The 227080-nt window shown below is 59.8% G+C and carries 202 protein-coding genes, 3 tRNA genes and 5 pseudogenes; 89 read left to right on the top strand and 121 right to left on the bottom strand.

The window, feature by feature from the left end:
* A pseudogene (locus tag GSP01_RS15055) lies at window positions 1-155 on the top strand (IS481 family transposase); the annotation flags it as partial.
* Here the strand turns inward: GSP01_RS15055 and GSP01_RS03140 are convergent.
* The 5 genes from GSP01_RS03140 to GSP01_RS03120 all read right to left on the bottom strand — a co-directional run bounded on the left by GSP01_RS03140 (window position 152) and on the right by GSP01_RS03120 (window position 7426).
* The gene (locus GSP01_RS03140; protein ID WP_141350608.1) at window positions 152-1120 is read right to left on the bottom strand and encodes an arsenic resistance protein; all 969 of its coding nucleotides are present in this window, start codon (window positions 1118-1120) and stop codon (window positions 152-154) included. The pseudogene GSP01_RS15055 and the gene GSP01_RS03140 overlap by 4 nt on opposite strands.
* 85 nt (window positions 1121-1205) lie before the next feature.
* Entirely contained in the window at window positions 1206-1553 is a 348-nt protein-coding gene (locus tag GSP01_RS03135) for a hypothetical protein (protein WP_141350606.1), read from the bottom strand.
* Between the two features lie 12 nt (window positions 1554-1565).
* Entirely contained in the window at window positions 1566-3032 is a 1467-nt protein-coding gene (locus GSP01_RS03130; RefSeq protein WP_141350604.1) for an efflux transporter outer membrane subunit, read from the bottom strand.
* The gene (locus GSP01_RS03125; RefSeq protein WP_141350601.1) at window positions 3029-6205 is read right to left on the bottom strand and encodes an efflux RND transporter permease subunit; all 3177 of its coding nucleotides are present in this window, start codon (window positions 6203-6205) and stop codon (window positions 3029-3031) included. Before GSP01_RS03125 ends, GSP01_RS03130 begins: the two co-directional genes overlap by 4 nt.
* A gap of 6 nt (window positions 6206-6211) precedes the next feature.
* Window positions 6212-7426 (bottom strand): efflux RND transporter periplasmic adaptor subunit, encoded by a 1215-nt coding sequence (locus GSP01_RS03120; RefSeq protein ID WP_141350597.1) that lies wholly within the window; start codon window positions 7424-7426, stop codon window positions 6212-6214.
* Between the two features lie 114 nt (window positions 7427-7540).
* Between GSP01_RS03120 and GSP01_RS03115 the strand changes: the two genes are divergently transcribed.
* The gene (locus GSP01_RS03115) at window positions 7541-8197 is read left to right on the top strand and encodes a TetR/AcrR family transcriptional regulator (RefSeq protein WP_228123733.1); all 657 of its coding nucleotides are present in this window, start codon (window positions 7541-7543) and stop codon (window positions 8195-8197) included.
* Window positions 8198-8204: 7 nt separating this feature from the next.
* On the opposite strand, the gene GSP01_RS03110 is transcribed toward GSP01_RS03115, so the two are convergent.
* From GSP01_RS03110 to GSP01_RS03090, 5 genes are read right to left on the bottom strand one after another with little or no spacing between them, the layout of a single operon-like run.
* The gene (locus GSP01_RS03110; protein ID WP_141350592.1) at window positions 8205-10748 is read right to left on the bottom strand and encodes a tetratricopeptide repeat protein; all 2544 of its coding nucleotides are present in this window, start codon (window positions 10746-10748) and stop codon (window positions 8205-8207) included.
* The gene (locus GSP01_RS03105; protein ID WP_141350589.1) at window positions 10745-11467 is read right to left on the bottom strand and encodes a MotE family protein; all 723 of its coding nucleotides are present in this window, start codon (window positions 11465-11467) and stop codon (window positions 10745-10747) included. The genes GSP01_RS03110 and GSP01_RS03105 overlap by 4 nt, the downstream gene beginning before the upstream one ends.
* A gap of 6 nt (window positions 11468-11473) precedes the next feature.
* On the bottom strand, window positions 11474-11971 hold the full coding sequence (locus tag GSP01_RS03100) for a DUF6468 domain-containing protein (RefSeq protein ID WP_141350586.1): 498 nt from the start codon (window positions 11969-11971) through the stop codon (window positions 11474-11476).
* A 14-nt stretch (window positions 11972-11985) separates the two neighbouring features.
* Window positions 11986-13101 (bottom strand): flagellar motor switch protein FliM, encoded by a 1116-nt coding sequence (gene fliM / locus GSP01_RS03095; RefSeq protein WP_255320855.1) that lies wholly within the window; start codon window positions 13099-13101, stop codon window positions 11986-11988.
* Window positions 13098-13571 (bottom strand): flagellar basal body-associated FliL family protein, encoded by a 474-nt coding sequence (locus GSP01_RS03090; protein WP_141350583.1) that lies wholly within the window; start codon window positions 13569-13571, stop codon window positions 13098-13100. The genes fliM and GSP01_RS03090 overlap by 4 nt, the downstream gene beginning before the upstream one ends.
* Before the next feature lie 63 nt (window positions 13572-13634).
* Here GSP01_RS03090 and GSP01_RS03085 point away from each other — a divergent pair, with 63 nt between their 5' ends.
* Window positions 13635-14888 carry a transglycosylase SLT domain-containing protein gene (locus tag GSP01_RS03085; RefSeq protein WP_141350580.1) on the top strand — a complete coding sequence of 418 codons (1254 nt, stop codon included), beginning with the start codon at window positions 13635-13637 and terminating at the stop codon, window positions 14886-14888.
* 191 nt (window positions 14889-15079) lie between these two features.
* Complete coding sequence (locus GSP01_RS03080; RefSeq protein ID WP_141350577.1) at window positions 15080-16495, top strand: amino acid permease; 1416 nt, start codon at window positions 15080-15082, stop codon at window positions 16493-16495.
* Between the two features lie 22 nt (window positions 16496-16517).
* Here GSP01_RS03080 and GSP01_RS14680 read toward each other — a convergent pair whose 3' ends face one another.
* The 7 genes from GSP01_RS14680 to pstC all read right to left on the bottom strand — a co-directional run bounded on the left by GSP01_RS14680 (window position 16518) and on the right by pstC (window position 22351).
* A complete protein-coding gene (locus GSP01_RS14680; protein WP_167495463.1) occupies window positions 16518-16694 on the bottom strand; it encodes a hypothetical protein in 177 nt (58 codons plus the stop codon).
* A gap of 248 nt (window positions 16695-16942) precedes the next feature.
* On the bottom strand, window positions 16943-18178 hold the full coding sequence (locus GSP01_RS03075) for a sensor histidine kinase (protein WP_228123732.1): 1236 nt from the start codon (window positions 18176-18178) through the stop codon (window positions 16943-16945).
* Between the two features lie 36 nt (window positions 18179-18214).
* The gene (locus GSP01_RS03070) at window positions 18215-18937 is read right to left on the bottom strand and encodes a response regulator (RefSeq protein ID WP_141350574.1); all 723 of its coding nucleotides are present in this window, start codon (window positions 18935-18937) and stop codon (window positions 18215-18217) included.
* Window positions 18934-19668, bottom strand: coding sequence for a phosphate signaling complex protein PhoU (gene phoU / locus GSP01_RS03065; protein WP_141350571.1), 735 nt, complete (start codon window positions 19666-19668; stop codon window positions 18934-18936). Before phoU ends, GSP01_RS03070 begins: the two co-directional genes overlap by 4 nt.
* 6 nt (window positions 19669-19674) lie before the next feature.
* Complete coding sequence (gene pstB / locus GSP01_RS03060; RefSeq protein ID WP_174787527.1) at window positions 19675-20481, bottom strand: phosphate ABC transporter ATP-binding protein PstB; 807 nt, start codon at window positions 20479-20481, stop codon at window positions 19675-19677.
* 20 nt (window positions 20482-20501) lie between these two features.
* Window positions 20502-21374, bottom strand: a complete 873-nt coding sequence (pstA, locus tag GSP01_RS03055; RefSeq protein WP_141350565.1) for a phosphate ABC transporter permease PstA — start codon at window positions 21372-21374, stop codon at window positions 20502-20504.
* The gene (gene pstC, locus GSP01_RS03050) at window positions 21371-22351 is read right to left on the bottom strand and encodes a phosphate ABC transporter permease subunit PstC (protein WP_141350562.1); all 981 of its coding nucleotides are present in this window, start codon (window positions 22349-22351) and stop codon (window positions 21371-21373) included. The genes pstA and pstC overlap by 4 nt, the downstream gene beginning before the upstream one ends.
* A gap of 375 nt (window positions 22352-22726) precedes the next feature.
* Between pstC and dps the strand changes: the two genes are divergently transcribed.
* Entirely contained in the window at window positions 22727-23266 is a 540-nt protein-coding gene (gene dps, locus GSP01_RS03045; protein WP_141350559.1) for a DNA starvation/stationary phase protection protein Dps, read from the top strand.
* Window positions 23267-23330: 64 nt separating this feature from the next.
* Here the strand turns inward: dps and GSP01_RS03040 are convergent, their stop codons facing one another.
* On the bottom strand, window positions 23331-23774 hold the full coding sequence (locus GSP01_RS03040) for a hypothetical protein (RefSeq protein ID WP_141350556.1): 444 nt from the start codon (window positions 23772-23774) through the stop codon (window positions 23331-23333).
* A 448-nt stretch (window positions 23775-24222) separates the two neighbouring features.
* On the opposite strand from GSP01_RS03040, the gene GSP01_RS03035 reads away from it, so the two are divergent.
* Complete coding sequence (locus GSP01_RS03035) at window positions 24223-24591, top strand: hypothetical protein (RefSeq protein ID WP_141350553.1); 369 nt, start codon at window positions 24223-24225, stop codon at window positions 24589-24591.
* A 111-nt stretch (window positions 24592-24702) separates the two neighbouring features.
* Here GSP01_RS03035 and GSP01_RS03030 read toward each other — a convergent pair whose 3' ends face one another.
* From GSP01_RS03030 to GSP01_RS03000, 7 genes and pseudogenes are all read right to left on the bottom strand, one after another.
* Complete coding sequence (locus GSP01_RS03030) at window positions 24703-25935, bottom strand: glycosyltransferase family 4 protein (RefSeq protein WP_141350550.1); 1233 nt, start codon at window positions 25933-25935, stop codon at window positions 24703-24705.
* A 137-nt stretch (window positions 25936-26072) separates the two neighbouring features.
* Window positions 26073-27056 carry a hypothetical protein gene (locus GSP01_RS03025; protein WP_141350548.1) on the bottom strand — a complete coding sequence of 328 codons (984 nt, stop codon included), beginning with the start codon at window positions 27054-27056 and terminating at the stop codon, window positions 26073-26075.
* Between the two features lie 185 nt (window positions 27057-27241).
* Entirely contained in the window at window positions 27242-30187 is a 2946-nt protein-coding gene (locus GSP01_RS03020) for a glycosyltransferase (protein WP_255320854.1), read from the bottom strand.
* Window positions 30188-30192: 5 nt separating this feature from the next.
* Window positions 30193-31965: a tetratricopeptide repeat protein gene (locus GSP01_RS03015; RefSeq protein WP_141350545.1), complete on the bottom strand. Its 1773-nt coding sequence runs from the start codon at window positions 31963-31965 to the stop codon at window positions 30193-30195.
* 93 nt (window positions 31966-32058) lie between these two features.
* Window positions 32059-33519, bottom strand: a complete 1461-nt coding sequence (locus tag GSP01_RS03010) for an HlyD family type I secretion periplasmic adaptor subunit (RefSeq protein ID WP_141350542.1) — start codon at window positions 33517-33519, stop codon at window positions 32059-32061.
* A 2-nt stretch (window positions 33520-33521) separates the two neighbouring features.
* Entirely contained in the window at window positions 33522-35672 is a 2151-nt protein-coding gene (locus tag GSP01_RS03005) for a peptidase domain-containing ABC transporter (protein WP_141350660.1), read from the bottom strand.
* Window positions 35673-36105: 433 nt separating this feature from the next.
* Window positions 36106-36201 (bottom strand): annotated as a pseudogene (locus GSP01_RS03000) (SDR family oxidoreductase); the annotation flags it as partial.
* Window positions 36202-36380: 179 nt separating this feature from the next.
* Between GSP01_RS03000 and GSP01_RS15405 the strand changes: the two are divergent.
* Both GSP01_RS15405 and GSP01_RS02990 read left to right on the top strand, forming a co-directional pair.
* Window positions 36381-36569 carry a LysR substrate-binding domain-containing protein gene (locus tag GSP01_RS15405; protein ID WP_373320028.1) on the top strand — a complete coding sequence of 63 codons (189 nt, stop codon included), beginning with the start codon at window positions 36381-36383 and terminating at the stop codon, window positions 36567-36569.
* Window positions 36570-36701: 132 nt separating this feature from the next.
* Complete coding sequence (locus tag GSP01_RS02990; protein WP_141350539.1) at window positions 36702-38156, top strand: protein adenylyltransferase SelO; 1455 nt, start codon at window positions 36702-36704, stop codon at window positions 38154-38156.
* Between the two features lie 33 nt (window positions 38157-38189).
* Here GSP01_RS02990 and GSP01_RS02985 read toward each other — a convergent pair whose 3' ends face one another.
* Window positions 38190-38396, bottom strand: coding sequence for a hypothetical protein (locus tag GSP01_RS02985; protein ID WP_141350536.1), 207 nt, complete (start codon window positions 38394-38396; stop codon window positions 38190-38192).
* Window positions 38397-38646: 250 nt separating this feature from the next.
* On the opposite strand from GSP01_RS02985, the gene GSP01_RS02980 reads away from it, so the two are divergent.
* The 7 genes from GSP01_RS02980 (at window position 38647) to mdoH (ending at window position 47057) form a co-directional block, all read left to right on the top strand.
* A complete protein-coding gene (locus GSP01_RS02980) occupies window positions 38647-39927 on the top strand; it encodes an adenosylmethionine--8-amino-7-oxononanoate transaminase (RefSeq protein ID WP_141350533.1) in 1281 nt (426 codons plus the stop codon).
* Window positions 39924-41102 (top strand): aminotransferase class I/II-fold pyridoxal phosphate-dependent enzyme, encoded by a 1179-nt coding sequence (locus GSP01_RS02975; protein ID WP_141350530.1) that lies wholly within the window; start codon window positions 39924-39926, stop codon window positions 41100-41102. Before GSP01_RS02980 ends, GSP01_RS02975 begins: the two co-directional genes overlap by 4 nt.
* Window positions 41099-41725, top strand: a complete 627-nt coding sequence (locus GSP01_RS02970; protein WP_141350527.1) for an alpha/beta hydrolase family protein — start codon at window positions 41099-41101, stop codon at window positions 41723-41725. Before GSP01_RS02975 ends, GSP01_RS02970 begins: the two co-directional genes overlap by 4 nt.
* The gene (locus GSP01_RS02965) at window positions 41712-42524 is read left to right on the top strand and encodes a methyltransferase domain-containing protein (RefSeq protein WP_141350525.1); all 813 of its coding nucleotides are present in this window, start codon (window positions 41712-41714) and stop codon (window positions 42522-42524) included. Before GSP01_RS02970 ends, GSP01_RS02965 begins: the two co-directional genes overlap by 14 nt.
* On the top strand, window positions 42521-43171 hold the full coding sequence (gene bioD, locus GSP01_RS02960; RefSeq protein WP_141350522.1) for a dethiobiotin synthase: 651 nt from the start codon (window positions 42521-42523) through the stop codon (window positions 43169-43171). The genes GSP01_RS02965 and bioD overlap by 4 nt, the downstream gene beginning before the upstream one ends.
* A gap of 161 nt (window positions 43172-43332) precedes the next feature.
* Window positions 43333-44895: a glucan biosynthesis protein gene (locus GSP01_RS02955; RefSeq protein WP_141350520.1), complete on the top strand. Its 1563-nt coding sequence runs from the start codon at window positions 43333-43335 to the stop codon at window positions 44893-44895.
* Window positions 44871-47057: a glucans biosynthesis glucosyltransferase MdoH gene (gene mdoH / locus GSP01_RS02950; RefSeq protein ID WP_141350517.1), complete on the top strand. Its 2187-nt coding sequence runs from the start codon at window positions 44871-44873 to the stop codon at window positions 47055-47057. Before GSP01_RS02955 ends, mdoH begins: the two co-directional genes overlap by 25 nt.
* Window positions 47058-47134: 77 nt before the next feature.
* Here the strand turns inward: mdoH and GSP01_RS02945 are convergent, their stop codons facing one another.
* Window positions 47135-47647, bottom strand: coding sequence for a DUF2501 domain-containing protein (locus GSP01_RS02945; protein WP_141350515.1), 513 nt, complete (start codon window positions 47645-47647; stop codon window positions 47135-47137).
* A gap of 265 nt (window positions 47648-47912) precedes the next feature.
* Here GSP01_RS02945 and GSP01_RS02940 point away from each other — a divergent pair, with 265 nt between their 5' ends.
* The 3 genes and pseudogenes from GSP01_RS02940 (at window position 47913) to GSP01_RS02930 (ending at window position 52716) form a co-directional block, all read left to right on the top strand.
* The gene (locus GSP01_RS02940) at window positions 47913-50033 is read left to right on the top strand and encodes a S9 family peptidase (RefSeq protein WP_141350512.1); all 2121 of its coding nucleotides are present in this window, start codon (window positions 47913-47915) and stop codon (window positions 50031-50033) included.
* Window positions 50034-50410: 377 nt separating this feature from the next.
* On the top strand, window positions 50411-50686 hold the full coding sequence (locus GSP01_RS02935; protein WP_141350510.1) for a transposase: 276 nt from the start codon (window positions 50411-50413) through the stop codon (window positions 50684-50686).
* Window positions 50687-51046: 360 nt separating this feature from the next.
* A pseudogene (locus GSP01_RS02930) lies at window positions 51047-52716 on the top strand (Hint domain-containing protein).
* Between the two features lie 329 nt (window positions 52717-53045).
* On the opposite strand, the gene GSP01_RS02925 reads toward GSP01_RS02930, so the two are convergent.
* The 4 genes from GSP01_RS02925 to GSP01_RS02910 all read right to left on the bottom strand — a co-directional run bounded on the left by GSP01_RS02925 (window position 53046) and on the right by GSP01_RS02910 (window position 56847).
* Entirely contained in the window at window positions 53046-53996 is a 951-nt protein-coding gene (locus GSP01_RS02925; RefSeq protein WP_141350507.1) for a biotin/lipoyl-binding protein, read from the bottom strand.
* 43 nt (window positions 53997-54039) lie between these two features.
* The gene (locus GSP01_RS02920; RefSeq protein ID WP_141350505.1) at window positions 54040-54240 is read right to left on the bottom strand and encodes a DUF1656 domain-containing protein; all 201 of its coding nucleotides are present in this window, start codon (window positions 54238-54240) and stop codon (window positions 54040-54042) included.
* Entirely contained in the window at window positions 54234-56252 is a 2019-nt protein-coding gene (locus GSP01_RS02915; protein ID WP_255320852.1) for an FUSC family protein, read from the bottom strand. Before GSP01_RS02915 ends, GSP01_RS02920 begins: the two co-directional genes overlap by 7 nt.
* A gap of 157 nt (window positions 56253-56409) precedes the next feature.
* Window positions 56410-56847: a hypothetical protein gene (locus GSP01_RS02910; RefSeq protein WP_141350499.1), complete on the bottom strand. Its 438-nt coding sequence runs from the start codon at window positions 56845-56847 to the stop codon at window positions 56410-56412.
* Between the two features lie 215 nt (window positions 56848-57062).
* On the opposite strand from GSP01_RS02910, the gene ykgO reads away from it, so the two are divergent.
* From ykgO to GSP01_RS02895, 3 genes are all read left to right on the top strand, one after another.
* A complete protein-coding gene (ykgO, locus tag GSP01_RS02905; protein WP_141350496.1) occupies window positions 57063-57188 on the top strand; it encodes a type B 50S ribosomal protein L36 in 126 nt (41 codons plus the stop codon).
* Window positions 57189-57229: 41 nt separating this feature from the next.
* Window positions 57230-57895 carry a tetratricopeptide repeat protein gene (locus GSP01_RS02900; RefSeq protein ID WP_174787526.1) on the top strand — a complete coding sequence of 222 codons (666 nt, stop codon included), beginning with the start codon at window positions 57230-57232 and terminating at the stop codon, window positions 57893-57895.
* Window positions 57896-57974: 79 nt separating this feature from the next.
* Window positions 57975-58217: a hypothetical protein gene (locus GSP01_RS02895; RefSeq protein WP_141350491.1), complete on the top strand. Its 243-nt coding sequence runs from the start codon at window positions 57975-57977 to the stop codon at window positions 58215-58217.
* Window positions 58218-58227: 10 nt separating this feature from the next.
* On the opposite strand, the gene GSP01_RS02890 is transcribed toward GSP01_RS02895, so the two are convergent.
* The gene (locus GSP01_RS02890) at window positions 58228-60468 is read right to left on the bottom strand and encodes a primosomal protein N' (RefSeq protein ID WP_141350488.1); all 2241 of its coding nucleotides are present in this window, start codon (window positions 60466-60468) and stop codon (window positions 58228-58230) included.
* A gap of 33 nt (window positions 60469-60501) precedes the next feature.
* Here GSP01_RS02890 and GSP01_RS02885 point away from each other — a divergent pair, with 33 nt between their 5' ends.
* On the top strand, window positions 60502-61467 hold the full coding sequence (locus GSP01_RS02885; protein ID WP_141350485.1) for a tyrosine recombinase XerC: 966 nt from the start codon (window positions 60502-60504) through the stop codon (window positions 61465-61467).
* Window positions 61464-62384 carry a retroviral-like aspartic protease family protein gene (locus tag GSP01_RS02880; protein ID WP_141350482.1) on the top strand — a complete coding sequence of 307 codons (921 nt, stop codon included), beginning with the start codon at window positions 61464-61466 and terminating at the stop codon, window positions 62382-62384. The genes GSP01_RS02885 and GSP01_RS02880 overlap by 4 nt, the downstream gene beginning before the upstream one ends.
* Before the next feature lie 7 nt (window positions 62385-62391).
* On the opposite strand, the pseudogene GSP01_RS02875 reads toward GSP01_RS02880, so the two are convergent.
* The 5 genes and pseudogenes from GSP01_RS02875 to GSP01_RS02855 form a co-directional block, all read right to left on the bottom strand.
* A pseudogene (locus tag GSP01_RS02875) lies at window positions 62392-62935 on the bottom strand (IS5 family transposase); the annotation flags it as partial.
* A 143-nt stretch (window positions 62936-63078) separates the two neighbouring features.
* Entirely contained in the window at window positions 63079-63576 is a 498-nt protein-coding gene (locus GSP01_RS02870; RefSeq protein ID WP_141350479.1) for a hypothetical protein, read from the bottom strand.
* Window positions 63577-63649: 73 nt separating this feature from the next.
* Complete coding sequence (locus GSP01_RS02865; RefSeq protein ID WP_283091532.1) at window positions 63650-65008, bottom strand: ammonium transporter; 1359 nt, start codon at window positions 65006-65008, stop codon at window positions 63650-63652.
* Window positions 65008-65346, bottom strand: coding sequence for a P-II family nitrogen regulator (locus GSP01_RS02860; protein ID WP_174787525.1), 339 nt, complete (start codon window positions 65344-65346; stop codon window positions 65008-65010). The genes GSP01_RS02865 and GSP01_RS02860 overlap by 1 nt, the downstream gene beginning before the upstream one ends.
* 147 nt (window positions 65347-65493) lie before the next feature.
* Window positions 65494-66729 carry a mechanosensitive ion channel family protein gene (locus tag GSP01_RS02855; protein ID WP_167495462.1) on the bottom strand — a complete coding sequence of 412 codons (1236 nt, stop codon included), beginning with the start codon at window positions 66727-66729 and terminating at the stop codon, window positions 65494-65496.
* A gap of 503 nt (window positions 66730-67232) precedes the next feature.
* On the opposite strand from GSP01_RS02855, the gene GSP01_RS02850 reads away from it, so the two are divergent.
* Together GSP01_RS02850 and cysE are read left to right on the top strand one after the other, a co-directional pair.
* The gene (locus GSP01_RS02850; protein WP_141350476.1) at window positions 67233-68450 is read left to right on the top strand and encodes a UbiH/UbiF/VisC/COQ6 family ubiquinone biosynthesis hydroxylase; all 1218 of its coding nucleotides are present in this window, start codon (window positions 67233-67235) and stop codon (window positions 68448-68450) included.
* Window positions 68447-69226: a serine O-acetyltransferase gene (gene cysE / locus GSP01_RS02845; protein ID WP_141350473.1), complete on the top strand. Its 780-nt coding sequence runs from the start codon at window positions 68447-68449 to the stop codon at window positions 69224-69226. Before GSP01_RS02850 ends, cysE begins: the two co-directional genes overlap by 4 nt.
* Before the next feature lie 58 nt (window positions 69227-69284).
* On the opposite strand, the gene GSP01_RS02840 is transcribed toward cysE, so the two are convergent.
* On the bottom strand, window positions 69285-70445 hold the full coding sequence (locus tag GSP01_RS02840) for an aldose epimerase family protein (RefSeq protein WP_141350470.1): 1161 nt from the start codon (window positions 70443-70445) through the stop codon (window positions 69285-69287).
* Between the two features lie 316 nt (window positions 70446-70761).
* On the opposite strand from GSP01_RS02840, the gene GSP01_RS02835 reads away from it, so the two are divergent.
* The 3 genes from GSP01_RS02835 (at window position 70762) to GSP01_RS02825 (ending at window position 73871) form a co-directional block, all read left to right on the top strand.
* Window positions 70762-71580 (top strand): MlaA family lipoprotein, encoded by an 819-nt coding sequence (locus GSP01_RS02835; RefSeq protein ID WP_141350652.1) that lies wholly within the window; start codon window positions 70762-70764, stop codon window positions 71578-71580.
* A 10-nt stretch (window positions 71581-71590) separates the two neighbouring features.
* Window positions 71591-72184, top strand: a complete 594-nt coding sequence (locus GSP01_RS02830) for an MlaC/ttg2D family ABC transporter substrate-binding protein (protein ID WP_141350467.1) — start codon at window positions 71591-71593, stop codon at window positions 72182-72184.
* 106 nt (window positions 72185-72290) lie between these two features.
* Complete coding sequence (locus GSP01_RS02825) at window positions 72291-73871, top strand: hypothetical protein (RefSeq protein WP_141350464.1); 1581 nt, start codon at window positions 72291-72293, stop codon at window positions 73869-73871.
* A 12-nt stretch (window positions 73872-73883) separates the two neighbouring features.
* On the opposite strand, the gene GSP01_RS02820 is transcribed toward GSP01_RS02825, so the two are convergent.
* From GSP01_RS02820 to GSP01_RS02810, 3 genes are all read right to left on the bottom strand, one after another.
* Window positions 73884-74381, bottom strand: coding sequence for a GNAT family N-acetyltransferase (locus GSP01_RS02820; protein ID WP_141350460.1), 498 nt, complete (start codon window positions 74379-74381; stop codon window positions 73884-73886).
* Between the two features lie 75 nt (window positions 74382-74456).
* On the bottom strand, window positions 74457-76136 hold the full coding sequence (gene ettA, locus GSP01_RS02815) for an energy-dependent translational throttle protein EttA (RefSeq protein ID WP_141350458.1): 1680 nt from the start codon (window positions 76134-76136) through the stop codon (window positions 74457-74459).
* Between the two features lie 76 nt (window positions 76137-76212).
* Window positions 76213-76286 (bottom strand) — tRNA-Ile (locus tag GSP01_RS02810).
* Between the two features lie 218 nt (window positions 76287-76504).
* Between GSP01_RS02810 and GSP01_RS02805 the strand changes: the two genes are divergently transcribed.
* The 4 genes from GSP01_RS02805 to GSP01_RS02790 all read left to right on the top strand — a co-directional run bounded on the left by GSP01_RS02805 (window position 76505) and on the right by GSP01_RS02790 (window position 81773).
* Entirely contained in the window at window positions 76505-78673 is a 2169-nt protein-coding gene (locus GSP01_RS02805; protein WP_141350456.1) for an FUSC family protein, read from the top strand.
* A gap of 180 nt (window positions 78674-78853) precedes the next feature.
* Window positions 78854-79255, top strand: coding sequence for an alcohol dehydrogenase subunit III (gene adhS / locus GSP01_RS02800; protein ID WP_062030014.1), 402 nt, complete (start codon window positions 78854-78856; stop codon window positions 79253-79255).
* Window positions 79256-79428: 173 nt separating this feature from the next.
* Window positions 79429-79950 (top strand): inorganic diphosphatase, encoded by a 522-nt coding sequence (gene ppa, locus GSP01_RS02795; protein ID WP_141350453.1) that lies wholly within the window; start codon window positions 79429-79431, stop codon window positions 79948-79950.
* A gap of 218 nt (window positions 79951-80168) precedes the next feature.
* Window positions 80169-81773 (top strand): carbohydrate porin, encoded by a 1605-nt coding sequence (locus tag GSP01_RS02790; RefSeq protein ID WP_141350451.1) that lies wholly within the window; start codon window positions 80169-80171, stop codon window positions 81771-81773.
* A gap of 4 nt (window positions 81774-81777) precedes the next feature.
* On the opposite strand, the gene GSP01_RS02785 is transcribed toward GSP01_RS02790, so the two are convergent.
* The 3 genes from GSP01_RS02785 to GSP01_RS02775 form a co-directional block, all read right to left on the bottom strand.
* Window positions 81778-83154, bottom strand: a complete 1377-nt coding sequence (locus GSP01_RS02785) for an FAD/NAD(P)-binding protein (RefSeq protein ID WP_167495461.1) — start codon at window positions 83152-83154, stop codon at window positions 81778-81780.
* Between the two features lie 168 nt (window positions 83155-83322).
* A tRNA-Gly gene (locus tag GSP01_RS02780) sits at window positions 83323-83397 on the bottom strand.
* Between the two features lie 148 nt (window positions 83398-83545).
* Window positions 83546-83620 (bottom strand) — tRNA-Gly (locus GSP01_RS02775).
* A gap of 185 nt (window positions 83621-83805) precedes the next feature.
* Here GSP01_RS02775 and GSP01_RS02770 point away from each other — a divergent pair.
* The 3 genes from GSP01_RS02770 to GSP01_RS02760 are packed head-to-tail and all read left to right on the top strand — an operon-like array spanning window position 83806 to window position 85620.
* Window positions 83806-84759: a thioredoxin family protein gene (locus GSP01_RS02770; RefSeq protein ID WP_141350447.1), complete on the top strand. Its 954-nt coding sequence runs from the start codon at window positions 83806-83808 to the stop codon at window positions 84757-84759.
* A 4-nt stretch (window positions 84760-84763) separates the two neighbouring features.
* Window positions 84764-85438: an LON peptidase substrate-binding domain-containing protein gene (locus GSP01_RS02765; RefSeq protein WP_141350444.1), complete on the top strand. Its 675-nt coding sequence runs from the start codon at window positions 84764-84766 to the stop codon at window positions 85436-85438.
* A gap of 2 nt (window positions 85439-85440) precedes the next feature.
* The gene (locus tag GSP01_RS02760) at window positions 85441-85620 is read left to right on the top strand and encodes a Trm112 family protein (RefSeq protein ID WP_011252335.1); all 180 of its coding nucleotides are present in this window, start codon (window positions 85441-85443) and stop codon (window positions 85618-85620) included.
* Between the two features lie 15 nt (window positions 85621-85635).
* On the opposite strand, the gene GSP01_RS02755 is transcribed toward GSP01_RS02760, so the two are convergent.
* Both GSP01_RS02755 and GSP01_RS02750 read right to left on the bottom strand, forming a co-directional pair.
* Window positions 85636-87198, bottom strand: coding sequence for a globin-coupled sensor protein (locus GSP01_RS02755; protein WP_141350441.1), 1563 nt, complete (start codon window positions 87196-87198; stop codon window positions 85636-85638).
* Between the two features lie 100 nt (window positions 87199-87298).
* Window positions 87299-87613 carry a hypothetical protein gene (locus GSP01_RS02750; RefSeq protein ID WP_228123730.1) on the bottom strand — a complete coding sequence of 105 codons (315 nt, stop codon included), beginning with the start codon at window positions 87611-87613 and terminating at the stop codon, window positions 87299-87301.
* Window positions 87614-87791: 178 nt separating this feature from the next.
* Here GSP01_RS02750 and GSP01_RS02745 point away from each other — a divergent pair, with 178 nt between their 5' ends.
* On the top strand, window positions 87792-88454 hold the full coding sequence (locus GSP01_RS02745; RefSeq protein ID WP_141350650.1) for a protein-tyrosine phosphatase family protein: 663 nt from the start codon (window positions 87792-87794) through the stop codon (window positions 88452-88454).
* Between the two features lie 3 nt (window positions 88455-88457).
* On the opposite strand, the gene GSP01_RS02740 is transcribed toward GSP01_RS02745, so the two are convergent.
* The 5 genes from GSP01_RS02740 to GSP01_RS02720 form a co-directional block, all read right to left on the bottom strand.
* A complete protein-coding gene (locus GSP01_RS02740; RefSeq protein WP_373320026.1) occupies window positions 88458-89060 on the bottom strand; it encodes a helix-turn-helix domain-containing protein in 603 nt (200 codons plus the stop codon).
* Window positions 89061-89098: 38 nt separating this feature from the next.
* On the bottom strand, window positions 89099-90622 hold the full coding sequence (gene lnt / locus GSP01_RS02735) for an apolipoprotein N-acyltransferase (RefSeq protein ID WP_141350436.1): 1524 nt from the start codon (window positions 90620-90622) through the stop codon (window positions 89099-89101).
* Between the two features lie 74 nt (window positions 90623-90696).
* On the bottom strand, window positions 90697-91527 hold the full coding sequence (locus tag GSP01_RS02730; RefSeq protein WP_011252341.1) for a GNAT family N-acetyltransferase: 831 nt from the start codon (window positions 91525-91527) through the stop codon (window positions 90697-90699).
* 122 nt (window positions 91528-91649) lie between these two features.
* Window positions 91650-92183, bottom strand: coding sequence for a Fur family transcriptional regulator (locus GSP01_RS02725; RefSeq protein WP_141350433.1), 534 nt, complete (start codon window positions 92181-92183; stop codon window positions 91650-91652).
* A gap of 105 nt (window positions 92184-92288) precedes the next feature.
* Window positions 92289-92696, bottom strand: coding sequence for a MucR family transcriptional regulator (locus GSP01_RS02720; protein ID WP_141350430.1), 408 nt, complete (start codon window positions 92694-92696; stop codon window positions 92289-92291).
* A gap of 80 nt (window positions 92697-92776) precedes the next feature.
* On the opposite strand from GSP01_RS02720, the gene GSP01_RS02715 reads away from it, so the two are divergent.
* Entirely contained in the window at window positions 92777-93025 is a 249-nt protein-coding gene (locus GSP01_RS02715; protein WP_141350428.1) for a sulfurtransferase TusA family protein, read from the top strand.
* Here GSP01_RS02715 and GSP01_RS02710 read toward each other — a convergent pair.
* The 6 genes from GSP01_RS02710 to GSP01_RS02685 all read right to left on the bottom strand — a co-directional run bounded on the left by GSP01_RS02710 (window position 93012) and on the right by GSP01_RS02685 (window position 97525).
* Window positions 93012-93419, bottom strand: a complete 408-nt coding sequence (locus tag GSP01_RS02710; protein WP_141350646.1) for a GNAT family N-acetyltransferase — start codon at window positions 93417-93419, stop codon at window positions 93012-93014. The genes GSP01_RS02715 and GSP01_RS02710 overlap by 14 nt on opposite strands.
* 32 nt (window positions 93420-93451) lie before the next feature.
* A complete protein-coding gene (tsaB, locus tag GSP01_RS02705) occupies window positions 93452-94078 on the bottom strand; it encodes a tRNA (adenosine(37)-N6)-threonylcarbamoyltransferase complex dimerization subunit type 1 TsaB (protein WP_141350644.1) in 627 nt (208 codons plus the stop codon).
* Complete coding sequence (locus tag GSP01_RS02700; protein ID WP_141350426.1) at window positions 94069-94689, bottom strand: malonic semialdehyde reductase; 621 nt, start codon at window positions 94687-94689, stop codon at window positions 94069-94071. The genes tsaB and GSP01_RS02700 overlap by 10 nt, the downstream gene beginning before the upstream one ends.
* A 3-nt stretch (window positions 94690-94692) precedes the next feature.
* Entirely contained in the window at window positions 94693-95256 is a 564-nt protein-coding gene (locus GSP01_RS02695; protein ID WP_141350642.1) for a NifU family protein, read from the bottom strand.
* A 116-nt stretch (window positions 95257-95372) separates the two neighbouring features.
* Window positions 95373-96737 carry an ATP-binding protein gene (locus GSP01_RS02690; RefSeq protein ID WP_141350424.1) on the bottom strand — a complete coding sequence of 455 codons (1365 nt, stop codon included), beginning with the start codon at window positions 96735-96737 and terminating at the stop codon, window positions 95373-95375.
* A gap of 20 nt (window positions 96738-96757) precedes the next feature.
* The gene (locus tag GSP01_RS02685; protein ID WP_141350422.1) at window positions 96758-97525 is read right to left on the bottom strand and encodes a response regulator; all 768 of its coding nucleotides are present in this window, start codon (window positions 97523-97525) and stop codon (window positions 96758-96760) included.
* A 170-nt stretch (window positions 97526-97695) separates the two neighbouring features.
* On the opposite strand from GSP01_RS02685, the gene fbaA reads away from it, so the two are divergent.
* Window positions 97696-98772, top strand: coding sequence for a class II fructose-bisphosphate aldolase (gene fbaA, locus GSP01_RS02680; RefSeq protein ID WP_141350415.1), 1077 nt, complete (start codon window positions 97696-97698; stop codon window positions 98770-98772).
* Window positions 98773-98822: 50 nt separating this feature from the next.
* Here fbaA and GSP01_RS02675 read toward each other — a convergent pair whose 3' ends face one another.
* Window positions 98823-100400, bottom strand: a complete 1578-nt coding sequence (locus GSP01_RS02675; protein ID WP_141350412.1) for an efflux transporter outer membrane subunit — start codon at window positions 100398-100400, stop codon at window positions 98823-98825.
* 98 nt (window positions 100401-100498) lie between these two features.
* Here GSP01_RS02675 and GSP01_RS02670 point away from each other — a divergent pair, with 98 nt between their 5' ends.
* On the top strand, window positions 100499-101149 hold the full coding sequence (locus tag GSP01_RS02670; RefSeq protein ID WP_141350410.1) for a TetR/AcrR family transcriptional regulator: 651 nt from the start codon (window positions 100499-100501) through the stop codon (window positions 101147-101149).
* Here GSP01_RS02670 and GSP01_RS02665 read toward each other — a convergent pair.
* From GSP01_RS02665 to GSP01_RS02650, 4 genes are all read right to left on the bottom strand, one after another.
* The gene (locus tag GSP01_RS02665; protein WP_141350408.1) at window positions 101143-102720 is read right to left on the bottom strand and encodes a DHA2 family efflux MFS transporter permease subunit; all 1578 of its coding nucleotides are present in this window, start codon (window positions 102718-102720) and stop codon (window positions 101143-101145) included. The two genes, GSP01_RS02670 and GSP01_RS02665, sit on opposite strands and share 7 nt — an antisense overlap.
* The gene (locus GSP01_RS02660) at window positions 102717-103823 is read right to left on the bottom strand and encodes an HlyD family secretion protein (RefSeq protein WP_141350406.1); all 1107 of its coding nucleotides are present in this window, start codon (window positions 103821-103823) and stop codon (window positions 102717-102719) included. Before GSP01_RS02660 ends, GSP01_RS02665 begins: the two co-directional genes overlap by 4 nt.
* A 168-nt stretch (window positions 103824-103991) precedes the next feature.
* Window positions 103992-105488 carry a UdgX family uracil-DNA binding protein gene (locus GSP01_RS02655; RefSeq protein WP_255320851.1) on the bottom strand — a complete coding sequence of 499 codons (1497 nt, stop codon included), beginning with the start codon at window positions 105486-105488 and terminating at the stop codon, window positions 103992-103994.
* Window positions 105485-106717, bottom strand: coding sequence for a putative DNA modification/repair radical SAM protein (locus GSP01_RS02650; protein ID WP_141350404.1), 1233 nt, complete (start codon window positions 106715-106717; stop codon window positions 105485-105487). The genes GSP01_RS02655 and GSP01_RS02650 overlap by 4 nt, the downstream gene beginning before the upstream one ends.
* Before the next feature lie 177 nt (window positions 106718-106894).
* Between GSP01_RS02650 and GSP01_RS02645 the strand changes: the two genes are divergently transcribed.
* Window positions 106895-108412 (top strand): flagellin N-terminal helical domain-containing protein, encoded by a 1518-nt coding sequence (locus GSP01_RS02645; protein ID WP_141350402.1) that lies wholly within the window; start codon window positions 106895-106897, stop codon window positions 108410-108412.
* A gap of 143 nt (window positions 108413-108555) precedes the next feature.
* The gene (locus GSP01_RS02640) at window positions 108556-108978 is read left to right on the top strand and encodes a flagellar biosynthesis regulator FlaF (RefSeq protein ID WP_141350399.1); all 423 of its coding nucleotides are present in this window, start codon (window positions 108556-108558) and stop codon (window positions 108976-108978) included.
* Between the two features lie 140 nt (window positions 108979-109118).
* On the opposite strand, the gene GSP01_RS02635 is transcribed toward GSP01_RS02640, so the two are convergent.
* Genes GSP01_RS02635 through folD form a run of 3 tightly spaced genes read right to left on the bottom strand, consistent with a single transcriptional unit; the run spans window position 109119 to window position 112833 of the window.
* Window positions 109119-111119 carry a M1 family metallopeptidase gene (locus GSP01_RS02635; protein WP_141350396.1) on the bottom strand — a complete coding sequence of 667 codons (2001 nt, stop codon included), beginning with the start codon at window positions 111117-111119 and terminating at the stop codon, window positions 109119-109121.
* A 32-nt stretch (window positions 111120-111151) separates the two neighbouring features.
* Entirely contained in the window at window positions 111152-111904 is a 753-nt protein-coding gene (locus GSP01_RS02630; protein ID WP_141350394.1) for a methylenetetrahydrofolate reductase, read from the bottom strand.
* Complete coding sequence (gene folD / locus GSP01_RS02625) at window positions 111901-112833, bottom strand: bifunctional methylenetetrahydrofolate dehydrogenase/methenyltetrahydrofolate cyclohydrolase FolD (RefSeq protein WP_141350392.1); 933 nt, start codon at window positions 112831-112833, stop codon at window positions 111901-111903. Before folD ends, GSP01_RS02630 begins: the two co-directional genes overlap by 4 nt.
* An 83-nt stretch (window positions 112834-112916) precedes the next feature.
* Here folD and GSP01_RS02620 point away from each other — a divergent pair, with 83 nt between their 5' ends.
* Window positions 112917-113981, top strand: coding sequence for a threonine aldolase family protein (locus GSP01_RS02620; protein WP_255320850.1), 1065 nt, complete (start codon window positions 112917-112919; stop codon window positions 113979-113981).
* Complete coding sequence (locus tag GSP01_RS02615; RefSeq protein WP_141350387.1) at window positions 113982-115340, top strand: L-serine ammonia-lyase; 1359 nt, start codon at window positions 113982-113984, stop codon at window positions 115338-115340.
* A gap of 6 nt (window positions 115341-115346) precedes the next feature.
* Here GSP01_RS02615 and GSP01_RS02610 read toward each other — a convergent pair whose 3' ends face one another.
* The gene (locus tag GSP01_RS02610) at window positions 115347-116462 is read right to left on the bottom strand and encodes a CDP-glycerol glycerophosphotransferase family protein (RefSeq protein ID WP_141350385.1); all 1116 of its coding nucleotides are present in this window, start codon (window positions 116460-116462) and stop codon (window positions 115347-115349) included.
* Between the two features lie 197 nt (window positions 116463-116659).
* Between GSP01_RS02610 and GSP01_RS02605 the strand changes: the two genes are divergently transcribed.
* Complete coding sequence (locus tag GSP01_RS02605) at window positions 116660-118024, top strand: lipopolysaccharide biosynthesis protein (RefSeq protein WP_228123728.1); 1365 nt, start codon at window positions 116660-116662, stop codon at window positions 118022-118024.
* Window positions 118025-118379: 355 nt separating this feature from the next.
* Here the strand turns inward: GSP01_RS02605 and GSP01_RS02600 are convergent, their stop codons facing one another.
* Both GSP01_RS02600 and GSP01_RS02595 read right to left on the bottom strand, forming a co-directional pair.
* Window positions 118380-119939, bottom strand: coding sequence for a Do family serine endopeptidase (locus GSP01_RS02600; RefSeq protein WP_141350382.1), 1560 nt, complete (start codon window positions 119937-119939; stop codon window positions 118380-118382).
* A 135-nt stretch (window positions 119940-120074) separates the two neighbouring features.
* A complete protein-coding gene (locus GSP01_RS02595) occupies window positions 120075-120521 on the bottom strand; it encodes a nucleoside deaminase (protein ID WP_141350380.1) in 447 nt (148 codons plus the stop codon).
* Between the two features lie 54 nt (window positions 120522-120575).
* Here GSP01_RS02595 and GSP01_RS02590 point away from each other — a divergent pair, with 54 nt between their 5' ends.
* From GSP01_RS02590 to GSP01_RS02570, 5 genes are all read left to right on the top strand, one after another.
* The gene (locus GSP01_RS02590) at window positions 120576-121307 is read left to right on the top strand and encodes a gamma-glutamyl-gamma-aminobutyrate hydrolase family protein (RefSeq protein ID WP_228123756.1); all 732 of its coding nucleotides are present in this window, start codon (window positions 120576-120578) and stop codon (window positions 121305-121307) included.
* A 32-nt stretch (window positions 121308-121339) separates the two neighbouring features.
* Window positions 121340-122128: a pseudouridine synthase gene (locus GSP01_RS02585; protein WP_141350636.1), complete on the top strand. Its 789-nt coding sequence runs from the start codon at window positions 121340-121342 to the stop codon at window positions 122126-122128.
* Between the two features lie 3 nt (window positions 122129-122131).
* The gene (gene rsmD / locus GSP01_RS02580; RefSeq protein WP_141350376.1) at window positions 122132-122731 is read left to right on the top strand and encodes a 16S rRNA (guanine(966)-N(2))-methyltransferase RsmD; all 600 of its coding nucleotides are present in this window, start codon (window positions 122132-122134) and stop codon (window positions 122729-122731) included.
* Between the two features lie 118 nt (window positions 122732-122849).
* Window positions 122850-125570 carry a DNA translocase FtsK gene (locus GSP01_RS02575; protein ID WP_141350374.1) on the top strand — a complete coding sequence of 907 codons (2721 nt, stop codon included), beginning with the start codon at window positions 122850-122852 and terminating at the stop codon, window positions 125568-125570.
* Window positions 125560-126357: an RluA family pseudouridine synthase gene (locus tag GSP01_RS02570; RefSeq protein ID WP_141350372.1), complete on the top strand. Its 798-nt coding sequence runs from the start codon at window positions 125560-125562 to the stop codon at window positions 126355-126357. Before GSP01_RS02575 ends, GSP01_RS02570 begins: the two co-directional genes overlap by 11 nt.
* Here the strand turns inward: GSP01_RS02570 and GSP01_RS02565 are convergent.
* The 12 genes from GSP01_RS02565 to GSP01_RS02510 form a co-directional block, all read right to left on the bottom strand.
* The gene (locus tag GSP01_RS02565) at window positions 126348-127085 is read right to left on the bottom strand and encodes a DUF4097 family beta strand repeat-containing protein (protein ID WP_167495460.1); all 738 of its coding nucleotides are present in this window, start codon (window positions 127083-127085) and stop codon (window positions 126348-126350) included. The two genes, GSP01_RS02570 and GSP01_RS02565, sit on opposite strands and share 10 nt — an antisense overlap.
* Before the next feature lie 19 nt (window positions 127086-127104).
* On the bottom strand, window positions 127105-127530 hold the full coding sequence (locus GSP01_RS02560; RefSeq protein WP_141350368.1) for a hypothetical protein: 426 nt from the start codon (window positions 127528-127530) through the stop codon (window positions 127105-127107).
* 141 nt (window positions 127531-127671) lie between these two features.
* On the bottom strand, window positions 127672-128100 hold the full coding sequence (locus tag GSP01_RS02555; RefSeq protein WP_141350365.1) for a hypothetical protein: 429 nt from the start codon (window positions 128098-128100) through the stop codon (window positions 127672-127674).
* Between the two features lie 81 nt (window positions 128101-128181).
* Window positions 128182-129609: a sugar porter family MFS transporter gene (locus GSP01_RS02550; RefSeq protein ID WP_141350363.1), complete on the bottom strand. Its 1428-nt coding sequence runs from the start codon at window positions 129607-129609 to the stop codon at window positions 128182-128184.
* Window positions 129610-129696: 87 nt separating this feature from the next.
* Window positions 129697-130716 (bottom strand): asparaginase, encoded by a 1020-nt coding sequence (locus GSP01_RS02545; RefSeq protein WP_141350361.1) that lies wholly within the window; start codon window positions 130714-130716, stop codon window positions 129697-129699.
* 31 nt (window positions 130717-130747) lie between these two features.
* Entirely contained in the window at window positions 130748-131203 is a 456-nt protein-coding gene (locus GSP01_RS02540) for a hypothetical protein (RefSeq protein WP_141350359.1), read from the bottom strand.
* Between the two features lie 5 nt (window positions 131204-131208).
* Complete coding sequence (locus GSP01_RS02535; RefSeq protein ID WP_141350357.1) at window positions 131209-131763, bottom strand: Fur family transcriptional regulator; 555 nt, start codon at window positions 131761-131763, stop codon at window positions 131209-131211.
* Between the two features lie 58 nt (window positions 131764-131821).
* On the bottom strand, window positions 131822-133693 hold the full coding sequence (gene ptsP / locus GSP01_RS02530; RefSeq protein WP_141350355.1) for a phosphoenolpyruvate--protein phosphotransferase: 1872 nt from the start codon (window positions 133691-133693) through the stop codon (window positions 131822-131824).
* A complete protein-coding gene (locus GSP01_RS02525; protein ID WP_141350353.1) occupies window positions 133686-133976 on the bottom strand; it encodes an HPr family phosphocarrier protein in 291 nt (96 codons plus the stop codon). The genes ptsP and GSP01_RS02525 overlap by 8 nt, the downstream gene beginning before the upstream one ends.
* Before the next feature lie 13 nt (window positions 133977-133989).
* Complete coding sequence (locus GSP01_RS02520) at window positions 133990-134430, bottom strand: PTS sugar transporter subunit IIA (protein WP_141350351.1); 441 nt, start codon at window positions 134428-134430, stop codon at window positions 133990-133992.
* Entirely contained in the window at window positions 134427-135392 is a 966-nt protein-coding gene (gene rapZ, locus GSP01_RS02515) for an RNase adapter RapZ (RefSeq protein WP_141350349.1), read from the bottom strand. The genes GSP01_RS02520 and rapZ overlap by 4 nt, the downstream gene beginning before the upstream one ends.
* Window positions 135393-135441: 49 nt before the next feature.
* The gene (locus GSP01_RS02510) at window positions 135442-135903 is read right to left on the bottom strand and encodes an HPr kinase/phosphorylase (RefSeq protein ID WP_141350347.1); all 462 of its coding nucleotides are present in this window, start codon (window positions 135901-135903) and stop codon (window positions 135442-135444) included.
* A gap of 69 nt (window positions 135904-135972) precedes the next feature.
* Here GSP01_RS02510 and GSP01_RS02505 point away from each other — a divergent pair, with 69 nt between their 5' ends.
* Both GSP01_RS02505 and GSP01_RS02500 read left to right on the top strand, forming a co-directional pair.
* Entirely contained in the window at window positions 135973-136344 is a 372-nt protein-coding gene (locus GSP01_RS02505; RefSeq protein WP_228123726.1) for an endoribonuclease L-PSP, read from the top strand.
* 170 nt (window positions 136345-136514) lie between these two features.
* Window positions 136515-136907 (top strand): UrcA family protein, encoded by a 393-nt coding sequence (locus GSP01_RS02500; protein WP_141350345.1) that lies wholly within the window; start codon window positions 136515-136517, stop codon window positions 136905-136907.
* Between the two features lie 134 nt (window positions 136908-137041).
* Here GSP01_RS02500 and GSP01_RS02495 read toward each other — a convergent pair whose 3' ends face one another.
* Together GSP01_RS02495 and GSP01_RS02490 are read right to left on the bottom strand one after the other, a co-directional pair.
* The gene (locus GSP01_RS02495) at window positions 137042-138709 is read right to left on the bottom strand and encodes a stimulus-sensing domain-containing protein (protein ID WP_228123754.1); all 1668 of its coding nucleotides are present in this window, start codon (window positions 138707-138709) and stop codon (window positions 137042-137044) included.
* A 177-nt stretch (window positions 138710-138886) separates the two neighbouring features.
* Complete coding sequence (locus GSP01_RS02490) at window positions 138887-139657, bottom strand: response regulator transcription factor (protein ID WP_141350341.1); 771 nt, start codon at window positions 139655-139657, stop codon at window positions 138887-138889.
* A 162-nt stretch (window positions 139658-139819) separates the two neighbouring features.
* Here GSP01_RS02490 and GSP01_RS02485 point away from each other — a divergent pair, with 162 nt between their 5' ends.
* The 5 genes from GSP01_RS02485 to infC all read left to right on the top strand — a co-directional run bounded on the left by GSP01_RS02485 (window position 139820) and on the right by infC (window position 145284).
* A complete protein-coding gene (locus tag GSP01_RS02485) occupies window positions 139820-140485 on the top strand; it encodes a nucleotide exchange factor GrpE (protein WP_174787523.1) in 666 nt (221 codons plus the stop codon).
* Window positions 140486-140585: 100 nt separating this feature from the next.
* Window positions 140586-141506, top strand: a complete 921-nt coding sequence (locus tag GSP01_RS02480; RefSeq protein ID WP_141350339.1) for a glycosyltransferase family 9 protein — start codon at window positions 140586-140588, stop codon at window positions 141504-141506.
* On the top strand, window positions 141503-142558 hold the full coding sequence (locus tag GSP01_RS02475; protein ID WP_141350337.1) for a glycosyltransferase family 2 protein: 1056 nt from the start codon (window positions 141503-141505) through the stop codon (window positions 142556-142558). Before GSP01_RS02480 ends, GSP01_RS02475 begins: the two co-directional genes overlap by 4 nt.
* A gap of 113 nt (window positions 142559-142671) precedes the next feature.
* The gene (gene thrS, locus GSP01_RS02470) at window positions 142672-144609 is read left to right on the top strand and encodes a threonine--tRNA ligase (protein ID WP_141350335.1); all 1938 of its coding nucleotides are present in this window, start codon (window positions 142672-142674) and stop codon (window positions 144607-144609) included.
* 153 nt (window positions 144610-144762) lie between these two features.
* Window positions 144763-145284 (top strand): translation initiation factor IF-3, encoded by a 522-nt coding sequence (infC, locus tag GSP01_RS02465; RefSeq protein WP_141350333.1) that lies wholly within the window; start codon window positions 144763-144765, stop codon window positions 145282-145284.
* 72 nt (window positions 145285-145356) lie between these two features.
* Here infC and GSP01_RS02460 read toward each other — a convergent pair whose 3' ends face one another.
* From GSP01_RS02460 to GSP01_RS02390, 15 genes are all read right to left on the bottom strand, one after another.
* Complete coding sequence (locus tag GSP01_RS02460; RefSeq protein ID WP_141350331.1) at window positions 145357-146871, bottom strand: tetratricopeptide repeat protein; 1515 nt, start codon at window positions 146869-146871, stop codon at window positions 145357-145359.
* A gap of 82 nt (window positions 146872-146953) precedes the next feature.
* The gene (locus GSP01_RS02455; protein WP_228123725.1) at window positions 146954-147361 is read right to left on the bottom strand and encodes a thiol-disulfide oxidoreductase DCC family protein; all 408 of its coding nucleotides are present in this window, start codon (window positions 147359-147361) and stop codon (window positions 146954-146956) included.
* Window positions 147330-148058, bottom strand: coding sequence for an SIMPL domain-containing protein (locus GSP01_RS02450; RefSeq protein WP_141350329.1), 729 nt, complete (start codon window positions 148056-148058; stop codon window positions 147330-147332). Before GSP01_RS02450 ends, GSP01_RS02455 begins: the two co-directional genes overlap by 32 nt.
* A gap of 43 nt (window positions 148059-148101) precedes the next feature.
* Complete coding sequence (locus GSP01_RS02445; protein WP_141350628.1) at window positions 148102-148446, bottom strand: hypothetical protein; 345 nt, start codon at window positions 148444-148446, stop codon at window positions 148102-148104.
* A gap of 58 nt (window positions 148447-148504) precedes the next feature.
* Window positions 148505-149926, bottom strand: coding sequence for a sensor histidine kinase (locus GSP01_RS02440; RefSeq protein WP_141350327.1), 1422 nt, complete (start codon window positions 149924-149926; stop codon window positions 148505-148507).
* A gap of 9 nt (window positions 149927-149935) precedes the next feature.
* Window positions 149936-150616: a winged helix-turn-helix domain-containing protein gene (locus GSP01_RS02435; protein WP_141350325.1), complete on the bottom strand. Its 681-nt coding sequence runs from the start codon at window positions 150614-150616 to the stop codon at window positions 149936-149938.
* A gap of 100 nt (window positions 150617-150716) precedes the next feature.
* The gene (locus GSP01_RS02430) at window positions 150717-150932 is read right to left on the bottom strand and encodes a hypothetical protein (RefSeq protein ID WP_141350323.1); all 216 of its coding nucleotides are present in this window, start codon (window positions 150930-150932) and stop codon (window positions 150717-150719) included.
* Entirely contained in the window at window positions 150925-152181 is a 1257-nt protein-coding gene (locus tag GSP01_RS02425) for a S1C family serine protease (protein WP_141350321.1), read from the bottom strand. The genes GSP01_RS02430 and GSP01_RS02425 overlap by 8 nt, the downstream gene beginning before the upstream one ends.
* Before the next feature lie 75 nt (window positions 152182-152256).
* Window positions 152257-154755 (bottom strand): ATP-dependent helicase HrpB, encoded by a 2499-nt coding sequence (gene hrpB / locus GSP01_RS02420; protein ID WP_141350319.1) that lies wholly within the window; start codon window positions 154753-154755, stop codon window positions 152257-152259.
* Window positions 154756-154871: 116 nt separating this feature from the next.
* Complete coding sequence (locus tag GSP01_RS02415; RefSeq protein ID WP_141350317.1) at window positions 154872-155078, bottom strand: cold-shock protein; 207 nt, start codon at window positions 155076-155078, stop codon at window positions 154872-154874.
* Window positions 155079-155413: 335 nt separating this feature from the next.
* The gene (locus tag GSP01_RS02410) at window positions 155414-156244 is read right to left on the bottom strand and encodes an NADPH-dependent oxidoreductase (protein WP_141350315.1); all 831 of its coding nucleotides are present in this window, start codon (window positions 156242-156244) and stop codon (window positions 155414-155416) included.
* Between the two features lie 11 nt (window positions 156245-156255).
* Window positions 156256-156795 (bottom strand): adenine phosphoribosyltransferase, encoded by a 540-nt coding sequence (locus tag GSP01_RS02405; protein WP_141350313.1) that lies wholly within the window; start codon window positions 156793-156795, stop codon window positions 156256-156258.
* 94 nt (window positions 156796-156889) lie between these two features.
* Window positions 156890-157246: a response regulator gene (locus tag GSP01_RS02400; RefSeq protein WP_141350311.1), complete on the bottom strand. Its 357-nt coding sequence runs from the start codon at window positions 157244-157246 to the stop codon at window positions 156890-156892.
* Window positions 157247-157273: 27 nt separating this feature from the next.
* On the bottom strand, window positions 157274-158542 hold the full coding sequence (locus GSP01_RS02395) for a multidrug effflux MFS transporter (protein WP_141350309.1): 1269 nt from the start codon (window positions 158540-158542) through the stop codon (window positions 157274-157276).
* Between the two features lie 51 nt (window positions 158543-158593).
* The gene (locus tag GSP01_RS02390) at window positions 158594-159364 is read right to left on the bottom strand and encodes a TVP38/TMEM64 family protein (protein WP_255320849.1); all 771 of its coding nucleotides are present in this window, start codon (window positions 159362-159364) and stop codon (window positions 158594-158596) included.
* Between the two features lie 125 nt (window positions 159365-159489).
* On the opposite strand from GSP01_RS02390, the gene GSP01_RS02385 reads away from it, so the two are divergent.
* From GSP01_RS02385 to GSP01_RS02370, 4 genes are all read left to right on the top strand, one after another.
* Complete coding sequence (locus GSP01_RS02385; RefSeq protein ID WP_174787522.1) at window positions 159490-160317, top strand: PadR family transcriptional regulator; 828 nt, start codon at window positions 159490-159492, stop codon at window positions 160315-160317.
* Between the two features lie 57 nt (window positions 160318-160374).
* Window positions 160375-160752 (top strand): hypothetical protein, encoded by a 378-nt coding sequence (locus GSP01_RS02380; protein ID WP_141350307.1) that lies wholly within the window; start codon window positions 160375-160377, stop codon window positions 160750-160752.
* 230 nt (window positions 160753-160982) lie between these two features.
* Window positions 160983-161573 carry a sterol desaturase family protein gene (locus GSP01_RS02375; RefSeq protein WP_202257783.1) on the top strand — a complete coding sequence of 197 codons (591 nt, stop codon included), beginning with the start codon at window positions 160983-160985 and terminating at the stop codon, window positions 161571-161573.
* Window positions 161573-162730: a glycosyltransferase family 4 protein gene (locus GSP01_RS02370; protein WP_141350304.1), complete on the top strand. Its 1158-nt coding sequence runs from the start codon at window positions 161573-161575 to the stop codon at window positions 162728-162730. Before GSP01_RS02375 ends, GSP01_RS02370 begins: the two co-directional genes overlap by 1 nt.
* Before the next feature lie 218 nt (window positions 162731-162948).
* On the opposite strand, the gene trhO is transcribed toward GSP01_RS02370, so the two are convergent.
* Window positions 162949-163890 carry an oxygen-dependent tRNA uridine(34) hydroxylase TrhO gene (gene trhO, locus GSP01_RS02365; RefSeq protein WP_141350302.1) on the bottom strand — a complete coding sequence of 314 codons (942 nt, stop codon included), beginning with the start codon at window positions 163888-163890 and terminating at the stop codon, window positions 162949-162951.
* A 468-nt stretch (window positions 163891-164358) separates the two neighbouring features.
* On the opposite strand from trhO, the gene GSP01_RS02360 reads away from it, so the two are divergent.
* Window positions 164359-164655, top strand: coding sequence for a hypothetical protein (locus tag GSP01_RS02360; protein ID WP_141350300.1), 297 nt, complete (start codon window positions 164359-164361; stop codon window positions 164653-164655).
* On the opposite strand, the gene GSP01_RS02355 is transcribed toward GSP01_RS02360, so the two are convergent.
* Entirely contained in the window at window positions 164591-165949 is a 1359-nt protein-coding gene (locus GSP01_RS02355) for an autotransporter strand-loop-strand O-heptosyltransferase (RefSeq protein WP_373320030.1), read from the bottom strand. The genes GSP01_RS02360 and GSP01_RS02355 overlap by 65 nt on opposite strands.
* Before the next feature lie 157 nt (window positions 165950-166106).
* Here GSP01_RS02355 and guaD point away from each other — a divergent pair, with 157 nt between their 5' ends.
* Window positions 166107-167423: a guanine deaminase gene (guaD, locus tag GSP01_RS02350; protein ID WP_167495458.1), complete on the top strand. Its 1317-nt coding sequence runs from the start codon at window positions 166107-166109 to the stop codon at window positions 167421-167423.
* A 190-nt stretch (window positions 167424-167613) separates the two neighbouring features.
* Complete coding sequence (locus GSP01_RS02345; RefSeq protein ID WP_141350297.1) at window positions 167614-168594, top strand: DUF3034 family protein; 981 nt, start codon at window positions 167614-167616, stop codon at window positions 168592-168594.
* 121 nt (window positions 168595-168715) lie between these two features.
* Here the strand turns inward: GSP01_RS02345 and GSP01_RS02340 are convergent, their stop codons facing one another.
* Genes GSP01_RS02340 through GSP01_RS02320 form a run of 5 tightly spaced genes read right to left on the bottom strand, consistent with a single transcriptional unit; the run spans window position 168716 to window position 173353 of the window.
* The gene (locus GSP01_RS02340; RefSeq protein WP_141350295.1) at window positions 168716-170119 is read right to left on the bottom strand and encodes a nucleobase:cation symporter-2 family protein; all 1404 of its coding nucleotides are present in this window, start codon (window positions 170117-170119) and stop codon (window positions 168716-168718) included.
* Window positions 170120-170128: 9 nt separating this feature from the next.
* Window positions 170129-170461, bottom strand: coding sequence for a hydroxyisourate hydrolase (gene uraH / locus GSP01_RS02335; RefSeq protein WP_086649290.1), 333 nt, complete (start codon window positions 170459-170461; stop codon window positions 170129-170131).
* A complete protein-coding gene (gene uraD / locus GSP01_RS02330; protein WP_141350293.1) occupies window positions 170458-170982 on the bottom strand; it encodes a 2-oxo-4-hydroxy-4-carboxy-5-ureidoimidazoline decarboxylase in 525 nt (174 codons plus the stop codon). Before uraD ends, uraH begins: the two co-directional genes overlap by 4 nt.
* On the bottom strand, window positions 170979-171878 hold the full coding sequence (gene puuE / locus GSP01_RS02325) for an allantoinase PuuE (RefSeq protein WP_141350290.1): 900 nt from the start codon (window positions 171876-171878) through the stop codon (window positions 170979-170981). Before puuE ends, uraD begins: the two co-directional genes overlap by 4 nt.
* Window positions 171879-171892: 14 nt before the next feature.
* Window positions 171893-173353, bottom strand: a complete 1461-nt coding sequence (locus GSP01_RS02320; protein WP_141350288.1) for a SidA/IucD/PvdA family monooxygenase — start codon at window positions 173351-173353, stop codon at window positions 171893-171895.
* 174 nt (window positions 173354-173527) lie between these two features.
* Between GSP01_RS02320 and GSP01_RS02315 the strand changes: the two genes are divergently transcribed.
* From GSP01_RS02315 to GSP01_RS02305, 3 genes are all read left to right on the top strand, one after another.
* On the top strand, window positions 173528-174451 hold the full coding sequence (locus tag GSP01_RS02315) for a LysR family transcriptional regulator (RefSeq protein WP_141350286.1): 924 nt from the start codon (window positions 173528-173530) through the stop codon (window positions 174449-174451).
* A 173-nt stretch (window positions 174452-174624) separates the two neighbouring features.
* Window positions 174625-176952 carry a TonB-dependent receptor gene (locus tag GSP01_RS02310; protein WP_141350284.1) on the top strand — a complete coding sequence of 776 codons (2328 nt, stop codon included), beginning with the start codon at window positions 174625-174627 and terminating at the stop codon, window positions 176950-176952.
* A 113-nt stretch (window positions 176953-177065) separates the two neighbouring features.
* Window positions 177066-177596: a cupin domain-containing protein gene (locus GSP01_RS02305; RefSeq protein WP_141350282.1), complete on the top strand. Its 531-nt coding sequence runs from the start codon at window positions 177066-177068 to the stop codon at window positions 177594-177596.
* 5 nt (window positions 177597-177601) lie between these two features.
* Here GSP01_RS02305 and GSP01_RS02300 read toward each other — a convergent pair whose 3' ends face one another.
* From GSP01_RS02300 to GSP01_RS02290, 3 genes are all read right to left on the bottom strand, one after another.
* Complete coding sequence (locus GSP01_RS02300; RefSeq protein WP_141350280.1) at window positions 177602-177988, bottom strand: hypothetical protein; 387 nt, start codon at window positions 177986-177988, stop codon at window positions 177602-177604.
* A gap of 36 nt (window positions 177989-178024) precedes the next feature.
* Entirely contained in the window at window positions 178025-180109 is a 2085-nt protein-coding gene (locus GSP01_RS02295; protein ID WP_141350277.1) for a protein-disulfide reductase DsbD family protein, read from the bottom strand.
* A gap of 126 nt (window positions 180110-180235) precedes the next feature.
* The gene (locus tag GSP01_RS02290; RefSeq protein ID WP_141350275.1) at window positions 180236-181333 is read right to left on the bottom strand and encodes an SDR family oxidoreductase; all 1098 of its coding nucleotides are present in this window, start codon (window positions 181331-181333) and stop codon (window positions 180236-180238) included.
* Between the two features lie 109 nt (window positions 181334-181442).
* On the opposite strand from GSP01_RS02290, the gene GSP01_RS02285 reads away from it, so the two are divergent.
* The 4 genes from GSP01_RS02285 to GSP01_RS02270 all read left to right on the top strand — a co-directional run bounded on the left by GSP01_RS02285 (window position 181443) and on the right by GSP01_RS02270 (window position 185253).
* Window positions 181443-181832: a winged helix-turn-helix transcriptional regulator gene (locus GSP01_RS02285; protein WP_141350273.1), complete on the top strand. Its 390-nt coding sequence runs from the start codon at window positions 181443-181445 to the stop codon at window positions 181830-181832.
* Between the two features lie 138 nt (window positions 181833-181970).
* Complete coding sequence (locus GSP01_RS02280) at window positions 181971-184469, top strand: mechanosensitive ion channel family protein (RefSeq protein ID WP_141350271.1); 2499 nt, start codon at window positions 181971-181973, stop codon at window positions 184467-184469.
* A 225-nt stretch (window positions 184470-184694) separates the two neighbouring features.
* Entirely contained in the window at window positions 184695-185006 is a 312-nt protein-coding gene (locus tag GSP01_RS02275; RefSeq protein ID WP_141350268.1) for a hypothetical protein, read from the top strand.
* A gap of 13 nt (window positions 185007-185019) precedes the next feature.
* Window positions 185020-185253 (top strand): hypothetical protein, encoded by a 234-nt coding sequence (locus GSP01_RS02270; protein ID WP_141350266.1) that lies wholly within the window; start codon window positions 185020-185022, stop codon window positions 185251-185253.
* Window positions 185254-185442: 189 nt separating this feature from the next.
* Here GSP01_RS02270 and GSP01_RS02265 read toward each other — a convergent pair whose 3' ends face one another.
* Both GSP01_RS02265 and GSP01_RS02260 read right to left on the bottom strand, forming a co-directional pair.
* A complete protein-coding gene (locus tag GSP01_RS02265) occupies window positions 185443-186681 on the bottom strand; it encodes a YncE family protein (RefSeq protein WP_141350264.1) in 1239 nt (412 codons plus the stop codon).
* A complete protein-coding gene (locus tag GSP01_RS02260) occupies window positions 186678-187484 on the bottom strand; it encodes a creatininase family protein (protein ID WP_228123752.1) in 807 nt (268 codons plus the stop codon). Before GSP01_RS02260 ends, GSP01_RS02265 begins: the two co-directional genes overlap by 4 nt.
* Window positions 187485-187657: 173 nt before the next feature.
* On the opposite strand from GSP01_RS02260, the gene GSP01_RS02255 reads away from it, so the two are divergent.
* Together GSP01_RS02255 and GSP01_RS14675 are read left to right on the top strand one after the other, a co-directional pair.
* Window positions 187658-188155, top strand: coding sequence for a DUF2721 domain-containing protein (locus tag GSP01_RS02255; protein ID WP_141350260.1), 498 nt, complete (start codon window positions 187658-187660; stop codon window positions 188153-188155).
* A 282-nt stretch (window positions 188156-188437) separates the two neighbouring features.
* The gene (locus GSP01_RS14675; protein WP_153429664.1) at window positions 188438-188575 is read left to right on the top strand and encodes a hypothetical protein; all 138 of its coding nucleotides are present in this window, start codon (window positions 188438-188440) and stop codon (window positions 188573-188575) included.
* A gap of 78 nt (window positions 188576-188653) precedes the next feature.
* On the opposite strand, the gene GSP01_RS02250 is transcribed toward GSP01_RS14675, so the two are convergent.
* Window positions 188654-189859: a multidrug effflux MFS transporter gene (locus tag GSP01_RS02250; protein ID WP_228123751.1), complete on the bottom strand. Its 1206-nt coding sequence runs from the start codon at window positions 189857-189859 to the stop codon at window positions 188654-188656.
* Between the two features lie 188 nt (window positions 189860-190047).
* Window positions 190048-191076 (bottom strand): phosphate ABC transporter substrate-binding protein PstS, encoded by a 1029-nt coding sequence (gene pstS / locus GSP01_RS02245; protein WP_141350257.1) that lies wholly within the window; start codon window positions 191074-191076, stop codon window positions 190048-190050.
* A 470-nt stretch (window positions 191077-191546) separates the two neighbouring features.
* On the opposite strand from pstS, the gene GSP01_RS02240 reads away from it, so the two are divergent.
* The 3 genes from GSP01_RS02240 to GSP01_RS02230 all read left to right on the top strand — a co-directional run bounded on the left by GSP01_RS02240 (window position 191547) and on the right by GSP01_RS02230 (window position 196685).
* Window positions 191547-193130 (top strand): hypothetical protein, encoded by a 1584-nt coding sequence (locus GSP01_RS02240; RefSeq protein WP_228123722.1) that lies wholly within the window; start codon window positions 191547-191549, stop codon window positions 193128-193130.
* 234 nt (window positions 193131-193364) lie between these two features.
* Window positions 193365-195284, top strand: a complete 1920-nt coding sequence (locus tag GSP01_RS02235; protein ID WP_141350253.1) for an AsmA family protein — start codon at window positions 193365-193367, stop codon at window positions 195282-195284.
* Between the two features lie 75 nt (window positions 195285-195359).
* Window positions 195360-196685, top strand: coding sequence for a UDP-glucose dehydrogenase family protein (locus GSP01_RS02230; RefSeq protein WP_194257220.1), 1326 nt, complete (start codon window positions 195360-195362; stop codon window positions 196683-196685).
* Window positions 196686-196694: 9 nt separating this feature from the next.
* On the opposite strand, the gene GSP01_RS02225 is transcribed toward GSP01_RS02230, so the two are convergent.
* The 6 genes from GSP01_RS02225 to pspF all read right to left on the bottom strand — a co-directional run bounded on the left by GSP01_RS02225 (window position 196695) and on the right by pspF (window position 204249).
* Window positions 196695-198101, bottom strand: a complete 1407-nt coding sequence (locus tag GSP01_RS02225) for a sugar porter family MFS transporter (RefSeq protein WP_141350251.1) — start codon at window positions 198099-198101, stop codon at window positions 196695-196697.
* A 224-nt stretch (window positions 198102-198325) separates the two neighbouring features.
* The gene (gene cysC / locus GSP01_RS02220) at window positions 198326-200206 is read right to left on the bottom strand and encodes an adenylyl-sulfate kinase (protein ID WP_141350249.1); all 1881 of its coding nucleotides are present in this window, start codon (window positions 200204-200206) and stop codon (window positions 198326-198328) included.
* Between the two features lie 2 nt (window positions 200207-200208).
* On the bottom strand, window positions 200209-201003 hold the full coding sequence (gene cysD / locus GSP01_RS02215) for a sulfate adenylyltransferase subunit CysD (RefSeq protein ID WP_141350614.1): 795 nt from the start codon (window positions 201001-201003) through the stop codon (window positions 200209-200211).
* Between the two features lie 80 nt (window positions 201004-201083).
* Entirely contained in the window at window positions 201084-201764 is a 681-nt protein-coding gene (locus GSP01_RS02210; RefSeq protein ID WP_141350247.1) for a phosphoadenylyl-sulfate reductase, read from the bottom strand.
* Window positions 201765-201907: 143 nt separating this feature from the next.
* Window positions 201908-202933: a class I SAM-dependent methyltransferase gene (locus tag GSP01_RS02205; protein WP_167495457.1), complete on the bottom strand. Its 1026-nt coding sequence runs from the start codon at window positions 202931-202933 to the stop codon at window positions 201908-201910.
* Between the two features lie 263 nt (window positions 202934-203196).
* Complete coding sequence (gene pspF / locus GSP01_RS02200; protein WP_141350242.1) at window positions 203197-204249, bottom strand: phage shock protein operon transcriptional activator; 1053 nt, start codon at window positions 204247-204249, stop codon at window positions 203197-203199.
* 113 nt (window positions 204250-204362) lie between these two features.
* Here pspF and pspA point away from each other — a divergent pair, with 113 nt between their 5' ends.
* From pspA to GSP01_RS02150, 10 genes are all read left to right on the top strand, one after another.
* Entirely contained in the window at window positions 204363-205046 is a 684-nt protein-coding gene (pspA, locus tag GSP01_RS02195) for a phage shock protein PspA (RefSeq protein ID WP_141350240.1), read from the top strand.
* A gap of 30 nt (window positions 205047-205076) precedes the next feature.
* Window positions 205077-205316, top strand: coding sequence for an envelope stress response membrane protein PspB (gene pspB / locus GSP01_RS02190; RefSeq protein ID WP_141350238.1), 240 nt, complete (start codon window positions 205077-205079; stop codon window positions 205314-205316).
* Window positions 205313-206626: a hypothetical protein gene (locus tag GSP01_RS15370; protein WP_141350236.1), complete on the top strand. Its 1314-nt coding sequence runs from the start codon at window positions 205313-205315 to the stop codon at window positions 206624-206626. The genes pspB and GSP01_RS15370 overlap by 4 nt, the downstream gene beginning before the upstream one ends.
* Window positions 206627-206629: 3 nt before the next feature.
* On the top strand, window positions 206630-207997 hold the full coding sequence (locus GSP01_RS02180) for a GIN domain-containing protein (RefSeq protein WP_141350234.1): 1368 nt from the start codon (window positions 206630-206632) through the stop codon (window positions 207995-207997).
* Window positions 207998-208068: 71 nt separating this feature from the next.
* Entirely contained in the window at window positions 208069-208854 is a 786-nt protein-coding gene (locus tag GSP01_RS02175) for an MlaE family ABC transporter permease (RefSeq protein ID WP_141350232.1), read from the top strand.
* A complete protein-coding gene (locus tag GSP01_RS02170; protein WP_141350230.1) occupies window positions 208851-209651 on the top strand; it encodes an ABC transporter ATP-binding protein in 801 nt (266 codons plus the stop codon). Before GSP01_RS02175 ends, GSP01_RS02170 begins: the two co-directional genes overlap by 4 nt.
* Window positions 209648-209854: a hypothetical protein gene (locus GSP01_RS02165; RefSeq protein WP_141350228.1), complete on the top strand. Its 207-nt coding sequence runs from the start codon at window positions 209648-209650 to the stop codon at window positions 209852-209854. The genes GSP01_RS02170 and GSP01_RS02165 overlap by 4 nt, the downstream gene beginning before the upstream one ends.
* A gap of 112 nt (window positions 209855-209966) precedes the next feature.
* Window positions 209967-211367, top strand: a complete 1401-nt coding sequence (gene radA / locus GSP01_RS02160) for a DNA repair protein RadA (RefSeq protein ID WP_141350226.1) — start codon at window positions 209967-209969, stop codon at window positions 211365-211367.
* A 176-nt stretch (window positions 211368-211543) separates the two neighbouring features.
* Complete coding sequence (locus GSP01_RS02155) at window positions 211544-213355, top strand: Hint domain-containing protein (RefSeq protein ID WP_228123721.1); 1812 nt, start codon at window positions 211544-211546, stop codon at window positions 213353-213355.
* A 20-nt stretch (window positions 213356-213375) separates the two neighbouring features.
* The gene (locus GSP01_RS02150; RefSeq protein ID WP_141350224.1) at window positions 213376-215340 is read left to right on the top strand and encodes a glycosyltransferase family 4 protein; all 1965 of its coding nucleotides are present in this window, start codon (window positions 213376-213378) and stop codon (window positions 215338-215340) included.
* A gap of 6 nt (window positions 215341-215346) precedes the next feature.
* On the opposite strand, the gene GSP01_RS02145 is transcribed toward GSP01_RS02150, so the two are convergent.
* Together GSP01_RS02145 and GSP01_RS02140 are read right to left on the bottom strand one after the other, a co-directional pair.
* Window positions 215347-217038, bottom strand: a complete 1692-nt coding sequence (locus GSP01_RS02145; protein ID WP_141350222.1) for an alginate export family protein — start codon at window positions 217036-217038, stop codon at window positions 215347-215349.
* 99 nt (window positions 217039-217137) lie between these two features.
* Window positions 217138-217725 (bottom strand): IMPACT family protein, encoded by a 588-nt coding sequence (locus tag GSP01_RS02140; protein WP_141350220.1) that lies wholly within the window; start codon window positions 217723-217725, stop codon window positions 217138-217140.
* Between the two features lie 80 nt (window positions 217726-217805).
* On the opposite strand from GSP01_RS02140, the gene GSP01_RS02135 reads away from it, so the two are divergent.
* Window positions 217806-220394 (top strand): MMPL family transporter, encoded by a 2589-nt coding sequence (locus GSP01_RS02135; protein WP_141350218.1) that lies wholly within the window; start codon window positions 217806-217808, stop codon window positions 220392-220394.
* Window positions 220395-220870: 476 nt separating this feature from the next.
* Here GSP01_RS02135 and GSP01_RS02130 read toward each other — a convergent pair whose 3' ends face one another.
* Window positions 220871-222334: an LTA synthase family protein gene (locus GSP01_RS02130; RefSeq protein WP_141350216.1), complete on the bottom strand. Its 1464-nt coding sequence runs from the start codon at window positions 222332-222334 to the stop codon at window positions 220871-220873.
* Between the two features lie 168 nt (window positions 222335-222502).
* On the opposite strand from GSP01_RS02130, the gene GSP01_RS02125 reads away from it, so the two are divergent.
* The 3 genes from GSP01_RS02125 to GSP01_RS02115 are packed head-to-tail and all read left to right on the top strand — an operon-like array spanning window position 222503 to window position 226764.
* Window positions 222503-224188 carry a capsular polysaccharide export protein, LipB/KpsS family gene (locus GSP01_RS02125; protein ID WP_141350214.1) on the top strand — a complete coding sequence of 562 codons (1686 nt, stop codon included), beginning with the start codon at window positions 222503-222505 and terminating at the stop codon, window positions 224186-224188.
* Window positions 224185-225555, top strand: a complete 1371-nt coding sequence (locus GSP01_RS02120) for a capsule biosynthesis protein (RefSeq protein ID WP_228123720.1) — start codon at window positions 224185-224187, stop codon at window positions 225553-225555. Before GSP01_RS02125 ends, GSP01_RS02120 begins: the two co-directional genes overlap by 4 nt.
* Before the next feature lie 6 nt (window positions 225556-225561).
* A complete protein-coding gene (locus GSP01_RS02115) occupies window positions 225562-226764 on the top strand; it encodes a glycosyltransferase family 4 protein (protein WP_141350212.1) in 1203 nt (400 codons plus the stop codon).
* 103 nt (window positions 226765-226867) lie between these two features.
* On the opposite strand, the pseudogene GSP01_RS02110 reads toward GSP01_RS02115, so the two are convergent.
* Window positions 226868-227080 (bottom strand): annotated as a pseudogene (locus GSP01_RS02110) (hypothetical protein); the annotation flags it as partial.

Below are 227080 nucleotides of genomic sequence, written 5' to 3'. Positions count from 1 at the left end.
GCCTCAATGACTTCATGGCAGCCTATAACTTCGGGCGAAGACTCAAGACCCTGAACAGCCTCGCCCCTTATGAATACGTCTGCAAAATCTGGACTTCAGAGCCAGAAAAATTCATCACCAATCCAAACTACCAAAGCACGGGACTAAACACCTAGGAGCGGCTAGCTCCCAGCCGGGGCATTACCCGGATGAAGAGTAGTGCCGAAGCCAGTTCGACCAACGTCTGGGTCACGATCACGGCGGGCAGTAAAGGCGCCGCACCAGACACTGCGAGCGCAAGCGGCAACACGACCAGAGAGTTACGTGTGGCTCCACTAAAGGCAAGCGCGCGACCTGCGGGTGCCTCCAGCCTGAATAGCTTCGAAATACCCCAACCCAGAAAAGGCGCAAACACAGCAAAAGCCGCATAGATCGGCACGACATGCAGCGCAATGCTGGTCTCATGGACCAGCTGCGGGAGCATGGCCGCGATAACGATGAACAGAACGAGCGCCGTCACCGGCACAGGCAGCAGGCCCAGTACTGATGCGCCCCATTCGACTACCGAGCTTCGCTGTGCCCCAAACTGAACGAACCATGCCAGACACAGCGGAATGACGATCAGCCACAGAAACGCATGCAGGAAGGGCCCGACCTGCACCAACCGTGACACGCCATCGTCCAGAAAGAGACGGAGCCAGAGCGGGAGCATCACCATCTGCACCACCAGAAGGACGGGCGTGGACGCGAGAAGGAGTGCCGCATCCGCCCGCCCCATCTGGGCGAACGTCACCACCCAGTCAATACAGGGGCAGAGAAGCACCATCAGGATGCCCAGCCGGATCATTCCGTCCGCCGGTGCAAACGGAAGCAGCAGGGCCACCAGAGCGGGGACAGCCACGAAATTCGTGACCAGAAGCGCTGCGAGGAACCGGACCCTGCGGAAAGCCTGCCCCAGTCCCGTAAGCGGTATCTGAAGAAAGGTCACAAACAGCATCAGCCCCAGAACAGGATTGATGACCACGTCCCAGGACGCGGTTCCCACCATCACCAGCGCAGCCGCTGCCCCAAGAAGTACTGCAAAAAAATACAGTACAATCTGACGCTGCTCCAAAAGATCCCGCATCGAAGCTAGACTCATGGCGCATACCTGACAGTAGCAGATGAAAAAAGCCACCTTCCGCGCAGACACCCCATGCCGGATGTCAGGTCACGGCAGCGGGGCATCAGTCTGTCGTCGCATCTTCCGGCAGGGGCTGGATCTGACGCAGCTTTCCGTAGCGGTCATAATAAAAAACCGAAGTCCCGCGACGTTCGGCATAACCGTCCGGCTGTCCGTCCTTCGTCTGGAACAGCAGCCGGAAGGCATCCGGCTGCTCGATCACTTTATCCCCTGGCGGACGATACCGATACCGGCTGAAATCAGCATGGCTCTTGGGCAACGACGAGTTGTGATACAGGTCGTGCATGCTCGGCTTCTTGGGACCGTCATCCGCATCCTGCGCCACAGCCGTGCCAAGGGCCGCGCCGTAAACGGCAAAAGCGGCCAGTATTGGGACAATCAACCTGCGCATGAGGCTCTCCGGTCAGTGCGTTTGTGCGGGCACCTTAGGCGAAACGGTCTTCTGGCTCCAGCCACCTCCGAGCGCGCGATACAATGTCACAAGGTTCTGGAAGCGTGCGGCCTTGACCGTGATGGCGTTCTGCTGCGCCTGATAGAGGGTGCGCTGCTGTGTCAGGGTCGTCAGATAGCTGTCGATACCTGCCTTGTAGCGCATGTTGGCCAGATCGAACGCCTGCTGCGACTGCGCCACCAGTTCATCCATGTGGCGCTGCTGGCTCGTATAGGTTTCCCGTGCCGTCAACGCATCTGAAACTTCACGGAACGCTGACTGTACGGTCTTTTCATACTGTGCCGCATTCTGACGGGACTGCGCCTTGGCCATCATCAGGTTGCCTTCGCTCTGCCCCCATGTCAGCAGTGGAATGCTGATGGATGGGGAGATGCTCCAGGTTTCGGCACCCGGCGTGAACAGCTTGCGGAACTGAAGCGAACTGGTGCCTTCCGAAGCCGTCAGCGTAAAGCGGGGGAAGAACGCCGCGCGCGCTGCACCCACATTTGCATTGGCCCCAAGCAGGGTATGCTCTGCCGCACGGACGTCCGGCCGCTGCTCCAGCAGGTCCGAAGGAAGACCCTCCGGCAGATCCGCGATCATAGTCTGCGACCCGAAAGGCGCCGGTTTCGGCAGAGTCGATGGTAGCGGCGAGCCGACGAGAAGCTGAAGCGCATGCTCGTCATCCGCCAGAGCGCGCGTATACTGCGCCTCGTAGGCAGAAGCCTGCTCGACCTGTGTCTTGACCTGCGCCAGCGTCAGCGCATCCGTTTCGCCATTGTCATAGGAAAGCTGAGTCAATCGCAGCGTATCGCGCTCAGACGCCAGTGTGGCACGCGTCACCCGGAGCTGCTCGCGATCAGCCAGCCACTGGATGTAGGTCGTCCCGATCTGTGAGACCGTCGTGATGAGCACATTCCGCGCGTTCTCGACGTTGTTCAGCACCGTTTCCTTCTGCTGACGCGTCAGGTTACGAATACGGCCCCAGAGATCGATTTCATAAGACGAAAACCCGATCGACGTCTGATACAGACGCAGAGTCGAAATATGTTCGCCAACGCCAGGTGCAAACGAAAAACCTGCCGTGTCGGATGGCGCCACGAACATTCCCTGTCCACCAGCCGAGATGATCGGGAACAGCGACGCATTCTGGATCTCATACTGGCCGCGCGCAACGCCCACAGCATCAAGCTGCGCTGCAATGTCGCGGTTGTTTTTCAGAGCCAGTGCCACGAGCGCCTTCAACCGCGGGTCGGTGAAAAAATCCTCCCATCCGAGATTGGAAGCAGCCTGAGCCGCAGGCGTGTTCTTTGATGCCGTATCCGCGGGGTAACTGTTCTGGATGGCCTGCGTGGGCCGGTGGTAAACCGGCGCCATGTTACAGGCCGAAAGCATCAGCATTCCGGCAAATCCGGAAGTCAGTCCGAGACGGGCCTTCATGCGCCGTGCTCCCCTTCAGCGACAAGTGCCGCCTTATTGTCCAGATGGGCATACGGGTCCTTACGGTCCTTGATCCGGCTGACCCGGAACAGACGCAGCACCACTACGAAGAACACCGGCACGAAGTAGATCGCCAGCAGCGTGGCGGAGAGCATTCCGCCTACCACGCAGGTACCGATCGCTACACGCGCCGCCGATCCCGCACCTGTTGCAATCGCCAGCGGAAACACACCACAGACGAACGCGATCGAAGTCATGAGGATCGGACGCAGACGCTCGCGCCCGGCTTCCAGAACGGAATCTTCAAGGCTTTCGCCACTTTCAAAGAAGGCCTTGGCGAATTCCACGATCAGGATCGCGTTCTTCACGGACAAACCCACCGTCGTCAGCAGACCCACCTGGAAGTAGACGTCATTGGACAGCCCACGTCCCAACGTTGCCGCAATAGCCCCCAACACACCGAGCGGGAGCACGAGTAGCACGGCGAACGGAACCGCCCAGCTTTCATAAAGCGCGGCCAGACAGAACATGATCACGATCACGGCCAGTCCATAGAGCGGTGCGGTCGAGCCACCCGAAGCAAGCTGTTCGAAGGACAGACCAGTCCATTCGTAACCGATGCCGCGCGGCAGCTTGGCCAGAAGTTTCTCCATTTCCGCCATGGCCTGCCCCGAGCTTGCGCCCACGGCCGGCTGCCCCTGGATTTCGTAGGAGTTCAGACCGTTATAGTCCTCGACCTTCTGCGGACCGTTGACCCAGTGCCCCGACGCAAACGCATTGAACGGCACCATCGTCCCGATCGAATTGCGGACATACCAGCGGTTCAGATCCTCCGGCGTCATACGCGCCCAAGCCTCACCCTGGATATAGACCTGCTTGACGCGGTCATTGCGCATGAACTGATTGACGTAAATGGAGCCCAGAGCGCCTTCGAGCGTCGTGTTGATGTCTGCATTAGTCAGACCCAGCGCATTGGCGCGCTCACGGTTGATGTCCAGACTGAACTGCGGCGCGTCCTCCATACCCAACGGACGGACTGCCTGAAGGAGCGGATTTTTCGCCGCTTCGCGCAGGATCTGGTTTCGCGCGGCCAGCAGGGCGTCATGACCCAGATGCCCAGTATCTTCCAGCTCCAGATCGAAGCCGGTCGCATTGCCCAGCTCCATCACGGCCGGAGGATTGACGGCGAAGATCTGCGCTTCCGGATCCATCCAGAAATGCATCATGATCTCGCGCGATATGGTCATGGTCGTATGTTTCGAGCCTGGGCGCTGATCCCACGGCTTCATACGAATGAAGAACGCACCCGCACTTTGCCCCTGACCCGCGAAGCTGAAGCCCGACATAGTGAAGACGGATTCAACATACTGGCCATAGGTTTTGAGAACATAGTCGGTAATCTTGCGGTTCACGGCCGCCGTCTGCGCCTCGGTCGCACCGTTGCGCATCGTGACCTGACCGAAGATGATTCCCTGATCCTCATCCGGCAGGAAGCCGCCCGGCACCCGTATGAACAGGAATGCGACCAGACCGGTCAACAGCGCGAACCCGATCATGCTGACCACCGGCACCCGGATCAGCCACTTCACACCACCGATATAGCCGTTGGTCAGACGATCGAACGTCCGGTTAAACCAGGCCGCGGGACCACGTTCATGGCTCTTATGGGTCGGCTTGAGCATGGTGGCACACAGCGCCGGCGTCATGACCATCGCCACCAGAACCGACAGCCACATGGCTGCGACAATGGTGATGGAGAACTGGCGATAGATCACACCCGTGGAACCGCCAAAGGCCGCCATCGGCAGGAACACCGCCGTCAGCACCAGCACGATGCCCACAAGCGCGCCCGAAATCTCGTCCATCGAGACACGGGCCGCTTCTTTCGGTGACAACCCTTTGTCCGTCATGACACGCTCGACATTCTCGACCACCACGATCGCGTCATCGACCAGCAGACCGACAGCCAGAACCATGGCCAGCATGGTCAGCGTGTTGATGCTGTAGCCCAGCATGGACATCAGCCCGAACGTTCCCAGCAGCACCACCGGCACAGCGATCGTCGGGATCAACGTCGCGCGGAAGTTCTGCAGGAAGATCAGCATCACGATGAACACAAGGACGATCGCCTCGATCAGCGTCTCAACCACTTCATGGATGGAGAGCGTGATGAACGGCTCGGTATCCAGCGGATAGACGAGCTTCAGACCCTGTGGGAAATAGCGGCTCAGCTCGTTCAGACGCGCACGGACAGCCGCTTCAGTCTTGAGCTGGTTCGCGCCCGGCGCAAGCTTGAGCGCCATCGCGGATGCGGGATGGTTGTTATAGACAGACCCAAGTGCGTAGCTCTGCGCTCCAAGCTCAACGCGCGCCACGTCCTTCAGACGCACCTGACTGCCATCCTGCTGCACCTTGAGCAGGATTTCCTTGAACTGCTCCGGCGTGCTCAGTCGCGTCGGACCAATAATGGTCGCATCAAAACTGATGCCCTTCTTGGCCGGGAGGCCACCCAGTTCACCCGAAGAAACCTGGATGTTCTGCGCCTGAATGGCAGACTGCACATCCCCGACCGTCAGGCCGAAATTGTACAGCTTCGACGGATCCAACCAGACGCGCATCGCATATTCGGAGCCGAACAAGGTATGATCGCCCACACCCGACACACGCGACAGCGGATCGGAAATGTTGGACGCCACATAATCTGCAATATCCTGCCCGGACATGCTGCCGTCTTCGGAAATGAAGGCCAGAACCATCATGAAGTTCTTGGTGGCCTTCGTCACGCTCAGACCCTGAGCCGTTACTTCGGTCGGCAGGCGCGGCTGCGCGAGCTGGAGCTTATTCTGGACCTGAACCTGCGCGATGTCAGGGTTTGTACCCTGCTCGAACGTGAGGTCGATCTCCATCTGTCCGCTCGCGTAAGACGAAGCCGACAGATATTCGAGATGATCCAGACCATACATCTGCTGAAGGATCGGACGGACAACCGTGTTGTTCACCGTCTCGGCAGATGCACCCGGATACATGACCGAAATGGCAATCTGCGGCGGGGCAATACTCGGATACTGCGCAATGGGCATGCGCGTAATCGCAACAGCACCGACAAGCATGATGATCAGACCGATCACCCACGCAAAGATGGGCCGGTCAATAAAGAAGCGGGACAGTGACATGCGGGGTTACTCCGCCTTTCCCGCAGGGGGTTCGGCAGGCACATCATGCGGTGCCACCTTCACACCTGGATGGACCTTCTGCAGGCCATTCACGATCACCCTGTCGCCCGCTTTCAGGCCATCAGAAACAAGCCAGGACTCACCGACCGTCCGCGAAACCTGAATGGAACGCTGGGCGACCTTGTTTTCACCATCCACGATCATGACGTAGGGATTACCCTTGGCATCCCGGGCGACCGCGACCTGCGGCACCAGAAGACCGTTCGGATCAATGCCTTCCTGAATGTGTGCGTGCACAAACATGCCCGGCAGCAGCAGATGATCGGGGTTTGGGAAAACCGCACGCATGACAAGCGTTCCGGTCGACGGATCAACCGTAACTTCGGAAAGCTGAAGCTTGCCGCGCGTCGGATATTCGGTGTTGTCTTCAAGACGCAGGCCTACCGCCGCCGCATCCGTTCCGTTCCGTTCCAGCTGCCCGTCCGCCAGCTCACGCTTCAGACGCAGCATGTCGGTGGCAGCCAGATTGACATCGACATAAATCGGATCGAGCCGGGTCACGACCGCAATCGCCTGTGTCTGACCCGCCGTCAACAGCGCACCCGGCGTATACAGCGTACGGCCGATCCGACCAGTGATCGGCGCACGAACATGCGTGTAGTTCAGGTTGACGGCCGCAGCTTCCACGGCTGCCGTCGCCTGCGCCACCTGAGCCTCAGCCTCTCGCGCTGTCGCCAGTGTATTGTCGAAATCCTGCGAACTCACGGCATGAGCCGCCACCAACGGACGATACCGCTTGAGCTGCCCATTCGCCCGTGCTGCAACGGCCTGTGCGTTCAGGAGCTGCGCCTTCGCCTGATCGTAAGCCGCCTGATACGGCGCGATATAGATCTGGAAAAGCTGCTGCCCGGCCTTGACGTCCGCACCCTGTTCGAAGTCACGCGAAACAATGACACCATTCACCTGCGGCCGGATCTGCGCCTGCTCATAGGCATCCGTCCGCCCCGGAAGGGACGTCTCAAGCGTGACAGGCTGCGTCTTCAACGTCACCACATCAACAGGCTGGGGCGGCATCTGCGGAGCGGCAGCTTTTTTCTGACAACCCGCCACCAGCAGCGGGAGTGCCAGAAACGGTACCAGAAAAGCACCCTTCCCACCCCAAGGACCGACCGGAGACAGGGCGGCAGAAGAATTCAAAGACATTTTCTGAAAAGAAGGCATGATACGGCCGCTATCCTGTGATACAGAAACCCGCTAGTTTCCTGCGAAGACGGAAACTAGCGGGTTTCTTTAACAAACGTCAATTCAGTCTGTGAAATAATATCGGAGTTGATCTTGAGCAGCCAGTTCGAAGACCGGAAACAGCCCTGCTGTGGCCGTCCCGCGCAGCTCGACGAAGCGGAAAGACGCATCCGGATACTTGATGCTGCCAGCTCGGTCCTGACCACACACGGCTATCATGCCGCATCAATGGACAGCATTGCATCATGCTCCGGAATGTCCAAGAAAACTCTCTACCAATTTTTCGACTCCAAGCAGATCCTTTTCGAAACCCTTATCCTTGAGCGGCTTTTCGCGCCCATAACCTACACACCACTCCCTACAGACCCGCTGGAAAAGCAGCTCCTGGGCCTGATGACCTGCATCGCAGCCTGCATGTTCTGCGACGAGCGACTGAGTCTGCTCCGCTCCGTCATCACGGAGACCAACCGCAATCCAGCAATCCGGCAACTGGTTGCAGATCTTTTCCAGCTTTCAGGCCGGGTTCTGCCAATCCAGAACTGGCTGGAGACCCAGTCCGAAGCCGGCAGACTGGATATTCCCGACATCACCGAAGCTTCGGACCTGCTTTTCGGCATGACCCTTGGCGGCCCCATGCTGGGACGGCTCACCCACTGCAAACCCCATCGTGAAAAAGAAAACCTCGAAGAATTCATGGCGTATGGCATTAGGGTCTTCCTCGAAGGCCATCGTCCGGTCACTCAGGCCTGAAGAAGACCTACCCCCCTGCAGAGGCCGGCGCTGAAGCAGCTTCACCACTCCCGATCAGCAGGCGGAAAACACCTTCAGACGACGTCCCGTTCATCAGTGCCCCAAACCGGGTCTGCAAATTTTTAAGCATCTGCTGATCCTGCGCCCTCGACGCATCCCCCCCAATTCGCAGAACGAGCGCTTGCTGTTCAGGCGAAAGCACTTCTTTCGAAGCACCACCGGCTCCGGGGAGACTATCCAGCATGGGCGCAAGTGCCTCAACCGCATGAGACCAGTCCCCGGCCCTTTCAGCCATCTGCGCCCGCAAGGTCCAGGCACGCGGATCGTTAATGCTCGCTAGCTCTGACACCACTTCCTCCGGATGATGATCCGCCAGTGCAATACGCGCTTTCAGAAGCGCCACCTCCACGGACTGGCTGCTGCTTCCACCCGGAAGCGCCAGAGCAGCATCCGGAGATCCCTCGGCAGAAACTCCAAGATCCTGCCGTGCCGCCTTAGGGTCTCCCAGATTGAGTTCAAGCGTCGCCAGCCGGATGCGGGTATTCATCCCTTGAGCATTACTCCCGGACGTCAGAAGATCCCGCAGGGCCTTACGCTCCTGATCCGGCAGGCCAAGTGCCTCGTAACGACGAGCCAGACCGTCGAGAATGTCACCGCGCAAGGCACTGTTTGACGCTTTAAGCAGTGCACCTTGCAGAAAGACAACCGCGTTCATGTTCTGCCACGCCCCTGAAGGCGCAGACCGGGCCATTTGCCGGATAATGTCCGCTTCCTGCACCGCAACCTTAGGAGTCTCCTCCGGATATAGACGCCCCCATTCCTGCACCGCCGCAGCGGCACCTTCGAGATTTCCGCCTTCCATCAAAGCTTTGATTTGTAGAAGGCGCCCATCTTTCTCGCGTGCCGCAATCCGAAGAGCAGGAAGGATGCCGTCCACCTGATCCGCAACAGCCTGCGGGGAAAGAGTCTTTTTTTTCAATGCCAGTCGGAGCGAAGCTTCCCGCGCCACCGGCCAGATCAGCGGCGACGGGTCATGTGCAAGAACAGAGAGCTTCGCTTCTGCATCCGACGTATTCCGCCGCGCCGCCAGCAGGGCCTTCGCCAGAGCTACCTGCGGTCCGTCCGGGAGCTGATCAAGCACTTTCGTGGCACCATCACTGCCATAACGCGCGATCCACTGGGTCGCCGAAGGCAACAGCCGCTCCTTCAGCGGAGCTGCGTAAGTTTGAAGAACAGGAAGCCCTGTCGCGATCAGATCCGCCGTCTGAAGACGGTCGCTTTCCGGAGATCCTGATGCGCTTTGTCTAACCCGACATGAAGATGGTATAAGCATCCGCATCATTCCGCGCCAGAGCTGGTCTTCCGGCGTACTCCCCCCATCTTCTGTCAGCGAGGAAGAGCCCGACCGGGCATTGAGCACTGCCGATATCTGTTGCAGCCGACGTGCTTCGGGCTTTTCCACACCCTCGGGCCAGTCCTGCAAAGCCACGTCAATAACCTCGCCCAGAAGAGGGCCATTGCCAGCCCGAGCTGCCGCCTGCGCAACCCGCATCCGGGCAGCAAAGCGATCACCTGAGGACGCCATGGCAGCAGAGGTCACACTCCGCCTGAGCGCTTCCCGCAGTTCTTCTGGAGTTCCCCTCCCCAGACTGACACCGTTCAGGGACGAGCCATAAGGTTGAAGCCGGTTGGATGCCATCAGCGGAAAACTGTCCGGCCCCACCGTATCCAGCATCAGTTTTCCACCCGCCTGACGCATCTCTATGGTGTCAGAATCAGCCGCAACCACGACACCGACCAGACTGCTCCGGACCGCGAACCCGGTTCCCAGACGCCGCATGGGCTGCTGAATGCGGCCTGAGCGCGTCATTCCCAACAGAAGCCTTCGTCCTGAATCAGGATCATCCAGCGCAACAACCTGCGGCAATCCTTCTGCCACCGGCGGCATGAACGTCAAGGCGTTGGCATCCTGCCCAAGCAACATATCGGCCTGAGGCTTTACATCAACCGCGACTGATAGCGTCCACCCTGCCCCAACAGGACGAAGAACAGGATCTCGCTCGTCGAATAACGTTACGGTAATGACCGTCACATCTGACAGGATCCGGCTGAAAACAGATTTGAAAGGCCCGATCCCCGTCAGGCCCGCCGTATCCAAGACATGCTGTCCCGCCGCCACGAGCACAACATTCCGCCCATTACGGAACGCTGCAACGGGCGTCAGTTCACCCAGAGGCAGCCACAATCCGGTTGCATCAGGGACCTGCACGGACGTTCCATAAATAGGAGCTGCCGTCGCCTGTGACCGGGTTCCGGTGACTGAGGCCAGCCCTGCAGAAATCCGTTTTTCCTGTACTGCTTTTTCAGGATGCGGAAAAAGTGGCGACGGATCGTTCAGAAAAGCCCAGCCAGCAGGCAACAACTTCTCATCAGCAGCTTTTGTAGGCCCAGTTTCTACTTTTCCCGGCTTGACGCCAGCGGTTTTAGGCGCGGCCACAGCCGTTTCGAGCAGCGACAAGCTCAGTGCAGTGGCCAAAAACGCCCGTTTCATCCGTTACCACCGATCCGAGTGGCAGGCCGTGCATGAGAGTTTACAAGGAGTTGCGTGGCGAGAATGGCGCGCTGGGGGGACATGGCCTCCATGATTGCGGACGCCTTGCGCGGATTCATCCTGTTGAGCAGCGCTACGCCAACACGCAGATCAAGAATATTGAAGATTGCTGCGGCATCTTCGGGTTTCATCGCCTGATAGATTTTGACCAGTCTGTCAGCATCATCATTGCGCAGCTGGTCCGTATGCTGTTCGCTGTTCTCAAGGGCAGTCCGGGAATTTTCCAGCGCTGTCATCCGTCGCTGCAGCTCTTCCTCAGCCGCGTCAACAAGGCGCTGACGATCATTCAGTGCTACATCTCGCCGATCCAGTTCCTTCTCACGAGCAGCGAGCTGTTCCACGAGTGCAGGATCCGCTGACTGCACCGTTGATGTTGGCGCAATTGGCACGCCCCCCTTGCAGCCCCCGTGTGCGCACAGATCATCCGTTTTCGGAACAGCTGTCGCCAGGGTGGGGGGGGCTCCCGCGGGCTTGGGGGCCACCGGTGAGACTTCTATCGGCGCAGCGGGCGGGGGCTGCGGCTGCGCCATTGCAACAGTTGTCAGAGACGAAGAGGGAGAATCCGCGCCGCCCATCAGATCACCCGCGATAGCGTAGATCTTGACCCCAAGAAGAACGATCATCAGACCGCAGGCAAGATGCAGGATACGGAAAAACATGACGCCTTATCCCTGCTTCTGACGAAGAGCGCGCAGAAGTTCACGCTCGGCAGCACTTTTGCTGCCACTGGGCTTCATGGTCCGCACTTCGTCCGGCTTCAGACGAAGCGCAGAGCGGAACGAAGCTTCTTCCGACCGTTCCTGAACACTGGAAGCAGCCTTCATGCCTGCAGTGGCGACACGTCCGGCGGGAAGAAGAGATTCCAGTTGCTGGGCCAGCGTCTCAGAACGTTCGCACAGCATGGCCAGATCCCGCTTCAGACTCTTTCCAGACTCAACGGTTTTCCCCAGGGCACGCCCGACGAGTTCCGTCGTCTGACGAAGATGATCAATACCGGACTGGGCCTGCGCACTGCTGGACTGGAGACTGGCAATCAGGGCATCGAGCTGGCCGCGGTCACGTCGCAGGACGGAGAGGGCACGCCCCAGATAGAGACTGTAGAAAATCGTCACCAGCAGCAGCACTGACAGAGCGATCTCGATCCCAAGCTGAAATCTGTCCATGAAATATGCTCCGATCAGCTATAGGATACGGCACGATCCGTGCCGTATTTCTGGTTGAGAACGTCTTCAATCTTGACGGCAACCTGCCCCTGCTTTCGCCCGACACGCCCTGTAAAAAGAACATGTTCCCCACACCGCAGGCTGACGGAAGCATCCGGTTTGCGACGCAGGACAAGCTGATCCCCCGGAGCGAGCCTCATGATATCTTTCAGATTCATGGTCTGCTCTTCCAGAACGGCATCCAGGGTCAAATCCGTCTGCCAGAGCTCTCGGGCAAGATGATTCTCCCAGATGCCGTCATGACCGAATTTTTCGCCCATGAACTGCTGCAGCAGAATGTCTCTGACAGGCTCGAGCGTAGCGTGTGGCAGTACGATATCCACGTCTCCGCCTCGGCCTTCCATATCGATGCCGAACCGTGCAGTAATCACCCCGTTTCCGGCCCGACAAATCATCGCGAAACGTGAATTCATTTCCAGACGTTCGAAGTGAAAATTAACGGCGCAGAGCGGACTGAAACTCGTTTCCAGATCATCCAGAATAATCCTGACCATCGGCTCGATAAGTGCGCGCTCAATGGCAGTATGATGCCGTCCGGTCTGGCGGCTGGCTGGAGCGGTGAGAGCGCTATCACCACGGACATGCCCCCCGAGAAGGGCATCGACAATGCTGTAGATCAGTGAAGAACTCAGCACGACAACGCCGTAATTATCCCACTCTTCCGCCTTGAAGACCGCAAACATGGCCTGTCCCGGCACGTTCTCAAGATAATCTCCAAAGCGCTGGGATCCCAGGCGGTCCATGGACGCCTCGACATTATCACTGGTAAAATTACGCAGGCTTGTCGTCAGGACTCTGGTAAAACGGTCGAAGACAACTTCAAGCATCGGCAATCGCTCGGACGAGACACCCGATGTGCTAACCACACGCTCGATACCACTGCTGTCAGCAGCGCCCGTAACCACAGAATCCTTACCGAAAAAGCTGTCGATCTCGGCCTGGCTGAGAACATGATCTTCGGCGCTGTCATGGCCCAGCCCTGCTATGTCATGTCCAGCCAAGGGAAAGGCGGCGGGTATGTCCGTGCCCTGGTCCGCGAAAGCAGTATCAGGCTGTCGGTCGTCACTCACTGCACCAGCACCTCTACGAAAAAGAGATCCCTCACACGCAGAGGCGCAACGATATTGGTGATCTGTGCCAGCATTGTTTCGCGCAACCGGTAAATACCGCTACCAGAAAGCTCCGAAGACTGCATTCCGTGCAGACAGGTCTGGAACGCATCCTGGATCTGCGGCATCAGGGCCGCGATATTGGCGGCATCCTTACCGTCCTCGACCTCAAGTCGGGCACCGATCCGGACGTATCGCGTGCGGTCCGTACCGGAATCAAGATTGGACAGAATGGTCGGAATGGTGATGGTGGTCCACTTCACCGGCTGCGGGGCATTATTGGCGACCGGGGTTGCCGCGTGATGAAAATGCTTCCATGCAAAGGCTCCACCACCAGCCAGAAGCAGGCATGCCAGCACTGCAAGGATGATGATCTTGCGCTTACCCCCTTTCTTGACCGGGGTTTCGTTTTCCGGAGTCTCCGTCGTCACCGTTTGTCTGCCTTCTCTTTCGGACAGCGCTCATCATCGGCATAAAAGATTAACAGTGGGTTTATGATGCTCAGGAAAAGGCGAGTCTTCCTTCAGACGGGAACCATCATCCTGAGCCTTGCGGCCCTTGCAGGCTGCGCGTCCCAGCATTCTCCGTACAACCGGTACTATTCCTCAAGCGGCGCATATCGCGCCCCCGGTCCGGCCAGCGATCCGTGGGGTCCGTATATCATCCAGGCCGCAAACCGCTTTTCGATTCCCCAGGACTGGATCCGTGCCGTGATCCATCAGGAATCGGGGGGGCACCAGTTTCTGGACGGACGGCCCATCACGTCCCGTTCCGGGGCAATGGGCCTGATGCAGCTCATGCCCCAGACCTATGCCGACATGCGCTCGCGCTACAGTCTACGTTCAGATCCTTACGAGCCGCATGACAACATCATGGCGGGCACGGGCTATATCAGCATTCTCGCGCGAAAATACGGGGCTCCGGCCTTTCTGGCCGCTTACAATGCCGGTCCGCAGCGGCTTGAGGACTATCTCTACGAGGGGCGGCAACTGCCCAACGAAACCGTCAATTACGTTGCGAGCATCACGCCACACCTCGGCACGCAGATCGCCATGACCGGTCCGCTGGCGGCTTATGCCACCGCCGATCAGCTGAACGCCTCGCAGTCCGGCACAGCCCTCACAGGCGTGGCCCCAACAACCCCTGCGCCGGTCATGACGGCATCAGCACGCAGTGTAGGGCAGGTCTGGGCCAGCCGGCATGTCACGAGTTCCGCCGCCCAGACGCCCATCACAGCACCCAGCGCCATTCCGTGCAACCCGAACGATGCCTACGATCCCGACGTGCCGTGTGCCATCCAGCCCGTCAACACACCACCCCTCGCAGCACCGTCCCCGACCTTTGTTTCCAGACCTGCTGGCGATACGCTGACCATTCAGGAGCCAGTCTCTTCACACCCGCTCCCGCCCGCCCCTGCTATTCCAACACCCCATACTCTGCCGACACAGCCAACAGAATCGACCACCCTGGTCGTCGGCTACAGGCGTCCCGGAAGCTATGGCCCCTGGGCAGTTCAGGTGGGGGCCTTCGGCAGTATCGGGCAGGCAAAGTTCGCTGCCACCATGGCGCGACAGGCCGCGTTCACATCGCTGCAATCGGCCCGAATCGAAGTTCATCCTACTCCCAGCCATGGAACCACGGTCTGGCGTGCCCGTCTGACGGGGATCAGCCGTGTCGGAGCAGCTCAGGCCTGCTCGACTCTTTCCAGGCAGGGAATGGCCTGCATGGCTGTCCCGCCAGGACATTGAAGGCACAGTCCGGAGAGCAGTTTCAGCCTCAGAAGCAATCCGCGTTGGCAATGCGGTCACTTTCGCCTATGTTCCCATGCATGCCACACATAGCTGACGCGCATGAAGCGTAGGCCCTCACGGCCTGGCCTCTCGTCATGCCCCATACAGCTTGACCCACACCTTTTACGACGACTTCCCAGGACGCGCAGATGACGACAAGCCCGGCTCCCGATCACACCCCGACCCATGCAGGGGCCATCAGTGAGGAAGGCTACCACAAAGACCTCGGACGCCGTCATGTGCAGATGATCGCCATTGGTGGCGCCATCGGAACAGGACTGTTTCTGGGCGCGGGCTCACGGCTTCAGGTGGCTGGGCCGTCCCTTGCTATCATCTATGCAATTTGCGGCGTCTTTTCGTTCCTGATCCTGCGTGCACTGGGCGAACTGGTCATGTACCGCCCGACCAGCGGCAGCTTCGTGACCTATGCGCGGGAATTTCTTGGCGAACGTGCTGCCTATATGGCTGGCTGGCTGTCCTTCCTGAACTGGGCCATGACCGGCATCGTCGATATCACGGCTGTAGCCCTGTACATGCATTACTGGGCGGTCTTCCTGCCGGTCCCGCAATGGGTTTTCGCCCTTGTGGCGCTGGCGATCGTCGGCACAATGAACATGATCGGCGTGCGCTATTTCGGCGAGATGGAATTCTGGTTTTCCCTGATCAAGGTCGTGGCACTTGCACTCTTTCTTATTGCCGGAGCCATCATTCTCGGGACACGCATGCCGGTGGCGGGCCATACGACCGGCTTTCACCTGATTACCGAAAACGGCGGAATCTTCCCGCATGGCCTCTTCTCGGCCCTCATGCTGCTTCAGGGCGTGGTGTTCGCCTATTCAGGCATTGAACTGCTGGGCACAGCCGCAGGCGAGTGCGAGGACGCGCGTGAAATTCTTCCGCGCGCCATCAACAGCGTCATCTGGCGCATTGCCCTGTTCTATGTAGGCTCCGTGATTCTGCTGGTCTGCCTGTTACCCTGGACGGAATATCATGCTGGCACGAGCCCGTTCGTAACATTCTTTCAGGCTCTTGGCATTCCGGGCATCGGCACCATCATGAACATTGTGGTGCTAACCGCCGCCCTTTCCAGCCTCAATTCCGGACTGTATTCCACGGGTCGCGTCCTGCGCGCCCTCGCCCTTGGTGGCTCCGGCCCTAAAGCTCTGAGTAAGCTGAACCGCAGTTCCGTGCCCTATGTCGGCATCCTCACCACGCTGGGTGTTTATCTGGTGGGCGTGATGCTGAACTACCTCATCCCGTCGCGCGTGTTCGAAATCGTCCTGAACTTCTCGGCGCTGGGCATCATCAGCACCTGGGGCTTCATCCTGCTGTGCCAGCTCCGCCTGCGGGCTGCAATCAACCGCGGGGACATCACGCCGACAGGCTTCAATATGCCCGGCGCGCCCTATACGACCTGGGCCACTCTGGGCTTTCTGGGTTTCGTCTTGATCATGATGGCTTTCGACTACCCGGACGGCACGATCACGATCGGTGCCATCCCCCTGATCGGCGCCATCCTGATTGGCGGCTGGTGCCTGCTGGATCGCGGTCGCCGCCACGGTTGATTGTCTTTTCCGATACAAAGCCTCAGTGCGTCCTCCGACCCGGCTCGAACCCCAGATAGGCATAGCTCAGGTCCTGAGTCTGGAGGGTCATGGCGTCCTCGTTGCCGTCGCAAAGGTTGATTGCGCAAAGATTCCACTGGCTGCGCAGGCAGTCCAGGCCCTCATAAACCCAGTTGCGCTTTTCTTTCGCCGCCAGCACATCAAGATCCTACGCGACCGCCCATTCCGGGAGCTCGGTCGCGTAAAAATCCAATATTGTCCGGAGCAGGATGTCGCGCAAATGCCGATCATCGCACTAGAAATTGTAGATCATCCCGTCAATCTATATCGGCCGCATGAAGCTGCGTGAACATGCAGCTCGCCAGCAGAGCAGCCAGTCCGACATGGCGGAAACTACGAAGAGCTCTCACTGTCACAGCACCTTTTGATGATTTCAGAAGGAAGATTTCATTCCATTGTCGAAACCGAGAGTGTCGCCCCCGCAGGCGGCAACCAGACCAGACAGGTCGTTCCTTTTCCCGGCGCACTCGCAATCCGCAGTCGCCCGCCATGGCGGTCTAGGATGTGCCGTACGATGGACAGACCGAGCCCCGTTCCCTGCCCGGCCCCGTCCGTCGGCGCGCCCACACGGTAGAAACGCTCGGTCAGGCGCGGCAGATGATACGCTTCCATCCCGCAGCCATTGTCCTCGATCCCAAGAATGACGCCACCATCCGCAGGCCAGCGATCATCCGGACTAGCCGCACGCCGTGCGAACAGGGTGATGGTCAGCGGATCGCCCTCCTGTGCACCATAACGCAGGGCATTTTCGATCAGGTTAAGCAGAACCTGCACCATCTCATCTTCGTCAGCGCGGACCAACAGATCGTCCTGGATCTCCAGCTTCAGGGTGCGCCCTTCCTGCTCGAAACGCGGCGCAACTTCCCCGAGCACCACCGCCATGAGATCAGCCACATCCACCACGTCCCGGGGACGCTGATGCTCATGCGCCTGCACGCGTGACAGGTATAATAGACGGTCGATCAGCCGTTTCAGTCGCTCGGACTGCTGGCGCATGATGTCGAGGAACTGATGCCGCATGACCGGGTTTTCCCCGGCAGCCCCCTGCAACGCGTCGATGAACCCGCTCAGCGAAGCAAGCGGCGTGCGCAGTTCGTGACTGGCATGAGCCACGAAATCCATGCGCATTCTGTCCGCAGCTTGCGCCTCGCTCCGGTCGGTCAGCACCACCAGAACACGCCTGTCCTGCCCCTTCCCGCCGGGAAGTCGGCGCAGCATCAGGTGAAGCGTGCGCGGAACCGGCACATCGAGCGTAAAGGTCGTGGAGCAGACCGGCGGCAGATCCCCCCGGTTACTGCTACCTGATGGACTAGCCGGAACCGGAGCACGCAACGCCGCAGAAAGGGCGGCGCGCGCTGCAGGATGACGCAGAATGGCACCAACCGTTTCCCCGAACTGGGAGGCGGCTTCCTCATTGACCTGCACGACCGCTCCCAGCCCATCCAGCACCAGCACACAGGCGGGAAGCGGATCGACTGGCAAATCAGCCGGAGAAACCGGTCTTAGATAATCATCAGGCGGAGACGTCGGAACCCGGGGCTGTCGCAACAGGAGCCAAACCGCCAGAACCCATCCTGCCAAGGCAACGCATACGAGGACCATGCCCACCTGCAGTGGCAGCATATCCGCTGCAGGCGGCAATCCTCCCGGCGGCACCAGTCAGCCGCCATCCGTCGTCGGGCCGTCATCCAAGGCATAACCGGCCGCCCGCACGGTCCGCACCAGATCGACCTCGTCCGGCCCATTGATGGCCTTGCGCAGACGCCGGATATGGACGTCGATCGTCCGGATCTCGACATGGATGTTCTGACCCCAGATCCGACGCAGCAGATCTTCACGGGAAAACACCTTGCGCGGATTGCGAATCAGCAAATCCAGCAGACGGTATTCTGTCGGTCCGAGCGCAAGCATCCGCCCAGCCCGCTCCACGCGGTGCGTTTCCGGGTCCAGCGTGACGTCCGCAAAGGACAGGCGGTCATAAGAGGACTGATGCCGACGCAGAAGCGCCCGCAGACGCGCATCAAGCGTATCAATACTGCACGGCTTCATCAGATAGTCATCCGCGCCCGTATCCAGCCCACGGATCGCATCCTGCTCAGCCGAACGCGCCGTCAGAAGCAGAACCGGAACGTCGCGCAATGCGGGATTGGCGCGGATCCGGCGACACACATCCAGCCCGGACAAGCCCGGGAGCATCCAGTCCAGCACCACAGCATCCGGACGGGCCGTCTCAAGCGCCAGAAGGGCCGCTTCTCCGTCCTCTGCCGTCTCAACACGATATCCGCGCTGCTCGAGATTATAGCGAGTCATCAGGAGAAGGGCCGGATCGTCCTCGACCAGCAGAACGAGGCCCTTGGCACGTGCCGGTGAAGGGCCCTTCACCGGACGTCAGGCTCCTGCATCGTCTCTGTCGCCGTCAGGGCCGACGCCGGAGCCCCGCGCGGACGCAGGGACGGCAGGTTATCACCCGTCACGGCATAGAAGACGCGCTCGGCGACGTTGGTCGCATGATCGCCGATTCGCTCGAGGTTCTTGGCGATGAACAGCAGTTCCGTGCAAGCCCGTATATTGCGGGCATCTTCCATCATGTACGTCACGAGTTCGCGGAACAGCGCCGTATAATACTCGTCCACGGCGCGGTCCGAATGCCAGACTTCCATGGCACGGTTGGAATCCTGCTGCGTAATAGCATCGATCGACCGACGCAGATTTTCCTGCACCAGACGGCCCATGCTGCGCAGGCCCGAAAGCGAAATTTGGTTTTCCGGCATCCGGATCCGCAGGGAACGCCGAGCGATGGACGAGGCGTAATCACCAATACGTTCCAGATCACCGGTGATCTTCAGGGCGGCCACAATCTCGCGCAGATCGCCTGCCATGGGGCTGCGCAGGGCCAGAAGGCGGATCGCAAGGCCTTCGACCTCGCGTTCAAGCTGATCGACTTCCGGGTCCTGACGGGCGGCCGCATCCGCAGCTTCCTCGTTACGATCCGCAATAGCGGAAAGCGCGAGAGCCACCTGATTTTCCACGATGCCGCCCATCTGCGCCATCATAGACCGGAGTTGACCCAGCTCCTGTTCGTAGCTTTTGACGATGTGAGATCTGTCAGCCATGACGCGTTATCCAAACCTGCCGGTGATGTAGTCCTGGGTCTGCTGCTGCTTCGGATTGGTAAACATCCGATCAGCACTGTCCACTTCGATCAGCCGCCCCATATAAAAGAAAGCCACCTGATCAGCGCAGCGTGCAGCCTGCTGCATGTTGTGGGTCACAATCGCGATCGTGAACTCTTCCTTGAGTTCGTCGAGAAGTTCCTCAATGCGCGCCGTGGAAATCGGATCCAGCGCCGAGGTCGGCTCATCGAGGAGCAGCACTTCCGGGCGCGTTGCAATCGAACGGGCGATACACAGACGCTGCTGCTGACCACCCGAAAGACCGGAAGCAGGTGCATTCAGACGGTCCCGGACTTCGTTCCACAGTGCGACACGGGTCAGCACGTCCTGGACACGAGCGTCCATGTCAGCCTTGTTCAGCTTCTCATGCAGACGCACACCAAAGGCGATGTTGTCGTAGATCGACATCGGGAATGGCGTCGGCTTCTGGAACACCATACCCACACGGGCACGCAGGATGTTCAGATCCAGATCACGTTCCAGAACATTGCGCCCGTCGAAAATCACCTCGCCCGTCGCGCGCTGGCCGGGATACAGGTCGTACATGCGGTTAAAAATCCGCAGCAGTGTGGATTTACCACATCCGCTCGGCCCGATCATGGCCGTAACACGGCGGGCCGGGAAGTCGATCGAAATATCGTGCAGGGCGTGGTTTTCACCATAGTAGAAGTTCAGGTTGCGGACAGCCAGCGCCACTTCAGGGCTTTTCGCTACCTGCAGATCAATCTCGGTCATCATGGAATCCTGTATCATCCCCTGCCTTGTTCCCGGGGTCATCCGCGTCGCGCCGAAACGCGGACAGCAATGTTGATGGCCAGCACACCCATCGTCACCAGAAGCGCGCCGGCCCAGGCCAGTTGTACCCAGTCTTCATAGGATGCACCGGCATACTGATAGATCGTCACCGGCAGGCTCGCCATCGGCCGATTGAGGCTGAAAGACCAATTCTGGTTGCCGAGCGACGTAAACAGCAGCGGCGCCGTCTCACCGCTCACCCGGGCCAAAGCCAGCAGAATACCCGTCAGAACGCCCGTCTTGGCAGAACGCAGACACAGCGAAAGAGTCACCCGCCAGCGTGTCGCACCAAGAGCAGCCCCAGCTTCGCGCATGGACGTCGGAACAAGCCGCAGCATGTCCTCGGTCGTACGCACAATGATCGGCACCGCCAGGATCGCCAGCGCAACAGAGCCAGCAAGCGCAGAAAAATGGCCGAACGGTGCCACCAACACTTGATAGACGAACAGGCCCACCAGAATGGACGGCACTGACATCAGCACGTCGGACACAAAGCGGACACAAGACGCGAACTTGTTGGTTTCTGTCCCGTATTCGGAAAGATAGATCCCGCATCCAAGGCCAAGAGGCGTCGCCATCAGCAGCGCCATGAAGGTCTGGACCAGACTACCCACGATCGCGTTCGCCAGCCCAGAAGACGATCCGGGCGGTCCCATCGGCTTCATGATCGCGGCGGCAGACAGACCGGAAAGTCCGCGTGACAGCAGCGTCCACAGGATGGATGCCAACACCAGCACAAGGATGCCAGCCATCAACATACCAAAAGCGGTCGCCAAATGATCGGCGCGGCGCCGACGAGCAGCCCGCGGGTTGGGCTTCCAGCCGGTCGTGGAGACGAAGGTTTCGCTCATTTCGTATCTCCCCGCAACATCCGCGCAAGCGCCAGACTGGCAAAGGACAACAGCATCAGGATGAAGCCCAGCGCCAGCAACGCGGACAGACGCAGCGACCCGGCCGGGCTTTCCGGGAACTGAAGGGCGATCAGAGAGGCCACCGTACTGCGGGGCGCAAACAGCGACCAGCCAACAGCCGTCACATTTCCGATCACAAAGGTCACGGCCATGGTTTCACCCAAGGCACGCCCCATCCCGAGAACAATCGCACCGATCATGCCCGTCCGGGACCAGGGCACCACCACCTTCCACATCACGTCCCAGCGCGTGGCGCCCAGGCCATAGGCGCTTTCACGCAGCATGGCAGGCATGGCGGCAAACACGTCGCGCATCACGGCGGTCATGAAAGGTGCGATCATGACCGCCAGCACCAGACCGGCCGTCATGAGCCCCGTACCGAAGGGCGCACCATGAATAATGAATCTTAACCCCGGAACATGCCTGAAGTGGTGGGTCAGGAAAGGCTGAACCGTCCGCGCCATGAAGGGAACAATCGTGAAAAAGCCCCACATACCGAAGATGATGGAGGGCACGGCAGCCAGAAGTTGCACGGCTGTTCCGACAATTGCAGCAATCCGGGGGGGGGCCATTGCCGTCAGCCAGAATGCAGTTCCAAACGCCAGCGGCAGGGCAATCGCCACACCAATCAGCGTGCTGACGATCGTACCGAACAGCGGCGCCCAGGCCCCGTACTGATCAGCGACCGGGTTCCAGACATCATGGAAGGCAAACCCAAGACCAAACGTCCGGAAAGCCTGACTGCCCCCCACGCCCATAAGGAGCACAAGACCGCCCAGCACCACCAGAACCAGAAGCGCCGAAGCGGCGACCAGAAGATGAAATGCGGTATCGGGCCCGCTGCGGCGGCTTCCACTGTGAGAAACACCGGCCTTGTCGCGGGCCTCGTCGGGCTGCGTGGCTGTGGCAAGGGTCATGCGTGAGGAGCTCTGACTTGAAAAACGGGCATTATCCGGCAGCTACAGCCACCACACCAGTGCATTAGCCGTCCTGTCATGGAAGAACAACCAGAACAGGAACAACACGGGATGAAAGATTTATGTCATCTCCACAGGTCATGGCCGTTACAAACCGCCGTGAACGGCCAATAGAAGGCTCGGGTAGCAGCTCCGAACACCTCACCCGGCAGCAAACCATGAGATTGCCAACCCTCACCTAAAATTCGCGACGCAACCGTGGCATAGATGACACGTTTAGATGAGCGAGGCCCTGAAACAGTAAGGGGGCACAAGAAAATTTTCACGACCTGAATCCCGTCTTCGGGTCACATTCCGATATTCAGGAGTATTCTCATGGTTTCCAGAACCGACCGCCACGTGACTCAGAACAACACGGCAGACAACACCAAGAATGTTTCCATCGAGACGCTGAACGCCCGTCTTTCCGACCTGATTGATCTGGCGCTGATCACCAAGCAGGCTCACTGGAACCTCAAGGGACCGCAGTTCATCGGCGTTCATGAAATGCTCGACGGCTTCCGTTCCAGCATCGACGGCTTCTCCGATACTGTCGCCGAACGTGCTGTCCAGCTTGGCGGTACAGCATTGGGGACCGTACAGGATGTTACCAAAAACAGCGCCTGTAAGCCTTATCCGAACAACATCTACCGCGTGGCCGACCATCTGGCGGCGTTGATCGATCGTTACGCGACGGTTGCCAACAACATGCGTGAGTCCATCAAGGTGACGGACGAGGCTGGCGACGACGATACGGCCGACATCTTTACGGAAGTGTCCCGTGGTCTCGACAAGCATCTCTGGTTCCTGGAAGCACATGTACAGGAGCCGACGGGCCAGATGCGCGACGGCGACCACAAGGGAAGCCGGAGCTGATCAACTCCGGGCACCGACTAAGCCTTCCGACGCTCCACAGATCTCCTGTGGGGCGTTTTACTGTTCAGAGACAGCGCTCGAGATGCTCGCGGGCAAACGCCAGTTCCGGAGCCTCGCGCACCCAACGATCCACCACCTGCGGCTGAATATCGTCCTGCGACAGCTCATGTTGTGATACGGCTAACTCCGAGACCGACTGAGGTGCGAGCCCCTTTGAAAGTACCGGTGAGATCAAAGCGGCCAAATGTTCGAAATCATTGAACTGCAACGGGCCTGGTGCCACGCCTGGTTTCTGCTGAACAATCCAGTCCTTCGTTAACTCCCTCAGATTGCCCCATTCCGGTTCCCCCTCCAGTGAAGATGAGCTCAACATCCCTGCCTGTGTCGCCACGGCAAGAGCATGAAGATCCGGTTCCGAAAGCAAGGACGGATGGGATGACAGATCTTTTTTGCACACCCAACGGCCCAGAGCGCTTTTCAAAACCGATACTACGATGTCATTCACCATTGTAATTTCTCCCCACCTCATCCTGCCCGATTCCCTGTCCGGACGTCAGTCGATCGGAGCTCCGAAATACAGAAAAATCATGAAAAAGACGAGAAATACCCAAAGCCATAATGAAATTATTGATCAATAGAATAAAAATAGACTTCTTGAATGTTTTATATAATGATGAAAAATGATATATGTGATTTATAAATCCATAATACCCAATCTCATCATCTTGAAATTATATCAGAATAGTTATCAAATATCCCTAATTTTTACAGGTTATTTTTCGATACACACAACAAATGACAGTCGGAATTTCCTTTAATCCAGTATCTTCTTCAGATCAGACTGCTATTCCCCCTAAAATCCTCCAATATGCCGCTACCGGAGGAATTTGAAAATCTGGCAACATATTCACCTGCGCTCGCCAATTACATTCAGGATATCCAGATCACCTGGCAGGATGGGAAAGTCGGACAGGCCTTATCTGGAACTAGCCCTACGGTACCCGCCTGGTGGCCTCAAGAGCAGGGAAAATATTACCCGCCCGAACCCGACCTCCTCCCATCTTTGCATGTACTGGAATTACGACCCACCGGCAGAAATCAGGGACAACATCCACTACCGTCAAGAACCCTGGTTTACGATCTTCAATCACGAGACAGCCATGAAATGGCTTTATGATTATTACGGAAAGGAGATTTCCAAGATCTTTCGCAAGGTCCGCCATCCTGCAGAAGGCGCCAATCTGCGGATCCGTTCACGCGAGGTCGAGAAGAAGCTCACGACCGGCAGCATCAAGGATGTGGCATCATTTCCAACAGCGCCATGATGCGCTGGTCAACACATCTGAACTTTGCGGGCTATACGGCGCGCCCTCAACAAAGCTGTCAGCCGCGCGATCTTACAATGCGCTGCAGGGCCACAGACTATTTTGCGACCATCAGGAGCGGTGCACTCTCGCAATCTGCTCGACCAGATCGTCGTAACGCTGCAGATAATCGTTCAGACAGAGTTCGGCCTCAGCGTAACGCCGGGCTTCCTGTCCTAGACGACGGGCCGTCCTGCGATCGTCCAGAAGCGCAAGCGTGGTTTCGGCGATCTTCTCGGGCTCCAGAAACGGCACCAGCCGACCCGTGACGTCATCCGTGATGAACTCCCGCACCGGTGCCGTGTTGCTTCCGATGATCGGACAGCCTGTGGCCATGGCTTCGCGCAGAGACCAGGAAGCGACGAACGGGTAGGTCAGATACAGATGGGCATCTGAACGCCGCAAGAGAGCACGAAAATCGTCATATTCGACCTTTCCTACAAAATGTACGCGATCGAGATCCAGCCTGTCTCCCAACTCGCGGAGCATGACCTCGCGCCAGCTTCTCGCATCTGGCGGTAGCGTGCCATAGCTGACCTTGTCGCCACCAACGAGAATGACATGCGCGTCTTTGCGTTCGGAAAGAATACGTGGAAGCGCACGCATGACGACGTGAAAGCCGCGATAGGGCTCGAGATCACGGGCCACATAGGTGACGAGCGGGGTTTTGGGCGTGATCCGGACGTCTTTGATAACAAAGTTGCGCCGTCTGGCCTGCGGTTCGGGGGCGCAGAGTTCCAGATTGACGCCTTCGCGCAACAGGGAAATCTTTTCCTGCGCCCAAATGGGATAGGTTCCGAGCTGGAACTGCGTAGGGCACTGGCCATATCCGTTCGCCAGGCAGAGCGCCTGCAGATTGATCGCGTTCTTGACCCGCACGGACGCGGCAAGCTCCGATGAAGGCGGAAATTCCGGGTCGAACCCCACGTCGTTCTGGTCGGCATGATAAAAGAACTCGAAATATCCGAGAATTGGGCAGGCCGGAAAAACATCGACCAGATTAAGCAGCTCACCCCAGCCGTGATGACCGATGATGATATCGGGCTCATACCCCAGCCCCTTCAGCGTCCGGGCTGCCGTGGCGACGGCTTCGGCCCTGAGCAGACCGTATTCGAATTCCCTCAGGCTGCGATGGGTTTCCATCGAAGGCAGGCGCGGCACTCGGTAAATGGCACGGCGGACACCGGGAATATGATTGCTGTTCGCTTCGGAGATGAAGACAATCTCATGTCCCTGCGCCAGAAGATGGCGGACAAAATGCAGGAACTGTCCTGGAAAATTCTGATGGACGAATAGATAACGCACGTCTTCTCCAGAGCGACAGAACGCCTCTGCGGTTTCCTGTTCGCACACGGAGAGGACAGCAGATGACAGCAGTTTTCAAAGGCGACCGGAGAAGGAAAGTTCCCTCGCCGGTCATTTGTTCGGGCATCAGCGACGGATCAAGATGCCGGAGTAGGCTTACGCTTTCTGGGGGATGCCGTTTTGACAGATGCTGCGGCGGCTTTCGGAGCACGAGGCTTCGCAGGGGCTTTGGCATGGGGCGCTTTGGGGGCGGCCTTAGGTGCTGCGGTTTCCTCGCCCTCGGGCAGGATTTCCAGCAGGAAGGCTTCCAGCGGCGCCAGGCTTTCGGCTTCCAGCGCTTCAGAACCATCCACGGGCCCAAGACGCGTTCCGTCCGTGAACGTTGCCGTCAAACGGACCCGGTGCATCTCGGCGGACTTGCCTTTCAGGCGGACACGCAGGCCAAGAATCGGGAGCGCCATACCCCGTGAACCACAGTACTGGCCACCTTCAGCCCACGGAGACAGCCAGCCCTTGCCGAGAACGGCCTGGTATTCGATGTCCGACGCTGGGATGCCCTCTTCAGGAGCGACACTGAAACCTTCGATCCAGCTCTGGCTGCCGGGCACACCCATCCAGTGTCCGATGCCACTCGTAACATCGCCACGGCGCTGGATATGAGCGGAAATATCCTTCGAGATCTTTTCCGCATCGGCTGTTGCTTCAGCGGCAGCCGATGCGGCCACAGGGGCCGCAGCCGACTGGGGCACAGACTGTACGGGAGCCGAGGTCACGGGGCCGGCAAGCTGGGCAACCTGCAGACGCGGTGCGGCATGCGTAGTGCCTGGTTCCTGATAGGTCGTCACGAGAACAGCAGCCGGGCCGCGCATCACACGAACCAGCGCAGCACCGTTCGAACCGCCGATCCAGCCATCCTCCTCGAAGGTGCTGACCGTAACGATCCCGGGCGGCGTCCCCGGAGCACGCGAAATCCGGACTCCCGGCAGTCCGGCCGGACCTGCGGGCGCCTGGCCGGCAACATGGAAGATGCAGAAAATACCTGCATCCAGAACCATCATATGTGCACCGGCCTTGAGGTCGATGACCCGGTTCTGTCGTGGTGCTTCGGCGGCGTTAGACATTCCCTACTCCCAATTGCGTCCGTTCTTGCGGGCAACAATACTGGCATGTTTCATAAACTGTCACGAGTGGTCATGACAGTTACAAGCAGCAGACCGACGATGCGTTGCACCAGTTTTTACAAATACCGGCTTCTCTTTCGGCATTATAGTGGCTTGTTTCAATAAAAACGGTAAATCACCCGTCATCATACTGGCCCCCATCGCCCCAACAGAATCATGGCGAGCTGGTAGGGTGCAACACCAAGTGGCACCGCAAGACCGGTTGCACTTTTTCTGACCCGTTCGCCCTGCGCGCCCAGATCAAAGCAGACCGCTTCCACCCCACTGCGCCAGACCTGCCCGAGAGCGTAGCACCATGTTTCGGGCGCGATGGAAGGAATCAGCCCCACATCCGGCTGCTGCTGGCGGATCAGGGACTGGACCTCGTCTTCGCGATATTCCCCCGTCACCAGCACCCCCCGCGAGATCAAGGCATCGTCATCATGCGTATGACCCACCAGGGACAGCACGATGGGCAGGCGATGGGTCTGGATCTCGGTCGCCAGCGCCAACAGAAGGTCATAACCTTTCCACTGACTAATTCCCCCCACAACACATACCCTGAGCGGCTGCCCCCGGGTCACTCGACGATGGGGCATGATACCTTGGTGAAGCGCCGCATCGTCTTCTAACGGTATGGCTTCGATACTCAGACTGGGGAAATGGCGGCAGATGCGCCGGACCGTATCCTCGGAAGGTGCCATGAGCCTACGCGCCCCGGATAGTTCGCGGGTAGAGCGGGCCAGAAGGTCAGCAATTGAGAGGTCTTCGCCGAGATAGCTTCCCCATCGTGCCACACACAGCTCACATCCCGCCGGGTCAGGTTCGCCGCAGTAGCGCCCTGCCCCGTCACAGAGCGAGATTCGCGGGCAAAACCAGACATGATCATGGATGAAGACGTCATACGGAACACCGAGCGCCTCATGCAGGGTCCGGACGCACGGCGCGTGACCGATCAGATGGTGCCACTCCACTGCTCGGACACGCAGGGCAGCGAGCAGGTCCAGCAAGGACGGCAGCTCGTCCGGGAGACGATATTTCAGGCTGGGAAAGCATTTTCCATCAAGAGCATATTCGAGCACGCAGCCATTTTCATGTGGGCGAAGGGCTAGAGCCAGAACACCGTCTGCCTCGAAAGCCTCCGATCGCTCACGCACGACCCGCCCGACGCCACCGCCCGCATCGTGCTGGAGCATTAAAATGGCAGAGCGACCTGCTCCCTGCTGGAGCAGCCGCGCGACATCAAGTCTTCGCCGCGTTTCGTGCAAGGGATCAGCGGCAATAAAACGCGCCACAAGGGCATGATAGCCGGGGTGAAGGGCATTGAGGATGTCCAAATTCCGCGCGCCAAGCGCGTTTCTGGCTGTTCCGAATGACGCAGAGCCAACGTGGGCGACGTAAAGCTCCGGCGCGGCCAGATGCCGAAATCCTCGGGCCGTCGCACGGAGGCAGAAATCATTTTCCTCGCCATAGCCCTGGGCGAACAGGTCTTCGCGGAACAGACCCGTTTCGGCTAGACACTCCGCCGAAATCGCCATGCAGAACCCGTGGGCAGTGGGCAGATCGATTTCCGTAAAGACGGCGGCATTCTTCTGGCACAGCCGGTCCATCGCGCGCATTGCCGCAAGAGACGGAACCGGATTGGAACGGTCCGTAGACGGGTAAGAGAGGATGGTTGCATCATTGGAAAATGGCGTGACCGTGCCGACATCCGATCCTGCAAGCCTTGCCCGCAACCGCTCGACCCAGCCTGCGGGAACAAGGGTGTCGCTGTTAAGCAGCAGAATATCCCGCCCTGCTGCTGCGCGCATTCCATCATTGGCGGATATCGGAAAGCCCCGGTTCCGGTCGTGACGGATCAGGGTAATCCGTCCGTCCTCCGCCAGTTGTTCGAGCGCCCGTGCGAGAGATGGTTCCGGAGTAGCATCGTCCACGACGATCACCGGCACATCCGCCGGGCAGGTCGCAAGAACGCTCCGCAGGCAGGCCATGGTCCGGACCCGGTCGGCATAGACCGGGATCACGACCGCACAGCCTGGGCTCTGACGCGGAAGATACGGACGCATCCTGCCCGGCTGGATCTTCACAGGACATAAGCATGCCGGCAGACCCCGTGTCTGTCCCGAAACCAGTTTCCCCACCAAAGGATCAACGGGTGCCCCCGTCAAAAGACGGCCATTCTCGTTCCACAGATCGAGGGAACTCTTATCGCGTCCGGGGCACTCTTTGGCCGGGACGTGAAAAACCCGGTAGCGCGCCAGAGGGACGTCGCTGTCCACATCCTGCGCGAACTCCTCAGCCCGGAGGGTGGATCCGTTCCAAAGTGTGATTACCGGTACATGCTCGGGTTCGGCCGGCGTCCAGATCCAGCCCCTCAGGCCATCCGCCGTCGCTTGCACAAAGGACTCGCACCGGGTCAGGGCTGCGATGTCCAGCGGGCTGCCGAGAACATGCCGACGCCCAACGCAGACCGCCAAATGCCGTGCTAAGCGCCAGCCTTCCGGAAGGTCATATTGGCCGCCCGTGGCGCCTCGTGCGATTTCCCGTCCATCAAGAAACAGACGGACTGGGCGGGACGTCCCGATATAGACGCTACCCGCATTGGACACCGTCATCCATCCCGGCAGCCCCGCAGAAACTGCGATCTGTTCCGCCAAAGGATAGGTTTCCGGGGTCGCATGAAAGGCGGACAGAGCCGCCTGCATCCGGAGGGTGGCCTCTTCCATGCGCTGCAGTCGTACCAGGCAGACGACTTCCAGAAACGCAGCTTCCCTCAGCCCGAAATCCTTGCGCAGATTTTCCATGCGGACCAGACAGTCCATGAGCCTGCCCGCAGAAAGACAGGCCAGCCCGACGGACCATATCAGATTGGGGTTATGCCGCGACATCCGTTCGGCACGCTCAAGCCAAAACAGGCCAAGCGATGTGTTACTGGCCTGAAGGGCAGCCTGCCCCCGGGCAAAGGCTTCCTGCGCCCTGCGACTCATGGCCTCACGCCACAGGGCACGGTCCTCATCGCTGACAGTCCGTCCGAAGCCGGCAAACGCTGCACCGGGGGGCTTCGGACCGGGGGGAGGACGATCAGCAGACACGGAGATCAGTCATCGTCATCCGGCTGCGCGTCGTCCAGAAGAGCGAGTGCAATTTCAGCGTCCCTGATATTCTGTGCCTTTGCCCGCTCCAACCAGATACGACCTTCCACCGGGTCCGTCACACCGGCCAGTCCGCGCACGAGATAACGGCCGAGCATCATCTGGGCGAGGCCGTTTCCACGCTGGGCAGCCTTGCGGAACCACAGTTGCGCCTGCGGACGATTCTCAGGGACATCATGACCACCGCCATACATCGCGGCCAGAGAGAACATGGCGTCCACATTGCCGCTCTCGGCAGCCTTCCGATACAATGTCAGGGCTTTCTCATGATCCTGCCGACTGTTGATGCTCCCGGCCACGAGCAGTCCCGCCACAGTGACCTGTGCGTCGGCCATACCCGCATCGGCGGCCTTTTCCATCCAGTAAAGCGCCTGCGTGGGATCGGGCTGTACGCCGCGTCCTTCCAACAGCATCCTGCCGTACCAGTACTGCGCGTTGACGACACCATCCGCGGCTTTCTGCATCCAGCGGGCCGCTTCACGTCCATCCTTCGTGCCAGTCACGCCTTCGGCAAAGCACACACCCAGATTATAAGCCCCAACCAGATCCCCCTTTTCGGCGGCTTTTTCGAAACGGGCGTGGAGGGCCTGTTTTTCATCAGGGGTCGCAGATGCCCCAGCGAGAATCAGGTTCCCGAAATCCGCATCCGCGTGGGCATCCCCTGCCTCCGACGCGACCTTGAACCAGTGCGCCGCGACATCGGGGTCCTGATGAACACCATTGCCTGTCAGATAGAGCAACCCGAGGGCACGTGCGGCGCCGGCATGTTTCTGCTCGGCAGCCAGACGGTACCATTTGGCGGCTTCCATAAGATTTGGAGGCAGATCGCCGCCATTGGCGCACAGATCACCAAGCAGGGCCGCAGACTGCGTATCGCCATTCATCGCGGCGCGCTTCAGCCATGTTTCAGCCCGGCCGTAATGCCGGGGCGTGCCTGTTCCTTCCAGCAGCATCAGCCCGTAGCGCGCCTGGGCCGTTACGATGTTACGCTCCGCCGCCTGATGGAAATAACTAGCGGCTTTTCCGATATCCCGGGGGACACCCGAACCTGCCTCATACATCCTGCCCAGAATATCGAAAGCCGTGCCGAGGCCACCCTTCGTCGCTTCGGTCAGATGTCGAGCCGCGGAAGACAGATCCTCCTCTGAATGGGCCTCATGGAGAATGGAGAGCGCCACGCCAAGATGGCCCTGCGAACACCCTGCAGCCGCGGAACGGCCGTACCAGGACCGGGCCTGCGTCAGGTCGCGCAGATCTTCCGGTCCATTAGTCAGAATATACCCCAGAAGGGCCTGTGCATCGGGGGAGTCGGCATCCGCAGCGATTTTGGCCCATCGCAGACCAAGGTGAAAATCCGGATGCCTCGGGCCTACCTGCGGCACATGCGAGAGATCCAGCCCCTCGCTGGCCGTGCGGATTTCAAATCCTTCGGGCAGGCCGATCGTATAAAGTGTGGCCAGCACAAAAGCCGCTTCAATATGCCCTGCCTCGGCGGCCTGATAGATCCACCGTGCCCCATCTTCGAGACTGGGCGGAGCTCCAAGCCCGTCCAGATAGGCACGCCCGACCCGGAACGCGGCCTCTGCGTCTCCTGTGGCGGCGAGGCGACTGAGAAGCGCAAACCCCTGAACAGGTTGACCGGTTTCCGTGAGATGGATCGCATATTCCAACTTTCCACGGGAGGAAAGAAGAGCGGAAAGGCGACGTTTGAACGACATGAGCGACACAGGTCCTGAATAACTGCCATACAAGAACGCCCGGTCTACGCCGGGCGTTCCTTTGAGCGCTTCGAGGGACGCTCCATGCTTTTATTATGGCTCTCTCATACCATTGGTAAGTGCTGGTGTAATTTTGTTGAACAGATACTGCAGCACGGTCCGTTTTCCGACATCGATCTCGGCTGTCACGGACATGCCCGGCATCGGATGAAAGAATGAGGGCTGGCCATGAAGGGTATAACGGTCGATTCGCAGACGGACACGATAGACCCCTAAAGCAGTGGCATCATCAGACGGTGTATTTCCATTACTGCCACCACCGCCGTTCTGCGAGGACGATGTGAAAGCATCCGCACTGATGACACGAACCGTAGCTTCTGCGCCGCCGTACTGATCGTATGGGAATGTCGCAAATTTCAACAACGCATGATCGCCGACCTGCACGAAACCCACATCCTGTGAACGCAGGACAGCTTCCATTTCAAGGCCGTAGCCCGTGGGAACGAGGGTGATGAACTGTCCGGCGGACTGAAGAACAGAGCCGACAGAGCCCTGTGCGATGGTCAGGACAATACCGTCTTCCGGAGCGCGCAGCAGAACGAGATCCTGACGAAGACGCGCCTTTTCATAGGAACTGCGGTATTCCGCCAGATGATGCCCGGCTTCGGTCAGGTCCGAATAGATTGTGGCCTGCCAGTTCCCAATATATCCGTCACGCTCGGCCTTCATGGCGGCCAGCTTCTTGTCCGCGGAATTAGCGCTCTGCTGGGCAGCGATCTCCGCACGCTCGGCTTCCATCAGTTCGGTCTGCGCGCCAAGAGTCGAAAGACGGGAGCCGACCTGATCGGCCTGTTCCCGCTGTCGCATCTGCAGGACCTCGGACGCAACGCGCATCTTGCTGCCATACATGGCCGCATTGGCCCTGTAGCCCTGAATATCGCTTTCAAGGCTGGCAATCTGCTGGGTATAGTTCTCGACATGCGCTTGGTATTCGGTCTTGCGGCGCATGAAGGCAGCGCCCTGCTCGACCGAAGCAGGATCGTTCAAATTGACATGGTAGTCCTGCCCCGCAGCCTCCGCTTTCAGGCGGTCATATTCCGCCTGATAGGCATCACGCTGCAGATGCATGTTCGTGATGTCAGCCTCGGTGATGGTGGGATCAAGATGGGCGAGCACGTCGCCCTTTTTCACGAAATCGCCAACATGGACATCGATGGAACGAATGATGGAGGTTTCAAGCGGCTGCACAACGATGGTCGGCTGCGTTGAAATCAGTCGACCCGGTGTGGAGACGACACGATTGATCGGGAACAAGGCCATAACTGCAAGACAGGCCAGGAACAGACCACCGATCAGCAGAATGATGTAGCGCGCAGCCGGGGTAGCCGGAAGATTGACCAGCCCTGCTGTTGGCGAATGAAACTCAAGCAGCGCCAATGGCATGTCATTGGGCGCAAAAGGATCGGTGGCCGGACGCGGAACGTGCTGGTTGAATTCTTCGTCGGACTGGCCGGAAGACTGGTCACCATTGGGGATCATGTCGGAAGAGCTCATTATTACTCTCCTTCCGTCAGTTGCCCGGCAGAACCGGGACCATCGTTATCTGTCATGTGCCGGTTCTGCTGCAGCCAGAGCATACGGTAGATTTCACAGCGCTCCAGCAAGACACGGTGAGGTGCAATATCGATCAGTTTGCCCTGATCCATAACAGCGATCTGGTGGCAGTTTACAAGAGACGACAGACGATGGGAAACGATCACCATCGTGCGGCCCTTGCCAATCCGTTGCAGATTAGCGTTCACAAGCGCTTCAGATTCCGGGTCCAGCGCTGATGTGGCCTCATCCAGAATCATCAGCTTCGGATCACTGATGACCGCACGAGCAATAGCAAGCCGCTGCCGCTGGCCACCTGAGATATTGGTCGAGCCTTCTTCAATCCAGGTATCATAGCCAGCTGGCATGCGCTCGATGAACTCTTCGGCACCGGCAAGGCGCGCGGCACGGATCGCGTCGTCGATCGTCAGCCCCGGACGACCCGCCGTGATGTTATCACGGATCGTTCCACGGAACAGGAAGTTGTCCTGAAGCACCACGCCAAAGGAGCGACGCAGATGGGTCAGATTGATTTCACGCAGATCTACACCGTCGAGACGCAGATAACCGGTGTAGTTCCGGCTCACACCCTGCAGAAGGCGCGTGATCGTCGATTTACCGGAGCCCGACCGTCCGACGAGACCCAGCATCGTGCCGGCAGGAATGTCGAACGTGACATTATTGAGGGCTTTTGCTGTCGACCCGGGGTAGGAGAAGTCAACATGACTGAACGAGAGCGCGCCCTTGATGACAGGGCGCATGCCCGTTGTCAGCGCCTTGGTTTCCGTCGGCTGGTTCAGAACCATTCCCGCTTCACTCAAGGAAACACTAACCTCATTGAAGGCTTCCATCAGCTTGGCAAGATTGACAAGCGGGCTGGCGACACGGCCACCGAGCATCATGAAGCCCATGAGAGCGCCGGACTGCATGGAACTGGAATTCGTCAGGATCAGATAGGCCCCAACCAAGATGATACCGCGGTTGATGAAGATCTCGAACGGCATAACCAGGGTCTGCGGCCAACTGGCCATGCGACCGGCCGCAAGCTTCCAGCGCACCACATCTGCCGTGCGCTCATCCCACAGTTCACGCCGCGTCGTTTCCAGAGCCAGGGTCTTGACCGTCCGGATACCAGCGACCGTCTCGTAGAGGACGGAGCCACGCTTCATCTCAGCAAGCACCTGGCGCCCCATCACGCGGGTAACCAAAGGCAGGAAGATCACCACGATGAGACCGATACAACCTGCGGCGGCCAGCGTCATCCATGCGAGAGTAGGGCTCATCACGAACAGGATGGGCAGAATCACGATAAGGGTGAAGAGGTCGAGCAAGGTGCTCATCAGCTGCCCGGTCAAGAAGTCCCGGACTTTAAAGACAGCCATGAACCGACCCAGGATTTCACCCGTCTGTTCGCGCTCATAGAACTCGAGCGGAAGGGCGAGAAGCCTGTTGAAAGCATGCAACGAGATACGGGCATCCAGCCGGGTGGACAGGATGAGGGACAGCTCGCGCCGGGCGTAGGTCAGCAGAATTTCGTAGAACGAGAGAATGACGACAAAGCCGGTCAGGGAAACCAGCGTCGCCATGGAGTGGTAGTTCACCACCCGATCGACGACCTGCATGACGATCAGAGCAGGAAAGACCTGCAGAATACTCAAAGTCAGCGAAGCAAAGGCGATGTCCCGCATCACCTGCTTTTCGCGAAGTACCATCTTCGCGAACCAGAGCAGATCGAATCTGGCATCAGCCTCGGATTCATCACGTCGACGTTTGACCAGCAGCACATCGCCGGTCCAGACCTGCATGAGGCGCAGTTCATCGACGGGGACCGGGGCGTCACCTTCGCCGCCCATCGGATCACGGAGCCATACCACGCCTTTTTCGGCATCGGCACGGACCATCAGACCCGCCGAACCATCCTTAAACATTAGGACGACAGGCGGAGAATTGCGGATCTTGACGAGATAACGCCACCGCAGGCGCATGCCTTTGGCAACGGCGCCCTGTTCGTTTAACCAGCGCGCGAGGGTGGCGGGGGAGGGCGAATCCTCACCTGGTTCCGCCGCAAAATCGCGGATATCCAGTTCCAGGCCGTGATAGCGGGCGGCGGCCAGGACAGCGTAAAGCCGGATGACGGTCGGACTGACCCTTCCGCCGGGTCCTGACAAGCTCTGGGTATGCTCCACGAAATGTCCTCTATGCTGTTGTCGCGCCAAGGCGGACCAAAGGGCGGCACCACAGGCAGGAACGCCAGTTTATCCTCTCATGAATAGAGAAGACTCTCTTTTCCGTCACCACCCCTGCAGGCAGGAAATGAAAAATACCTGATGCCAGCATAGTCCAGACAGATCAAAAACTCATTACCTCCTTCAAGCATAAACACACGCGTCATGAGGACGTTTTATTGAAAACACGTGATATGATCAGAGAAAACCATATCCAGTGTCCTGTTATTCCCAATCGGACGTTTTGATCTTTTCCCTTTTCGTCACGGGGTTTAGGCTTTTCTGAAAGTGTTGGCTTTCCTCTCCGCCCTTTCCGAGACCGTTACTTTGTCGTGTACCCTCCGTTAACGAGAATGGTCTGCCCGGTCATCCACCAGCCATCCGAAACCAGGCAACGGACGATGGGTACAACGTCCTCGGACGTCTCCAGAATCGACTTCTTGAGAACCTTGCCAGCCGTATCGAACGGCTGATCGTCGCACCCGCCCTTCCTGAGTTTCTGGACCGTTATCCGGGGCTGGACATTGAATTGGACATGACGGATCGCAGTATCAACCTGGCTGAAGATGGGACGAACTGTGTACTACGGTCGGGCCTTTGCAGGATTCTAGCCTGATCGGCCGGAAACTGGGGCTACTGCCAGTCTTCAAGGTCGCAAGCCCGTCCTATCTGGCACAGCATGGCACCCCGCAGCGTCCCGCCGATCTGTCCGCGCATCAAGCCATTCTCTACACCTCGCCTACCACGGATCGTATCGAAGACTGGAAGTCTTTACTGAATGGCTAAGCGGACTTCTGAACGCGCACTGTTTTCCCAAAGATACCGAAAGCTGAACCTGGGAACCGGCTACGGCCCTTCCCTTTTGTGCCTCTGTGTCCCATCTGAAGACAGACTCCACAAGTCCCGATTGGATTTTTGATGCAGCTCTCCCGCATCTATGCCTCCCTGCCAGAGCGTTTTTCCGCCCCCCTCTCCCCGGCACCGTTTCGCAATCCACAGATCGTGACGCTGAATGAGCCTCTGGCGCGCGAACTCGGGATGAACCCGGACTGGCTGCGTAGCCCGGCGGGGATCGCCTTTCTGAGCCAGGGCTTGCGACCGGACGGAGGCGCACCGGTCGCCATGGCTTATGCCGGACATCAGTTCGGACATTTCGTCCCGAGCCTCGGGGACGGGCGAGCCATGCTGGTCGGTGAAGTGACGGACCGGTCCGGGCGCCTGCGGGACATTCATCTCAAGGGCTCCGGGCCGACACCGTTTTCCCGACGTGGGGACGGACGGGCGGCTCTGGGGCCGGTTCTGCGCGAATATATGGTCAGTGAAGCCATGCATGCGCTCGGCATTCCCACGGCACGCGCTCTTGCCGCCCTGACGACAGGCGAGAGCGTTGCCCGCGAGACGATGCAGCCCGGCGGCGTTATCGTGCGAGTCGCCTCCAGCCATGTGCGGGTCGGGACGTTCCAGTATTTCGCAGCGCAGGGCGATATCGAAGGAGTGCGCATTCTTGCGGACCATGTAATCGGACGTCTGTATCCGGAACTGGCGGAGGCAGAAAATCCCTATCTGGCGCTTCTGGAAGCCGTGACGGCACGGCAGGCGGATCTGGTGGCGCGCTGGATGCTGGTCGGGTTCATTCATGGCGTCATGAACACGGACAACATGTCCATCGCAGGCGAAACCATCGATTTCGGCCCCTGCGCGTTTCTGGACGCCTATGATCCAGCGAAAGTCTTCAGCTTCATCGACCAGAACGGGCGCTATGCCTACGGCAACCAGCCGGACATGGCGCTGTGGAACCTTGGACGACTGGCAGAAGCGCTGCTGCCCCTGCTGGACAGCAATCGCGAGAAGGCGATCGAACAGGCCAAAGACGCGCTGATGCGCTTTGATGGCGTGTTCAACGACACCTATCTGGTCGGCTGGCGGCGGAAGCTGGGTCTGGCGCGGGAAGAAAACGGAGATGCCAGGCTCACGGGACGCCTGCTGACGGCCATGCATCGGGGCGACGCAGATTTCACGCTAACATTCCGACGGCTTGGCGACATGGTGCGTACCGAACAGACGGACAGTCTCGTGACGCTGTTCGGACCAGGTTCGGGGATTGAAGACTGGATCGGAGACTGGCTGGCGCGACTGGGCCGGGAAGAGCGTCCGGTCGAAGCCAGTTACACGGACATGCAGACGACCAATCCCCGCATCATTCCACGCAATCACAGGATCGAAGAGACGATCCAGTCAGCGGTAGCGGGCGATTACGCGCCGTTCCACCGTCTGGTTGAGACGCTGTCACACCCGTTTGATGATGCGGCAGACGGGTTTGAGGTACCCCCGGCACCTCATGAGAAGGTCATGAATACATTCTGCGGCACCTGACGCACCGCAGGGAAAAGGATCAGAACAGCCGGATCAGGCGACTTGCGGCGTCAGCAGGCGGCTGCGGTTGAACAGGCTTTTGACCTGAGCATACAGTACTCCGAAATCCGGCATGCAGGCGTTGTGAAGCGCGCGCACGCTCTCATGCGTGGCATAGAAACGCAGGGTGCTCAGGCTTCCACTCATGATGGCCGTCCCCAGAAAGACACCATCGACATGAATGACCTTGGAACTCAGCATTGGCCTTCAACCTCGTCATGACTCCCACGTCGGGAGCACAAAATGTTTCCACGTTCCACACGAGCCCCTCCTCAGGGCTCCACCGATCTGGAACGCGTCACTAACGAGGCTCATGCCATATCGTTGCTTAAAGGAACGTGACCTTTTTATGATACGGTGTGCCGGCTACGGAACGATCTTGCTCCTTTCCCGGAACCTCATGGAAGGCAGGGGATGGACTCACCCCGAGCCATGCGGGAAAACGCACACCATGTCTCGCAAAGCTCCTTCCGCCCATCACCTGACCGCCGCTGACCAGCCGAATCTGTGGCTGCCTTATACCCAGATGCAAACCGCGCCTTTCCCTGTGGAAGCCGTCAGCACTTCGGCAAGCCGGATCACACTTGCGGATGGACGCGAGCTTGTGGATGGCGTGGCGGCATGGTGGACGGCCTGTCATGGCTACAGCCATCCACACATTCATGCGGCGCTGGTCCGGCAGGCGGAGCGGATGCCGCATGTGATGTTCGGCGGGATGGTGCATGAACCCGCCATCCGTCTGGCCGCACGACTGGCGGCAATGCTGCCGGGGGATCTGGAGCGCGTGTTCTTCACCGATTCCGGGTCGGTCGCGATGGAAGTCGCGATTAAGATGGCCGTGCAGTACCACATCAACCAAGGCACAGAAGGACGGCAGAAAATTCTGTCTTTCCGCGGCGGGTATCACGGGGACACGCTGGGTATGATGTCCATCTGCGACCCCGAGGAAGGCATGCACAGCCTGTTCGCCGGCGTTCTGCCCGAACAGGTTCTGGCCGATCTGCCCGTAGACGCGGCCAGTCTGGCGCAGCTTGAAGCGCTGCTGGCAGAACGTGGCGACAGCATCGCAGCAATAGTCACAGAGCCTCTCGTTCAGGGGGCGGGCGGCATGCTGTTTCATGACCCCGAGGTCCTGCGCCGTCTGCGCAAACTGTGCGATCGGCACGGGACTTTGCTGATCCTGGATGAGATCTTCACCGGTTTTGGACGCACCGGGACGATGTTCGCCTGCGAACAGGCAGGGGTCGTGCCGGATATCGTGGCGCTCTCGAAAGCCCTGACAGGCGGAACCATGGCGCTGGCGGCCACAGTGGCGCGACAGGGTGTCTTCGAAGCGTTCCTGTCCGACAACGCGGGACACGCCCTGATGCACGGGCCAACATTCATGGCCAATCCACTGGCCTGCGCAGTTGCCAATGCGTCGCTCGACCTGTTCGAGACCGAGCCGCGACTGGAGCAGGTCGCGGCCATCGCGGCCCAGCTGTCGCGGGAGTTGGAGCCATGCCGCACGCTGCCCGGCGTCAGGGATGTACGCGTCCTTGGTGCAATCGGCGTGGTGGAGCTTGAGACGCTGGACAATCCGGATGCCCTGCGCCGCGCCTTTGTGGAGCGCGGTGTCTGGATCCGGCCTTTCCGCAACATCGTCTATCTGACGCCCGCCTTCACGATCAAGCCCGAAGAACTCACGCGCCTGACGACAGCCATCGTGGACGTGTTGCGGGAGGCCGCATGAGCCTGTTCGACAACCATTTCACAGCCACCCTGACTGAACGCGAAGTCGCCGGAACGCGCCGGACCCTGCGTCCAGTGCTCCGGCAGGACGGCATGATCGTCCGTGACGGGCGACAGATGCTGGATGTGTCGTCCAACGACTATCTCGGGCTGGCGGATCATCTGCTGCTGCGCGAACGCGCTGCCGACTGGGCGCTGCGCTTCGGGACAGGCGCGCGCGCCTCTCGGCTGGTCAGCGGAACGCTGGACCTGCACCGGCGGGTCGAGACGAAAATGGCCACCTTCAAGGGCTGCGAAGATGCGATCCTGTTCGCCTCGGGCTGGCAGGCCAACGCCTCCGTCATGCCTGCACTCTGTGCGCTATCCGTGGCCCGAACAGGCGCGCCGATGCTGGTGTTTTCGGACCGGTTGAACCATGCCAGCCTGCATCATGGCTGCGCAGCGGCCGGCGTGCGACAGATTCGCTTCCGGCATAACGACCTATCCCATCTAGAAACCTTGCTGGCCCGCGAGGCCGAAAAACCCGGATTGCGGATGATCGTGACGGAGAGCGTATTCTCCATGGACGGAGACCGCGCCGATATTCCGGCCCTGCGCGCACTGGCGGACCGGGCCGGGGCATTCCTTTATGTGGACGAAGCCCATGCGACCGGCGTTCTAGGGCCAAAGGGTCGCGGATTGTCCTGCGGAATGGCCGATCTGACGATGGGAACGTGCAGCAAGGCGCTGGGCGGCATGGGCGCATATATCACGGGCTCGAAACCGCTCTGCGACTATCTGGTGAATCATGCGTCGGGCTTTATTTACAGCACGGCCCTACCCCCTGCGGTTCTGGGCGCAATTGACGCAGCACTGGATGTCGTACCGGGCCTGAATGTGGAACGCGCCCAGTTGCTTGGACAGGCAGAACGGCTTCGGACCATGCTGCACGGGGCTGGACTGTCCACAGCCGACTCCACGACACAGATTGTTCCTGTCCTGATCGGAGAGTCCGAACGCGCAATGCAGGTCGCAGCCGGACTTGAGGAGGCCGGGTTCCTGACGGTAGCGATCCGCCCACCGACCGTTCCAGCCGGAACCGCGCGACTACGGCTGGCGCTCCACGCCCGGCTAAACGATTCGGAAATCGACCGTCTGGGGCAGGCCGTCATCGCTCTGACAAGAGACATCGCATGACACGGGCGCTGTATCTTATGCATGGCTGGGGGTTTGACGCGTCCTTCTGGGCAGCGATGCTGGCGCATCTGCCGGATGTGAGCACACAGATCGTGGATTGCGGATATTTCGGCTCAGAACATCGCCCGCCCCTGCCGCAAACGCCCTATCTGGCTGTCGGGCATTCGGCAGGATCGCTGGCCCTGCTGGGACAAGACCTGTCAGGGTGTGAGGGACTAGTGTTTTTCAACGGCTTTCCGCGTTTCACAGCCGCACCAGATTTCCCGGACGGCACACCCGAGAGAGTCCTAATCCGGATGCGCGCGCGCCTGAAGCGTGATCCGGCCAGCGTTCTGCACGATTTCCGTGCGCTTTGTGGAACGGATGCGCCACTTCCCGGCACACCGGATGTGGATGCACTGGCGCAGGGACTGGAAGAGCTCCAGTCCCTGGACTGTCGCTCACAGGCTGCGAATTGGAAGAACAAACTACACTGGATGACGGGAACCGACGATCCGTTCGGTGCCGCCAAGGCCGGTTTTACAACACCGGGCGAACGGGTTGAAGGCAAGCATCTTCTGCCCCTCACTCACCCTGAATTCTGCGCAAACTTCGTGCGGCGGTGGCTCGATGACCCACGCTGATACTCCCGAAAACCTCCTGCGCCGAAACAACATCGCCGCACGATTTGACGCGGCGCAGGACTATGACGCCGCTGCCCATCTTCAGCGTCGCTGCGCCATGGCACTGATGGATCGCATCCGGGCCGCTACAGCAGATGATGCTCCCGCGTCCATTCTGGAATTCGGCTGTGGTACCGGCTTCCTGACAGCCCAACTAGCGGATCAATTTCCGCAGGCCAGCCTGCTCGCGACCGATCTGGCGCCTGGCATGATCGCACGGGCACGTCAGCGACTTTCGGGAGAAGCCACCCGCTTTCACGTCATGGACGCAGAACACCCGGATACGTCCGGTCCGTTCGATCTGATTGCCTCCAGCCTGTGCCTGCAATGGTTCTCGAACCGCAGTGACGGTTTGCAGAGGCTTTGCAACCTGCTGGCGCCACAAGGGCAGCTGATGGTCACGACACTGCTACAGGGTAGTCTGGACGAATGGAAGCAGGCCTGCCTGGCTGAATGCGCGCCCTGTGGGGTACCGGATTATCCATCTGCACAGACGGTGCAAGCCGAGTGGCCCGCCGGTGGCACAGGAACATGGGAAGTGCTGACCCTGCATGACCCTGTGGACAGCGCGCGTATGTTCCTGCGAGGTCTGCGGCAAATCGGCGCGTCAATTCCTCGCATCGGCAGCTCTCCCGCCAGCACTGCGACCCTGCGCCGGGCCATGCGGCATTTTGATCGTACAAGTTCCAGCGTGACCTATCAGATCGGCATCGGGACATTCGTGAAATCCGTCGAAAAAACGGAAAGGACAGAGCCATGAACTTTCAACGCGGGGTTTTCGTCACGGGAACGGATACCGGGATCGGCAAGACGCTGGTCAGCGCCATTCTATGCCGCGCCTGGAACGCCACCTACTGGAAGCCGCTTCAGACCGGTCTTGCGGATGAGGAAGGCGATACGCCGACAGTGCGGGAGCTTGCAGGGATGTCTCCTGCGCGGATCATTCCCCCCGCCTATGCCTTTCAGGCCCCGCTTGCCCCGCTTGCAGCGGGCTATCTGGAAAACGTGACCGTCAATCCGGGACGACTTGTTCTGCCGCAGGTGCAGGGACCGCTGGTTGTGGAAGGCGCGGGTGGCCTGATGGTGCCGGTGCGTGAAGACATGATGATCGTAGACCTGATCAACAGCCTTGACCTGCCGGTCGTGCTGGTCACACGCAGCGGACTGGGGACGATCAATCACACACTTCTGAGCCTTGAGGCTTTGCGGCGACGCGGTATTCCGGTTCTGGGTGTGGTTCCGGTCGGACCGTCCAACCCCGGAAATGAATACGATATTGCACACTTCGGAAAAACGAATATCCTGTTTAGAATTCCGCAGCTTGACGCGATAACGGAAACGGTCGTCTCTGGATTATCAGGCCACGTTCCGTTACTTGATGTCTTGCAGCAACAGATTTCACAATAATGTGTCATCTTGACGCATGCCATAAAAAGGCCGCGTCAACCCTTGTGAAATAACGTCCTCGTCATAGAAGGGCTCTTCGCAACGCAAGGCTTCCGGCGTATCGCTGGAAAATCGGGCCTCGTTTCGGAGATGCCGACAGAAACTGGGATATTGGGAAGAGTATGAGTATCCTGCGCCGTGATCTGGTCAAGCTTGGGGCCGGACTGACCCTTCTGGGAACAGCCTCCCGTATGGCCCATGCCCAGTCCACAGCCACAGCGGCTTCTCCATCAGCCGGAACCGCCGCACCGGAATCGACGCCCTTTGACGATGGCACGGTCCGCCTTCTGGCGCAGCGCCTGTCGAAGAAGCCCTATTCCCCGCCGTCTCCGACGTTGCCAAATGCCATCGCGAACATGGATTTCGACCAGTTCCGCAGCATTGCCTTCAATCCAGAGAAGGCGCTGTGGCATGGTCAGAACCTGGCGTTCGACGTGGAATTCTTCCCGCGCGGCTTCCTGTACAAACCGCGGATCGGCATGAACGAGGTCACGGGCGGGCAGTCCACGCCCATCCCCTACGACCCCGATCTCTTCACCTATTCCAACCCCGTCCTGCGCGTCACAGATGATCTCGGCTTTTCGGGTCTGCGTCTGCGCTATGCGATCAACACGCCGGGCGTCATGGAAGAATGTGCCGTCTTTCTTGGCGCATCCTATTTCCGTGCCGTGGCCAAGGGACAGAATTACGGTCTGTCCGCCCGTGCGTTCGCGAATGGAACCGGCAATCCGAAGGGCGAAGAATTCGCCCTGTTCCGCGAGTTCTGGCTTGAAAAGCCCGAACCTGGCGTGGAGTCCATCGTCATTCATGCGCTGCTCGACAGCCCGTCACTGACCGGTGCGTTCCGCTTCACCATACGTCCAGGTGATACGACCGTTTTCGACGTGCAGTCCTCGCTGTTCCCGCGTCAGGACATCACGGAATCAGGGATCGCGCCACTCACAGGCATGTTCTATTTCGACGCCAACGAACGCAATCACGTCGATGACTGGCGTCCGGCTGCTCATGACAGCGAAGCCCTCCAGATCTGGACGGGTGCAGGGCAGCAGCTTTACCGGCCGCTCATCAACCCAACCGATCTCCAGTTCTCGGCTTTCGAGGACAGCAGCCCGCACGGTTTCGGTCTAATGCAGCGCAAGCGCTCCTTCCACGACTACGAGGATCTGGCGCTCAACTACCAGAAGCGTCCGTCACTGTGGATCGAGCCCATCGGCAACTGGGGCGACGGTGCCATCGATCTCGTGGAGATCCCGACGCCAAACGAAGTGAACGACAACATCGTCTCCTTCTGGCGCCCCAAGCAGCCCATAAAGGGCGGACAGGAATACAGCTACATCTACCGGATGTACTGGGGCTGGGATACGCCATGGCCGACCCAGATGGCCCGGGTTGCTGCAACGCGGGTTGGTAGTGTGACCGACCATGCCGATGCACGGTTCTTCGCGATCGACTTTACTGGCGCACCGTTCCAGAACGTGCCGCAGGGCACGAATTTCCATCTGATCTCGCAAGCCACACCCGGCACGATCCGCAACGTCGTGGTCGAGCCCAATCCCGAAATCCAGGGCTGGCGCGCAACCTTTGAGTTCGTGCCCGGCGATGCGAAAATGTGTGAACTTCAGGCCCAGCTCGCCAGCGATCAGGGTCCGATTTCAGAAAAATGGATGTATCGTTGGACGCCGTGACCGAATTTTCCCCTTCCGCCGGGCCGGCCACAGCCCCGTTCCTGCCGCCGGAAGCGCCGCTGGTCATGAAGGAGCAGAACCTTCACCAGCAGCCCGACCGTCACGGCAGACCTTTCCGTATCCTGCCGACCACGCCCTCCTTCCTGTGGCTGCGCCGCCTGTTCGTTTTTGGTGGTGCGCTGCTGCTGACGGGCTACGGCATGTACAGGATCAACCAGGTCTTCAACTCGCTCGGTGTCTCGGCACTGGGCGTCATCATTCTGCTCCTGTTCGCCATTCTCGCATTCTGGATTGCCCTGTCTTTTACGTCCTGCCTGGGGGGCTTCGTCTCGCTGATCAGGCGGGGCGGACTGGGGCTCGGCATTCATCGCACAGGACCGCTCCCGGAACTGAAAAGCCGCACCGCCGTCCTAATGCCGACCTATAACGAGGACCCGATGCGGGTCCTCGCCGGTCTGCGAGCCATTCACGACAGCATTCTAGCGACCGGGCAGATCGACGCCTTCGATTTCTTCATCCTGTCCGACACCACCAATCCGGATGTCTGGGTGCAGGAAGAGCGGGCTTTTCTAGAATTCCGCAAGGCCACGAACGGCGACAGGCGGATCTTCTACCGCCGCCGTCACAAGAATATCGACCGCAAGGCCGGCAATCTGGGCGACTGGGTCACGCGGTTTGGCTCATCCTATCAGCAGATGCTCACACTCGATGCGGACAGTGTCATGGATGGCAGCCTGATCGTGCGCATTACGGCGGCCATGGAGCAGCATAACGGTGTAGGCCTGATCCAGACCCTGCCAGTCATTGTGGGCGGCCGCACGCTTTTTGCCCGGATGCAGCAGTTTGCAGGCCGAGTTTATGGACCGCTGATCGCTCATGGCATCGCGTGGTGGCACGGATCGGAAGGTAATTACTGGGGTCATAACGCCGTCATCCGTACTCAGGCCTTCGCCGAACAGGCCGGTCTGCCGCATCTGAAGGGTAAGGCCCCCTTTGGCGGGCATATCCTCAGTCATGACTTTGTGGAAGCCGCACTCATGCGCCGTGGAGGCTGGGCCATTCACATGGTTCCGGGCCTGTTCGGCTCCTATGAAGAAAGCCCGCCGTCCCTGACGGATGTCGCCATCCGCGACCGTCGCTGGTGCCAGGGTAATCTGCAGCACAGTAAGATCCTTGGCACGAAGGGAATGCACTGGGTCAGCCGCGTCCACATGCTAACTGGCATCGGCTCCTACATCATGTCCCCGCTCTGGCTGCTGTTCCTCCTCTTCGGCATCCTTATCTCGCTCCAGTCCCATTTCTATCATCCCGAATATTTCGGCACCAAACCCACGCTTTATCCGCACTGGCCGCGGGTCGATCCGGTTCAGGCAAAGCTCGTCTTCATCGGAACAATGGGGATTCTTCTAGCACCGAAGGCCCTCGCATTCATCGCCATGATATTCGACCGCGCAGCCCTGCGCGGATCGGGCGGCATGTTCCGGCTTGCGGTCTCGATCGTACTGGAAACCCTGATTGGCGGCCTGATCGCACCGATTGCCATGCTGATCCAGACCTCCGGCGTCATTTCGATCTTACTAGGGCGGGATTCCGGCTGGAATGCTCAGAACCGTGACGATGGCCGGGTCTCGCTGAAGGAGGTGGCGCACGGTTACTGGATCTACACCGTGTTCGGCCTGCTTCTAGCCGTTGCGGCATGGTCCGTCTCGCAGGCGCTGTTCCTATGGATGACGCCAGTGCTGCTCGGACTGGTGCTCGCCATCCCGCTGGCCGCGCTGACGGCGAGCCGGGACGTCGGGCTGGGCCTGCGTCGTGCCGGGCTTCTATTGATTGAGGAGGAAACCGCCCCTCCGCCGATCCTTCAGCTCGCCGCCGCAAACGACACCGCGCGTGAACGCGCAGCCCATGCTCCCGATGCGCCGCCGGAAGAAGCCTTTGCCGCCCTCCGCCAGAACGCCACACTTTTAGCCGCCCATGAAGGCGCCCTGCCCCCTCCCCGCAAGCCGGGCGGCCCAATCGATGCCAATCTGCTCGTGGGACTGGTCAAGCTGAGAGAGGCACCATCCATTCAGATCGCGCTGGAACGCCTTTCACGTCAGGAGAAGGCCGCCGTGCTGGGAAATCCCGAAGGCATCCAGCTCATGGAACAGCTCAAGACCTGAACCCGCAGCGCTTTACGGCATAAAAAAACGCCCCGACCATAACAGGTCGGGGCGTTTTGCATTGAGGTGATGACGCCTTAATGTCCGACGACAGAAGAACCCCCAAAGGACTGAGCCTTCTTGATGATGTCGTTACACGTCATGACGCGCTTGTCCTTGGGCAGGGTACTGATGTCGAAGACATTGCCTCCAGCCGTCTGGAGCAGGCCCTTGCCACCGAGCGAATAGAACTGGTCACTCTGAACATCTGGGCGCTTCGCAATTGTTCGAGCGGCCACGATCGGCGACGTGCCGAGCACCAGTTTCTTCTGCACACAGTAATAGCTCAGTCCCGCAACGTTACCAGCCTGTGCATTCTCGATGGACGGAAGACCATCCGCGCCCAGCGTGCCCGGCGATGCGGCAGTTAGGATGCTCTTACCAGCAGCAACTGCCTGAAAATTGGCGGAAGGCAGGGTTGCCTGGGTTCCAGCCGGGATCGTCCGGACGGGGCTGCTCTGCGGGATAGGCGGGATCGTCTGGGCAACAGCAGCACCCGAAATGGCCAGTCCGGCAGCGGCAAGAACAACGAAATATTTATTCGAGATCATGGCACTATTCTTTCCATATACAGGATGACCTGCGCGCGCCGAGAAGGAGATACAGAAATCATCCAACCTGGGACATCATAAAAGATGATCCATTGCCTTAATTAACACTCAAGACCGGATGTGGTTTCTTGAAGGATACCCTTTTTCTTCATGACAATCATGCAAGAACTTTTGGATGATTACGATTTGTTGAACACATCGTGGACCTTCGCTTCCCCAGCAGGAGCGCATTGAATGGCGACGGTTTCTGCTTCACAGTTTACCCATGTCAAAGCTCCCCGATGCTCCCTCCGCCGCCCCCGTTCCTCCCGTTGCCCGCCGTGAACCACTGAGCACTACACAGCTTGGCCGGACACGCACGGATTCCTATGCCTGGATGAAAGATGAGAACTGGCAGCAGGTCTTGCGGGACCCATCCGTTCTGCGCGAGGACATCGCCGCACATCTGAAAGCGGAGAACGCCTACGCGGAAGCCGTACTGACGGGCATGGAGCCGTTGCGCGAGACACTTCTTCAGGAAATGATCGGCCGCATCCCGCCAGCAGAGGCCTCCGTGCCGGTCCCGGATGGTCCATGGGAATATTATGCCCGCTTCGAGGACGGAGCCCAGCATCCGCTGCGGGTTCGTTGCCCGCGCGGCGGTGGCACGGAACAGGTCCTGCTCGATGCCGATGCCCTCGCGAAGCAGCACGGCTATTACGCGCTCTCGCAGACCGACCATTCTCCCGATCACCGATATTTCGTCTACGCGGAGGACATTCAGGGATCCGAGGTCTATCGGATTCAGGTCGAGGATCTGGAAACCGGAAAGCTCTGCACCCCGCCCGTACCGAGCACGACAGGCAGCTTCGCCATTTCACCGGACAGCGAGTGGCTGTTTTGGATTTACCGGGATGACAATGGCCGTCCGTCGAAGATCTATCGCCGCCCGCTGACGGGAGGCGAGGATGTTCTGGTCTTTGATGAAACCGATCCGGGGTTCTTCCTCAGCATCGGCGTCAGCGCATCGCGCAAATGGATCGTCATCGAGCGCGGCGACCATGATACCAATGAGACATTACTCATCCCGGCTTCCGATCCGACGGCCCCGCCCGTCGTGGCGGCCCCTCTGGTACGGGGCGAGCGTTATTCCCTGACGCACTGGAACGACCGCTTCATCATCCTGACCAACGCAGGCGGAGCCGTGGACTTCCAGTTCATGCAGACGCCCGACACGGCAACGGAACGCGAGAACTGGGCGCCCTTCGTTCCGTATCGCGAAGGGCATTATCTCCTGGGGGCCAGCGCCTCGCGCGGGCATCTCGTCTGGGCCGAGCGTCGGGATGGCAACATCCATATTCTCGTCGTGCCCGAAGGCACGGAAGGCGATATCCGCGCGCAGGCTAAGGCCATCGGCATGGACGAGCCCGCCTATGACCTAACAATGCTGGGCACGCTGGAATATGACACCCCGGTCCTGCGCTACATCTACCAGTCGCCGACCAACCCAGCGCACTGGTACGATTACGACATGGCGAGCGGCGAGCGTGTGCTACGCAAGATCCGCGAAGTCCCGTCCGGCCATGATGCAAGCCGGTACGAGACGCGCCGCCTGTTTGCGACATCCCCAGATGGCGCGCAGGTTCCCATCACGGTCCTGATGCGCAAAGGACAGGTTCTGGACGGATCGGCCCCCCTTCTTCTGTATGGATATGGCTCCTACGGCATTGCCATGGACGCCGATTTCTCCACAACCGTATTCAGCCTGGTAGACCGGGGTTGGATCCATGCTATCGCCCATGTACGCGGTGGCTCTGAAAAGGGCTGGAACTGGTTTCTGGACGGACGCGGGGCGAAAAAAACCAACACATTCATCGATTTCATCGCCTGCGCCCACCACCTCGTCTCGGAAGGTTATGGCTCGGCCGGGCGCATCGTCGCGCAGGGCGGCTCAGCTGGCGGATTGCTGATGGGGGCGATCACGAACATGGCGCCCGAACTGTTTGCCGGCATCGCCGCCCAAGTGCCGTTCGTGGACATGCTTAACACCATGTCCGACGTCTCCCTGCCGCTCACGCCGCCGGAATGGCCAGAATGGGGCAATCCACTGGAAGACCCTGCCGCCTACGACCTGATCGACAGCTATTCGCCCTATGACAACATCGCACCCAAAGCGTATCCGCCAGTTCTAGCGATGGGTGGCCTGTCCGATCCGCGCGTAACCTACTGGGAGCCCGCGAAATGGATCGCCAAGCTGCGCGAAGTCACGTCCGGCGGCCCGTTCCTGTGCCGCATCAACATGGAAGCCGGCCACGGTGGCTCGTCGGGCCGCTTCAAAAGACTGGAAGAAGTCGCGCTCGTTCAGGCCTTCGCGATTTGGGCGATGGATCGCACTTATCGCACCTAATAAATAGCGGTATTGAGCCAGATCTGCATGGATAGCGCATCCTTCGTAGCAAAAAAGGGGTGGAACGACTGGCTCGACCCTCACGGATCAATAGAGCCTTCCCCTCACCGCTCCGCCGCCGGGCGCCAATGTCCATGACAGCCGAGAAGGGCAATCTGACCTTGGCCGAGATTCGCGCTCAACTGGCTGAGGATGACCATCACTGTGCCATCGGCACGCTGTAGCGCTTTTTCGCGCGCCATAAGATCAGATAAAAAATACCGCTCAAGCGGCGGAACTCGAACATCCGGACACGACACCAGGAGTGGCTCGATACCCTGCCCGATCTCGATCCGGCAGGGCTGGTCTTCATTGATTTAACCTGAGCTTCCACCAATATGGCGCGCCATTATGGGCGGTGTCGGCGCAGCCAGAAGCTGAACGCTGCAACGCTACATCGTCACTGGAAAACGGCGATAGTCGTCGCCGGGTTACGACCAAGCAATATCGTAACGCCCATGGCGCTGGATGCTCCGATCAATGGCCACAGCTTTCAGCGCTATGTCGATCGCGTGCTGATAGCCGATCTGCAGCCAGGCGACATTATCATCACGGACAATCTTGGCTCTCACAAAGGTCCTAGCGTTCAGGCCGCGCGAAGCAGCAGATGCTGATCGAGCTATTTCCTGCCTTACAGCCCGGACTGCAACTCCATTGAGAAGGCCTTCTCCAAACTCAAGGCCATCTTCGCAAAAGCGCAGAACGCAGACGCGACGTCTGGTGAGACAGGATCAGCATACTGATCGATCAGGTCTCACCAGAAGACCCCGAATCCACTTCGCTTTTATCTGAAGCGCGCATGCTCGCCCATCTGCTCCCGAGCTCTCACAACGTGATTGCTAGAAGCTTTCTTCATATTTTTTTAATGTTTTGTTTTTATTAACTCTCCCCTTGCCCTCACTTCACCTTTCGGTGATAAACGCCTCAGCTTAAAGGGCTGTAAAGATTTGTTTGCGGAAATTGGGAATTAAGAAGTGACAACTATTACCGTTACATCAAGTGGAAACTGGAGCGGAGAAAATTACAATTATAAAGATATTGTTCTCGACGGAACAAAAAGCGCAATCAGTGTAAATATTTCTCCAACACAATACTCTTGGGGAGACGAAGGAAGCGCATCCTCACCTTTCACGTCCAGTTCCCTTACAACAAAAGGCAATGTAACTCTTACGGGAAATGGTTACCTTACAATTGACGGAAGCGTTACCAACGACGGCGCCCTGGCTGTTGAATCTGCCAATTTAACAGTTCTTGGAACATTAACGGGAAGCGCTATAACCATTGCCGATGGCGGCGCCCTGACTGTTGGCACGCTCAAGGCTGCTGTGACGTTCGGTGCGTCCCCTGCAGATTCTTCTGCATACAACACCCTCACAGTCACAAACAATGCTGCCAGCGGTGTCCTCACCCTGAACAACCTGTCTCCGCGTGACAGAATTGTTTTCAACAATGGCGCGACCACGTCTCTTCATTGGAGCAACGACGGATCTGAAATTTTAGATCAAAATAATACAGTTCTGGCAAATGTGACATTTGCTAAAGGCTACAGCAAGGACAACTACTACTTCTCCGGAGACACGGTAACAATCGTCTGCTTCCTACCGGGCAGCATGATCCGTACGCCCAAAGGCGAAGTTGCTGTCGAAGATCTCCAGATCGGAGACAACGTTATTGCCCTTGACTGGGAAGCCAACAAAGATGTCAGCCGCTCTGTCGTATGGGCTGGAAAAGCGCATGCTGTGGTCAGCGCTCACCTGCCGGATGACGAAGCTGGCTGGCCGGTGCGCATTCTCAAGAACGCAATCGCTGATGGCGTACCCTACAAGGACATGCTGATCACCGCCGAGCATTGCCTGTTCCTTGACGGAAAGTTCGTACCCGCCCGTATGCTGGTAAACGGCAGCTCAATCTTCTACGACAAGTCCATCACGTCCTACGACTACTACCATGTCGAGACCGAGCAGCACTCTGTCATCACAGCCGACGGCATGCTGACCGAATCCTATCTCGACACCGGAAACCGCCGCTCTTTCCGCCAGGATGGCAAGGTCGTTTCCCTCACGCCGTCACGTGCCCTGCCCTGTCCTGGAACGACGACGCAGCAGCCCCCCTTGGTGTCAGCCGCGAGTTCGTCGAGCCGCTGTTCAGCCAGATCGAAGCCCGCGCAAAGCAGGCTGCAATTGCAAGCCAGAACTCGGCTCCAGTTCTGACCCAAGAATCCGATCTGCGTCTCGAGACGAGCAATGGCATGGTTATCCACGCTGCCCGAACGGCAGATGACCGCGTTGTTTTCATGATCCCGACGGGCGTGAAGAGTGTGCGCATCGTCTCCAACGCAAGCCGCCCCAGCGATGTCATTGGCCCGTTCGTCGATGACCGCCGCTACTTCGGCGTTGAGGTTGGCGAAGTCCTGATGTTCGAGAGCAATTGCACTCACAACATCACGGCACATCTGACCGAAGGTGAGCTGAATGGCTGGAATACACTCGAACAGGCAGGTACGCGCTGGACGGCTGGCAACGCCATGCTGCCCCTCGGCGAGCGTCACCCCAACAGCATTGCCCTTCTTGCTCTTCAGATCAAAAATGCGGGACCGTACGTCCTGAATGAGACTGCAAAGGCAGAAATCGCGGTTACAGCCTAAAGTCGCCCTGTAATATGACGTTACCCCCGCCCGGATCTGTGGGTGGGGGTAATCCATATTTAAACGAAAAACATGATACTACGCACTCTGCTTCAGCCTGGACTGTTCTAGTCCCCCAAGACGACCATGCACCGCAACGCCGGGCGAAGGATTTCCCGGGCGGGATGCTCCCCTACACCCTCATGCCCCGCATGGCACAACAAAGTACTCCATAGGCTGGTGGCACCCACCGAAACTCTCCGAGATATTTCAGGTACTCGTCGAGCTGTTTTTCAACGGCATGGTCGAAAAGACCCTCTCCATAGAACTGTCACCCGATGCGGGTGATTTCATCTGTGACCGAACAGATGGCGGATATCGTCGCCGAAGTGTTGGAAGGCGGCATGCGTAGAGCGGTGACGGCGGTTACCTTCTTCTGACACGACAGTCACGGTGGCCGTCATACCAGCGGCGAGCGTCAAGTCATCGGGGATCTTGTCGATCTTCACACGGACCGGGATACGCTGCGCCAGACGCACCCAAGTATAGACCGGATCCACTTCCGGAAGGCCCTGCTTGTTCACTAGCGCATTGTTGCTGGCGATACCGCGGGTGATGCTCTCGACATGACCGAAAAGCGGGTCGTGATAGCCCATCAGATCCATACGGACGAGGTCACCTTCGTCGAGATCATGAACCTTGGTTTCCTCGAAATAGCCGTCCACCCAGTAGGAACTGGTGTCGATGATGTGGATATTGACCACACCAGCGGTTGCGAAATCGCCAGGACGCATAATGAGGTTGGTCACGATGCCGTCGATGGAACTGCGGACTTCCGTTCGGTCGAGATTGATCGCGGCCTGACGTTCCGCGGCCTGCGCCGCGTCGTACTGGGCCTGCATCTGCTGGGACAGGGCCTCGTACTGCCGCTTTTCCTCAACGGAGACGGCCGTGCCGGGGATGGCCTTGCGCCACTGGGCCTGAACGACACGAAATTCAAGGTCGGCCTTGCGCTCGACCACACGGGCTTTGGCGGTATCGAGCGCCACCTTGAAGTCGAACGGGTCAATGACATAGAGCACGTCCCCCTTGTGAACGAACTGGTTGTCCTTCACTCGCACTTCGATGATCTGTCCCGAGACGCGCGGCGCGATATTGGCGACCTGCGCACGGACCTGTCCGTTCCGGGTCCAGGGAGAGGCCGTATAGTAATCCCACAGAATGACGACCACGAGAGCCGCCACCACGAGAATACAGAGCGTGATGGTCAAGCGGATCAGGCGATGGGCATTGGCAAGCACGGGAAGGTCACCTTGGTTGCGGAAGAAGAAGTTCGAAGGGGGATCAAAGGATCAGTGTGTAAAGACCAATCAGGCAGATCAGGATGCCGAACTGGGCCAGTGGCGGATCCCAGACGAAACGCCACAGATCGAACCAGCCCATGATCCAACGCAGGATAGCCAACGTCAGGAGCGCCAGCGCCAGATTGATCACGAACGCCGAAACCAGCACGCCATCGAGATCGACAACCTGTGTCATCACCATCGTTTGCGTCCTATTCCATAATGATGCACGGCGGAGCGGTTCAGGCGCACCATCGTCCGTACAGCTTCAAGACCACCAATACAGTTGATGATCATCGACTGCTCTTCGCGAATACCGTCAGACAAACGCTCGAAAAACATGGCCTGAAGTTCGGGAATTTCGGCTTCCAGAAGGCCGAGCCTATCGTGGGCCAACAAGCGGCGGACATGACGAACCATGGGCCTGAGGCCATGAAGATGCCCCGCCTGATCCAGATAGTGCCGAACACGGGCGATCGTGCTGGAAAAATCCTCAAGGGCCACGAAACGGTTGAAGACACGCCGGGAGCACAGGCCGGGATCGTGCATCCGGCCCGTCCACATCAGGAACTGGCTCAGGCGTTCGTATTTCCGGCTAAGAAGCGGCGGCCCCATCCGCTCGCCATGTCCAGCAAGCTGCCTCTCCAGATCATAGGCGATGGAAACCGCCAGCCGGAAGCGATGCCTTCGCGCCGTGGGGGGCCAGAGCAGGACCAGCAGCACGAAAGAGAGTACGGCCGCCATCGCATAGAAGGTATTGCGGGTGATGAAGGCCAGGGGGTCGTAATTGTGATGATTGCCGAGTCCGATAAACACCAGAAAGAACACGCCGTAATTGAAGCCGATGGCGCTTGTTTTCGGATTCATCAGCAACAGGCAGGAAATGACGGTCTGCGGCAAAAGCACCAGCGCCAGCCCCAACATGCTCTCAATATGGGGCAGAATCATAAAGTCCAGCCATGCCGCCACGAGAATGCCTGCAGGCATGCCGATAATCGCGCCCTTGCCGAACTGAGCGGTGTCAATGGCGGTAGACGCCAGCGTCAGAACCAGCGCCGTCTGCGCCAGGGCCGTAACGGAAGCCGGAATACTGGAGGCGAGACAAAGCGCGGCGGCCACACTAAAGCCCAGCAGGACACGCATCGCGTTGATGAACGCCGTCACATAGTCCGGATTGCTCTCGAGATGGGCCAGCTTGAGTGCATCGCCCGCCGGGGTAGCGCGCAGGAGCGTGTTCATACCGGTGCGGATATGCAGACGGTTACTAAGCAACGTCGAGCAGCGCTCGAAAAACCAGGCTTCCCGTGCTGAAGGGACGAAACCCGGGTCTTCCTTGCGGATGCCGTCCAGAATCGTATCCATTGTCTCAAGGCGGGTTGTGCCGTCCTCGGAGCGCTCATGCCAGGCCCGAACGTGACGGATCAGAATGTCGGAAATGCCGCCCGTTTCCAGAAGCAATGCAATCGCACGACTCGTGGTCAGGACCGTTAGCATGCCGATGATGCCCAGGCGCGCGCCCGCCATCCGCAGACGTCCGCGTTCAACTTCGGTCCGGGCGTAGGAAATCTGGGTCATGAGCGCGAGGATCTCGCCGCTTAGCCCGATCATCTCTTCCGGCGTTGCGATCGGCTCGCCCATGATGGCGGACTTTCCGGTCTGCCGCACACGATGGGACAGCGTCTCCATGGCCGTGGACAGTCTGCGCCAGGCTTCCGGAGAGCCCGAAAGAATGTTCACTACAGCGATGGATGCAACGCCAATGGCGATATCCGAGGCGCGCGCAATGCTGACAGGGTAGATGTTCTGCGGGTCATCCATAGTGGGGATGGCCACCAGCGCGACCGTATAGCCTGCCAGAAGTGCCCCATACGACCGAAAGTCACGCTCCAGCGACCCTACAAACGCACAGGCTGAAATCCAGAGGGCTGCGCCACCAAGAGAAAGAGCACGCTCCTCATTGAACATCGCAACAAGGATAATGGAGACACTGACACCGAGCACGGTGCCGGCAAGGCGGTAGAACGCCTTGGACAACGCCTGACCACGTAGAGGCTGCGCCAGGATCATGACGGTCACGCCAGCACTGGCCGGAGAGTCAAGCTGCGACCAGAAAGCCGTTCCAAGCGCCAGGACAAGTGCAAACCAGGTCCTGAGACTGAATTGGAGCCACCCTGGACGAAGAACTGACTGTAGTGCCTCAGTCAAGAGCGACACCCCCTAACCGGCACAGACTTTATCAGAATCAGCCCCACGGCCCTCATTACCAGAAGTAGACTTCCAACCTTAGGAGCGCTTGCCCGAAAAAGTTAGCCCTCGAATTCTCTGGACACGTTTTGACAGATGGTGCTTTGAATTTTCACCGTCCAGGAGGCTACTCTTCTTCGGGTGGGAGAGCGTTGCAGGCCGCAGTCAGCTTGGGGTCCGGATGGGATGTAGACGTACGACAATAGGTTCTGGCATCAGCACCACACATATTCGTGACATCCTCCATTTCTGAGGAAAGAACGTCACGCGCAACACCAATGTCCTGATTGTGTTCAGGATCGATGCCTTCTTCCTTGCTCAGCGCCGTCTGCGCCTGATGCATCTCCTTTAGCGCGTTGATGCAAGTGTCACCCGCCGCGTCAGGGTTGGTCTGCAGCACCCGAAGGATCTTGTTGATGGCAAAACCCTGCTGGTTAATCGTGGGATCGTCGTCATTAGTCTTGGCCTCGCCATCATCAGCCCGAACCGCGACAGGGCTGGCGAGGGCGAAGGTGAGAGGAAGAAGAGCCAGCAGAAGGGCGGGACGGGAATGGCGCTTGATCATGACTCTTACGTTAGGAGAAAATCCGAACTGGACAAAGACCCTGAACGAGGCTGTTGCAGGTTGTTGCAAACAGGCCGCAGCAAGGAATTCCGCCGTCTGCATGGCTTGCCAGCTTGACTCTGCAGGGCGGGATGGGTAATCGGGGCCATTCTTTCGCGGGCGTTCCGGCCCGCTGTCCGGTCCGCAAGGGCCTTACCCGTCGAGAGCCTGCAACCATGAAGATCCGCAACAGCCTGAAGTCCGCCAAGGTCCGCGACAAGGACTGCCGCGTTGTCCGCCGCCGCGGCCGCATTTACATCATCAACAAGAAGAACCCGCGCATGAAGGCTCGCCAGGGCTGAACCCCTTGGTCTGCCGGATGACGGACAGGCGGCGCTGGCTGATGGCTGGCGCCGTTCTGCTTTGTAGCCCGGCCCTGACTTTTCTGCCAGTTCTGGCTGCACGCGCCGCAGATCCTGCTACGTACGGCCCCGCAGCGCCTTCTACTGCACAGCCTGCCCTTCCCGCCTCTCAGGCGGCAAAGGCCACGCCCCTTGCTTCATCGCCCCATCCGCCGCGCAAAACGCTCCATAACCGCCTTATGGATGCGGAAAAGGCTCTCGCCATGGCGGGGAATGAAAAGCAAGCTAGCGAAATCTCCGAACGTGCCGAAGCCCTCCGCAGCCGCGCCCTGACCGGCAGCGTACAGATGCTCATCAGCGATTCGCATGATGCGCTGGAAAAACATGATTTCCAGCAGGCACAGGACGATCTGACAGCCGCAATCACGATCCAGCCTGACCAGTTCGTGCTTTACCGTCAGCGTGCCGCCATCCGGCTGGCTGCGGGTGACAGCAACGGAGCCATCGCCGATCTGGGCGTTGAGCTTCAGGTTGATCCCGGTGATCCGACGGCCTGGGGCATGCTTGCGGAAGCAGAACATGAACGGCATGAGCCCGAGGCCGCTCTCAAGGCCTTCCATCAAATGCTGCTGATGAATCCGAAAACACCCGATTCTGACAAGCAGCTCAAAACGCTGGAGCAGGCCCGGGACGGCCAGCAGGACTGACGCTTCGGCGTCTCTTGCTCGGGCAACCCCTTGTATTGCCGGGTGTTCATCCCCTGATTCTTTTTTTCAGGAGATTTTTATGACCAAGCATTCCCCCGCCCCCGAAACCATCATTACAGAGCCGAACGCGAAGAAAAGCTGCTGCTCCAAGATGAAGACCTGCTGTCAGAAGGCCACGCGCGCCCGTGAAATCGGCCTCGCCGGCATGACCGCCATGGCCACATTTGGACCCAAGCGCTTCCGCCCGTATTTCCAGCAGATTCTGGCCGTAATCGCGGTCGTGACCGCTTCGGTCGAGTTTTTCCGCAAGCGCAAGAGCTGATTTTCCAGCCCTAAAGGAAGGAAATAGGGTCGATATCGATATCGACCTTTGCTCCGCCGGTCGGTTTGATATCTCCAAGCCATTGACGCAGAATCGGCTGCACGGCGATGCCTCGCATCGTCCGCAACAACAGTCTGCGGCGATGCCTTCCGCGCAGAACAGCAAGCGGGGCCGGCGCTGGCCCCAAGACCTGCACCCCTTCCCGCTCTGGCGCAGAGAGTGCAATTTCCCGCGCCAGCGCATCTGCCGCTTCCGCACTGGGCGCACTTACGATCAGCGCAGCCAATCGTCCGTAAGGCGGCCAGAATGACGGGCGTCTCTGCTCGGCCTCCTGCTCCATGAAGGTCTGGAAATCATTGGAGACCAGAGCCGTCATGACCGGATGCTCGCCGACATAACTCTGGAGCAGCACGCGCCCGCGGTGCTCCGCACGGCCCGCACGGCCCGCGACCTGATGCAGAAGCTGCACGGTCCGCTCCGCAGCGCGTAAATCTCCGCCCCCCAGGCCCAGATCGGCATCAACAACGCCCACGAGCGTCAGTTTCGGAAAATGCCAGCCCTTGGCCACAATCTGCGTGCCGATGATAAGATTGACCTCTCCGTCCGAAATCTTCCGAACCGCCTCCGCCGTAGCGGCGGGAGAACCGAGCGTATCGGAGGACATCACCAGCAGTTTCGCTTCCGGAAAGCGCAGCTTCGCCTCTTCCGTAATGCGCTCGATTCCCGGTCCGATGGGCACGAGTGAGTTCTCGGCGTGACACTCCGGGCAATCCTTGGGAATCCGCTCGTTATGCCCGCAGTGATGGCAGGTCAGAATACCCCGTGCCCGATGCTCCACCAGCCAGGCCGAACAGTTCGGGCACTGCATCCGGTGCCCGCAGGCCCGGCACAGCGTCAGCGGCGCATAGCCGCGCCGGTTGAGGAACAGCATGGCCTGCTCCCCCTTCTCCAGCGTCTCATCAATGGCAGTGCAGAGCTTGGGCGACAGAAACAGGCCGCGTTCGGGCGGGTCTGCCCGCATATCCACCAACGACACATCCGGTAGGGTCGCTCCGCCATGCCGCGCGGTCAGAAGTTCGTGCCGGTAGCGCCTGCTCTCCACATTCGCAAGCGTTTCGAGCGACGGCGTAGCGGAAACCAGAATGGCGGGCGCATCGGCCAGACGGGCGCGAACAACCGCCATGTCGCGCCCGTGATACATGACGCCCTCTTCCTGCTTGAAAGCACTCTCGTGCTCCTCGTCCACCACGACAAGGCCCAGATCAGCAAAGGGCAGGAACAGTGCCGAGCGGGCCCCCACCACAACGCGGGCACTCCCTTCCGCCACGGCCCGCCATGTCTCACGCCGGCGCTTGGCCCCGAGATCGGAGTGCCAGATGGCAGGTTCGACCCCAAAACGCCGGATGAAACGATCCGTCCACTGAGCGGAAAGCGCGATTTCCGGCAGCAAGACCAAGGCCTGTTTTCCCTTGGCCAGACAAGCCGCCACAGCCTCGAAATAGACCTCGGTCTTCCCTGAACCGGTCACGCCTTCCAGCAGGGTGACCTGAAACCGACCGGCTTCGACCGGCCTACAGAGTTCCTGCGCGACTTCAGCCTGTTCTTCGGAGAGTTTCGGCGCACCGTGGCTCGGGTCCGGCGTTGCGAACGGGGCGGCCACGTCAATAACAGCCTCGCGCAGCAAACCAGCACTGGCCAGACCACGGATCACGGCAGCACTCGCCCCGCTTCGGGAACCCAGCTCGGCAGTTGTCATGGGCGTAGACGAAACAAAATTGAGCACCGAACGGCGAGCCGGCGTAATGCGCAGATCGCCTTCCAGTGCATCAGTCCGCACCCAGCCCAAAGTGGGCTTGGGCGCATCTTTCAGATGGATACGCATCGCCATCGCCAGCACCAGACCCGGCGGGGTCAGCGTATAGGCAGCAACCCAGTCTATGAAGCGGCGCAGGCTCTGGGGAAGGGGCCGAACATCCAGCTTTCCCGCCACGGGACGCAGACGCGCAAGCGGGACCTCACGGCCGACCGGAAAGGCGAAATCCGCTGGCAGAGTGCGGTCGGTTTCCCAGACACACCCCACGGTTTCACGTCGACCCAACGGAACAGAGACAAGATCTCCGGGCTGAAGCGGCATAGGCGCGAGGTAGTCGAGTGGCCCCGGAAACGGCAGCGGCACGAGCACCGAAACACGCGTTCCGGTGGAAGGTGGCTTTCGCCGGAGATCAGGCTTGGATAGGCTGCTGGATGCCATGACCGTATCTAACCTCCCACGCTCCGAAATGCCATGACGGCCACATTAATGGCGCTCGATGCCCTGCGAGACTGGACCGAATGGCTGACTCACGAGAGGCGTTCGAGCCCACGCACGGTCGAAGCCTACCGGCACGACATTCTGCTGGCACTGACGTTTTTTCAGCAGCATCTGGGCGCCGAGGTGACATTGGCGGACCTGGGAAAACTCTCGCTTGCGGACCTGCGCGCCTGGCTTGCCCATGAAACGGCCCGTAGCGAACAACCAACACGCCGCACCACCAGCGCCGACTCGCGGGCACGCTCGCGGGCGAGGCATGTCTCCGCGCTGCGGTCGTTCTTCCGGTATCTGGGTCTACGGCACGATCTCTCCAATCCTGCACCCTCACTACTCGCCACGCCGCGCACGAAAAAGCGCCTGCCGCGCCCTCTTGGGGAAGACGCCGCACGGGCAGCGGCAGAAGGTATTTCCGATGATGCGGAAACCAGCCTGGCGGCATTTCGGGACCGCGCACTGTTCATGCTGCTTTATGGCACCGGGATGCGGATCGGCGAGGCACTGGCGCTCAATATCCGCGATCTGACCAACGCAGGACAAAACATGCTCCGAGTCGTCGGCAAGGGTGGCAAGGAACGGCTCGTGCCTTTACTTCCGGCCGTGATCAAGGTGCTGGAAAGCTGGAAAGCTGCCCATCCGTCTCCGACGCCCGATGCGCCCCTGTTCTGCGGGGTGCGCGGTGGGCGGCTCAATCCCGGCGTAGCCCAGCGCGCCATGCGGACCTGGCGCAAGGGCGAAGGTCTGCCTGATTCCGCAACGCCCCATGCCCTGCGCCATTCCTTTGCGACGCATCTGATGGAAGGCGGGGCCGACCTGCGCACCATTCAGGAACTGATGGGTCATGCCAGCCTCTCCACCACGCAGGCCTATACGCTGGCAGATGAAAAACACCTGCTTGATGTCTGGCGCAAAGCCCACCCACGGGCGGCGCAAGAGTCATGAGACGCCTTCTACCGGCCGCCCTGATCCTGGGCATGGCACTGTACGCAACAACGGTTCACGCCGCCCCCGTCTGCGAAATGAGCCGCGCCATCGTGTTGCCGCTGCGCGATGACGGAGGATATCTGAGCGTGTCCGTGACGGTGAACGGACGGGCGGCCTCCATGATCGTGGATACAGGCTCAGAAGGCAGCCTCATAACACCGGCTGGAGTCTCCGCCCTGCGCCTGCCGCCCGACCCCGAACACCGCACCATAATGCAGGGCCCCAATGGTAGCCCACGCCTGGTGCCGAACGTCCGGATTCAGGATCTCCGGCTTGGCACGCACCCTGCGGCCGAACTTCCCCTTGGCCCCGGAACAATGGCCGTCGGGATGCTCCCGGGTTCGCCCATAATCACGCCCCCCGTTCTGGGCCTGCTCGGCGCGGATGTTCTGGCGGATTACGATTTGGAATTCGATGTCCCACACCAGCGCCTGACTTTATGGACTATCCGTCTGGGCTCCCGCCTGTGTAAGCAGCCTCCCGTCTGGACCGGGCACTGGACGACCACACCCATACACCGGCAATCTGGGCGTCTGACCGTAGCCTTCACGCTGGACGGCCTGAGGGGCACGGCCCTGCTGGACAGCGGCGCGCGCTCACATATCGTAAGCACGGATTTCGCCCATCGCCTGGGCCTGACCGACGACCAGCTCGCCCTTGACCCCGGTGGCCTGACAGCAGGCATGGACATGAAGGAACGCGAATACCACTGGCACCATTTCGGGCGTCTTGAACTGGGAAGCACCGTCTGGACACGACCGGTCCTGACAGTCGCCCCGGTTCACGATCAGGCAGACATGCTGCTGGGCTCCGACTGGTTCGCCCATCACGAAATCTGGCTGTCTTACGCCACGCAGCAGCTTTTTTTTCGATAGGCGCAAGGCATCTGTCGTAGCGGGTTGCGACCCGCCGCCAGTCCTTGAGCCTTCCGAACATGGTCTCGATGCGATTGCTGCGTTTGTATTTCCGCCTGTCGTATTTGACCGGTTTCCCGCGAGATTTCCGTCCTGGAATGCAGGATTTTATCCCTTTCTCTTCCAGGGGTCCCTGAACCAGTCGGCGTCATACCCGCGATCTCCCAGCATCCATTGTGCGGCAGGAAGACTGTCCTGCAGTACAGAGGCACCGGTATAATTACTGACCTGACCCGTCGTCATGAAGAGGCTCAGCGGTCGTCTGTTCTGATCGGTGACCGGCATGTAGCTTCGTGTTCATGCCGCCTTTTTTAGCCGCAGGGTCACATCAATCATAATGGTTCGGGGCTCGGCCTTTGCAACAGACAGGCCATCCATCATCCGGGCGAAGATCCTCATACGCCCGAGCGCATCCCATTGCGGTGCACAAAAATGATGCCGCTCAACACGCGGCGGCTATCAACTCGGAGTCTGTCTTGGCTTTTCGGAAAGAGCGGCCACAGACGATCCATCTGTTTGTCCGTCAACCAAACACCGGTCGCTCACCTTCAGTCTCCTCGCTGAGCCTGAGCCTGAGCCTGAGCCTAGTGGGAATAATATCTGCATAAAAAAAAGCCCCTTCCCAAAGGAAGGGGCCTTATTTGAAAGGCTGTGCTCATTCACCCTTGAGGCGCGAATTGCACTGCGACCAGTAGCCGCCGCCCTTCTGGATCCATTTCAGAGCACCGTTCCCACCGTTCGCCTTGTTGGCGTTGTACTGGGCCACGCAGGTCTTCTGGCGGGCGCGGCCAGCCGAGAGCTTGCTGAACTCGGGAGAAATGGCGGTCGGGAACACAACATTGCCCGATGAGGCAACCGGAGCCTTCGTAGCAACCGGCGCGGCCGTGCTGGCCGAAGTTGCAGCCGCGGCCGGGGCGGCGGGGGTTGCTACGGCAGTCGGTGCGGCTTCAGCAGCCGCAGCCTTGGTCGTTGCAGCACAGTTGGCCGCCTTGAAGGCCTTGTAGGACTGGCCGTTCAGGGAACCGTTCTGCTTGGCCGTCTTGAATGCGGCGTGGCATTCCTTGGCGGTCATGGCATGCGCGGGGGCAACGCTCAGACCGGCGGCCAGAAGCGCTGCGAGGGAGAGGCCGGAAAAGGCTTTTGTAAACGTCATACAGAAAGAACCTTCATTCTGAAACCGGCGGGAGAAAACAGCCCCCGCAAGCATAACCGCCGAATGAGCGCAATCAGTTGATACGCTCACCATGCAAAATCATGTCGAGACCTTCAAGCTCCTCTTCCGGCGAGACCCGCAGGCCCATCACCAAATCCAGAACCTTAAGGATCAAGGTCGTCATGATAACACACCAGACCACCGTCACACCCACGGCCTCGGCCTGCGCCACGACCTGATGGACACTAGCAACCGTCCCCTCCGGGTTAGACGCCGTGGCCGAAAGCGGGCCATAGGCAAATGCGCCGGTCAGAATAGCGCCAATGATACCGCCGGTGCCGTGGACGCCGAACGCATCGAGGCTATCGTCATAATTAAAGCGGTGCTTGAGCCAGGTGGCGCTCCAGAAGCATCCCGCACCAGCAATCAGACCAATGAGGACAGCGCTGCCCGGTAGAACGAACCCTGCAGCCGGCGTAATGGCGACCAGACCAGCCACCGCACCCGAAATAATCCCCAGCGCCGTTGGCTTGCCCGTGCGCATCCATTCGACGACCATCCAGGCCACGCCGCCCGCTGCGGCAGCAACCTGCGTCGTCAACATGGCCATACCCGCCCGACCATTGGCCCCCAACGCAGAACCGGCATTGAAACCGAACCAGCCGACCCAGAGCAGCGACGCGCCGATAATGGCGTAAGTCAGGTTGAACGGAGACAGATCTTCCGTACCAATCCCCTTGCGGCGTCCCAGAATGATCGCACAGACCAGACCCGCCACACCGGAATTGATGTGGACGACCGTGCCGCCGGCGAAGTCCACCGCACCAAGCCCTGCAACCCAGCCGGTCGGGCTCCAAACCCAGTGCGCAACCGGCGCGTAGACCAGCAGCAACCAGGCCACCGTAAAGAGGCACATGGAAGAGAACTTCATGCGCTCGGCATAGGCACCCGTGATGAGGGCTGGAGTGATGACGGCGAACGTCATCTGGAACATCATGTAGACGCTCTCGGGAATTGTCATCGGCACGGCCGCAGGTGTGCCCGCGCCAAGCGTGAAGGCGGAATCAATCCCCTCATGGAAATTGTCCGCAACACCCCGCAGCAGGACGCGCGACAGATCCCCGATCCAGGGCGAACCCGTCGAGAACGCCAGACTGTACCCGGCCACCATCCAGACCAGACTTCCGATGCAGCAGATCATGAAGGACTGGATCAGCGTCGCCAGCACGTTCTTCTTACGGACCATGCCGCCATAGAACAGCGCCAGACCAGGGATGGTCATCATCAGGACAAAGGCCGTGCTGACAAGCATCCAGGCCGTATCACCCGTATCGATAGGCGCGGCTGCCGGAGCGGCCTGGGCGACGGCGGGCAGCGCGACGGCACCGGCTGCGAGGGAAAGTACGGAGCGCCTCAGCGCATGGACGGACATCACAGAGCGCCCTCGCCGGTTTCTCCCGTGCGGATGCGGATGAGCTGATCGAGGCTGGAGACCATAATCTTGCCGTCACCGATCTTGCCGGTGCGGGCTGCGGTCATGATTGCCTCGATCACGTCCTCGGCAATCGTGTCGGCAACTGCGACCTCGATCTTGAGCTTGGGCAAGAAGCTGACGTGATACTCAGCGCCGCGATAGATTTCCGTCTGGCCTTTCTGGCGGCCAAAACCCTTGACCTCGGTAACAGTCAGGCCCTGCACCCCAAGCGGGGTCAGGGCCTCGCGGACGTCATCGAGCTTGAACGGTTTGATGATGGCAGTAACGAGCTTCACGAACGGCATATCCTCGTTGCGGTCTGGCAATCTGTATCAGAGTATGCCCCAGATCATGCCAGTCTCATAATGATATTGGCAGACCGCCCATGTCGTTTTCGCTGAAATTTTCCTGAACCCCGGATGCTGTTGCCCAAACGCTTCGTCTCAGGGACGTCCGGGCATCCCGCCGGGAGGGACAGCAGGTGGGGTCGCAGGCATATCCGGGCCGCGATATGGACCATCCTGCGGGCGATTGACCGTCGGCGAGACCAGGTTGTCCGGCCACGGATTCTGGTCCGGCGTCCCGGAGACAATGGCGGTCCGACCACGCGGCAGACATTCCGGCATCTCAGTCCGCAAACGCCGCAGCATACGTTCACGGATGTCGCAGCCCAGATTCCACATCCCGTTCGCATCGACAGCCCCCGCGATCAACCGGATGGAAATGACCTGGGCATTGGTATCCGCGATCTGGCAACCAATGGAGGTCTTGTCCAGATCCCAGTCCGGGCACTTGGCGAGTTCCTCGAAATAGATCTCCCGCAGACGTTCGACCGGCGTCTGATAGTCCAGCCACAGAAACAGAGAACAGATCAGAGACGGCGAACTGTGCGTCCAGTTCTGGAACGGATTTTCAAGGAAGTAAGAGATCGGCACGATATAGCGACGCCGGTCCCAGGTGCGCAGGACAACATAGGTCGCGTTGATTTCCTCAACCCACGCCCAGTCTCCGTTCAGGATTAGCATGTCTTCCATGCGAATGGGCTGGGTCACGGCAATCTGGATGCCCGCGAGCAAATTCGTCAGGGCCGGACGGGCTGACAGACCAACGATCAGGGAGGCCGCACCGGCAGACGCAAACAGCGAGACGCCAAATTTCTGCACCGAATGGAACACCATCAGCGAGGATGCGACCGTCAGCACACCGAATGAAATCTCGGTCAGGCGACGCAGAACGCGGATCTGCGTCTGGTGCGAGCGCGCGGTGATATCGTCCGTGTGCTCTTTGGCTGTGATACGGTTAAGATACTGGTCCGTCAGCAGGCGAAACGTCCTGATGATGCCGAAACCGAGATTAAGGATGAACAGACACAGAAAAGCCTGCTCCAAAAAGGCGGTCGTCGCATCGGTAAAGCCCGTCGTGGCCTGAAGGGCGGCACTGACGGCAATAATGATCAGGAAATTGCGAATGATCGTCCGCAGGCGTGCAATGATGGCGTGAATGAACTGAATGCGGCGCAGACCCGGCAGGCGCGGCAGGGCGTCCGTAATGACCCGACTGAACAGCAGCGCAATGCCCGCCGCCAGAAGCAGCAGCAGGATCGAACCCAGCGGAGCAGGAAGCCAGCTCAGAAGATTCCCGACCCGGCTCATGGAATTGACGTAGGAATGTTCAATCATACGCTGTGCGGTTCCCTTATCCCCTGCATAGTCTAACCGATGCGGCTCCGGACGGCTCCATGGAGCCGGAAAGCCGGTCTGGTACGGAAAAGGCGCAGGGCCGTCTTCCGCTGCCATTGTCATCTGGCGCTCATAGCGATGGAGAACAGAACACCGTCCGAAACGAAATGTTCCCTGATTTCTCCGACGCCGCCAGACATTCATTCAGGATTACGGTCCTACCATGCCGCCCCGAACAGGAAACAAGAACACCAAAGCCGCATTCCGCATCTAATTTTCTGATTATGCATCCCGAATTTTCGGGAATCGACTGCAAAAATACAGTTCGAAAGTCGCATTTCTTTAACGGTATATCTGCGGCACATCCGGATTATTCAACACAGTTCACCCCGATACTGTCACTGGCACGCTGGCGCAGACATTTCATCGGGCCGCAGGCACGTCTGTCACGCGCACGCCCCCTTCCGCTCAAACCGCCGCAGGAGTAGGACAGGGGCAGGGAGATGAGTACAATGAAAAAAACCCATTACGACCTCTGCATCAACGGCGCCGGCCCTGTAGGCGCTACGCTGGCGTGTCGTCTGGCGGCAGAGGGCGTTCGCGTCCTGCTCATCGACCGCAATGCCCTGCCCGGCATGGAAGATCCGGCTCTGGATGGCCGGGCCTATGCCATCGCGGAAGGCTCCCGCCGGATGCTTGCGGAGGCGGGCATCTGGGACAATCTGCCCAATGTGGCCCAGCCGATCCATGAAATCCTCGTGGCGGACGGACGCCCTCACGAGGCCCCTTCCCCGCTAACGCTGCATTTCGGCCCGGAAGATGCGCCCGAAGGCCAGAGCTTTGGCTGGATGGTCGAGGCACGGGACCTCCGGCTGGCTATCAACCGGACATTGCAGCAGTATGACAGCCTTGATGTGCTGGCGCCGGATCTGGGAAACTTCACGTTCCATCCGGATCATGTCTCCATCCGTCTGGCCTCCGGCAATACCGTAACGGCGAAAATTGCCGTAGCAGCGGAAGGCCGTCGATCCCCGCTCCGCCGTCAGGCGCGGATCGGCCTGACGAAAATTCCCTATAATGAATACGGCATCGTTGCGACCATCGCGCATGAAAAGCCGCATCATGGCGTGGCGCTCGAACATTTTCTGCCGGAAGGCCCGTTTGCGCGGCTGCCCATGCCAGGCACAGCCGAACACCCACACCGCTCCGCCATCGTCTGGGCCGAGGGCGAAGGCCGCGCCCAGCGCTTCCATGACTTGCCGGACGAGATTTTCGCCCGTGAAATCAAGGCCCGCATGGCGGACGAAGATCTGGGCGAGATCACCCCGACCGGTCGTCGTTGGATCTATCCACTCTCGGCCCAATATGCCCACAGCTATATCGGCCCGCGCCTCGCTCTGGCTGGCGATGCAGCGCACGGCATTCATCCGATTGCCGGGCAAGGCCTGAACATCGGCTTCCGGGACGTGATCTCACTCGCGAACCTGCTCATCGAGGCACACCGCAATCACAAGGACATGGGAAGCCGCGAGCTTCTGGTCCGCTATCAGCGCAACACCCGCCCCGGCAACATGGCCATGCTCGCCGCAACGGACGCGCTTGAGCGCCTGTTCGGGAACGACAATCTCGTCCTGCGCCGTCTGCGCGATATGGGCATCGCGGGCATCCAGCGCTTTCCCGCCCTCCGCCGGGCCTTCGTCAGAAAGGCCATGGGCGTATGACGCGAGCCGCTACCGAAACGCCCCCCGAAAGAACATCGGACCTCACGGCCTTCTGGCAGGACATGCAATCCCAGGCCTGCAGTTGCCATGATCCGCTGATCCAGGATGTGTTTTCCACCAATATCGGAGACCATCCGGATTTTGCGTCCGCGCTGGCCTCCCTGCTGGGCACGAAACTTGCGGACCGCTCCATTCCAGCGACGAGCATCACCCGGCTCGTCGCCTCGATCCTGAGCGCCGATCCCGATATCGCCGAAGCCGCGGCAGCAGATATTCTCGCGACCTATGACCGCGACCCGGCCTGCCCCGACCTCGTCACGCCCTTCCTGTTCTTCAAGGGATGGCAGGCGCTTCAGGCTTACCGGATCTCGCATCATCTCTGGACGAAGGGCCGCCAGCATCTGGCCCATCATTTCCAGAGCCGGATCAACGAGCTTTTCGCCATCGACATTCACCCTGCGGCCCGTCTCGGGCGCCGGCTGAGCATCGACCACGGAACGGGGATTGTTATCGGCGAGACCTGTATCGTCGAAGATGACGTCTCGCTATTTCAGGATGTCACGCTGGGCGGTACGGGCAAACTAAGCGGCAACCGTCACCCCATCGTGCGCCGCGGTGCCATGATCGGCGCGGGCGCCAGAATCCTCGGACGCCTCGTCATCGGGGAATATGCCCGGATCGGCGCGGCCTCAGTCGTGCTGGAAGACATCCCGGCCTATTCTACAGCAGTCGGCAACCCGGCGCGGATCGTGGGCACTACACCCCGGCCAGCCTGAAAGCCGGGCTTAAAGAAAAATCAGGGCCCGGAGCCTGCGCCCCGGCCCCTGATGTCTCTTACTTGTTCGAGAACTTGAAAATCGTCGTGTAATCGAACGTCTGGCCCGGCTTGAGTTCAGTCGTTGGGAAAGACGGGTGGTTCGGGCTGTCGGGATAATGCTCGGCCTCGAACGCAATCGCATCGCCCTGACGATAGGCATGACCGGATACCCCGGCATAACCGCCATCCAGCGAGTTGGACGTGTAGACCTGAAGCCCCGGCTGGTTCGTCAGGATTTCCATGCTGCGGCCCGAACGCGGATCGTAGACCTTGCCCGCCAGACGCGGTGCCTGACCGTAAGCACCATTGACGACCCAGTTCATGTCATAGCCACGCGCATACATCATCTGCTGGTCGTTGCTGCGCAGACGGTCCCCGATGATGGTCGGCTTGCTGAAATCAAGCGGCGTCCCGGCAACAGGCGCGATCTGGCCAGTCGGGATGGACGTGGCATCGGTCGGCGTGAATCCATCGGCGTTGATCTGCAGGATTTCCGGCTCGATGGAGCCCGAACCCTCGCCATTCAGGTTCCAGTAACTGTGGTTCGTCAGGTTCAGAACCGTCGGCGCATCGGTCGTGGCGACATAATGCAACGACAGGGCATTGTCGGTGCCCAGCGTATAGGTCACATGTGTCGTCAGCTTGCCAGGGAAGCCCTGATCGCCGTTCGGGCTGACCAGCTTGAGCGTCAGATACGCACCGTTGGCATTGGTGCCGGTCTTTTCGATCGTCCAGACGTTCTTATCGAAGCCCTTCTTGCCGCCATGCAGAGCGTTCGGCGGTGCCGTCACGTCAGTGTGATAAATCTTGCCTTCAACGGGAAAGTTACCGCCTGCGAGACGGTTGGCGTAGCGGCCGATGATGGCGCCGAAAAACAGGCCGCCCTTCGCGCTGTCGACCGTGTAACCCTTCAGGTTGTCAAAGCCAAGAACCACGTCCTGGACATGCCCCTCACGGTCCGGCGTCTCGACGGACTGGATGATGCCGCCATAGGTGATGATACGGGCCGTCGTGCCGAGGTCGTTCTTTAGGGTCACGATCCGCACGGGCTTGCCATCCGGCGTGCTGCCCCAGGGCTGACTGACCACGGTAGGATGCGCCTGTGCCACACCAGCCCCCACGGAGAGAACCGCGACAGTCGCAAAAAGCGCACTTCTGGAGCCGAAGAATCTGGACATTGAAAACCTCCCGGGTGTTGAGTTGGGGCCACAGTGATCCCAAAAACCTTGAGGGGTCAAAGCCTCGAAAGTGACGGCAGAGTATCTGGATCGCTAAAGCAGATGCCCTCTTCAAACGACCAGCATTTGCAGACATACAGGGATGCACGCTATCGGAGGATACGTTATGACTACGCCCCTCCGCAGTTTTCCGCGACGGATGGCGTGTGGCCCATCGGGGTTCATGGAGTCCTGCAGGGAACGGATTATGAAAATTTCCGTTTCTCTGTGACTTCTTCGTGAGCACAGGGCTGGGAAGGGCATTTTGGGGATGGTTATGGACTTTCGGCAGGACGAAAACGAAATCCGGGAGACGCGCTCACGCCGTGTGTCACGCCGCAGCAGGGCTCTCGCAGGGGCCCTCGCCCTGCTGACGCTCGGAGCCTGTGGCTCGCTGCGTAACCCACCGCCGAAGGATCCGGACGACCTGGCGGACTACAAGGCCGCCAACGATCCTTACGAACCCATGAACCGCAAGATGTACAACCTCCAGATGTGGGCCTATCACAAGGTCCTGCGCCCGGTAGGCAAGGCCTGGATCTGGGCTGTTCCCAAGCCCGTGCGTCATTCCATTGCAAATGTAAATGAAACCTGGCGCGAGCCTGCCGTGTTTTTCTCGGATGTGGGCGCAGGCAAGCCGCGTCGTGCCGGAGATGCTTTCATGCGCTTCGCCATCAATATGAGTGCTGGCGTGGCTGGCTTTTTCGATGTTGCCGGCCTCGTCGGGTACAAGCAGCACGAAACCGATCCCGGCCTGACGCTGGGAACCTGGGGCGTGGCGGGCGGCCCGTACCTGTTCGTGCCTTTTATTGGCCCGACCAACATCCGTGACGGCATCGGCTACGGCATCAGCCAAGGCCTGACGCCGATCAACTATGTGCCTCGCGGCTATGATCTGCTAACCTTCAACTGGGCTTACAACGTGGCCGGGACCATGGAAGGCTATGCCAGCTCCATCGACCAGATCGACCATCTCGAACAGGACAGCCTTGACCCGTACTCCTATATCCGGAGTGCTTGGCAGCAGAACCGTCAGAGCCAGATCGACACCATCAAGAGCGACGATCGCGCAACAACCCCTGACTGGTACAACTGAGGAGAACGACATGTTCAACGTATTTTCGCGCCGCGCTGCTCTTGGGGCCGTCGTCTCCCTCGCCGTTGCAACAGGGGCAGCTCACGCCAGTACAGCGACAGATTTCGTGAACTCCTTCGGGAGCCGTCTGGCTGCTGTGGTCAACTCGGGCAAGTCGCTGGACGAAAAGAAGAAAGAGGTTCTTCCGCTGCTCAAGGATAACGTCGATATTACCGGGATTGGCCGCTACTGCCTCGGCAAATACTGGCGTACCGCAACACCGGCCCAGCGTGACAAGTACATCTCCCTGTTCGATCAGGTGCTAGTCAACACCATCACGGACCAGATCGGCAACTACAAGGGCGTGAGCTTCCGCGTCACGACGACGACGACGACCCCGGATGGCGAGCGCGTCAATGCGCTGATCGACCGTCCGGGCCAACCGGAGGTCAACATGCAGCTCATCATCGGCGGCAACCCACCCAAGGTCGTGGACATGTATGGCGAAGGTGCCAGCCTGCGCATGAACCAGCGCAGCGATTACAGCTCTTATCTGGCCCGCCATAACGGCGACGTCGATGCGCTGAACGCTGCCCTTGAGCGCCAGCTAAACCACCACCAGTAAGATACTGCTACAAACTACCGCTTCTGCGGTTATGAGTTCCTGAAACGGACGGCTTTCCAGCGGAGAGCCGTCCGTTCTGCTATCCAGCGCCGTGAGACAAGACCGGATGACAAGCCCGACATTGCCAAAAGCCGGACAGACAGCACGGAGCAAGGGTTTTCCTGACCTCGGGCGTCAGGGCGGACTTCTGGCGGTCTTCACCCTCGCCTGCCTGACATTCTTCGGTTGGACATGCTGGAAAGGCCTCTGGTTCCTCTCGTTCTGCGACGAGGGCGAACATCTTCTGGGCGGCAGGATGCTGAACGAGGGCGGCAAGCTCTATGTGTCCTATGTGGACACACACGGGCCGGTCATCTTCATGCTGTCCCAGCTCTACGGCGCCCTCTTCGGATGGCATTTCCCGCAGGGCGCACGGCTGTTCCTGCCGCTTCTGGCGCTCATGGCCGCCGCGTCCCTCTGCGCCACATCCGCCCTGCCCGGACGCCGACAGCGCCTTCTCGCCAGTCTGGTCTTCGTCGGCGGACTTGCGTCCTACTGGCTGATGGACGCGTTCTACATGGTCAGTTTCTACGCCGTAGCCGGGTTTCTGACCGTGGGACTGCTGGCCCTGTTCGTGGTGCCGGCCTGGCTCGGCAGAACCCCGCCTGCCCTGCCTTCAGCGCTCGCGGGTCTGTGTCTGATCCTGATCCTGGCATGCGCCTACGCCTATGGACCAGGAGCGCTCCTGATCGTAGCGTCCGCCCTCTGGCTTCTGGCCGGACAGAAGAACTACGGGGCCATCCGGGCCTTCGCAGGGGGCGTTCTTCTTGGCGTGTTCCTGCTGGGTCTGTGGTTCCTGAGATATGCGGATCTCGGAAGTTTCGTGGTCTTCCATATCCTCTTCAACCAGATCGCCTATGCCCCGTTCATTCATTTCGGACCGGGCACCTTCCTGCTCTCCCTTCTGCCCTCTTTTCAGGGTGAGGCGTTTTACCCCACCCTCGCCCATATCCTGCTCATCGGTTCACTTCCCCTGCTGCTCTACAGGCGGCCGGAGCGCAACAGGATCGCCATCCTGATCGGCTTCGTGGGCATTATTCTTCTCAACGCGCGTGCCGCCGTGGGCTTCAAGGACGGGCAGACCCTGATCGTGGCGTTTGCGCTGGCAGGACTGGCGCTCATGGCATTTTTCGAACAGCGGGGAGAGTCGGGCAAGACGGTCAGCAAGGCTTTGCCCTGCGCCATTCTAGTGGTGCTGGCGTTCTGGAGCAGCAGCCATCTGCCCACCAACACCCCCTTCGGCTGGACCTACCGGGACACCACCCACAGACCACCCTACACGCTGTATCAACCGGTCAATGACGCCATCAGCCAGAAGGTCCGAGCGCTCGTGCCGCCGGGACAGCCCATCCTGATGCTGCCCTACATGCCCGAGTTCTACTGGATGGCCGACCGGCGGCCGCCTTATGGCTATTACGAGTATCTGCCCTGGGACTGGGTTTATGCCCAACATTCCATCCCGGGCTATCCGCATGATCTGTGCCAGAGCCTGCTGAAAGACCCGCCGCCCCTGATCGTCTACATGCCCGAGAGCGATCCCGCGTCGCTGACCGTCCGGCCGTTTTTCGCCTGCGTCAGGGAAAGACTGGCCAGCCTGTACATGCCGGTCGAGGGGTTCCCGTCCCTGCACGTCCTGCGCCCCCGGTAGGGCGGCCACGCGTCAGTCCGCCGTGATTTCGTACAGAAGCATGGTGTCGCCGTTGCGATCGAAGGTCTGAGTGTGGTGCAGACCCAGACTGCCCAGAACCGTACGGGACGCGAGATTGTCTTCCCGCGCAACGGCCACGATCCGTTTCTCCCCACAGTCGAGCACATAGCGCAGGGCGGCCGCAGCGGCTTCGCGGGCGATGCCGCGCCCGGCGGCCCAGGGGAACAGGGCAAAGCGCAGCCCGAGACCGCGCCCGTCAGGGCGTTCATGAACGCCCGTGATGCCAACGAAGCGGCCATTTTCGCGGATGGCAAAAATCCCCACGCCGCGCCTGGCCCAAAAACTGACGTCCTCCGCCATTTCCTCTTCGGTCGCGGTCCGGTTACGAACACCACCGAGCATCTTGGCGAAGGCACCGGCATCGCCCTTAAGCGCCACCATATCTTCGAGGTCCGGCCAGTTGACCGGAGTCAGAACAAGCCGGGCGGTTCGGATTTCACGCCCCAGCACGCAGCTCTCCCCAGACCATCAGCAGAAACCTTCAACGGACAGAATTACCCCGTCCGCTGAACGGAAAACGCCGGATCAGCGGGCCAGCGGGCGGTACTTGATGCGGCCGGGTTCGGTGGCATCCGGGCCCAGACGACGGCGCTTGTCAGCTTCGTAGTCCTGGAAGTTGCCCTCGAACCATTCGACATGGCTGTCACCCTCAAACGCAAGGATATGCGTGGCCAGACGGTCGAGGAACCAGCGGTCATGGGTGATGATCACGGCGCAACCAGCAAATTCTGCCAGAGCGTCTTCGAGAGCACGCAGCGTATCGACGTCAAGATCATTGGTCGGTTCGTCGAGCAGGATGACGTTGCTGTCCTGCTTGAGCATCTTCGCCAGATGCACGCGGTTGCGCTCACCACCCGACAGGATACCCACACGCTTCTGCTGGTCCGCGCCCTTGAAGTTGAACGCGCCCACATAAGCGCGGGACGGCACCGTGCGCTTGCCAAGCTGGATGACGTCCGTACCGCCGGAAATTTCTTCCCAGACGGTCTTGTTGTCATCGAGCGTGTTGCGGGACTGGTCCACATAACCCAGCTTCACCGTCTCGCCGATCTTGAGCGAACCGCCATCCGGCGCATCATCGCCCGTGATCATTTTGAACAGCGTGGACTTACCCGCACCGTTCGGCCCGATCACGCCCACGATGCCGCCCGGCGGCAGCTTGAAGCTGAGATTGTCGATCAGCAGACGATCGCCAAAGCCCTTGCTGAGATTTTCGGCCTCAATGACCGTGCCACCCAGACGCGGGCCCGGCGTAATCACGATATCTGCCGTGCCGCCTGCCTTTTCGGCATTTGCCGCCAGCATTTCCTCATACTTCGTGATACGCGCCTTGCTCTTCGCCTGACGGGCCTTCGGGGAGCTGGAAATCCACTCCTGCTCGGCGGCGAGAGCGCGCTGGCGGGAGCTTTCTTCCTTCTCTTCCTGCGCCAGACGCTTACGCTTCTGCACGAGCCAGGAGGAGTAGTTGCCTTCGAACGGATAGCCACGACCACGCTCGAGTTCGAGAATCCAGTTCGTGACGTTGTCGAGGAAGTAACGGTCATGGGTGATGACCATGACGGTGCCCTGATAGTCCCGCAGCGTCTTTTCGAGCCAGCTCACGCTCTCAGCGTCGAGATGGTTGGTCGGTTCGTCAAGCAGCAGGATGTCGGGCTTTTCAAGCAGCAGGCGGCACAGTGCCACGCGGCGGCGTTCACCACCCGAGAGCTTCGTGACCGGGCTGTCGGCCGGCGGGCAACGCAGCGCATCGAGCGCGATTTCCAGCTTGCGGTCCAGCTCCCAGCCGTCGCCAGCGTCGATCTTTTCCTGAAGATCGGCCTGCTCGGCAAGCAGCGCAGTCATTTCATCGTCCGACATCGGCTCTGCGAACTTCATCGAAATCTCGTTGAAGCGATCCACGGCCTTTTTCAGGTCCCCAAAGCCCTGCGCAACATTCTCGCCGACCGTCATGCTCTCGTCGAGCTTGGGCTCCTGTTCGAGATAGCCGATGCGGACGCCCTCGGCGGCCCATGCCTCGCCGCCATATTCTTTCTCAATGCCCGCCATGACCTTGAGCAGCGTGGACTTACCCGCGCCGTTCACACCCAGCACACCGATCTTCACACCCGGCAGGAAGGACAGCGTGATGCCCTTGAAGACTTCGCGCCCACCCGGATAGGCCTTCGTGAGGTCCTTCATGACATAGACGTACTGGTAGGCGGCCATGGGAGGTCTCCTTGATCGGTGGATGGGCGGGGAAGAAGCGGAACAGATGTCCCGCAGAAATCAGGTTGGCACACCGTGCGCCCGGAGGGACTCGAACCCCCAACCAAGCCGTTATGAGCGGCCGGCTCTAACCAATTGAGCTACAGGCGCGCGGGTGCAGTTCGAAATCGCCCAACTCGGGTCTTTTTGCAAGGGGCGACATGGTGGAATGTGTCTTTTTAAGTTAGTGTGTCACGCCTTCCCGTTCCCTAAAGGCCGTTCAGGCGACCTTTGCTGCCGTTGCGAGATGGCCTCACTGGTCCGTATTGCCCGAAGGGATATCCGATGCCTGCAAATATCGCGAAAATACCCAGTAGTACCCCACAGACATGATACAGGCCGGACCGGTCGCGCTCATCCGCCGACTGCGATGGCTTTATGCCCCCGACCCGGTCATGGCCGGATATGCGCTGCGAACGACCTTCACCTCTCTGCTCGCGCTCGGCATCGCCTTGTGGATGGAGCTCGGCAGTCCGCAATGGGCTGCCCTGACCGTCTGGATGGTCGCACAGGGCACACGCGGACGCAGCCTCGCGAAAGCCAAATGGCACCTGTTCGGCATGGTGGTCGGTGTCATCAGCGGAATCGTTCTGGTCGCCTCCTTTCCACAGGCGCCGCTGATGTTCATTCTTCTGCTGGCAGGCGGAATCGGCGCCTTCTGCATGATCGGCACCTTCATGCCCGGTCCGGCGTCCATGACGAACTACCGTATCCACGGTATGCGGGCCTCGGGCTTCACCTACGCGATTATCTCCCTCGACGGCATCGCGGACCCGCACCACATCTTCGCCATCGCCATGGCGCGCGCCACCTATATTCTGCTGGGGATCGTACTCGAAGCCTCGATTTCCGGACTCTTCCAGCTCGGCCTGACCAAACGGACACGCCGACAGCTCGCCAGCACGTTCGAGGACACGCTCAAACCCGCCCTGACCGCCATCGCAGACATCCTGATCGGCAAAGAAGGGGCCATGCAGAACGTGCAGGGTATCTTCACCCAGATCACGACGCTCGGCGATCAGGTAGAGTTCGCGGAAGTTGAGCTCGGCCGCCGCGACCATGCCGGCGACCATGCCCGCGCGGCACTGGCGGATATCGCAGTCCTTCTCGCCCGCGCGCTCGATCTGGCGACCCTCATGCGCTTGCCGCTCAGTCAGGACGACATGTTCCATCAGGAAGCCGAGACCATCCGGGATGTGTTTCTTAAACTCCCCACCCGGCTGGAAGGGACGGAGAACATGAACGCCATTCTGGCGGATCTGCTAGACCTGCGCCGTCAATGTCGCCAGAAGGTTGTGATCGATTTCAACACCGTTCAGCCGGATGGTGCCGCGCGCGAAGCCGTCCTGCGCCACGGGATGCTCCAGCAGGCCCTCGTTGAACTGATCGATGCGCTCCGCATGGCGCTGAGCCACTTCGAGGCCAGCCGGCACCCCGAAGCGCACGACCATTTCCACGCCCCGATCCTCTCCTATCGCGACTGGCAGCAGGCCATCACCAACAGCCTGCGCTCGTCCGTCACGGTCTTCGGAGCGGGACTGATCTGGATTTGCACCGCCTGGCCCAGCGGCCTGACCTTCATTATGTTCGTCTGCATCATCTGCAGCCTGTTCTCCACGCTAGAGCGCCCCGCGCTGGCCACGCAGGCGTTCCTGCGCGGCGCGTGCTGTGCGGTCGTGGCCGCCGGCGTGCTCAATCTCGCCCTGATGGGCAAATCCACGACGTTCGAAATGCTGGGCATGTGGTCAGGCCTTGCCATGATGATCGGCGGTCTAGCCTTCGCTTACCCGCCCCTGACCCTTCCCGCCGTGTCGTACAACCTCTTCCTGCCGATCCTCATCGGGCCGTCCAATCAGGCAAAGACCGACGAAATCGTCTATTTCAACACGGCTCTGCCGCTCGTTCTGGGCCTGCTTTACGCCTCCTGGATGTACCGGGTCTTCCTGCCTTATGATCCCGCACACCAGCGCTGGACCATGCGCGGACACATCCTGCGGGACCTGCACCGCATCGCCAATGGCCGGATGCAGGAAACGGTGGATAGCGTGGTGTCACGCAACGTGGACCGTTTCGTCCGGCTCATGACCAATTCGGGCTCGACGCCATCCCCAATCATACAAGCCTATCTGACGGGAATCCTGTCAGGCATGCGCGTCATGCTCAACCTGCTGCGTCTTCAGGCCATCCGTCGCGATAAACGGCTCAACCGGAACGCCACAAAGGCGCTCGCCCTCGTCATGGGGCGCATGAGCCATTTCAGCGGCCGCTATCACGGCCATTACGGCCGCACCCTGCGGGCAACGAAACTCGCGATCCTGAATCTGCGGACCTGCGAACGCACCGAATCCCGCCCCCGCGAGCGTTTCATCCTGATCGCTGCCCTGACCAGTCTGGACGTCATCGCCACGGAGCTGGACACGAACCGCATTTTCTTCGATGCAAATAGCCCGTATCTCGACCCCTCCGTCCGCTCTGAAGAACTGGAATCGACCGGCTGAACGCTGGCTGCCCCCCTGACTGAATCCGGGCTGACACAATCCTCACGAACCGATCACGAAGAAATGTTCTGAAACACACTTCCCTTTTCCGGGAAACGGAGGAATTGTTCGTTTTCAGCCGCGGGATACCGCGGACGACAGGTTTAAGACCTACTGGGTTTCAGAACTAAGGATACCGTGATGTTTCGTCGTATCGTGCCCGTCCTCGGCCTCGCCCTCGGGCTCGGTCTGGCTTCCCAGGCCGCCATGGCACAGGAACAGTCCCCCCCGCCCCCGCCAGCCGTTCAGGGCACGCCAAGCAAGGACTTCACGGGCGTTTCGCCCGCCAATCTCGCCGGCATCATGAACTACTGCGTCGAGCAGCAGTACGTCTCCTATGACGAAGGCAACCCGGTTCTTTACGGGCTGAGCGAGAAGTACAAGGCAACCGAACAGACGGTCGGCAATTTCGACTATGCGCTCGGCACCGCCGGTTACTTCGACAGCAACGGCAAGCGCTTCTACCTCGTGGCCTACACGAACGAAGACGACCGCCGCGCCGCCTGTCACGCAGCCGTCAAGGCCGCACAGCCGATGCTCTGAGCCCTGCCCGCAGGACCCGGATTTCGCAAAAACTCCCCTGCCCCACGGCACGGGGAGTTTTTTTATGCACACTTCCCGCCGCTGGGCCGGGCTTCGCCCCTTTCCGCTCTGGGCAGGGACCACAGGCGCCGGTAATATCCCCGCCTCTCCAAACAGTTCAGGACATGAACATCATGGACATTTCCAAAATCTCGCCCGGCAAGGACCTGCCCAACGACATCAACGTCGTCATCGAAATCCCGCAGGGATCGCAGGTGAAGTACGAAGTGGACAAGGACAGCGGCGCCCTCATCGTTGACCGTTTCCTCTTCACGCCGATGGCCTATCCGGCTGCCTACGGCTTCATTCCGGGCACGCTGGCAGCCGATGGCGATCCGGCCGACGCCCTTGTCCTGACGCCAGCAGCCGTTGTTCCGGGCTCCGTGATCCGCGCCCGTCCGATCGGCATGCTGAAGATGGAAGACGAAAGCGGCCAGGACGAGAAGATCATCTGCGTCCCGCACGACAAGGTGCATCCGCAGTTCTCCAACGTGCATTCAGTGGACGACCTGCCTGAAATCACGAAGAAGGCGATCACGCATTTCTTCGAGCGCTACAAGGATCTGGAGCCCAACAAGTGGGTCAAGGTCACGGGCTGGGCTGACAAGACAGAAGCCGGCAAGGTCATCATGGAAGCGCTCGCCGCCGCCAAATAAGACCGATCAGGCTCAAGCCGGGCGTATCAGCTCCGTGCACGAGCCCGCCCGATACTTTTGCAAAAACCCTGTCTCCCCTCGGGAGACAGGGTTTTTTCTCACCTGACATAACATCGTTTTGTGATTATTTACGACTTAAGTAACACTATTTCATAAACTTTATCGCTAAATATGTGTTATATCGCCGTTGCTAATCTGCTTTCCAAGGAATCAGCGGCTTGTCTCGAGTCCATATCCACGCAGTTTTCTGCCTGGCCACATTTCTTCCCTCCTGCGCAATCGCCCAGAGCCTTGGAGCCACAAGCACCACAGCTCAGGATGGCACCGCACAGACATCTCCCGTCTCCAGAACCACGTTTGCTTCCAGCTCAGCGCCATTAACCGTCCAGAGCTACACCCCCAATGCAAAAGTGACCCAGATCCAGGTCACGGCGCCCTTGCAACCCGAGACACCAGTCGTCTGGCCCTCCGAAAACTCCGAACTGCCCAGCGAGCGCGTCAGCACGCCGTTGAACCAGATCTATTTCGGCAATGAATGGGTCCCGCCCCTGCCGCATCCCGAAGCCATTCTCGTCGATCCATTCGGCTGGAACACCTGGTTGCGGGACCGGGGCGTGGCCATCATGATGGATACGACCAACGAGTTTTCGGGCGCCATCACCAGCCCCACCAAGGGCTATGGCCTGCGTCAGGGCAGCAGCAATGCCGGCCAGTACAGCCTTGAAAACGATATCGACTGGGAAAAGCTTGCCAATGTACGCGGCTTCTCGACCCATGCGCTCGTCGTGGGCCGGTACGGCATCCCTGGTAGCCGTATGTTCGGTGACAACCTCAACCCGAGCTCCGAAATTTACGGTGCAGGCGGCAACGTGGTCGTCCATCTCGTCTACGCCTACGCGGAAGAGACGATCGCCAAGGGCCGTGTGGACCTTGCGGGCGGCCGTATTCCATTCCTGAACGATTTCTCCGCCAGCCCGCTGTACTGCACTTTCCAGAACAACGCGTTCTGCGGAAACCCCAAAGCATCTTCCGACAATATCACCCATTCATCCTATCCGGATGCAAGCTGGGCGTTCCGAGTGCGGACACGCCCCACCACCAGCACCTACATCCAGACGGGCGTCTATTTTTCCCAGGCCGGCATTTACGCCAACACGCAGTATCGTACGGGCTTCAAATTTAACGGTGCGGACATCCACGGCGAGGCCATTCCGGTCGAAGCTGGCTGGGAGCCCCTGTTCGGAAAAGACAAGCTGCCCGGCCATTACAAGGTTGGCTATACAATCGACAATGCACCGCATAAGGACAATTATTACGATGTAAACGGGCAGCCGTATGTCCTGACCGGAAAGTCGGCCCGCACCCTGAACTACTCATGGTCGGCCTGGGTACTCGCGGATCAGATGATCCTGCGCCATCACGTCAAAGGCAATGCGGATGCGGGTCTGATTCTGCTGGGCGGCATGTATGCCAACAGCCCCCGCACGCAGCTCAGAGCGCAGCAATATTCCGCCGGCCTTATCGACAGCGGATTCTGGGCAGCCCGTCCGCTGGATACGATCGGCATCAACTTCTCCTATGTGCGCGTCTCCAAATACGCGACAGCAACGGAGCGTCTGCAGGCCATGTCCGGACTACCCCTCATGGCCAGCTCTCTGACGCCACAGACCTTTGGTGAAGTGTTCGAAGCAACCTACCGCATTCATGTCATGCGCGGCATCACCTTCGCGCCCGACTTCCAGTACTATTTCCACCCAGGCGCCCAGAAGGCCCTCAAGGACGCAGCAATGCTCGGCTTCAAAAGCCACGTCCAGTTCTTCTGATCCCCTATCCAGGAAGCATCGTTTCCCACGATGCTTCCTTTACGTTCCGCCCACACCGTTCTGTCAGCAAAGCGGCCAGATCTGCTGCCTGCCTGCGGATTTCCGGAATGGCCGTCGTCTCGAACAATGTTCCCCAGCGCATCGGCCCCAGCGCGAACAAGTCTCCAGAACAGCGCCCGGCCGCATCTGTCAGCGCGCCATCCTCGCGACAGTGCAATCCACCCAGAGCGGTCTCCCGCACCATTCCGGCTTCCAGAAGCTCATGGGGAAGAGTATCTGCCATCTGCCGGTAAGCCCGGCTTGGTCCCGTACAATTCACAACATGATCGGCGGACAGCGTGAACAGGCCTGTCCTGTCACGTGCCCGGATCAGCACGCGCCCGGCCTCCAGAGCCAGATGGGTTACCTGCCCCCGCCGGCAATCCAGCGTGCCATTTTCCAGTTCCGCCCTCATGAAATCTGCCACATCCGGCGCCACGCGATGCCGCACGATGTCCCAGCGTCGCTGAAGATGCCGCCGGAAGCGCTGTTTTTCCGCCAGATCCAGAGCCTGCCACAGCGGATTGATCCGCGGACGCAGCGCATCGACCACACTTCGCCAGCCACTCCCTTTGGCCAGACTGGCCCGGAACGCCCGGAAATATGCCCGCGCCGTCGCAGGTGTTCCGGCGGGAATGATGGCCGTTTTTGCGGGAGCGGAAGGCGCATGACGCTCGGGACACCAGCCATGACGGGACAGGGCCACAACCCGCCCCCGATGACCGTTTTCGCGCAGGCGCATCAGCACGTCGAGGGAGGTCAGCCCCGTTCCGATCAGAACAACAGCCGCATCAGGCGCGATCCGGTCATAGAATCCGTTGTCCCAGCCCGAGGGATGATACTGCCTCCTCAAAACCAAGTCCGGGTCTACCTTGGCAACAGGCGCGGGGCCGAAATTGCCGGTCGCGAGCACAACCTGATCTGCCTGAAGCCTCTCTCCATCACCGAGCGCCAGTTCCAGCCGCCCCGCGACGCGATGGCAGGACAGCACGCTGGTCTGCCGCCACTCAGGACGCCCCTCCGCCCAGAGACTGGACAGATACTGCCCGAACACAGCCCTCGGCATGAACTGGCCGGGCGTGACTTCCGCATCGTGATGCACACGGAGCCAGCGCAGGAAATGCTCCGGATCATCGGGATCAGCACTCATGCCGCCCGCTGGAACATTGAGAAAATGGCAGGGAGACAGCGTGGAATAGGCCAGCCCGACCGCAGGGCGTTCCGCAGGATCGATCACGATGATCCGCGCCTGAACATGCATCCTGCGTAGGTTCCAGGCCAGCAGCGTTCCGCTGGCCCCGCCTCCTATGATAACAATGAGAGGGCGGTCTGAAGGGGACATGCTGCCGTTTTTCTCCACTGAATCGTCTGCAAAGCGGAGCATGACTAAAACAACGGAAACTGAGCAGGACGTTTCGTAACAGACGTTCTCGAAAACCGCTCAACAGAACATCAGAAAACCTGCCCCAGAAGGCAATAGTCCGTAATTTTCAATATTCTGGAAACCTTCTGGAGCGGGCGATGGGATTCGAACCCACGACCCCAACCTTGGCAAGGTTGTGCTCTACCCCTGAGCTACGCCCGCACTCCGTGGAGGGGCTTATGGCCGAATCCCGAACATCGTGCAAGAGGCAACATGCACCTTCCGCCAACAGTGCTCAGACATGAAAACTGATATCGGCCAGGAGGGGAAATCTGAAACGAAAAAAGGCACCCGAAGGTGCCTTTTTCGATGGAGCGGGCGATGGGATTCGAACCCACGACCCCAACCTTGGCAAGGTTGTGCTCTACCCCTGAGCTACGCCCGCACTCCGTGGAGGGGCTTATGACCGAATCAACATCACAGCGCAAGAGGAATTTTTCGATTCAGAAGCAATATTCTTTTTCAGACACAACACCCCAAGTCACAGGACAGCACCCGGGACTTGCACACCGGAGACGCACATCCGATCTTTCAGGGAACTTGTCTTTCCAGCGAACGGTTTCCGCCCCCATGAGCAGCACATTCGACGAACACCTGATTGGTCAGTCTTCCAGCAAAGCAGCGGCAGGCGCAGCCGCCACCATCATTGACGCCGATCAGACGAATTTCATGACAGATGTCGTGGAAGCCAGTCGGGAAATCCCGGTTCTGGTCGATTTCTGGGCTCCCTGGTGCGGTCCTTGCAAACAGCTCACCCCTGTACTCGAAAAGGTCGTCCAGGCGGCTGGAGGGCGCGTCAGACTCGTCAAGGTCGATGTGGAAGCCAATCAGGCCCTCGCCGCACAACTCGGCCAACTGGGTCTACCGCTCCAGTCCATTCCGCTTGTCGTGGCTTTCTGGAAAGGTCAGGTGCTGGATCTTTTCCAGGGTGCCCAGCCGGAAAGCGAAGTCCGCCGTTTCGTGGAATCCCTTCTGAAACTGGCCGGTGACGTCATGCCAGCAACGGAAATCCTGGCAGCAGCCCGTCAGGCGTTGGCAGACGGACACGCGGATCAGGCCGCCGCTCTGTTCTCGCAGCTTCTGGAATCCGAGCCTGAAAACCCTGAAGCCTGGGGCGGCATGATCCGGGCGCTCATTGCCCTGAACGAACCCGAAGCCGCCCAGGACGCTTCCGCGCAGGTGCCTGCAAAGCTGGACAGGCATTCCGAGGTCACCGGTGCCCGCGCTGCGCTGGCCCTCCACACCGAGGGCGCCAAGGCCGCCTCAGAACTTGAAACGCTTAGCCGGCAGAGCGCTGCCTCACCGAACGATTTCGACCTGCGCCTCAGACTGGCCGCCGCCCTCAACGGCGCAGGCGAGCGTGCGGAAGCCGCCAATACCCTGCTCGATATCCTCCGCAAGGATCGTAACTGGAACGACGGCGCCGCAAAAACAGAACTTCTGCGCTTTTTCGAAGCGTGGGGGCATACGGATCCTGATACGCTGGCGGCACGACGCAAACTCTCTTCCCTTCTGTTTTCGTGAGCCGATGACCGAAACGCCCGACCTTCCATCCGCCGAACGTCCCCGCCGTGCGCCCCCCCTGACGGAACTGACGCTCGCCGACATTCCGCCACGTGTCGGCCTGTTCCCGCTTTCGGGCGCGCTGCTGCTGCCGGGCGGGCACCTGCCACTGCTGGTCTTTGAGCCTCCTTATGTGGCCCTGCTTGAGGATGCGCTGGCCGGGCGGCGGATGATCGGCGTGATCCAGCCCCTCATGGACCCGGACACGGACGAACACCCTCTGCTCTACCGGACCGGAACACTGGGCCGCATCACGGAATTTACCGAACATGTCGATGGCACATTCTCCGTAACCCTGCTCGGCATTTCCCGGTTTCGCCTGATCCGCGAGACATCGACAGATCAGGGATGGCGCGAAGGCATCATAGACGCCACCCCCTTCGCGGCAGACCTCGTCGAGGAAGATCCCCTGCCAATCAACCGCGATCTGCTGTTGAACGGCCTTAAAACCTATCTGGAATCCCGCGACCTACAGGCAAGCTGGCCGCTGATCGAAGATATGGACGATGAAACGCTGCTGGTTGTCCTGCCGATGCTCGTGCCGTTCACTCCGGTGGAAAAACAGTCTCTTCTGGAAGCCATGACGTTGGATGAACGCGCCGGGCTCTTGCTGGATCTTCTTGAGAGGGGCATGGAATAGTTATGACGACTGAACTCGATCCCCGCCTCCTATCCCTTCTGGTCTGCCCGGTTACCAAGGGGCCGCTGACCTATGACCGCGAGACCCAGGAGCTCATCAGCCCCCGGGCGAAGCTGGCTTTCCCGATCCGGGACGGCATTCCCATCATGCTGCCCGAAGAGGCACGCCAGATCGACGCCTGATCCCTGTCCGGGAGATCAGGCCTTTTCTGTGGTACTGGTCGGAGAAGGTGTTTTCCGGCCCTCCAGCACGCGCTGTGACGGGCGGGAGGGGCTTTTGCGGACCTTGAAGTTCCGTACAACGCGCGTCAGTTCGCCAGCATCACCCACCAGTTTCTGACTGGCGCCACTGGTCTGGTGGACGATCGCGGCGTTGCTTTTGGTCACCCCCTCGAGCTGCGTCGTGCTGGCGTTGATGTCCATAATGCGCCGGGCCTGGGCCTCAGCCCCCGAGGCGATCTGTCCCACCGCCGTTCCCAGACGCTCGACGGACGTGCTGATATTACCCAGGGCCGTTCCGGTTTCGTCGACCATCTGCACGCCGCGCTGCACATCTTCCATGCTACTGGCGATCAGGGATTTGATTTCCTTGGCGGCCGTGGCGGAACGCTGGGCCAGAGCCCGGATTTCCTGTGCGACAACTGCAAAACCACGCCCCGCGTCCCCGGCATGGGCAGCTTCGACGCCGGCGTTGAGGGCCAGAAGATTGGTCTGGAACGCGATCTCGTCGATCACGCCGATGATCTGGACGATGCGGTTGGAAGACGATGAAATCTTGGCCATGGCCTCGACGGTTTTGGCGACGATATCGCGGCCCTGCTCGGTTTCCTGACAGCAGTCGGCTACGGTCGTATCGGCCTGACGGGCTTCGTCGGCGACTTCTTTCACCGAAGACGTCAGTTCCGTAATGTTGCGGGCCACAGCCGCCAGGGCGTCGACCTGTTCGGCGATGCGGCAGGTGATGTTCTCGGTGGAGCCACTGATTTCGCGCGCGCGCTGCTCCACGGCTCCGGAAGTTTCACGGACGGCATGGACAATACGTCCCAGCCCTTCGCAGGCCCGATGGAAAGCACCGCTCATGCGGGTCGAGCCGTTTTCCAGCGCCGGGTCGATCTGCTGGACCAGATCGCCTCCGGCCATGCGATCGAGCGCGTCCGCCAGCGCGTCCGACAGGGCGGCAAGGCTCTGTATCCGCTCGTTTTCGGCGCGTGAACGCTCACGGACATCCAGATTTTGCGTGTAGGTTTCCAGCCCGAGTTCCATGTCCAGAAGACCGCAGCGGATCAGCAGGCCAATCTGCGCTGCGGCCTCCTCGGCGGAGGTTCCCCGGGCCGGACGTCGCAAAAGGCGATCGAGCAGGCTGCGGCGCGGTTGCGGCCAGTACTGGCGGAGCAGGTCCGTCACCATACCTTCAATCAGCAGGGCATAACCGCCGACATACCACTGCGGCTTGAGGCCGATCCGGGCATGGGTGTTGCCGATGGCGCGGGTGCTCTCGACATAATCGGCACCGAAGTCACCTTGAAGAATCCGCTTCCAGTGCTTTTCCTGCTGGTTGCGTGCACCGATGCGATGCTGCTCGTTGGCAAAAAAGCGGTTCAGGGCCGGAGTCTTGTGAATCCGACCATAGAAGCGGTCCAGCGCAGGCCCGAGCACCCCCAGCGCCTGAGGGCGGATTCTGGCCAGATGAGCTTTCTCAGCTGCGCCGATGCCAAGAAACAGCAGCCGCTCGGCAATGTCTGCCTTGACCTGCTCAGTCATAGTCGGAGTCTCCAGAGCGTCGATTTGGCGCGTGTTCAGAGCAATGCCCGTAACACACCAAGAGTTACGCAATCATGAAGAAGGGCCGACAATCCCGGGATCAGTTGGACGCGTTGTTCTGTCCGTAGGAGACTTCGGTATCGGGGGTTGCGGGCTGGGGAGCGATATTGACGCTGTTGCCCTGACCGCCGCCGAAGGACACACTCCCCGGAGACGCGCTGTTGGCCGTATCATGCGAGGCCGAGGGCGGACTTTCTGCACCCGGCGGCATCGGCATGACCGGAGCATCATCGGCATAGGACGTGCCGCTGGCATGACGGTGATGGGGGCTGCGGTGGGAGTTATGGGAATAATGGCCAGGGGCGGCGCCTGGCGGCGGGAGGGCGGCCATGTCTGGCGCGGGCCCGCTGAACATGGACCCACATCCTGCCGTGGCGAGAAACGAGAGCATGAAGAAAGGGGAAACGAAGCGCATAAGACACAACATAGCACTTTTCGGCGGTTGACGCATCCCTTTGCGGGATGGGACACAGCGCGTTCTTCCCCGCCGCCCGTCCCTGCCGAGCGGCATGTCCAGCAAGGATGCATTCACCATGTTCGAAGGCCGGATCACGTCTCCCGCCGCGCGGCGCCGCGCCTGGTGGGACAGTCTGTTCGTGGACCATTCCATCTTCCGGCTGGGCTGGACCAACCTCGCCCCTGTCGTGCCGGGCAAGGTCTGGCGCTGTAATCATCCCACGCCCGCACGCCTGCGCAGCCTGACGCGACGGCTGCATCTGAAGACGCTCGTGAACCTGCGCGGGCATCGCAAATGCGGCTCGGATGCGCTATCCCGGGGCGCCAGCGCGAAACTGGGACTGACGCATCTGGACATGGCTTTCGAGAGCCGGGGCGCGCCGCACCGGGACCGTATCCTGCGCTTTTACGACATGTACCAGACGCTCACCTTCCCCATGCTCATGCATTGCAAGTCCGGTGCGGACCGGGCAGGCCTGGCGTCAGGTCTGGTGCTGATGTTTGAAGGCGGCACGGCTCAGGACGCACTGGGGCAGTTGCACTGGCGGTTCGGGCATTTCAACCGCTCGCGCACGGGCATTCTGGACGCGTTCTTCCTCCGCTATCAGAAAGAAGCGGAAGGGCGCCTGCCGTTTCTGGACTGGGTTCGGGACGAGTATGACGAGGACCGTCTACGGGCCGATTTCAAGGCCGGGAAGCTGGCATCCTTCGTAAACGACAGCATTCTGCGCCGGGAATAGGCCTCAATCCGGCTTGACGTCTGCCGGGCCGAGAGAGCGGATCAGGTCCAGCATCCGCTTGCGGACCGCAGGGTCCGGGATGCGGTAATAGGAGCGTACCAGATCGACCGTCTCGCGGCGGCCGAACAGGGCGGCCTCGTCCACTGGAAGATCGAACAGACGCGGCGGCGGTGCAGCCGGACGAGGCGGTGGGGCCCCGAATGCCGACTGCGTCTCAGCGAACCCCGTGACGGGGGACTGCACAGCAGGCGTCTGGTCGAAAGCCGGATTGAATGTTGGAGCGGAACCGGAAAACGGCCGTGATGCGCTGGACGGTGCGGACGGGCGCACCTCCTGCATATCATCAAAAAAGAAGCCGATCGGCACATCCAGAACCTGCGCCAGATCGTAGAGGCGGCTAGCGCCCACGCGGTTGGCCCCGCGCTCGTATTTCTGGATTTGCTGGAAGGTCAGCCCCAGAGCCTCGCCGAGTTTTTCCTGCGACAGCCCCATGAGTGTGCGACGCAGCCGGATGCGGTTGCCGACATGGACATCCACCGGTCCGGCAGCAGCGGAACTGCGGGATTCAGGGCGGGTGCGATCCGGGGAGGATTCTTTTTCTGACACACGCAAATGGTTAATAAGACAACCCTGGATTGTCAATGTTAACCTTTATACACCCCCATGTCCCAGTCACGCTTCTTACGTTCTGTGGGGATGAGCGCCAGAATCATGCACAGAATTGACAGCGCAAGCGGGGTGGCGCGGCCGAAACGGGAAAAGAAGGTCGGGGGAAGCGGTGACGGAATATCACTAACCAGCACGCCGGCCCGGCCCCAGCCCAGACGGGCCGTCTCGTGTCCGGTGGCGTCATAGATGGCGGAAATACCGGTATTGTTGGCGAAGACAACCGGAAGCCCTTCTTCCACGGCCCGCATCCGTCCCGTGGCGAGATGCTGGCGGGGGCCGGCACTATTGCCGTACCAGGCGTCATTCGAGATCGTGACGAGCCAGTTCGGGCGCTCATTCCGGGCCGTGACGGAGCCCGAGAAAATGATCTCGTAGCAGACCATCGGGCCTACGCGCCCTATACCCGGAAGATCCCAGGTTTTCAGGCCCGACCCCGGTGTCAGGACGCCCGGCAGGACGTTGAAAGGCAGGATCCAGGGCTGGTATTCTCCGAACGGGACGAGACGGCTCTTATCGTAGATCGCCGCAATGCTTCCATCAGGAGCAACGGCAATCAGGCTGTTGAACCAGTCCTTGCCGGATTCACGGTCCGAACCGATCAGCGCCGGGGCGCCATCGGCGGCGCGGGCGATCATCTGCCGGGCCAGCGTGTCCTCATCCAGAAGGCCAGGAAAGCCAGATTCCGGCCAGATCACCACAGGCGAACGACTACCCTCCGCGAAGGCTTTCTGGGCGCCCTGCGCGGTCAGGCTCAGATAGCGGCGGAAATTACCGACCGCGTCCGCGTGGCTGATGACTTCAGCTTCAGGCACGTTGCCCTGCACCAGAACCGCGCGGGGATTGATAATGTTCAGCGGCGTGGCGGACGACAGGCGCCATGCTCCTGCGGCGATCCACAACACGGACACAGCCAGCACGCCCACAGCCGCGCGTCTGCCACGGAACAGAGCGAGAGAGCCGAGCACTAATGCAAGCGACAGGCCGTCTACGCCCAGAACCGAAGCCGGCTGGATCATGACGTCTCCGACGAAACCCGGGAGTTCAAGATCACTGCCCAGCGGGTTCCACGGAAAGCCCGAGAACATGAAGACGCGCCCCATGTCCATGACGGTCCAGCTTCCTGCGAACATCAGCACCCGCCGCCAGCCGGGACGTACTACGCGACACAGGATCGCCGGGACGCAGATGAAGGGGGCGATCAGTAGTGCCACGCCGGGGGACGCGAAGGGGACAACCCACCAGAATTCATGAACACGGGTAAGAATGGCGTTGGTCAGCCAGTAGAGCCCGACTGTGTGAAAGCCCATGCCGAACATGAATCCGCACCAGGCCGCCTGTTTCCATGAGCGCGCGTCTTCGGAGACGCGATAGAGGATCATCAGTCCCACAGGCAGCAGGAACAGGACGTGCACCGGCGGCAGGGACAGCGCTGCCAACCCACCGGCGAGCAACATCAGTCCGGCCAGGCGCCAGCCACGGACAGGGAGCGTCGAAATCATGAAGGAACCGTCCGGCTGACGAAAAGGCTGAAACAGAAAACAGCCGGACTGTGAAGGTCCGGCTGCGGGAAAGCTCAGTCGAGAGCGTCGCGCAGGCGACGTTCGTAATGTCGGTAATATTTATCCGCCAGAAGTTCGCTCTTCACCAGAACAGCGACATCCGTCGTGTTGAACTGCTCGTCCACGACCGCGCCGTCACCGACATAGCCACCCAGTCGCAGATAACCCTTGATCAACGGTGGCAGTTTGTTGAGGCAGGCGCGGTAATCCAACACGTGCGGGTCAGTCCGCTGCATTTCCACATAACGGTCCGGAAGCGCGCGGATGCGCAGTGCCGGCGGGGCCAGGTGGTTATGATGCATGTAAGTGAGCTGGTCGGCCAGAGCGTCCGGGTTCGTGCCCGGAAGACTGCCGCAGCCAAACAGCACGTCGATCCGGTGCAGGAAGATGTAGGAGGCAATACCGCGCCACAGGAGCTGCATCGCAGACCGGCCGCGATATTCCTTCGCGACACAGGAGCGCCCGACTTCAAGCAGTCGACCGGGAAATTCCGTCAAGGTCGAAATGTCATATTCGGAAGACGTGTAAAAACGCCCAACCTTCTCGGCAGCGTCAGAGCGCAACAGACGGTAGGTACCGACGACGCCAGCAGCGCCCGGGCCTTTGGCGTGGTCGATGACCAGAAGGTGATCGGCGGCCTCATCGAATTCGTCCACGTCACGTTTGGTGCGGAAGGCACGTTCATCAGGACGGGCGCCGAGCTCCTCGAAGAAAACACGATAGCGTAGAGCTTGAGCGGCATCGCGTTCCTCAGCCGTCTCGGCGATGCGCACACCCAGCGTGCCGCCCCGCAGTTCCTGAAAGCCGCCTTCGCGGTTCAGGGAAAGCGTGGAGAGCGTCTCCATCTGACGCAGCGTTTCCTCGCTGCTGGCCAGCGTATGGGGTGCCGGAGCCGATGCAGGCGCCGAAACTGAAGCGACTGTGGCGTCATCTGGAACGGAAAGAGGTGTGCCAGCCGGTTTGGTGGTCATGATCCGCTCTTGTTGCTGTTTTCTGAAGGAGATGTTTGCCTGTCATCAGGTTCGGCGCGGCGGCCGAACAATTCGATCCGATGCGAGACAAGGTCAAACCCCAGACGCTGGGCAAGCTGGGCCAGAAGACGGACCGGCTCCTCGTCCTCAAATTCGACGACGCGGCCACTGTCCACATCGATCAGATGATAGTGATTGCCGCTGTCACTGGCTTCGTAACGTGCACGACCGCCACCGAAATCACGGCGTTCGAGAATGCCTTTTTCTTCCAGAAGGCGGACGGTGCGGTAGACCGTTGCCACGGAAATGCGGCTGTCGATCTCGGACGCGCGGCGATACAGTTCCTCGACGTCCGGGTGATCATCAGCCACGGACAGAACATGGGCGATCACCCGTCTCTGCCCGGTCATTTTCAGGCCGCTTTCCACACACAGGCGGGCAATGTGCGAATCATCCGGCACAGGGGAAGACGGGGCCTTCCGATTCCCTAGGCTGGCGCGTCTCTCGGCGATTTTCGTATCTGCGACCATATCTGCGGACTAGCCGAAAAACAGGCATCTTGTCCACTTCGTGGAGCCTGTCAGACTTTTTCCTACCGCCAGGATGAAGAAACCGGCGGCAGGAAAAAGCGACTCTCAGTCTTCGCGACGACGGCCGAGGCCGATCTTGCGGGCCAGAGAGGAGCGGTGGTTCACGTAGTTCGGCGCAACCATCGGATATTCCGGCGGCAGACCCCAGCGCTCACGGTATTCCTGCGGCGTCATGTTATAGGCGGTCTTGAGGTGACGGCGCAGCAGCTTCAGCTTCTTACCGTCTTCCAGGCAGATGATGTAGTCCGGAAAAACCGACTTGCGCGGCGAAACAGCCGGCACAGGCTTTTCAACAGGAGCCTCTTCCGGAACGTTCACCGTTGCAAGAGAGTCATGAACGGACCGGATCAAAGCCGGAAGAGCGTCAGCCGGAATATCGTTGTTCGATACATAGGCCGTGACGATCTGCGCGGTCAGCTGATGCAGTTCGGGGGCATTTGTCTCTTGCGACATTGTAATTAAGTCCTTCATCCTTGAGCGAGTGAGCATGTAGCAGTCATAAATTGGCCAGTTCAAGCATAAAAAAAGGAAATATGCGCGTGACAGAAAATGAAACATTTTTCATAGATATAACTGAAAAAAAATGCCCCATGACCACAGTATATGTCCGGGTGAAACTTGACACCATGACTTCCGGACAGAGACTTGAGATCCACCTTCGCGGAACAGAAACACGGAAGAATGTTTGCGCGTCGGTAAAGGCACTCGGCCATACAATTCTAGAAAATTCACCTGTTACTGGCAGCCAAAATCTTTACTACCTGACCGTTAAACATTGCTAGAAACAAGTACCAGGGCATCGCTTCCGTCCCTGTAATAAGCGCGACGGATCCCGGCTTTTACAAAAGAGCACTTCTCATACAGCGCAGCTGCCTGATTATTACAGACTGCTACCTCCAGAAATACTTTACCTTTACCCAGAACGTTCTGCACCAGAGCCTGTCCTATGCCGCGGCGCCGGAAATCCGGGTGTACGGCCAGGGTCAGGATTTCCGTCTCGTCCAGAATGGACCGTGTAAGAATGAAGCCGACGGGAACAGTGTCTATCACGGCAAGCGTCGCTTCAGTCCCTGGACCTGAAAGCAGGGCGGCAAATGAAGTTGCGTCCCAGACTTCTCCGCCGCGAAATGTGACTTCATGCAGCGCTGCAAGAAGCGACGCACATTCGATCCCCATGACGCGTAACTGAAAATCCTTTTCAGGACTGTTCACAGTGGCGCAGACCTCAGGCCGGCAGCGGGGGGCTTAGCTTCAGGAGGGTCGACATAGAGCGGCATCAACGGACCGGGCGTAACGCCCAGCGCCGCCTGCAGAATGCCCAGCGCATCAGGGGTCTCGCAGGGAAGCACTGGACAGGGCCAGTCGGTCTTTTCAGAAACAGCGTCGCCCGTCACGCAGGCCCAGCCTGCGGGATCAAGATCGGCAGTCTGACTGGCGGTGACAGGACCATACGGCGGATCCACGAAAACCCGGCCACGACGGGCGATACTGACACAAACGGCGTCCGGACGGGCAAGCGTGGCACGGATGGCCGCACCAAGCGTGACGCCGATCGTGGGGCAGTTCCAGCCGGCCGCCAGTCCTGCTGCCAGCGACAGGGACGAGCGCAGGCCCGTGAACGAGCCCGGACCGATGACGGCGACGACGCGATCTGGGGGCGTGGTCCAGTTGCTCTGCGTCAGGAGGTCACGGATGGCGGGGGCGAAATGTTCAGAAGCGCCGCGACCGGCCATCAGTTTTTCTGCGACGACATGCCCGTCCTGAACAAGCGCCACCAGACTGGTCAGACCAGTACCGGCCCCTGCCCCGTTGAAAACAACTGTCCTTACAGACACAGACACGCTTCCCCGAAGTCCAGACGGGGCGCACGCTGTTCGGCATGATCGGGGGCGGGTTCGTTTTCTGCCGGATAGCCCAGCCCGACAAGGAAGTTCACGCGCCAGCCGGTGGCGTTCAACAGCGTGTCCTCGACCATGAAACAGTCAAAGCCGGACATCGGCATGGCGGACAGGCCCAGCATCCGGGCGGCCATGATGAGATAGGCACCTTCAAGCGTGCCGTTGCGAAACGCCGTTTCATCGGAAAGGCCCACATCAGCGGCAAACCAGTCGCGCAGGCCCTCCTGCGGGTTCAGCCGGGGCAGCGCCTCAAAAAACAGCGGATCATGGCAGACAACAGCCAGAACCGGAGCGGCCATGGCGCGAGCCACATTTCCCGGCGACAGCGCGGGGCGGATGCGCTCACGGGCATCCTGCGTCGTCAGGAAAACGAAACGACCCGGCGAGCAGTTACCGGATGTCGGCCCCAGCTTCACCAGATCGTACAGACGGCGCAGGACATCTTCCCCGACCGGGCGCGGCGAAAAACTGCGCGGCGTCCGGGCCTGCGTGAACAGGGCTTCCGCGCCCGGAACCGGGGCGCAATCAGGGGCTGTCTGGCCGTCCATGGTTCAGTCCTCGACCTGTTCGACCGAGACGACTTCGGGAACATAGTGCCGCAGCATGTTCTCAACGCCGTGCTTCAGGGTCGCGCGGGAGGACGGGCAGCCGGAGCATGCGCCCTGCATGGCCAGATAGACCACGCCGTCCTTGTAGCCGCGAAATGCGATGTCGCCGCCGTCACCGGCCACGGCAGGCCGCACGCGCGTGTCCAGCAGGTCCTGAATACGGCTGACGACTTCGGCATCCTCGGGAGCAACGTCATGTTCCGGAGCGGACTGCGTTCCCGAAAGAACCGGGCGGCCACTTTCGAAGAAGGTCGTGATCGTGCCCAGCACGATGGGCTTGAGATCGCCCCAGCTGATGTCGTCAGACTTCGTGACAGAGACGAAATCGCCGCCAAGGAAGACGCGGCGCACGTTCGGCTGGTCGAACAGCGCGGTCGCCAGTTCGGAGCGTCCGAGAGCGACATCGGCATCACCGAAATCAACGGGCCGGGCATCGCCGGTCACGCTGCGGCCGGGCAGGAATTTCAGGGTAGCGGGATTGGGAGTGTCTTCGGTCTCGATGAACATCGTGGTCATGTCCTTGCGTTCCAGTCCGCCCTGACATGTGCCACTTCGCCCCAAGGTGCAAGTGTCGGGACTACATTGGTCCGACTTCCCGTGTTTTTACGGCAGGCCGGGTGTTTTCAGACCTGCTCGCTCTGCCCCTCGGTTTTCCTTGCCGGAGAAGGGAGTCCACGGGGCAGGATGATGGTCGCGCGTAGGCCGCCATAGCCTCTCAAGGCATCTCCACGCCCCAGAACCAGAGAGCCGCCCTCGCGAGCGATTTCACGCTGAACGATTGCAAGCCCTAGGCCGATTCCCCCTGTGGTGCGCGAGCGCGACCCTTCCAGACGATAGAACGGGGTCAGGACGCGTTGGTATTCACTTTCGGGGATGCCGGGGCCACTGTCACTAATGGAGATCTCCAATGCGCCGTCCTCGCGGGTGCGGAGAGTGGCGAGGACATTGCCGCCGTAATTGATGGCGTTTTCGATCAGGTTTGACAGCACGCGCTTCATGGCGAGCGGACGGACATGGAGCAGAGCGCGGTCCGGCCCTTCGTAACGGGCCTCGTGCCCGCGATCAACATGATCATCCACAAGGGTTTCGAGCGTAGCGACAATATTGATGGTACGAGGCACTTCCGGATCATCGGCGCCAGCGAGATACGCCAGAATACCGTTCACCATGGCTTCCATTTCGTCCAGATCGGCCTCGATGGCGGCCTGTGCTTCGCCGTCACTGAGAAAGCCACAGCGCAGGCGCAGGCGGGTTAGAGGCGTCCGCAAGTCGTGAGAGACGGCTGCCAGCGCCTGTGTGCGATCATTGATGAGGCTCTGGATGCGGTCCTGCATAGCGTTGATGGCGTGGGCCAGCCCGCGGACTTCGGGCGGTCCGCGTTCGGCCAGCGGCACCCATTTCTCGCTGGAGCCGATCCGATCCGCCACCGAGACCAGGGCGCGGAGCGGCATACTGAGGCCGCGGATCAACATGGCCGCCGCAATGGCTACTGCGCCTGCTGCGATAGCGGCCGAAGCCAGACCACGCGTGACGCGGTGATGACCGAGCATGCCTGGCACACGGAAATGGATGTAGCTTCCATCCGGCAGGCGCTGAGAGCCCAGCACATCCGCACTTCCCGGCCCAAGCGTATACAGTTCCAGATGGGCCTGTTCGAGAATGGGATCGTCTGCGGTCAGACGCCTGACGAGCTGCGTAAGTGCAACCGGGTAGTGCCCCGGCAGCGCAGGCGTGATCGAGGCTGGCTGCCACGCCACGCTGAGTTCACTGCCCGAAAGCATCACGGCCAAAAAGGATCTCTGGCTGACGGGCGCTGCGGCGAGAACGCGAAGATCCGTACTCAGCGCCTCGCCCAGCTGGGCGATACGCACGTCATCAACAATGTAGGTCTCTGCCTGACCGTAGAAAATGGCATTCGTGAGGAACACCAGTGTCACTGCGACGGTCAGGACAACGCAGACGCGCCCGACCAGCCCCAGCGGCCACATCAGAATGCGATGCTGGATGTTCAGACCCGTTCAACCTCGGCCACGAAGATGTAACCCAGACCGCGCACCGTACGGATCAGCTGATCGGCGTCAGAGCCCAGTTTGCGGCGCAGACGGCTGACGAGAACGTCAATGCTGCGGTCCGACACGTCGCCCAGACGGGTTCGTGACAGTTCCAGAAGCCGGTCACGGGCGATAACCCGCTGCGGATTGTCCAGAAAGCTCGTCAGCAGATCGTGCTCCGCGCCGGAAATATCGACGGTGGCTCCGGACGGGTCCGTCAGTTCGCGACGGCGCAGGTCGAGCGTCCAGCCTGCGAAACGCAGCGTCTCGCGACGCACACGCTCCTGCGGCGCACCGGTAGCGATGCCGCGGCGTAGCACCGCGCGCACACGCGCCAGAAGTTCGCGCTGGCCGAAGGGCTTGGGAACGTAGTCGTCCGCGCCCGATTCGAGACCGTTTACGCGGTCGCGTTCCTCGCCACGGGCTGAAACCATGATGATCGGCACCTGGGCCGGCGAGGTTTCGTTCTCATGCGTGGCCCCCTGCCCGCTGCGCAGCGCGCGGCACAGTTCGATGCCGCTTTTGCCGGGCAGCATAATGTCCATGATGATGAGATCGACGGGGGCCACTTCAAGCGCAGCCCACATCTCGTCCCCGCAGGCAACGCCACGGGCACGGAAACCGCCGCCCTGGAGGGCACGAAGAATGAGGGTCCGCATGCCCGCATCATCTTCGACAACGAGGATACGGGCGGGGAGATCGGGGTCAGAAAGATTTGGCACCATGTCTTTTCCATAGTCTCCACAGGGTTGGCATCACAAGCAACAAATCCTGAAAACAACTGTTCCCGACACTTTAGCGCTCATGACGAAAAGAGATTAACATCGTACAGTACAACACATCACGGCCATGCCCGTTCTGCTGGCCCGTTTCATGCGTTCAGTCGGAGTCGCCCATGTCACGAGTTTCTCCCGGCGTCGTCAGTGGCGCCAGTTATACGGCCTTGATCAAGGCCTGCCACGAAGGGGGCTATGCCCTTCCCGCCATCAATGTCGTCGGCACCGACAGCGTCAACGCGGTTCTGGAAGCGGCTGCCCGCAACGGATCGGACGTCATCATCCAGGTTTCCAACGGTGGGGCGCGTTTTTACGCGGGCGAAGGTCTGCCAGATGCCCATCGGGCCCGTGTGCTGGGCGCGGCGTCCATGGCGCGTCATGTCCATCTTCTGGCGAAGGAATACGGCATTGCCGTCATTCTCCATACCGACCACGCCGACCGCAAGCTGATCCCCTGGCTCGACGACCTCATTACGATGAGCGAGGACGAGTTCAAGGCGACCGGCAAGCCGCTGTTCACGTCCCACATGCTCGACCTTTCCACGGAACCGCTGGAAGAAAATCTTGCGACTTCAGCTTCCATGCTGAAGCGTCTGGCACCGCTGGGAATGGGGCTGGAAATCGAACTGGGCGTTACGGGTGGCGAGGAAGATGGCATCGGCCATGACCTCGAGGAAGGTGCGGACAACGCGCATCTCTACACGCAGCCAGAGGACGTGCTGAAGGCCTGGGAATTGCTCTCCCCGATCGGGACGGTGTCGATCGCTGCGTCCTTCGGCAATGTTCATGGTGTTTACAAGCCGGGCAATGTGCAGCTTCGCCCCGAAATCCTGAAAAATTCGCAGGATGCCGTTCAGAAAGCGACGCAGAGCGGCCCCAAGCCGCTGCCACTGGTTTTCCATGGCGGATCGGGATCCACGATCGCGGAAATCGACGCTGCTGTGTCCTATGGCGTGTTCAAGATGAACCTCGATACCGACATCCAGTTCGCGTTCGCGCATGGCGTGGGCAGCTATGTTCTGAAACATCCGGTGGCTTTCCAGCACCAGATCGATCCCGACACCGACAAACCGATGAAGTCGCTCTACGATCCGCGCAAATGGCTGCGCGTGGGCGAGAAGTCCATTGTCGAACGCCTGGATGAAGCCTTCGAGATCCTGGGCTCCAAGGGTCGGTCCGTCGCCCGCAAATCCTGACAGGAGCAGCCTTCAGGAGGCTCCAGCCTCCTGAACAGGTTTGCCGGATTTCAGGGGCCGGGCGTGGCGGAAGCGAGCTGCGCCTTGGCTACGTCCCGGCTGTCGGGAAGTGCATCCTCCCAACCACCGCCGAGCGCGTTGTAAAGGCGCGTCAGGTTCGTCGCCAGCGTGGCATCGCTGTTGGCGAGGTCAAGCTGGGCGGACTGGAGCTGCGCCTGTGCGTTCAGGACGTTCAGGTAGTTCGTCAAACCGCTGCGATACTGGCTCTGGGCCAGCATGAGCGCCTTGCTATTGTCGTTGACGGCGTTCTGTAGGCCCTGACGGTGAAGCTGCTCGTCACGATAGGCGATCAGCGCGTTATCCACGTTATGCCAGGCCTTGATGACCGTCTGCTGATAGGAAATCGCGGCCGCCTTCTGAGCGTATTTCTTCAACTCAAGCTGACCGTACAGACGACCGCCCTGAAAAATCGGCAAAGAGATGGACGGGCCGACATTCCACGCCCGCGCATTCCAGAAGCCCAGATCACGGAAGGACAGGGTCTGGAAGCCAAAATCGGCGTTGATCGTAACCTTTGGATAGAAATCCGCCGTGGCCTCGCCCACTTCGGCGACGGCACCGCGCAGACGGGCTTCGGCCTCGCGGATGTCCGGGCGGCGATGGGCCAGCTCGGACGGGAGGCCGACAGGCACCACCGGCGGGACGACCGGCACGCCGGCGTTCTTTTCCAGTTCAGTGTTGAGGCTCTCTGGCGGGGCGCCCAGAAGCAGGGCGAGCGCGTTCTCTTCCTGCGCCACGGCCTGTTCAAGCTGTGCTTCCTGACCCTGTGTATCATGCAGGCGGGCCTGTGCGGAATCCACATCCAGTTCCGTCACCAGACCGCCGCGATAGCGGTCCTGTGCGATGCTGGCGATCTGGGTCAGGACCTTGATATTGTCGCGCAGGATCTTCAGGCGCTGCTGGTCGCCGCGCAGGCTCATATAGCCATGCGCCATGTCGGCCTGCTGGGCAATAAGAATGGAGCGCCGCTCCTCGTCCGTAGCCTGAAGATCGGCTTTGGCGGCGTCGTACTGGTGCGCGACACGGCCCCACAGGTCAATTTCATAGGTCGCATCAATCGCGCTACGCCACTGGTTCAACAGCGGAACCGTAGCGCCATCGGCTGCACCCTGAAGAAGCGGACCGACCGAAGCTCCGGCGGTGTTCCCCGCGGACTTTGCGATATTGCCGCCCACCCGGCTGATGATCTCCTGCATTTCCTTGGTGCTGTACTGGCTACGCTGGTACGAGCCCGAAGCGCTCAGGGTCGGGAAGCGCTCAGCCCCGGCCATGATGAGCTGCGCGCGGCTCTGCGCCAGATTGGCAGTCGCAAGGCGGAAAGACAGGTTCTGGTTGACCAGACGGTCTTCCAGCGAGGTGAGTTCCGGATCGTGGAAGATCTGCCACCAGTGGCTGTCGGCCTTCATCTCGCTGACGGTGCTGTCGGGCGCGCCGGCCGCATGATCAGCGTAATGTGCCGGCGACCAGGGCTTGGGCGCATGGTATTCAGGCCCCACCATGAGGCAGCCGGACAAGGTGAACAGGGCGCAGCCGCAAAGCAGCGCGCGGGAAGTGAAGGCTGCGCTCACAAAGAAACTCCTGAGGCGGAAATGATCTTGCGGTGACCGACCGGTTCGGTCAGCATGTCAGGAACTCGACCTGACGGATAGAAGGATCTCTCGCTCACATGACGGGCATCATGGACGACGGCCACGCGGGCAGCGCCGACCCTGGAGGATGCGCCAAGCGCGAACAGATCCTGAAAGGCGCGGGAACGGTCTTTCTGGCGGATGGCTACGAAGGGGCATCCATGTCCCGGATCGCGCAGGTGGCAGGCGTCTCCAAGGGAACGCTCTACAATCATTTTGATGGCAAGGCGTCCTTGTTCTCCGCGTTCTTCGAAGAACAGGTCCGCTGCCGTCTTACACCGATCGAGGCGCTTTCGCGCAGCGATGAACAATCCGTCCGCCTGACACTGATCCGGTTTGCGGAAATAGCGGTCCATATGCTGATTTCCCCGGTGGCGCTGGGGCTGTATCGCATCATCGTGGGCGAGGTCGAGAAATTTCCCAATCTGGCCGACACGTTCTGGCGGTATGGCTTCGACAGGAAGCTCAGCAACCTGACGGAATACCTGACGCGCATCGTGGACCGCGGTGAGCTGGACATCCCCGATCCGCGCCTGTCGGCCGAGCAGTTCATGCTCATGTGCCAGACCCGCATCGTACAGCGCCGCCGTTTCGGATTGCCGGTCGATGACAGCGATGCCGCCATTGCGACATTCGCGGCTTTCACCGCCGACAGCTTTATGAAGATCTACGAACCCCGCCATCAGTGACCGCCACCGGAGGCCTGGGCCTCCTTCTTGCCGTTGGGTGACAGCAGGAAGCACAGAGGCACCACGAACAGCGCGATCACGCCGATCCAGTCGAACACTTCGTTATAGGCCAACATGGAGACCTGCGAGGTAAACTCCTGAAAAAGCCGGTACATCGCGAAGCTGTGCGCCTGTGCCGGAGCCATGCCATGCGCCTGTGCGGCCTGCTGGACGGTAGCGATATAGCTGTTGAACTCCGGGTTCGCCGGGGTCATATGGTCCGTCACATAGGTCTGATGCCGCTGCCGGGTCTCGATGATGGCAGCGGTGGCAAGCGAAATCGCCAGCGAGCCGACATAGTTCCGGGCCATCGAGAACAGGGCCGACGCATCGGAATTCAGCTCACGCGGCAGGGTCGAATAGGCGATCGTGGAGATCGGCACGAACAGGAAGGCCAGCGAGGCTGTCTGGCTGATGCGGTAGAACATCAGGTGCCTGAAATCCATCCCGGCATAGAGGTTCGATGCCTGGAACATGGCCATGCCCATCGCGAAGAACCCGAACGCGATGAGATAGCGCATCTGGATGAACTTCATCAGCCTGCCCACGATGGGAATCAGACAGATCACCGCGACACCGCCCGGAGCCAACAGCAGGCCGGATGTCGTCGCTGTGTAACCAAGAACCTGCTGAGCGAACTGCGGAACGATGATAGCCGAGGCATAAAGCGTCGCACCCACCATCGAAATCAGAAGCATCCCCGTCGCAAAGTTGCGGTCCTTGAGGACCGACAGGCGGACCAGCGGGTTCTTCGCATAGCACAGCCAGACGATTGCCCCGATGACGCCGATCGCCCCCAGAACGGCCATGCTGATAATGAACGGCGAGCCAAACCAGTCGTCATCCTCGCCACGATCACACATGACTTCGAGGCAGCCGAGACCCAGCGTAATCAAGCTGATGCCGACCACGTCCACCTTCTCGCGCCTCTTGCGTTCCCAGGGCGGATCCTCGACGAAGGCCGTCACGGCCATCACCGTCAGGATCCCGAAAGGCACGTTGACGAAGAAGATCCAGCGCCAGGAGAAATTATCCGTTAGGTAACCGCCCAGCATCGGGCCCAGAACCGGCCCGACAATGGTGGCAATGGCCGTCAGACCGAACGCCGCCCCGCGCTTTTCAGGTGGGAACGTGTCGAGAATGATGGATTGCTGACTGGGTTGCAGACCGCCTCCGAAGAAGCCCTGCATAAGCCGGAACACCACCAGCATCGGCAGCGATGTCGCCAGTCCGCACAGGAAGGACGAGACGGTGAACATCGTGATGCAGATCAGGAAGTAGCGTTTGCGACCAAAGAGCCGCGACAGCCAGCCCGAAATCGTCAACACGATGCCGTTCGCGACCAGATAGGACGTCAGCGCCCAGGTAGCGTCGTCGTATGAACTGCCGAGCGATCCCGCGATATGTGGCAGCGCCACGTTGACGATGGTGGTGTCCAGCACCTCCATGAAAGCCGCCAGCGTGACCGTAACGGCCACAAGCCACGGATTGTGACTGGGTTTCCAGTCCTGATGCCCGGCAGTATCGCTCATTTCACATAAACCGTCGGCTCGACAGACAGGCCAAGAGCCAGCGGAAGGTTCGGATCAAGTCCGCTATCCACCACGATCTTGACCGGGATACGCTGAACCGTTTTCACGAAGTTTCCGGTCGCGTTTTCCGGGGGGAAGGCGCTGAAGGATTCACCCGAGCCGAGCTGGATGGAATCCACATGGCCATGCAGTTTGAGCTGCGGATAGGCATCGACCTCGATGTCCACCTTCTGACCCGGACGCATGTGGGTGAGCTGCGTTTCCTTGTAGTTCGCCACGACCCAGACCTCTGGCTCGACGATGGAGAACATCTGCTGACCGGTCTGCACGAAGTTGCCGCGCTCGACGTTACGCTGGGAAACCCAGCCATCATGCGGGGCGCGGACTTCCGTCCATTCAAGGTTCAGACGGGCCTGAGTCAGATCGGCATTAGCGGATGCGAGCGCGGCCTGTTCCTGCGTGACGCGAGCGTCCGCATTGGCCACGTTTTCCTTCACCGGCTCCGCCTGCGTCAGCTGACCCTGGGCCTGCAACACGCGGGCTTTCGCCTGATCCAGCGCGGCGCGGGCATAATCAATGTCCTGCTGCGAAGTGGCAGCGCGGGCCACCGAACGCTGGCGGCGATAGTCGGCTTCGGCCTTCACAAGCTGCGCCTGCGCTGCGGCAAGATTACCCTGCGCGGTGACGAGCTGTCCCGGGAAGTTCTTGTGCGCCACGGCCAGCATGAGCTGGTACGCATCGATATTGGCTTTCGCCTGAGAGACGGCGGCTTCGGCCTTCTTCAGGGACGCAGCATAATCGCGGCTGTCAATCCGCACGAGCAGGTCACCCGCATGGACGAACTGGTTGTCGTTCACCAGAAGCTGCGTAACGTAACCGTTGACGTGGGGCGCAATGGCGATCTTGCGACCAGCCGTGTAAGCGTCATCCGTCTCGATATTGTTGCGGGTCAGGAAAAGATAGGCCCCGATACCCACGAGCACCACAATCACCAGCAGAATCAGCGCGACACGGACAAGGGGATTGCGCTTTTTCTGCGGCTTTCCGTTCTTGTCGGATGTCGTGTCACCCTGCGCGTGATCGGCCTGATCGCCTTGCGCCATAATGTTTGTCTCGCTTTGAAAACAGGTCTGTCAGATCATGACCGGATGTGCTGTGGGGCGTGAAAACCCTCTACTGACCGATCGGTTCGGTCATCCATGGCATATCGTCTCATGGGCTTCAAGCTGGAAAAAACTGATCCGTTTCCATTCTCTGAGACGCACCGTCCCCTACAACCCCGATTGATCCGGAAAGTTTCTCAGACGGGCGAGCCCCTCTACGAAGCGCTGCCGCTCGCCCTCACCCTGGGCCCCCTCCCCCAGCCGCAGCAACCAGGACGGATGGGCAAGCGCCAGACGCCGGACGGCATTTTCGCCAGTTCCCACGGTCCATGACGTCCCGCGAACATCCGACATCGCCATGCCCGGCCCGTCCAGCGCCCTGAGTGCCGTGGCCCCCAGCGATACGATGAGTTTCGGACGAATCAGCGCAATTTCCTGCTCCAGCCAGGGGCGGCAAGCCGTCACATGCTCCGCATGCGGGTTCTGATGGATGCGCCGGCGCCCTTGAAGACGGAAACGGAAATGTTTGACGGCATTCGTCAAATACAGCGCACTACGATCGACCCCGGCCTCTCCGAGCGCCTCATGCAGAAGCTGTCCTGCCGGACCGACGAAAGGACGCCCTGCCAGATCCTCCTGATCGCCCGGCTGCTCTCCGACGACCATGATGCGTGCGTTGGCTAGCCCTTCCCCGACGACAGCCTGCGTCGCCGAACAGTGTAGCGGGCAGGACGTGCAGGTGCGGATCCGGGCCGCCAGTCCGTCAAGGCTCTCCGGCAGGTCAGGCAAGAATTCCACCGGACGCTCCTCACGGGACCGCAGCCGCTCATGAAAAGCCGGGGCGGGCTGGAGCTCCTGCTCGGCCATCGCCCGGACCCGCGCTTCCGCACCCGAGACAAGCTGCGGGATCAGGCGGGTTTCAGGCAGGTCTTTCCAATAACGGCCCGGCATTTCGCGGCGCATTGCTTTCGTACGGACGCGGGCGGGATTGAAAGTGGAGGCGTAATAGGTGTTCCACAGATCCCCGAACCCGTCGTCCAGTTCCGGCTGCTCACAGGCTTCCGCAGAGTAGGCAAGATCCTTGCCGTTCCAGCAGATCGAGCCACGCGGGGTAAGGATCATCCAGTCCATATCCGTGAAGCGCTTCGAAAAGAACGGGGCGATACGTTCAAGGATATGATGCTGCGGCTCGAACCATGCGAGAAAGCGTCGCCGCCCCTCCCCTTCATCCGATTGTACTGGCTGTTCGCGGAAGCGGACAAAAGCCATCATCTTGTGACAGTCCTGCCGGTTCTGCCTCACCATGATCCGGGCTTTGGCGATATCGGCGTCGGTCGCCACATCCAGGAGATGCGGATTGCCCTGCACCCGCCAGGCGATCCGGTAGGCGAGCGCGAACCGGCCGGGATCGGAATGGCACAGCATGTCCCGCAGCAGCGCAATACAGGACGCCCGCAATGTCACGGTTTTCGCAAAAGGGGCCGCCGTCAGCGCCTCCATCCCGTCGTCCGTGTCCGCGAGTTGTCCGAAAAGATCCGTCTCGCCACCCCGGATGCGCCAGTCGATGGCTTCGGGCGGGATTGCGCACTGCAATGCCGCGCGGGCCATCTCCCGCCAGGGCTCAAACGCGGCACTGTCCTCAACCATGAGGACGTAGCGCGTCACAGAAGGCTCATCTGCTGGGGCGCGGGGCTGAACAGGCTGCGCAGGTCATGCCGGTCGGTCAGGCGAGCGGGACTCCAGCCCGGCGTCTGCACGAAGGGACGCACCTTACGGATGGATACATTCAACCGTGCCAGATCCTCCAGCCGTACCGCCTGATGCCGCCGTGCCCTGAGAATGGCCGCCACGGCCTTCACCCCCAGCCCCGGCACCCGCAGCAGCATTTCTTTCGATGCCCGGTTCAAATCAACCGGAAACAGCGCCCGGTTATCCAGCGCCCAGGCCAGCTTGGGGTCCAACTCCAGATCGAGCATCCCATCCGCGCGACCGGCCGTCAGTTCTCCAAACGCAAACCCGTAGAACCGGAACAGCCAGTCAGCCTGATAAAGCCTGTGCTCACGCTGAAGCGGCGGGCTTTTCGCGGGCAGAAGGGCCGAGGCGTCGGGAATGGGGCTGAAGGCGGAATAATAGACGCGACGCAGCCCGTAAGAGCCATAAAGATTGGCGCTGCTGGCGAGAATATCCTGATCGGACGCGGCATCCGCCCCCACGATCATCTGTGTGCTCTGCCCCCCCGGCGAGAAGCGCTCCGCCCGGCGACCGGTATGGCTGCGGTCCTTACCCGCGTCGATCTTCAGGCGCATTTCACCCATCGCCTGCCGGATACCGCTCGCCTTTTTCTGCGGCGCGTACTGTTCCAGCCCGGCGACGGTCGGCATTTCAACGTTAATCGACAGGCGATCCGCATAGCGCCCGGCTTCTTCCAGAAGACGCGGTGATGCGTCGGGGATGGTCTTGAGATGGATGTAGCCCCGGAATCCGTGTTTCAAACGTAGGTCCCGCGCCACCTGCACAAGCTGTTCCATCGTATGGTCGGACGAGCGGATGATGCCCGAAGACAGGAACAGCCCTTCGATGCAGTTGCGCCGGTAGAACTCCAGCGTCAGCCACACGACTTCCTCGGGCGTAAAGCGGGCACGCTCCACGTTCGAGGACGAGCGGTTGATGCAGTAGGCGCAGTCGTAGACGCAGAAGTTGGTCAGCAGGATTTTGAGCAGCGACACACAGCGCCCGTCCGGCGTGTACGCATGACAGATTCCGTTCCCGGTCGTGGAGCCAATGCCGCCGCTTTTGGCCGAATCCCTGCGCCCCGACCCGCTCGACGCGCAGGACGCATCGTATTTCGCCGCATCAGACAGAATCGCCAAGCGCTGGGAGAGGGATTTCTTCATACTGCGTTCTTATTTCGTTCCAGAGTCTGGAGCGCAAGAGAAAGCGTGAAATTAACCAGTTTTTCCCGATTTTTCGTTATTTTCGGAGGGCTTTTTTTAACGATCCGGATTCAGCTTCCGTTAACTACTCCCCCCTATCCTGAGGACGCAAACCTGCACCGACGGAGAACGAATTCAATGTCATTGTCAATTAATACAAATACTGCGGCAATGGCCGCACTCCAGAGCCTCAACCAGACGACGGCTGAGCTGACCCAGACCGAAAACGCGGTCTCCACGGGCAAGTCGGTCAACAGCGCGTCTGACAATCCCGCAATGTATTCCATTGCCCAGAACATGACCGCCCAGCTCTCGACACTGTCGGGCGTCTCCACAGGCCTTCAGTTCTCCGCTCAGGTGCTAAACACGGCGACGACGGGTCTGTCGAGTATCTCGGCTTCCCTGCAGTCCCTGGCAACCACGATCGGCACGAACACCACGGGCGTCGACGACTCGACCCTGAACACCGCCATCACGCAGACCCTGTCCGCCATCGACTCTGCTGCCACGGGCGCCAAGTTCGAAGGTGTAAACCTGCTGTCCGGCCAGACGGGCAACGGCACGAGCTACACAACCCTGTCCACCGCCATGGATGCACAGGGCACGATGTTCACGCAGAACGGCTTCAACGTGACATCCGCAGGCCTTGGCCTGTCCAACCTGAGCATGGATACGCAGGGCTCGCTGCTGGCACTGGGCAGCGATACATCTGCAACTTCGACTGCCCTCGGAGCAAATCCAGCTATCCAGATGGAGAACGTTGCGGCAGCCGGAACGGGCGGCACTGTCAGTGCATCGAATCCGTCTGTCACCTACAACTTTATCGCGGACGACCAGTCTACTGCCGGGCAGGGCGACGCTCTGGGTGTGCTGAGCAAGGCAATCGGCGGGAGTGGTAGCGATTTCTCGCTCAATTCGGACGGCACCCTGGCGGATTCAGGCACGGTCACAATCACATCCCAAACCACAGCATCCGACGGGTCGATTACCTACTCGCTGAACAACGGCGACAGCATTGTCCAGTCCAAGGACGGCAATGGTAACTCCGTTTATACCGCCAATACGGCTTTCGACGCCAATGGAAACGTGACGACCAAAACTGTCGTCACGGACGTCAATACGTCCGCCGCAACAAGCCTAAGCACCTCAAATGGTACGTTAAGCGCAAAAAGCGTCAAAGAAGTCGACCTGATGACGCAGGCTATGGAATATCAGGGCTTCGGTGTCTCCCGTGACACCAGCAATGATCTGACCATCGCCGGCAATTCCATTGCTGCCACGAAGACCGTGATGGGCACAGTCACCTCCGGGGTCGTCTCCGCCGGAACAGCCGGAACCCCTGCGGGCTTCACTGGTACAGCCACAGCTGTCACTGGCGCGGCTGTTGTCAGCGCCGTCATTCAGGCTGCGATTTCGAGCGTAACACGCACCGCCTCTTCGATCGGTTATTCCAGCACGACAATTTCCAACCTTCAGACCACGACATCCAGCCTGTCCGACGCACTGACGACGGGTGTAGGCGCCTTGACGGACGCAGATCTGGCAGCGGAAAGCGCCAAGTTGACCTCGCTTCAGACGAAGCAGCAGCTGGCTGTTCAGTCGCTGTCGATTGCAAACTCGCAGTCTTCCACCCTGCTCAGCCTCTTCCGCGGCTGATCAGGTATCTGAAGGGCACCGGTTTTCCGGTGCCCTTCACGCCCCAGACCTTCCCCTGCCCATACGCAGGACTGCTTCAGAAGCCTGCTGCTTCATCCCGCAGCGGCTCCTTAAACAGTCTTTACCGAAAGGTGTTTGCCGTCGTGACTTATGCATCCTCACAGTATCAGAAACAGTCCGGAAGCTACCTTTCTTCGCGAGAAGTCGAAATCATGGCATTCCGGCACGTCAATATGCTTCTGACGCAGGCTTCCGATCACGAGGCAAAGGTCGCCGCTCTGGCGGCCAATCTGAAGCTTTGGAGCCTACTGTCCTTGAGCGTCGAGCGGGTCGACTGCCCTCTGCCGCCTGTTCTACGCGACGATCTGATCAAGGTCGGATCCTGGTCGATGCGTTATTCCAATTCCGCCTTCAACGCGCCGAAGGATCTGCAGCCACTCATCGACATCAACAACGACATGATCGAAGGTTTGGTCGCAGCACCGGTGCCTCAGAACGTGGCGCCCACGATGGCCGGTGCCTATTCCACGGCCCCCACGAGATCCTCTCTGGAACTCGTGGGCTGAAATCCGGCACGACTGTCTGGTCCTACCATTTTCGGTGTTGATATGCCGCTTCAGGGCGCCGGCTTAGCCAAGCGCCCTTTTTCGTTCCCTGTTCGCGACAGGAGTGCAAGGCATTTTATGCCCCGCACTTTTCCGTAACCTCAGGGAGTAACGGCAATCCGGTTATCCGAGCGGTCGATATCCGGGATGACATGATCCGGGTCCAGCGTAACGGCCTTGAGGCCATCATGGGCCGGCAGTGAAACAACGATATCGCTGCTCTGGCGCCAAGCTTCCGTCGGGATACGAAGTTCTTCCGATTTGCCATCTGCATAATCGGCACGCAGGAGCACCGGAAGCGGGAGGGCTCCGTAATTGCGGACCTGTACGGTCACAGGCTTTCCGGCGTCATGATGAATGTCTCCCAGTGCATAATCCGGAGCAGCGTTGGTGAAGTACCAGCCACGCCAGAACCATCCCAGATCCTCGCCCGCTTCGCTGCTCATCAGACGAAAGAAATCGGACGGCGACGGGTGCTTGAACGACCATTCGGAAATATAGCGCCGGAAAGCTGCGTCGAACCGGACCGGGCCGAGGATCTGTTCGCGCAGGAGTTTCAGGCCATAGGCGCCTTTGAAATAGGTCACGCTGTGACGGTATTTTTCGGACACGCCGTCTGCGGCCGTCATGAGCACGGGCGCGTTCGGATCGGTAAGGACCGGGACGATATCCTGCGCGGGGTTACCGGTCTTGGGAGCGAATTCAGAATCGCGCTTGGGGGCAAACTCGCCGTTGTTGAAGTGGTCTGAGGCATACACGTCGATAAACGTGTTGAAGCCCTCGTCCATGAAGGCGTTGCGCCGTTCATCCGTGCCGACGATCATCGGGAACCAGCCATGTCCCAGTTCATGCGTCGTAATCCAGAACAACTGCGGATCGCGATCGCTCATACCGTCAAAGACGATGCCCGGATATTCCATGCCCGCACCATGTCCGCCCAGATTGACGGCGTTCGGCCAAGGATATTCGAACCACTGCGACGAGAAATACTCGATGGCGTGTTTGACGTAATCCGTTGAGCGGTCCCAGCCATGCGGCCCGATCCCTTCACGCGGATAGACCGACATCGCAAGCCGGGGCACAGGGTGATAGTTCGACCAAGGCACAATCGGCGGCAGGTTGATCCGCGCGGCGTCCCAGACAAAAGCCGGCGAGGCCGCAAACGCCACATCGCGCGAGTTACGCATGGCGTAATGCCAGGTGACTTCACCGCTCTGCTTCAGGTGGCTTTTCGGATCGGTGATATCATTGAGCGTGCGGATCATGACGCGCGTGTCGCTCTGGGCCGCCTGCGCCAGACGGTTGCGCTCGGTGGGAGTCAGAACCTGTTCGGGATTAAGCAGCGCGCCGGACCCCACGAGCGTGTAGTTCCAGGGCACGGTCACGCTGTAATCGAAGCTGCCATATTCCAGGAAGAACTCCTGCCCCAGATAAGGCAGCGTGTTCCAGCCACGGCGATCATCATAAACGCTCAGGCGCGGATACCACTGCGCGACTTCATAGATATCGCCTTCGCGTGTCGGCGTAACAGCCGTGCGGCCACCCCACGGACCGGGCAGCGTGTAATGCCAGTCGACCTTCACGAAGGCCACACCATGCGGATTGATCGTACGGGGGAGCGTGAGCTGCATCCGCGTGTCGGAAATCAGAGGCGTGACGTCCACTGCACGACCACCCTGAACGACCGAGACATGTTCGATCACAATGCCATCGGTATGATTGCCCGACATCATATGGCTGCCGGGGATCGCTCCGACCTCGCCCCGCGTATCGGCGCGATAGATGTTCTGATCGAGCTGAAGCCACAGAACGTCGAGCGCCTCGGGGCTGTTGTTGCTGTAGGTTATGGTTTCAGAACCGTGCAGGACGTGGGCCTGTGTGTCGATCCGTGAATGGATGACGTAATCCGTACGGTTCTGCCAGTATTGCGGGCCCGGAAGACCCGACCCCGAGCGATAGGCGTTTGGAGCATCAGGGAGGGTCAGGGGTGCGAAAACGGCTGCCGGATCGGCGAGCGTTTTTGCAGTAACGGTCTCGGGCAGCAAGGCAGCAGGAACGAGCATGCCTCCCAGCAGAGGAAGCAGAAAAAGGCGCACAGACATCCGGGGCGGACCCTCCGTTCGGTGGTTCGATGTTACCCCGTTATAATGTCGTCAAGCGCTCCCAGATAGGATGCCAGGTCAACTTTCAGGGGCATCAGGTAGGCATTGTCGTTTTTCTCGCGGATAACATCCAGCATCCGGCGCGCAAAAGCTATATTGCCTTCCAGCGTCCCATCGTAGTCTCGCGGGAAGACCACATGGTTAACGCGCTCCCAGTAACGGCGGGATTTATCACCCAGAACGGGAGAAATGCCCCAGAACACCGTGTCGTCCTGCAGCCAGTCCATGCAGGATTCGAGCATCGGAATGTCGAATAGCGGCTGGGTGAAGAACCCGCAGGCACCAGCATCGCGTTTGCGGGCAATATCCTCGAGTTCCTGATACGGCGCGCGGCGATACGGGTCGAACACCGCATAGACCTTCAGATGCGGCGCTTCCCGGCAGTAACGTTCGATGATCTGGGCGGACGTGTTGGGATAGACCTTTCTGTCACTTCCGGCTGGTGGCGGGTCGCCAGCGACGACGAGAATGGAGGTCAGTTCCGGACGGTCCGCGCCCGGCAACGGCGCACCCGGAGCGATATCGACGGCACGGATATGCGGGATGACCTCAAACGACGCCTGTTTCGTAAGCAGAGAGGCGGCATCGTAGCTACGCAGAGGGAATCGGATCAGGTCCGGAATATTTAACGTGCTAACCTGCGGCAGGACATCGCGTACGGTCTGCACATCCGCCAGCAGGGCCTCTGCCGAACGCGGAACCAGCTCAACCGAAACGCGGGTCATGAAGACGCGTCCGCAACCGCCTGCGTTGCACGGGCGGCCTGAAGCGTATTGTGCAGCAGACAGGCGATGGTCATGGGGCCAACACCGCCCGGAACCGGTGTGATGTGTCCGGCGACCGGCAGAGCCTCATCAAATACCACGTCGCCCACCAGGCGTGTCTTGCCATTTTCGGCCGGAACACGGGTGATGCCGACATCGATCACAGTCGCGCCCGGCTTGATCCAGTCACCACGGACCAGACCGCTTTTCCCCGTCGCCACGACCAGGATGTCCGCTTCCCGGGCCAGTTCCTTTGTATTGCGGGTGTGGATATGGGCGACCGTGACCGTGCAATTCTCCTTGAGCAGGAGCTGTGCCATCGGCTTACCGACAAGGTTGGACGCACCAATCACCACGGCATGCTTGCCGGTCATGTCCTCATGGACGGATTTGAGCAGCATCAGGCAGCCCAGCGGCGTGCAGGGCACGATGCCATCGATCCCGAGCGACAGGCGGCCGGCATTGACCTCGCCCAGACCGTCCACGTCCTTGTGCGGCGCAATGGCGTTCGTCACTGCAACCGGGTCGATCTGGGCCGGGAGAGGAAGCTGAACCAGAATACCGTGGATCTTCGGATTGGCGTTGAGCTGGGCAATCAGGTCCAGCAGTTCATCCTGCGACGTGCTTTGCGGCAGCATGTGCATGAAGGAACGCATGCCCACGCGATGGGTCTGGATCGCCTTGTTCTTCACATAGACTTCAGAGGCCGGATCATTACCCACCAGAACAACGGCAAGGCCAGGAATGGTATTGCCCTGTTCGACGAATTTTGCCACTTCACGACCCACCTGATCGGTCAGAGCGCGGGCGATGCCTTTGCCGTCAATGATCTTGCCATCAACGATCTGGGATGCCGGTTCGGAAGACTTCTCGGGGAACAACATGCTCATGGGCACTCCGGATGACAACTGGCAGTCAGTTCAGTTACGCTAACAAACAGGCCGTGACGGCCGCAGGAACTGAGGATGGTCTCGTGACCGACGAAATACGCAAGAACTTCGCCAGTGACAATGTTTCCCCCGCCTGCCCCGCCGTGATGGAGGCCATGATGCGCGCCAATGAGGGCAGCGTCGGATCCTATGGCGCCGATATCCTGAGCAGCACCCTCAATACGCGTTTCAGCGAGGTCTTCGAAGCAGAAGTCGCGGTTTTTCCCGTCGTGACGGGGACTGCGACCAATAGTTTGGCACTCTCCGCGCTTGTGGCACCCTATGGCGCGGTGCTGTGCGACCAGAGCGCGCATATCAGCAATGACGAGGGCGGGGCGCCGGAATTTTTCATGCATGGCGCCAAGCTTGTCACGCTGCCTTCCGCCGATGGCCGCATGGCGCCTGAAGCCCTGCAAACAGGTCTGCAGGTCAATGCACAGGGCGGAATTCTCAAGCCCCCCATCCAGGCGCTATCCCTGACGCAGGCCACAGAATGGGGCACGGTCTATGCCCTTAAGGATCTGGCGACGCTGTGCGACATCGCCCATGAGCAGGACCTGCCCGTCCATCTGGATGGCTCTCGGTTGAGCAATGCTATCGCGCATCTGGGCTGCACACCGGCCGAAGCGACGTGGCAGGCCGGGGTGGATGTTCTGTCGTTCGGCGGCACGAAATGCGGGGCCATGGCGGCAGAAGCGGTCGTGTTCTTCGTCAATGAGCGCACGCGCCCGGCGCTGAAAGATTTCGAGCGGCGCATCAAACGCAGCGGCCATCTGTGGTCCAAGGCGCGGTTCCTGAGCGCGCAGCTTCTGACCCTGCTGGACAATGGGCTGTGGCTGAAGAACAGCGCACATGCCAACGCCATGGCTCAGCGGATCGTCGAAGGTTTGCGCCGTCACGCGGGCGCACAGCTTCCGTTCGAGACGCAGGGCAACGAAGTGTTCGTCATCCTGCCGGACCGGCTGGTCGAAGAACTGGAAGCGGCAGGATTTGGCTTCTATCGCTGGCCGACACCCGAGGGGGTGTCGGGCACGCTCATCCGTCTTGTGCCGAGCTTTTACACCCGGGAACAGGACGTTGACGCACTGCTTGCCGAAATCGCTGCCTGAATGATCAGCCTGTTCGACCTGTTCAAGATCGGGATCGGTCCGTCTTCTTCGCACACTGTCGGCCCCATGCGTGCGGCCGCACGTTTTGCCGACACCCTGCCCCATGCGGCGGAGGTGTCGCGTCTGCGCGTCACACTTTACGGCTCGCTCGCCTGGACGGCGCGGGGCCATGCGACGGACCGTGCCGTCATTCTTGGGCTGGCGGGCGAAAAGCCCGACACGATGGACCCGATGCTGGCAGACAGCATTGTGACCTCCGTGAACCAGACACATCTGATCCCGTTCAAAGGGCATCCCACGCCCTTCGATCCGGAAACAGACATCGTCCTCGATACAAAGACCATCCCGCCGGTTCATCCCAACACGCTCCAGTTCGAGGCGTTCGATGCCGAAGACCGTCTGCTGGCCTGTGCGCGGTTCTGTTCGGTGGGTGGTGGGTTCATCGTCCCCGAACAGGCGACCGAAACCGCGACCTATGCCCAGCCTGACATGCCTTATGACTTCACCAGCGGCGCGGAACTCCTGACCCGCACGCAGGAAACAGGGCTCGATATCGCGGGTGTGGTTCTGGCCAATGAAAACGTGCTGCGGCCGCGCGCCGAAGTCGAGGCGTATCTGGACCGGATCGTAGCTATAATGATGGACTGCGTGGACGCCGGACTGCACCGTTCAGGCACGCTGCCGGGACGGCTGAACGTGCGACGGCGGGCTGCTGCGCTGTACGAACGGCTGCAGGAACAAAGCCGCAGCAACCAGCCCGCCGCGCATGGGGTCATGGACTGGATCAGCCTGTTCGCTATCGCTGTGAATGAAGAAAACGCCGCTGGCGGGCGCGTCGTTACGGCACCAACCAACGGTGCTGCGGGCGTGATCCCGGCCGTGCTGCGTTATTACCGCGAGTTCTGCCCCGAATATTCGCTCGACGGGCAGCGACGGTTCCTGCTGACCGCGGCGGCCATTGGCGGACTGTTCAAGCTGAATGCGTCGATTTCAGGCGCAGAAGTCGGGTGTCAGGGCGAAGTCGGCGTTGCATCTTCAATGGCCGCTGCCGGACTTGCTGCAGCCCTGGGTGCCACGCCACTTCAGGTGGAGAATGCCGCCGAAATCGGGATGGAGCATCATCTGGGCATGACCTGCGACCCAGTGGCGGGGCTGGTGCAGATCCCTTGTATCGAGCGTAATGCTTTCGGGGCGATCAAGGCCGTCAACGCGGCGTCTCTCGCCATGCACGGGGATGGCGACCATCACGTTTCACTCGATCAGGTTATCCGCACAATGGCCGAGACGGGCCGCGACATGAACCACCGCTACAAGGAAACGTCCCTCGGCGGTCTGGCCGTCAATTTCCCCGAATGTTGAGGACGCTCAGGCCGCAGTCATGAACTGCGCGATGGCATCGGCCGCACGCTGGGACGCCCCCAGAAGCGGCTCGCCAAAGGTTTCGCGGAACAGCTTTTCTTGTACCGGACGGTAGAAAGCATGACGCTCCTGCGCGCGGGCGATGGCAGGCATGAGATCGTCGAGATCCTCCACCACGTCCCCGAACGTCCAGTGCAGAAAATACGGATCATCCCGCCACGGCAATTTGCGCGGGTTCAGAAAAACACAGGGGCGCGGAGTGCCCAGGAACTCGTACACCTGGCTGCTGACATCGCCGATATAGAGCGCAGCTTGAGACGTGTAGGTCATGTCCAGCATGGCAGACGATCCCGTATCGACCATGACTTCGGGGCTGCGCTGGCGTTTGAGTTGACGCTCGCGGATTCCGAAGCCCCTGTGGAAGGTCTTGATATGGGGCGCCACCACAAGATTGTAATCATTCTGGGCCTTAAAGCCCCGGATCAGCGGCATCATCCAGCCTGAAGCGGATGTCAGTTTGCGCTGGTAGTGCGGGTTGTACAGCGCGAACGGCTGTCCATTAGCGAACGAAATCGTCTTTTTCCGCTGCACCGCCTCGAATACATCGAATTTCGGATAACCGACCACCCGCGTGGTTTCCGGCCGCAGCAGACCCTTGTCCTGAAAATAATTTTCCACTTTCGGACCGGACACGAGCGTCAGATCGAATTCGCGGACGAGGTGCTCGTCATTGACGTAGCGGTCCCCGGCACCGTGCATGAGCAGGATGAGCTTCGGACCGGCAAGTCCCATCTCCTTCAGGACACCCGCCGTGTATTCCGTCGCCACCACCGCATCGTACCGGTTCAGCTCGGCAATGTTCTCGCGCAGCACCACGAGGCGTTCCTGATCGAGCCGCCTTGCGTGCTTCAGTAGACGGGCCTTGAGGGATTTGGGGAACGCTTTCAGCGGCAGAGCTGGCACGTCCAACGCCTGGCGGATGCGGGAGAGATGCTCCACCGTTTCCGGAAAGCTGTAATACTCCACCACGTCATGACCGGGAATTGCAGCAAGGGCGCTGGCGACGGAGGCCGTGTGATAGCACTGATACGGTTCAGCGATGTAGATGAAGGCGATTTTCATGACTGGTGAGATGCGTCCTGCCTGAAAAAACAGGCTGAAACCTGCATTTTTTTGTGGTGTGGCCCTCAGAAAAAAACAGCTCGTTACCAAATCCCGTGTGCAGGAACTCTAGTAACGAAATGTGTAATAATTTCTTCATAATCCCTGACCGTCCTCTGTCAAGAAACATCCGCCCCTCTGCGACACTACCCTGCTGCATGACCACGCAGCATGGACAGCTTCGAGGCTTTGTGGTCAGTAAGGCCCGCATGTCCGGCGAGCGCTCCGTTTTCAAATCCATTTTCCGAAACGTCAGCGTGCTCACCCTCGGCCGCATCGCCAATGCGCTGTGCAGCTTCATCTATATCGCCCTGGCTGTGCGGGCGCTGGGCCTGTCCGATTTCGGGCTTCTGATCCTGATCCATTCTCTGGCTTCGACCAGTTCGGTTCTGTCGCGGATGCAGTCCTGGCAGACGCTGATCCGTTTCGGCAGCGAGAGTTTCGGCAATGGCGATACGGATCTCCTGCATCGGGTAATCCATTTCTGCATCCGCCTTGACACGCTCTCGGCCATGTTCGCCATCGTGTTTGGACTGGTGGGCGTGCAAATCTACGGACACACTGCACACTGGTCCGCCCATGTGCGGTTTCTGGCGGACCTGTACATGTTCGTCAGCCCGTTAATGTATTCAGGCTGGGCGAACGGCATCCTGCGGATGGCGGGGAAATTCCATCTTGTCCCGATCATCGACAGCTGTGCGGCCCTTGCGAAGACGCTCGGTGTCATCATAGGCTATGTCCTCCACCTGAAGCTCGGATATTTCCTGTTCATCTGGGCGATGACGATCATCATCGATTACGGCTTCTATATCCATTACGCGCTGGATATCCTGCGCCGGAAGTTCAGCTTCCAGTATTTCCGGGCATTCCGGCACTGGCGCTGGCAGCTTCCGGGCATGTGGCAGTTCACACGCGCTGCCAGCGTCAACCAGACGCTGGGTAACATCTCGGGCCATGTGGCGACGCTGCTGGTCGGTAACGGGCTGGGACCGGCCGAGGCTGCCGTCTTCCGCGTCTGCCGCCAGATTGCGGACGGAATCGTCACCCCCGCACAGCTCATCTCGCCGGTGCTCTATCCCGAACTGGTCCGGATGCGGGACCGGCAGGACTGGCGCGGCCTCAAGCGCGTGACGTGGAAGATGTTTGGCGTTCTGAGCGGGCTTTCAGTCGCGCTTCTGCTGCTCTCGGCCTTCTTTGGCTCGACAATTTTCCGCTTCCTGCTGCATGTGCATGTACATCACACGTCGCTCTATATTTCCATTATGCTGCTGGCCGCGGTGTTCAGCCTGCTGGTCATTCCGCTGGAGCCGCTGCTGATTGTTGTGGGGCATGTGAAGTTCCTCATGAAGAACCGGACCGCCGTCATGGCAGTCTATTTCCCGGCGCTCTATGTCCTGACGCGGCATTTCGGTCTGGCGGGGGCCTGCCTGTCGACAGCAGCGTGCAATGCAACGATTCTGCTATCACAGATGCTAGGCGTTTGGTTCTTCCATGACCGGATCGGCAAGTCCTCCGAGCGTTAGGTTCTTCTCCCGGCCGTTATGGTCAATACAGGAGGTATCCAGCGCGGGGCTCATGGTGAAATATAGCATACCCCATGATCGCGGCTTCCACGAAAATCAGCTCCAGAACAAGCACGATATTTCCTACGTGTTGAAAGTGCCCTGAAACAGGTCTTGATTTTCCGTCGTCTCCGGATGCTGCCCATGCAATGGCACCCATCCGGCCCGCAAACATCGACAGAACAATGACGGCTGTTCCGCTCTGCCCTCGCTCGGCCGGAATACATTCCGAATTCGATCCGGGGTGCAAACATGAAAAAAGGCGGGAAGGTGTGACCCTTCCCGCCTTTTCAAGCGACTTGTCTGAACGCCGGTCTTACTGGGCGTCGTCGGAGCTGTCGTCGTCCGAGCCATTCGGGGAGACAGCCACAAATAGCTGCTGTCCGTCACGCAGGATCCGCAGAAGTGGCGGCTGCTTGCGGCCCAGCGCATCATGCACCTGAGCCACGACAGCCTTGGGCGACGGCGTGACGTGATTGCCGACGGCGACAATGATGTCGCCCGGACGGATGCCGGATTGATCAGCTGGGGAGCCCTGTACAACATCGGCCACGACCGCGCCCTGCACGCTGTCATCCAGGCCCAGTTCCTGACGTGCCCGCGGCGTTAGGGACGCAAGCGACACACCAAGCTTGCCCGCGCCGGACTGTGCGGTATCTGTCGCATTACCCGCAGCATGGTCCTGTGCGGACAGGTTGCCGACCGTGAAGTTCATGGTCATTGGTTTGCCGTCACGCAGAAGACCCAACGTCGCAGCGGTTCCCGGTGCGATGGAAACAACCTTCACTGCCAGATCATGGCCGTTCTTGATCGATTTACCGTTCAGCGTGGTAACGACATCCCCGCTCTTGATGCCGGCCTTCTCGGCGGGGCTCCCCTTGGAGACGGACGCTACCAGCGTTCCGCGCGGTGGTGCACCCGGTTCGGAAGACTTGAGGTTCAGCGCCTGCGCCATGGTCGGCGAGATGTCCTGCCCTTCAATACCAAGATAGCCGCGCGTGACATGTCCGGTCTTTTCAAGCTGGCTCACGACGGATTTCACGGTGTTGGACGGAATGGCGAACCCGATACCAATCGAGCCGCCGCCATTGGGCGAGATGATCATGGAGTTGATGCCCACGACCTTGCCATCCTGCGTGAACAGCGGACCGCCAGAGTTGCCGTGATTGATCGGTGCATCGACCTGAATGAAGTCGTTATAGGCGCCCGAATGCAGGTCACGACCCAGCGCGGAGACGATACCCGCCGTCACCGTGCCACCCAGACCGTAGGGGTTGCCCACGGCAATAACCCACTCACCCGGCTGGACCTCGTCGGAATCGCCCAGCTCGATGAATGGCAGCTTGCCGGTCGGTTTGACGCGCAGGAGGGCGACGTCCGTCTTCGGGTCACGGCCGATGATCTTGGCAGGCAGCGTCGTGCCGTCATCGAGCGTGACCGTCACCTTGGTCGCGCCGTTCACGACATGGTTGTTCGTCACAACATAACCGTCAGACGAGATAATGAATCCCGACCCGCGGGCCTCGACCGTGCGGTTCTGCTGCTGCTGCGGCATCATCTGGAACGGGAAGGGAAACGGGAACGGCATACCGCCACCCTGCCCACCGCCACCCGGGCCGTTTTCCTCTTCCTCTGCCACATCCGCCTTGATGTGCGCCGTGATGGAAACGACCGCCGGCTTCACCTGCTTGACGAGATTGACGAAGTTGGGGAGCGCCTGAACACCTGTCTGCGGCTTGATGGCCCCGCTTGCGGCCGTCGTGGCACCCGCCTGAGTGGCGGTTGCAGGCGTGGTGTCCGCAAAAGCGAACGGGGCCGCGACCAGCATGGTGGTTGCAGCGAGAGCGGACAGGGACGTGCGAAAGCGTGTGGTCATATCAATCCCGACTTGTTGCAAAAACATCGTGGCTTATAGCGCTGAACTATGAACCCCGTTCCCGTTCCACAAGCTGGCCGCAGGGTGAAACATCCGTAAGTTCGTGACGGACTGTGAATTCAGCCTTCCACCGCGTCATTCTGCGATGGGTTTGCGGAGTTTGCGGAAAAAGTCTTTCAGAAGCCCGGACGCCTCGCGTTCACACACGCCGCCGATGACCTCGGGGCGGTGCAGACAGGACGGGCGCTCGAAAATGCGCGGTCCATGCTCCACACCCCCGCCCTTGGGATCATAGGCACCGAACACGACCCGCCCGATCCGGAAATGCACGATCGCCGCCGCACACATCGGACACGGCTCCAGCGTCACAACCAGCGTGCAATCCGTCAGGCGCGGGTTTTGCAGGCGTGCGGCGGCCTCACGCATCGCCAGAAGCTCAGCATGGGCAGAAGCGTCATAAGCGCCCTCCACATGATTGCGTGCAACGGCCAGAACGCTGCCGTCGGGACCGAGCACGACCGCGCCCACCGGAACTTCCTCACATGACGCAGCCTCCCGCGCGGCTTGCAGTGCGATCTGCATGGCCGGACCGATATCCGTCTGAATCCTTGTCTCACCCTGAATCATGATGCGATGATGCGGTGCATGACCCTCCCTCGTCCATCCCCTTCGCATCCTGCACCGCTAATCGGATTAACGCTGGATCATGAACCCGGCGGCGTGGGGCAGTTCTCGCGCTACCCCTTCCATGCCCTGCGGGAAAACTACCTGACAGCCGTGAGTGACGCGGGCGGAATTCCGGTCTGTCTGGGTTACGGCTGCAACGCCGAGGCCCTGATGGCTCGGCTGGACGGACTGATCGTCACAGGCGGCGCGTTCGACGTCGATCCGACGCTGTATGGCGAGGCGCCCCATCCGCTGACCAACCCGCGCCCGGCGCGGACCGCTGCCGAACTGGCGCTCCTGCGGGCCGCACTGGCGCAGGGCAAGCCGGTTCTGGGGATCTGTGGCGGGATGCAGCTTCTGGCTGTGGAGGCCGGAGGCACGCTGATCCAGCACTTGTCGGAAGACCTGCAACACGAACAGCCCAACCCGCGCCATGAACCCGGCCATAACATCGAAATCGTCCCCGGCACGAAACTTGCGCGGATCGTGGGAGCGAAACGCATGAGCGTGAACTCCTCTCATCATCAGGCTGTGCGCGACCCCGGACGGACCAAAATCTGCGCCCGCGCGCCGGATGGAACGATCGAGGCAATCGAGCTTGATGGCCCCCGTTTCGCCATTGGCGTACAGTGGCATCCTGAATTCTCCCTCGACCCCGGCGACCGTCGCCTGTATGCGGCGCTTGTGGAGACTGCACGATGACCGACGACAACACCGAAAACACCACCCCCGAGATGCGCGAGACCGAAATCCCCGGTTCCGAACCGGAAAGCTCTGCCCCGAGAGGCGAGCGCATCGCCAAAGCGCTGGCCCGCGCCGGCGTAGCGAGCCGCCGCGATATCGAGCGCATGATCGAGGACGGACGCATCAAGCTGGGCGGGCAGATTGTCACGCATCCGGCGACGTTCGTGCAGCCGGGCGACATCATGCTGGTGGACGGCAAGCCCGTGGACTCCCCCGAGCGCACGCGTCTGTGGCGCTATCACAAACCTGACGGCCTGATGACGACCCACAAGGACCCGGAAGGCCGTAAAACCGTGTTCGACACGCTGCCCGAAGGATTGCCGCGCGTCATCAGCGTCGGGCGCCTCGATATCAATTCCGAAGGTCTGCTGCTGCTGACCAATGACGGTGAACTGGCGCGCCGCCTTGAACTTCCGGGGAATGCCTGGGTGCGCCGTTACCGTGTGCGCGTTTTTGGCCTGGTGGACGAAAAGCGTCTGGCCTCGCTGGTTGACGGTTTCGAATATGAAGGCGTGCGCTACGGCTCCATCGAAGCGGCTCTGGATTCGAAAAAGGGCGATAACGCCTGGCTCACGGTCAGTCTGCGCGAAGGCAAGAACCGTGAAATTCGGCGCGTCATGGAAGGTCTGAACCTGCATGTCAGCCGCCTGATCCGCTTGTCCTACGGCCCGTTCCAACTTGGCTCTCTGAAAGCGCGCGAGCTGGAGGAAGTTCCCGGCAAGACCCTGCGCGAGCAGGTGCCGGATCTTCCCGCCCCGAAGCGTCACCGGACGCGCTGATCGATGAGGATTGTTGGAGGAGACAACAAGGGCCGCGCCCTGACCGCGCCGTCCGGAACCAGCACGCGCCCCACATCGGACCGCACGCGACAAGCGATTTTCGACATGCTCGCCCATGCGCCTTGGTACGGACAAGAGGAGCTGGAAAAGGCCTCCGTGCTGGACTGCTACGCCGGAACCGGCGCGCTGGGGCTCGAAGCCCTGTCGCGTGGGGCGGAAAAAGCTGCATTCATCGAACGCGATCGCAGTGCGCTGGCGGCCCTGCGGATCAATCTGGACATCTGCAAAGCCCGTGACCGCTCGCGTGTGCTGAGCTGCAGTGTCACGCATCCGCCCAAGGCCACGGAGCCCTACACGCTGGTTTTCCTCGACCCGCCCTACGGCAAGGGCCTTGTCGAATCGGGCCTGCGGGCACTGGCGCGGAACGGCTGGCTGGCGCAGGGCGCGCTGATCGTGACCGAAACAGGCGCCACGGAAGAATTTACGCCCATCATGCCACCTTCCGAACACTTTATGCCCACATTGACGCCTGAAATCCTCTGCGAGCGCCGTTTTGGCGCAGCAAAGGTGACGATCTGGAAGCATTTCTCCACTTTTCCTTAATTTTCCCTCTGTATTCAGTACCCTGTCGGCTATAGTTCAGAGTGAATTTTACAAGCCGCAATCCAGAAAACCGACGGGGTGACGAGACTTGGCCGCGTTCAGCCGATCGACCAGTACAGTGCGCAACATCGTCCGCGACGCGCATGACCGGCACATGACACCGAAACTGCGAAGCGCCCTGCGCGCCCGCTGCATGGAGCTTCTCGGGCTGGTCCTGCTGATCTTCGCCGTGGCGGTCGGAATCGCGCTGTGGAGCTTCAATCCGCACGATCCGTCCTTCAACACCTCGACGGGAACGCAGCCGACGAACCTTCTGGGCCGCACAGGCGCAACCATTTCGGATGGGTTGATCCAGTGGCTCGGCCTCGGCAGCGGCATGCCGATCGTCATCCTGCTGGCCTGGGCCTGGCGCATGGTCCGTCATCATGGCATGAGCCTGCCGATCCTGCGGATCGTGGCCGCCCTCGCTCTCCTGCCCGCCAGCGCCACCTTCATCGGCACGCTCCAGCTTCTCATTCCCGGTCTTGAGGTCGACTGGCCGACCGCCAGCGGTCTGGGCGGAGAAATGGGCGTTTCCTGTGCCCACCGCCTGCTCGATGCCGCCCATGCCGAAGCGGGGGCCGCCGGAAATGCGATTGCCGTTCTTCTCGTCCTGCTGCTGATGGGTCTGCTTCTGCCGCTCGCCATGGGTCTCGAAGCCCGCGAATGGCGCGCTCTGGGCAAGACGGCCGTGGTGTTAGGACGCCAGCCCTTCTCGCTCGCCAAGCGCATGAACGGCCCGCAGACATCCGACCATCGACCCGCGCCCGATCCGCGCCTTTATGAATTCCAGCCCAGCCCAGCCGGTGGGGCGCCGGCGGCGGATGCAGCGCCTCTGTCTTTCCTGCGCCGCAGCTTCGGCAAAAGCGATCCGCGCTCACGCCCCGAGCCGTTTGTGCCGCAGAATACCGGCTGGATGCAGCCCCCCATGGACACGCAGGACGATCCCTACAGCCAACCAGCCGCAGAGACGCGTCCGGTCAGCCGGACAGAAGCCGCAGCTGCTCGTGCCCGCCAGATCACCGTCCCAGAAGAGGAAGACGCGCCTTCCAACCCCTATGCCGAGCGTCTGGCCCAGATCGCCCGCCAGCGCGACACGCCGCTGCCGCCCGTCCGGCGTCAGATTGACGACGAAATGGACGAGGATCTGCCCCAGAGCAGCATCGACACACCGCCCGAACCCGAGCCGCAAAAGCGCGGCCTGTTCGGAATGCGCCGTCCGGAACGTCCTCCCGAGCCTGTCGCCCCGCGTCCCGCCGCGCCACGCAATGCCGTGACGACGGGCTGGGAACTGCCCCCGCTCGCCCTGCTGAACCCGCCGCCGCCGCACGCCGTAACAGGGCCGTCGCAGGAGACGTTGCAGTCCAATGCGCGCCTGCTGGAGAGCGTTCTGGCCGATTATGGCGTGCAGGGCACGATCGGCGATATCCATGCTGGTCCAGTCGTCACGCTGTACGAACTCGAACCCGCACCGGGCATCCGCTCATCCCGCGTGATCGGGCTCGCCGACGACGTGGCGCGCTCGCTTTCAGTTCTGAGCGTGCGTATCGCGACCGTACCGGGACGCAACGTCATCGGCATCGAGGTGCCCAACGCCAAGCGCGAGACGGTCTATTTCTCTGAACTGCTTCGCACGCCGGAATGGCAGAACGGAAACGGCCGCCTTCAGATCGCGCTCGGCAAGGATATCGCCGGCGTTCCGGTCTATACAGACCTTGCAAAAATGCCGCATCTGCTCGTTGCGGGTACGACGGGTTCGGGTAAGTCGGTCGGCGTGAATGCCATGATCCTGTCGCTGCTCTACCGGCTCAGCCCGGAAGAGTGCCGCCTGATCATGATCGACCCCAAGATCCTCGAACTGTCGATCTATGACGGGATTCCGCATCTCCTGACCCCGGTCGTGACGGAACCGACCAAGGCCGTCAGCGCGCTCAAATGGACCGTGCAGGAAATGGACCGCCGCTACCGCCTGATGGCGCAGCTTCAGGTCCGTAACATCAACGGCTACAACGAGCGCGTGAACCAGCTCCGCTCTTCGGGCGAGATGGTGACCAAGCGCGTCCAGACCGGCTTTGATCCCGAAACGGGCCGCCCGGTGTTTGACGAGCAGCAGGTCGCAACGGAAAACCTGCCCTATATTGTCGTCGTCATCGATGAGATGGCCGACCTGATGATGGTCGCGGGCAAGGAAATCGAGACAGCCGTACAACGTCTGGCCCAGAAGGCCCGTGCAGCCGGCATCCACGTCATCATGGCGACACAGCGGCCGTCCGTTGACGTCATCACCGGCACCATCAAAGCCAACTTCCCGACCCGCATTTCCTTTCAGGTCATCAGCAAGTTCGACAGCCGCACGATCCTTCAGGAACAGGGCGCCGAACAGCTTTTGGGCCAGGGTGACATGCTCTTCATGCAGGGCGGTGGCCGCATCACGCGTGTCCACGGCCCGTTCGTGGCGGATGAGGAAGTCGAAGCCGTGGTGGCGGATCTGCGCTCCAAGGGCGATCCGATCTATAACGATGATGTGGTATCCGGTCAGGATGACGACAGCGCGGGCGGCCTGACGGCAGGCGCCAGTTCGGGTGGTGACGGAGAAGGCAGCCTGTTCGATCAGGCCGTAGATATCGTGATGCGTGAAGGCCGTGCCTCCACGAGCTTCATCCAGCGTCATCTCTCGATCGGATACAACCGTGCGGCCAAGCTGATCGACCAGATGGAAAAGGAAGGCATCATCGGCGCCGCCAACCATGTAGGCAAACGCGAGATCCTGATCCGCCGCAAGGAAGAGCATGAAGACTGACCGGAAGGAGCGTATCCGGCGCGCGAAGGCCTCGCGCAATTCACACAAACCACGGCGCCTGCCTCAACAGGCCTCTTCCCTGGCCCCGGAAGGACCGCGTACCCCATTCCACCACGGCATGGACATTCCCGTCCTTCTGGAAACCCCTCGCTTCCTGATTCTGGACAAACCGGCCGGTCTAGCCGTGCATCCCGGTCCCTCCACGCAGGATTCCGTTGAGACACGGCTGCTCCCGCATCCGCGCGGGGGACCGTGGCTGGCGCATCGGCTGGACGCGGATACGTCCGGCTGCCTGCTGGTCGCGCGACGCAAGACAGCGTTGATCGAAGCGCAGAAGGCGTTTCAGGAACGGCAGGTCCGTAAGCTGTACTGGGCCGTCGTGGTAGGCGATCTTCCGCAGGATAGTGGCGAGATCGACGCGCCGCTTTTACGTCAGTCTAATGCCTCGGGCTGGCGGATGGCCGTTGATGCGAAGGGCGACGAAGCCCGCACGCGCTGGCGGATTCTGGGACGTGGCGAGGGTCTGTGCTGGCTGGAGCTGGAACTGCTCACCGGGAGGACGCATCAGGCGCGCATCCATTGCGCAGAACTGGGAACGCCAATCCTTGGCGATCCGCTTTATGGAGCGCCCGCTCCGGACGGCTCAGCCCTGCCAGGGCTGCATCTTCTGGCGCGCAGTCTGGAACTGAACCTGCCATCCGATGCGCTCAGCGCGCAGGCCCTGCCGCCGAAGTTCATGGCGACGAGCCTGCGGACGATGGGCTATGAAACCGGTGCTCAGTCCTGAACGAGCTTCAGGGACCCAGCCACGCTGCGGACGATGATGTGATCGCGGCCATCGCCGACCTTGCCGGTGGCCGTAATCGTCCGGACCTCTTCTGAATTGCCGGATTCTTTCTCCCAGTTCCCCACCTGCACCGTAAGACCGAGGGACTGCTGGAGAGGGAGTGTCGCCTCTGAACGGCGCTGTTTCAGGCGGATGTCGAATGTTCCGCCAAAGCCATGCGGCAGATGGATCGTCATATCACCGCTGATCGTGCCGATATCGATCGTGCGCATCTGGGAGGCAGCGTCGAGCATCAGGGTCATGTCTCCGCTGACACTGCGGATCATGATATCCCGGGCGGCATGATCGAGAGTGCTCTCGCCGCTCATGGTGCGGATGGAGACGGCCCCGTCCGCGTGATCCAGCGTGACGTTTCCACTCGCGCTGCGAACCTCAACGGCTCCGGCGGCGTGCTCCACATCCAACGCACCGCTGACCGTATGAACGTTGAGCGGGCCGTGGGACTGCGTGACATGGATGTCACCGCTGACGGTCCGGACGAACAGGGCGCCGTCAGACGTCCCGACGGCGACATTTCCGCTGACAGTGGAGAATTTTCCGCCTTCGGGCAGGGTGGACTGAGAAATATCGTCCGAAATGGCGGATTGACTCAGCGGTGCCGCACAGACCGGAAAGACCAGTGCTGTCCCGAGGACAAAAACGGGAAGAGAGAACATGAAACGGATCATGGGATGGGTCTTTCCGGCTTCAGAACTGTGCAGAGGCAACGGGACGATTGAGCAGAGCGGCATGAACGCCGCGCGCAATCGCCCAAGCCGTAAGGATGCCCCAGGCGAGCGTCAGCCCCCATGGCACCACCATCAACACCAGTCCAAGACCGCCCGTGATGGCACCTAGACCCGCGACCATGAGATGGATCATCCCGATAACCGTCAGGGTCAGAACGCCGTACCAGAACATCCGGATCTGCCAGTCCAGCTGCGCGCGCTTCAGCCCCATCGCGGAGCGGCGGCCTGAATGCGCGATTATCACCCCGATCAGGGCGGTCACGCCCGTAAAGAAGCCTGCGATGTACAGGGCATAAACCAGCAGGACCAGATCGCGCCCTGCTTCAGTGTCGTAACCACGGCCGTAACGGTTTGCGGGTTCATACGGGGTATAGGAGGCGTACATGCGGGAAAGCTCCTCTGAGAAAAACTCGATAGCAACCCTGATGCATGAACCGTGCCAAAACCGATTTTACTGATGTTCTGTTAAAATCGGCCAGTTTGAAAACCAAAAAACTGGCGAATTACGCCAGTCCGACGACGAAATCTACTCGGCCAGAGCGCGGAAGCGTTCCGGCAGCGGGCCACGTCCGGCCAGAAAGCCCCTCAGGCCCACAACGAGCGCGACCAGCAGGACGATGTTCCAGGCCACGAAAATCCCAATCGGCAGCAGGAAGAGAAGCTGACCCGGACCTGAACTTCCCGGCGGTTGCGTCATGAAGCACGCCAGAAACAGAGCGGCCGAACCGATAATGAATGCCACATCATACCAGAACAGGCGCACCAGCCAGTTCAGATGTGTCCGTTCCATTCCGACACTTGATCCGCACAAAATATAGGCAAGGATCACACCCACCAAAAGGCTGATCCCCGTAAAGAAGCGGGCGATATAAAGCGCATAGACAAGCAGGACGCCGCCCTTGTTCACACTACGGCTGAAGTCACGGGAAGGTCTGGAGAATTCGCTCAAGCGCATTTCCTTAATGGAGGTTTAAATGAAAACGCCCGGCCAGAGGGGCCGGGCGCATGGTCACTCGATGGTGATACCCGGAAAACTCTAACGGCCCAGTTTGCGGAGTTTTACGCCCTGCATGAGCCGTTTTTCGATGACTGCAAGAGACATGCCCCGGGTCTCGGGGACGAACAGGATCGTCAGCAGCAGGAACAGCGCGTTCAGAACGGCGAAGAGCCAGAACGTGCCCGCCGTTCCCAGCGTCTGCATGAGCGTCAGGAAGCTGACACCCACCAGAAGATTTGTCATCCAGTTGGTAAAGGTCGAAATGGCAATCCCGAAATCACGTCCGACCAGCGGCTGGATTTCGGAACACAGGACCCATGTCAGCGGACCCGCCGACATGGCGAAGCCGGCGCAGAAGATCATCAGCAGGAAAACTGCCGCGATCTGCGAGGACTGCGTAGTCATGCCAGTCTGGAGCAGCATGGCCAGCATGCCCATGCCGAGAGCCATGACCGTGAAGCCCGCATAGAGGATCGGCTTACGGCCCCAGCGATCAACCAGCCCCACGGCCACGAAGGTCGCAAGCATGTTCACCAGACCAATGATGGCCGTACACCACATCTGCGACTGCGCATCGAAATGCGCCGCCGCGAGAATGTTGGGCGCGTAATACATGACGATATTGATGCCTGCGAGCTGCTGCATCATCTGCAACATGACTCCCAGCGCTACCGACCGCCGAAAGTTGGAGTTGGTGCGGAAGAGTTTGAAGCCTTCCTGTTTCGTATCGAGCTGCTCGCGGATTGCACGGATTTCCTTGGCAGCTTCCAGCGGATCTTCGCGCAGGTCGAGCAGGATCTGCCGCGCTTCCTTGTGACGTCCCTGCGCCATCAGCCAGCGCGGGCTATAGGGCAGGAACAGCACGCCGATCAGGAACAGAATGGCCGGAATGCCCGCCACGCCAAACATCCAGCGCCAGTTACCGCTATAGGAAAAATACGTGTCGGACAGGAAGGCGATGAAAATGCCGACCGTCACCATGAGCTGATAGGTCGAGACCATCGCCCCGCGCGCATCTTCGCTGGCAATTTCAGACAGGTAGAGCGGGGCTGTGAAGGCGGAAATCCCGACCGCGATCCCCATGACCACCCGGAAGGAGATCATGGACGCAACAGACCAGCTCATGGCACAGCCGATCGTCCCGAGCACGAAGATCGCACCGCCGACAATCAGCGAATGTTTCCGCCCGAGTGCCTTGGACATCCAGCCTGCACTGAGCGCACCCACCGCCGCACCCGCCATCATGGAGCTGACGACCCATTCCAGAGCAATAATGGAAGCGTGGTATTCCTTTCCAAACAGGTCCAGTGCACCTGCCACTACCCCGATATCAAGCCCGGACATGAGACCCGCCAACGCCGCGATCACGCCAATGGCGATAATTTTGAAGCGCGTTGCGTCAAAAATGGATGTGCTGCTGTCATCCTGCGGCGAAATGGTCCCTGTCATTCCGGGCTGATCATTCATAGGCCAGTGCGTTCCTCTTACTCAGTCATAAAATGACACCAATCTTTCATGAGGATGTCATATCCGTAACCTATAACACAAAACCGTTTACAGCGGGAGCGCATTGCGGAGTTCGCCGACTGTGAACCCGTTCCAGTTCCGCATGGTCTGCGTGACTGTTGCATCCAGAACGTCGCAGTCTGCGGCATCCCGACACAGCGTCTCACCACCGAAACGACGCAGCAAGGCGGACATTGCGACTTCTGCAGCACGGTTAGCGCCATCATCGGTCTTGATGGCCAGACCAAGGCCCAACTCCGGCAGGGAGGCGATCATCACGCCTTCTGCACCCATCTTTACAAAGGCCCGTGTGCCGAACCGGTCCATGATTTTCGTATCATAGCGCCCTGTCCCGGCGACCATGAACGGATTGGCCGCCACAGCCTCACGAAGACGTGTGGCCGCACGGAAACGCCCTTTGGACAGTCCGGTTCCCGCACCGAATTTTGCAAAACCTTTCGCGAGAACTTTCAGAGGCACCGCATAAGTCGGCATGGAACAGCCATCCATACCACGATTGCTGTCGTCATGCGGCGTATCCATCATGGCGGCCAGCACATCCGTCACGCGACGCTGGATCTCGTGAGAGGGCTGGATATAGCCGGTTGGGTCGACGCCCTGATCGCAGGAGAGGCACACCATACCCGCATGTTTGCCGGAACAGTTATTGTGCAGCGAGCAGGCGTTTTGATGGGCAGCGGCCAGAGCGCGGCCCGCGGGTTCATAGGTCGGCCAGTGCGCTCCACATTCCAGGGCGCCGACATCCCGCCCCACGGAAGCAAGCATCGTAGCAGCCATTTCGGCATGGGCCTTTTCGCCGCCATGCGAGGCGCAGGCCAAAGCCAGCGCGTCACTGCTCAGTCCAAGACGGTCGGCCGCGCCACTTTCCACCAGTTCGATGGCCAACAGGGATTTGACGGTCGAGCGCGGGAAGACAGCGGCATCTACGTCACCGCAGGACCAGACCACGCTGCCATCGGCATCTACGACGACGGCCCGGCCCAGATGATGGGATTCCACACGTCCGCCGCGCGTGACCTCGGCCAGAAGGCCCGACTGTGCTGCCATTTGCTTGTTCCCCTGTTTCCTATGATGTCTGTCATGACGTTTCTGGCCCGAGCACATAGCACGGACGACCGTCCTGACGATCTGGCATCAGCCAAGGCTGAATCAGGCGCCGCCGAACCTTCACGACCCCTAGCTCTCCCGCTGCCGAGATATCGGCAAGATCTTCCGCCAGGTGCACCGCGCTGCGGAAGACAAGGCCATCCCCCAGTGGCAGGGCATTATTCACGTAAGCCCGGGCAGTTTCGACATCCGTCAGATGATATAAAAACGCCTCCCCAGCCGGCGGCTGAAAACCGGCAGGACTGAGGAAACAGGCTTCAACATCCTCAGGACGCAGATGAGTGAGCGGAGGCACCCAGTTCAGGAGATCAGGCTGCTCTATCGAGGGTGCAGACGCACTGGATTGCGTGTTCTCTGAACGCGGTCTCCGCGATCTGGGCAAGGTTTCGAACGGTAGCGCCGGCGACGGAGAACGGCGACGGCTCATCCGCCTCAGCCTGCTGAGGTCTTCGGACGCCGCACTGGCGTGACACCAGCTTTCTGGCAGGCCGCACACAGGCCTTCAATTTCCACGGTCGCTGCTTCGGCTTGGAAGCCCATGCTCTGCGCAGCGTGGTGCAGCACTGGGGCGATGGCCTCCTGTTCCAGCTCCCAGGCACGGTCGCAGCCGCGGCAGATCAGAAACTGCGCACGGTGCATGCCTCCTTCGTCATGATGAACACAACCATGTGGACATTCCACGGCGTGCGAACAGCCGACAAAGGCGCTCAGCCGCTCCAGACGGTGGATCAGGCTGTTCTCAAGCAGGAACTCCAGAGCGCGGTAAACCGTAGGTGGCGCGGCTTTCGGATGAGCCGGGCGCAGTCTGGACAGAAGATCATAGGCGCCGGAAGGCTTTTCGCTCGACAGGATCAGACCCAGCACGAGGCGGCGTGTTTCCGTCAGGCGTTGTCCGTTGCGTTGGCACCATTCGGCCGTGCGGTCGAGACGTTCCGTGACTTCGGGCGAAAAGATGAGCGTGTCAGCGATGGCAGAAGAATCCGGCATAAACGTCAATATGGCATCCCCGCCCTGCTTTGCCGAGAGACCTCACCACAAACAGGCGTCAAGCCGCGAACTGACGCACCAGATCCTGGATCGCCTTCGGATCGCTTTCCAGCATGACCTGTCGGCGGAGCTGGTCGCAGTCTTCGAGCGTAAGGGTGCGGATCAGGCGTTTCACGCGCGGCAGAGAGGCGGAATTCATGGAAAAAGACCGCAGACCCATGCCAATCAGTAGCGCCACCACCCGGGGATCGGATGCCATCTCACCACAGACCGAGATCGGACGGCGCGCCCGCAGCGCTGAATCCACAGCCGCCTCAATCAGCCTCAACACACCGGGATGGAGCGGGCTGTAACGATCTGCCACCATGGAATCGGCACGGTCCACGGCAAGTGTGTACATCGTCAGGTCATTGGTGCCGAGCGCCATGAAATCGGCGTGTCGGGCCAGCGTATCCACAGTAAGGGCCGCGGCCGGCGTCTCGACCATGATTCCCAGCGGGGGCACCGGGTCAGGGAGCGTGTGTCCCTTGCGCTTAAGGCGGCGTACTACCCGTTCGTAAATCTCGCGAGCTTCCAAGATCTCGTCCGAAGACGTGACCATCGGTAACAGGATCCGCACTTGGCCGGGAGGTACGCCCTCTTCAGGCTCTGCGGCCCGAAGGATAGCCGCAAACTGCGTCTCCAGAACCTCCGGTACGCGGAGCAGAAGCCGCACGCCCCGCAAACCCAGCGCAGGATTGTCGCCATCTGCAACCTGCTCCGCCAGACCCAGTCTGCGCATGCAGGCACGCCCCTTCTCACCGCCCCAGTCCAGCACGCGGATCGTCACGGGACGTCCGTCCATGGCCTGAACGATGGCGCGATAGGTCTCCGTCTGACCGTCTTCGTCAGGCAGATCCTCACGTTCGCCAAACAGGAACTCGCTACGCAGCAGACCAATGCCTTTCGCGCCATTGCGCAGGAGCATCGGCATTTCCGCCGGGAGTTCCAGATTGGCTGAAAGCTCGATGTCCTCGCCGCTCTGAAGCTCGGCCGGAAGGCGCTTGAGGCGCCCGAAAGCCCGCTTTTCCTTGGCTTCGCGCTGCGCGGATTCCGCAGCCAGACGCAGCTCGCTCTCATTAGGAGAAAGCGTGACGGTGCCGAGATGCCCGTCCACGACCAGCATTTCGCCTTCCTGCACCTGCGCCATGAGGTTCGGCACGGCAAGGATGGCAGGAATGTCGAGCGCACGCAGCAGAATCGCCGTGTGATCCGCACCGCCACCGCCCTGTGTGACGACGGCCGCGACCCGGGCCGGGTCGATCATAGCGACATCGGCCGGACGCAGTTGCTCAGCGACCAGAACAGACCCCGGAGGCAGGCTGGAAAATGCGCGATAGGAAATGCCGGTCAGGTTTCGCACCAGACGACGACCAATTTCCTCAAACTCTCCCGCCAGACGCAGATTGGCGTCGGCTTCCTGCGTGTTGTTCTCGTGCGCCACGGCCTCGGCCATGCGCGAGACCTGCAACGCCAGCTCATGCGTCACTTCTGAAACAGCGGCTTCGGCGCAAAGTCCGTCGTCGGCAATCCGGCTACGAACCTGACGCAGCAGACGCGATGAACCAAGCATCCGTTCATAGACCATCAGAAGGGAGGCAATTTCCTCGCGGCCCTCTTCCGGCAACCCGACCAACCGGTCTCGCATCTTTTCAATCTGGTGCAGCGCCCGTGCGACCGCCTCATCCAGCCGGACACCCTCGGCTTCCGGTCCGATGGCACTGTAGCGCTCGGTAATGTCGGGAAGGGGAAGTTCTTCAACACGCCCTGCCGGACCGAGCGCCATGCCCGGCGTGATGGCCTTGCCCTGAAGGAAAACACCTGAGCGCGCACTGCGGCGGGATGTGCGAGGAGAGCGGCTGCGGGTCGATCGGGGGGGCGTTTCAGTCACGCTCGCCGAACCCGTCCGCGATCAGGGCCTGTAGCGCGTCGAGCGCTTCGGCAGCCTGCGGGCCATGGGCACGCAGCGTGACGTCCTGCCCTTCTCCCGCGCCCAGCATCATCAGCCCCATGATCGACAGGGCAGAGACAACATTGGTGCCATGGGCGATCGTGATCTCGGCGTCAAAACGCTCGGCCGTCGTGACGATTTTGGCAGCGGGACGAGCATGAAGGCCCAGATGATTGACGATGGTAACGGTACGCGGCGGAACAGAAAGGGTCGTGTCGCTCATTCAGGGAACCAATTCAATGAACCGGCAGCGTACAGGCACGCGGCCCGCCATGGAGACAGGGGTCGGGAAGCTGTGACGCCACGGCTATATACTTCCGCCCAGCCATTGTGGCCTTTTCCACGCAGCCTGCAAGGTCCAGGTCCCGCCTTGTTTTCGCCAGCTTGACCAGCATGGGCACATTCACGCCCGACACGACCTCAATATGCCCTGGCTCCCGCAGGGAGAGCGCCAGATTGGACGGCGAGCTTCCGAAAATATCCGTCAACAGCAGCACTCCGTCCCCGGTATCGAGGCGTTGGAGCAGGCGCTCGGCGGCTGGCCGGAGAAGTGCCGGATCATCATCATCCGCCACGCCCACCACACCGACCTGGGTCTGGGGTCCCACGACATGAACCAGCGTTTCCAGCAGGACATCCCCAAGGCGCCCATGCGTTACCAGCATCAGTCCGATCATACCGTTGTGTCCTGTGAAGGATCCTGGGGGGGAACGGCCCAGCGCCAGGACGCCAGCCCCTTGCGGGCGAGTTCGCGGTGCAGGACCATCATGGGCCCGACCGGTGCGGTTTTCGGGAGAATGCGGGCCAATTCTTCAACGATTGTCACTGAGCGGTGGCGACCGCCACTGCACCCGATGGCGATGGTCGCATATTTCTTGCCTTCAGCCACAAACCGAGGAAGCACAAGTTCCAACAGGCTCTGGATATGGCCGAAGAATGCGGGATAGGCTGGGTCCGACTTCACGTATTGCACAACCGCCTCATCCAGCCCGGTCATGGGCTGAAGCAGGGGATCATAATGGGGATTGCGCAGGAAGCGTGCATCAAAAACCATGTCCGCCTCGCGGGGCAGACCGGACGGATAGGCAAAGGACATCAGTGCAACCGTCAGCCCTTCACCACCTGCGCTGCCAAAGCGCGTCTCAATCAGCTGACGCAATTCCGGCGATGGAAGGTCAGATGTGTCGATAACGAGATCCGCGTTGGCCCGCAGCGGAGCCAGAAGAGCAGTCTCCTGTTCAATTCCTGGGAGGACCGTGCCGCTGGTGACCAGCGGATGGCGACGGCGCGTGGCGGTGAAGCGACGCAAAAGGATTTCGGGTTCGGCGGTGGCGTAAAGAAGCTGGACCGAGCAGTCCGGCAGAAGTCGGAGGCGTTCGAGCTCTTCCAGTACACGGGAGGCCTCGAACCCGCGACTGCGGACGTCGATCCCGATGGCCAGATTCTGCCCGGCCCGTGAGGCGAGCGCCTGGATCAGGTTCAGGGGTGGGTTATCCACGACCTCATGACCCAGATCTTCCAGAACCCGCAATATGGATGATTTTCCCGCCCCGGACAGACCCGTCACGATCAGGATCCGGCGGGAACCATGATCATATCCGGATATGGAGCCAGACTCGGGATGGTTCGCCGATGCCATGTGCCACACTCTAGCCGTTTTTCTTTTTGTACGGAACTATTTCGCATTTTCACGTTTTTGCAACATCGCCTCCAGCTCCCGCCACCCATTCATAAGGCCCGCAGCAGGCTTTGAGGGCGGCCCGGATCCGCGCCACCGTTCCCGGAAAACCGGGCTCCAGATACAGCATGACTGCTCCCGTCCACGGGTCCCGGCAGGGCTCTGGCAGACGGGTCTGCCCTTGGCCCAGACAGACCCGCAGACGCACCGTCGATTTTGTGACAAAGGATGTCTTAAGGATACCAACCCCCCGGACCTCAATCAGCCCCGCAAGGCGTTCGGGGGCGGACGCCACAGCACCATCCAGCAGGACCCGGTCATCCGCCACGAGATCGAAACCCGCATCCATCAGCCGCAGGGCCAGTTCGGATTTCCCCGATCCGGGTGGGCCGGAAATCAGTACGCCGTCTCCGTTCCATGCCACGCAACAGGCATGAACCGAGCCTTCAGGCAGTAAGGACAGGACGGACATGATGGATTGCGACCTCCACAGGAGCGGACTAAGACCTTGGGCCAGACAGGGGCATGATGGATCCCTGACATGGAGCAGGACCACGAACCCATGGGCGCATCCTCCCCTCGCCAGACCGTCACCGTACATGGAGACGAAGTCATCTGCACCGATTTCAGTGGCTTCGGTCCGGACGGGGACCGTCCCGGCCGGCTATCGGATGAATGTCAGGCAGCACTTTCCGCCATTTCCGAAGCTCTGGCCGATCATGGCCTCACCCTGGGCCATACCCGACACGTCGCCGCCATGATCCGCGAAGGGCAGACTTTTACTCATTGTCAGGCTGCCCTGAACGAGGCCCTGGCGACAGCAAAACCCGCGCTAACCCTGCGCATCGTGCAGCGTTTTCCCCTACCCGAGCAACGCATCTCCCTTAGCTTGACCGCCGTTCCACATAAATAACAACAAAACACATCATTTTATGGCGTAAATGACCATTTTTATAGTTTTTTGGCTTTAGTCAGCTTTTACGAAATAGATTTAAGGCGCGAAAAATAAAAATTGGCACGCTTCATGCATTGAAGATTTCCAGACGCCATGAACGTCGGATTTCTCTTCAGGAGCTTCACGCCATGATCCGCTTTTCTTTCCTTCTGACCTGCGCCGTGTCTGCCAGCATTGCCCTGTCACTTCAGGCTGCTCAGGCCACCCCGACACAAGCCGAGACCACTCCGGCCAGCACCGCGCCGGCCAACACTGACAAGGTCAGCATGACAGTCAATCTGTCTTCGCTGGATCTTACGTCCCGGAGCGGCTGGGAAACGGCAACGCAGCAGGTTATTCAAGCCTCCCGCGCCGTCTGCAACCAGCTTCAGGAAGAGAACTGGCCGTTCGCAGTCGACGTGACTGACTGCGAACAGGATGCTCTCTCCGATGCCCGGGTCAGTCTGGATAACCTGCGCGACCGACAGCGAGCCAGCCGCCGGAACGGGCATATCTTCCTCGCCCTGTCCGCCAGAAAGTAACCGTCATGGCCCGACATCTCCTCCTGGTGCTGGTCCTTGCTCTCCCCTTTGCGGCGACGCTCGTGCCAGGCGTGATCGACGGGCTATCCTCGGAACCGGCCATCACCGTTCAGGCCCCGGCCAGACTGTCAACCTCAGGACGCACGGGGCAGCCGCACCACGAAGCAGGCGCCGCGGATCGTCCCGGACGCATCCATCCGGTTCTCCGCGAACAGACTGCCACGCAGGGCGTGAATGATCTGCCGGCTGATCGCGAGGCCGAGACCGGAATGCTGGCCGAAGTTTTCGGTCTGGGGCCGCTCTGAATAGAAACGGTCAAAAATGCTATCGAGCTTTCCGGGCGGAATGCCGGGGCCCTGATCGGTGATGGTGATTTCAACCACACTGCCGGTCCCGGGCCCCTCCCCGGCGATATCGCGCGCGCTGGCATGCAGGGCAATGATACCTTTTGGTGGTGAGAACGACACTGCATTGCCGATCAGGTTGCGCAGAACCTGCACCAAGCGATCTTCCACAGCCAGCGCCTTCAGTGGTGGATCCTGATCGCGGACATCGAGTCGGAGAACGGGATCGTTTTCCCGACGCGTTGTCTGGTGCATTTCAGCCAGAATAGAGAGCAGTGCCACAACAGAGACCGGCTCTGGACGTACGCGGGAAAGTTCAGCGTCGATACGGCTGGCGTCGGAAATGTCCGTAATCAGACGGTCCAGCCGTTTGACGTCACTGTTAATGATGCCAAGGAGCCGTTCGCGCCGTTCGGCGATCTGGATGCGCGGCAGGGTCTCGATGGCGGAACGGATAGACGAAAGCGGATTCTTGATTTCGTGGCTGACATCGGCGGCGAAGCGTTCGATGTCGTCCATCCGTGCCCAAAGCGCCAGCGCACTGCCCCGGAGCGAGCGGGCCAGAACGCCGATTTCATCACGCCGGGCCAAAAGCCGCTCGGGCACAAGGTCTTTGCGGCCATCCGTCTCGCGCATGTCGTTGGACGCACGCGCCAGCGTCAACAGCGGACGGGCGATCGTAAGCGACAGGTACCAGGACAGCAGAACCGTCACGAGCAGGGCTGCCAGAACCAGCGACAGGATCGAGGAGCGAACGGCGAAAAGCGTGCGGTCCACCTCGGGCGCATGACGTGTGAGCTGGATTTCGCCAACAGTCACACCATCGCGCACAACCGGTTCCACAACCGTCACGACAAGCTGGTGGTCCTTGGTGCGCCGGATGAAGGGCGGCAGTTCGGCTTGCGAATGAAGCGGCTGGGCGTCATGCGGGCCATCCATGGCGGTATCGTTGGTATCGAGCGTCACTTCCTCACTGGAGGTCAGCGGCAGAAGCGACAGCAGCCAGTCGTAGAAACTTTCGAGAATATTATTCCGGGGCGGCTGCCACGATCCCCCATCGACAGGGTCAGGAGCAGCATGATCCTGTTTGCCACGCGAGGCCGTGCGACTGTCCACGACAAGCTTGCCGTCCGGATCGAACAGCAGGGCATGGGCGTTGGGACTCGGTTCGGTCAGACGGGCCAACAGGGGGCGGGCCTGCGCCACGTCCAGCTCCAGATTGCCACCGGGCGCCGGATGACCGGGCGCATGGGCGCTGATGCGGACGGCGGACTGGCCGAGAGCTCCGGCATAGATATGAGCCTGCTCGCGCAGGGCATTGACGTCGGTTTCCAGCAGGCCGTTCTGGAACTGGTCCAGAAACAGAAGCGTGACGGCCAGAAGGGCGAGCGGCAGGGCGTTGAGCAGCAGGATCCGCACCAGAAGCGGCGAAGCAAGACGCTTGCGCGACAGGGACATCTCCGATGCCTGACGGGGCCGCAGACGCTTCAGGATCTTTGCGCCGATCTTCCGAAAGGCCTCACCCAGCCCCGCGCGCGCCGATTCGGCACGCCGACGCTCCCGGCCCTGTTCGAGCCGGTCAGCGTCCAGCGCCTGACCTGTCGGGAAAGAGGCGGAGTCATCATTCACGCGCGCTTACTCGTCCCGGTAACGGTAACCGATGCCGTAGAGCGTCTCGATCTGGTTGAACTCATCGTCCACCTGCCGAAACTTCTTGCGGACGCGCTTGATATGGCTGTCGATCGTGCGGTCATCGACATAGATGTTGTCACCATAGGCAGCATCGATGAGTTGATCGCGCGACTTCACCATTCCCGGACGCAAGGCCAGAGCCTTGACCAACAGGAATTCCGTGACCGTAAGTGCAATGTCCTGCCCATCCCACAGACACTGATGGCGCGTCTCGTCCAGCGAAAGCTTGCCACGCACGATGGCGGAGCCGACGGCTGCCACGCCCGTGGCCTCGGCCCGGCTGGCATCCTGACGGCGCAGCAGGGCGCGGATGCGCTCGATCAACAGGCGCTGGGAGAACGGCTTGGTGATGTAGTCGTCAGCCCCCAGACGCAAGCCCATGAGCTGATCCAGTTCCTCGTCCTTGGACGTCAGGAAAATCACCGGCAGGTTCGAACGCGCACGCAGGCGCTGGAGCAGTTCCATGCCGTCCATACGCGGCATCTTTACGTCCAGCACCGCAAGGCTGACGGGGCGCGAGGTGATGCCCTGCAGTGCGCTTTCGCCATCAGTATAGGTATGAACGGTAAATCCTTCAGCTTCGAGCGTCATCTGGACGGACGCAAGAATGTTCCGGTCATCGTCTACCAGCGCAATGATCGGCGCGGCGGAGGCTCCGGACGGCGTCTGCGAGGCAGGCGCGGGCGGCGCGTAGGGGGTTCGGGGCGTCTCCATGAGGGGTCCGTCTGCTAAGAACTGTTGCGACTTTTTACCTATAACCCATGATCCATGATGGCGGAAAATAGGCTTTTCAATGACATGATGCGTCGTTATGCGATGGCACAACCCTTGTCTTTAGGACAATCAGCGTTATCTCCTGAAGACGAACGGGGCCGCATGATGGCCCGTCCCACCACAGAAGGTCGTGACATGACAGACCACAATGCCTCGCCGGAAACGGCCCACGACGTGCCTGAACAGGGCGTCGAGACCTCCGGCACCGACACTCCGGGCATGAACGAGACCGGCGGTGAAACGCTGGAAGAGACAACACCGGAAGCCCGGATCGAGGCTCTTGAAGCCGAAGTTGCCGAACTGAAGGACCGCTGGGTCCGTTCCGAAGCCGAAAGCCAGAACATCCGCACCCGCGCCAAGCGCGATATTGAGGATGCGCGCCAGTACGCCATCCAGAAATTCGCCCGTGACGTGGTTGAAGCTGCCGAGAACCTCCAGCGCGGCCTGGCCTCCCTGCCTGCCAAGACGGAAGGTGAAGACGTCCTCATCACCAAGCTGCGTGAAGGAATCGAAGGGACTGAGCGGTCCTTCATCAACATTCTCGAACGCCATGGCATCACCTGCGAAGACCCGACCGGCAAGCCGTTCGACGCCAACCTGCATCAGGCCATGGCGGAACAGCCGTCCGACCAGCACCCGTCGGGCCATGTTATGCAGTCCTGGACGCCGGCATGGCTGCTCAAGGGCCGTCTGCTGAAGCCGGCTATGGTCGTGGTTGCCAAAGGCGGCGCACAGGCCGCACCGCAGGGCGTCGACAAGACGGTCTGATCCCTTCCCCGCGAAGGACCGGAATCCCACGTAGGGGATTTCTTTGCGGAACGCCTGCCGGAATGGTTGGCGTTCCGCAACACCCTGCTAAAGTCGGCCCATGAGTCGCATTCTTGTCATAAAGCTCGGCGCCTTGGGCGATTTCGTTCAGGCCTTTGGAGCTTTCGCGTCCATCCGGGCCGCTTTTCCGCACGCCACCTTTACCCTTCTGACCACTGCGCCTTTTGTGGATCTGGCCCAAGCCGCGCCATGGTTTGACAACATCCTGACGGATGAGCGCCCGTCGATGAGCAATCTGCCAGGACTGTGGCGGCTGTCACGGAAACTGCGCGGCTATGACCGGGTCTTCGATCTTCAGACGTCGGGACGTTCGAAAACCTATTTCCGCCTCGCCGGACAACCCGCGAACTGGTCCGGTATTTCAGAAGGCTGCTGCCATCCACATGGCAACCCTTCGCGCAATGACATGCACACGCTGGCCCGACTGGACGACCAGCTTCTTGATGCCGGCGTCACTCCCCTGCCCCGCAGTGTTCCGCGCTGGCTCAAAGGGCATGGACCCGAAATCGCAGCACCCTATGCCGTTCTGGTACCGGGCGCCGCACCTCACCGCCCCCAGAAACGCTGGCCCAGCTCCCGCTTTGCCGAAATCGCCAAAGCCCTTGTGGCAAAGGGAATCAGACCGGTTATCGTAGGAACACAGCCTGAAGCGCTGCTGGCGCAGGACATCCTGCGCACCTGTCCAGATGCCCTCGACCTGACGGGCCGGACCACGCTCGTAGAGCTGGCGGGCGTTCTGGATCGCGCGCAGATCGTGATCGGCAATGACACCGGCCCGATGCATCTGGCCGCTGCGATGGACACGCCCTGCATCACGCTCTTCGGTCCTGACAGTGATCCACGCCTGACGGCCCCCCTCACGCCCACGGCAGGCCGGACGGATCTGATCGTGGTGCCTGATCTGGCGATGCTGCCCTCTTCCCGCGTCGAGACCTGCATGGAGGCAATGCTCTCCCGATGACCCGGGTCCGCTGCGTCATGATGCAGAAGAACGAGGCGACACTGCTGGAGCCTTGGATTCTGTGGCACGCGGCGATCTTCGGTTTTTCAAATCTGACCGTCATCGACAATGGTTCAACCGATCCGGCCGTTCTGGACATCCAGACGCGGTATGAAGTCAAAGGGGTCCGGATCGTCCGGGATCATGCGTCTCCCACGGATTTTCTGCACAAGGGAGACGTTATTGCCGGGATTATCCGGCAGTGGGACGTAGAGAATGCCTGCGATTTTGCCGTACCATTGGACTGCGACGAGTTCCTGACGGTCTTTCTGGACCAGCTTTCGCTTGATCCGGAAGTCATCCGGCGGCAGTTCGATTATCTGATACAGGAAAACGCTACCTTCATCACGGACCGGCTTCTACTGAACGTGCCGGAAGCTCCGGATTACTATCTTCCCCAGATCGTGCGGCGCGGGCTGTTCCGAGCGCAGACGATCGTCGGTCTGGACCGGGGGTTTCACAACCCGCAGAGCATCTACCCCAAGCGCTACGTCCGCACGCCGTTCGTGCATCTCCATCTGCACAATCGCCCAGATTATGAAGAAATCCGCCGTTTCGCGCGGCAGAAACTGGCTGCTGCGGAACGCGGCGAGACGCTGGAGCACCCTCAGGACGGGACGCATCTGCACTTCTACTTCCAAACAGGCGCCGCGGATTTTGCCGCCGGATATCGGCCCGTCCCGAATATCTATGCTCCCGTGATCGCAAATCGCCTGCGGGAGCTGGGAATTGATCCGGATATCCTGCTTGGAACCGGCGATACCATTCCGCGTCCGCCCCTCAACATTCCACCCGGCTTTGTCGCGCATCGGGCACGGGAGGACAGGCAGCAGCACGAATACCGGGTATTCGATCCGGTTTTCTACGTCCAGAATAACCCGGATGTAGCGCAGGATGCCTATTATGGAATCTGGCCAATCATCCATTATCTTACTTGTGGATGGGATGAAGGCCGAGAGTCCGATCCCGGCAATGTTCCGCCGCTTATCCTTCAGATGGACAAAGTGACCTGAAAACGGACTGTCTGTCCGTCTGGGGGTTGCAGCGCAGCGGGGATTGAGGCCATTTACCGGTTCGTTTTTCGGCAGAGCGATCTGCCGTTCCCACTCGCACAGGAGCGATCTCCATGCCCGCCATCACACTCCCCGACGGAAGCGTCCGCACATTCGACGGGACGGTGACGGGCACGACGATCGCAGCTTCCATCGGGCCGGGCCTCGCCAAGGCTGCCATGGCTATGGAAGTGGACGGCAAGCCCGTCGATATCAGCACCGAAATCAGCAGCGATGCGTCCGTAAAGTTCGTCACCCGAAAGGATGAGGACGCGCTGGAAATGATTCGCCATGACGCAGCGCATGTTCTCGCAGAAGCTGTGCAGTCCCTGTGGCCTGAAACACAGGTCACGATCGGGCCGAGCATCAAGGACGGGTTCTACTACGATTTCTCCCGCGAGAAGCCGTTCACGCCTGAAGACTTCCCGGCCATCGAAGAGAAAATGCGCGAGATCGTGGCGGCCAACACGCCCTTCGTCCGCGAGGTCTGGGGTCGTGACGAAGCCATCCGCTTCTTCGAAGAAAAAGGCGAAGACTTCAAAGCCGAGCTGATCCGCGACCTGCCGGAAGACGAGCAGATCTCGATCTACCGTCAGGGCGAATGGCTCGACCTGTGCCGTGGCCCGCATCTGCGCACCACTGGCGATGTCGGCACGGCATTCAAGCTGATGCGCGTGGCCGGGGCCTACTGGCGTGGTGACCACCGCAACCCCATGCTGACCCGCATCTACGGCACCGCCTGGCGCGACAAGAAGGAGCTGGACGCCCATCTCCTGCGCCTTGAGGAAGCCGAGAAGCGCGACCATCGCCGCATCGGCCGCGAGATGGACTTGTTTCACATTCAGGAAGAAGCCGTCGGGCAGATCTTCTGGCACAGCAAGGGCTGGCGCCTGTACACCGTCCTTCAGGACTACATGCGTCGTGCGCAGGAACGGAACAACTACGAGGAAGTCCGCACCCCGCAGCTCGTCGACCGCGCACTTTGGGAGGCTTCGGGCCACTGGGACAAGTATCGCGAGAACATGTTCATCGCGACCGTCGAGGACGAGGACAAAACGCTCGCGCTGAAGCCCATGAACTGCCCGTGCCACGTGCAGATCTTCCGCCATGGCCTGCGTTCCTATCGTGAACTACCGCTGCGAATGGCGGAATTCGGTGCATGCCACCGTTACGAGCCGTCAGGCGCTCTGCATGGCATCATGCGTGTCCGCGGCTTTACGCAGGACGACGCCCATATCTTCTGCACGGACGACCAGATTGCGGACGAGACCGCGAAGTTCGTGAAGATGCTGGCGGAGGTCTATTCCGACCTTGGATTCGATACCTTCCGCGTGAAGTTCTCCGATCGTCCGGAAACGCGTGCGGGCTCTGATGAAGTGTGGGACCGTGCGGAAGGCGCACTCAAGAAAGCCTGTGAGATCGCGGGCGTTGAGTACGAATACAATCCGGGTGAAGGCGCGTTCTACGGCCCGAAGCTGGAATTCGTGCTGACCGACGCCATCGGCCGTGACTGGCAGTGTGGCACGCTTCAAGTGGATTACGTTCTGCCAGAACGTCTGGATGCGTCTTACATCGGCGAGGACAGCAACCGTCACCGCCCGGTCATGCTGCATCGCGCGATTCTCGGCAGTTTCGAGCGCTTCATCGGCATCCTGATCGAGCAGTATGCTGGCAAGTTCCCGCTCTGGCTGGCGCCGACGCAGGTTGTCGTGGCGTCCATCGTCTCCGACGCTGGCGATTACGCCAACGAAGTGGCTGCGACGCTAAAAGCCGCGGGACTCCAGGTCGAGACCGACACCCGCAGCGACAAGATCAACGCCAAGATCCGCGAACACAGCCTTGCGCGCGTTCCGGTCATCCTGGTCGTGGGGCGCCGCGAAGCCGAAGAGCGCAAGGTGGCCATGCGGCGTCTGGGAGGCGCGGCACAGGAGATCCTGTCCCTCGACGACGCCGTCGCAGCCCTTGCGAAAGAGGCACAGGCCCCTGACATCGCGCGCTTTGCAAAGGATTAAGCGTAATCCCCTTGCACCGGGCGTAAGGCAGGACTATGTGCAGAAGGAACGGGATCGGGAATGGCCGTATCCCGCCTTTCTTCGTGAAGGCGGATACTGGTGACTAGACCCGAACGAAACTGATGACAGGAGCTGACCATAGCTAGACCGCCGATGCAGGCCGCGCCCACCCGTGAAGGACCGCGCGTCAACGAGGAAATCCGTGTTCCGCAGGTTCGTCTGATTGACGAAGAAGGCGAAATGCAGGGCATCATGACGACCCGGGATGCCATGATGCGCGCTTTTTCGGTGGGTCTCGATCTGCTGGAAATCAGCCCGACTGCTGTTCCTCCTGTCGTGAAGATTCTCGACTACGGCAAGTTCAAGTATGAGCAGCAGAAAAAGAAGAACGAAGCCCGCAAGAAGCAGAAGGTCGTTGAGATCAAGGAAGTGAAGGTCCGTCCGGGTACGGGCGAGCATGACTTCCAGACGAAGCTCAAGGCCATTCACAGCTTTCTTAACGAAGGTGATAAGGTCAAGATTTCCCTGCGCTTCAAGGGCCGCGAAATGGCCCATCAAGAGCTTGGCATCAAGATGCTTGAGCGTATCCGCCAGGAAGTGGAAGAAAAGGCGAAGGTGGAGCAGATGCCCCGCCTTGAAAACCGCCAGATGCTGATGGTGATTGCACCCCGCTAAGGGATGCGTTCAGCCCGCACAAAAAAACCGGCCACCCTTTCGGGATCGGCCGGTTTTTTTGTGGCCCGTCCGTCAGGCGGCCTCGGCTTCGAGATTCGTCCGATAAAGCGCGACAAACTGCCGCAGCATTCCTGCGATCTGGGCGACCGGGGTTTCCCAGTCCCCCGAACGGGGCTGGCGAAAAATCCGCATGCTCGGATACCAAGGCGTCGTCGTAGCGGTTTCGCCCCAGCGCCAGCATGCATCGCTGCGTGAGATCATCCAGACCGGCAGGCCGAGTCCGCCAGCCAGATGCACAATGGACGTATCCACACTAATCAGCAGGTCTACACCGTAAAGCCGGGCCGCTGTATCAGCGAAATCCGTGATCCCGTCTGTCACATCGATCACGGGCAGGCCCGTTTCGACAATCTGGTTTTTGGGCATGCCTAGCTGGAAACTAACGAAACGAATGCCATCCACCTCCATCAGGGGAGCGAGTTTCTCCAGAGGCACGCTCCGCCGGCGATCAACCTGCGTGGCAACAGGATCATGCGCCCTGGGATCACCGTTCCAGACAAGGCCGACAATCAAATCGGGCTGCGCCGTGGTTTCCGTCAGACTCTGGCGAAGAGCGCCTCCTTCCCCGATCTGCTCTTCGACGGGAACGGACAGGTACGGACAGTCAGGCGCTGTGGACGGCGTCATCTTCAGGCGGAATGGCAAGCCGACCATCGGGCAGTGCAGATCCAGATGCAGCGCAGGATCGAACACCGAGACGATCTGATCGATCCCTTCCACCCGTTCCAGAAGCCTCACCAACGGGATGGGCACCTGAACCACGACCGTCGCTCCGCGCGCTTTAAGCAGAGGCACGAAGCGGATGAACTGGAGTGTATCGCCATAGCCCTGTTCGTGATGAACCAGAATGGTCTTGCCGTTCAGGTCTTCCCCTTCCCATTGCGGGACAGTGAGATCTGTGCGCGGGGTCTGGCAGCAGCGCCACCGCCATTCATATTCCCGCCATCCAGCGTCGAACTTTCCGGTTTTCAGGAGACTGACAGCACACCCGAAACGACAAACGCCGTTTTCGGGAGCCAGTGCGATGGCCCTGTCATAATACGGCAGAGACTCCTCGCTTCGGCCAAGGCACTGCAGGGCGTGCGCAATATTGTTGATGGCCGGGACATGGTCAGGGAAAAGCGCGTCGCCGGTTACGGCATTCTCAAGGGCGTCATCGAACAGACCCCTGCGGGCCTGAACCAGACTGAGATCGATGTAATAAGGGGCCTCGGACGGCTTCTGCTGAATCGCGACTTTCAGCGCCCTCTCTGCACCGTCCAGATCTCCGGCTTCCAGACAGACAATGCCCAGACGATGCCAGATTCTCGGGGCGTGCACGTTCATGTGCAGGCTCTTGAGATAGAAGCTGCGCGCCTGCGGCCAGTCCCTGAAGCGTTCATAAAGACATCCTGCCAGAAACATGGAATGGGTATCCTGAGGCAGGGTCTGGATGCCTTCATGCAGCTTTTCGAGCGCAGACGGGATGTCACCTGCCTCACCAAGAGCGAGAATGTCCTGCGCCAGCAAACGGAAAGAGTTGGGCATGAAGGCTCCTTTTTTTTCCGTCGTAGCGGACGCCTCCTAAGAAACCCTTAAAATCCTCCAGCTTCCTGTCCTGATGTGCGGTTCAGCCTTCCAGTCTGCGGGTCAGACGCTGCAGAAACGGGCGGATGCGCAGGAATTTGCCGTACCCCCATTGCAAAACGGCCAGAACGATCGGATTGCGGGCTGCAAGACCCAGAGGACGCAGCAGGGGAATGGCCCGCCACATAGCGGCGAAGGCAGCGGCCCCTTCATAAAGACACCCGTCTTCCTCGGCATGGAACCGAGCCAGAAGGGTGTCCCGATCCAGCGGACAGCCCTTAGCCGACTCCAGATTAATGAAGCGGATGGCACCGCGTCGGTCCAGCCGCTTCATCAGCGCAATCTCTCGTCGGCAAAGCGGACATCCACCATCGAACCAGACCGTCACCACGATCCGCAAAGTCCCGACTGAGGGAAAGTCATGGCGACAATTCGGCCTGCACGGAGACATTCACGCGAAGTGTCTGCTCGTCCGGACTGCGCTGGGGCGGGGCGGAATCGGCCATGCGGGCAGCCATGAGCATCACGGGACGGGGGCCAGATTCCTGATAGGAAATGCGAACTTCCTTGAGGCGCGCAAGGCGCAGACCCAAGGTCTGCGCACTCTGTTCAGCCTGGGAACGAACCTTTTTGAGGGCTTCCGTGCGGGCTTCCTGAAGCAGGCGGTCGCGGGTAGCATCATCGAGCGACCAGTCAAGCCCTTCCAGCATCAGGGACTGGGACTGAAGCTGCCCGGCCAGACCAAGCAGCCGCACCGAATCCTGCCCGCTGAGCTCGAGCTCCTGCCGGGCCGTCCAGCTTTTGGGGCCATGTTCGGGCGTGTTTTCGTAAATGGAGTATCCCCCCGCCTTCGCCACGATTCCGTCCTGACCACCCGCCAGCTTCATGGCAGCAGCCATCCGGGTGTTCACGTCCTTCTGGGCGGTAGCGGCGGACGGGCTGTCGGACCGGACGGAGAGACGGACCGTCAATTCCGTTGGAACCGCATGGGCCTGCCCCATAACGCTGAAGTCAAGCTGAGTGGTATTCTGCTGCATATCGGCTGCCTGTGCGGTGGAGAATACGCCTGTTCCGGGCAGCATGCCTGGAGAGAAGGCCAGAGCAGCCGCCAGAAGCAGAAGAGGCCGGGTCAGAGAAAAACGGATCATCAGGTCTCCTGAGGACAGGTGTCGAGGGCCGTCCGAAATGCCGTCAGCGCGGTTCCGGAGCGTGTTTCAACAGAACCAACGCCCGACGCAGGCGTTCGATCCCCGCCCGGATATGACCCTGCGCGCAGAGAAGGTCTCCCTGCGCGCGCAGATGGCGGGCGTCTTCCATGATTCCCAGCGGGATGGCGGCGGGAGGAGCGACCAGCCGGGTATCCACGTTTTTACGCAAGCGGGCGCAGTACTCCGCGTTTTCAGAGGTCACCGGGATGGCATCGTCCGAATGTCCTGCCGGCAGGTGCTGCACCGGACGCAAAACCGGCGACGCAGCCAGACAGCCGAGCAGACAGAAGGCCGGAAGAACGGTCGGTGAAGGCAGGGAGAAGCGCATCACGGATTGTTTAGCCCATTCCAGCTTAGCGCAGAGTGGGGCGCGGATGAAACTTCCGTCATGCCTTTCGGGGCGCGGCTGGCACGACCGGGAGCAGGAGTATCGCGGACAGGCCAGGTTGCCGTTCGCCAGCCCTGAGTTCCAACACGCCGCCATGCAAGCTCATCACAGCCTGCACCAGCGAGAGGCCAAGCCCGGCACCGGGTGTATTGCGGGCCGTTTCGGCACGAAAAAAACGCTCCGAGGCACGGCTCAGATCGTCCTCGCTCATGCCTGGACCCTGATCGGCAACGGTGACGGCCAGACGCTCGCCCTGCATGTCCACCGAAAGAGTGATTGTGGTTCCGGGGGGGGCGAACTTAATAGCGTTGTCCAGCAGGTTAGCGACAGCCTGTTGCAGCAGGTGTGGATCGCCATTGACCGGCTGTGTCGCCCCTGCCCTGAAATCCAGATGCAAACCCGCATCCTCGACAGAGGCCTCGTAAAGTTCGCTCAATCCTTCCAACAACGGACGGATGTCTAACACCGTGAAGGCTGCTCGTCTGGCCCCGGCTTCGAGCTGGGCGATTCTCAGCAGGGCCTCGAAAATCGACGTCACCCGGTCGAGATCCATGACCGCACGGTCAATGGCAGCGTGAAGCTCCTCAGCAGATGTAGCGGTGCGGTTGGCGTCTTCCAGACGCGCGCGGGCACGGGCGATCGGAGTGCGCAAATCGTGCGCGATGGCGTTTGAGACCTGTTTCACGCCATCCATCAGGCGATTGATCCGCTCGAGCATGGTATTGACAGTCTGGCCCACCAGATCCGTCTCGTTACCGGTCAGAGGGATGCGTTGGCTAAGATCGCCCTGTGCGACGGCAGCCGTAGTCCGGGCGATAGAACGAACGACCTGCCGGAAAATGCGCCGGATCGCCAGCGCGCCACCGGCGGCCAGCAATGTCACCATGATCCAGGCCCAGATCAGCGTATCGGTCAGGACGTGACGAACGAGCTGTCGCCCGCGGACGTCACGCCCGACGATCATCCGGAAGCCATGCGTCAGAGGATAGGCGTGCATCTTGGCATTGGTGCGGAAACCGTCGCGCTTGATGGCCAGTTCGTAAAACGTGTCCAGCCGGGTGATGACGACCGGCCAGCCCGGCAGGTTGCCGGCGAATTTTCGGCCATCCGGGCCGACCAGAAGATACAGCTCATCATCATCAACGTTCTGGTCCAGCCGGTCCTGAATGGCGAGGCTGAGCGCGGACGGGCCTCCCTGAGCCCAGCGATGGGAGAGATCGGCGGCATCGACCTGCACCGCGAGCTCCACCTGACGGTCGAGCTGGCCGGTCGTGTTCCACCATATAAAGGACAGGAATGCTCCGGCCGAAATCACGAACACCAGTCCGTAAGCCAGGGCGAAGTTCAGCCCAGCCGAGCGAATGGGCCAGCGCAGGCGCCGTTTCAGGAGCAGCCAGAAACAGCGGACCTTACGCAGCATCAACAACAATCAGTCCGCCCGCAGGATGTAGCCCGCATTGCGGATCGTGTGGATCATGGGCTTGTCGAACGGCTTGTCCACCTTCTGGCGCAGGCGCGAGACATGCACGTCGATCACGTTGGTCTGCGGGTCGAAATGATAGTCCCACACGCGCTCGAGCAGCATGGTGCGGGTCACGACCTGCCCGGCATGACGGATCAGGAATTCCAGAAGGCGGAACTCGCGCGGCTGCAGGTCAATCTTCTCGCCGCCACGTTTGACCGTGCGCGACAGGAGGTCCATTTCCAGATCGCCCACCACAAGCCGCGTCTGCGGCGCGCTTTCGGGGCGACCACGACGCCCCAGCGCCTCGACACGCGCCAGAAGTTCGGAAAAGGCGAAAGGCTTGGTCATGTAGTCGTCGCCGCCAGCCTTGAGACCAGCCACACGTTCGTCCACATCCGCCAGCGCCGAGAGCAGCAGGACTGGCGTTACGTTCTTCTGCCCTCGCAGGGTTTCCAGAATCCGCAGCCCGTCAATACCGCCAGGCAGCATCCGGTCCAGAATCACGACGTCATAATTCTCACTGACGGCCAGAAACAGGCCGTCCTTGCCGTTATCCGCCTCGTCCACGACATGCCCGGCCTCCCGCAGGCCCTTGAGTACAAAAGCACGAACAGTCAGATCGTCTTCGACCAGCAGGATACGCATCGTTGTCTTTCTTCCTTCCGAACGCAGTCTTGCCGTTCCTGTGCGAAAGAATACCGACTTGAGAGACGCCGTCAAAGACGAGTCCTAAAGACAGGCGCGCCTAGCGGGGAATTGCGTTGTCAAAATCATCCTGCTGGGCATCGCGCAGGGAGGACGCGCTGATCGGCCCCCATGAAAACGGAGACGCTTCCGAAAGCCCGTCGCGATAACCGCTTTGCCCCTGTGACGCCGGAACGGAGCTGCATCCGGTAAACCCGGCCAGCAGGAGCAGACCACACAGGCAAAGGCGAACTGACCTGCGGGGTGGCTCAGTCATCCGCATCCTGCGGACGCGGACCGATATGAATGGGCAGAGTCAGAGACTGTTTGCCGCGCTGGATCCGGAAACTCAGAACCACGCCCGGACGAGCAGCCGCGATGCTACGCAGGAGCATCCGTGCACTGGTGACGGGAACATTATCCACCTGGGTCACGATATCGCCAGACCGTAGACCGCCTTTCTGGGCCGGGCCACCATTATCGACACCGGCAATACCGATCGCCGTGTCGCCATCATCCAGCGTAATGCCGAGCCAGCCATGTTCGGCATGGCCCGTCGCCTCGATTTCCGCGACGATCGGGGCCACAATTTCAGACGGAATCCCGAATCCGATCCCGACCGACCCGCCCGCAGGCGTCACGATAGCGGCATTCACAGCCACGACCTGCCCGCGCATGTTGAAGGCTGGACCGCCCGAATTACCGGGATTGATCGGCGCATCGAGCTGGATGAAATCGTCGAGCGAACCAATCCCCAGATCACGCCCGACCGCCGAGACAATGCCCGCTGTCACGGATGACCCGAACCCGAACGGATTGCCTGCGACGAGAATCCAATCCCCAATGTCGGTCTGCTGACTGTCGCCCCAGGTGACGTGCGGAAGCGGCTCGGGGCTGTCGACCTTGATGACCGCGATATCCGTCAACGGATCGGCACCCAGAAGACGCGCCGGCATTTCATGCCCGTTGGACAGCGAAACCACCACTTTGTCCGCCCCCCCCACGACATGACGGTTGGTCACGATGATTCCGGACGGATCAACGATAAAACCCGATCCTGCGCCGACCATTTCTTCCTGCTGGCGTTTCATCCGGTCCCGGTAACGCTTTTCCAGCGGAGTGCCGCGGATCTGTGGCGGGGTATGATCGTGTCCGTCCGGGCTGTTCTGGGTGATGGCGATGTTGACCACGGCCGGGATCACCTGCCGCACCAGCGGGGCGAAACTCAGCGGGCCGTATTTGACCAGAAGTGGTGGGAGAGCGGGGGCCGGAGCCGGGATGATAGCGGGCTGTGTCGGGATACCCTGCGCGTCTGTGTTTTCCCCCGCGACCGTACGGTCGGGGATGATCGTCGGAAGCATTTTCAGCGTAGGAGCCTGCACGACTGCGGACTTCTGCGGCTGCTCCAGGGGATGTGCAACGCTCTGCAGGCTGTCACCATAACCGCGCAGGGCCAGCATCAGCCCCACCGTCATCACAGTGGCCGTTCCGGCACCGATTGCAGCAGCCTGCAGGGTGCGGTTCATGGGAAACAGGACAGGAACATCGTCATACCAAATCTGCTAACACAGAATTGTTCCACATCCCAAGATCCTGACGATTCAGCGCCCCTGCTGAGATTTCGAACGCGCTTTCGGCGGCTCTGCCGTTGCAGGGTCCTCGGGCCAGTCATGACGGGGATAACGGCCCCGCATGTCCCGGCGCATATCGGCCCAACTTCCTTTCCAGAAGCCTTCCAAATCCGCCGTGATCGCCTGCGGACGTCCGGCAGGGGACAGCAGCGCGCATTGCAGGGCCAGCTGTCCATCTGCAAGTTCCGGCGTCCGGGCCGTCCCGTAAAAGGCCTGAGCGCGGGCGGAAACCGTAGGAACCGCGCCGGTATAGTCGATATCGTGCGTGCTGGCCTTCAGCGTCAGACGCGGCGGGAGCTTACGGTCCAGCGCGGACAAATCGGCATAGTCCAGCCGTGCGCGCAGGATGGACAGCAGGTCCAGCGCCCTGACCTGCGCGAGCCGGTCACATCCCGCAAGATACGGCTCCAGCCATTCCAGAGACGCCGCCAGACCGTCATCGGACAGGTCCGGCAGATGCGGCGCATAGGTCGCGCGGGCATGGGCCACGCGGGCCTGAAACTGACGTCCGGCCTCCGTCCAGGTCAGGGCCTGCGCCGGAGTCGCGGCGATCTGCTGCATCAGCAGGCTCTGCGCTTCCTCGGGGCTGATCTCGCCGTTGCGGTCGCGCAGGACCAACGCCCCCAGACGGAGCCTACGACGGGCGATGATGCGGCCAGATGTCCCGTCCAGCGTCGTCTCGACCTGCTCACGGGTCCGGTCCAGAAGGGTCCGGGGCAGGTTTTCGGCATCCAGCGGGGCTGCGAGCGTGATTTCCGTTGAGGTCCGCGTGTGAAACGCCGCCCCGGCCAGCAGTTTCTCGCGGGCCAGCGGATCATTGACCGAAACGCGGGCACTCCCCCCGCCCGCCAGACGGAAACGCCCAAGCTCGCCCGCCGCCTGTGCCACACGATCCGGAAAGCCGGCGGCCAGCAGCGCGCCCGCATGATCCGGAAGCGGCACCAGTGGCACGTCCCGCTCTCCCATCCGGCGCAGGAAGCGTTTGGCGGACTGACGCATATGGAACAGGCTGGCCCGGTCCGCGCGCGGGTCATCGCGCTCGAACAGGGCGAAGCGTAAGCGGATATCGGCTCCTGCCGCAGGACCGGAAGGGCGGTTCGGACGCGGACGGAGCGGATCGCGCTCTTCCAGCAACGCCGCCAGACAGGCCGCCGTCACGCGCTCCGGCAGGGTCCGGGCCGCGCACAGCATCGCGGCCAGACGCGGATGCGTGCCGAGAGACGCCATGTGTTTGCCAAGCGCCGTGATGCGGTTGGCATCATCCAGCGCGCCAAGTTCCCGCAGCAATTCGCGGCCGCCCGCCAGAACGCCGGAAGGAGGCGTGTCCAGCAGCGGCAGACTGTCCGGAACCGTGCCCATCACTTCCTGCCAGGCGGCGGTGACGAGCGCGAAATCCGTCAGATCGGCCACGAGAATTTCTGGAGCGTCCTGCGGGCGCAGGCTACGCTGTGTCATCTCCGACCACAGGCGGATGGCAATGCCCGGAGACTGCCGCCCCGCACGGCCTGCGCGCTGGGTGGCGGTGGCGCGGGAAATCTTCAACGTTTCCAGCCGCGACAGGCCCGTATTCGGATCAAGCCGCGGGGCACGACGCAGACCACCATCCACAACAATCCGCACGCCCGAAACCGTGACAGACGTCTCGGCAATGGACGTCGCCAGCACGACGCGGCGCGTGTCCGACGGCGCGATGGCGCGGTCCTGATCTTCGGTCGTCTGTTCGCCGTGCAGCGGGAAAACCGGAACCGTGCCGTCCAGCAGCGCCTGCGTGCGGCGGATTTCACCGACGCCGGGCAGGAACGCGAGAATATCGCCGTCTTCTTCCGCCAGCGCCTGACGGATCGCGCGGGCGCAGGCTTCCGGCAGGTCCCGCATGTGGGGAATATCCCGGGTGTGGCGGATGTCGATAGGGAACTGGCGGCCTTCGCTCTCGATCAGCGGGGCGTTCATCAACGTCGTGAACGCCCGGCCATCCGGCGTGGCCGACATGGCCAGAATCCGCATATCCGGCCTCATTTCGCGCTGCATGTCCAGACAGAACGCCAGCGCCGCATCCAGATCGAGCGAGCGTTCATGCACTTCATCGAACAGCACCGCGCCCACACCATCCAGCAGCGGATCGGTCAGCAGACGGCGCAGAAGCAGACCCTCGGTCACGACCTCGATGCGCGTTCTGGCGGACATTGCGGAATCGGTGCGCGTGCGGAACCCCACGATGCCACCCGGCTTTTCACCCAGCGACGACGCCATGCGCGAGGCCGCCCCACGCACCGCCACGCGACGCGGCTCCACGAGAATCAGACGCTGCGCTCCCAGCCACGGCGCGTCCAGAAGCGCAAGCGGCGTCAGCGTCGTCTTGCCCGCACCGGGAGGGGCAACGAGGACGGCGTTGGGCTGTGTCTCCAATATTGCCAAAAGCTCTGGCAGGATGGCCGTGACAGGAAGTTCAGGGGGAAGGGTAACAGTCAGGACGCGGGCTCCGGCACAGCAGGTCAGAGCCGCTGTTATACCGTGCGTCTGCGCGAAAAAGCGATGGCGCGGGGAAGGAGCTGAAACGAAAAATGGTGGCCGGAGCCACCATTTCGTCAGAGCGCCTTGAGGCTTCCTGCAGACTTGCGACCGTTGCGGCCGTCTTCAAGCTCGTAAGAGACCTGCTGGCCTTCGTTCAGGTTCTGCAACCCGGCTTTTTCGAGAGCAGAAATGTGAACGAAAACGTCTGTGGTGCCGTCGCTGGGCTGGATGAAACCAAAGCCCTTCGTGGCGTTGAACCACTTTACTGTACCTGTCGCCATTGCAGGTCTCCTTTGATAACGCAGCTTTACAAGCAAACATGCACGTAATCAGTTTTTTCAGAGAGGAAAGGTGGGCTGCTACACGAATGTGGCAGACGATATTCTCCAGCCAGAAAAACAGCTGCACGTGGACTATGCCTGAAAAATCCACTTAGGAGCAAGTTCAAAATAAACCCTCCCCGTATATTTCATCGGGAAAGGTTTTCACAAAAAATTTGTTTTCCCAATACCAATAACTGCGTCAAATCTCTGAATAAAGAAATCTTTGATCTCTTTAACAACTTTCAGGGCAAAAAAACATTTCTTCTATTCTTCTCCAGCCCTGAAATTCATTTTTAACGGAGCGGAAAGCCGAGCTTGTGCAGCACCGTGCGCATGACGTGACGTCCGCTCAGGCCTCTGAAGCTGTCCACCCGTGTTGCCACAGTCTCTGACCAGGCACGCGAAGTCAGGCCCTGTTCCTTCTGATAGTCGTCTGCAATACGGTCATAGGTCGCGATGCCTTCGGCCTCGTTTTCCGTGCTGTAACGCTCGCGGTGCAGGACGACGTCCTGTCCCAGGCGGGGTTTGTAGCCATTCTGGGCGGACGGATCAGGTTTACCCACACAGAGTCCGACAACCGCGACAGAACGCGGCGGAAGAGAGAGGAGACTGGCGACTTCTTCGGGATGATTGCGCAAACCCCCGATATAGACCGTACCCAGTCCGAGGGACTCGAAGGCGGTTACCGCGTTCTGGGCCGCAATACCTGTATCGAGCGTCGCCATGAGGAAGATTTCTTCGTAATCAAGCGCCTCGTGTCCCGTCCCTGCCCGCTCTGCAATCCGCTCCAGCCGGGACAAGTCCACGATCCATGCGAGGAACAGCGGGGCGACTTCGATATGCTTCTGGCCGCCGCACAGTTCAGCGAGTCTGGCCCGCGTTTCTGGGTTTTCGACAGCCACGACGGACCATGCCTGAAGATTACTGGACGTAGCGGCCGAAGATGCCGCAGCAATACCCGCTTCCAGCGTGCCTTGAGGCAGGGCATCGGACAGGTAGGCCCGGACCGAATGATGGGACAGCAGCAGGTCGAGCACCGCGTTGTCCGGCAGGGTTTTCGGCGCTGGTGTGCGGTACCGTGTCTGCCACAGCGTGGAAATCCGTTCGGAAGAAGTGCCCGACATATAGTGTTTCCTTATTCGTCGTATGTCATCAAAGCGTTCAGCGGAACGTCCAGTTTCTCACGGCCCTTCAGGTCCGCAAGTTCGATGAGCACGGAAGCGCCCACGACTTCAGCCCCGACCTTGCGCAGAAGATCAATGGAGGCCGCGAGCGTACCACCCGTTGCCAGAAGATCGTCTAGCACCACAACGCGCTGGCCCGGCTTGATGGCGTCTGCCTGAATGTGCAATTCGTCCTCACCATATTCGAGGCCGTATTTCAGGGAAATGGTCTTGCCCGGCAGCTTGCCCGGTTTGCGCAGCATCGTGAAGCCGCAGCCCAGACGCAGGGCCAGCGGGGCAGCCGTCAGGAAGCCGCGGCTTTCGATTCCGGCCAGAATGTCCGGCTGCCACGCCGTGATCGCACGGGCCAGACGGGCGGTGGCGACCTGCCAGGCGTCGGGCGAGCGGATCAAGGTCGAGATGTCGTAGAACAGAATGCCCGGCTTCGGAAAATCCGGAATCTCACGGATGTAACTCTTGAGATCGAGAGGCTGGGGATCCTGAAACGACATGGCGGCACTGCTTTCATCTGGTCATGACAAACAGCGCGGCATGTAGGGGACTCTCCCCCCCGACTCAAGCCCGGATTGCGCTGAGCGCCTAACCTTAAGCCTGATCCCGCACCTGTTCGATGGCCTGTGCAATGGCTGCGAGAAGCCCTGCCCTGCGGAACGGTTTGGGCAGGACGGCCATACCCCGAGGGGCCATATCGCTGTCTTCGTAATCTCCCGACATGAGCACAACAGCCATCTGAGGGCGGCGCTCCCGCAGCAGATGCGCAATTTCCAACCCGGTCTGTGCACCAGGCAGATTGAGATCCGTCACCAGAAGATCCGGTGCCTCATCACCTTCCAGCGCCGAGGCGCCATCTGGCACATGGCGCACGTTCCATCCTTCGCGAACCAGAACCGTTTCGACCACCAGGGCGATGGCGACATCGTCTTCGACAAGCAAAGCTTTCATGGCAGGGCCCTCATGACAGATATATTTTCAGGAGTGGTGCGGCGGTTCTGCCACGGCCGGCAGGTTGGGACGCAGCAGGGCAGACCCCATGGCCGCAACAAAAGCGAAGGATAGAAAAAGTGCCATGGGAACGGCAGTTCCCGACGGCATCAGCCCGAACAGGGCGCTCGCCACGGCGCCGAACAGATATTGCATCGTCCCTGCCAGCGCCGAGGCCGAACCAGCACGGTCGGACTGTTCGGACAGGACGCCCACCATGGAGTTCGGACCGATGATGCCCGTCGGCCCCATCGCGATGATGAGCGCGATGATGAGCGGCCACAGGAACATCGCCTTGATATGGCCCTGAGGATCAAGGTCATAATTCGAGGCCAGAGCCAGCAGCAGCAGGATCGCGCATCCCGCCAGACTGACCCCTAGTCCGGAGAACAGCATCCGGCCCGTGCTGACGCGCCCGACAAGCTGCCCGTTAATAGCCGACGCACCGATCATGCAGACCGCGAACAGGCCGAAAAGCATGCCGTAATGGAACGGAGACATCCCGAACACGTCCTCGAACAGCATGGGCGCTGCCGTCAGATAGGTGAAGGTCACGAAGCCCAGAAAACTCCAGACCAGACCGTTCGTCACGAAACTGCGGGTCCGCAGGATATAAACGTAGCGTTCGATAATAGAGATGGGACGCAGGTCCCGCCGGTCGTGGGGGGCGAGCGTTTCAGGGAAGATCGTCATCAGCAGGAGGGTACAGATCCCGCCATAAACGGCCGTAACCCAGAAGATGACGCGCCAGTCCACGAATTTCAACGCAAAGCCACCCAGCATCGGGGCCAGGATCGGCACAGTGCCCTGGATGACGATCAGGCGGGACATCATTTTAGAGGACGCGTCACCTTCCGTCAGATCGCGGATACAGGCATTCGGCACCACGAGCCCAGCCGAGGCCATGATGGCGGAGAAGACACGGCAGATGCACAGGAACGTCATGCTTGGCGCCAGCGCACAACCGATCTCGCCGAGCGTATAGCCAAGCATGCCAAGCAGCAGCGGCCAGCGACGGCCGAAGCGGTCCGAGATCGGACCGATAGTGATCTGTCCGATGGCCAGCCCGATCACCCAGGCGGCCATCGTGGCACTCCCCGACCCCGCCGCCGTATGAAGCTGACGCTCCATTTCAGGCAGGGCCGGCAGATAGACATCCGTCGAGACCGGCCCGACAGCCGTAAAGATTCCCAGCAGAACCGGCAGCCATGCGGGCAGGGGATCTCCCCGTCTGAATGTCATGTTCTGATCTGTCATGCGCGTCTGCCTGTTTGCTTCAGGTTTCGGAGTGGTGGTCTGATGGCTTGGTCAGGAGGCATCGGCCCGATCATGCGTCTGGCCATGCTGACGCAGCAGAACAGCGCCCAGCACACCCGACACGACGAAAAGGATTCCCGCAAGTCCCAACTGAAGAACATGACCGATCCGCGTCCCGGACCCAACCAGAACGAAGATCAACGTCTGCGGCAGCCCCCCCAGAAATGTCGCGACCGAGAACGGCAGCAGCGGGAGTTCGAACAGCCCCGCCGCCGTCGAGACCAGCAGGGCAGACCCCACCGGCATCAGACGAAGAGTCAGAACCGCTCGGAAAGGCCTTGCATGAAGCGTGCGAGCAAGAGCCGCATAATCCGCTTCCAGCCTGTCATGCAGCCGCTCCCGGAAGCCCGCCGGAGCCAGCCCCCGTGCCCATCCATATGCCAGAACCGCCCCCAGCATATAGGCCAGAGAACACAGGACAAGCCCGCCCCATAATCCGAATGCCAGCCCCGCTGCCACGCAAAGCGCCTGCCTCGGTAGTCCGCAGGCGCTATAGGGGACGGCCAGCAGCAGGAACCACAGTGGCGCGCCCGGCGTCTCGCGCCAGTGCGGCGCATTTTCCAGCAGATGATGGATGAACGGCAGTCGCTGGAGTGCGGCCACCAGAACCAGCATCGCGCCGATCGTTAGGGCGGCGCGCCAGGGAACGATCTGTCGCAGCGTGCGACGCAGTTCCGGAGCGGGGGGAGGAGAAATCGGGCTACCCATCCCTGCCCGATACCAGCCGCAGGCCCCGGCGGCTATGGGCCGAAGCGTAAACACGCGTTCATGCTGGCGTCCCTGTCGCAGGGATATGGCTTTAGGAAAAAAATCATATCCCTGCATTTTCCTCTTGAAGATATATCTTAAGATACTATATCTTTCGATATATCGAATAGGAGAATATTATGTTCACACACAAGACTAACCGCTTCAACACAGAACGCCTGGATGCCGGACAGCGATCACATCGCGGCCATCGCCGCGGCTTTTTCGGCATGGGACGTCCTGTTGCGGAAGGAGAAGAGCGCGGTGAAGGTCGCCCTCGCGGAGCCGAACGGGGCGAAGGACGCCGTGAAGGCGGTCCCGGCCGTCGGCATGGTGGCCGTGGTGGCCCCGGCGGCAGAATGGGTGGCCCGGGCGGTGGACGTTTCGGCGGCCGGTTCGGCAAAGGTTTTGGCGGCGATCTGGGGGGCGAAGGCTTCGCACGCGGTCGCAAGCTGACGGCCGATGAGCTTCAGCTCGTCATCCTGGCCCTGCTCGCCGAAGCCCCGGCCCACGGCTATGAGCTGATCCGTCGCCTCGAAGAACGGTCCGGTGGGTTCTACAAGCCCAGCCCTGGCGTGATCTACCCGTCCCTCACCTATCTGGAAGAGACCGGTCTTGCCGCCGTCACCCAGGAAGGCACCCGCAAACTCTACAGTCTGACGGATGAGGGAAAGGCGCATCACAAGGCCAATAAAGAGGAGGCAGCCCGCATCCTCGACATCATGAGCCGGATCGGCGCCCGCATGGCGGATGTCCGCGATGCTTTCACCGGCGTCAACGATCTCGACCCGACGCTGGGGCAGGAGTTCCATGACGCACGCTTTGCGCTGAAGGCCGCCCTGAAGTCCCGCCGTGGCGCGGATGCAGAGGAGCTGCGGCGGATTGTCGCAATCCTGCGCCGTGCTGCCACGGAGATCGCAGCTCCTGCGTCCGACGAGGCATCTTCGGAAAACGCTCCGGCCGAATAAGGCCAGAGACATCGCCCCCCCTCCCAGCGGCCGATACATTGCCGTAAAGGATGGTCCATGATCGTTCAGGACCATCCCCATTTCTGCAACATGCCCGAAGATATGCGGTATTATCGGCCGGAGCATTTCGGAGAAGGATTCATCGAGAAGTCGATGGTCTTTCTCCTGCCTGAGCGGCTGAAGAAGTTCCGGAGAAATCTGTGGCATGTGCGGCGCAACCCTGGCGATGATGCAATCTACATGCCCCTGTTCCGAGTGAACTGCATCCTTGCGCTCGAACCCGTACCCGCCGAGCTTCAGGGCCCGTTTGATGTCTATCCCTTCTATACCCGCACCACAAAAACCCGTAGCCGCGAGCTGGACTACTACGTCCTGTTCATCTTCCGCGACCGTATGTCCTGGATGCGTTGCAAGGCTCTGGTGGAAAAATCCTAGCGTTCTTCCAGAACTTTCCGAACTCGGAGTTAGATTTCACGATCTTGCAACTGATTGCTGATCTATTTTTTCTGCAACGAAATGAGAGGAAAAGCACGTTGTATCAAGGTGCGAAGGCTCTATTCCAATTTTACTTACGCACGATCTGCCGTTAGAATTAAGGAGATTGATTTTTATCTAAAGCGCAGTAGGCGATTGCGGGCATATTGCAGAAGGGATCAGGTAGCGAGATGTCCGTAAGGCTTTTCCAAAACCGTTGGCTGGAACTGATGACGTTCATGCCAATGAAGATATTCCTGCCGTTTTGGGCCCTTATACTGGCCCTGGTTATTTATAATACTTTACCTATGCCTGCTGGCCATTTTCTGGAATTGGTTTCCCTGGGTTTTCTGATGTGGAGCGTTATAGAATATCTGGGGCATCGCTTTCTTTTTCATCTGGAGTTGAAATCTGCTTTTGGCCAGCATCTGATCTTTATCATCCACGGTAATCATCATGACCTGCCCTCAGATCCCCTCCGCAATATGCTTCCCCTGAATGTGACGGTTCCAATTGCAGCTGCTCTGTGGTTCGGAGCTGTTTCGCTTTTCCATCAGAATGGAAAGGCGATCTTTCTGGGATTCCTGTTGGGTTATGTCGGATATGACTTCATCCACTACGCCTGCCACCAGTTCCCCATGAAAAAATGGCCGTTTTTCCGCCGTCTGCACCGCCACCACATGCTGCACCACTATGCAAAGCCAGATCGTAATTTCGCGGTGACAGCAATTTTTTGGGACCGCATCTGCGGCACCAAAAGTGAAAAACGCCGCCAGTCCTAATGATGCGGATCTGCTTTGACACCCGCAGCACGGGACGTTCAGGCGGAACAGGCGTAGCAACCTATGCCCGGATGTTAGAAAAAGCCTGTGAAACCGAGGGGCTTGAGCATTCCCGACTTCTGGACCTGCAACGAGGTCGTCCGGATCTCAACCCACATTCTGTGCCACGTCAGATATTGCGACTACTGAAAGCCAGCTTTTCAGAGCGGCTGGTTCAAAGGAACGGAATACATTATCAGGTCCACGACCTTTACCGTACCGCCACTGTCCGCAGCAGAACGTGGCACAAAATGACGTATCTGGAGAGTCCAGAACCTCCCTCTCTCATGCACTGGACTTACCCACTCCCCCTAATGTGGAAAAATACCCGGAATGTTGTTACGATCCATGACATCATTCCTATTCTTCATCCTGAATACGGCAATTTTTCCAAGGCGGAAATGCAGCGCCTTCTACTCCAATGCTGTGAACAGGCAGACGGCATCGTGACCGTATCCAAGGCCGTCCAGGCAGACCTGATCTCCGAATTGGGAATCGCAGAAGACAAAATCACCCTCCTGCCTCAGACAGTCAGTTTTTCGGACGAGGAACTCCAGGAAGCCAGATATACTTCGCCCCCCTGCCCCAGTAATGGTTTCTTATATTTTGGATCCATCGAGAAACGCAAAAATATTGAGAGAATCATTACTGCTCACGGACTCTCCAAAACCAGCCGCCCTTTAACGCTCATTGGCAATCAAGGCTTCGGAGCCAAGGTTGAACTCGCGGCTCTTCACACTCACCCGAGACCCGAACTGGTCCATCTAATCCCATGGTGTTCCCGAAGCGCCCTTATCAGAGCGATTCAGGAAGCCCGTGCAGTTATTTACCCCTCTTTGGCAGAAGGTTTCGGATTGCCGATCATTGAGGCTATGCTCCTGGGCACTCCAGTCATAACCAGCTTTGGACATGCCACAGAAGAAATTGCCCAGCAGGCCGCACTTCTGGTCTCTCCCTTGGATGTGAAAGAAATAAGTGAAGCCATACATAGAATTGGCACAAACGATCTTCTATACCAGTCCTTAATTCAAGCTGGACTTGTGCGGGCAAAGGCTTTTCAGTTTCCATCCTATGCTCGGAAAGTCGGAAATTTTTACAGAAATTTCATAAGAAATTGAATTATTATCTTAAAAATTTTCAGAAATATTTCCACATAGAAAATTTTTCCATTAATAAACTCTATACTGTAATATTTTTCACAATATTTAAATTAGTTTTCGTGGATACAAGTTGACAGTAATATCCGCTATCGAGAAAGCGTGACAGTTGGTTGAACGGCAGAGATGAGGGCAATAGCGAATATTCAGCAAGAGTGTTTTACAAGCGTCCTTCCCGCTTACTGCTGTCGAAGACCCAGATGCCCTGTCCGCCGCGCCTGAGCCAGCGCTTCCTGACGCTCACGTTCAGCATAGCGATGGCGCTGCTCTTCCGTGCGCTCGTTATGGCAATGTGGGCACGACACACCCTGCACAAACAGTAGCGAAGCCTTGTCCTTTTCATTCAGCGGCCGACGACAGGCGTGGCAGACATCATGCGTTCCGATCTCCAGCCCATGCTTTACCGACACACGCTGGTCGAACACGAAGCACTCACCCTCCCAAAGGCTCTCCTCTTCCGGAATGGTCTCCAGATATTTAAGGATACCGCCCTTAAGGTGATAGACCTCATCCACCCCCTCCGCCCGTGCAAAGGACGTTGATTTTTCGCAGCGGATACCGCCCGTGCAGAACATGGCAATCTTCGGTAGTCGGCCTTTCGCTTCGAGTTCCTGCCGACGTTTGCGGAACCATTCGGGGAATTCGCGGAATGATTTCGTCTTGGGATCTTCCGCGCCTTTGAACGTCCCGATCGCCACTTCATAATCATTGCGCGTATCGATCAGGATCGTATCCGGGTCCGAAATCAGCGCGTTCCAGTCCTCTGGCGCCACATACCGTCCCACGCCCTGACGCGGGTCAATATCCGGCTCCCCCATCGTAACGATTTCCTTTTTCAGACGCACCTTCATGCGACGAAATGGCAATTCCGGAGCCCGCGAGTCCTTACTCTCCAGATCCGCACAGCCCGGCAGCGCACGAATATATGCCATCACGCGCTCCATGCCTTCATCCGTCCCGGCAATTGTCCCGTTGATCCCCTCGCGCGCAAGAAGCAGGATTCCCTTGATCCCTTCCTTTTCACACAACTCAAGCAACGGCCCGCGCAATGCGGCCGGAGCTTCGAACGGCGTGAAATGATACAGCGCGACAATGCGGATCGGTTCAAAAGTATCGGACATGGGGCAGGCATCCGGCTACCGGGATCGCAGACACAGCCGCGATCGGATGAAAAAGACAACCCCGCAGATATCAGGGCCAAAGCCGTCATGCCAGCCCCGCTTCATCGCAGGGCCCTAACCTTTCTTCCATATCCGAAAGGCATGATGGACAGCATACAGCCCCAATGCCCGAAACAGCTCTGCAAATCCATGAAACACCATTGCGGTTTTCGCCAGACTCCATTCAGGTGCATGGTCCGACGAAAAGGCCACTTTGATCCTCACTCTAGAAGACGGAGAAAAAGAATTCTCCATCCTCTACCGGCATCAAGAAAGACCCGATACCGCACGAAACTTCCATACAGAGGCTAATGCCTTTCACAACCGATCCGGCTTTACCGGAGCCGCCAAAAAAGCCTGCTGGCATGATACCAGGAGCGACCATTCACCTGAACATCATTTCAGGACAGAGCTTGTACAGAATTTCCCATGCCTGCCGCTTTTAAGACAACAATCCTACGGAACGGCTCGTTCATCATCTTTCTAGTGATCGCGACAGCCTGGATGAACGCCTATGTCGTATTTTTCCTTCTGGGCGCGTTCACCGTGACCTTACCTGACAGGCCCCTTTCCCCCACGATCTATGCCCCCGGCCATCGCATCCTGCCCGTGATGAAGCTCAGTCTGGTGATCTATGTCTGCGCCCTGATTGAAGCCCTGCTTATACAGAAACGGGCGCGCCATGCTCCGCGCCCGCAAGCCCCCGATCCGTCATCAACCGTCTGATGGTATGAATGACCTGCGTCCCGGTAATCAATCGCGAGCACTCGAACTGCCGGTCCGTGCCCTTGTGGCGCGGGCACCACAAGAAGTCCTTGTGGTCGAACTGGAACGCCGGGTCATTCCAGCATGAATTACAGGTGTGCCAGTTGATGACCCGGTAAGGCGTGGCGAACTCGTTGTCCGGATGCGTGAACCCTGAAATCATCACCACCGGCGTACCCGCCGCGTGTGCCAGCCAGGCCAGCCCGCTCGACAGCCCAATGAAGAATTTCGCATGTTTCAGCCAGCGGGCGCGCTCGGCCAGCGGGCGGCTTCCAGTCTGATCCTCGGCCCCGTGCGGGATATGGTTATAGACGTAACCGGTGCCATGATACGGTTTCTGATCAATACAAATAACGCGATAACCCGCTTTTTTCAGAAACGCGATCACCTCATGCCAGCCACCAGGATTATTCCAGTACTTGCACTGCGTACTGGCCTGCGTGGCGATGACTACATACGGCTCCGCAACGGGCGGTCTCTCGCCATCGGGAATAGTGATTCCCGGTGGTGCATCGTTCCAGGGATCTACGCCAAGGATGTAAGCCGCTGTTCGGTGCAGCCCGACATGACGGAAATCCGTCGGCTGGCGGGTATACTCCTTATCCGCGAAAAATAGCCCGATATTGTAACTCGCATAGAACCGCGCCGTGAAATCCGGCTCCGCCTTCAAGCGGTCATGCCCAACGAGCGTCAATTCCGGATTAGCGCCCATCACAAGCGGCAAAATCGCTTCGGAGACCGAGCACGTCACCTGCGCACCGCTCTCCTGTGCCAGACGTCGCACCGCAGGAAGCCAGGCTAGCGTATCCCCCAGCGTTCCGACCGGAAGTTGCACCAGAACCGGCCGCCCCGACAGCGCTAAATCATGATGCAGCACCTGCTCCGGCGTCTCGCCCGGCTGCTCCAGCCAGACATCCACTCGAAACGGTACAAAAAACTTCTTGGTGGACGCCACCGTGCCGCCCTTGAGGCGCGCATCGAACAGCACATTCCCGGTTAAATGGTCCGAAAGCCGCACATGCCATTGCGAACCCGACGGCACACCATCGCGCTCCAGAGAGGGCACCATGACACGCGCGCCATCATTGAAATCGAACCGCACACCCCGCGCGCCCTCCAGAACCGGGACACGCGGAGGGGCAAGATAAGACCCTCCGCTGCTGCCAGACGCCGGAGACGCTGAACCATCATCACCGCCCGTACCGGAATCCGTCACATCCAGTGCAACAGTCGGCGAAACAGAATCATTTGGCATCATTTGCGGATACTCCAGAGCTCATGCTGAAGAACGCGCCAGGAGCCGGTTCTTCCTGTCAATACTATAAACCTGCCCCGCATCGACTGCCAATGCCAGCGCACCCCAGCTCCACAAACACGTTCCACGCACCGAAGTCCCTGCGTAAGATACCCGTATGACCCAAATCCGAGCCATCCGTGGCCCCTTCCTGACCTTCCATGCCGATCCGTTCACCACCGATCCCATGGACGCCCTGCACCATGAGCCCGATGGCCTGATCCTGACCCAAAACGGGCTCATCACCGCAGCCGGCTCCTGGGACAGGCTGCGCGACACCATCCCCGCCGGGGGCGCCGTAGACCACTACCCCGACATGCTAATTTCCGCAGGCATGATAGACACCCATGTCCATTACCCACAGCTCCCGGTCATCGCCTCCTATGGCGAACAGCTTCTGCAATGGCTGGAAAACTACGTCTTTCCCGCCGAAGCCCGCTACGCCGACATCACCTATGCCCGCACTGTTGCCCGGCAGTTCCTGAACGAACTCCTGCGCGTCGGCACCACGACGGCCGCCGTGTACTGCACGGTCCATCCCCAGTCCGTGGACGCCTTCTTCGAGGAATCCGAGCGCCTCAATACCTGCATGATCGCAGGCAAGGTTCTGATGGACCGCAACGCCCCGGAAAACCTGCGCGACACAGCCCAGAGCGGCTATGACCAGTCCGCAGACCTCATCGCGCGGTGGCACAATCGCGGACGCCAGCTTTACGCCGTCACCCCCCGCTTCGCCCCCACCAGCACCCCTGAACAGCTCGATCTCGCAGGCGCCCTTCTCGCCACGAAACCCGATCTGTTCATGCAGACCCACCTGCTGGAAAACCGTTCGGAAATTGCCTGGGTTCGCGAACTTTTTCCCGACCGAAGCTCCTATCTTGACGTGTACGACAAGGCTGGTCTCCTGCGCCCCCGCGCCATCCTCGCCCATGCCGTCCACGCCGAAGAAGCCGATTTCCAACGCTGCCACGACACAGGTTGCTCCATCGCGCACTGCCCTGGCTCAAACCAGTTCCTTGGCAGCGGGTCATTCCCGCTCTTCAAAGCTCTCAATCCTGAACGCCGCGTCCATGTCGGGATCGGAAGCGATATCGGCGCCGGGCCTACCCTGTCCCTGCTTCAGGTCCTGTCCGACGCCTACAAGGTCGCGCAGGGACTTCAGACGAAACTCCATCCCGCACAGGGGCTCTGGTTAGCCACAGCCGGCGGTGCGCAATCCCTTGGCCTCGAAAACCGGATCGGCAGCATCAGGCCTGGTCTCTATGCCGATCTGTGCGTTTTTGATCCGGCTGCCACGCCACTTGGACGAATCCGCGCCCAAACCGCCGAAACCCTCGCCGACCGCCTCTTCGCCCTGACCATGCTTGGGGACGATCGCAGTATCGCCGCTACCTATGTCGCCGGTGAACTCCTGCACAAACGCAGCACTGTCTGAAGCCAAAGGAACACACATCAAATTCAAAAAATGGCACTGAGTGCCGTTTTTCTTTGACACGGACAAATTTTTGAATTCTAGAGTTGTCTTAATTATTTTTCAGTCTCGCAGAAGTAAATACAACAAGAGGTATTTCATCTGCGGAAATACTCCAGCTCCTCTTCAGGCGCGCGACTTAAAAGCAGGAATCATGCACCGTTTCCTCACCGCTGCTCAGTTCTTCCGTATCCTGACGTCTATGACAGCCCTCCTGTCCCTCGGCTACCTCATCACGGGACAGGACGCCAAAGCCACTACCACCAACACCCCCCCTCAGGTCACGCTGGGCAACGACGGAAACAGCAGCGGACGGTCCATGTTCCGCACCCTCTTTGACGGACAGCGCGCGCTTGGAACCAGCGGCCTTTCTTCGCTCGAAGGTGCAAGCGGCGGCGGCATCGCAAGCTGGGCCACAATCAGCGGCTATGGTTCCAACAAGAGCGCCGGCATGGCCCTGCACTACAGCTACGTGAACCTCACCAACTACTGGGACCAGAATGTCGGCGCCTCAATGGGCTTCTTTGACCGCGTCGAAATTTCATACACCCACAACTTCTTCCAGACCCGCGGCACCGGAGCAAAACTCGGTATCGGCAATGGCTACCAGTTCGATCTCGACGTCGCAGGTGCAAAGGTCCGCCTCTTCGGTCATGTCGCGGACAACACCCTGATCCCACAGGTCGCCATCGGAGGCATGTACAAGCATGACAGTGACGGCAAAGTCATTCACGAAGTCGGCTCAATGCATACGGATGGTGGAGATGCCTATCTCGCCGTGACCAAGCTGTTTCCGAAAATCGGCATTCTGATCGACACCACCGTCCGCTTCACCAAAGGCAACCAGTGGGGCATTCTCGGTTTCGGCGGCGACAAGGACAACAACTATCACGCCCAGTTCGAAGGCTCACTCGGCTATCTGCCGTCTTTCATTCCCGGTCTGGTCGTCGGCGTCGAATACCGCACCAAACCGCGCAACCAGCGCTTCACCGACGAAAGCAACTGGTTCGACGTCTACACCAGCTATTTCATCAACAAACACCTGAACGTCACACTAGCCTATGTGTCGCTGGGAACGATTGCGACGTATAAAAATCAGACGGGTTTCTATTTTTCCGCCCAAACGGGATTCTGACGTGACAATCCGGGCTCTGCCCGGACCCGGCAGGGATCTCGATCCCTGCACCCTTTCTTATGATGAATCGGTTTCCAAAGCCCCCCGGCCTTTGGCGGGTTTCAGGGCGGAGCCCTGAGTCTTACCCTTCGCGGATACGCTCATCAATCAACGACTCACGCGGCACATCCATCGCATGAGCCGCCTCATGAATTGTCCGCTTCACATTAAAAATCAGATGCAGCGAAATCGCCGACAGCGATCCAAGCGTAATCCCGCTTCCAAAGACAATCTTTGCCCACATCGGAAACGTATCGGAAATATGCGGTTGCGCCGTCGCCAGCATACTCAGCCCGATGCTGGTCCCCACGATAATCACGTTACTCTGCCGGTTGAAATCCACCCGCGAGAGCGTCTGCACACCGACCACGGCCACAGTTGCGAACATCGCCAGCGCCGCCCCACCCAGAACCGGTAGCGGCACCGCAGCCACCAGCGCACCCAGACGCGGCAGACAGCCCAACATCATCATGATGACCGCGGCAGCCGCCACAACCCAGCGGCTCTTCACAGCCGTCATCCGCACCAGACCGACATTTTCGGCAAAGCACGTATAGGGAAACGAGTTAAGTACACCACCGAGCATGGTCGCGATCCCATCGGCCCGAAGCGTGCGGGCGATGTCTTCGGACGTGATCGGCTTGTCCACTATTTCGCCGGTCGCATAGACGTTCCCGATCGTCTCGATCATGGAAATCGTCATGACGATCACCATCGACAGGATCGAAACCGGATGAAACGTCGGCATCCCGAAATAGAACGGATGCGTGATGGACAGGAGCGGCGCGGACGACACCTCCCCGAAATTCGCATCCCCCAGAACCCACGCCACCAGCGTTCCCAGCACAAGTCCGATCAGCACGGCAATCGTGGCAATAAACCCGCGAAACAGCCGCTGGATCACCAGAATGGACGCCAGTGTCCCCAGCCCGTACCAGATGCTCCGCAACGGAACATGGTCCTGCATCACGGACGGGCTGGCCCCCGAGACAATATCATTCGCCGCCACCGGCAACAGCGCCAGACCGATAATGAGAATGATGGACCCCGTCACGACCGGTGGGAAAAACCGCACCAGTCCGGCGAAATGCCGCGCCATCAGCAACGTCACAAACCCCGCCACGATGACCGACCCGTAAATGGACAACAACCCCGGCGTTCCGCCGCCCACAGCAGAGCCAATGGCAATCATCGGCCCCACGGCAGTGAACGTCACGCCCTGCAACAGCGGCAACCGAACTCCGACCGGACCGAACCCCACCGCCTGAAGCAGCGAAGCAATCCCACAGGTGAACAGATCCGCATCAATCAGATGGATCAGCGTCTCGCGCGGCAGATGCAGCGCCCCCGCCACAAGGATCGGGACAATGACCGCCGCCGAATAAAACGCCAGCACATGCTGCAACCCATAGGCCCCAAGCCGCCAGACCGGCAGTTTCTCGTCAACGGGATGCAGACCGGTCATCGCGGCGTTCTCGGCAGTCATGAAAAGCCCTCAGCTTCCGCGATAGGTGGAATATCCGAACGGCGCCGCCAGCAGCGGCACATGCGCATGGGCCTCCGCCGCCAGCCCGAACACGATCGGCACCACATCCAGAAACGGCGGATCAGACAGAACCTGCCCCCCTTTGCGGAAGTAATCGCCAATCCGGAATTCCAGACAATACGTCCCTTTCGAAACTGCAACATCCCGCAGTTCCGGGCAACGCCCGTCCGCATTGGTCTGGCCTTCAAACAGAACCCGATCCCCCTGCAACAGACGCAGGCTCACACCCGCGGCAGGCTTGCCAGACACCGTATCGAGAACATGCGTGGACAGAGAACTCATGCCGTCACCAGATCTTTCAGACGAAGCCCCGCAATCGCATCAATCTGCGTCAGCGCCTCGGTCAGTTCCTGTTCGGGAGTGCCAGCCAGACGGCGCTCCATTTCATCCATAATCACGGTTTTCGCAGCTTTTCCGGGTGCAGCGACCTTGCGCACGCAGATCACGAACGGCATGGAAAACCGCGCGCGATATGCGTCATTCAGCCTCCGGAACCGCTCATATTCCGCAGGCGTCAGACGATCCAGTCCGGCCGAAGCCTGTTCCGAGGCGGAATGTTCCGTCAGATCCGGATCAATCCCGGCTCGATGCCCCAGTTCCGGATGCGCTCGCACCAATGCAAGCTGTGCCTCCGCCCCCGCAGAGCGCACACCCTGTGCAAACACAGACAGCATCGCATCCACATCCGCAAAAGGCCGTGCCTTCAGCGCCCCTTCCGCCACCCAGGGCGAATGTTCGTAAAGCCCACCGAACCGGGCAACAAACGCCTCGGCCGACAGTGCATTGACGTCAGAAATCTTCATGCCGGATGCACAGACTGCCAGTGCCGCGCGATATCCAGCCGCGTCGTCACCCACACATCCTCATGCTTGCGGATATGCTCCAGAAATTTCATCAGCCCCAGCGCCCGCGCCGGCTTGCCCGCCAGACGGCAATGCAGCCCGATCGACATCATCCGGCCGCCTTCGCGATACAGCATGTCAAACGCATCACGCAGATAGGTGAAGAACTGCTCGCCTTCCGTAAACCCGTTCAGCGCGGCAAACTTCATGTCGTTCGCATCCAGCGTATAGGGCACGATCAGTTGCGCCCGGCCATGGGTGTGGTCATAATACGGCAGGTCATCCGCATAGGAATCGGCGTCATAAACAAACCCGCCTTCCTCCGCGACCAGACGCGCCGTGTTCGGGCTCGTACGCCCCTGATACCAGCCCAGCGGCCGCTCCCCCGTCACTTCGGTATGCAGCGCAATCGCCTCGCGGATATGCGCCCGCTCCACGTCCTCGGGGAAATCCTGATAATCAATCCAGCGCAGCCCGTGGGACGCAATCTCCCAGCCGCTCTCCTTCATGGCTGCCACCGCATCCGGATTACGGGCCAGCGCCTTCGCCACACCAAACACCGTCACCGGCATCCCGGCGTCATCGAACAGACGCCGCAGCCGCCAGAACCCGGCCCGGCTGCCATATTCGTACAGGCTCTCCATCTGCGCACAGCGCGCGCCAATGATGGATTTCGTGCCCACCATTTCGGACAGGAATGCTTCCGATCCCGCATCCCCATGCAGAACCGAATTTTCCGCCCCTTCCTCGTAATTGATGACGAACTGCACGGCGATGCGCGCGCCATTCGGCCATTTCGGATCCGGCGGCGTACGGCCATAGCCGATCATGTCCCGCGGGTAGCTGTCCTGCGTCATGGGCGTTTCCCTTCTCAAAGCACCGGCGGATCGAGACTGATGAGTTCTTCCGTGTCATAGGCCAGAAGGCTCGCCAGATGCCTGTCGCCGTCCTCGACAAACAGATCCCGCGCAATACCCCGCGCCAGCTTCTCCACGCCAAAGCGCATCCCGCTGATGGACGCCCCCGAAAGCCCCATGCTCGGCATGGCGCCGAACGTGAAATTGTAGATCGCCGCCAGCATCGGCGCCTTGGGATCGGACGCGTCTTTCGGCAGGAACTGGAACCGCGCCCCCAAATAAGGATGGCTCCCCAGAAGCGCACTGTCTTCCCCGGCAGGCGGCGTGAAATGATCACGCCACAGCATCACCGAAGAGGCAAAATCCCGCGTTTCCGGACGCTGTGAAAGATCAATCGTGAACCCCGTCCCGATAATCAGGAAATCGAAGCGCATCTCGCCCTGCGGCGTCGTCACCACGATCTCGTCGCCGTCCATCCGCGTTGCCGTCCAGGGCGTTCCAGGATGGAAAGCGAAGTTCTCATGACGGCGGCAGCGCCAGAACGTGTCCTGCGGCGGCGGCTGGTTCAGGCTGTAAATCTGCCGCATGAAACGCCAGCGCGTCAGGTCCGGCAGTTCCGAGAAATGCGCGAGAAAGCCCGCATTTTCCATCCAACGATACGGATTGATAGCGGGGATTTTCGCCCGACGCAGGCACAGATCCACGCGCCCCGCGCCCTTTTCCAGCGCCGTCGCCGCATTATCGAACGCGGAAGCCCCGGCCCCCAGAACACCGATCCGCTTGCCCTTCAGCGCGTCGAAATCAATGTCTTCATGCGTATGGGCATAAACGGATTTCGGCAGCGTCTTGGAAATAAAGGACGGCACATGCCATGTCCCGCCGCCGTCGATACCCGTCGCCAGCACCATCCGCCGCGCCAGACGCACCGTTTCCTGACCGGCCGCATTGCGGAATGTCAGCCGCAGCAGCCCCTCGTCCCAGCCGACATGCGCAAGCTCCTGATCGTTCACGACCGGGATGTCGAGCGTCTGCCGCACCCAGTCCAGATAAGCCTGCCAGTCATGGCGGGAAATCTTGTCCAGATCTTCCCAGGCCTTCGCCCCATACCGCGCCTCGAACCAGGATTGCGGCGTAAGGCTGGGAATGCCCAGATCCGGCCCCGTGACGTGCCGGGGCGTGCGCAGCGTGATCATGCGCGCAAACGTCACCCACGGGCCTTCGCCACCTTTCGCCGCTTTTTCAAAGACCTGCACATTGGTCACACCCTGCCGCCGCAGACCGAAGCACGACGTAATGCCCCCCTGCCCCGCACCGATGATCGCCACATCCAGAACCGACTCCCCGTCCCGGTCCTGCGTCAGGCTCCAGTTACCCGTCGCATAACGAATTTTCGCCAGATCCTCCCGCACGCGCCCCGAAAGTGCAGCCAAAGCTTCCATAGCCGGAGCATCGACGAGAGAAACAGTGGATGTCATGTGGTCAAACCTCAAAAAACCGGCACGGACAGGGCAGTCTCCAGTGGGTGCCGGAGTGTCTTTCCGCAACAAAAGCGACAGGCTACCTGTCGGCCGGGATAGTTTCACACCGCCTCAAGGTCGTATACTCCATAAAAACGCTCCTCCCGTTCGCAAAAAGAGAGCAGTTCTTCCATGCCTGTCTTCTCACGCTTCCTGCGCTACTTCCTCGCCGTCGCCCAGCACGGTTCCATCCGTCGCGCCTCCGAACATCTGCGCATCGCCGCCTCCGCCATCGACCGGCAGATCCTTCAGGGCGAGGAATCCCTCGGCACACCGCTGTTCGAGCGTCTGCCCACCGGCCTGCGCCTTACGGCAACCGGCGAACTGCTTTATGCGCACGGCAAACAGTGGTCGCGGGACCTGACCAATATGTGCGTCCAGATCGAAGACATGCGCGGCCTGCGTCGGGGACAGGTGGATATCGCGGTCCCTGACGCCCTGACCCGCGGCTTCCTACCCCGCCTGCTCCGCGCCATGCGCACGACCCATCCCGGCATTACCATCTGCACCCATGTCCTTGACAACAGCCGCATCCAGGACACCCTGATTGGCGGTTCGGTCGATCTCGCTCTGCTGCTGAACCCGACCCATGCCCGCGGTCTTCTGGTCCGCGCGCACAAGGACTTTCCGCTCGGTTTCGTCTGCCAACCGAAGCATCCCGTCGCCGAACGCAAAAACGCCCGTTTCAGTCTGGCGATGAATTATCCCATGATCATGCCCGAGCCCCCGCTCGCCCTGCACCGCCAGATCGAAATTCTTCAGATCGACAGCAATCTCGACATTCACGCCGCCGCATCCTCCGACAATATCCAGATGATCAAGTCTCTGGTCCGCGAAGGCGTCGGCCTCGGAATCCTCAGTGCGCTCGACGTCATGGAAGAAGTTACGCGCGGGGAGCTGGCTTTCATCCCGATTTCCAACCACGATCTCCCTCCACTGACACTTGCCCTGTGCGTGGACCATTCTCGCCAGCTTTCAGGCGCTGCACGGCTGGTGATTTCCGAACTAGAAAAAGAGTTCCTGTCCCCCCTGAACCAGTCCCAGCCCGCTCCCTGAGCCCTACGTCTATTGGGACACACAGACTGTAACATTTTTGCACCACCCTAAAAACGGCAATGGCTTGCCCTACATTTTATCTTTGGTGCGGATAGGACGTCCGTTTTACATCCAAATGTCGAATAAATACCGTTTTCAAAGTGAACCTTTTATTTCGACAGGAGCCCGGCAGCATGAAAGACAATCGTTGGTCACCGGACTATCGACGCCAGCTTCTTGCAGTAACCTGCCTTGCCGGCAGCGCCCTTGTTGCATTCGGCACGGACGCACGCGCCGCACAGACCACGAAGCACCCCATTTCGCGTCATCATGCTCCCGTCCGCAGCACGGCCCGCAACACCGCACCCCAAGCCCGGCCCGCAGCCGCACCGCGTCCGCATGCACTCAATGCCTCCGCTGCCGAAACAGTCTCCGTCACGTCCTCGCGCCGCGCCCTGAACGGTGGTGGCGGCATGATGCGCGTCGAAACCGCGCCACACGCCGTGCAGACCGTCACTAAGGAATTCATCAACATGCGCGCGCCGACCAGCACGGCGCTTGATCTGATCCAGAACCTGCCCAGCCTCAATGTTACGACACCGGATTCGTCAGGCATGGAGGGAGGACAGATCCAGTCCCGCGGCCTGACCGATCTGGATATGGGACTGATGGTGGACGGTGCCCCGGCGGCCGCTGCCAAATATCTGAGCGAAAACGTCGATTCCGAGAACCTCGAGAGCGTCAGCGTCACGCCAGGTTCCTCCGCAACGGACCTTCCCGTCATGTCGGCAGCCGGGGGCGTCATGGCCGAGGAAACCCGCACCCCGTCGCAGAAACGCGGCGGCCTGATCGACTTCTCCTATGGCACCAACAACCTGTCGCGCGAGTTCATCCGCCTCGAATCCGGCGAGATCGGACATAGCGGCGTCCGCGGCTATTTCTCGTTCTCCAACACGCATGCCCGGTCGTGGATGGGCGCTGGCATCAACCAGCGCAAACATATCGATTTCGGCCTGCAGAAAGACTGGAAGAACGGCTCCAACGCCAAGTTCTTCCTGTCCTGGAATTCGGCCGATTTCATCATCGACAACTACCCCACCTCTGACCAGTTCTTCCGCTACAAACACACCGGTCAGGGCTATGGCCGAACGGATGATCGTAAGAGCAACAACTATTGGGGCAACAACAACGATCACTGGAACCAGATCTTCATCTCGGCTCCGGTCCATATCGCGCTACCTTCGCGCCTGTCGCTCGATATCCATCCCTATTTCAGCTTCGGACAAGGCTGGGACGCGTCGCCTGATGGCACCACAACCGATTCAAGCGGCGCCACACGCGGTCTGACCAGCTACTTCCTGCAGAACGAATACCGCTCGGTCGGAACGGTTGCGAAACTCAACTGGGAGATCGACCGTCACAACACGTTCTCGGTCGGCTACTGGTATGAAAACACCCAGACGATCCAGTCCTACCCCACCAGCTACCAGATGGCGGACGGCAACGCACCAAGCCCCAACTGGGCCGCGTACCAAGTTTCAGCTGGCGACAAACAGACGGCCGGTTACGAAATCCACTCACTATTCGTGCATGACACCGCCAAATATTTCAACGACCACCTGACGGTGGACGCCGGCTTCAAATTCGTCATGACAAACATCTGGAACAAGGACTATTACGGCCGTCAGGAAGCCAACCGCACCGCACCGCTGCCGCAGCTTTCAATCGGCTATCGCATCAATAACAACAGCCAGATCTACCTGAACGTCGAAGGCGACTACCGTCAGCCCAGCGCTGTCGATCTCGGCTGGCTGTATACCAGTGTTGCGATCCCCAAAAACCAGTATTCCATCAAGGAAGAACTCGGCTACCGCTACCACGACGACCATATCATCGCGGACGTCGCCTTCTTCAACTACAACGTCACGAACCGCATCGTGGACCAGTATGTGGGCATGAACAGCTACAAGCCGTTCAATATTGGCAGCCAGCAAATGCGCGGATTTGACGTGATGGTCGCGGCACGCCCCATCCATGGCTTCAGCCCGTACGCTTCGGTCGAATACCTTCACGCCACCCAGGACAGCAACGTCTTCGATCCGTATCTGAACACGATGCTGCACTCCAAAGGCACGCAGGCCGTCATGGCCCCGCATGTCATTGCGAATTTCGGCCTGACGTACACCTATAAGGGCTTCTTCGCGAATGGTTCGGTCCACTATACCGGCCCGCAATCCGTCAGCATCGCCGGCGACCAGCGCATTCCGGGCTACGTCACCGACACGCTCTCGATGGGCTATCACTTCAAGCCGTTCATGTTCGCGCAGTCCCCAACATTCCGCCTGAACTTCACGAACCTCACAGGCTCCGTCGTTCGCACCGGCGCCATGGGCGCGGTTTACAGCGCCAAGGACCCGAGCACGGTCTACAGCGGCAACATGGCGTCCTATACCGGCTACGGAAACTCCTTCATGGTCGCCCCGCGCTTCACCATGACCGGAACGGTCTCCACCGCCTTCTGATCCTACGGGACAGGAAGACACCGGTTCCTGTCCCTGCATTCCAAACCGCCTCTCCTCCAGTGCGTTGCCGCAAGACGGCACGCATACGCCTTTAAGAAACGGAGAAGACCCCCATGCCCCCCGGCAATATTTCAAAAAAGCATTTCGCCAGCTCAACCCTGCTACTCTGCACAACGCTCATTGTGACACCGCTCGCGCACAGCGCCCCGGTTCCGACGGAAACCGCACCAGACCAGTCCGCCGTCACCATCATTCCGAGCTCCGATGCAGTGAAATGGCAACCCGCTCCTGTCATGTTCCCGCATGGAACAAAAATGGCCGTCCTGACCGGCGACACCAGCAAGCCAGGCCCATTCACCCTGCGCGTCATGATGCCCGCCGGATCATTCATCCCGCCCCACACCCATAATCTGGATGAAATGCTGACTGTCATCAGCGGCAATATCCAGCATTTCGTGGGACAGAACATCGACGCGACGCAGCAGCGCACGCTTGGACCGGGCGGCTTCGTCCATCTGCCGGTCAACGTGCCCCACGCCATTAAGGCAGGACGCCAAGGGGCCGTGCTTCAGGTTTCAGGAATGGGGCCGTTCAGCATGGCCTACGTCAATCCGCAAGACGATCCGCGCAACACGGGCCGCTGACCCCCCTATCGCGGCAACAACGGCGAGGACATTCCATAGGCCTCGCCAAACCGCGACGTATTGGTGCCTGTGACGGGATCATGATCCAGATCCCGTCCAAATTTCAGATGAGCCGTCATACCCTTCCAAAGGGTAACCCGGCTCTCAGTATGGCCGTCTTCAAAATAGCGCGTCACGATCGGGGAGGCGAAAAAAACCGGTGGCGCCCGGCGATGTCCCATAACGCGAATTTCTTCGCCCGTCCCCGAACCTCCCGCGCCCTGCGTCCCGAACGGGTTTCCGGGCAGGATCTTCACGGCATTGAACGGATTTGTCGGAGGAATCTGCGCCACACCAAGGACAGGCATCAGCGCAGTCAGAAACAGTCCCGGAAGAAACACCCATGCTTTCATGACCATTCCTCCCGAGCCTGTCTCATTGCCCTGACATCATTTTCCGATCGTCGAAAGCACGATGCCCGGCGTCAGGATCTGCGGCAGCACAACGCCATCCTGATGCGGCGCATAATAGATATAGAACGGCACACCATCGCGCCCATGCGCCTTGAGGAACGCACCGATCGCCGCATTGCGGTTCGTCCAATCCCCCTTGAGAAACACGATCTTTCGGTCCCGGAACGCCTGCTGAACGGACGGCACATCCAGCGCCACACGCTCATTAACCATGCAGGTAATGCACCATGACGCCGTCATGTCGATGAACACCGGCTTGCCCTGCTCCCGAAGCTCGGCCAGACGCGCCTCCGAGAACGGCTCGATCCCGGCCCCCGAAGCGCCCGTAACCACAGGAGCAGGCGCGGCCCGCAGCCCCTGCGCCAGCGCGGCCCCACAAACCACAACACACAGCACAGCCACGATCCGGCAGAACGCTACCGTCCCACGGCCGCCCTCCAGCATGGACCGACGCTGCCCAACACCGTAAATCCAGCCCGCAAACCCCAGAAATACAACGCCCCCGGCCGTCAGTGCCACAAACGTCACGCCCCGCTGGATTGCCGCAACCCAGAGCAGCCATACACAGGTCGCAAACAGCGGAAACGCCAGAACCTGCTTGAGAATACCCATCCAGGCCCCCGGCTTCGGCATCCGCGATGCCACACCCGGAACACCGGCCACGAGAATATACGGAAATGCCAGCCCAAGCCCCATCGACAGGAACACCAGAACCCCCATCACCGGCGGCCCACCCAGAGCCCCGGCAATGGCAACGCCCATGAACGGCGCCGTGCAGGGCGTCGCCACAATAACCGCCAGCAGGCCCGTCATCATGTCCCCGCTCCGACCGCCGCCCGTCTGCACCTGACCCAGACGCCCGGCGCTGACTTCAAACACACCAAGCAGGTTCAGCCCCATCAGGAACAGCAGCCAGCACACGCCGACCACAAATCCCGGCGACTGGAACTGAAAGCCCCAGCCTGCCGCAGACCCGGCCAGACGCAGCCCGATCATGACAATGCCTAGCGCCGCGAACGCTCCCGTCACGCCCAGCGTGTAAAACAGCGCGCTCTGAAGCTGTGCCCCCCGTCCGGCACCGCCCATCTTCGCCAGAGACAGCGCCTTCATCGCGAGAACCGGGAACACACACGGCATCAGGTTCAGGATCAGACCGCCCACAAAAGCAAACAACAGAACCCGCAGCCAGCCCGCGCCCGTCGGCACCTCCTGACCAGGGGCCTGCCCCGGGGCCGAAGCCGCTCCCCCGACCGGACGCGCCTCAATCTGCAACGGGCTTTCCTGCCCCGCCGCATCCTTGAGCACGACCACGCCCAGCAACGGCTTGTCCCGATGCGCTGATTTCAGAAACTTCAGTCCGAGCGTCAACTGGCCGTCAGAGACATGCAGCGGCTGTTCCGCCACCTGATCAATCACACCCCCATCCTGCGGCAGGAACCATGCCTGCGACACGGACGCCGCAGACAGCCCCTTGCCCGAAAGGGTCAACACGCCGCCGCCCGACACGCTGGCCGGAAACGGCGACGCCACCGGCATGGCAGCTTCCGCTTTGCGGAACAGGCTCGCCTGCGCCCCGCCTTCCGACACATCGGCCGTGGAAGCCGGAAGCGTCAGCGTGAAATCACCACTTTCAGGAATACAGACCTGCGCACAAGCAAGCCATTCCGCATGAGCGTGAAGTGTCGTCCCGCTGGAGCCCTTGAGAACCAGATCCTCCGGCAGCGTCACTTCGTTAATATAAGCGTAGGACATAAGGCCGCCCTCACTGATCCGCACCGGCACTGGCCAGTGGATCGCCCCCCCCTTGCCCGTCGCACCGCCCTCAGCCGTCACATCCAGCGTTGGCGTGTCCCCGGCATCGCCCGGATTGATCCAGTAGGTATGCCAGCCTGGCTTGAGCTGAAGCCGCAGCCCAACACGCAGATGCTGGTCCGGCCCGACCGCATCGCGATCCGTGACAAGCGTCGCGGTATCGTTCGCGGACGCAACAGGCGCACTTTCGGCCGCCCGTGCAGAGACGGAACCCAGACCCAGAACCCCTGCCAGGAGCAGGGCCGACATGCTGAACATTCGATGCAAGACAGGCTCATTCCACGTTTTCAGAAGACAGCCTTCATCATATCACTGACTGAAACGAAAAGCAGGACTCTTCCGGTCGTGAAACCGCAAGGCCCTGCAAACCCCATATTACGGGATCAGCTTCTCAGCCCGCAGGCGCGTAAACAGATCGGTGAAAGAGTCCGGCGTGTACTGATATCCCGTAAACCCCGCGAGGCGGCTTTTGCTGATATCCGTCACACATTCGACCGGCCGACCCAGATCAGCATCCGTATGCCAGGCCGAAGCCAGCCGTTCGATTCGGCTTTCCGCAAGCCCGTATTTCGTGGCAATCCGTTCCCAGAGTTCCGCATCCCCCGCCAGCGTCTCTTCAAGGGACGTCGCATGGCCGGGATACGGCGCAGCCTCGATTCCGAACCATTCCGCCAGACGCGGCCAGAGCCATTTCCAGCGAAACACATCCCCGTTCACGATATTGAACGCCTGATTCCGTCCCCCGGCCTCGGTCGAAGCCCAGAAAAGCTGCCGCGCCAGTTGCCGCGCATCGGTCAGATCCGTCAGGGCATTCCACTGCACGGGAGATCCCGGAAAGACGAAAGGCCGCCCGGTCTCGCGGCAGATCGTCGCATAGACCGCCAACGTGCTGCCCATGTTCATCGCATTACCAACCGCATAGCCGATCACCGTATGCGGACGATGCACACTCCACGAAAACCCGTGCTGGGCAGCGGCTTCATAAAGCGCGTCTTCCTGATCATAATAAAAATTCAACAGGTCCAGCCGGGGCGCGTCTTCGCGAAACGGCGTCACCGGCGGCTCGCCGGACGCATAGGACTCGAACGGACCAAGATAATGCTTCATGCCCGTCGTCAGCGCCGCATGAACCAAAAGCCCCGGCTCCGGCAGAGCAGCGAACACATTGCGGATCATCGCGGAATTCACGCGGCAGTTTTCTTCCTCCGTCTCCTGACGCAGCCAGGAGCAGAAAAACACATGGCTCGGCCGCAGATCCCGCAGCGCATGCGTCAGCGTCGGCAGATCCAGCAGATCGGCCTCAACCGGCAGCACGCCCGCCATATCATGACGCGGCCTCCGCGCAAGACCATGCACGGTCCAGCCTTCGGCCACGAGACGCGCCGCAATGTTCTGGCCAACAATACCGGTCGCCCCGACGACCAACGCAATCCGGGCCGAAGTTCCGGCAGAGGCAGGAACAGAAGATGTCATGGGATTTTTCCTTTGCAGAAAACAGGGTCTGTTCCACATCTGGAAGACCATCCGCATTTCCGCCAGACGGCACCTTTTCGTGCCCTGGTGACCAGAAGGTGCCCACTCCATGACCCCGCCACTGCCCGATCACTACCGTCAGGCACCCTTCGCCGAAGATTGTGCGCCGCGCCGAATTCTGAGGCTTTTCAGCGGCAAATGGACCACCATGATTCTGCACACACTACATCTTCTGGGCGGTACGGCACGCCCCGGAAAGCTCCAGCGCAGCATCCCCGATCTATCGAAAAAAATGATGACCCAGACTCTTCGTGATCTTGAAGCGCAGGGCCTCATCCGTCGCAACGTCCGGCAGATTATGCCCCCCCATGTCGATTACAGCCTAACGGAACTCGGACAGACCTTCGTGGAGCCCGTCGAACTTCTCTATCACTGGGCCATCCGTAACGCCGACGCCCTCGACCGGCTCGCACAGCACGAACCCTCCACATCCGAATAGGCTACCCGCATGATGAGGGTAGGACAGAGCCGCCGCCCTGTGCCATGTTTACAGCACCAGACCGCCCCAGGCGGACCACCCTGTGCGGACGACAGACCGCGCGACCGACCGCGTAATTTGCAAGGACTCATCAGACCGATGCCGTCGATACCCCGTCCCGATCAGTCTCCATCGTCCCACACACGAACTGGACGCGCCGTCCCCGGCATCTTCCTCTTCCTGCTCCTCGGCATCCTGACGCTGTTCCCGGCCCAGGCGGCCGACACCACCCCAACCGCCCCTCTAAACCAGCAGGAAGCACAGCAGCTCCTCAACGTCCTGAACAACCCGAAGGAACGAGACGCCTTCACCCACACCCTCTCCCTGATGGCCCGCGGCCTTCAGGTTGAAACCCCCGCGGCGACCCCCGATACTGCGGCCGCACCCGCCACAAAAACCACACCTGCCAAAGCGGCCCCCGCCAAGACCGTCGCCGAAGTCCCACCCGATATCCATACCGGCCTGAGCAGCATCCGCCTTCAGGCGCTGGGCTATCTGCATAACTTCCTCGGTCTGTTCAGCAATCTCGGCATCGTCGGCCACTGGGCGCGTACGACACTCGCCTCCCCCGACACCCGCACCACGATTCTCCATGCCTTCGCTGGAGGCCTCGTAATCATGGTCTGCGGTCTAGTGCTAGAACGCATTGTTGCGCTCAGCCTGCACAAACCTCTTCTCCAGCTCACACAGAACGCCGAAAACCGTGAGCAGCGCCACGCGCTCGAAACCGAGGAAAACACCCCGCAGGAGCCCATCGTTGACGGTTCCAGCCAGACCCGCGCCGCAGACCAGCGGCGACAGGTCGAGACCCTGCGCTTCCTCTCCCGCGTCCCTTACGCACTGGGGCATTTCGCACTGAAGGCCATTCCGGTTCTGGCCTTTCTGGCCATTGCCTATCTCGCAGTTCTGGTACTGCCCTGGAGCGAGAAAACGGATAACGTCATCACGACGCTCGCCAACTGCTACGCTGCCGCCCGCTGCCTGTATCTGTTTGTCGAAACAGGCTTCGCCCCCCGTTCCCCCACCATCCGCCTGCTGCCCGCAACAGATGCAACGGCCTTTCTACTGACCCGCTGGTGGAACGTGCTGGTCGCAGCACCCGCCATCGTCTTCTGCCTGTCCACGCTGGGCAGCCAGTTCAATCTCTCGCCACGCGGCACGGGCGCCATGATCCGCGGCGTAATCCTGATCGAACACATCCTGATCGCCATCTTCATCTGGCGCATCCGGCACCTCGTCAGCCGCGCACTTCAGCCCCGCGCCGTTCCCGACACCGCAATGTGGACCTTCATCGTCGCCGTCACACGGCTGTGGTGGGTCCCGGCCATGTTCCTGGATGCTTCCCTCTGGATCGTCTGGGCCGCGCATCTGCCCGGTGGCTATCGCTGGATCCTCGACACCACCGGCATCACCATCGGCATCCTCGTCGCCTCCCGTCTGGTGGCTGTACTGGCCTACGGGCTTCAGGACCGCCTTTTCCGCATCAACCCGGCCCTGACCGATCGCTTCCCCGATCTTCAGAAACGCGCCGACCGTTACTATCCCTTCGCCCGCAAGATCCTGACCGGCACCATCCTGTTCCTGACATTGGTCGCCATGACCGAGACGTGGGGCCTGCCCACTTTCGGCTTCTTCATATACAACGCCGTCGGCCGCCATCTGCTCGACGCCATCATAACGATGCTGGTCGCCCTCAGTGTGGCCGTTGCGATCTGGGAAATCTTCAACGCCTTCCTCAGCCAGCAGCTCACCCGCTTCGAGAAGTCGGACCAGATGTCGCGCGCAACCCGCCTGCGCACAGTCCTACCCATCATCCGCACCGTCCTTCTAGCCATCATCATCATCATCGTCGCGGTCACGACACTCTCGCAGATCGGCATCAACGTCACCCCGTTGCTCACCGGCGCAGGCATCATGGGTGCCGCCATCGCCTTCGGTTCGCAGAGCCTCGTCAAGGACTTCATCACGGGCTTCTTCATGCTCGTCGAAGATGCCATTCAGGTCGGTGACTGGGTGACGACCGGCGGCGTCTCGGGAACGGTGGAAAACCTCTCGATCCGCACAGTGAAAGTCCGCGACATCAACGGCGACCTTCACATCATCCCGTTCTCCTCCGTCTCCTCGATCGCCAACACGGCGCGCGGCTACAATCAGGTCATCGTCAAACAGCAGCTTGATCTTTCCGAGAATCTGCCCCGCGTGACGGCCATCATGGCGAAAACGCTAAAGGAAATGCGCGACGACCCGGTCTTTGGTCCCATGATCCTGTCGGATTACAACGACCTGGGCGTGGACAACAGCGACAGCGGGGGCGCCACGCTCCTTGGCAGCTTCCGCACGACTCCGATGATGAAATGGAAGGTCAAGCGCGAGTTCTACCGCCGCATCACCAACCTGCTCGCCGCGGAGAACGTCAAGTTCTACACCGGCACGTCCTACTTCACGACACCGCCGGGCAATGCCATGCGCATTACCGCAGACGTGGCCCTGCCCGCCCCAGCTAACGACGCCCCCACCCCACCGAAGCCACCAGCCCGGAAGCCTGCACCGGAAACCGCGCAGGATAACGGCAAGCCTGACGGCAGCACCCCGGGGTGATTTCAGACCGGCCCCGTTCAGGGGCCGGTTTCACTTTCCGGTACGCTTCCACATAATTGTTAATCAATTAAATAAAGTCTTGCATTGGTGTGCAGAGAGGCTCATTCTGCCCCCACATTATCGAGAACCCCCCTCCCGGTTCCCCGCAGACGATTTCCCGGCCCGCTCTCTCCGTGGCCCCGCATCGCCCGCCGATCGGCGAGGATCATGCCAAGGAATCCAGCGATGTCTCTTGCCCTGGTCTCATCGGAATCGTCCGACCCCACCCAGAAGACGACCGTGGCCCCTTCCGCCGAAACTCCGACGGAGCGCCCAAACCCGACCGTCCTGGCCGAAAAGAACCGTCAGGAAGAACAGGTCCTGAAAAAGCGGTTCATCGGCATGGTCCTCGGGCTGGTGTTCGCGCATGTCTATGTCGCGTTAGCACTCGCCTATTCCTACATGGACGACCACAACCACCTGCATACCTGCTGGCTTCCTCTGCTTGGGGCGTTCATCTGTGGGATGATCTTCGTCTTCCACGTCTCGATCTCGTAATCAGGAGAGGCACATGACCCGTACAATCCGCCACGCATGGCTCCAGCCTTTCCTGTCCACGACATTATGGACCCTCGTCCTGATCGACATCGCTGTCATGACCTATCTGGAAAATCAGGATTTCTTCAAGGATTATGCCGGATGGGCCTGGCCCTCCGTCCTGATCACCGGGATCATCGGCTATTTTATCGGCCCCGCGATTGATCGCCTTTTTTCTAGAAAATCTTCCAGCGCCAACAAGCCATAAAGCGCCCAACACCAGAGCAGCTGTTCAGACAGCCGCATCTCCGGTGGCAAGCACGCCATCAGGAATTCGGAAAAGTCGCCATACAGACCCTCGACGTCTGCCGACCCAACTCCTTGTAGAGCCACAGCCAATAAAAAAGGGAGACAGAAATATCTGCCTCCCTCTTTCGATCCCTCAATTCCTCGGACCTTATCGCAAGATGCCTGTATGGCCGACGCTATAACGTCCCGGCTGCGGCCATACCGTCAGGCCATGCGGCTCCGCACCGACCGGGATCTTGCGCATCGCCCCCGTATCAGTGTCGATCGCATAGACCACGTCATCAAACCGTCCTGACAACCACAGCAGTTTGCCGTCCGCACTGACATTGCCCATGTCCGGGCTACCGCCACCTGGGATCATCCAGGTTTTGACGACCTTGTCCGTCGCAAAATCGACAATCGACACCCCGCCCGGCCCGTGCTTCGGACCATGAATGCGATGTGATCCACGATTTGCGACATACATCACCTTGCCATCGCGGCTCGGATACAGGCCATGCGTACCGATACCCGTCGGGATGAAGCCGGTTTCCTTGAAAGAGTCGCCGTCCACAACGAACACGCCGTCCGCCATCATGTCCGCGACATAGAACTTGTGACCATCCGGCGCCGTCAGAATGTCCTGCGGCATCCCGCCCTTGGACAGCTTCAGCATCCCGATCATCTTCAGGTTCACCGTATCGACCTTGGCGACATAACCGCCGAACTCGCAGGTGAAGATCGCGTACTTGCCGTCAATGGAGAAATCGGCGTGATTGACACCCTTGCATTCCGGCGTTTCGACCGAGCCCTTCAGCTCCATCGTATGCGGATCGCGGAAGTCCAGACGCTTGTGAGCCTCGGCCACCGTGATCGCGTATTTCCCGTCCGGCGTGAAATACATGTTGTACGGATCATCAACGGCAATGGACGGGCCCGGCTTGGCCGTCGCCGGATTGATCGGCGTGAGCGACCCGTCCGGACGGCCTTCGCTGTTATTCGTCACCCACAGCGTCCGCAAATCCCAGGACGGCACAACATGCTGCGGCGAATGTCCGACCGGGAACGTGTCCACGACCTGAAAAGACGCCGGATCAATGACGGAAACGCTGTCCCCGCGCAGGTTCGGCACATAAACACGGGCCGGATCATGGGCGATCGCAGGCGATATATGGGACGGTGTCGTCTCACTATAGATATTCTTCGGATCAATGACCGGCGGCATGCCCGGGATTGTCTGGATACCGGACGCAGCAACCGGCGCTGATGCCGCAACAGGCGCGGAGGCATCGGCAGGGACCGGCACCATCGGCGCGCTCGGAGAGTATTCCTGCGCATGGGCTACGGCAGTTCCCAGGGTGGCTCCCAGCAGCGTTGTCGCCACCAGAAGCGGAGTCTTAAATGTCATGGATGGCTCCTTTGGAAAGACTGGATTGCCGCAACCGCGGTCCGGATCTGCATCTCCGTGCCGATCCGGCCGAGCCCAGCCGATGCACGCCGTGGATCGCCACCATAGACGCCCTCAGCCACACCCGGTTTCGGAGCTGCGCGCAATGCATCCTGACGCACAAGCGACGGATCAACCGCCAGCATCAGCGACGTATCGCTCAGCTCCGCATGAAGCCCCACTTCAGCCGCATGGCCCTGCGCGCGCAGGGCATCAGCATACTGGTGGGGAACGACTTCATAATAATCACGCACATAAAGCACGGCGGCCTGCCCCTTCCAGGCCCGGTTCAACTCCTGCGCCACCTGCCCCATGAAAGACTGGTATCCGCCATGATCGCCCAGCAGCACAATTCGCCGGAAACCCTGAACGCGAAAACTCTCAGCAGCGCCTTTGAGCAGCCCCTCGAATATGGCCGGTGGCACGGAAATCGTGCCAGGAAACTTCATGTGAGACGTGCGCGGACTCGTCGAGCCCTCCGGCACATAGGCCACAACAGGCGCCACCAGCGTGTGCCCGGCCTGAACCGCAATCGCATCCGCCAGCACCTGCGCCCGCACATTATGCTTGCCGACCGCCATGTAAGGGCCGCTCTGCTCGGTCCCGCCCACGGGGATAATGACTGTATCCGTCCCCGCCCTCACATCCTGCGCCACCTCAGTCCAGCTCCGGCAGGCGAATTCGGCCTGAAGCGCCAGACCGCTGCAATGCGGCGGCACTTCCAGCACGTCCTGCGCCTGGGCCGCCGGGACAGACAACCCCATCCCTACGCATAACAACGCAACACGACAGGGCAGGCGACGGAGAAACAGCATCAGGGCCGGGAGATCTCTTGTAATGGTTGTCTTTCCCTACTCCATCTGTCCCCCCTTTTGCCAGAGGCGCCTTTTCCGGATCTTGCGTCTTTCCGCAACCAGATCATGCAGTATAAGACACTATGGCTTTCCCAATTTCCTACGATCCCGATCCCGTCGACAGCGCCGCACACCTCATTCAAGTCGCGCTTACGCCCGTCTTCATGCTGTCCGGGATCGGCACGCTCATCAACGTCTTCAACACACGCCTCACCCGCGTCGCCGACCACCTGGAAGACGTTCGCAAAAAGCTCAGCACACCCGCTACAGATGATACACCGGCAGATCCGCTCAACACTCCTGAGCGCCTCCGCAATCAGCAGACCCGCCTGCACCGCCGCGTCTTTGTGCTGGATGTCGCGATTCTCCTAAACGCCATTGGCGGCGCCTCGACCTGCGGCGCAGCCATGGCGCTGTTTGTCGGCTCGATCCGGGACGCCTCGACGTCAGCATGGCTGCTCGCACTTTTTGGCATAGCTCTGGCATGCACCGTCGGATCGCTAATGTTCTTTCTCGCCGACACCCTGCTGAGCTGGCACGGGCTGCGTCGCGACGCCGATCTGAGCCTCGACGCGGAATAGCCTTCGCGCAATTTTATTTCAAAAACAACCCAGAACAGTACTCTTTCCCGCAAGAAATCCTGATCTGTAAGCCTCTCCCGTTTTACTTTAACAAAAGCGAAATAATCGACCGACTGGAACAAAAACGGCGCTGCTGCAAAGATGGCAAAAGTTTAAAAGACATTTATGCACGGAATGCAGGGCTGACCCCGCATCTGTATTTGTTGCTTCAGCCCCCGATTCTGGAGTTTCTCCCGCTGCACGCCGCAAAACGGCAAACAGAACCACACGGAGATTTTCCAGATGACTTCCATGACCCTGATCCACCTGATCGGCCTTCCCACCAGCCTGCTCGCACAGTTCTCGATGGTTGCCTTCGTTCCGATGATCGGCGCGCTGATGATTGCTACGGTTGCTTCCGACCGCGTTTCCGAGAGCTGATTCCAGTTATCTCGGGACTGGCCCGGCCTTAGTGCCGGGCGTCCCGCTTTTCCTTCTCCCGGCTGACACAGACTGCGCTCAGTGTCGGACAGAGAGATAGGATTCCGGATCCAGCCGGCGGCGCCACAGATCGCACAGCCAGCAACAGCTGATCCCGACCAGCATGCCGATCGATGTCGACCCAACCCAGTGCGTCGGCAGACACGACATCATGACTCCCGCCAGACCGGCGATTGTCCAGTTCATCGTTCCCATCAACGCCGAAGCCGCGCCCGCCTGATGCCCGTGATGCGTCAGGGCCAAAATGCCCGCGTTCGGCCCGATGAAGCCCAGTGAAAATGTCGTGCACCAGATCAGCGCGCACAGGATCCATGGATCTTTTGGCCCTGCCAGCCCACTCATACACACCACCACGGCCAGAACGCAGAACACCAGCACCGACAGCATCCCGATTTCCATCACCCGCGTGAACAGGAACCGGTTGGCCAGCCGCGCATTGATCTGCGATCCCAGAATGAAGCCGACCCCGTTCAGCCCAAAGAAAATGGCAAACAGATGCGGCGAGAAATGCAGAATGTTCTCGAACAGCGCCGGGGCGTTGGACAGGTAAGCAAACATCGTGAACGTCCCAAAGCTCACGACCATCACCGCAGAGCAAAACAGCGGCTCCCGCGACAGGTCCCGGTAACGCGCCACCATGCCGCTGACCGGCAGAGCAAAACGCCGCTCCCTCGGTAGCGTTTCCGGCAGCAGGAACAGCGTGCAGAGGAACATCACGACACCAAAGACAACATTCGCCCAGAAAATCAGCCGCCAGCTCCCCAGATCCAGCAGGAAACTGCCGATCGAGGGCGCCAGTAGCGGCCCCAGCCCGAAAATCAGCATAAGCTGCGACATGAGCTTCACACCCGCCGCTCCGGTTGCCACATCACGCACCATCGCCCGCGGCGCCACCGAACTGATCGCCCCTCCCAAAGCCGCCACGAAACGCAGCACACAGAACATATGGAAACTGGTCGTCAGGGCCAGCCCGACCGAAGCGAGGGCATACACTACCAACCCGTACAGAAGCGGTAGCTTGCGCCCATAGCGGTCACAGAGTGGCCCCAGGGTGAACTGTCCGATCGCCAGCCCCGCCAGCCACGCAGTCAGTGTCAGCTGCGCCGATCCTGCCCCGTGCCCCAGATCGTGCTCCAGTTCCGGAAAGGCTGGAAGATACATGTCTGTCGAAACGGGCCCAAGAATAAAGATCAGACCGATCAGCACACGGGTGAGGGCATTCATCCCCGAGGGAGAGGTCTCTTTGGACAGCGACGTAACGGACACGCAGGCACCATGACTGGACAGAGCAGAAAACCGAAAACGGGCTCCCCCTGCTGGAGAAGCCCGTTTCCATACTCAACGCCTTTTTGTCCGGACTGACCAGCCCCGAATTCAGGCGCCACGCCTCATTCCGGACATGAGCGCAGACCTTACTTCGGCCAGTTAGCCAGAATGTCCGTCTTCACTGTCTGCGGCAGACCGACATAGTCGAGGCGGGCATTATCCGCGTCACCGTGCTGGAACCCCCAAGCGAAGAAATCACGAACAGCCTTGCCGGCCTCTTTCTGGGCCGCATCAACCGGCACCAGAACGAACGTTGCCGTCACGATCGGCCAGGAGGACGCACCATCCGTGTCCAGCAGGTTCACGGCATAGTGATCCGCGTGAACCCAATCAGCGGCTTTGGCGGCTTCGGTGAAGCTGGCCAGCGTCGGAGCAACGAAAGCACCGCTGTGATTCTTCATCTTGGCGATGTTCAGGTGGTTCTGCGCGGCATAGGCATACTCAACGTAGCCGATGCCACCCTCGGTCTGACGCACCATGGCGGCAATGCCGTCATTACCACGCGCACCCGCACCACCCGGCCATGCGATGGACGTGCCGGCCCCGAGCTTCTGCTTCCAGGTCGGGGAAACCTGCGACAAATAGGACGTGAAGACGTAGCTCGTGCCCGAACCATCAGCACGGTGGATCGGCGCGACATCCGTGTCCGGCAGCTTCAGCCCCGGGTTCAGGGCCTTGATACGGTCGTCATCCCAGGTCGTGATTTCGCCGTCATACAGCGCAGCCAGCGTCGGGCCATCAAGACGGAGCTGACCCGGGGCCAGACCCGGCACGTTCGCCACAACCACAATGCCGCTCATGACGGTCGGGAACTGGTACAGCTTTTCCTTGGACAGACGCTCACCGCTCATCGGCTTGTCGGACGCGCCGAAATCGACGGTACGGGCGATCACCTGATCCTGGCCAGCGCTGGAGCCCACACTCTGGTAATTCACGGAGATACCGGCCTGGCTCTTGGCCGCCGTGCCCCACGCACCATAGATCGGTGCGGCGAAGCTGGATCCTGCGCCCGTGATGTCCGCAGCCTGCGCCGACGACACGAACGGGGTCATGGCAACAGCGCCAAGGGCCGTGGCGACGAGAAGACCGAATAGCGGAGCTCTGCTCTTGATCATGGGAATCCCTTAGTGGGGCGTGAAAACTGCCCCTTAGTAACGCCGGCGCGGATACAGAAACAGTGGGACCTCCATGATAGTTTCATGACAACCTCCGCACGCCCCCAAGTGCCGAAATGTCACACCCCTCCCTTCGTAAGGTTCCTACGGCCGCCCCTTGCGCAACAAAACTGAAATGCGAAAAACGGAACTCCCTGTTTTCCGGGGCTTTTCGCCTTTTGTGTCATCAAACTGTCACACCCCTGTCATGAAACCTTCCCATTATTTCGAAAAGCGAATCAGATACCTGAACTGCGGAACACACGCCCTCCCCAGAAGGACGCACCGCAGCAATGGTTTTTTCTTTCCGCCGGACCACAGCTCTCCCCAGGGCCCTTTTGGCCACAACAACCCTGGTTTCACTTCTTCCGCTGTGTGGCCATGCCCGGGCCGCCGACCAGATGCAGATCATGGAACGGCAGATCCAGGCCATGCAGGCCCAGCTCACCAGCATGAAGAAAGAACATGCTGAAGAAGTGAAGCGCGCGCGCGCCGTTCTCGCCCATCAGCGGGAAGAAGCCGAAAACAATCCGTATGGCCAGCGCAGTAAAATGATTGGCCGTCCCCAGTCAGATTCCAAGATCCACACGGGCGGCATAACCATCGCCTCAATGCTGGCTCCGCCACAGACGGCCAGCACACCATACGGCCAAATCACCGGCACCCCACCGGCCCATTCCAGCCTGTATGGCCCCCTGCGCCGCGGTCAAATCCAGGTTGGCGGTGTACGCATCACTCTGGGTGGCTTCGCTGAGGCCGCAACGATGTTCCGTTCTCGCAACACAGCCTCCGATATCTCCACAGGCTTCAATGCGATCCCATGGGGCAACAACGCAGCCTATCACATGAACGAATTCCATCAGAGCGAGCGTCAGAGCCGTCTGGCAGCTTTGGTAGAAGGTAAAATCACCTCCAAGCTCGAAGCCGATGCCTACGTCGAAACCGACTTCCAGGGCGCCGGCTCTGCTTCCAATTCACGTCAGTCGAACTCGTACGTCCTGCGCGCCCGCCTGTTTTATGGCGAGCTGAAGGATCAGGCTGACGATCTGCAGATTTTGGGCGGCCAGAACTGGTCCCTCATCACCATGTTTAACAAAGGCATGTCCGCGCGCGACGAGCAGATCCCACTTTCAATTGAAGCCCAGTACGTTCCTGGCTTTAACTGGACACGAAACAGTCAGGTCCGCATCGTCAAAGGATTTGATAACAGCCGCTACCATATCGGTCTTTCCATCGAAAACCCTTCCGCAGTTCCCACAGGAACGCCTTATGAGCCGACCGGAACAACCGTGACTTACAAAGAGTCCGGCGCCAATGTGAATAATCCAGACACCTACTACGCAACCGATGTTGCCCCAGATATCGTCACCAAATTTGCTGCCGATCCTGGCTGGGGTCACTACGAAGTCACCGGCGTCATGCGCTTCCTTCATGACCGCACCAGCGTTCTCGGCGGTGGACAAAGCCATACTTCAGTTGCCGGCGGTGGCGGTGGCGCACTGTTGCTCCCACTCATCAAAGACAAACTCTACTTCCAGGCATCAGGGCTGGTTGGGATCGGGATCGGCCGATACGGCACCAGCAACATCCCTGATTACAGCTTTAACCAGAACGGGTCGCCTCACCCGCTGCCAGAAGCAAATGTTCTGCTCGGTCTCTACGGAAACCCAGTCAAAGCTCTTACACTCTATGGTTATGTAGGTGCCGAAACCGTCAGATCGCGCGCAGCCTATAACGTAAATGGCAAGGCATATGGCTACGGCAATCCACTGTACAACATGTCGGGCTGCAATACAGAACTCTCCTCACTCTGCGCTGCCAGTGGAAACGTTCGTACCGTCGCACAGGCCACAACCGGCTTCTGGTATAATGCCTTCAAAGGAAATTACGGCACTGTCCGTGTAGGCGCCCAATACTCATACACTTATGTCGAAGCCTTCTCTGGCGTTGGTGGAACACCACATACCGACGACAACATGGTCTTCCTCTCATTCCGTTATATGCCTTTCAACTAAACACACACCGAGGGTCATCCTACTTCGCATAGGGTGATCCTCTTCTGTGCTAGAGAGATATAAAGTGACATAATTTTCTATTTAATATTTTGTGTATTTGCTGAAAAATCAGGCCAATTCCCAGTATATTTCTAATATTTTTTTGATCACCGCAGCCTATTCTAAGATGCTTCGTTTTCATGAAATTTGCCGGTATTATCCAGCCTCACTGAAAACGTCCTGAAAGACAGTCTCTTGCTGCGCTGGTTTCTGGTTTCCATCCTGTCCCTTACCGTTCTTCTTCTAGCCCTGTTCGGCGCAGGATGGATCTGGATCGATCACAAGGACCTTGCCGCTTTCGCTACCGCGAAGCTGGAAAAGAAACTGGACCGCCCCGTCCATATCGGCGCCCTGCACGTCCATCCGGGCACATGGCTGACCATCGACGCCAACGACATCTCCGTCGCCAACATCGCCAGTGGCACCCGCCCGCAAATGATGACGCTCGGCCATCTCAGCGCACAAGTGCGCCTGACCTCCCTGATCTGGGGACCACCCGAGACCCGCAATATCGTCATCTCGAAGTTCTCGGGTCTGTTCGAACGCACACCGGCACATCTGCCCAACTGGCGCTTCGGCCCCCATCAGAACGACCCGCGCCCCCCGCTCACGCCTGAACAACAGGCCAAAGCGGACGCACCGCCTGATCTAAGCAACGCCCCAGGCCTGCGCAACATCACGATTCTCGACAGTGATGTGACCTACCGTTCGGCCAATGGCGCGTCCTACAAGACCACACTCGGGAAGGTCGAACTCGCGTCAACCAGCGACACGAGCCCCCTCACCATGACGTTGAACGGCGCCTATAATGACACCCCGATCGCGATTTCTGCCGAAATGGAGCCGATCCGCGACCTCCGCAAAACACCACAGCGCCCCTACGGCACCAAGGCCCATGTCACATCCGGTGACATGACCTCGGACTTCACCGGCACCCTGACAGACCCGACAAATTTTGACGGCGTCGAAGGCCACACCACCGTCACCACACCCACATCCGACACGCTGTTCAGCGTCGCCGGAATCAAAGGCGATCATGCCCCGGTCAAACTGACCCTGTCCGGCGATTTCAGCCATTCCGGCAATGACTGGCATTTCCGAAAGGCGAACGGCACCATCCAGACCAGCACGATGGAAAACGGCGACTTTGCGCTTGTCGAAGGCAGCCACGGCAAACCCGATGACGTAACAGCCAAAATCGGTTTTGGCCGCCTCGACATCAACGGCCTGATGCCAATCCTCGCGCCCTCAGGCTCAAAAGGCAGCAAGAAAAGTCCGTCCACGCTCCACGCGGACCTGATGCTCCTGACGCCGCCCGATCCCGACCCACTGGTCCATTTCGACCTCACGGCCCATCAACTGGTCTATAACAAGCTCGACTTCGCAAACCTGATGATCCAGGCGTCCCAGATCCCCAACCGCATCGACATTCCTGTCCTGCGCCTCGGGTATGTTGGTGCCTCACTCAGTGCCAACGGACATATCGAAGCCGACGGGAAATCCTCCCGCATCGCTGCTGAAATCGCCCTGACCCATGGCAACATCGACCGCCTGCGTCGCGTTGCAGGCCTTGCTCCCGTGCCGGTCAGTGGTAGCCTGAGCTTTCGCATTATCGCCAGCGCACACAACGTCCACACCCTTAACGAAGCCATGAGCCGCGCCGACCTCACCGCAGCCGTCAGCATGGAAAAGGGCGAAATCGCGCGTGAGATCGTCGAGGCCGCCTCGATGGATCTTCGCCTCCTTTTCCGACACGCCAAGGGCGTCACCCCCATCACCTGCCTGCTTGGCGTCCTACAGATGCATCAGGGGGTCGGTGTCGTCGTACCCCTGCGTCTGCGCACGGGCGCTGGTACCATCGCGGCCAAGGCGGACTTCGATCTCAACCGCAAATGGCTTGATCTCGTCTTTGCCAGCCGCCCCTTCTCGACCAGTTTCTTTGCCCTGGACGTTCCTGTCCGCGTCAGTGGTCGTTTTGATGCACCGGTCCTTTCCCTCGCAAAATGGTCGAAGGCCGGCCGGAACATGCTCGCGGATTCAAACGAGGTTACGAACCTTCCTCCCGCTTTGCAGGGTTTCGCAGCCTCCAACGCCTGCGCACGCCCTACACGCTAGCCATTGAGGCCACAGAATTTGCACCCCACCCAGCCCCCGGCTATGCACGTCGCACCGTAAGAAGAGGGTCCAGATATGCGTATTGCAATGGTCGGTGGCGGATATGTCGGTCTTGTCTCAGGCGCCTGCTTCGCCGAGTTCGGAGCCGACGTCACCATCGTGGAGCGGGACCCAAAAAAGCTTGAGGCCCTCAATGCCGGTCGCATCCCCATCTATGAACCGGGGCTGGACACTCTCGTCAGCAGCAATGTCGACGCCGGTCGCCTGACATTCGGGGACGATCTCGGCGCCGCCATGAGTGACGCTGATGCCGTCTTCATCGCCGTCGGCACCCCGACGCGACGCGGCGATGGTCATGCCGACCTGACCTATGTCTACGCCGCAGCCGAGGAGATTGCCCGTGCTGCCAGAACGGATCTTCTGGTCGTTACGAAATCTACCGTACCCGTCGGCACAGGCCGCGAAGTCGCCCGTATCCTGCGTCAGACAAGGCCGGACCTGATCTTCGACGTCGCCTCCAATCCGGAGTTCCTCCGCGAAGGTAACGCGATCGACGATTTCATGCGCCCGGACCGGGTCATCGTCGGCATCGACCGCTCAGGCCCGGATGGCGGGACCCGCGCGCAAAGCCTGATCGAACAGCTCTACCGCCCGCTCACAGCCATTCAGGCCCCGATCGTCCTGACGGATCTGGAAACTGCTGAACTGACCAAATACGCCGCCAATGCCTTCCTCGCAATGAAGGTCACCTTCATCAACGAAATGGCCGATCTATGCGAGAAAGTCGGCGGCAACATCCATGACGTCGCGCGCGGCATGGGCCTCGACCAGCGGATCGGCAGCCGTTTCCTCAGCCCCGGACCGGGCTATGGTGGTTCCTGCTTTCCCAAGGACACCCGCGCCCTGACCGCCATCGCCCAGGACGCCGGTGCCCCCACAAAACTCGTGGAAGCCACAGTCTCTATCAACGAAGCCCGCAAAACGGGGATGGCCGAACGTATCATTGCGCAGGCGGGCGGAAGCCTTGAAGGCAAGACCGTCGGCATCCTCGGCCTGACGTTCAAGCCCGACACGGATGATATGCGCGAAGCAGCGTCCCTGCCCATTCTGGCTTGCCTGCATGAAGCAGGTGCTACTCTTCAGGTCTTCGATCCCGAAGGGATGGACGCGGCCCGCGCGCTCCTGCCGGAAGGCGTACGCTACTGCGAGGACGCTCTGGCCGCCGCACAGGACGCCGACATCGTTGTCGTCCTGACGGAATGGAACATGTTCCGCGCTCTCGACCCGGCACGCCTGCGAAGTGCCATGCGCGGCAACGCCATCGCAGATCTGCGCAACATCTGGAGCCCCGACCTCATGCGCGAGGTCGGGTTCGATTACCGTTCGATCGGGCGCCCCTGAGAGCGTACCTTACCGGGCCTGGGCTTCGGACCGGGCCACCGCACGATCCACCGGCGCAAACGTCCCGTTGCGCAGCCGCCGCTCCAATTCCTCAAGGGACTGGCCTTTGGTCTCGGGCACGTAACGCAGCACGAACCAAAACGCGAAAGCATTGACTCCCGCAAACAGCCAGAACGTCCACCCCGCGCCCAGCATCTGCACGAGTGACAGCGTAGACAGGGAAATCAACAGATCCGCCCCCCAATGGCTTCCGGCTACAAGACTCATACCCTTGCCCCGACAGGACAGTGGATAGACTTCCGCCCCAACCAACCAGATGGCGACCGACAGACTACCCGTATTAAAAATGGTATAGGCCATGACGGCTGCAACCGTGATCCATGCCCCGATCCCGCCGGTCAGATGCATCGCAAACGTCGTCCCCAGAACCGCAAGCGCCACTACGGCCCCTGGCAACATCCGCAGAAGCAGCGTCCGCCGCCCCCAGGTATCGACGGCCCAACCCCCGAATACTGTCGCAAAAACCATGCCCACACCAACGGCCACAGAGGTCAGCAGGGCGGAATCCTGCCCGAAACCGGCATCGGCAAAAATCGTCGGCGCATAATACATGACGGCATTGATGCCCGTAAACTGACACAGGAGCGCAATACCCACAGAGGCCGTCAGCGCAGGCCGCACCCAGGGCTTCGCCAGTTCGGACCACGGCGCCTGCACATCGTGGTTTTCAATAATTTCCTCAAGCTCCCGGTCCGCCGCCTCATCGGACAGACGCACCCGCCGCAGAACTACCCTTGCTTCTTCGATCTGTCCGTTAAGAGCCAGCCATCGCGGGCTGTTGGGCAGGAACGCCATGCCCACGAACAGGATCAGCGCAGGCAGCATCCCGATCCCGAACATCAGCCGCCAACTCGAATCCCGCAGCAGATAGCCAGTCACGAAAGAACTCGTGATACCAAAAACCACCGCCAGCTGAAAACCAACAACAAGCCGTCCCCGACGTTCTGGCGGCGAGACTTCCGCGATATAGATCGGAACGATCTGCGACGCCGCGCCAATGGCCAGACCGAGGATCAGACGGGCAATAATCAGAACAGCCACACTTTGCGCCGAGGAAACAACCACTGTCCCCAGAAGGAACAGTGCCGCCGCGATCATAACCGTACGCCGGCGCCCGATCCGATCGGAGATACTCCCGGCCCCCAGGCATCCGATCAACGCTCCCAGGATGATGGCCGATGTCACGATTTCCGCCCCAAGCGTATCCAGATGAAACTGGTTGCGAAGCTGGAGCAGGGCAGAAGAGATGATGCCAGTATCATACCCGAACAACAGCCCGCCCGTTGCCGAAATGGTCGCAATGAAATTCGTCAGGGCATTTCCGCTCAACCGTCCGTGCGCGTTCCCGTTCTGCATCGTGAAACCTTCCACCGCGAAGCCGCAGACTATTATTCGTGAGACAATCTGCCTACGTTAACGCTCCACAACAGGAAAGTAACATCACAAAAGTTACAATTTTCGTTTTTATCGAGAAATTTCTCGTGTGCGATCCGGCACAGCCCTGAGACGGCAGACATGAAAAAACCCCCTTCCCATACAGAAAGGGGGTTCTGACGTTATTGCCGTCGGGAAATCCTGTCTTACGGCTGAACGATCCGCAGGATAAACGCCGTCAGGGTGTTGATGGCCTCCTGCTCCGGACGGTCCGCAGGCAGACGCAGTTCCGGCGATACCGGTGCCTCATAAGGCGCTGAAACGCCCGTAAACTCCGGGATTTTTCCCGAACGCGCCGCTGCATACAACCCTTTGGGGTCCCGCTTTTCGCAGGTCTCCAGCGGTGTATCGACGAAGACTTCATGGAAGTTCTCGCCCACGATCTGCCGTGCCTGCGCCCGGTCAGCTTCAAGCGGAGACACCAGCGCCACGATCACGACCTGTCCGCTCTCGGCCAGAATCTTCGCCACATGCGCCGCACGACGGATGTTTTCGCGACGGTCTTCCAGCGAGAATCCAAGATCGCTGCACAGCCCGGCCCGCAGCGTGTCCCCATCCAGAACGGTCGCGTTGATCGCCTGTTCCGAAAGCGCCAGTTCAGCCGCCCGCGCCACCGTACTCTTGCCAGACCCCGGCAGCCCCGTCAGCCAGAACACACCGCTCTTATGGCCTCGCGTCTGGACCTGACGGGCCGCAGACACACGGCTGGCTGTCGGATGAATGGCATGTGCGCCGTCCGCCAGTTCAGCCGGACCAATCAGCGGCGCGCCACCAACGATGCGCTGGTAACGATCCACCAGAACGCCACGCCCGTCGCCAAAGCCCGGCGCGAACGGATCGAACAGCACGGCATGGGACGCTGCCAGAGTGATTTCCGCAAACCCATCTGGCGGCACGCTGTCGCCTTCACGCAGGGTTAAATCTTCCAGATCGACCACGGCATCAATGGACGCCACCGTCACATCATGCTCGGCCGTCGCCAGACGCAGCGTAAAGCTCTCACCCACCCGCAGCGGCTCGCCGCGCAGCCAGAACAGGCGCGTGCGAATCCGGGCCGAACGCTCCGGCGCAGCAGCCTTGTCATCCGCCGGGAACAGCAGATCGCCCCGGTCTGGCACCAGATCCGGCTCCAGACGCAGCGCAATGGACTCGCCCGCACCTGCAACCGGAAGTTCCGGCGCATGCCAGCGGCAAACTTCCGCCACAGTCGCAACCTGCCCCTGCGCCCCGATGGCCAGACGGTCGCCCGCCCGCACCGTGCCGCGCTCGATCCGCCCCGCCACATAGCGCACACCGTCAAAGCGATAGACATCCTGCACCGGCATCCGGAACGGCAACGCAGCGCGCGATGCCGGCGGCGGCACATTGGCCAGAGCCTCCACCAGCGTCGGTCCCTTGTACCAAAGCGCCCGCTCGGAACGGCTGGCGATGTTATCGCCATCGCGTGCAGACGCAGGAACAACAGCCTCAACCTCGATTTCCAGACGGCCCAGAAGCTGGCGCACGTCGGACTCGACCTTGACGATCTTCGCCTCGTCAAAATCCAGCAGATCGGACTTGTTGAGCAGCACAATCACATGCCGGATGCCGATCAGACGCAGCAGCATCGCATGACGCCGCGTCTGCTCCTGCGCGCCTTCCTTGGCATCGACAACCAGCACAGCCGCTTCTGCATCGGCGGCCCCGGTAATCATGTTGCGCAGGAACTGGCGATGGCCCGGCGCATCGACGATCACGAATTCCCGCGATCCCAGACGGAACGGAATCCGCGTGGAATCAACCGTCACGCCCTGATCACGCTCGATCTGAAGGGAATCGAGCAGGAAGCTCCACTCCACCGCCAGACCACGCTTGCGGCTGCTCTCGACGATCTGCGCCAGCTTGCCGTCCTGAAGGCTGTCCGTGTCATACAGCAGACGCCCGATCAGCGAGGACTTACCGTGATCGACATGCCCGACGATGACGATGGGCGTTGCCGCAGCACGATGGGTCTCAGAATACTGTCCGGTCACGATATTGTCGCCCATTGTCACAGATACCCCGCCACACGCAGACGCTCGAACACATCTTCGGATTCATGATCCATCGCACGCCCCGCACGCTCGGACGTCCGGCTGGTTTCCAGTTCGGCAATCACTTCCGCCACCGTAGATGCATTGCTCTCTACGGGGAATGTAATGTCCTGATCGCCCAGCGAACGATACCGCTTGCCGTTCTTGGCAAAATACAGGTCCACCAGCGGAATGTTCTCGCGCTCGATGTAGCGCCAGATGTCAATCTCACGCCACGACAACAGCGGATGGACACGGATATGCATGCCGTCTTCATACGGCGTCGCATACTGGTCCCAGAACTCCGGCGGCTGATTGCGCACGTCCCAGCGATGCCCGGCACCGCGCGGACTGAACACACGCTCCTTCGCCCGCGTCGCCTGTTCGTCACGACGGATACCCGCAATAACGCCCCGCAGCTTGTGCTTCTCGATCATCGCAGCCAAACCAGCCGTCTTGCGCGCAGCAGACCGGGCAGCAGGCGGAAGCGACGGATCAATTTCCTCAACCGGCGGGCAGTAGCCCAGAAGCAGGTCGAGATCCCATTTCTTCGTATATTCGTCGCGGAACGCATACATTTCCGGGAATTTTTTCTCGGTATCGACATGCATGACCGGGAACGGCACACGCCCCATGAACGCCTTGCGCGCCAGCCACACCATCACATTGCTGTCCTTGCCCAGCGACCACAGCAGGGACAGGGGCTTCAGCTTGCGATAGGCCTCGCGCAAGATGAAAATGCTCTGGGCCTCAAGCTGGTCCAGATCATCCATGATGCGTGGTTGCGCCAAGCTTGTGGTGGTGGACTGATCCCGCGACAGGATCGGTGTCTGCGTCATTATCCGCTCCGTAGTCATGCCGGCCTGTGAATGCCGCATTCCGTCTTGGCCAGACCGGCCCACCGGCCCGCCCGTCCATCTTCACCATCCTTGACCGCCCTTGTGCACGGAGCACAACCGATCGAGGTGTAACCTTTTGCAACCAGGGGATGCCGCGGCAGATCCCGGCGCCGCATCTGCGCCTCAATCTGCGCCGGCCCCCACCCCGCAAGCGGGTTGAGCTTCACACTGCCATCAGGCTGCGGATCAACCAGCGGCAGCGCGGCCCGCGTCGCGGACTGACTGCGCTTGCGCCCCGTGATCCAGACATCGAAATCCGGCAGCACCAGATCCAGCGGCTCAACCTTGCGCAACGCACAGCACGCATCCGGGTCGAAATCTGCGAGCTGATCCTGTGGATCGCGATCATGCAGTTCTTTGGGGGTAGGCGCGAGACTTCTCACGTCCGAAAGACCAAGCCTTCGGGAAAGCCTATCACGATAATCCAGCGTTTCCGGGAAATGCCGCTTCGTATCCAAAAAGAAGACCGGAACCGAAGGATCAATCTGCGCCACAAGATCCAGCAGAACAGCCGACTCCGCCCCGAAAGACGAAATGACGGCCACACGCCCCCGCAGCAGATCCAGAGTCTCCTTCAGGACCTGCTCTTCCGGGAGTTGGCGAAGGTGATCCAATTCCGTCTGCAAGAGAGGCATGTACTGCACCTAACCGTGTCCAGATCAGTCATGCCAGTTGCACGGCACGCCCGAGACATAGGCGCATCATTCATAAAAATAAACTATTTTGTTTGATATAACTTTTTTGTTTAGTTGTTACGTCGCGCTGAACGCACGTCTTTTCAGCGAAATCTCCGCCGTAGAGGCGCAGTATATCGCCAGGCCGCGAACTGCTTTAGTCGAGTCATTCCCGAAAGACCCCTCAGACGCTCCCTCCAGCTCGAACCGTCCAGAGGGGATTCATCACGTAAAACACGAGACACTTCTATCGGCTCCACTTCCCTCTGCCGGGCCGCCGCAGATCCTGGCAGCGGATCCGCCACCTCGCGCGCCATGCGCTCCCAACTTTCCACACGCAGGCGGACATCCGGCTCAACCCGAAAAAACACTCCGAATTCAAACCCCGGTGGCGCCGTATCCTCAAACCCCGCGCAGGCCAGATCCAGCACATTGTTCCGCACCAGCGGAATCATCAGTTCCGCAAGATGGCGCGGGGTGAACACCCAGCAATGCACATCCACATAATGTGACGGATTAGCCAGCGCAGGACGCACCCAGTCCAGCGCCTCCTCAAAGGAAAACTGCGCCGTCATGTCACCGGGCGCACTCAGCCCCTCGTAAAAATCCTGACATTGCACCTCGGAATCGCGCACCTTATTCAGCGCGAAATCGAGAATGTCACGTGCATCCGGCGTACGCCGCTTCTGAAGCCATGCAACCAGCAGATCTGCCAGCCGGGTCGGTGGCCGCAGCGCATCAAAAGAAAAACGGGCATCGGGCAGCATCAGGCGAATTTCGCCCTCCGCCGACAATACTTCGGAGGCCTCGGCCAGCCAGCCGATCAAATCCGGAACATGCTCGCCCACATGAGACGCCACGATCAGATCAAACGATCCATCCACACAGTCCTTCAGAGGACGATCAAGCCAGACGATATCTACCGGAGCCAGATTGTCAGGGGTCACAGCCGGGTCCCACGCGAACTGACGCAGCAGTCCTTCCGTATCGACCCGGTCCGCATAAAGAACCTGACACTCTTCCCGCGTCAGAACCGGCGTCGTCAGCGCCCCGATTTCCAGGCAGCGGGCCTGAGTGAAATCAATGCCGCGCCGCAGGGCCGTCTGACGTTTGCGGAAAATTTCTGGCACGGAACCTCGATATCTGGACAGAAACCTGACGCAACATCCCCGAAAATACGGGATGCGACTGTCTGGAAGGCTATAGGGAGACGGTTAAAAATCTGTCAATGCCGACACAGACACAGCCTCCTCAAGGAAAAATAGCTCCACGCACCACATAATAGCACAATTCGCCATTATAGCCTCTACGAGACACCGTTTCGAAAACCTGAAAATCCCTCTGAACGCAATCTGGCATGATTTATGCATCATGGAATTCCATGGACATGCTCTCACCCTTTTGCACCCAGCGCCTTGCGGGCTTCCTTGTCCGCCAGACCGTGCAGTCGCAGATGATGGCGGAACTGGTAGTAGGTCAGACCGAGCAGCTCGGCCGCGCGCCGCTGACTGAACTGCGCCTCGCGCAGGGCGGCTTCCAGAAGACTGCGTTCATGCGCCCGGACATCCGCCCCGAAATCCCGCGGAAATGTCAGCACCTCGCCTGTGCCCACACTTACCGCAGGAACAGCAGCCGGAGCGGCCATGCCCAGCCAGTCCGGCGTCACAAACGGATCCAGTACAATCTCGTCCAGCGCCTTTTCCGGACGGTCCATCCGATAAACACTACGCTCGACCACGTTACGCAGCTCGCGCACATTGCCCGGCCAGTCATACGCCTGCAAACGCGCCAGCGCCCGGTTCGTAAAGCCCGCAAAAACCTTTCGCCCCAGTTCTGCGCTCATGCGGGTGGCAAAGTGTCCGGCGAGCAGCGGGATATCCTCCGGACGAGCGCGCAGCGGTGGAATATTCACGACATCGAATGCCAGCCGATCCAGCAAATCCGCCCGAAAGCGCCCTTCCTGCGCCATGACTGGCAGATCGGCATTGGTCGCCCCAATCAGCCGCACGTCCACACGGATGGTTTCGCTGCCCCCCACACGCTCGAAACTGCCATACTCGATCACTCGCAGCAGCTTTTCCTGCACAGCCTGGGACGCGGTGCCGATCTCATCGAGAAACATCGTTCCCCCATCCGCCCGCTCGAAGCGGGAAAGGCGGCGCTTCTGCGCGCCTGTAAAAGCACCCGCCTCATGGCCGAACAGTTCACTATCCAAAAGCGCCTCAGGCAGGGCCGCACAGTTAAGCTTCACCAGCGGTCGGTCCCAGCGGTCCGACAACAGGGCCAGACGCGCGGCTACCAGTTCTTTGCCCGTCCCGCGCTCGCCGATCACGAGAACCGGGCGTTTCAGGGGCGCAAGTCTGGAGACCTGATCCAGCATCTCCAGAAATGCCGGAGCCCGCCCGATCGGGGTCGGCACCTCATCCATATCGGTGCTTCTCGCCATTTTCTGGTCTCTCACGCCCTGTTTCGATCTTCAGTTCATAACACTCTCAAAACAGCATCGCTGACAAGGGCAGGCATTCTGTCCTAAGTCTCTCTCACAGGAAGGAAAGCATCATGGGTATTTTCTCTCGCCTCGCTGATATCGTGAACTCTAATCTCAATGCGATTCTCGCCACCGCCGAAGACCCGCAGAAAATGATCCGCCTGGTCATTCAGGAAATGGAAGACACGCTGGTCGAAGTCCGCAGTCAGGCCGTCCGGACGATCGCCGAACGTAAGCAGCTTGAGCGTCGCGTCCGCACCATGATGCACGAAGAAGACGAGTGGCACCGCAAAGCCGGCCTCGCCATCGAGCGAGGTCGTGACGATCTGGCGAAAGCCGCCCTCGCTGCCCGTCACAGCGTCGAACAGTCCCGCGAGGCACTGGAGCAGCAGATCGCCCAGATTTCCGACGGGCTGGACCAGCAGAACGATGACATCTCCAAGCTGCAAGCCAAGCTTGCGGATGCCAAATCCCGCGAAAAGGCACTCTCCATCCGCGCACGGACCGCACAGGGCCGCCTGAAAACCCGCGAGAAGCTCTATGACACCCGCATCGACGACACGCTGAACCGATTCGATCAGGTGGAACGCGCTCTTGATGAACTGGAAGGCAAGGCCGAAGCGTATGATCTGGGCCGCCGCACGGGACACCCGACACTTCAGGAGGAACTCGCAGCACTTGAAACCGATGCTGTCGTGGAAAACGAGTTCGAAGCCCTCAAGCGCCGTGTTGCCGAAAAGAAAAATGCAGTCTGATCCCCGCACCAGACAGGAAAGGCCCACGGCATGAGTTCGGACAATCTGGCGCTTCTCATCCCCATCATCGCCATCATCGCGTGGTCGGTAACCAGCATGGTCAAGCACACGACGCGCCAGTCCGATCGCGCCAGCCAGCCCGATCCCACGCTTCAGGCCGCCCTGACACAGGCCGAAGCGCATGCTACGCGTCTGGAAGAAAGGATCGACCAGCTCGAACGTATCCTCGATGAGGATATCCCGGGCTGGAGAGCAAGGAACGCACGATGACACGCCGCCCCGTCTTCTTTTCCACCCCCCGCCCGGTGCTTCTGGTCCTGCTGGCGGGAGTGGCCCTGCTGGCGCCGGCGGCTCATGCCGCACGGATGACCCTGTCCGGAGAAGACCTGGACCTGTCCGTTCCCTGCACCGGACAGGTCAGGGTCGTGGTCGATCCCGCCATGAAGGACGGGGCGACCCTTGATTCAAGCAGCATGACCCAGGTCGCAATGCACACCGGCAAGGAAGAGGCGCAGAGCCGCATTTCCATTGCAACAAAAGCCTGCGCGCCGAACGGAAAGCTGACGATCAGCATTTCTCCCAACACCGGCCTGACCATCCATGACAGCCACGACACGCATTTCGTCATCACGGGAACGCTCGCTTCCCTGGATGCCAGCCTCGATTCCACGACCATGGACATTGAGGACACTCAGTCGCTGGACCTGAACATGCAGGGGGCCTCCAGCGTCCATATCAAGTCACTGGAACGCGCAGCGCAGATCGTGGCGTCGGGAACCTCGACCCTGACGGCCGACACCGTGCAACTCACGGCCCTTTCGGCGCAGCTAACTCAGAATGCGGCCATGACTCTTTCCGGCAGCAGCATTGACGCCCTGACTCTGGTGACGGCCGATCAGGCAAGCGCCACCATTCTGGGTCATGCAACTGTTGCGACCGTCGCGGCCAACGGGACGGGTGAGGTCAATATCGAAACGGTTTCCGGACCGATGGTACGCTCGGGCAAAGGCACCGTACGTGTCGGCGCACAGAACGGCGTAATCTATCGCCCGACATCACCGCCCCCTGCTCCACTACCTGTCCCCACGACACCTGCTCCCCTGCCGTCCACTCCGGTTCAGGCTCCTGCAACGAGAACGGAAGCGACCGCAACTGTCCCTGCACCAATCGTGCCGGCGCCTGCACCGATCCCCGCACCGACGGTGCCGTCCGCACCTGAAAGCCCGACCGTACCACAGGCCCCCATCGTCACGCCTTCCGCGAAAGCCGCGCAGTCAGACAACGCACCGGTTGTAACTTCCCCAGCCGCAAACACGCCCGTTACGGCGACGCCTACAACATCCGCCAGTGCATCCACGCCGATCACGGCACCGCAGACCGCATCGCCAACCGCCCCCCAGACGTCACCTGCGCCACAGGACAGCAAAACGCCTGCAAAGCCGATCATCACGCCCGCGCCTGAAAGCACGCCAGCTCCCACCACCCCGGCGCCTGCAACCCCGACACTGGTCACTCCAGCACCGGCAAACCCCGCAACGGTCACGCCCCCGGCTGCCGGAAACCACTCACAGGGAGAATAAGACATGCGCCAGCCTCTGCCTGCACGTCTTGCCCTGATTGCGCTTCTGGGATGCGGCATCGCAGCCCTTCCGGGCTCGGCTCGCGCAGAGCCGGCGATCATGGCACCGCAGCCCCCTACTCCCCCCGTGCCGCCTTCACTGCAAGCTCCGTTGACGGCTTCCGGAACACTTGTGATTCCCGCGACATGCCTGGACCGCATGTCCGTCGTGGGTGGAGAAGACACCCATATCGTTTCGGGAAGCGGCCGCCTGAATAAGCACGGCGACCGGTTGACCTTCACGACATCCGCACAGGACTGCTCAACACAGGACAATGCCGTCATCATGGTCCCGGCCCAGACCGGTATCGAAATCCTGTCTCCCCGGAATAACCTGACGACGTATCGCATCAGCGGCGTCAATGGTGAGGTGACGGCCGTCACAGGACGAGGCGATTTGGAAGTCGATCAGGCCGTTGGTCTGACCCTGAACATGGAAGGTTCGGGAACGGTCTCAATCCGACACGTCACGGGTCGGCTGACCGTACAGAACCTTGCCAGTGGTGACCTGCATATCGACAGCATCACCGCCACCAGTGCGAACCTGACAGCCATGTCCTCGGGCGACATCCGGATCGGCCAGGGCGATACGGATGTCCTGACAGTCCGGGATTATGGCTCGTCCGACATCGTACTGAACACCCGCACGCGCGATGCAGATGTGACGCTCATGGGCAGCGGTGACATCACGCTTCAGAAAGTGAGCGAGACGCTGAAGAAGCGCCCGCTCGGTTCCGGCACAATCTCCGTTACCGAAAGCACGGGCGCACGGATCACGACCTCAACAACACCCGATTCATCGGCGATCCTGTCCGATACGGCGCGAAAGGTCTTTAACAGCTTCCATATTCAGCTCGGGAATTCGGATGAGGATTCCGAATCCTCTGTCCATACCCGGCATCACTTCGGCGGCCACGGACTGATCGGGCTTCTGCTGAAAATTGCCCTGACCGTCTGGGCCGTGCGTCTCTTCCGGCGCTATCGCCGAACAGGCGTCCTGCCGTTCAGGAGCGCTCTGGACAAAGCTGCCGCAGGATATGCCGAAGGCATGCGAAGCTGGTCCCTGCACCGCACCGGCTGGCGGAACACTCCGGCTGCCACCGCCACGACCGTGGTGCGTGATACCGTGACGGGTTTCCGCCGCCAGAAACCGGAACAGGCCGAGGACTTCTCCCGCTCCGTGCCGCCGGGTCATCCGCTGGCACGGCTTCAGGACCGACTGGTCCGGATGGAACGCCGGCTCGGTCTGATGGAGCAATTCGTCACATCACCCGATTTCAGTCTGGAAAGACAATTCCGGGACCTTGAGCGGGCTGACGGACGCCGCGCCTGAACCACCCGGGGCAGAGGATGCGAACGACGGAAACTTTGACGTCAGGATGCTGGCAGGGTAGGGGCTGAAGGGTGAATGCCGTTCTTGACCCCATAGCGGCCCTTGGCCGTGCCGCTCTCGGCCTTATCAAGCAGGCAGGTGCTCTCGCCCTGTTCGCGCTGGAGGCTCTGTCACATCTGGTGCGACCGCCCTTTTATTGGCGGATTTTCTTCTCCAGCCTGATCGAGACGGGGTTCTTCTCCCTGCCCGTCGTAGCCCTCACCGCCCTGTTTTCGGGGGCAGTGATCGCGCTTCAGTCCTATGTGGGCTTCGGGCAGTATCACATTCAAAGCGCCATTGCCGGGATCGTCGTCCTGGCCGTGACCCGCGAGCTTGGCCCGGTTCTGGCCGGGCTGATGGTCGCCGGACGCGTGGGCGCGGCTATGTCTGCGCAGATCGGCACCATGCGCGTGACCGACCAGATCGACGCGCTCACCACGCTGTCCACCGATCCGATGAAATATCTCGTGACGCCGCGCCTTCTGGCTGGGACGCTCGCGCTTCCCTGTCTTGTGCTGGTGGCAGATATTCTGGGCGTGATGGGCGGTTTCACAGTCTCGGTGGCCAAGCTCGGCTTCTCGCCCTCGACTTACATCACGGCCACGCTGGACTCGCTGAAGACGATGGATGTCGTCGTGGGCCTCGTCAAAGCGGCAGTGTTCGGATTTCTGATCGCGCTTCTGGGTTGCTACAACGGCTATAACAGCCGGGGAGGCGCAGAGGGCGTAGGCTCGGCCACGACAGCCGCTGTTGTGGGCGCATCCATCCTGCTGCTGCTGTTCGATTATCTCCTGACGGACCTGTTCTTCTCACAATGAGCACTCCCCTAAGCACTCCTAAGATCCGCATCCGGGGCCTGCACAAGGCTTTCGGCTCCAAGATCGTGCTCGATGGCGTGGACCTCGATGTCGAGGCCGGCACGTCCATGGTCATCATTGGCGGGTCCGGCTCCGGCAAATCCGTCCTGCTGCGCTGCATCCTCGGCCTGATCGAACCTGACGCCGGTAGCATCGAGATCGATGGTGAAAACCTCCTGACGGCTTCGCGCTCCCGGCAGGACGCCCTGCGCCGGCAGATCGGGATGCTGTTCCAGAACGCTGCCCTGTTCGACAGCATGAGCGTCGGCGAGAACGTGGCTTTCGGCATCCGAGCCAAACATTCCGACCGCAGCGGCGCCCCCCCGTCCCGCGCGCAGGCGCTCCAGATGGCTGGTGACCTGCTCAAACAGGTCGGGCTGGACCCGTCCGTTGGCGATCTGAGCCCATCCGAACTTTCGGGGGGCATGCAGAAGCGTGTTGGTCTGGCCCGCGCCATTGCGGGCAATCCCAACATCATGTTCTTCGACGAGCCCACGACCGGGCTGGACCCGATTATGGGCGCCGTCATCGACGGGCTGATCGTGGACTGCGTACAGAAGCTCGGCTCCACCGCCATTGCCATCACCCATGACATGGCCTCGGCCCAGCGGATCGGGAACCGTGCGGCCATGCTCTATCGCGGACAGCTGATCTGGCAGGGGGACGCCTCCGAACTCATGAATTCCGGCAATGCCATGGTCGATCAATTCACCCATGGCCGACGCGAAGGCCCCATCACCATGGAGCTGCGCAAATGAGCCTCCTGCCCCGTTTCCCAAAAACCGATCCTATCGTCTGGAAGCGCATCGGGCTGAGCTATCTGATCGCCCTGCCACTGCTGTTCATCATGTTCCGTAACCCGCCAGCTCATCCGAACATGCTGATCCAGCTACTGGGCTTTCTGCTCATCATCATGGTGTCCCGCATTCTGGCACGCCTGATCCTGCGGACCGGCAAGTAGGCATCCGGGATCTACCCGGAGTCGGCAGGGATCTTGATCCCTTCTGGATCAACATCTAGGCGCTCCCTATATCGGGGGGTGCTCCGTTCCTGCCTGCAAAGTGAGATCTGCCTTGGCCAAAAAGCCGACCACGCGATATGTCTGCCAGAACTGTGGCGCCACCTATCCGAAATGGAATGGCCGATGCGAAGCCTGCGGTGAGTGGAACACGCTGGTCGAGGAAACGGTTGAACCCACGGCCCGCAAAACCGGAAAACTAAGTTCCGGGCGTCTCCAGACAGTCCGGCTGGATGGCGAAACCCGTCCGCCCCCGCGCATCACGACCAGCATTGCCGAACTGGACCGTGTTTTGGGCGGCGGTCTCGTCCCGGCTTCCGTTGTGCTGGTTGGTGGTGACCCGGGCATCGGCAAGTCCACGCTGATGCTCCAGACGACCTGCGCTCTGGCGCGGTCGGGGCATCGCGTCCTGTATGTCTCGGGCGAAGAATCGGTGGACCAGATCCGCATACGCGCCCAGCGACTAGGGCTGGACCGCGACCCGAAAATGCTGGACTCGCTGGATCTCGCGGCTTCGATCAATGTCGGCGAGATTGTGGGCTCACTTGAGCAGGACAGGGCCCATACGGTCGTGGTGATCGACTCCATCCAGACGATGTGGCTGGAAAGCGTGGAAAGCTCTCCGGGTTCGGTCTCACAGGTCCGGGCGAGTGCGTTTGAGCTGATCCGACTGGCCAAAACGCTCGGCTTCGCACTGATCCTGATCGGGCACGTTACGAAAGAAGGGTCCCTCGCAGGGCCACGCGTGCTGGAACACATGGTCGATGCGGTCATGTATTTCGAAGGCGACCGCGGACATCAGTTCCGCATCCTGCGCGCGGCCAAGAACCGCTTCGGCGCGACGGACGAGATCGGCGTCTTTGCCATGACCGATATCGGCCTGACCGAAGTCCCCAACCCGTCTGCGCTATTCCTCGCGGAACGACGCGGCAATATCGCGGGGTCAGCCGTGTTTGCCGGGCTGGAAGGTACGCGCCCCGTCCTGCTGGAGATTCAGGCTCTGCTGTCACCAAAAGCAGGCGATGGCGCACCCCGCCGTGCGGTTGTGGGCTGGGACACCTCACGACTGAACATGCTTCTGGCCGTGCTCGATTCCCGCTGCGGGCTCAAACTCGCCAATATGGATGTCTATCTCAACATCGCCGGCGGGCTGCGGGTCAACGAACCAGCGGCTGATATGGCTGTGGCGGCGGCACTTGTCTCCGCAGCCACGGGCACACCCACATCCCCCAACGCCGCCTATTTTGGCGAGGTGGGCCTGTCGGGTGAGATCCGACAGGTCAGTCAGGCCGATCTACGCCTGAAGGAAGTGGCCAAACTGGGCTTTGGCGAAGCAATCCTGCCCCGACGCGTTTCGGCAGCCTCAGCCCGGGTCAAACCACCCGCAGGACTGAAACTGCGTGAGATCGGACATCTGACGGACCTGGTCGGACTGTTTGCCGACAAAGACACATAACGCACAAATTTTTGCTTTTCCTGTGCTTAAAGACGAGTTTTTAACGTTTTATTTTCGACACTCACAAAGTCTCTCAGGATATATTTGCGTATATTCTGCGTCTCTTGAGTAAAACTCCCGTATCATCTTTCATGGGAATACTTCCGGAGACCCTCTAAAATTCCGGCGGGATCCTCATGATGGCGTCTAATGATTATTCAGCAAGCAGTAGCACCCAGCAAACCATCAGCAGTGGACAGTCCGCCACCTTTCCCACCGACACTTCGATAACATCCATCCTTGTTCAGGACGGCGGAACAGCGACCATTGAAGGGGCCGTCAACAGTGTCAGCCTAACGGACGGTCGGGAAGTCACAACGGTTTCCGTCACGGGAGCAGCTATTACCAGCGGTGGCACCATTCAAAACTTGTCGATCGGCAACAACCGCATTGCCCTTATAGAGAATGGTGCAACTGTATTTTCTGCGACGGTTGTGGGCGGAACAGAACTAGTCTCCGGCTCAGCGCTGCATACCTTGGTCGAAGGCGCTCCGGACCAGATCTCGCAGAGCGCCCATCAGGGCACCCAGATTGTCCAGTCGGGTGGTATGGCGATCGATACAACGATTTCGGCAGACTACGATTACTTCACACAGTATCCGGTTATGTCTGGCCCACGTCAGGCGGAACAGATCATTGAGGCTGGAGGCTCCGCACAGGGGACGATCCTGACAGGAACTCCTTTCGTCACCAGCGGGGACCCTCTCTCCCCGCTCGATATAGTAAATTCAAGAAGCTATGCCTCAGCCATCCAGACGGTGGAAAGCGGCGGTTCTATCAGCGGCACGACAATCAATGGCGGCGGTTTTTCCACCATTCAAAGCGGCGCTACAGCCACCGATACAACCCTGGATGGAACTTCCATTCAGGTCGTCCAGCAAAACTGGCCTTTTACGACGGCAACCGTTCCGTGTTTCGGCGAACAGATCGTCAATGGTGCAACCTACAACGTTACAGTCGAAGATAACGGCATCCTGATTGTCGGCGGCTCCGCCAGTACAGTGGCCATTTCAAGCGGCGGCGAAGTCTCGGCTCTCAGCGGAAGCACCCTTTCCGACATCTCGGTCAACAACGGTGGCACGATTTCCATTGAGAGCGGGACCACTATTGAGAACCCGGTACAGGTCGAAACCGGGGCAGCCTTCGTTTTCGCTGGAGTAGACAACTCATATTCCAACGTCTCCGGCACGGTTGTACCCGAAACCGTGCAGTCGGGAGACACGCCCCAGGCCATGCTGGAAGTGTTATCCGCCGGGACGGTCATCGAAGAGGTGGAAATCGCAGGAGATTTCACATCCCCGCTCTACTTCACGCGTGCGGCATCTGGAAATTACCTCGAAATGGGTTTCGGAACGCCCTGTTACTGCCCCGGAACCCTGATTGCGACGCCGGACGGGGAGCGACCGGTGGAAGATCTGGAAATCGGCGATCCCGTCCTGACTGCGGATGGTCAGATCCGCCCGGTACACTGGATCGGGCGCCGCGCCTATGATCCCCTCTTCGCCTATGGCAACCGCGACGTCCTGCCGATCCTGATCCGGGCCGGAGCCCTAACGAACGGGCTGCCCCGACGGGACCTGATGATCTCCCCTCTGCATGCCATGTTCATCGACGGGTTCCTGGTCCCCGCTCTTCATCTCGTGAACGGCACATCGATTATCCAGATCGAACGTCCGGAGACGATCCGCTACATTCATATCGAACTTGAAAGCCATGATCTTCTGCTGGCAGAAGGCGCGCCATCTGAAAGTTTTCTCGACGATGGATCGCGTGGCATGTTCCACAATGCCGGAGAGTACAGGACCCTTTACCCTGACGCGCCAGACCGGACGCCCCGGTACTGTGCTCCCCGCCTCGAAGGGGGGGGCGAACTGGAAGCCATCCACCGCCGTCTCTGTTCTTCTGCTCCAGCCCATGACGATAGGGCTCCGACCGGCGCAGCGGCCTGAACCTTAGGAAACCCTGCACCTTGACCGTCTCCCTTGTCGGCTATGTCGATGTCTGTAACCGCGACCAGTTTGCCGGATGGGCCCTCGAACCAGCGTGTCCGGACATGCCGGTCCGTATTCAGGTCCATGTTGACGGCGAACTGGTGGACGAAGTCGATGCTGATCATTTCAGGGCCGATCTGCACGGCGAGGAATGGCACGGAAACCACGCCTTTCAGAAAGTCTGGCCGGTTCCGCTACCGCATGAAGGCGCGCTGGTCGAATTCACCGATACACGGGAAGGCCGCCCACTGACCGGTTCGCCGGTCCGCATCCCGCCCCTGCCCTCATCGCTGGTGGGCGCGTTCGACGTGGCGGATCGGTATCACATTGCAGGGTGGGTTCGGGATGAGGTCTGCCTGGACCGGACCGTCTGGCTGACGGTCCGGGTGGACGGACAACCCGCCGGACGCATCGCCGCCAACCGTTTCCGTGCGGACCTGCGGGACGCAGGTTTTGGAACAGGACGGCATGGTTTCCATCATGTGTTTTCATCCCCGATCGATCCGCTAACGGATCACGTAATCGAACTCCGACATGGCGAGGAGCGTTTCGGCACACCCTTCACAATCCCGGGCACAGCCAGCCTGTCTGCGGATCTGAAAACCCATTTTTCCGGTATTTTGCGCGGACTGGATGCGCCACGGGAACGGGCGGACGCCCTGACATTCCTCGTAAACGAAGCCGAGCGCCTCAGGATACGGGACGCCGCAGAATTGACAGCGATACGTGAGCGCGAAGAGGTCCGGCAGGCACAGCGTCTTCACCTCACGGAAGCAGACAACACCGATCCGGCGCAGACGATCGCCCCACGTCCCGTCGCCCTCTTCATTGATGACCGCGCTCCCGATCCCGAGCGGGATGCCGGTTCGGTCGCAATCCTGTCCCATATCCATACTATCCGGAATCTCGGTTACCGGTGCTGCTTCATGGCTTCCCGCCTCTCTCCGGACGAAAAGGACCGCATGCGGCTGGAGCAGCAAGGCATCGAATGTCTGATGCCGCCTGTCTTTCCGTGTCCGGAAGAAGCGCTCCGGCAACTCGGAAGCGGGCTTGAGGTGGTCTATCTGCACCGCCTCAACAATGCGGAAAGCTATTCCGCCCTGATCCGCGCCTTCGCACCGACTGCCACACTGATCTGGAGCGTGGCCGATCTGGCCTCCCTGCGTCTGCACCGTCAGGCCGCTGTCGAATCCCGGCCCGAACTCGACCGGTTCGCCAGCCGTCTGGAAGTCCGGGAAAACATGTGCGCCTGGCTGGCGGATTTTGTTCTGACGCATTCTGCCATCGAGGCGCAGCGCCTCTCACGGACCGTGCCCACGGCCAATGTCCATGTCGTGCCCTGGGCCGTGCCGGTCTCTTCCCGACGGCGTCGACCGCCAGAATCTCCCGTCATCGCCTTCGTGGGGCATTTCGCCCATGATCCCAATCTGGACGCAGCAAAATGGCTCGTCCTGACGATCATGCCGCGCCTACGCCAGGTCATTCCAGGCCTGCGCTGCCGCCTGATCGGAAGTGCCATGCCCCATGCCGTCCATACGCTGTCGGCGGAAGATGTGGAGATCATGGGCATCGTTCCGAACCTTCAGGACGCTTTGGCCGACGTTTCCGTCTGTGTGGCGCCGCTTCGTTTCGGTGCCGGGATCAAGGGCAAGGTGCTTGAATCCTGGGCCATCGGGCTGCCCGTCGTCATGACCCCGATCGCGGCCGAAGGTCTGGTGGACCCGGCCAGCCCGACATGGCGCACTACCATCGCAGATACGCCCTCCGACTTCGCAGAACGGATTGCCAATTTTCTAGACCCTACAACAGGCCGAAAACAGGTCCGGGCTGGACGACGGCTCCTGAAAACCCGTTTCTCGGAACAGGCCGTTATCGCCGCCCTTTCCCCCATCCTGCCAGCGATCTTTCCGGCAACAGAATCTGACCCGCCCGTCCTGAACTAAGACGCCTCAGAACCGGAACACGACATTGGACTGCGCATAGCTTCCACTTTTGCCGCCCGCCGCGTGAAGCCCATTCGAGGCCATGAAACGTGCACCATAGATCTGCCAGGTCAGGTGCCGGTTGAGCTGGAGCTTGAGGGACGCCTGTGGCACCACACCGATATAGCCGCCGTGATAGGTTTTCGAGAATGTATATGGGCCGGACGAGTTCCAGATCGCACCGTCCGCGTTCTCACGCCACATAAACGGCACCTTGAACTGAATACTCGCAAAACCTTTCCAGGGCGTAACTCTGAAAACAGGTGAAACACTGACGAGATTGGACGGCTGGATATAGGTTGTGGTGTCCAGATAATTCGTCTGAGGATTAAAGGGCGCCATATAGGTCTGGACCGGGCCGTCCGTTCCGTTGGCGCCACCGGAATACAGATCAGCCTGCACGCCGATGAACGGATGGAGAGGCGAGGGCGTATGGCGGTATCCCACGATCGTATTGACCGAATAGGCCTGAACGGCACTCTTGTGCTCGCTCCCGGATTTCTGGAACGTCCCGTCCTGATAAAGCCCGCCAAACGAATATTCGAAGGACGCAGCGGTGCCGTACCAGCGGAAACCCACATTCCCACGTGAGGACGTCCCCTTCAGAGAGCCCGATGCGAGCGGTACGACTGACAGGCTGCCGCCATAGCGGTATCCGTAATAGAAGATGTCCAGAAACGAGTGGACCGTCTCACTACCGATCGAGAACTGCGGCACCAAGGCCGTGATGTCGCCGCCATACAGGCGCGTGTTATCATCTTCCGTATCGTGAAACATTAGTGTCGCGTCCGTTTTGGTCTGGACAAAATCGAATGCATCCACGCGAATATTGGGCCAGATTGCATAAATCCGGCCACCATTCCACGATAGCGGCACATTGGGCGTTTCGCGGTTATACAAAACATACGACGGCGCATCGAGGAACTGCTGACGGCCAAACATGAAGCCGGTCCGGGCACCGGCCAGCTTGCCCTTGAACTCGATGAAAGCCTGCTGAAGATCCAGCCGCTTGCGATACGTCGTGTTGTATCCAAACCCCTTCCAGCCAGCCGCATCAGCATTGATGAGCTGACCGAACAGCCGGACATGTTCACCTAAATGCAGATCCGCGCCATACAGGTTCCTGACGCCGAAACGGCCGGAATTACTGCCGCCTTTCTTTCCCAGAAAAGGCGTCTCTTCGTACCAGTTACGCAGCCGCGTCTCGCCGGAAAAGGACAGCCAGATCGTCTTTGCATCATTCAGGGCGATAAACTTGAGCGGATCGAACGGATCATCACGTCGGCTTTTGTCCCGCAGAAAGCTCCAGTCTTCCGCCCAGGGCGCCACACCATAACGACCCACCGGCCCAAAGCCCGATGATTCTCCGTTACCATAGCTGAACGCGCCCCACGGGCCCTGCCGTCCCTGTGGCGCGTGGTTCTGGCTGGCCACGACACGGCGCGGCTGCCCCACGACACCGGCATGAGGATAGTTCTGGATGGGCGGACGTTCCGTGGACGGAACATGGATCCATTCCTCCGTCTGCGGGACAGGCGTCTGCGTCACTGACATGGCAGATGACGAGGACTGAGCCGCCACAGCCATACACGGTACGCAGACTTCAAGCACCATCAGGGCAAGAAGGAACCGGCTCCGGTATGAACGATGACGTGGCATGCCCTGAAAACTCCTAACGGGGTTCGCAAAACATTAGACAGAGCCATAAAAACATCAATCATAATGGTTTTAAATAATTTATACTATTTATTTTAGTTCTTAATCAGGCTGCGTGATGTCCATCTGCCCACGCGTCAGATCCCGCAGCCAGTCTGTGATAGCGTCCACTTCTTCGACAGGCACAGCGAGCGTTATCCAGGCGCCTTCCCCATCGAAATCACATTCCAGACGCGCCGCACGCCAACTCTCGATCTTCGATTCCACCATCGCAAAGCTGGAAAACGGACAGTGAAACCGCAGCTTTGCGGTTTCAATCCGCTCGATCCGGCCCGCTTCCCGCAGACAGGCCGACGCCGCGCCTCCATAGGCCCGGACAAGCCCCCCGGCCCCGAGCTGCACGCCGCCATACCAACGCGTGACCACGATCATGACATTGTCGAAATCCTGCCCTTCGATGGCAGACAGAATAGGCCGCCCCGCCGTGCCCCCCGGCTCTCCGTCATCGCTGCACCGGAAACGCTGACCGGTTTTGAAGGCCCAGCAATTATGGGTCGCATCGAGAACAGCCACTTCGCGAAAGAAGGCCATGGCGGCGGCTTCGTCTTCCACAGGAGCTGCGGAAGCCCGGAAAACACTGTTCTTAATCACACTTTCGTAGGTCGCGAGGCCGGGCAAAGTCCATGTCATGGCTTTCCTTCTGCATCAGGATCGCTGAAATGTCAGGGTGGGGTAGGGAAACGCTGCCCGTTCTGTTAAGGGTAGGCCCCATGTTTTCGGATCTGACCGGTCGGCTCAATGCCGTCTGCGCGCGTCGTGCGCCCCTTGTTCTGGCGCTGTTCGCACTGCTCTGCGCCGCCAGCGTTGCCCTGAGTGTCACACGCATCAGTGTGACCACTGACACGAGCAAAATGTTTGCCAACAGTCTGCCGTGGAAAAAGCGGAGCATGGAGCTGACGCGCCTGTTCCCTCAGGACAGCAACCAGCTTGTTGCCATCCTCGACAGCCGCATTCCCGAACAGGGACGCATGGCGGCGCGACAGCTCGCCGCGACGCTCAGTCAGGACCACACGCATTTCAAGACGGTCAGCCTGCCCGGCGACAACGCCTTCTATAACAGCCACGGCTTCCTGTTCCTCGACACGAAGGATCTGGAGCCGCTACTGGATTCGATCGTCTCTGCCCAGCCTTTCCTCGGCACACTCGCCGCCGATCCATCTGCACGCGGCCTGTTCGGCGCTCTGGGCCTGATCGGTGAGGGCATCAAGGCCGGTCAGGGCATCCCCAGCGGCTTTAACGGCGCTCTGGACGGCTTCGCAACCTCCCTGACACAGGCCGCAGACGGTCATCCGCAGGATATGTCCTGGCAGAATCTTCTGATCGGCAAGCTGGCGGAACTGGGCTCACGCTACGAGTTCGTCGTCACGCAGCCAAAACTTGACTACAGTTCCTTCCAGCCGGGCGAAGGCGCCACGACCGCCATGCGCCAGGCGATCAACAACCTTGAATTCGTGAAGACGAAGCAGGCCACCGGCATCATCACGGGCGAGGTGAAGCTGTCGGATGAGGAGTTCTCCACTGTCGCACATGGCATGGTGCTGGGGCTCATCATTTCACTGGTTCTAGTCGCCGTGTGGCTGATCCTTGCAGTCCACTCCCCGCGCGTCATTCTTCCGATCCTGCTGACCCTCATCAGCGGCCTGCTGCTGACGACCGGCTTTGCCGCTCTGGCGGTGGGTGAGTTGAACCTGATCTCGGTGGCCTTCGCGATCTTGTTCGTTGGCATCGCGGTTGATTTCGCCATTCAGTACAGTGTCCGCCTGCGCGGACAGCGCAATCCGGACGGCTCGCACCCGTCCCTGCATGACGCCATCATCTTAACGGGGCAGGAAAGCGGCGCACAGATCCTTGTCGCGGCCCTAGCGACAGCCGCAGGCTTCCTGGCATTCTACCCCACAAGCTTCATTGGTGTGGCGCAACTCGGCTTGATCGCAGGCTTCGGCATGCTGATCGCCTTCTTCTGCACCATGACGCTGCTGCCGGCCCTGCTATCCATTTTCCATGCGAAACTGGGCAATGGTACCCCGGGTTTTGCCTTCATGGCTCCCGCCGATGCATTCCTGCGCCACAAGCGCCACAAGGTTGTCGGCGTCTTCGCGCTTCTGGGAATTGTGGGGCTGGCCCTTATGCCACTCCTGAAGTTTGACGCCGATCCGCTTCACACGAAAGACCCGAATACCGAGGGTATGCGCGCCCTGCACTTGCTGGAAGCCAACCCGCTCACCACGCCTTACAGCGCACAGGTCCTGACCCCGAACCTGACGGAAGCCGCCCGACAGGCCGCAGCGTTCTCGAAGCTGCCAAGCGTAAATGACGTGCTCTGGCTCGGCGCTCTGGTCCCCGATGACCAGAAGACCAAGCTGGCCATGATCGAGGACACGGCCTCCATCCTGCTGCCGACCATCACGGTGGCCAATCCTGCACCCGCACCAGACGCCGCGGCTATCCGCGCCGCTGCTGTTACGGCCGCGCAGAAGCTCGATGCCGTGAAGGATCAGCTCCCCACTCCACTCGAAAAGATCCGTCAGGCCCTACACACACTCTCGACGGCTCAGGACAGCACGCTGCTTCAGGCGAGCACGTCCCTGACGCGCTTCCTGCCAGACGAACTGTCGATGCTGCGTACCGCGCTCCAGCCGACGCCGGTCACGATGGAGAACATCCCGCAGGATGTGCGTCAGGACTATGTCCTGCCGGATGGTCGTGCCCGTCTGACCATCCATCCCAAAGGTCAGATGTCCGAAACGCCGGTGCTGCACCGCTTCGTCAAGGAGCTACGCTCAGTCAATCCGAACGTCGCCGGCCCTGCGATGGAAATCACAGAGAGCGCCAACACGATCGTCCATGCCTTCACTGTTGCGGCCATCTGTGCGCTCATCATGATTGCCATCATCCTGCTGGTGGTCCTGCGCCGCCTGCTGGATGCAGCCCTCGTCATGGCGCCGCTGATGATGTCCGCCCTGCTGACGGTCATTCTGGTCGTCACGGTGCCAGAGACGCTGAACTACGCCAACATCATCGCCCTGCCACTACTGCTGGGTGTGGGTGTGTCGTTCAACATCTATTTTGTCATGAACTGGCGTGAGGGCGTGAAGGGACCACTGACTTCTCCCACGGCAAGGGCGGTGCTGTTTTCAGCCCTGACGACCGCCACGGCTTTCGGCTCGCTGGCGAGCTCCGGCCATCCGGGCACGGCAAGCATGGGGCGGCTGTTGCTGATGTCGCTCGGCTGCACGCTGCTCTGCACGATGGTCTTCGTCCCGGCCCTGCTGCCCAAGCGTCCGATCGACGAAGCCTGACCCAGGCCACCATGAGGATCGGTCTAGCCAATATCGTTTACAATATGCGTCGCTTCCTCTTTCCGGAACGGGTCAATGCGAGCACCTAGCCATGCAGCGGTTGATCTTCCCGGATCTGCTCAAAACACAGATCGACACCACCCCATCGACACCACCCCAAAGAACCGTCAATCAAATCGTCAAAAACCAAAAATTAGAACCAAGGCACATCAATTAACGGCTCTTCGATCCCTCCAAGTCCACCATCCTGCAACCGTTATGTTCTGCCTATGAAGCCTGAGCCTAGCGCCGAAGGAGGATGAAACCCGCGACATAATGCGCCGTGCCCAGCATGGCGCGCTCTTCGCCCATCAGGTTCCGTTCATCCTTGATGATCGACTGGGCAATTTTCGGGATCATCCCGTTCTATCTGTACCTGAAATAACGTCAGATCATGGTACCCGGGAAGACAAGTAACAATCAATATGCATTCTGCTTTATGAAGGCCTGAATGATTTTCCAAGAGAGCGGATTATTTTTTCGGAAAACTCTGCTGGAGTGAGGTGAATTCCTTGGGGAAAATCAAAGTCGGCCGATGAATGATATGTTTTTATAACGAATGGCGTGGATTTACTTCCCTCTGGTGAATTATAACCTGGGATGGAGGGGCGATGATCCCCAAAGAATGCAAGTACAGCTTTTTTTCCTAATACCGAAAGCTTCTGATCAAGCATATCGAGCAAAATATCGCTGTTTCGGGCATGGAAATCGTAGATTTCGAGTGGGTCTTTATAATCGATGCCATCGACCGGCTTCCAGGGACCATGGTTTTCCATGGTCACAGCGTAGATTATCTGGGTTGTTTGAGATGTTTTTTCAATAATCTCACTAATTTTCTTTCCGAGCGCGATATCTCCTACATAGGAGCCGCAAAAATCGTCTTCAGAAAATGCTTCCGTAGAGATGAGTTTTGTAAATCCCATCCGGGGCATGAGTTGAGTTCTGTTATAAAAACGCAGGTCGTGAGGGTGTAAAAAAATTCTTTCTTCGAAAAAAGAAGAGAGACGGTTGGGTAGCGCATAAGACATGTTGCGATCCGCTGTCAGGAACGGGTCAAAGTATCGGAACCCGAGACTTTTCTCATCCTGCCCAAACAGCACGGCATATTCCGTGCGCATTGTGTAGGCGCCAAATCCGCTCACGTCGAGTTGTCCAGTTCTTGTATTGCCCTCCTCTTTCTGAAGACGATTCAGGCTAGCTAAGGGAGGAAGTGGGTGTTGAGTACTGAGAGACACCGGATCGGCAAAAGACTCACACTGAATAATAATCAGTAATTCTATATCCGGCGGGATACAGGAAGAAGATTTTTTGAGAGGAGCAGTGGGCCTTTCACGGCGCCAGCGCAAGAAATAAAAGAAAAGTGTTGCAATTAACCCATAATTTTTGACATCAGAAAAAAGATCTGGAGTAGTCATCAATGTAGTTGACCAACTTTTTTTCCACAAAAAAGCCAATACCGAACCAGATAAAATCATTATGATCATCCCTATCCGGTGAGAATAGGGCGGCAAATCAGCCTTGATCACAAAATACACCATCACTGGAACGCAAATGATTGCAAATATTATAATTATTCTAAGAAATTTAGGGACGGCATCCACATAAAATCGTGGATAACGCAGAAAGGATGCTGCGACAGCGAGATCGCTGAAAATTAGGGGTTCTCCCAGCACCCGGCATTTTAAAATGGATGCCATGGTTAAAAGGGACGTGAGTAACGTGGTAAGCGCGAACGCAAGCCAAGGGCTTCCCACCAGAAAAAGAAAAAAACCGAATGTGGTTGATATAATAATAGTTCTTGGGGTTAATTTTGAAAAACTCAGAAATTTCGATGAATTTACAGAATCAATAATTAAATTAAATAAAAATAGACTTATTGTTACAATAAAATATTCTGACACGTATTGTTATTTCATTTAAGTGTGATAGAACTTACCGGCTTCCATCTTAGTGATAGTCACCATTATTCCACAAGATGCGTTGAGAGATTTTTCTTTTTCCATAGGATATATTATTGGATGGTTTCATATCATTCATCGTCCTGATCTTTGGAAGTCGGCCGCTTTTTAATGACCTTTCTGAGAATTCCCCCGCCATTGACGCTGGATGTTCCGTCGCTAGGACGTCCGGTTCGGGATTGGCGTTCGTTTTCTGAGAAAAGAACGACTGATGCCGCTCTTGTCCAGATGCTGCGGACAGAAAAACTCGGTGGTGCCTTCTGGCTGCCGGCCGACCCTAGGAAAGGGCAATTCGATCACCTTGTTTCTGGCAGTGATGACTGGGAACAGACACGGAAAATCGTTCAGGCCATTTTGGAGAAATATTCAGGGCAGACCATCTGTGTCCTTATGCCCGAGGGTGAAGATCTACCGGCATTCCGACATGAAAATGTAGTTTTTTCCCATCCCAGTGAGCCCCATGATCTTCTGAGCCGCTGTGCAGCAGTATGGGGAAGCGAACCAGACGACCTGACGCTGCTGGGGGTGGTATATGGTCGACCCGTAAAACTCCTGAACCCGCAGGATACGTTTGAAAGCTTCTCTACAAGCCAGGCGATGAGCTGGCTGGCAGAAGGGATCAAATGGACCAGTCCGTTTACAGGGAAGCAGGTTGATTTTGTGACGATGGTGGACATCGTCTCTGATGCCAAAAGAGCGTGGCTGCAAAAGCGTTCACTGGCCGTCTGTGTAGGAATGGCCTGGTGGAAGCGTCGCCGGATCAGGCAGTTTTTTGAAGGCTCTGGCCTCCCTGTTGTTTTCCGCTCCCGGAGTTTTGCGGCGATTTTGTCTGCAGAAAGACGGAGCAGGGGCATCGCTGTCTGGGTTAGCCGCGTGCCTCGGGGCCTGTTCAGGCTTGCGGCTGCAGCAAATATTCCTGTTGCCAAGGTGGAAGACGGTTTCCTCCGATCTATTGGCCTGGGCAGTGATCTGCTTCCGCCCTCTTCCATTGTTCTGGATCAACGGGGGATCTATTTTGATCCCTCACGCTGCAGCGATCTCGAGTGCCTTTTGAGCAGCACAGAGTTCACGGAAACCCTGCGTGTCCGCGCGACAGCGCTGATGAAGGTGCTGGTCGAACGGAATATCTCGAAATACGGTGCATCGCCCCCCACCGGATTTTGTCAGGATATCCCGGCAGGAAAGAGAATTCTTCTTGTTCCCGGTCAGGTGGGAGATGACCTTTCGATTCGTCTGGGTTGTTCGGAAATTGCGGACAATCTTTCCCTGCTGAAAGTCGTGCGGCAACGTAATCCCGAAGCATATATTCTTTTTCGTCCTCATCCGGACGTGGATGCAGGACATCGCAAAGGCCATGTACCTGACGATATTGTACTTCTCTATGCGAACGAAATACAGCGTGGTGGTTCCATGACGGCCCTGATTTCCTGCGTGGACGAAGTGCACACCATGACGTCGCTTGCGGGTTTTGAAGCTCTGTTGAGGAAGCGGTCCGTTGTGACTTACGGGCAACCCTTCTATGCGGGATGGGGGCTGACAGAGGATGTAGCCCCCCCCCTTGCCAGACGTGGCCGCCAGCTCTCACTCGAAGAGCTCGTGGCAGCTACGTTAATATTATATCCGTGCTACCTTGATCCGGTCACCCTTTTGCCATGCGGACCTGAAATTCTGATTGAGCGTCTTTCACAGCCGGAGTTATGGAAGCCCAGTCTTGTAACTCAACTTAGAAGGGTGCAGGGAAGACTACACAAGCATGTGGCCCATCTGGTGTCATCGTCTGTAAGAAAGAGTAAATGACTTTAGATCCGAACATTTCGATGGGTGCCACTCCTGAACCAAAGCTAGAAACACGACGTTTTCTTTTGCTTCAAGGACTGATGGGCCCTTTCTTTGAAAGGGTGGGCAGCGGACTTCTGAAAGAAGGTTACGGCGTTCACAAAATCCATTTCAATGGCGGCGACCGGCTTTTCTGGAGATTACCGAACGCTACGGATTACTGCCGCTCCCTGGAAGAATGGCCAGCCTATCTACGGGATTTTATTGCCCGCAACGAAATTACGGATGTTCTCCTTTTTGGTGACTGTCGTCCCCATCATGCCGCAGCACTCGAACTATGCCGCGAACTGCATGTGCCCGTTCATGTATTTGAAGAAGGTTATCTGCGGCCAGACTGGGTTACTCTGGAACTGGGGGGGGTTAACGGTCATTCCAAACTGCCACAGGATCCGGAATATTACCTGAACGAAGCCGCACATCTGCCAGAGCCTGAGCCCCATTATCCGGTGCCATCTTCGTTTCGCCGACGAGCCATGGAAGGAATTGCGTATAATACTGCGGATATTTTGTCCCGATGGCATTATCCTCACTGGACCAATCATCGCCCCTGGCATCCGCTGACCGAGGGGGTAGGTTGGCTCAGAAGGCTTTCTGACCGCAAGGCTGCAATCCAGCGCAGTGAAGAGGTGCTTCGTCGACTGTCGGCAAGCAAGGCGCCTTATATGCTGTTTCCACTTCAACTGAATGCGGATGCGCAAGTGCGTCTGCATTCCGGCTTTAATGGCATTGAGGATGCGATCGAACAGGTTATCGCTTCCTTTGCGACGTCCGCCCCCTTGGATATGCGCCTTATCATCAAAGAGCATCCGTTGGATAACGGCATCTATGACTGGCGCCGTATAGTCGGTCGGATTGCCAGAAAATATGGCGTTATCCAACGTGTGGGTTATGTCGAGCGTGGTGATATTGCGGTGATGGTCAGAGGCGCTCAAGGAGTGGTGACCATCAACAGTACGACAGGAACGCTGGCGGTTGCCGAAAATATTCCAGTGATTACGCTTGGGCAGGCCGTTTATAATATTCCAGGAATTACTCATCAGGATGGTCTGGATACATTCTGGACATCTCCCAAAGGTCCAGATCCTGAGATATTCATGGCTTTTCGGCGCGTATTGATAGAATATTGTCTGGTTCCGGGAGGCTTTTTTTCTGAAGAAGGGCTTGAAACGCTCGTTGATGGAGTGGTCAACCGTCTTCAGAGACACTGTCCCATCAAATTTCGTGAAGCCTGTAAGACTAATGGGCCGAATGTAGCCGCATGGGACTGCATGAGGCGTCCTATCCTTTCGCTGTCAGCAAAGTTGGCGGATATTGTAGAAGGCTTTTGAACTGACATGGCCTCGATTTCGTATCTTCTGGATATTTCCCGCCTTCTGGCGCGCGCAGATTACGCTGTTCCTACAGGAATAGATCGGGTCGAACTGTCCTATGCCCAGTATCTTCTGACACACAAACGAGAACAGAGTTATTTCTGCGCCATGCATCCTGTAGGAATTGCAGGCGGTATTCCGACACCGTTGGCTAAGGAGATGATCGAAGCGCTTGCTGCAAAATGGGGGGGCTCTACTGTCTCTACATCGGCATCACGCCTAAAGAGAAAGATAAGGAGAAAAATCCTTTATTCTCCACTCCCGAAAAAGCCCCATATGGTTCATATCTTGGTGTCTCATCATCATCTGACGCGCCCCAGGGTAATCAAAAATATTCTCAAGCGTACAGGCGCGAAATTTGTGCCTATCCTGCATGACCTTATTCCTTTGGAATACCCTGAATATGCGCGTCCCGGTGAACCGAACCGGCACGCCGTGCGGGTACAAACCATTCTTGATTATGCAGCGGGTATCATTTTTCCATCGCATGCTGTGCGCGATGCCTTCATGCCTTATATGGAAAAGCATTCTCGGCAGCTTCCTATTGGCCTGGTTCCTCTGGGTGTTAATGTAAAGAAAGAAGAAGACCTACTGCCCCCAACACTGGCATGTCCTTCACGGCCTTATTTTGTCTGCTTGAGCACAATTGAGCCCCGGAAAAATCACCTGCTATTATTGCAGGCCTGGCGTCGCCTGGCTGAACAGTTGGGAAACAGAGCACCTGTTCTGGTTGTCATTGGCAAACGAGGGTGGGAAAATGAAAATATCGTTGATCTTTTAGATCGTTGCCCTTCTCTGAAAGGACACGTCCTAGAGTATAATGAACTCCCGGATCAGGATGTTATTCATCTCCTGAAAAATTGTCGGGCTCTGCTGTTTCCGACTTTCTCTGAAGGTTTTGGATTACCGCTCGCGGAAGCTTTTTCCTTTGGTGTACCGGTATTGTGCTCCGACATCCCCGTGCTCCGAGAAGTGGGAGCCGGCATTGCAGATTATCTGGATCCTTTGGATGGTCCTGCTTGGATAGAAGCCATTCTAGATTACACGACGAACAGTGCACGTCGCAGAGATCAAATTCAGCGTATTAATTATTGGAAGCCATTTACGTGGGAAAATAGTATTTTTAAGACCTTGAATGCTGTTTGTGATTTTAAATTATTCAATTAGTTTATATAAACCAATATTTATTATCGAAAATTATTCTATATAGGGTTTGATTATGCAAAATTTTGATTTCATATTTTTAAATAATTTCTATTAGACTCAAACCTCATAGCCAAAAGATGAGGTTTAATGCGAGGCAGATGGCTGAAAAAAGGCGGCCGAACATAATTTCGATGAAATTACGGCGTTTATATTTTCTCTGGTCGTATTTGACTGGTTTTCGTCGAAATTTCCGCCCTAGCATGCAGGGGTTTATATTTTTCTCTTTCAGGGCGTCCCGGCGTTTCCAACAATTGTAGGGCGTCTTGTGCAGGCCGCA

This window comes from Gluconobacter sphaericus NBRC 12467, from assembly GCF_006539125.1.
Classification (GTDB): Bacteria; Pseudomonadota; Alphaproteobacteria; order Acetobacterales; family Acetobacteraceae; genus Gluconobacter; species Gluconobacter sphaericus.
This window is presented reverse-complemented; position numbering and strand designations above follow the sequence as displayed.

Excerpts from the sequence above, each read along its gene's own strand:
- GSP01_RS03140 (WP_141350608.1), bottom strand. The coding sequence starts at position 1,120 with ATGAGTCTAGCTTCGATGCGGGATCTTTTGGAGCAGCGTCAGATTGTA.
- GSP01_RS03135 (WP_141350606.1), bottom strand. The coding sequence starts at position 1,553 with ATGCGCAGGTTGATTGTCCCAATACTGGCCGCTTTTGCCGTTTACGGC.
- GSP01_RS03130 (WP_141350604.1), bottom strand. The coding sequence starts at position 3,032 with ATGAAGGCCCGTCTCGGACTGACTTCCGGATTTGCCGGAATGCTGATG.
- GSP01_RS03125 (WP_141350601.1), bottom strand. The coding sequence starts at position 6,205 with ATGTCACTGTCCCGCTTCTTTATTGACCGGCCCATCTTTGCGTGGGTG.
- GSP01_RS03120 (WP_141350597.1), bottom strand. The coding sequence starts at position 7,426 with ATGCCTTCTTTTCAGAAAATGTCTTTGAATTCTTCTGCCGCCCTGTCT.
- GSP01_RS03110 (WP_141350592.1), bottom strand. The coding sequence starts at position 10,748 with ATGAAACGGGCGTTTTTGGCCACTGCACTGAGCTTGTCGCTGCTCGAA.
- GSP01_RS03105 (WP_141350589.1), bottom strand. The coding sequence starts at position 11,467 with ATGTTTTTCCGTATCCTGCATCTTGCCTGCGGTCTGATGATCGTTCTT.
- GSP01_RS03100 (WP_141350586.1), bottom strand. The coding sequence starts at position 11,971 with ATGGACAGATTTCAGCTTGGGATCGAGATCGCTCTGTCAGTGCTGCTG.
- GSP01_RS03085 (WP_141350580.1), top strand. The coding sequence starts at position 13,635 with ATGATGCTCAGGAAAAGGCGAGTCTTCCTTCAGACGGGAACCATCATC.
- GSP01_RS03080 (WP_141350577.1), top strand. The coding sequence starts at position 15,080 with ATGACGACAAGCCCGGCTCCCGATCACACCCCGACCCATGCAGGGGCC.
- GSP01_RS03075 (WP_228123732.1), bottom strand. The coding sequence starts at position 18,178 with ATGCTGCCACTGCAGGTGGGCATGGTCCTCGTATGCGTTGCCTTGGCA.
- phoU (WP_141350571.1), bottom strand. The coding sequence starts at position 19,668 with ATGGCTGACAGATCTCACATCGTCAAAAGCTACGAACAGGAGCTGGGT.
- pstB (WP_174787527.1), bottom strand. The coding sequence starts at position 20,481 with ATGATACAGGATTCCATGATGACCGAGATTGATCTGCAGGTAGCGAAA.
- pstA (WP_141350565.1), bottom strand. The coding sequence starts at position 21,374 with ATGAGCGAAACCTTCGTCTCCACGACCGGCTGGAAGCCCAACCCGCGG.
- pstC (WP_141350562.1), bottom strand. The coding sequence starts at position 22,351 with ATGACCCTTGCCACAGCCACGCAGCCCGACGAGGCCCGCGACAAGGCC.
- dps (WP_141350559.1), top strand. The coding sequence starts at position 22,727 with ATGGTTTCCAGAACCGACCGCCACGTGACTCAGAACAACACGGCAGAC.
- GSP01_RS03040 (WP_141350556.1), bottom strand. The coding sequence starts at position 23,774 with ATGGTGAATGACATCGTAGTATCGGTTTTGAAAAGCGCTCTGGGCCGT.
- GSP01_RS03035 (WP_141350553.1), top strand. The coding sequence starts at position 24,223 with ATGGGAAAGTCGGACAGGCCTTATCTGGAACTAGCCCTACGGTACCCG.
- GSP01_RS03025 (WP_141350548.1), bottom strand. The coding sequence starts at position 27,056 with ATGTCTAACGCCGCCGAAGCACCACGACAGAACCGGGTCATCGACCTC.
- GSP01_RS03015 (WP_141350545.1), bottom strand. The coding sequence starts at position 31,965 with ATGTCGTTCAAACGTCGCCTTTCCGCTCTTCTTTCCTCCCGTGGAAAG.
- GSP01_RS03010 (WP_141350542.1), bottom strand. The coding sequence starts at position 33,519 with ATGAGCTCTTCCGACATGATCCCCAATGGTGACCAGTCTTCCGGCCAG.
- GSP01_RS02990 (WP_141350539.1), top strand. The coding sequence starts at position 36,702 with ATGCAGCTCTCCCGCATCTATGCCTCCCTGCCAGAGCGTTTTTCCGCC.
- GSP01_RS02985 (WP_141350536.1), bottom strand. The coding sequence starts at position 38,396 with ATGCTGAGTTCCAAGGTCATTCATGTCGATGGTGTCTTTCTGGGGACG.
- GSP01_RS02980 (WP_141350533.1), top strand. The coding sequence starts at position 38,647 with ATGTCTCGCAAAGCTCCTTCCGCCCATCACCTGACCGCCGCTGACCAG.
- GSP01_RS02975 (WP_141350530.1), top strand. The coding sequence starts at position 39,924 with ATGAGCCTGTTCGACAACCATTTCACAGCCACCCTGACTGAACGCGAA.
- GSP01_RS02970 (WP_141350527.1), top strand. The coding sequence starts at position 41,099 with ATGACACGGGCGCTGTATCTTATGCATGGCTGGGGGTTTGACGCGTCC.
- GSP01_RS02965 (WP_141350525.1), top strand. The coding sequence starts at position 41,712 with ATGACCCACGCTGATACTCCCGAAAACCTCCTGCGCCGAAACAACATC.
- bioD (WP_141350522.1), top strand. The coding sequence starts at position 42,521 with ATGAACTTTCAACGCGGGGTTTTCGTCACGGGAACGGATACCGGGATC.
- GSP01_RS02955 (WP_141350520.1), top strand. The coding sequence starts at position 43,333 with ATGAGTATCCTGCGCCGTGATCTGGTCAAGCTTGGGGCCGGACTGACC.
- mdoH (WP_141350517.1), top strand. The coding sequence starts at position 44,871 with ATGGATGTATCGTTGGACGCCGTGACCGAATTTTCCCCTTCCGCCGGG.
- GSP01_RS02945 (WP_141350515.1), bottom strand. The coding sequence starts at position 47,647 with ATGATCTCGAATAAATATTTCGTTGTTCTTGCCGCTGCCGGACTGGCC.
- GSP01_RS02940 (WP_141350512.1), top strand. The coding sequence starts at position 47,913 with ATGTCAAAGCTCCCCGATGCTCCCTCCGCCGCCCCCGTTCCTCCCGTT.
- GSP01_RS02935 (WP_141350510.1), top strand. The coding sequence starts at position 50,411 with ATGGCGCGCCATTATGGGCGGTGTCGGCGCAGCCAGAAGCTGAACGCT.
- GSP01_RS02920 (WP_141350505.1), bottom strand. The coding sequence starts at position 54,240 with ATGGTGATGACACAGGTTGTCGATCTCGATGGCGTGCTGGTTTCGGCG.
- GSP01_RS02910 (WP_141350499.1), bottom strand. The coding sequence starts at position 56,847 with ATGATCAAGCGCCATTCCCGTCCCGCCCTTCTGCTGGCTCTTCTTCCT.
- ykgO (WP_141350496.1), top strand. The coding sequence starts at position 57,063 with ATGAAGATCCGCAACAGCCTGAAGTCCGCCAAGGTCCGCGACAAGGAC.
- GSP01_RS02900 (WP_174787526.1), top strand. The coding sequence starts at position 57,230 with ATGGCTGGCGCCGTTCTGCTTTGTAGCCCGGCCCTGACTTTTCTGCCA.
- GSP01_RS02895 (WP_141350491.1), top strand. The coding sequence starts at position 57,975 with ATGACCAAGCATTCCCCCGCCCCCGAAACCATCATTACAGAGCCGAAC.
- GSP01_RS02890 (WP_141350488.1), bottom strand. The coding sequence starts at position 60,468 with ATGGCATCCAGCAGCCTATCCAAGCCTGATCTCCGGCGAAAGCCACCT.
- GSP01_RS02885 (WP_141350485.1), top strand. The coding sequence starts at position 60,502 with ATGACGGCCACATTAATGGCGCTCGATGCCCTGCGAGACTGGACCGAA.
- GSP01_RS02880 (WP_141350482.1), top strand. The coding sequence starts at position 61,464 with ATGAGACGCCTTCTACCGGCCGCCCTGATCCTGGGCATGGCACTGTAC.
- GSP01_RS02870 (WP_141350479.1), bottom strand. The coding sequence starts at position 63,576 with ATGACGTTTACAAAAGCCTTTTCCGGCCTCTCCCTCGCAGCGCTTCTG.
- GSP01_RS02865 (WP_283091532.1), bottom strand. The coding sequence starts at position 65,008 with ATGTCCGTCCATGCGCTGAGGCGCTCCGTACTTTCCCTCGCAGCCGGT.
- GSP01_RS02855 (WP_167495462.1), bottom strand. The coding sequence starts at position 66,729 with ATGATTGAACATTCCTACGTCAATTCCATGAGCCGGGTCGGGAATCTT.
- GSP01_RS02850 (WP_141350476.1), top strand. The coding sequence starts at position 67,233 with ATGAGTACAATGAAAAAAACCCATTACGACCTCTGCATCAACGGCGCC.
- cysE (WP_141350473.1), top strand. The coding sequence starts at position 68,447 with ATGACGCGAGCCGCTACCGAAACGCCCCCCGAAAGAACATCGGACCTC.
- GSP01_RS02840 (WP_141350470.1), bottom strand. The coding sequence starts at position 70,445 with ATGTCCAGATTCTTCGGCTCCAGAAGTGCGCTTTTTGCGACTGTCGCG.
- GSP01_RS02835 (WP_141350652.1), top strand. The coding sequence starts at position 70,762 with ATGGACTTTCGGCAGGACGAAAACGAAATCCGGGAGACGCGCTCACGC.
- GSP01_RS02830 (WP_141350467.1), top strand. The coding sequence starts at position 71,591 with ATGTTCAACGTATTTTCGCGCCGCGCTGCTCTTGGGGCCGTCGTCTCC.
- GSP01_RS02825 (WP_141350464.1), top strand. The coding sequence starts at position 72,291 with ATGACAAGCCCGACATTGCCAAAAGCCGGACAGACAGCACGGAGCAAG.
- ettA (WP_141350458.1), bottom strand. The coding sequence starts at position 76,136 with ATGGCCGCCTACCAGTACGTCTATGTCATGAAGGACCTCACGAAGGCC.
- GSP01_RS02805 (WP_141350456.1), top strand. The coding sequence starts at position 76,505 with ATGATACAGGCCGGACCGGTCGCGCTCATCCGCCGACTGCGATGGCTT.
- adhS (WP_062030014.1), top strand. The coding sequence starts at position 78,854 with ATGTTTCGTCGTATCGTGCCCGTCCTCGGCCTCGCCCTCGGGCTCGGT.
- ppa (WP_141350453.1), top strand. The coding sequence starts at position 79,429 with ATGGACATTTCCAAAATCTCGCCCGGCAAGGACCTGCCCAACGACATC.
- GSP01_RS02785 (WP_167495461.1), bottom strand. The coding sequence starts at position 83,154 with ATGTCCCCTTCAGACCGCCCTCTCATTGTTATCATAGGAGGCGGGGCC.
- GSP01_RS02770 (WP_141350447.1), top strand. The coding sequence starts at position 83,806 with ATGAGCAGCACATTCGACGAACACCTGATTGGTCAGTCTTCCAGCAAA.
- GSP01_RS02765 (WP_141350444.1), top strand. The coding sequence starts at position 84,764 with ATGACCGAAACGCCCGACCTTCCATCCGCCGAACGTCCCCGCCGTGCG.
- GSP01_RS02760 (WP_011252335.1), top strand. The coding sequence starts at position 85,441 with ATGACGACTGAACTCGATCCCCGCCTCCTATCCCTTCTGGTCTGCCCG.
- GSP01_RS02755 (WP_141350441.1), bottom strand. The coding sequence starts at position 87,198 with ATGACTGAGCAGGTCAAGGCAGACATTGCCGAGCGGCTGCTGTTTCTT.
- GSP01_RS02750 (WP_228123730.1), bottom strand. The coding sequence starts at position 87,613 with ATGTTCAGCGGGCCCGCGCCAGACATGGCCGCCCTCCCGCCGCCAGGC.
- GSP01_RS02745 (WP_141350650.1), top strand. The coding sequence starts at position 87,792 with ATGTTCGAAGGCCGGATCACGTCTCCCGCCGCGCGGCGCCGCGCCTGG.
- lnt (WP_141350436.1), bottom strand. The coding sequence starts at position 90,622 with ATGATTTCGACGCTCCCTGTCCGTGGCTGGCGCCTGGCCGGACTGATG.
- GSP01_RS02730 (WP_011252341.1), bottom strand. The coding sequence starts at position 91,527 with ATGGAGACGCTCTCCACGCTTTCCCTGAACCGCGAAGGCGGCTTTCAG.
- GSP01_RS02725 (WP_141350433.1), bottom strand. The coding sequence starts at position 92,183 with ATGGTCGCAGATACGAAAATCGCCGAGAGACGCGCCAGCCTAGGGAAT.
- GSP01_RS02720 (WP_141350430.1), bottom strand. The coding sequence starts at position 92,696 with ATGTCGCAAGAGACAAATGCCCCCGAACTGCATCAGCTGACCGCGCAG.
- GSP01_RS02715 (WP_141350428.1), top strand. The coding sequence starts at position 92,777 with ATGCGCGTGACAGAAAATGAAACATTTTTCATAGATATAACTGAAAAA.
- GSP01_RS02710 (WP_141350646.1), bottom strand. The coding sequence starts at position 93,419 with ATGGGGATCGAATGTGCGTCGCTTCTTGCAGCGCTGCATGAAGTCACA.
- GSP01_RS02700 (WP_141350426.1), bottom strand. The coding sequence starts at position 94,689 with ATGGACGGCCAGACAGCCCCTGATTGCGCCCCGGTTCCGGGCGCGGAA.
- GSP01_RS02695 (WP_141350642.1), bottom strand. The coding sequence starts at position 95,256 with ATGTTCATCGAGACCGAAGACACTCCCAATCCCGCTACCCTGAAATTC.
- GSP01_RS02690 (WP_141350424.1), bottom strand. The coding sequence starts at position 96,737 with ATGTGGCCGCTGGGGCTGGTCGGGCGCGTCTGCGTTGTCCTGACCGTC.
- GSP01_RS02685 (WP_141350422.1), bottom strand. The coding sequence starts at position 97,525 with ATGGTGCCAAATCTTTCTGACCCCGATCTCCCCGCCCGTATCCTCGTT.
- fbaA (WP_141350415.1), top strand. The coding sequence starts at position 97,696 with ATGTCACGAGTTTCTCCCGGCGTCGTCAGTGGCGCCAGTTATACGGCC.
- GSP01_RS02670 (WP_141350410.1), top strand. The coding sequence starts at position 100,499 with ATGACGGGCATCATGGACGACGGCCACGCGGGCAGCGCCGACCCTGGA.
- GSP01_RS02665 (WP_141350408.1), bottom strand. The coding sequence starts at position 102,720 with ATGAGCGATACTGCCGGGCATCAGGACTGGAAACCCAGTCACAATCCG.
- GSP01_RS02660 (WP_141350406.1), bottom strand. The coding sequence starts at position 103,823 with ATGGCGCAAGGCGATCAGGCCGATCACGCGCAGGGTGACACGACATCC.
- GSP01_RS02650 (WP_141350404.1), bottom strand. The coding sequence starts at position 106,717 with ATGAAGAAATCCCTCTCCCAGCGCTTGGCGATTCTGTCTGATGCGGCG.
- GSP01_RS02645 (WP_141350402.1), top strand. The coding sequence starts at position 106,895 with ATGTCATTGTCAATTAATACAAATACTGCGGCAATGGCCGCACTCCAG.
- GSP01_RS02635 (WP_141350396.1), bottom strand. The coding sequence starts at position 111,119 with ATGTCTGTGCGCCTTTTTCTGCTTCCTCTGCTGGGAGGCATGCTCGTT.
- GSP01_RS02630 (WP_141350394.1), bottom strand. The coding sequence starts at position 111,904 with ATGACCCGCGTTTCGGTTGAGCTGGTTCCGCGTTCGGCAGAGGCCCTG.
- folD (WP_141350392.1), bottom strand. The coding sequence starts at position 112,833 with ATGAGCATGTTGTTCCCCGAGAAGTCTTCCGAACCGGCATCCCAGATC.
- GSP01_RS02615 (WP_141350387.1), top strand. The coding sequence starts at position 113,982 with ATGATCAGCCTGTTCGACCTGTTCAAGATCGGGATCGGTCCGTCTTCT.
- GSP01_RS02610 (WP_141350385.1), bottom strand. The coding sequence starts at position 116,462 with ATGAAAATCGCCTTCATCTACATCGCTGAACCGTATCAGTGCTATCAC.
- GSP01_RS02605 (WP_228123728.1), top strand. The coding sequence starts at position 116,660 with ATGACCACGCAGCATGGACAGCTTCGAGGCTTTGTGGTCAGTAAGGCC.
- GSP01_RS02600 (WP_141350382.1), bottom strand. The coding sequence starts at position 119,939 with ATGACCACACGCTTTCGCACGTCCCTGTCCGCTCTCGCTGCAACCACC.
- GSP01_RS02595 (WP_141350380.1), bottom strand. The coding sequence starts at position 120,521 with ATGCAGATCGCACTGCAAGCCGCGCGGGAGGCTGCGTCATGTGAGGAA.
- GSP01_RS02590 (WP_228123756.1), top strand. The coding sequence starts at position 120,576 with ATGCGGTGCATGACCCTCCCTCGTCCATCCCCTTCGCATCCTGCACCG.
- GSP01_RS02585 (WP_141350636.1), top strand. The coding sequence starts at position 121,340 with ATGCGCGAGACCGAAATCCCCGGTTCCGAACCGGAAAGCTCTGCCCCG.
- rsmD (WP_141350376.1), top strand. The coding sequence starts at position 122,132 with ATGAGGATTGTTGGAGGAGACAACAAGGGCCGCGCCCTGACCGCGCCG.
- GSP01_RS02570 (WP_141350372.1), top strand. The coding sequence starts at position 125,560 with ATGAAGACTGACCGGAAGGAGCGTATCCGGCGCGCGAAGGCCTCGCGC.
- GSP01_RS02565 (WP_167495460.1), bottom strand. The coding sequence starts at position 127,085 with ATGATCCGTTTCATGTTCTCTCTTCCCGTTTTTGTCCTCGGGACAGCA.
- GSP01_RS02560 (WP_141350368.1), bottom strand. The coding sequence starts at position 127,530 with ATGTACGCCTCCTATACCCCGTATGAACCCGCAAACCGTTACGGCCGT.
- GSP01_RS02555 (WP_141350365.1), bottom strand. The coding sequence starts at position 128,100 with ATGCGCTTGAGCGAATTCTCCAGACCTTCCCGTGACTTCAGCCGTAGT.
- GSP01_RS02550 (WP_141350363.1), bottom strand. The coding sequence starts at position 129,609 with ATGAATGATCAGCCCGGAATGACAGGGACCATTTCGCCGCAGGATGAC.
- GSP01_RS02545 (WP_141350361.1), bottom strand. The coding sequence starts at position 130,716 with ATGGCAGCACAGTCGGGCCTTCTGGCCGAGGTCACGCGCGGCGGACGT.
- GSP01_RS02540 (WP_141350359.1), bottom strand. The coding sequence starts at position 131,203 with ATGAGCCGTCGCCGTTCTCCGTCGCCGGCGCTACCGTTCGAAACCTTG.
- GSP01_RS02535 (WP_141350357.1), bottom strand. The coding sequence starts at position 131,763 with ATGCCGGATTCTTCTGCCATCGCTGACACGCTCATCTTTTCGCCCGAA.
- GSP01_RS02525 (WP_141350353.1), bottom strand. The coding sequence starts at position 133,976 with ATGAGCGACACGACCCTTTCTGTTCCGCCGCGTACCGTTACCATCGTC.
- GSP01_RS02520 (WP_141350351.1), bottom strand. The coding sequence starts at position 134,430 with ATGATCGGACTGATGCTGGTAACGCATGGGCGCCTTGGGGATGTCCTG.
- rapZ (WP_141350349.1), bottom strand. The coding sequence starts at position 135,392 with ATGGCATCGGCGAACCATCCCGAGTCTGGCTCCATATCCGGATATGAT.
- GSP01_RS02510 (WP_141350347.1), bottom strand. The coding sequence starts at position 135,903 with ATGTCCGTCCTGTCCTTACTGCCTGAAGGCTCGGTTCATGCCTGTTGC.
- GSP01_RS02505 (WP_228123726.1), top strand. The coding sequence starts at position 135,973 with ATGGAGCAGGACCACGAACCCATGGGCGCATCCTCCCCTCGCCAGACC.
- GSP01_RS02500 (WP_141350345.1), top strand. The coding sequence starts at position 136,515 with ATGATCCGCTTTTCTTTCCTTCTGACCTGCGCCGTGTCTGCCAGCATT.
- GSP01_RS02495 (WP_228123754.1), bottom strand. The coding sequence starts at position 138,709 with ATGTCCCTGTCGCGCAAGCGTCTTGCTTCGCCGCTTCTGGTGCGGATC.
- GSP01_RS02490 (WP_141350341.1), bottom strand. The coding sequence starts at position 139,657 with ATGGAGACGCCCCGAACCCCCTACGCGCCGCCCGCGCCTGCCTCGCAG.
- GSP01_RS02485 (WP_174787523.1), top strand. The coding sequence starts at position 139,820 with ATGATGGCCCGTCCCACCACAGAAGGTCGTGACATGACAGACCACAAT.
- GSP01_RS02480 (WP_141350339.1), top strand. The coding sequence starts at position 140,586 with ATGAGTCGCATTCTTGTCATAAAGCTCGGCGCCTTGGGCGATTTCGTT.
- GSP01_RS02475 (WP_141350337.1), top strand. The coding sequence starts at position 141,503 with ATGACCCGGGTCCGCTGCGTCATGATGCAGAAGAACGAGGCGACACTG.
- thrS (WP_141350335.1), top strand. The coding sequence starts at position 142,672 with ATGCCCGCCATCACACTCCCCGACGGAAGCGTCCGCACATTCGACGGG.
- infC (WP_141350333.1), top strand. The coding sequence starts at position 144,763 with ATGCAGGCCGCGCCCACCCGTGAAGGACCGCGCGTCAACGAGGAAATC.
- GSP01_RS02460 (WP_141350331.1), bottom strand. The coding sequence starts at position 146,871 with ATGCCCAACTCTTTCCGTTTGCTGGCGCAGGACATTCTCGCTCTTGGT.
- GSP01_RS02455 (WP_228123725.1), bottom strand. The coding sequence starts at position 147,361 with ATGTCTCCGTGCAGGCCGAATTGTCGCCATGACTTTCCCTCAGTCGGG.
- GSP01_RS02450 (WP_141350329.1), bottom strand. The coding sequence starts at position 148,058 with ATGATCCGTTTTTCTCTGACCCGGCCTCTTCTGCTTCTGGCGGCTGCT.
- GSP01_RS02445 (WP_141350628.1), bottom strand. The coding sequence starts at position 148,446 with ATGCGCTTCTCCCTGCCTTCACCGACCGTTCTTCCGGCCTTCTGTCTG.
- GSP01_RS02440 (WP_141350327.1), bottom strand. The coding sequence starts at position 149,926 with ATGCTGCGTAAGGTCCGCTGTTTCTGGCTGCTCCTGAAACGGCGCCTG.
- GSP01_RS02435 (WP_141350325.1), bottom strand. The coding sequence starts at position 150,616 with ATGCGTATCCTGCTGGTCGAAGACGATCTGACTGTTCGTGCTTTTGTA.
- GSP01_RS02430 (WP_141350323.1), bottom strand. The coding sequence starts at position 150,932 with ATGACTGAGCCACCCCGCAGGTCAGTTCGCCTTTGCCTGTGTGGTCTG.
- GSP01_RS02425 (WP_141350321.1), bottom strand. The coding sequence starts at position 152,181 with ATGAACCGCACCCTGCAGGCTGCTGCAATCGGTGCCGGAACGGCCACT.
- GSP01_RS02415 (WP_141350317.1), bottom strand. The coding sequence starts at position 155,078 with ATGGCGACAGGTACAGTAAAGTGGTTCAACGCCACGAAGGGCTTTGGT.
- GSP01_RS02410 (WP_141350315.1), bottom strand. The coding sequence starts at position 156,244 with ATGTCGGGCACTTCTTCCGAACGGATTTCCACGCTGTGGCAGACACGG.
- GSP01_RS02405 (WP_141350313.1), bottom strand. The coding sequence starts at position 156,795 with ATGTCGTTTCAGGATCCCCAGCCTCTCGATCTCAAGAGTTACATCCGT.
- GSP01_RS02400 (WP_141350311.1), bottom strand. The coding sequence starts at position 157,246 with ATGAAAGCTTTGCTTGTCGAAGACGATGTCGCCATCGCCCTGGTGGTC.
- GSP01_RS02395 (WP_141350309.1), bottom strand. The coding sequence starts at position 158,542 with ATGACAGATCAGAACATGACATTCAGACGGGGAGATCCCCTGCCCGCA.
- GSP01_RS02385 (WP_174787522.1), top strand. The coding sequence starts at position 159,490 with ATGTTCACACACAAGACTAACCGCTTCAACACAGAACGCCTGGATGCC.
- GSP01_RS02380 (WP_141350307.1), top strand. The coding sequence starts at position 160,375 with ATGATCGTTCAGGACCATCCCCATTTCTGCAACATGCCCGAAGATATG.
- GSP01_RS02375 (WP_202257783.1), top strand. The coding sequence starts at position 160,983 with ATGTCCGTAAGGCTTTTCCAAAACCGTTGGCTGGAACTGATGACGTTC.
- GSP01_RS02370 (WP_141350304.1), top strand. The coding sequence starts at position 161,573 with ATGATGCGGATCTGCTTTGACACCCGCAGCACGGGACGTTCAGGCGGA.
- trhO (WP_141350302.1), bottom strand. The coding sequence starts at position 163,890 with ATGTCCGATACTTTTGAACCGATCCGCATTGTCGCGCTGTATCATTTC.
- GSP01_RS02360 (WP_141350300.1), top strand. The coding sequence starts at position 164,359 with ATGCCTGCCGCTTTTAAGACAACAATCCTACGGAACGGCTCGTTCATC.
- GSP01_RS02355 (WP_373320030.1), bottom strand. The coding sequence starts at position 165,949 with ATGCCAAATGATTCTGTTTCGCCGACTGTTGCACTGGATGTGACGGAT.
- guaD (WP_167495458.1), top strand. The coding sequence starts at position 166,107 with ATGACCCAAATCCGAGCCATCCGTGGCCCCTTCCTGACCTTCCATGCC.
- GSP01_RS02345 (WP_141350297.1), top strand. The coding sequence starts at position 167,614 with ATGCACCGTTTCCTCACCGCTGCTCAGTTCTTCCGTATCCTGACGTCT.
- GSP01_RS02340 (WP_141350295.1), bottom strand. The coding sequence starts at position 170,119 with ATGACTGCCGAGAACGCCGCGATGACCGGTCTGCATCCCGTTGACGAG.
- uraH (WP_086649290.1), bottom strand. The coding sequence starts at position 170,461 with ATGAGTTCTCTGTCCACGCATGTTCTCGATACGGTGTCTGGCAAGCCT.
- uraD (WP_141350293.1), bottom strand. The coding sequence starts at position 170,982 with ATGAAGATTTCTGACGTCAATGCACTGTCGGCCGAGGCGTTTGTTGCC.
- puuE (WP_141350290.1), bottom strand. The coding sequence starts at position 171,878 with ATGACGCAGGACAGCTACCCGCGGGACATGATCGGCTATGGCCGTACG.
- GSP01_RS02320 (WP_141350288.1), bottom strand. The coding sequence starts at position 173,353 with ATGACATCCACTGTTTCTCTCGTCGATGCTCCGGCTATGGAAGCTTTG.
- GSP01_RS02315 (WP_141350286.1), top strand. The coding sequence starts at position 173,528 with ATGCCTGTCTTCTCACGCTTCCTGCGCTACTTCCTCGCCGTCGCCCAG.
- GSP01_RS02310 (WP_141350284.1), top strand. The coding sequence starts at position 174,625 with ATGAAAGACAATCGTTGGTCACCGGACTATCGACGCCAGCTTCTTGCA.
- GSP01_RS02305 (WP_141350282.1), top strand. The coding sequence starts at position 177,066 with ATGCCCCCCGGCAATATTTCAAAAAAGCATTTCGCCAGCTCAACCCTG.
- GSP01_RS02300 (WP_141350280.1), bottom strand. The coding sequence starts at position 177,988 with ATGAAAGCATGGGTGTTTCTTCCGGGACTGTTTCTGACTGCGCTGATG.
- GSP01_RS02295 (WP_141350277.1), bottom strand. The coding sequence starts at position 180,109 with ATGTCGGCCCTGCTCCTGGCAGGGGTTCTGGGTCTGGGTTCCGTCTCT.
- GSP01_RS02290 (WP_141350275.1), bottom strand. The coding sequence starts at position 181,333 with ATGACATCTTCTGTTCCTGCCTCTGCCGGAACTTCGGCCCGGATTGCG.
- GSP01_RS02285 (WP_141350273.1), top strand. The coding sequence starts at position 181,443 with ATGACCCCGCCACTGCCCGATCACTACCGTCAGGCACCCTTCGCCGAA.
- GSP01_RS02280 (WP_141350271.1), top strand. The coding sequence starts at position 181,971 with ATGCCGTCGATACCCCGTCCCGATCAGTCTCCATCGTCCCACACACGA.
- GSP01_RS02275 (WP_141350268.1), top strand. The coding sequence starts at position 184,695 with ATGTCTCTTGCCCTGGTCTCATCGGAATCGTCCGACCCCACCCAGAAG.
- GSP01_RS02270 (WP_141350266.1), top strand. The coding sequence starts at position 185,020 with ATGACCCGTACAATCCGCCACGCATGGCTCCAGCCTTTCCTGTCCACG.
- GSP01_RS02265 (WP_141350264.1), bottom strand. The coding sequence starts at position 186,681 with ATGACATTTAAGACTCCGCTTCTGGTGGCGACAACGCTGCTGGGAGCC.
- GSP01_RS02260 (WP_228123752.1), bottom strand. The coding sequence starts at position 187,484 with ATGGGGTTGTCTGTCCCGGCGGCCCAGGCGCAGGACGTGCTGGAAGTG.
- GSP01_RS02255 (WP_141350260.1), top strand. The coding sequence starts at position 187,658 with ATGGCTTTCCCAATTTCCTACGATCCCGATCCCGTCGACAGCGCCGCA.
- GSP01_RS14675 (WP_153429664.1), top strand. The coding sequence starts at position 188,438 with ATGACTTCCATGACCCTGATCCACCTGATCGGCCTTCCCACCAGCCTG.
- GSP01_RS02250 (WP_228123751.1), bottom strand. The coding sequence starts at position 189,859 with ATGAATGCCCTCACCCGTGTGCTGATCGGTCTGATCTTTATTCTTGGG.
- pstS (WP_141350257.1), bottom strand. The coding sequence starts at position 191,076 with ATGATCAAGAGCAGAGCTCCGCTATTCGGTCTTCTCGTCGCCACGGCC.
- GSP01_RS02240 (WP_228123722.1), top strand. The coding sequence starts at position 191,547 with ATGCAGGCCCAGCTCACCAGCATGAAGAAAGAACATGCTGAAGAAGTG.
- GSP01_RS02230 (WP_194257220.1), top strand. The coding sequence starts at position 195,360 with ATGCGTATTGCAATGGTCGGTGGCGGATATGTCGGTCTTGTCTCAGGC.
- GSP01_RS02225 (WP_141350251.1), bottom strand. The coding sequence starts at position 198,101 with ATGCAGAACGGGAACGCGCACGGACGGTTGAGCGGAAATGCCCTGACG.
- cysC (WP_141350249.1), bottom strand. The coding sequence starts at position 200,206 with ATGGGCGACAATATCGTGACCGGACAGTATTCTGAGACCCATCGTGCT.
- cysD (WP_141350614.1), bottom strand. The coding sequence starts at position 201,003 with ATGGATGATCTGGACCAGCTTGAGGCCCAGAGCATTTTCATCTTGCGC.
- GSP01_RS02210 (WP_141350247.1), bottom strand. The coding sequence starts at position 201,764 with ATGCCTCTCTTGCAGACGGAATTGGATCACCTTCGCCAACTCCCGGAA.
- pspF (WP_141350242.1), bottom strand. The coding sequence starts at position 204,249 with ATGGCGAGAAGCACCGATATGGATGAGGTGCCGACCCCGATCGGGCGG.
- pspA (WP_141350240.1), top strand. The coding sequence starts at position 204,363 with ATGGGTATTTTCTCTCGCCTCGCTGATATCGTGAACTCTAATCTCAAT.
- pspB (WP_141350238.1), top strand. The coding sequence starts at position 205,077 with ATGAGTTCGGACAATCTGGCGCTTCTCATCCCCATCATCGCCATCATC.
- GSP01_RS15370 (WP_141350236.1), top strand. The coding sequence starts at position 205,313 with ATGACACGCCGCCCCGTCTTCTTTTCCACCCCCCGCCCGGTGCTTCTG.
- GSP01_RS02180 (WP_141350234.1), top strand. The coding sequence starts at position 206,630 with ATGCGCCAGCCTCTGCCTGCACGTCTTGCCCTGATTGCGCTTCTGGGA.
- GSP01_RS02170 (WP_141350230.1), top strand. The coding sequence starts at position 208,851 with ATGAGCACTCCCCTAAGCACTCCTAAGATCCGCATCCGGGGCCTGCAC.
- GSP01_RS02165 (WP_141350228.1), top strand. The coding sequence starts at position 209,648 with ATGAGCCTCCTGCCCCGTTTCCCAAAAACCGATCCTATCGTCTGGAAG.
- GSP01_RS02155 (WP_228123721.1), top strand. The coding sequence starts at position 211,544 with ATGATGGCGTCTAATGATTATTCAGCAAGCAGTAGCACCCAGCAAACC.
- GSP01_RS02145 (WP_141350222.1), bottom strand. The coding sequence starts at position 217,038 with ATGCCACGTCATCGTTCATACCGGAGCCGGTTCCTTCTTGCCCTGATG.
- GSP01_RS02140 (WP_141350220.1), bottom strand. The coding sequence starts at position 217,725 with ATGACATGGACTTTGCCCGGCCTCGCGACCTACGAAAGTGTGATTAAG.
- GSP01_RS02135 (WP_141350218.1), top strand. The coding sequence starts at position 217,806 with ATGTTTTCGGATCTGACCGGTCGGCTCAATGCCGTCTGCGCGCGTCGT.
- GSP01_RS02125 (WP_141350214.1), top strand. The coding sequence starts at position 222,503 with ATGACCTTTCTGAGAATTCCCCCGCCATTGACGCTGGATGTTCCGTCG.
- GSP01_RS02120 (WP_228123720.1), top strand. The coding sequence starts at position 224,185 with ATGACTTTAGATCCGAACATTTCGATGGGTGCCACTCCTGAACCAAAG.
- GSP01_RS02115 (WP_141350212.1), top strand. The coding sequence starts at position 225,562 with ATGGCCTCGATTTCGTATCTTCTGGATATTTCCCGCCTTCTGGCGCGC.